The organism is Solilutibacter silvestris (genome assembly GCF_050574925.1).
GTDB lineage: Bacteria > Pseudomonadota > Gammaproteobacteria > Xanthomonadales > Xanthomonadaceae > Solilutibacter > Solilutibacter silvestris_A.
Genome location: NZ_JBCMOO010000002.1, coordinates 629,994 through 860,679, shown reverse-complemented (window position 1 = coordinate 860,679; position 230,686 = coordinate 629,994). Strand labels below are relative to the sequence as shown.

201 protein-coding genes, 1 tRNA gene, 1 other RNA gene, 2 pseudogenes and 1 riboswitch (2 of these 206 only partly in view) are annotated in these 230,686 nt (G+C 64.7%); of the genes and pseudogenes, 117 read left to right on the top strand and 88 right to left on the bottom strand.

All coding sequences use genetic code 11. From position 1 onward, the window contains the following. On the bottom strand, nt 1-333 hold the 5' end (the start) of the coding sequence (locus ABE093_RS04505; RefSeq protein WP_430759641.1) for an electron transfer flavoprotein subunit beta/FixA family protein. The gene continues 414 nt to the left of window position 1, outside the view; the window shows 333 of its 747 coding nt (coding positions 1-333); its start codon is at nt 331-333; its stop codon lies beyond the left edge, outside the window. A 120-nt stretch (nt 334-453) separates the two neighbouring features. Here ABE093_RS04505 and rfbB point away from each other — a divergent pair, with 120 nt between their 5' ends. From rfbB to ABE093_RS04460, 9 genes are all read left to right on the top strand, one after another. After that, nucleotides 454-1,506, top strand: coding sequence for a dTDP-glucose 4,6-dehydratase (gene rfbB, locus ABE093_RS04500; protein WP_430759640.1), 1,053 nt, complete (start codon nt 454-456; stop codon nt 1,504-1,506). Nucleotides 1,507-1,515: 9 nt separating this feature from the next. Further along, nucleotides 1,516-2,400, top strand: coding sequence for a glucose-1-phosphate thymidylyltransferase RfbA (gene rfbA, locus ABE093_RS04495; RefSeq protein WP_430759639.1), 885 nt, complete (start codon nt 1,516-1,518; stop codon nt 2,398-2,400). Then, nucleotides 2,397-2,954, top strand: a complete 558-nt coding sequence (gene rfbC / locus ABE093_RS04490) for a dTDP-4-dehydrorhamnose 3,5-epimerase (protein ID WP_430759638.1) — start codon at nt 2,397-2,399, stop codon at nt 2,952-2,954. The genes rfbA and rfbC overlap by 4 nt, the downstream gene beginning before the upstream one ends. 3 nt (nt 2,955-2,957) lie before the next feature. Continuing rightward, nucleotides 2,958-3,845 (top strand): dTDP-4-dehydrorhamnose reductase, encoded by an 888-nt coding sequence (gene rfbD, locus ABE093_RS04485; protein ID WP_430759637.1) that lies wholly within the window; start codon nt 2,958-2,960, stop codon nt 3,843-3,845. 61 nt (nt 3,846-3,906) lie between these two features. Next, nucleotides 3,907-5,328 (top strand): mannose-1-phosphate guanylyltransferase/mannose-6-phosphate isomerase, encoded by a 1,422-nt coding sequence (locus ABE093_RS04480; protein ID WP_430759636.1) that lies wholly within the window; start codon nt 3,907-3,909, stop codon nt 5,326-5,328. Continuing rightward, nucleotides 5,325-6,227, top strand: a complete 903-nt coding sequence (gene cysD / locus ABE093_RS04475; RefSeq protein ID WP_430759635.1) for a sulfate adenylyltransferase subunit CysD — start codon at nt 5,325-5,327, stop codon at nt 6,225-6,227. The genes ABE093_RS04480 and cysD (ABE093_RS04475) overlap by 4 nt, the downstream gene beginning before the upstream one ends. Beyond that, nucleotides 6,227-8,032, top strand: a complete 1,806-nt coding sequence (gene cysC / locus ABE093_RS04470) for an adenylyl-sulfate kinase (protein WP_430759634.1) — start codon at nt 6,227-6,229, stop codon at nt 8,030-8,032. Before cysD (ABE093_RS04475) ends, cysC begins: the two co-directional genes overlap by 1 nt. Before the next feature lie 75 nt (nt 8,033-8,107). Beyond that, complete coding sequence (locus ABE093_RS04465) at nt 8,108-8,821, top strand: CoA transferase subunit A (protein ID WP_430759633.1); 714 nt, start codon at nt 8,108-8,110, stop codon at nt 8,819-8,821. Beyond that, nucleotides 8,821-9,447, top strand: a complete 627-nt coding sequence (locus tag ABE093_RS04460; protein ID WP_430759632.1) for a CoA transferase subunit B — start codon at nt 8,821-8,823, stop codon at nt 9,445-9,447. Before ABE093_RS04465 ends, ABE093_RS04460 begins: the two co-directional genes overlap by 1 nt. Nucleotides 9,448-9,506: 59 nt before the next feature. Here ABE093_RS04460 and ABE093_RS04455 read toward each other — a convergent pair whose 3' ends face one another. Beyond that, entirely contained in the window at nt 9,507-11,135 is a 1,629-nt protein-coding gene (locus ABE093_RS04455) for a 4Fe-4S dicluster domain-containing protein (protein WP_430759631.1), read from the bottom strand. A 66-nt stretch (nt 11,136-11,201) separates the two neighbouring features. Here ABE093_RS04455 and ABE093_RS04450 point away from each other — a divergent pair, with 66 nt between their 5' ends. Beyond that, a complete protein-coding gene (locus ABE093_RS04450) occupies nt 11,202-11,777 on the top strand; it encodes an alpha-ketoglutarate-dependent dioxygenase AlkB family protein (protein WP_430759630.1) in 576 nt (191 codons plus the stop codon). Here the strand turns inward: ABE093_RS04450 and ABE093_RS04445 are convergent, their stop codons facing one another. Genes ABE093_RS04445 through ABE093_RS04430 form a run of 4 tightly spaced genes read right to left on the bottom strand, consistent with a single transcriptional unit; the run spans nt 11,778 to nt 15,273 of the window. Further along, nucleotides 11,778-12,401, bottom strand: a complete 624-nt coding sequence (locus ABE093_RS04445) for an ABC-type transport auxiliary lipoprotein family protein (RefSeq protein WP_430759629.1) — start codon at nt 12,399-12,401, stop codon at nt 11,778-11,780. Continuing rightward, entirely contained in the window at nt 12,398-13,324 is a 927-nt protein-coding gene (locus ABE093_RS04440; RefSeq protein ID WP_430759628.1) for an MlaD family protein, read from the bottom strand. The genes ABE093_RS04445 and ABE093_RS04440 overlap by 4 nt, the downstream gene beginning before the upstream one ends. A 3-nt stretch (nt 13,325-13,327) precedes the next feature. Continuing rightward, a complete protein-coding gene (locus ABE093_RS04435; RefSeq protein WP_430759627.1) occupies nt 13,328-14,161 on the bottom strand; it encodes an ABC transporter ATP-binding protein in 834 nt (277 codons plus the stop codon). Next, nucleotides 14,161-15,273, bottom strand: coding sequence for an MlaE family ABC transporter permease (locus ABE093_RS04430; RefSeq protein WP_430759626.1), 1,113 nt, complete (start codon nt 15,271-15,273; stop codon nt 14,161-14,163). The genes ABE093_RS04435 and ABE093_RS04430 overlap by 1 nt, the downstream gene beginning before the upstream one ends. Before the next feature lie 71 nt (nt 15,274-15,344). Here ABE093_RS04430 and ABE093_RS04425 point away from each other — a divergent pair, with 71 nt between their 5' ends. Then, a complete protein-coding gene (locus ABE093_RS04425) occupies nt 15,345-16,595 on the top strand; it encodes a threonine/serine ThrE exporter family protein (RefSeq protein ID WP_430759625.1) in 1,251 nt (416 codons plus the stop codon). Between the two features lie 13 nt (nt 16,596-16,608). On the opposite strand, the gene ABE093_RS04420 is transcribed toward ABE093_RS04425, so the two are convergent. Together ABE093_RS04420 and ABE093_RS04415 are read right to left on the bottom strand one after the other, a co-directional pair. After that, nucleotides 16,609-16,956, bottom strand: a complete 348-nt coding sequence (locus ABE093_RS04420; RefSeq protein WP_430759624.1) for a hypothetical protein — start codon at nt 16,954-16,956, stop codon at nt 16,609-16,611. A 44-nt stretch (nt 16,957-17,000) separates the two neighbouring features. Next, nucleotides 17,001-18,710, bottom strand: coding sequence for a proline--tRNA ligase (locus ABE093_RS04415; RefSeq protein ID WP_430759623.1), 1,710 nt, complete (start codon nt 18,708-18,710; stop codon nt 17,001-17,003). A 92-nt stretch (nt 18,711-18,802) separates the two neighbouring features. On the opposite strand from ABE093_RS04415, the gene pssA reads away from it, so the two are divergent. The 3 genes from pssA to rimI are packed head-to-tail and all read left to right on the top strand — an operon-like array spanning nt 18,803 to nt 20,333. Beyond that, nucleotides 18,803-19,564: a CDP-diacylglycerol--serine O-phosphatidyltransferase gene (gene pssA / locus ABE093_RS04410; RefSeq protein WP_430759622.1), complete on the top strand. Its 762-nt coding sequence runs from the start codon at nt 18,803-18,805 to the stop codon at nt 19,562-19,564. After that, on the top strand, nt 19,561-19,848 hold the full coding sequence (locus ABE093_RS04405; protein ID WP_430759621.1) for a hypothetical protein: 288 nt from the start codon (nt 19,561-19,563) through the stop codon (nt 19,846-19,848). The genes pssA and ABE093_RS04405 overlap by 4 nt, the downstream gene beginning before the upstream one ends. Continuing rightward, on the top strand, nt 19,845-20,333 hold the full coding sequence (gene rimI, locus ABE093_RS04400; protein ID WP_430759620.1) for a ribosomal protein S18-alanine N-acetyltransferase: 489 nt from the start codon (nt 19,845-19,847) through the stop codon (nt 20,331-20,333). The genes ABE093_RS04405 and rimI overlap by 4 nt, the downstream gene beginning before the upstream one ends. A gap of 342 nt (nt 20,334-20,675) precedes the next feature. On the opposite strand, the gene ABE093_RS04395 is transcribed toward rimI, so the two are convergent. From ABE093_RS04395 to ABE093_RS04380, 4 genes are read right to left on the bottom strand one after another with little or no spacing between them, the layout of a single operon-like run. Then, on the bottom strand, nt 20,676-23,480 hold the full coding sequence (locus ABE093_RS04395) for a valine--tRNA ligase (RefSeq protein WP_430759619.1): 2,805 nt from the start codon (nt 23,478-23,480) through the stop codon (nt 20,676-20,678). A gap of 35 nt (nt 23,481-23,515) precedes the next feature. Further along, the gene (locus tag ABE093_RS04390) at nt 23,516-23,704 is read right to left on the bottom strand and encodes a YqaE/Pmp3 family membrane protein (RefSeq protein WP_430759618.1); all 189 of its coding nucleotides are present in this window, start codon (nt 23,702-23,704) and stop codon (nt 23,516-23,518) included. A gap of 18 nt (nt 23,705-23,722) precedes the next feature. Continuing rightward, nucleotides 23,723-24,148 carry a DNA polymerase III subunit chi gene (locus ABE093_RS04385; protein ID WP_430759617.1) on the bottom strand — a complete coding sequence of 142 codons (426 nt, stop codon included), beginning with the start codon at nt 24,146-24,148 and terminating at the stop codon, nt 23,723-23,725. A gap of 5 nt (nt 24,149-24,153) precedes the next feature. Further along, the gene (locus ABE093_RS04380; protein ID WP_430759616.1) at nt 24,154-25,635 is read right to left on the bottom strand and encodes a leucyl aminopeptidase; all 1,482 of its coding nucleotides are present in this window, start codon (nt 25,633-25,635) and stop codon (nt 24,154-24,156) included. Between the two features lie 114 nt (nt 25,636-25,749). Between ABE093_RS04380 and lptF the strand changes: the two genes are divergently transcribed. Then, nucleotides 25,750-26,829: an LPS export ABC transporter permease LptF gene (gene lptF, locus ABE093_RS04375; protein WP_430759615.1), complete on the top strand. Its 1,080-nt coding sequence runs from the start codon at nt 25,750-25,752 to the stop codon at nt 26,827-26,829. Further along, the gene (gene lptG, locus ABE093_RS04370) at nt 26,826-27,929 is read left to right on the top strand and encodes an LPS export ABC transporter permease LptG (protein ID WP_430759614.1); all 1,104 of its coding nucleotides are present in this window, start codon (nt 26,826-26,828) and stop codon (nt 27,927-27,929) included. The genes lptF and lptG overlap by 4 nt, the downstream gene beginning before the upstream one ends. Here lptG and ABE093_RS04365 read toward each other — a convergent pair. Further along, nucleotides 27,926-28,387, bottom strand: a complete 462-nt coding sequence (locus ABE093_RS04365; protein ID WP_430759613.1) for an RDD family protein — start codon at nt 28,385-28,387, stop codon at nt 27,926-27,928. The two genes, lptG and ABE093_RS04365, sit on opposite strands and share 4 nt — an antisense overlap. Before the next feature lie 30 nt (nt 28,388-28,417). Here ABE093_RS04365 and xerD point away from each other — a divergent pair, with 30 nt between their 5' ends. The 6 genes from xerD to ABE093_RS04335 all read left to right on the top strand — a co-directional run bounded on the left by xerD (nt 28,418) and on the right by ABE093_RS04335 (nt 36,715). Then, nucleotides 28,418-29,371 (top strand): site-specific tyrosine recombinase XerD, encoded by a 954-nt coding sequence (gene xerD, locus ABE093_RS04360; RefSeq protein WP_430759612.1) that lies wholly within the window; start codon nt 28,418-28,420, stop codon nt 29,369-29,371. Between the two features lie 75 nt (nt 29,372-29,446). Then, on the top strand, nt 29,447-30,247 hold the full coding sequence (locus ABE093_RS04355; RefSeq protein WP_430760085.1) for a DsbC family protein: 801 nt from the start codon (nt 29,447-29,449) through the stop codon (nt 30,245-30,247). Between the two features lie 78 nt (nt 30,248-30,325). Next, entirely contained in the window at nt 30,326-34,231 is a 3,906-nt protein-coding gene (gene purL / locus ABE093_RS04350; protein ID WP_430759611.1) for a phosphoribosylformylglycinamidine synthase, read from the top strand. Next, nucleotides 34,231-35,064 carry a glycosyltransferase family 2 protein gene (locus ABE093_RS04345; protein ID WP_430759610.1) on the top strand — a complete coding sequence of 278 codons (834 nt, stop codon included), beginning with the start codon at nt 34,231-34,233 and terminating at the stop codon, nt 35,062-35,064. The genes purL and ABE093_RS04345 overlap by 1 nt, the downstream gene beginning before the upstream one ends. Continuing rightward, nucleotides 35,061-35,897 carry a glycosyltransferase family 2 protein gene (locus ABE093_RS04340; RefSeq protein ID WP_430759609.1) on the top strand — a complete coding sequence of 279 codons (837 nt, stop codon included), beginning with the start codon at nt 35,061-35,063 and terminating at the stop codon, nt 35,895-35,897. The genes ABE093_RS04345 and ABE093_RS04340 overlap by 4 nt, the downstream gene beginning before the upstream one ends. 62 nt (nt 35,898-35,959) lie before the next feature. Next, nucleotides 35,960-36,715, top strand: a complete 756-nt coding sequence (locus ABE093_RS04335; protein WP_430759608.1) for a DUF3667 domain-containing protein — start codon at nt 35,960-35,962, stop codon at nt 36,713-36,715. Between the two features lie 4 nt (nt 36,716-36,719). On the opposite strand, the gene ABE093_RS04330 is transcribed toward ABE093_RS04335, so the two are convergent. Further along, nucleotides 36,720-37,664, bottom strand: a complete 945-nt coding sequence (locus tag ABE093_RS04330; RefSeq protein WP_430759607.1) for an MBL fold metallo-hydrolase — start codon at nt 37,662-37,664, stop codon at nt 36,720-36,722. Nucleotides 37,665-37,692: 28 nt separating this feature from the next. Beyond that, the gene (gene pyrF, locus ABE093_RS04325) at nt 37,693-38,523 is read right to left on the bottom strand and encodes an orotidine-5'-phosphate decarboxylase (RefSeq protein WP_430759606.1); all 831 of its coding nucleotides are present in this window, start codon (nt 38,521-38,523) and stop codon (nt 37,693-37,695) included. Between the two features lie 70 nt (nt 38,524-38,593). Here pyrF and ABE093_RS04320 point away from each other — a divergent pair, with 70 nt between their 5' ends. Then, nucleotides 38,594-39,280 (top strand): NAD-dependent epimerase/dehydratase family protein, encoded by a 687-nt coding sequence (locus ABE093_RS04320; protein ID WP_430759605.1) that lies wholly within the window; start codon nt 38,594-38,596, stop codon nt 39,278-39,280. Here ABE093_RS04320 and ettA read toward each other — a convergent pair. Beyond that, nucleotides 39,264-40,925: an energy-dependent translational throttle protein EttA gene (ettA, locus tag ABE093_RS04315; protein ID WP_430759604.1), complete on the bottom strand. Its 1,662-nt coding sequence runs from the start codon at nt 40,923-40,925 to the stop codon at nt 39,264-39,266. The genes ABE093_RS04320 and ettA overlap by 17 nt on opposite strands. 184 nt (nt 40,926-41,109) lie before the next feature. Here ettA and ABE093_RS04310 point away from each other — a divergent pair, with 184 nt between their 5' ends. The 3 genes from ABE093_RS04310 to glyA all read left to right on the top strand — a co-directional run bounded on the left by ABE093_RS04310 (nt 41,110) and on the right by glyA (nt 43,778). Next, nucleotides 41,110-41,811, top strand: a complete 702-nt coding sequence (locus ABE093_RS04310) for an RcnB family protein (RefSeq protein ID WP_430759603.1) — start codon at nt 41,110-41,112, stop codon at nt 41,809-41,811. A 128-nt stretch (nt 41,812-41,939) separates the two neighbouring features. Next, the gene (locus tag ABE093_RS04305; RefSeq protein ID WP_430759602.1) at nt 41,940-42,404 is read left to right on the top strand and encodes an RcnB family protein; all 465 of its coding nucleotides are present in this window, start codon (nt 41,940-41,942) and stop codon (nt 42,402-42,404) included. 111 nt (nt 42,405-42,515) lie between these two features. Beyond that, the gene (gene glyA / locus ABE093_RS04300) at nt 42,516-43,778 is read left to right on the top strand and encodes a serine hydroxymethyltransferase (RefSeq protein WP_430759601.1); all 1,263 of its coding nucleotides are present in this window, start codon (nt 42,516-42,518) and stop codon (nt 43,776-43,778) included. A gap of 6 nt (nt 43,779-43,784) precedes the next feature. On the opposite strand, the gene ABE093_RS04295 is transcribed toward glyA, so the two are convergent. Next, nucleotides 43,785-44,888, bottom strand: a complete 1,104-nt coding sequence (locus tag ABE093_RS04295) for an alpha/beta hydrolase family protein (RefSeq protein ID WP_430759600.1) — start codon at nt 44,886-44,888, stop codon at nt 43,785-43,787. Nucleotides 44,889-44,951: 63 nt separating this feature from the next. On the opposite strand from ABE093_RS04295, the gene nrdR reads away from it, so the two are divergent. Genes nrdR through thiL form a run of 8 tightly spaced genes read left to right on the top strand, consistent with a single transcriptional unit; the run spans nt 44,952 to nt 50,921 of the window. After that, complete coding sequence (gene nrdR / locus ABE093_RS04290; protein ID WP_430759599.1) at nt 44,952-45,473, top strand: transcriptional regulator NrdR; 522 nt, start codon at nt 44,952-44,954, stop codon at nt 45,471-45,473. Nucleotides 45,474-45,477: 4 nt separating this feature from the next. Next, nucleotides 45,478-46,572: a bifunctional diaminohydroxyphosphoribosylaminopyrimidine deaminase/5-amino-6-(5-phosphoribosylamino)uracil reductase RibD gene (ribD, locus tag ABE093_RS04285; protein ID WP_430759598.1), complete on the top strand. Its 1,095-nt coding sequence runs from the start codon at nt 45,478-45,480 to the stop codon at nt 46,570-46,572. Then, nucleotides 46,569-47,312: a class I SAM-dependent methyltransferase gene (locus tag ABE093_RS04280; protein ID WP_430759597.1), complete on the top strand. Its 744-nt coding sequence runs from the start codon at nt 46,569-46,571 to the stop codon at nt 47,310-47,312. The genes ribD and ABE093_RS04280 overlap by 4 nt, the downstream gene beginning before the upstream one ends. Continuing rightward, nucleotides 47,312-47,908, top strand: coding sequence for a riboflavin synthase (locus ABE093_RS04275; RefSeq protein ID WP_430759596.1), 597 nt, complete (start codon nt 47,312-47,314; stop codon nt 47,906-47,908). The genes ABE093_RS04280 and ABE093_RS04275 overlap by 1 nt, the downstream gene beginning before the upstream one ends. Next, nucleotides 47,905-49,005, top strand: coding sequence for a 3,4-dihydroxy-2-butanone-4-phosphate synthase (gene ribB, locus ABE093_RS04270; protein ID WP_430759595.1), 1,101 nt, complete (start codon nt 47,905-47,907; stop codon nt 49,003-49,005). Before ABE093_RS04275 ends, ribB begins: the two co-directional genes overlap by 4 nt. Nucleotides 49,006-49,036: 31 nt before the next feature. Continuing rightward, nucleotides 49,037-49,504: a 6,7-dimethyl-8-ribityllumazine synthase gene (gene ribH / locus ABE093_RS04265; RefSeq protein ID WP_430759594.1), complete on the top strand. Its 468-nt coding sequence runs from the start codon at nt 49,037-49,039 to the stop codon at nt 49,502-49,504. Beyond that, nucleotides 49,501-49,977, top strand: a complete 477-nt coding sequence (gene nusB / locus ABE093_RS04260) for a transcription antitermination factor NusB (protein WP_430759593.1) — start codon at nt 49,501-49,503, stop codon at nt 49,975-49,977. The genes ribH and nusB overlap by 4 nt, the downstream gene beginning before the upstream one ends. Continuing rightward, nucleotides 49,974-50,921: a thiamine-phosphate kinase gene (gene thiL / locus ABE093_RS04255; protein WP_430759592.1), complete on the top strand. Its 948-nt coding sequence runs from the start codon at nt 49,974-49,976 to the stop codon at nt 50,919-50,921. Before nusB ends, thiL begins: the two co-directional genes overlap by 4 nt. 304 nt (nt 50,922-51,225) lie before the next feature. Here thiL and ABE093_RS04250 read toward each other — a convergent pair whose 3' ends face one another. From ABE093_RS04250 to ABE093_RS04240, 3 genes are read right to left on the bottom strand one after another with little or no spacing between them, the layout of a single operon-like run. Then, nucleotides 51,226-51,750 carry a metal-dependent hydrolase gene (locus tag ABE093_RS04250; protein ID WP_430759590.1) on the bottom strand — a complete coding sequence of 175 codons (525 nt, stop codon included), beginning with the start codon at nt 51,748-51,750 and terminating at the stop codon, nt 51,226-51,228. A gap of 3 nt (nt 51,751-51,753) precedes the next feature. Further along, a complete protein-coding gene (locus tag ABE093_RS04245; protein WP_430759589.1) occupies nt 51,754-52,140 on the bottom strand; it encodes a YraN family protein in 387 nt (128 codons plus the stop codon). Further along, the gene (locus tag ABE093_RS04240) at nt 52,127-53,275 is read right to left on the bottom strand and encodes a penicillin-binding protein activator (protein WP_430759588.1); all 1,149 of its coding nucleotides are present in this window, start codon (nt 53,273-53,275) and stop codon (nt 52,127-52,129) included. Before ABE093_RS04240 ends, ABE093_RS04245 begins: the two co-directional genes overlap by 14 nt. 81 nt (nt 53,276-53,356) lie before the next feature. Between ABE093_RS04240 and rsmI the strand changes: the two genes are divergently transcribed. Next, entirely contained in the window at nt 53,357-54,193 is an 837-nt protein-coding gene (gene rsmI, locus ABE093_RS04235) for a 16S rRNA (cytidine(1402)-2'-O)-methyltransferase (RefSeq protein WP_430759587.1), read from the top strand. A gap of 16 nt (nt 54,194-54,209) precedes the next feature. On the opposite strand, the gene ABE093_RS04230 is transcribed toward rsmI, so the two are convergent. Next, entirely contained in the window at nt 54,210-54,800 is a 591-nt protein-coding gene (locus ABE093_RS04230; RefSeq protein ID WP_430759586.1) for a hypothetical protein, read from the bottom strand. 137 nt (nt 54,801-54,937) lie between these two features. Here ABE093_RS04230 and rnpB point away from each other — a divergent pair. From rnpB to lpxC, 16 genes and pseudogenes are all read left to right on the top strand, one after another. Next, nucleotides 54,938-55,289, top strand: an RNA gene (gene rnpB, locus ABE093_RS04225) — RNase P RNA component class A. Between the two features lie 350 nt (nt 55,290-55,639). Further along, nucleotides 55,640-56,083: a division/cell wall cluster transcriptional repressor MraZ gene (gene mraZ, locus ABE093_RS04220; RefSeq protein ID WP_430759585.1), complete on the top strand. Its 444-nt coding sequence runs from the start codon at nt 55,640-55,642 to the stop codon at nt 56,081-56,083. Next, complete coding sequence (rsmH, locus tag ABE093_RS04215) at nt 56,080-57,033, top strand: 16S rRNA (cytosine(1402)-N(4))-methyltransferase RsmH (protein ID WP_430759584.1); 954 nt, start codon at nt 56,080-56,082, stop codon at nt 57,031-57,033. The genes mraZ and rsmH overlap by 4 nt, the downstream gene beginning before the upstream one ends. Beyond that, on the top strand, nt 57,030-57,296 hold the full coding sequence (gene ftsL, locus ABE093_RS04210; protein ID WP_430759583.1) for a cell division protein FtsL: 267 nt from the start codon (nt 57,030-57,032) through the stop codon (nt 57,294-57,296). The genes rsmH and ftsL overlap by 4 nt, the downstream gene beginning before the upstream one ends. Next, nucleotides 57,293-59,110 carry a peptidoglycan D,D-transpeptidase FtsI family protein gene (locus ABE093_RS04205; protein ID WP_430759582.1) on the top strand — a complete coding sequence of 606 codons (1,818 nt, stop codon included), beginning with the start codon at nt 57,293-57,295 and terminating at the stop codon, nt 59,108-59,110. The genes ftsL and ABE093_RS04205 overlap by 4 nt, the downstream gene beginning before the upstream one ends. After that, nucleotides 59,107-60,585, top strand: coding sequence for a UDP-N-acetylmuramoyl-L-alanyl-D-glutamate--2,6-diaminopimelate ligase (locus ABE093_RS04200; RefSeq protein WP_430759581.1), 1,479 nt, complete (start codon nt 59,107-59,109; stop codon nt 60,583-60,585). The genes ABE093_RS04205 and ABE093_RS04200 overlap by 4 nt, the downstream gene beginning before the upstream one ends. Next, a complete protein-coding gene (locus ABE093_RS04195) occupies nt 60,582-61,961 on the top strand; it encodes a UDP-N-acetylmuramoyl-tripeptide--D-alanyl-D-alanine ligase (protein ID WP_430759580.1) in 1,380 nt (459 codons plus the stop codon). Before ABE093_RS04200 ends, ABE093_RS04195 begins: the two co-directional genes overlap by 4 nt. Next, the gene (gene mraY / locus ABE093_RS04190; protein ID WP_430759579.1) at nt 61,951-63,039 is read left to right on the top strand and encodes a phospho-N-acetylmuramoyl-pentapeptide-transferase; all 1,089 of its coding nucleotides are present in this window, start codon (nt 61,951-61,953) and stop codon (nt 63,037-63,039) included. Before ABE093_RS04195 ends, mraY begins: the two co-directional genes overlap by 11 nt. Next, the gene (gene ftsW / locus ABE093_RS04185; protein WP_430759578.1) at nt 63,039-64,424 is read left to right on the top strand and encodes a putative lipid II flippase FtsW; all 1,386 of its coding nucleotides are present in this window, start codon (nt 63,039-63,041) and stop codon (nt 64,422-64,424) included. Before mraY ends, ftsW begins: the two co-directional genes overlap by 1 nt. Next, nucleotides 64,421-65,482: pseudogene (murG, locus tag ABE093_RS04180) on the top strand (undecaprenyldiphospho-muramoylpentapeptide beta-N-acetylglucosaminyltransferase); the annotation flags it as partial. The gene ftsW and the pseudogene murG, both read left to right, overlap by 4 nt. 2 nt (nt 65,483-65,484) lie before the next feature. Continuing rightward, on the top strand, nt 65,485-66,939 hold the full coding sequence (gene murC / locus ABE093_RS04175; RefSeq protein WP_430759577.1) for a UDP-N-acetylmuramate--L-alanine ligase: 1,455 nt from the start codon (nt 65,485-65,487) through the stop codon (nt 66,937-66,939). Beyond that, on the top strand, nt 66,936-67,904 hold the full coding sequence (locus ABE093_RS04170) for a D-alanine--D-alanine ligase (RefSeq protein ID WP_430759576.1): 969 nt from the start codon (nt 66,936-66,938) through the stop codon (nt 67,902-67,904). The genes murC and ABE093_RS04170 overlap by 4 nt, the downstream gene beginning before the upstream one ends. Continuing rightward, on the top strand, nt 67,901-68,773 hold the full coding sequence (locus ABE093_RS04165) for a cell division protein FtsQ/DivIB (protein ID WP_430759575.1): 873 nt from the start codon (nt 67,901-67,903) through the stop codon (nt 68,771-68,773). Before ABE093_RS04170 ends, ABE093_RS04165 begins: the two co-directional genes overlap by 4 nt. Continuing rightward, nucleotides 68,770-70,014, top strand: coding sequence for a cell division protein FtsA (gene ftsA / locus ABE093_RS04160; RefSeq protein WP_430759574.1), 1,245 nt, complete (start codon nt 68,770-68,772; stop codon nt 70,012-70,014). The genes ABE093_RS04165 and ftsA overlap by 4 nt, the downstream gene beginning before the upstream one ends. Nucleotides 70,015-70,143: 129 nt before the next feature. After that, a complete protein-coding gene (gene ftsZ, locus ABE093_RS04155; RefSeq protein WP_430759573.1) occupies nt 70,144-71,406 on the top strand; it encodes a cell division protein FtsZ in 1,263 nt (420 codons plus the stop codon). A 233-nt stretch (nt 71,407-71,639) separates the two neighbouring features. Further along, nucleotides 71,640-72,563 (top strand): UDP-3-O-acyl-N-acetylglucosamine deacetylase, encoded by a 924-nt coding sequence (gene lpxC, locus ABE093_RS04150; protein ID WP_430759572.1) that lies wholly within the window; start codon nt 71,640-71,642, stop codon nt 72,561-72,563. A 46-nt stretch (nt 72,564-72,609) separates the two neighbouring features. Here the strand turns inward: lpxC and ABE093_RS04145 are convergent, their stop codons facing one another. Continuing rightward, entirely contained in the window at nt 72,610-73,131 is a 522-nt protein-coding gene (locus ABE093_RS04145; protein ID WP_430759571.1) for a DciA family protein, read from the bottom strand. A 140-nt stretch (nt 73,132-73,271) separates the two neighbouring features. Here ABE093_RS04145 and ABE093_RS04140 point away from each other — a divergent pair, with 140 nt between their 5' ends. The 3 genes from ABE093_RS04140 to ABE093_RS04130 all read left to right on the top strand — a co-directional run bounded on the left by ABE093_RS04140 (nt 73,272) and on the right by ABE093_RS04130 (nt 77,945). Further along, complete coding sequence (locus ABE093_RS04140; protein WP_430760084.1) at nt 73,272-74,171, top strand: peptidoglycan DD-metalloendopeptidase family protein; 900 nt, start codon at nt 73,272-73,274, stop codon at nt 74,169-74,171. 106 nt (nt 74,172-74,277) lie between these two features. Next, a complete protein-coding gene (gene secA / locus ABE093_RS04135) occupies nt 74,278-77,007 on the top strand; it encodes a preprotein translocase subunit SecA (protein ID WP_430759570.1) in 2,730 nt (909 codons plus the stop codon). Beyond that, nucleotides 77,004-77,945 (top strand): Nudix family hydrolase, encoded by a 942-nt coding sequence (locus tag ABE093_RS04130; RefSeq protein WP_430760083.1) that lies wholly within the window; start codon nt 77,004-77,006, stop codon nt 77,943-77,945. The genes secA and ABE093_RS04130 overlap by 4 nt, the downstream gene beginning before the upstream one ends. On the opposite strand, the gene coaE is transcribed toward ABE093_RS04130, so the two are convergent. The 4 genes from coaE to pilB form a co-directional block, all read right to left on the bottom strand. Beyond that, nucleotides 77,942-78,547 (bottom strand): dephospho-CoA kinase, encoded by a 606-nt coding sequence (gene coaE, locus ABE093_RS04125; protein ID WP_430759569.1) that lies wholly within the window; start codon nt 78,545-78,547, stop codon nt 77,942-77,944. The two genes, ABE093_RS04130 and coaE, sit on opposite strands and share 4 nt — an antisense overlap. Before the next feature lie 3 nt (nt 78,548-78,550). Further along, complete coding sequence (locus ABE093_RS04120; protein WP_430759568.1) at nt 78,551-79,417, bottom strand: prepilin peptidase; 867 nt, start codon at nt 79,415-79,417, stop codon at nt 78,551-78,553. A 3-nt stretch (nt 79,418-79,420) separates the two neighbouring features. Beyond that, nucleotides 79,421-80,623 (bottom strand): type II secretion system F family protein, encoded by a 1,203-nt coding sequence (locus tag ABE093_RS04115; protein ID WP_430760082.1) that lies wholly within the window; start codon nt 80,621-80,623, stop codon nt 79,421-79,423. Nucleotides 80,624-80,697: 74 nt separating this feature from the next. Further along, nucleotides 80,698-82,428, bottom strand: a complete 1,731-nt coding sequence (gene pilB / locus ABE093_RS04110; protein WP_430759567.1) for a type IV-A pilus assembly ATPase PilB — start codon at nt 82,426-82,428, stop codon at nt 80,698-80,700. A 118-nt stretch (nt 82,429-82,546) separates the two neighbouring features. Between pilB and ABE093_RS04105 the strand changes: the two genes are divergently transcribed. The 4 genes from ABE093_RS04105 to ABE093_RS04090 are packed head-to-tail and all read left to right on the top strand — an operon-like array spanning nt 82,547 to nt 86,856. After that, entirely contained in the window at nt 82,547-83,398 is an 852-nt protein-coding gene (locus tag ABE093_RS04105) for a glycosyltransferase family 2 protein (protein WP_430759566.1), read from the top strand. A gap of 49 nt (nt 83,399-83,447) precedes the next feature. Continuing rightward, nucleotides 83,448-84,893 carry an oligosaccharide flippase family protein gene (locus ABE093_RS04100; RefSeq protein WP_430759565.1) on the top strand — a complete coding sequence of 482 codons (1,446 nt, stop codon included), beginning with the start codon at nt 83,448-83,450 and terminating at the stop codon, nt 84,891-84,893. Next, on the top strand, nt 84,890-85,927 hold the full coding sequence (locus ABE093_RS04095) for a class I SAM-dependent methyltransferase (RefSeq protein WP_430759564.1): 1,038 nt from the start codon (nt 84,890-84,892) through the stop codon (nt 85,925-85,927). The genes ABE093_RS04100 and ABE093_RS04095 overlap by 4 nt, the downstream gene beginning before the upstream one ends. After that, nucleotides 85,924-86,856 (top strand): glycosyltransferase family 2 protein, encoded by a 933-nt coding sequence (locus ABE093_RS04090; protein ID WP_430759563.1) that lies wholly within the window; start codon nt 85,924-85,926, stop codon nt 86,854-86,856. Before ABE093_RS04095 ends, ABE093_RS04090 begins: the two co-directional genes overlap by 4 nt. An 11-nt stretch (nt 86,857-86,867) precedes the next feature. Here ABE093_RS04090 and ABE093_RS04085 read toward each other — a convergent pair whose 3' ends face one another. The 8 genes and pseudogenes from ABE093_RS04085 to ABE093_RS04050 form a co-directional block, all read right to left on the bottom strand. Further along, nucleotides 86,868-87,890, bottom strand: coding sequence for a glycosyltransferase family 2 protein (locus ABE093_RS04085; protein WP_430759562.1), 1,023 nt, complete (start codon nt 87,888-87,890; stop codon nt 86,868-86,870). Next, nucleotides 87,887-89,035 (bottom strand): glycosyltransferase, encoded by a 1,149-nt coding sequence (locus tag ABE093_RS04080; RefSeq protein ID WP_430759561.1) that lies wholly within the window; start codon nt 89,033-89,035, stop codon nt 87,887-87,889. The genes ABE093_RS04085 and ABE093_RS04080 overlap by 4 nt, the downstream gene beginning before the upstream one ends. A 57-nt stretch (nt 89,036-89,092) precedes the next feature. Then, a complete protein-coding gene (locus tag ABE093_RS04075) occupies nt 89,093-90,955 on the bottom strand; it encodes a hypothetical protein (protein ID WP_430759560.1) in 1,863 nt (620 codons plus the stop codon). Between the two features lie 76 nt (nt 90,956-91,031). Further along, a complete protein-coding gene (locus ABE093_RS04070; protein WP_430759559.1) occupies nt 91,032-91,364 on the bottom strand; it encodes a prepilin-type N-terminal cleavage/methylation domain-containing protein in 333 nt (110 codons plus the stop codon). A 379-nt stretch (nt 91,365-91,743) separates the two neighbouring features. Then, nucleotides 91,744-91,843: pseudogene (locus ABE093_RS04065) on the bottom strand (prepilin-type N-terminal cleavage/methylation domain-containing protein); the annotation flags it as partial. 229 nt (nt 91,844-92,072) lie between these two features. Then, entirely contained in the window at nt 92,073-92,423 is a 351-nt protein-coding gene (locus ABE093_RS04060; protein WP_430759558.1) for a prepilin-type N-terminal cleavage/methylation domain-containing protein, read from the bottom strand. Between the two features lie 242 nt (nt 92,424-92,665). Further along, nucleotides 92,666-94,078, bottom strand: coding sequence for a sigma-54-dependent transcriptional regulator (locus tag ABE093_RS04055; RefSeq protein WP_430759557.1), 1,413 nt, complete (start codon nt 94,076-94,078; stop codon nt 92,666-92,668). 36 nt (nt 94,079-94,114) lie between these two features. After that, nucleotides 94,115-95,731, bottom strand: a complete 1,617-nt coding sequence (locus ABE093_RS04050; RefSeq protein ID WP_430759556.1) for a sensor histidine kinase — start codon at nt 95,729-95,731, stop codon at nt 94,115-94,117. Between the two features lie 136 nt (nt 95,732-95,867). On the opposite strand from ABE093_RS04050, the gene sucC reads away from it, so the two are divergent. Both sucC and sucD read left to right on the top strand, forming a co-directional pair. After that, a complete protein-coding gene (gene sucC / locus ABE093_RS04045) occupies nt 95,868-97,037 on the top strand; it encodes an ADP-forming succinate--CoA ligase subunit beta (RefSeq protein ID WP_430759555.1) in 1,170 nt (389 codons plus the stop codon). A gap of 24 nt (nt 97,038-97,061) precedes the next feature. Next, complete coding sequence (gene sucD / locus ABE093_RS04040; RefSeq protein WP_430759554.1) at nt 97,062-97,937, top strand: succinate--CoA ligase subunit alpha; 876 nt, start codon at nt 97,062-97,064, stop codon at nt 97,935-97,937. Nucleotides 97,938-98,253: 316 nt separating this feature from the next. Here the strand turns inward: sucD and ABE093_RS04035 are convergent, their stop codons facing one another. Further along, the gene (locus ABE093_RS04035) at nt 98,254-98,463 is read right to left on the bottom strand and encodes a hypothetical protein (RefSeq protein WP_430760106.1); all 210 of its coding nucleotides are present in this window, start codon (nt 98,461-98,463) and stop codon (nt 98,254-98,256) included. Between ABE093_RS04035 and ABE093_RS04030 the strand changes: the two genes are divergently transcribed. Both ABE093_RS04030 and ABE093_RS04025 read left to right on the top strand, forming a co-directional pair. Continuing rightward, the gene (locus ABE093_RS04030; protein WP_430760081.1) at nt 98,414-103,444 is read left to right on the top strand and encodes a putative Ig domain-containing protein; all 5,031 of its coding nucleotides are present in this window, start codon (nt 98,414-98,416) and stop codon (nt 103,442-103,444) included. The genes ABE093_RS04035 and ABE093_RS04030 overlap by 50 nt on opposite strands. A 103-nt stretch (nt 103,445-103,547) precedes the next feature. Next, the gene (locus ABE093_RS04025) at nt 103,548-105,179 is read left to right on the top strand and encodes an NAD+ synthase (protein WP_430759553.1); all 1,632 of its coding nucleotides are present in this window, start codon (nt 103,548-103,550) and stop codon (nt 105,177-105,179) included. A gap of 57 nt (nt 105,180-105,236) precedes the next feature. On the opposite strand, the gene ABE093_RS04020 is transcribed toward ABE093_RS04025, so the two are convergent. Next, a complete protein-coding gene (locus ABE093_RS04020; RefSeq protein WP_430759552.1) occupies nt 105,237-106,097 on the bottom strand; it encodes an outer membrane protein assembly factor BamD in 861 nt (286 codons plus the stop codon). A gap of 163 nt (nt 106,098-106,260) precedes the next feature. On the opposite strand from ABE093_RS04020, the gene rluD reads away from it, so the two are divergent. The 3 genes from rluD to ABE093_RS04005 are packed head-to-tail and all read left to right on the top strand — an operon-like array spanning nt 106,261 to nt 108,562. Then, nucleotides 106,261-107,202, top strand: a complete 942-nt coding sequence (gene rluD, locus ABE093_RS04015) for a 23S rRNA pseudouridine(1911/1915/1917) synthase RluD (protein WP_430760080.1) — start codon at nt 106,261-106,263, stop codon at nt 107,200-107,202. Beyond that, nucleotides 107,199-107,984: a peptidoglycan editing factor PgeF gene (pgeF, locus tag ABE093_RS04010; protein ID WP_430759551.1), complete on the top strand. Its 786-nt coding sequence runs from the start codon at nt 107,199-107,201 to the stop codon at nt 107,982-107,984. Before rluD ends, pgeF begins: the two co-directional genes overlap by 4 nt. Further along, a complete protein-coding gene (locus ABE093_RS04005) occupies nt 107,969-108,562 on the top strand; it encodes a DUF4166 domain-containing protein (protein ID WP_430759550.1) in 594 nt (197 codons plus the stop codon). The genes pgeF and ABE093_RS04005 overlap by 16 nt, the downstream gene beginning before the upstream one ends. Here ABE093_RS04005 and ABE093_RS04000 read toward each other — a convergent pair. Further along, nucleotides 108,534-109,292 (bottom strand): YidB family protein, encoded by a 759-nt coding sequence (locus ABE093_RS04000; protein ID WP_430759549.1) that lies wholly within the window; start codon nt 109,290-109,292, stop codon nt 108,534-108,536. The two genes, ABE093_RS04005 and ABE093_RS04000, sit on opposite strands and share 29 nt — an antisense overlap. A 138-nt stretch (nt 109,293-109,430) precedes the next feature. Beyond that, nucleotides 109,431-110,747: a M20/M25/M40 family metallo-hydrolase gene (locus ABE093_RS03995; RefSeq protein ID WP_430759548.1), complete on the bottom strand. Its 1,317-nt coding sequence runs from the start codon at nt 110,745-110,747 to the stop codon at nt 109,431-109,433. Between the two features lie 141 nt (nt 110,748-110,888). On the opposite strand from ABE093_RS03995, the gene clpB reads away from it, so the two are divergent. Then, nucleotides 110,889-113,477, top strand: a complete 2,589-nt coding sequence (gene clpB / locus ABE093_RS03990; protein ID WP_430759547.1) for an ATP-dependent chaperone ClpB — start codon at nt 110,889-110,891, stop codon at nt 113,475-113,477. A gap of 61 nt (nt 113,478-113,538) precedes the next feature. Here the strand turns inward: clpB and ABE093_RS03985 are convergent, their stop codons facing one another. The 4 genes from ABE093_RS03985 to ABE093_RS03970 form a co-directional block, all read right to left on the bottom strand. Next, nucleotides 113,539-115,944: a TonB-dependent receptor plug domain-containing protein gene (locus ABE093_RS03985; protein WP_430759546.1), complete on the bottom strand. Its 2,406-nt coding sequence runs from the start codon at nt 115,942-115,944 to the stop codon at nt 113,539-113,541. A gap of 129 nt (nt 115,945-116,073) precedes the next feature. Then, nucleotides 116,074-117,678 (bottom strand): SulP family inorganic anion transporter, encoded by a 1,605-nt coding sequence (locus ABE093_RS03980; protein WP_430759545.1) that lies wholly within the window; start codon nt 117,676-117,678, stop codon nt 116,074-116,076. Then, a complete protein-coding gene (locus ABE093_RS03975; RefSeq protein WP_430759544.1) occupies nt 117,675-118,301 on the bottom strand; it encodes a ParB-like protein in 627 nt (208 codons plus the stop codon). The genes ABE093_RS03980 and ABE093_RS03975 overlap by 4 nt, the downstream gene beginning before the upstream one ends. A 10-nt stretch (nt 118,302-118,311) precedes the next feature. Next, complete coding sequence (locus tag ABE093_RS03970) at nt 118,312-119,208, bottom strand: 2OG-Fe(II) oxygenase (protein WP_430759543.1); 897 nt, start codon at nt 119,206-119,208, stop codon at nt 118,312-118,314. Between the two features lie 52 nt (nt 119,209-119,260). Then, nucleotides 119,261-119,459, top strand: a riboswitch (cobalamin riboswitch). A 111-nt stretch (nt 119,460-119,570) separates the two neighbouring features. Here ABE093_RS03970 and btuB point away from each other — a divergent pair. Further along, a complete protein-coding gene (gene btuB, locus ABE093_RS03965; protein ID WP_430759542.1) occupies nt 119,571-121,445 on the top strand; it encodes a TonB-dependent vitamin B12 receptor in 1,875 nt (624 codons plus the stop codon). 46 nt (nt 121,446-121,491) lie between these two features. On the opposite strand, the gene ABE093_RS03960 is transcribed toward btuB, so the two are convergent. After that, the gene (locus ABE093_RS03960) at nt 121,492-122,679 is read right to left on the bottom strand and encodes a serine hydrolase domain-containing protein (protein ID WP_430759541.1); all 1,188 of its coding nucleotides are present in this window, start codon (nt 122,677-122,679) and stop codon (nt 121,492-121,494) included. 134 nt (nt 122,680-122,813) lie between these two features. Here ABE093_RS03960 and ABE093_RS03955 point away from each other — a divergent pair, with 134 nt between their 5' ends. The 3 genes from ABE093_RS03955 to ABE093_RS03945 all read left to right on the top strand — a co-directional run bounded on the left by ABE093_RS03955 (nt 122,814) and on the right by ABE093_RS03945 (nt 128,103). Beyond that, on the top strand, nt 122,814-124,439 hold the full coding sequence (locus ABE093_RS03955; protein ID WP_430759540.1) for an alpha/beta hydrolase-fold protein: 1,626 nt from the start codon (nt 122,814-122,816) through the stop codon (nt 124,437-124,439). Nucleotides 124,440-124,465: 26 nt separating this feature from the next. Beyond that, complete coding sequence (locus ABE093_RS03950; RefSeq protein ID WP_430759539.1) at nt 124,466-126,082, top strand: M20/M25/M40 family metallo-hydrolase; 1,617 nt, start codon at nt 124,466-124,468, stop codon at nt 126,080-126,082. A gap of 158 nt (nt 126,083-126,240) precedes the next feature. After that, the gene (locus ABE093_RS03945) at nt 126,241-128,103 is read left to right on the top strand and encodes an ABC-F family ATP-binding cassette domain-containing protein (RefSeq protein ID WP_430759538.1); all 1,863 of its coding nucleotides are present in this window, start codon (nt 126,241-126,243) and stop codon (nt 128,101-128,103) included. A 15-nt stretch (nt 128,104-128,118) separates the two neighbouring features. Here the strand turns inward: ABE093_RS03945 and ABE093_RS03940 are convergent, their stop codons facing one another. The 4 genes from ABE093_RS03940 to ABE093_RS03925 form a co-directional block, all read right to left on the bottom strand. Further along, entirely contained in the window at nt 128,119-128,724 is a 606-nt protein-coding gene (locus ABE093_RS03940; protein ID WP_430759537.1) for a Pr6Pr family membrane protein, read from the bottom strand. Nucleotides 128,725-128,728: 4 nt separating this feature from the next. Then, the gene (locus ABE093_RS03935) at nt 128,729-129,445 is read right to left on the bottom strand and encodes an SIMPL domain-containing protein (RefSeq protein ID WP_430759536.1); all 717 of its coding nucleotides are present in this window, start codon (nt 129,443-129,445) and stop codon (nt 128,729-128,731) included. A 10-nt stretch (nt 129,446-129,455) separates the two neighbouring features. Continuing rightward, the gene (locus ABE093_RS03930) at nt 129,456-130,160 is read right to left on the bottom strand and encodes a DUF3011 domain-containing protein (protein ID WP_430759535.1); all 705 of its coding nucleotides are present in this window, start codon (nt 130,158-130,160) and stop codon (nt 129,456-129,458) included. A 171-nt stretch (nt 130,161-130,331) separates the two neighbouring features. Beyond that, on the bottom strand, nt 130,332-132,650 hold the full coding sequence (locus ABE093_RS03925; RefSeq protein WP_430759534.1) for a glycogen debranching protein: 2,319 nt from the start codon (nt 132,648-132,650) through the stop codon (nt 130,332-130,334). Nucleotides 132,651-132,884: 234 nt separating this feature from the next. Between ABE093_RS03925 and ABE093_RS03920 the strand changes: the two genes are divergently transcribed. The 28 genes from ABE093_RS03920 to ABE093_RS03785 all read left to right on the top strand — a co-directional run bounded on the left by ABE093_RS03920 (nt 132,885) and on the right by ABE093_RS03785 (nt 171,743). Next, nucleotides 132,885-133,154: an FmdB family zinc ribbon protein gene (locus ABE093_RS03920; protein ID WP_430759533.1), complete on the top strand. Its 270-nt coding sequence runs from the start codon at nt 132,885-132,887 to the stop codon at nt 133,152-133,154. 76 nt (nt 133,155-133,230) lie between these two features. After that, complete coding sequence (gene aspS, locus ABE093_RS03915; RefSeq protein ID WP_430759532.1) at nt 133,231-134,994, top strand: aspartate--tRNA ligase; 1,764 nt, start codon at nt 133,231-133,233, stop codon at nt 134,992-134,994. Next, a complete protein-coding gene (locus ABE093_RS03910) occupies nt 134,991-135,503 on the top strand; it encodes a GNAT family N-acetyltransferase (RefSeq protein ID WP_430759531.1) in 513 nt (170 codons plus the stop codon). The genes aspS and ABE093_RS03910 overlap by 4 nt, the downstream gene beginning before the upstream one ends. A 38-nt stretch (nt 135,504-135,541) precedes the next feature. Next, nucleotides 135,542-136,066 carry a DUF3016 domain-containing protein gene (locus ABE093_RS03905; RefSeq protein ID WP_430759530.1) on the top strand — a complete coding sequence of 175 codons (525 nt, stop codon included), beginning with the start codon at nt 135,542-135,544 and terminating at the stop codon, nt 136,064-136,066. Continuing rightward, nucleotides 136,066-136,701 carry an esterase/lipase family protein gene (locus ABE093_RS03900; protein WP_430759529.1) on the top strand — a complete coding sequence of 212 codons (636 nt, stop codon included), beginning with the start codon at nt 136,066-136,068 and terminating at the stop codon, nt 136,699-136,701. The genes ABE093_RS03905 and ABE093_RS03900 overlap by 1 nt, the downstream gene beginning before the upstream one ends. Before the next feature lie 45 nt (nt 136,702-136,746). Then, nucleotides 136,747-137,463, top strand: a complete 717-nt coding sequence (locus ABE093_RS03895; protein WP_430759528.1) for a YebC/PmpR family DNA-binding transcriptional regulator — start codon at nt 136,747-136,749, stop codon at nt 137,461-137,463. 22 nt (nt 137,464-137,485) lie between these two features. Further along, nucleotides 137,486-138,016, top strand: a complete 531-nt coding sequence (ruvC, locus tag ABE093_RS03890) for a crossover junction endodeoxyribonuclease RuvC (RefSeq protein WP_430759527.1) — start codon at nt 137,486-137,488, stop codon at nt 138,014-138,016. Nucleotides 138,017-138,140: 124 nt separating this feature from the next. Then, nucleotides 138,141-138,728, top strand: a complete 588-nt coding sequence (ruvA, locus tag ABE093_RS03885) for a Holliday junction branch migration protein RuvA (protein ID WP_430759526.1) — start codon at nt 138,141-138,143, stop codon at nt 138,726-138,728. A 52-nt stretch (nt 138,729-138,780) separates the two neighbouring features. Then, a complete protein-coding gene (locus ABE093_RS03880; protein ID WP_430759525.1) occupies nt 138,781-140,700 on the top strand; it encodes a potassium transporter Kup in 1,920 nt (639 codons plus the stop codon). A 14-nt stretch (nt 140,701-140,714) separates the two neighbouring features. Beyond that, complete coding sequence (locus tag ABE093_RS03875; RefSeq protein ID WP_430759524.1) at nt 140,715-142,628, top strand: potassium transporter Kup; 1,914 nt, start codon at nt 140,715-140,717, stop codon at nt 142,626-142,628. Nucleotides 142,629-142,659: 31 nt separating this feature from the next. Continuing rightward, on the top strand, nt 142,660-143,694 hold the full coding sequence (ruvB, locus tag ABE093_RS03870) for a Holliday junction branch migration DNA helicase RuvB (RefSeq protein WP_430759523.1): 1,035 nt from the start codon (nt 142,660-142,662) through the stop codon (nt 143,692-143,694). Continuing rightward, nucleotides 143,691-144,137, top strand: coding sequence for a tol-pal system-associated acyl-CoA thioesterase (gene ybgC / locus ABE093_RS03865; RefSeq protein WP_430759522.1), 447 nt, complete (start codon nt 143,691-143,693; stop codon nt 144,135-144,137). Before ruvB ends, ybgC begins: the two co-directional genes overlap by 4 nt. Nucleotides 144,138-144,148: 11 nt before the next feature. Beyond that, on the top strand, nt 144,149-144,856 hold the full coding sequence (tolQ, locus tag ABE093_RS03860; protein ID WP_430759521.1) for a protein TolQ: 708 nt from the start codon (nt 144,149-144,151) through the stop codon (nt 144,854-144,856). Between the two features lies 1 nt (nt 144,857). Then, nucleotides 144,858-145,301, top strand: a complete 444-nt coding sequence (locus tag ABE093_RS03855; RefSeq protein ID WP_430759520.1) for an ExbD/TolR family protein — start codon at nt 144,858-144,860, stop codon at nt 145,299-145,301. Further along, nucleotides 145,298-146,203 carry a cell envelope integrity protein TolA gene (gene tolA / locus ABE093_RS03850; RefSeq protein WP_430759519.1) on the top strand — a complete coding sequence of 302 codons (906 nt, stop codon included), beginning with the start codon at nt 145,298-145,300 and terminating at the stop codon, nt 146,201-146,203. The genes ABE093_RS03855 and tolA overlap by 4 nt, the downstream gene beginning before the upstream one ends. A 90-nt stretch (nt 146,204-146,293) precedes the next feature. After that, entirely contained in the window at nt 146,294-147,571 is a 1,278-nt protein-coding gene (tolB, locus tag ABE093_RS03845) for a Tol-Pal system beta propeller repeat protein TolB (RefSeq protein ID WP_430759518.1), read from the top strand. 38 nt (nt 147,572-147,609) lie between these two features. After that, nucleotides 147,610-148,146 (top strand): peptidoglycan-associated lipoprotein Pal, encoded by a 537-nt coding sequence (gene pal / locus ABE093_RS03840; RefSeq protein ID WP_430759517.1) that lies wholly within the window; start codon nt 147,610-147,612, stop codon nt 148,144-148,146. Nucleotides 148,147-148,154: 8 nt separating this feature from the next. Next, the gene (gene ybgF, locus ABE093_RS03835; protein ID WP_430759516.1) at nt 148,155-148,850 is read left to right on the top strand and encodes a tol-pal system protein YbgF; all 696 of its coding nucleotides are present in this window, start codon (nt 148,155-148,157) and stop codon (nt 148,848-148,850) included. Between the two features lie 9 nt (nt 148,851-148,859). Further along, a complete protein-coding gene (gene queE / locus ABE093_RS03830; RefSeq protein ID WP_430759515.1) occupies nt 148,860-149,549 on the top strand; it encodes a 7-carboxy-7-deazaguanine synthase QueE in 690 nt (229 codons plus the stop codon). Further along, nucleotides 149,546-150,232 (top strand): 7-cyano-7-deazaguanine synthase QueC, encoded by a 687-nt coding sequence (gene queC / locus ABE093_RS03825; protein WP_430759514.1) that lies wholly within the window; start codon nt 149,546-149,548, stop codon nt 150,230-150,232. The genes queE and queC overlap by 4 nt, the downstream gene beginning before the upstream one ends. 44 nt (nt 150,233-150,276) lie before the next feature. Next, nucleotides 150,277-150,352 (top strand) — tRNA-Lys (locus tag ABE093_RS03820). Between the two features lie 558 nt (nt 150,353-150,910). Beyond that, nucleotides 150,911-156,016, top strand: coding sequence for an OmpA family protein (locus ABE093_RS03815; protein WP_430759513.1), 5,106 nt, complete (start codon nt 150,911-150,913; stop codon nt 156,014-156,016). Nucleotides 156,017-156,033: 17 nt separating this feature from the next. Next, nucleotides 156,034-159,804 (top strand): hypothetical protein, encoded by a 3,771-nt coding sequence (locus ABE093_RS03810; RefSeq protein ID WP_430759512.1) that lies wholly within the window; start codon nt 156,034-156,036, stop codon nt 159,802-159,804. 107 nt (nt 159,805-159,911) lie between these two features. Further along, nucleotides 159,912-161,768: a hypothetical protein gene (locus tag ABE093_RS03805; protein WP_430759511.1), complete on the top strand. Its 1,857-nt coding sequence runs from the start codon at nt 159,912-159,914 to the stop codon at nt 161,766-161,768. A 132-nt stretch (nt 161,769-161,900) separates the two neighbouring features. After that, entirely contained in the window at nt 161,901-163,895 is a 1,995-nt protein-coding gene (locus tag ABE093_RS03800; protein WP_430759510.1) for a prealbumin-like fold domain-containing protein, read from the top strand. A 134-nt stretch (nt 163,896-164,029) separates the two neighbouring features. Further along, nucleotides 164,030-166,063: a prealbumin-like fold domain-containing protein gene (locus ABE093_RS03795; protein WP_430759509.1), complete on the top strand. Its 2,034-nt coding sequence runs from the start codon at nt 164,030-164,032 to the stop codon at nt 166,061-166,063. A gap of 406 nt (nt 166,064-166,469) precedes the next feature. Next, nucleotides 166,470-169,835, top strand: a complete 3,366-nt coding sequence (locus ABE093_RS03790) for a prealbumin-like fold domain-containing protein (RefSeq protein WP_430759508.1) — start codon at nt 166,470-166,472, stop codon at nt 169,833-169,835. 264 nt (nt 169,836-170,099) lie between these two features. Beyond that, nucleotides 170,100-171,743 (top strand): prealbumin-like fold domain-containing protein, encoded by a 1,644-nt coding sequence (locus ABE093_RS03785; protein WP_430759507.1) that lies wholly within the window; start codon nt 170,100-170,102, stop codon nt 171,741-171,743. Nucleotides 171,744-171,748: 5 nt separating this feature from the next. Here the strand turns inward: ABE093_RS03785 and mgtE are convergent, their stop codons facing one another. The 7 genes from mgtE to ABE093_RS03750 form a co-directional block, all read right to left on the bottom strand. Next, the gene (gene mgtE, locus ABE093_RS03780; RefSeq protein ID WP_430759506.1) at nt 171,749-173,113 is read right to left on the bottom strand and encodes a magnesium transporter; all 1,365 of its coding nucleotides are present in this window, start codon (nt 173,111-173,113) and stop codon (nt 171,749-171,751) included. Between the two features lie 85 nt (nt 173,114-173,198). Then, a complete protein-coding gene (gene ptsP, locus ABE093_RS03775) occupies nt 173,199-174,923 on the bottom strand; it encodes a phosphoenolpyruvate--protein phosphotransferase (RefSeq protein ID WP_430759505.1) in 1,725 nt (574 codons plus the stop codon). Between the two features lie 3 nt (nt 174,924-174,926). Then, nucleotides 174,927-175,196, bottom strand: a complete 270-nt coding sequence (locus ABE093_RS03770; RefSeq protein WP_430759504.1) for an HPr family phosphocarrier protein — start codon at nt 175,194-175,196, stop codon at nt 174,927-174,929. Nucleotides 175,197-175,199: 3 nt separating this feature from the next. After that, nucleotides 175,200-175,592: a PTS sugar transporter subunit IIA gene (locus tag ABE093_RS03765; RefSeq protein ID WP_430759503.1), complete on the bottom strand. Its 393-nt coding sequence runs from the start codon at nt 175,590-175,592 to the stop codon at nt 175,200-175,202. Between the two features lie 29 nt (nt 175,593-175,621). Continuing rightward, nucleotides 175,622-176,488, bottom strand: a complete 867-nt coding sequence (gene rapZ / locus ABE093_RS03760) for an RNase adapter RapZ (protein ID WP_430759502.1) — start codon at nt 176,486-176,488, stop codon at nt 175,622-175,624. After that, nucleotides 176,485-177,432 (bottom strand): HPr(Ser) kinase/phosphatase, encoded by a 948-nt coding sequence (hprK, locus tag ABE093_RS03755; RefSeq protein WP_430759501.1) that lies wholly within the window; start codon nt 177,430-177,432, stop codon nt 176,485-176,487. Before hprK ends, rapZ begins: the two co-directional genes overlap by 4 nt. Further along, nucleotides 177,429-177,857 (bottom strand): PTS sugar transporter subunit IIA, encoded by a 429-nt coding sequence (locus ABE093_RS03750; RefSeq protein ID WP_430759500.1) that lies wholly within the window; start codon nt 177,855-177,857, stop codon nt 177,429-177,431. Before ABE093_RS03750 ends, hprK begins: the two co-directional genes overlap by 4 nt. A 340-nt stretch (nt 177,858-178,197) precedes the next feature. Between ABE093_RS03750 and ABE093_RS03745 the strand changes: the two genes are divergently transcribed. From ABE093_RS03745 to ABE093_RS03735, 3 genes are all read left to right on the top strand, one after another. Beyond that, nucleotides 178,198-178,554 (top strand): hypothetical protein, encoded by a 357-nt coding sequence (locus ABE093_RS03745; protein WP_430759499.1) that lies wholly within the window; start codon nt 178,198-178,200, stop codon nt 178,552-178,554. Further along, on the top strand, nt 178,551-180,170 hold the full coding sequence (locus tag ABE093_RS03740; RefSeq protein WP_430759498.1) for a PA domain-containing protein: 1,620 nt from the start codon (nt 178,551-178,553) through the stop codon (nt 180,168-180,170). The genes ABE093_RS03745 and ABE093_RS03740 overlap by 4 nt, the downstream gene beginning before the upstream one ends. 91 nt (nt 180,171-180,261) lie before the next feature. Further along, nucleotides 180,262-180,765 (top strand): hypothetical protein, encoded by a 504-nt coding sequence (locus ABE093_RS03735; protein ID WP_430759497.1) that lies wholly within the window; start codon nt 180,262-180,264, stop codon nt 180,763-180,765. A gap of 29 nt (nt 180,766-180,794) precedes the next feature. On the opposite strand, the gene hpf is transcribed toward ABE093_RS03735, so the two are convergent. The 7 genes from hpf to ABE093_RS03700 form a co-directional block, all read right to left on the bottom strand. Then, nucleotides 180,795-181,112 (bottom strand): ribosome hibernation-promoting factor, HPF/YfiA family, encoded by a 318-nt coding sequence (gene hpf, locus ABE093_RS03730; protein ID WP_430759496.1) that lies wholly within the window; start codon nt 181,110-181,112, stop codon nt 180,795-180,797. 72 nt (nt 181,113-181,184) lie between these two features. After that, nucleotides 181,185-182,618, bottom strand: a complete 1,434-nt coding sequence (locus ABE093_RS03725; protein WP_430759495.1) for an RNA polymerase factor sigma-54 — start codon at nt 182,616-182,618, stop codon at nt 181,185-181,187. A gap of 49 nt (nt 182,619-182,667) precedes the next feature. Beyond that, entirely contained in the window at nt 182,668-183,387 is a 720-nt protein-coding gene (gene lptB / locus ABE093_RS03720; RefSeq protein ID WP_430759494.1) for an LPS export ABC transporter ATP-binding protein, read from the bottom strand. A gap of 1 nt (nt 183,388) precedes the next feature. Continuing rightward, entirely contained in the window at nt 183,389-183,886 is a 498-nt protein-coding gene (gene lptA, locus ABE093_RS03715) for a lipopolysaccharide transport periplasmic protein LptA (protein WP_430759493.1), read from the bottom strand. Next, on the bottom strand, nt 183,876-184,433 hold the full coding sequence (gene lptC / locus ABE093_RS03710) for an LPS export ABC transporter periplasmic protein LptC (RefSeq protein ID WP_430759492.1): 558 nt from the start codon (nt 184,431-184,433) through the stop codon (nt 183,876-183,878). The genes lptA and lptC overlap by 11 nt, the downstream gene beginning before the upstream one ends. Next, a complete protein-coding gene (locus ABE093_RS03705; RefSeq protein WP_430759491.1) occupies nt 184,430-184,972 on the bottom strand; it encodes a KdsC family phosphatase in 543 nt (180 codons plus the stop codon). The genes lptC and ABE093_RS03705 overlap by 4 nt, the downstream gene beginning before the upstream one ends. Before the next feature lie 10 nt (nt 184,973-184,982). Then, on the bottom strand, nt 184,983-185,972 hold the full coding sequence (locus tag ABE093_RS03700) for a KpsF/GutQ family sugar-phosphate isomerase (RefSeq protein ID WP_430759490.1): 990 nt from the start codon (nt 185,970-185,972) through the stop codon (nt 184,983-184,985). A gap of 58 nt (nt 185,973-186,030) precedes the next feature. Between ABE093_RS03700 and ABE093_RS03695 the strand changes: the two genes are divergently transcribed. Both ABE093_RS03695 and murA read left to right on the top strand, forming a co-directional pair. After that, nucleotides 186,031-186,273 carry a BolA family protein gene (locus ABE093_RS03695; RefSeq protein ID WP_430759489.1) on the top strand — a complete coding sequence of 81 codons (243 nt, stop codon included), beginning with the start codon at nt 186,031-186,033 and terminating at the stop codon, nt 186,271-186,273. A gap of 13 nt (nt 186,274-186,286) precedes the next feature. Further along, nucleotides 186,287-187,567: a UDP-N-acetylglucosamine 1-carboxyvinyltransferase gene (gene murA, locus ABE093_RS03690; RefSeq protein WP_430759488.1), complete on the top strand. Its 1,281-nt coding sequence runs from the start codon at nt 186,287-186,289 to the stop codon at nt 187,565-187,567. A gap of 428 nt (nt 187,568-187,995) precedes the next feature. Here the strand turns inward: murA and ABE093_RS03685 are convergent, their stop codons facing one another. The 4 genes from ABE093_RS03685 to purM are packed head-to-tail and all read right to left on the bottom strand — an operon-like array spanning nt 187,996 to nt 191,216. Continuing rightward, entirely contained in the window at nt 187,996-188,652 is a 657-nt protein-coding gene (locus tag ABE093_RS03685; protein WP_430759487.1) for a DUF3108 domain-containing protein, read from the bottom strand. Next, nucleotides 188,649-189,446 (bottom strand): DUF3108 domain-containing protein, encoded by a 798-nt coding sequence (locus ABE093_RS03680; RefSeq protein WP_430759486.1) that lies wholly within the window; start codon nt 189,444-189,446, stop codon nt 188,649-188,651. The genes ABE093_RS03685 and ABE093_RS03680 overlap by 4 nt, the downstream gene beginning before the upstream one ends. Before the next feature lie 20 nt (nt 189,447-189,466). Next, nucleotides 189,467-190,123 carry a phosphoribosylglycinamide formyltransferase gene (purN, locus tag ABE093_RS03675; protein ID WP_430759485.1) on the bottom strand — a complete coding sequence of 219 codons (657 nt, stop codon included), beginning with the start codon at nt 190,121-190,123 and terminating at the stop codon, nt 189,467-189,469. A gap of 4 nt (nt 190,124-190,127) precedes the next feature. After that, complete coding sequence (purM, locus tag ABE093_RS03670) at nt 190,128-191,216, bottom strand: phosphoribosylformylglycinamidine cyclo-ligase (RefSeq protein WP_430760079.1); 1,089 nt, start codon at nt 191,214-191,216, stop codon at nt 190,128-190,130. A gap of 62 nt (nt 191,217-191,278) precedes the next feature. Here purM and ABE093_RS03665 point away from each other — a divergent pair, with 62 nt between their 5' ends. From ABE093_RS03665 to hda, 3 genes are read left to right on the top strand one after another with little or no spacing between them, the layout of a single operon-like run. Beyond that, entirely contained in the window at nt 191,279-192,430 is a 1,152-nt protein-coding gene (locus tag ABE093_RS03665; RefSeq protein WP_430759484.1) for a DUF2066 domain-containing protein, read from the top strand. Then, on the top strand, nt 192,427-193,596 hold the full coding sequence (locus tag ABE093_RS03660; protein WP_430759483.1) for an AI-2E family transporter: 1,170 nt from the start codon (nt 192,427-192,429) through the stop codon (nt 193,594-193,596). The genes ABE093_RS03665 and ABE093_RS03660 overlap by 4 nt, the downstream gene beginning before the upstream one ends. A gap of 1 nt (nt 193,597) precedes the next feature. Next, nucleotides 193,598-194,281 carry a DnaA regulatory inactivator Hda gene (hda, locus tag ABE093_RS03655; RefSeq protein ID WP_430759482.1) on the top strand — a complete coding sequence of 228 codons (684 nt, stop codon included), beginning with the start codon at nt 193,598-193,600 and terminating at the stop codon, nt 194,279-194,281. On the opposite strand, the gene murU is transcribed toward hda, so the two are convergent. The 5 genes from murU to cysG form a co-directional block, all read right to left on the bottom strand. Next, complete coding sequence (murU, locus tag ABE093_RS03650; RefSeq protein WP_430759481.1) at nt 194,278-194,985, bottom strand: N-acetylmuramate alpha-1-phosphate uridylyltransferase MurU; 708 nt, start codon at nt 194,983-194,985, stop codon at nt 194,278-194,280. The genes hda and murU overlap by 4 nt on opposite strands. Continuing rightward, nucleotides 194,982-195,995, bottom strand: coding sequence for an aminoglycoside phosphotransferase family protein (locus ABE093_RS03645; RefSeq protein ID WP_430759480.1), 1,014 nt, complete (start codon nt 195,993-195,995; stop codon nt 194,982-194,984). The genes murU and ABE093_RS03645 overlap by 4 nt, the downstream gene beginning before the upstream one ends. 12 nt (nt 195,996-196,007) lie before the next feature. Continuing rightward, complete coding sequence (locus ABE093_RS03640) at nt 196,008-197,054, bottom strand: hypothetical protein (protein WP_430759479.1); 1,047 nt, start codon at nt 197,052-197,054, stop codon at nt 196,008-196,010. Between the two features lie 165 nt (nt 197,055-197,219). Beyond that, nucleotides 197,220-197,471 (bottom strand): GlsB/YeaQ/YmgE family stress response membrane protein, encoded by a 252-nt coding sequence (locus tag ABE093_RS03635; protein WP_430759478.1) that lies wholly within the window; start codon nt 197,469-197,471, stop codon nt 197,220-197,222. A gap of 105 nt (nt 197,472-197,576) precedes the next feature. Then, complete coding sequence (gene cysG, locus ABE093_RS03630; protein ID WP_430759477.1) at nt 197,577-199,001, bottom strand: siroheme synthase CysG; 1,425 nt, start codon at nt 198,999-199,001, stop codon at nt 197,577-197,579. A 206-nt stretch (nt 199,002-199,207) separates the two neighbouring features. Here cysG and ABE093_RS03625 point away from each other — a divergent pair, with 206 nt between their 5' ends. Next, nucleotides 199,208-200,200, top strand: coding sequence for a LysR family transcriptional regulator (locus tag ABE093_RS03625; RefSeq protein WP_430759476.1), 993 nt, complete (start codon nt 199,208-199,210; stop codon nt 200,198-200,200). Nucleotides 200,201-200,212: 12 nt separating this feature from the next. On the opposite strand, the gene ABE093_RS03620 is transcribed toward ABE093_RS03625, so the two are convergent. Genes ABE093_RS03620 through ABE093_RS03610 form a run of 3 tightly spaced genes read right to left on the bottom strand, consistent with a single transcriptional unit; the run spans nt 200,213 to nt 204,494 of the window. Continuing rightward, nucleotides 200,213-200,959, bottom strand: a complete 747-nt coding sequence (locus ABE093_RS03620; RefSeq protein WP_430759475.1) for a phosphoadenylyl-sulfate reductase — start codon at nt 200,957-200,959, stop codon at nt 200,213-200,215. Then, nucleotides 200,956-202,662 carry an assimilatory sulfite reductase (NADPH) hemoprotein subunit gene (gene cysI, locus ABE093_RS03615; RefSeq protein ID WP_430759474.1) on the bottom strand — a complete coding sequence of 569 codons (1,707 nt, stop codon included), beginning with the start codon at nt 202,660-202,662 and terminating at the stop codon, nt 200,956-200,958. The genes ABE093_RS03620 and cysI overlap by 4 nt, the downstream gene beginning before the upstream one ends. Next, nucleotides 202,662-204,494, bottom strand: a complete 1,833-nt coding sequence (locus ABE093_RS03610) for an assimilatory sulfite reductase (NADPH) flavoprotein subunit (protein WP_430759473.1) — start codon at nt 204,492-204,494, stop codon at nt 202,662-202,664. Before ABE093_RS03610 ends, cysI begins: the two co-directional genes overlap by 1 nt. Nucleotides 204,495-204,769: 275 nt before the next feature. Here ABE093_RS03610 and cysD (ABE093_RS03605) point away from each other — a divergent pair, with 275 nt between their 5' ends. From cysD (ABE093_RS03605) to ABE093_RS03580, 6 genes are all read left to right on the top strand, one after another. Further along, the gene (gene cysD, locus ABE093_RS03605; protein WP_430760078.1) at nt 204,770-205,669 is read left to right on the top strand and encodes a sulfate adenylyltransferase subunit CysD; all 900 of its coding nucleotides are present in this window, start codon (nt 204,770-204,772) and stop codon (nt 205,667-205,669) included. Beyond that, entirely contained in the window at nt 205,669-207,558 is a 1,890-nt protein-coding gene (gene cysN, locus ABE093_RS03600; RefSeq protein ID WP_430759472.1) for a sulfate adenylyltransferase subunit CysN, read from the top strand. The genes cysD (ABE093_RS03605) and cysN overlap by 1 nt, the downstream gene beginning before the upstream one ends. A gap of 92 nt (nt 207,559-207,650) precedes the next feature. Then, complete coding sequence (locus ABE093_RS03595) at nt 207,651-208,661, top strand: sulfate ABC transporter substrate-binding protein (protein WP_430759471.1); 1,011 nt, start codon at nt 207,651-207,653, stop codon at nt 208,659-208,661. Nucleotides 208,662-208,673: 12 nt separating this feature from the next. Next, on the top strand, nt 208,674-209,543 hold the full coding sequence (gene cysT / locus ABE093_RS03590; RefSeq protein ID WP_430759470.1) for a sulfate ABC transporter permease subunit CysT: 870 nt from the start codon (nt 208,674-208,676) through the stop codon (nt 209,541-209,543). Continuing rightward, nucleotides 209,491-210,387 (top strand): sulfate ABC transporter permease subunit CysW, encoded by an 897-nt coding sequence (gene cysW / locus ABE093_RS03585; RefSeq protein ID WP_430759469.1) that lies wholly within the window; start codon nt 209,491-209,493, stop codon nt 210,385-210,387. Before cysT ends, cysW begins: the two co-directional genes overlap by 53 nt. Nucleotides 210,388-210,491: 104 nt before the next feature. Beyond that, the gene (locus tag ABE093_RS03580; RefSeq protein ID WP_430759468.1) at nt 210,492-211,541 is read left to right on the top strand and encodes a sulfate/molybdate ABC transporter ATP-binding protein; all 1,050 of its coding nucleotides are present in this window, start codon (nt 210,492-210,494) and stop codon (nt 211,539-211,541) included. A gap of 366 nt (nt 211,542-211,907) precedes the next feature. Here ABE093_RS03580 and ABE093_RS03575 read toward each other — a convergent pair whose 3' ends face one another. After that, on the bottom strand, nt 211,908-213,401 hold the full coding sequence (locus tag ABE093_RS03575) for a M20 family metallopeptidase (protein WP_430759467.1): 1,494 nt from the start codon (nt 213,399-213,401) through the stop codon (nt 211,908-211,910). 285 nt (nt 213,402-213,686) lie between these two features. Between ABE093_RS03575 and ABE093_RS03570 the strand changes: the two genes are divergently transcribed. Beyond that, nucleotides 213,687-214,286: a HutD/Ves family protein gene (locus ABE093_RS03570; RefSeq protein WP_430759466.1), complete on the top strand. Its 600-nt coding sequence runs from the start codon at nt 213,687-213,689 to the stop codon at nt 214,284-214,286. On the opposite strand, the gene ABE093_RS03565 is transcribed toward ABE093_RS03570, so the two are convergent. The 10 genes from ABE093_RS03565 to ABE093_RS03520 form a co-directional block, all read right to left on the bottom strand. Continuing rightward, nucleotides 214,260-214,886, bottom strand: a complete 627-nt coding sequence (locus ABE093_RS03565) for a PepSY-associated TM helix domain-containing protein (RefSeq protein ID WP_430759465.1) — start codon at nt 214,884-214,886, stop codon at nt 214,260-214,262. The genes ABE093_RS03570 and ABE093_RS03565 overlap by 27 nt on opposite strands. Nucleotides 214,887-214,919: 33 nt before the next feature. Beyond that, the gene (locus ABE093_RS03560; RefSeq protein WP_430759464.1) at nt 214,920-215,591 is read right to left on the bottom strand and encodes a Fe2+-dependent dioxygenase; all 672 of its coding nucleotides are present in this window, start codon (nt 215,589-215,591) and stop codon (nt 214,920-214,922) included. A gap of 25 nt (nt 215,592-215,616) precedes the next feature. Continuing rightward, nucleotides 215,617-217,932 (bottom strand): catecholate siderophore receptor Fiu, encoded by a 2,316-nt coding sequence (locus ABE093_RS03555; protein ID WP_430759463.1) that lies wholly within the window; start codon nt 217,930-217,932, stop codon nt 215,617-215,619. Nucleotides 217,933-218,001: 69 nt separating this feature from the next. Then, entirely contained in the window at nt 218,002-218,337 is a 336-nt protein-coding gene (locus tag ABE093_RS03550) for a non-heme iron oxygenase ferredoxin subunit (RefSeq protein WP_430759462.1), read from the bottom strand. Nucleotides 218,338-218,348: 11 nt separating this feature from the next. Beyond that, nucleotides 218,349-218,879: a GNAT family N-acetyltransferase gene (locus ABE093_RS03545; RefSeq protein WP_430759461.1), complete on the bottom strand. Its 531-nt coding sequence runs from the start codon at nt 218,877-218,879 to the stop codon at nt 218,349-218,351. Continuing rightward, nucleotides 218,876-220,102, bottom strand: coding sequence for a cysteine desulfurase (locus ABE093_RS03540; RefSeq protein WP_430759460.1), 1,227 nt, complete (start codon nt 220,100-220,102; stop codon nt 218,876-218,878). Before ABE093_RS03540 ends, ABE093_RS03545 begins: the two co-directional genes overlap by 4 nt. Continuing rightward, nucleotides 220,099-221,277: a Fe-S cluster assembly protein SufD gene (gene sufD, locus ABE093_RS03535; protein WP_430759459.1), complete on the bottom strand. Its 1,179-nt coding sequence runs from the start codon at nt 221,275-221,277 to the stop codon at nt 220,099-220,101. Before sufD ends, ABE093_RS03540 begins: the two co-directional genes overlap by 4 nt. 1 nt (nt 221,278) lies before the next feature. Then, complete coding sequence (sufC, locus tag ABE093_RS03530) at nt 221,279-222,043, bottom strand: Fe-S cluster assembly ATPase SufC (protein WP_430759458.1); 765 nt, start codon at nt 222,041-222,043, stop codon at nt 221,279-221,281. Between the two features lie 45 nt (nt 222,044-222,088). Further along, nucleotides 222,089-223,528 carry a Fe-S cluster assembly protein SufB gene (gene sufB / locus ABE093_RS03525; RefSeq protein ID WP_430759457.1) on the bottom strand — a complete coding sequence of 480 codons (1,440 nt, stop codon included), beginning with the start codon at nt 223,526-223,528 and terminating at the stop codon, nt 222,089-222,091. Between the two features lie 10 nt (nt 223,529-223,538). Beyond that, nucleotides 223,539-223,985, bottom strand: a complete 447-nt coding sequence (locus ABE093_RS03520) for an SUF system Fe-S cluster assembly regulator (protein WP_430759456.1) — start codon at nt 223,983-223,985, stop codon at nt 223,539-223,541. A gap of 141 nt (nt 223,986-224,126) precedes the next feature. On the opposite strand from ABE093_RS03520, the gene ABE093_RS03515 reads away from it, so the two are divergent. Together ABE093_RS03515 and ABE093_RS03510 are read left to right on the top strand one after the other, a co-directional pair. After that, on the top strand, nt 224,127-224,606 hold the full coding sequence (locus ABE093_RS03515; protein WP_430759455.1) for an SET domain-containing protein: 480 nt from the start codon (nt 224,127-224,129) through the stop codon (nt 224,604-224,606). A 186-nt stretch (nt 224,607-224,792) separates the two neighbouring features. Then, nucleotides 224,793-226,979 (top strand): DUF5916 domain-containing protein, encoded by a 2,187-nt coding sequence (locus ABE093_RS03510; protein WP_430759454.1) that lies wholly within the window; start codon nt 224,793-224,795, stop codon nt 226,977-226,979. A 62-nt stretch (nt 226,980-227,041) separates the two neighbouring features. Here the strand turns inward: ABE093_RS03510 and ABE093_RS03505 are convergent, their stop codons facing one another. From ABE093_RS03505 to ABE093_RS03490, 4 genes are all read right to left on the bottom strand, one after another. Next, complete coding sequence (locus ABE093_RS03505) at nt 227,042-227,755, bottom strand: hypothetical protein (protein ID WP_430759453.1); 714 nt, start codon at nt 227,753-227,755, stop codon at nt 227,042-227,044. 8 nt (nt 227,756-227,763) lie between these two features. After that, a complete protein-coding gene (locus ABE093_RS03500) occupies nt 227,764-228,330 on the bottom strand; it encodes a hypothetical protein (protein ID WP_430759452.1) in 567 nt (188 codons plus the stop codon). Between the two features lie 122 nt (nt 228,331-228,452). Beyond that, nucleotides 228,453-228,839 carry an HU family DNA-binding protein gene (locus ABE093_RS03495; protein WP_430759451.1) on the bottom strand — a complete coding sequence of 129 codons (387 nt, stop codon included), beginning with the start codon at nt 228,837-228,839 and terminating at the stop codon, nt 228,453-228,455. A gap of 252 nt (nt 228,840-229,091) precedes the next feature. After that, a complete protein-coding gene (locus ABE093_RS03490; protein WP_430760077.1) occupies nt 229,092-229,970 on the bottom strand; it encodes a PhzF family phenazine biosynthesis protein in 879 nt (292 codons plus the stop codon). Between the two features lie 93 nt (nt 229,971-230,063). Here ABE093_RS03490 and ABE093_RS03485 point away from each other — a divergent pair, with 93 nt between their 5' ends. Further along, nucleotides 230,064-230,686, top strand: partial view of a bifunctional aspartate kinase/diaminopimelate decarboxylase gene (locus tag ABE093_RS03485; RefSeq protein ID WP_430759450.1) — the 5' portion only. Its footprint extends 1,975 nt past the window's final position; the window shows 623 of its 2,598 coding nt (coding positions 1-623); it begins with the start codon at nt 230,064-230,066; its stop codon lies off the right edge, out of view.

Genomic DNA, 230,686 nt, shown 5'->3' with positions numbered 1-230,686 from the left:
GTCGGGCTGTTCCTTCTCGATCAGCTTGAGGAAGGCGCGGGCGGCGGCCAGCGGCGGCACGGCTTCGTCGGCGACCACGTGGATGGCACGGTTGGCGCCCATGGCCAGACCGTTGCGCAGGTGCGGCTGGGCATCGGCGGGGGCGATCGTGGCGACCACGACCTCAGTGGCCTTGCCTGCGTCACGCAGGCGCAGGGCCTCTTCCAGCGCGATGTCGTCGAAGGGATTGGCGGAGAGCTTGACGCCGTCGGTGACGACGCCGCTGCCATCGGGTTTGACCTGCACGCGGACGTTGGCGTCCACCACGCGCTTGTAACCGACCAGAATCTTCATGGATTGAACCGAACCTTGAACGAAACCCCTCCATTCTAGCCGAAGCCCATACCAATCCGGCTGGAGAGCGTGACGGCTGGCCCACTACAATGGCCATTCTTTGGACGAGGGAATTCCTGGATGCCTATTTGGCTCGTGACCGGCGGTGCCGGCTTCATCGGCGGCAATTTCGTGCTCGAGGCGGTGCGGAATGGCGTGAAGATCGTCAATCTCGATGCGCTGACCTATGCCGGCAACCGTGACACCCTGGCTTCGCTGGAGGGCAATCCGAACCACGTCTTCGTCCACGGCGACATCGGCGATCGCGAGCTTGTGTCGAGGCTGCTGGCTGAACATCGCCCCGATGCGGTGGTGAATTTTGCCGCTGAAAGCCATGTCGACCGTTCGATCGATGGGCCCGCCGCCTTCATCCACACCAACGTTGTCGGCACGCTCGGTTTGCTGGAGTCGGTGCGCGACTATTGGAAATCGCTGGAAGACGCCGCGCGCGCCGGCTTCCGTTTCCACCATGTCTCTACCGACGAAGTCTACGGAACGCTCGGCGAGACCGGTCTGTTCACCGAGGAAACGGCATACGCGCCCAACTCGCCCTATTCGGCATCGAAGGCGGCATCCGATCATCTGGTGCGCGCGTTCCACCACACCTACGAACTGCCAGTGCTGACGACGAATTGTTCGAACAACTATGGCCCATACCACTTTCCGGAAAAACTCATCCCGCTGGTGATCGCGAAGGCCTTGGCTGGCGAGCCGTTGCCGATCTACGGCGATGGCAAGCAGGTGCGCGACTGGCTGTATGTCGGCGACCACTGCGCCGCGATCCGCACCGTGATTGCCAAGGGCAAGGTCGGCGAAACCTACAACGTCGGCGGCAATGCCGAGAAGCAGAACATCGAGGTGGTGGAGACGATTTGCGCATTGCTGGACCAGCGCAAGCCGAAGGCCGATGGCTCGAAGTACGAAACGCAGATCACCTACGTGCAGGATCGTCCGGGCCACGATCGCCGCTATGCCATCGACGCATCGAAGCTCAAGCGCGAACTCGGCTGGGAACCTGCGCACACCTTCGAACAAGGTATTGCCGACACGGTCGACTGGTATCTCGCCAACCAGCCGTGGGTGAATCGCGTGCTGGATGGGAGCTATCGATTGGAACGCATCGGTCAGGGCTGAGGAGACGACATGCAACGCAAGGGCATCATTCTCGCCGGCGGTTCCGGCACGCGGTTGTATCCGATCACTCAGGCGATCAGCAAGCAGTTGTTACCGGTCTACGACAAGCCGATGATCTATTACCCGTTGAGCGTCCTGATGCTGGCGGGTATTCGCGAGGTGCTGATCATCAATACGCCGCATGAGCAGGCGTTGTTCAAGGCACTCCTTGGCGATGGCTCGCAATGGGGCATGAAACTGGAATATGCCGTGCAGCCCAGTCCGGACGGACTGGCGCAGGCCTTCACCATTGGCCGTGACTTCCTTGCAGGGGCGCCGAGCTGCCTGGTGCTGGGCGACAACATCTTTCACGGGCCTGGCCTCACCGCGATGCTCAAGCGCGCCGATGCCCGTGATCATGGGGCAACGGTGTTTGGTTACTGGGTGCAGGATCCGGAACGCTATGGCGTCGCCGAATTCGATGGCGATGGCAAGGTGGTCGGGCTCGAAGAAAAGCCGCCGAAGCCGCGCTCGAACTATGCGGTGACCGGATTGTATTTCTATGACGGTCGCGCCCCGGAATTCGCAGCTGCGCTGAAACCATCCCCTCGCGGGGAATACGAGATCACCGACCTCAACAAGTGCTATCTCGATGAAGAGTCCTTGCACCTCGAGCGGCTTGGACGTGGTTATGCCTGGCTCGATACCGGTACGCACCAGTCGTTGCTGGAAGCGGGCAACTACATCGAGACGATCGAGGCGCGCCAGGGTCTGCGCGTTGCCTGCCCGGAGGAGATTGCCTACAACAATCATTGGATCGATCGTGATCAGTTGTATGCACTCGCGAAGCCACTGGCTAAGAATGGGTATGGTCAGTACCTGATGGCGCTGCCGGAGCGAGGTTACGTACCATGAAAGTGATCGAAACTGGTCTTCCGGGTTGCATCGTGTTCGAGCCACGCGTATTTGGCGACGACCGCGGCTATTTCTACGAATCGTTCAATGCCGACAAGCTGGTACCGCTGGGCCTCGATCTGCAGTGGAAACAGGGCAACGTGTCGTCGTCGTCGAAAGGCGTATTGCGTGGTCTGCACTACCAGTGGCCGAAACCGCAAGGCAAGTTCGTATCTGTGTTGGAGGGCGAAGTCTGGGACGTGGCGGTGGATATTCGTTGCGGCTCGCCGACCTTCGGCAAGTGGACCGCGGTGGTATTGAGTGCCGAGAACAAGCGCCATTTCTGGATTCCACCAGGATTCGCCCATGGCTTCGCCGTGTTGAGCGAGCGCGCGGTATTCACCTATCTCTGCACCGAAACCTACGATGCGGCTGCCGATGCCAATGTCCGCTGGGATGACCCCGAACTGGCGATCGATTGGCCGATCGGCGATCCGTCGCTGTCGCCCAAAGATGCTATAGCTCCTTTGCTGAAAGACATTCAGCAAGATCGCCTGCCGACGTACCAGGGCTGAACCATGCGCATTCTGCTGGTAGGGGGCAATGGTCAAGTCGGGCACGAATTGCGTCGCAGTCTCGCGCCGTTGGGCGAGGTCATTGTCACCACGCGCAGTGGTGAACTGGATGATGGACCGGCTCTGGCCTGCGATCTGATGGAGCTTGGCGCGCCGGCTGCGATTGTGCAGGAGATACAGCCGGATATCATCGTCAATGCGACAGCATATACCGCGGTCGACAAAGCCGAGAACGATCGTGATGTGGCATTCCGCGTTAATGCAGGTGCCGTGGAGGAACTGGCAAAGGAATGCGCGGTGTTCGACATTCCGCTGATTCATTACTCCACCGATTACGTCTTCGACGGGCAGGGCGAGCGCCCATATCTGCCGAATGATGCGACATCACCACTTGGTGTCTATGGCGAAAGCAAACTTGCCGGTGAGGAAGCAATTCGGGCTTCAGGCGCGAAACACATGGTCCTGCGCACGGCGTGGGTCTATGGCATGCACGGCCATAACTTCCTCAAGACCATGTTGCGCGTCGGCGCCGAACGCGACGAGCTGCGCGTGGTTTCCGACCAGGTCGGTTCGCCAACGCCGGCGTGGCTGATCGCCAATGTCACCGCACAGATCCTGCAACAGGGCATTGGAGCGAATGGAACGCACCACGTTGTAAGTGCGGGACAGGCAAGCTGGCATGGTTTTGCCGAAGCGATCTTCGATGAAGCCGTCGCCACAGGAGCGTTGCAACGCAAGCCGGTCGTCCATGCCATCCCGACCAGTGAATATCCAACGCCTGCCCGTCGTCCGGCATGGTCGGTACTGGACACCGGTAGTCTCCGCGAGGCGTACGGGATCGTGTTGCCAGGCTGGCGCGAGGCGCTGTCCCAAACCATGATGCGGGGTTGACGACACGTCAGCCCGTTCCGCTGCGATAATCGGAAGGTCTCCACGGTTTCAAGGGCGACCCATGCTTTACCCGGTAATCCTCAGCGGCGGCTCCGGAACGCGGTTGTGGCCGCGTTCGCGCAGCAATACGCCCAAGCAGTTCCTGCCACTGGCGGGCGACCAGACCCTGTTCCAGCAGACGGCATTGCGCGCTGCACGCCTGCCCGACAGTGCGCCAGTGCTGACCATTGCTTCCGACGAACACCGCTTCGTTGTCGGCGAACAACTACAGCAAGTCGGTGTTGGCAGCGCCGCCATCCTTCTGGAGCCGGTTGGGCGCAATACCGCGCCGGCAATCGCGCTGGCTGCCCTGCATCTGCAGGCGCAGTATCCAGGTGCTTTGATGCTGGTCCTGCCGGCCGATCATCTGATCCGTGACGTCGATGCCTTCGCTGCTGCCGTTGCGCAGGGACGCGAAGCGGCGGAGCAGGGTTGGCTGGTGACTTTCGGCATTCGCCCCGACCGCGCGGAAACCGGTTATGGCTATATCCGCGTCGGTGAACCGGCGGTTGGTGACGCCAGGCGTGTCGATGCCTTCGTCGAGAAACCCAATCTCGAACGTGCACAACAATATCTGCATGATGGTGCCCATTTGTGGAACTCGGGCATGTTTCTGTTCCGTGCTGATCGCTACATCGAGGAGTTGGGCAAACACGCGCCGGCGATCCTCGCAGCCTGCGAACGCGCGTTGGCCGCGACTACGCCCGACCTCGATTTCATCCGCGTCGATGCCGAGGCCTTCAAGCAGAGCCCGAGCGATTCGATCGACTATGCGGTGATGGAGAAGACAGATCGCGCAGCGGTGGTTCCGGTCGATTGCGGCTGGAGCGATGTCGGCTCGTGGTCGTCGTTGTGGGAAATCGCCGCGCGTGACTCTGACGGCAATGCGCTGCGTGGCGACGTGATTGCCTTCGATGCCAGGGATTGCTTGGTAGATGCCGCATCTGAACGACTAGTCGCAGTACTCGGCGTGCAGGATCTGGTGGTGGTTGATACCCCAGACACTACGCTGGTCATGCACAAGGATCGTGCGCAGGACGTCAAGGCCGTGGTTGATCAACTCAAGAACGAAGGACGCACCGAGCATCTCCACCACCGCAAGGTCTATCGCCCTTGGGGTAGCTACGATTCGCTGGCGATGGGGCCGCGTTTTCAGGTCAAGCGCATCACCGTCAAGCCCGGTGGCACATTGAGTTTGCAGCGCCACCAGAAACGCGCCGAACATTGGGTTGTCGTTTCCGGAACGGCGGAGGTGACCTGCGGCGACAAAACCTTCCCGTTGCGCGAGAACGAAAGTACCTTCATTCCATTGGGCAGCGTGCATCGCCTGCGCAATACCACAGACGAGCCGGTGGAACTGATCGAGGTGCAGTCTGGCCACTATCTCGGTGAGGACGACATCGAGCGGCTGGAAGACATCTATGGGCGCCAAGGCACGACGTGACAGAAAAGGCGATCCTGGACCGGCTTGAAGCCGACAGCATCCGCATCCTCCGCGAGGTTGCGGTCTGTTTCCGCAATCCGGCTCTCCTGTACTCGATCGGCAAGGACAGTTCCGTCCTGATGCACCTGATGCGCAAGGCATTCTGGCCAGCGCGCGCGCCGATTCCGTTGTTGCACGTCGATACCGGCTGGAAATTCGCCGAGATGATCGCCTTCCGTGATCGTCGCGTGGTCGAGGAGGGCATGACCCTGCATGTGCACATGAATCCCGATGGCATTGCCCAAGGCGTTGGCCCGATCAGTCACGGTGCGACGGTCCACACCGACGTGATGAAGACGCAAGGACTCCGTCAAGCGCTCGAAAAATTCGGCTTCGATGCCGCGATCGGCGGTGCTCGCCGCGACGAGGAAAAATCGCGCGCCAAGGAGCGCGTATTCTCGTTCCGCAATGCGCAGCATCGCTGGGATCCACGCCAGCAGAGGCCCGAGTTGTGGCATTTGTGGAACACACGACTCGGCCCCGGCGAGAGCGTGCGGGTGTTTCCGCTCTCGGACTGGACCGAACTCGATGTCTGGGAATACATTGCGCGCGAGGGAATCGAAGTGCCATCGTTGTATTTCGCGAAGGAGCGTCCGGTAGTCGAACGCGAAGGCGCGTTGATCATGGTCGATGATGCGCGCCTTCCGCTCGCTTCCGGGGAAGCACCGATCATGCGCAAGGTCCGTTTCCGCACGCTCGGGTGCTATCCGCTCACCGGTGCGATCGAATCCGATGCCGAAACGCTGGATGAAGTGATCACCGAGTTGCGCGCATCGCGGCTGTCGGAACGTCAGGGCCGGATGATCGACCACGACCCCTCGGCGTCGATGGAGCGCAAAAAGCGCGAGGGTTATTTTTGATGACGACGAACGCGCGCCCATTGTTGCGCTTCATCACCTGCGGCAGCGTCGACGACGGCAAGAGCACGCTGATTGGTCGCCTGCTGCACGATACCGATTCCCTCACCGATGACCAGCGCGTCGGTGCCGGAGCTTCGCCCGACTTTGCCGCACTGCTCGATGGCCTTGAGGACGAACGTACGCAGGGCATCACCATCGACGTTGCGTATCGCCAGTTCGCGACGATGGCCCGGCGCTTCATCGTTGCCGATTGCCCTGGCCACGAGCAGTACACCCGCAACATGGCGACCGGCGCATCCACCGCCGACCTTGCAGTGGTGCTGGTGGACGCGCGCAAGGGGTTGTTGCCGCAGACATTGCGCCATACCGCCATCGTCGCGATGTTCGGCGTTCGCCGCGTCGTGCTCGCGGTCAACAAGATGGATGCGGTCGAATGGTCGCGCGATGTATTCGAAGGCATCGTGTCCGGTTATCGCGATCATTTGCAGCGGCTTCATGCCGAGTTGTCGTTCGAGGCGATCCCGCTGTCGGGGTTGGCGGGCGACAACGTGGTCGAAGCATCGTCACGAATGGCGTGGTATTCGGGGTCGACCTTGCTGCACGTGCTGGAGGACGCCGAAGCCGTGCCGCCGAGCGCAAGTACGGCATTCCGCATGCCGGTGCAATGGATGAATCGTTTGCCCGATGGCCGCGGCTACGCGGGAACCGTCGTGGCTGGAGTGATCAAGGCTGGCGATCATGTCCGCGTCGAACCTGCAGGGACCGATGCGAAGATCGCCCATGTTTACGGGCTGGATCGAGAGGTTGAATCTGCAGTCCAAGGCGATGCGATCACGGTGGTGCTTGATCGTGAACTCGATGTCGCGCGCGGTGACGTGCTCTGCGATGCCAATGTTCCGGCACCCGCAGGGGATCAGTTCTCGACCCGTGTGCTGTGGATGGACGGCGAGCCGTTGCTGCCGGGGCGTTCCTACGCGATGCAGGTCGGAACGCGCAGTGTCCGCGCGACGCTGACGACGCTCAAGCATCGCCTGGACGTGGAGAGTGGAGCACATCTCTCAGCGACGCAGCTGCGCATGAACGAAATCGGGACCTGCGAATGGCATCTCGACCAACCCGTTGCATTCGAGGCGTTTGCCGGCAACCGCGAGCTTGGCGGCTTCATCCTGGTGGATCGCCACAGCAATGCCACCGCGGGCGCTGGCGTCATCGATTTCGCGCTGCGGCGTTCCGGCAACCTGCATTGGCAGGCATTGCAGGTCGATCGTGGTGCACGCGCACGCATCAAGGGCCACCAGGGGCGTTGCATCTGGTTGACGGGTTTGTCCGGCGCGGGCAAGTCGACCATCGCCGATGCGGTCGAGGCGCAACTCAATCTGCGCGGTGTCCACACGTATCTGCTCGATGGTGACAACGTGCGCCACGGCCTCAATCGCGATCTCGGTTTCACTGCCGCCGATCGCGTGGAGAACATCCGTCGCGTCGCCGAAGTGGCGCGACTGATGGTCGATGCCGGCCTGGTGGTACTAGTCAGCTTCATCTCGCCATTCCGTGCCGAGCGTGAAATGGCGCGCGAGTTGTTCGCACCGGGCGAGTTCCTGGAAGTCTTCGTCGACACGCCGTTGGCAGTCGCGGAATCGCGCGACCCCAAGGGCCTCTACGCCAAGGCAAGAGCCGGAAAACTTCCGAACTTCACTGGCATCGATTCGCCTTATGAACCCCCGGAGCATCCGGAATTGCGCCTTGATACCGGCCGCCAGTCCGTGGCAGAAAGCGCCCGCGCCATCCTCGACCTGCTCGGCTGACCCCTGTCCGGAAGTGCAAGGGCCGGCGTCATCTCCGCCCGTTACACTAAGGGGGTACTGCAACGGACCCACGACATGACCGTTTCCAAGATTCATCCGGACGCCGACACCGCGCTGTCCGGCATCGTCGCCGACGGCCAGACCCTCGCGGTTGGCGGCTTTGGCCTCTGTGGCATCCCCGAAGCGCTGATCGCTGCCTTGCGCGACTCCGGCGTCAAGGGCCTGACCGTGATCTCCAACAACGCCGGCGTCGACGGTTTCGGCCTCGGCCAGCTGCTGACGACGCGCCAGATCAAGAAGATGATCTCGTCCTATGTCGGCGAGAACAAGGAATTCGAGCGCCAGTTCCTCGGCGGCGAACTCGAACTCGAATTCAATCCGCAGGGCACGCTGGCCGAACGCCTGCGCGCGGGTGGCGCGGGCATTCCCGCGTTCTTCACCGCGACCGGCTATGGCACCGTGGTGGCGGATGGCAAGGAAACCCGCGAATTCGACGGTCGCTACTACGTGATGGAAACAGCCCTCAAGGCCGATGTGTCGCTGGTCAAGGCGTGGAAGGCCGATCGCGCCGGCAACCTGGTGTTCCGCGAGACCGCGCGCAACTTCAATCCTGCCTGCGCGATGGCCGGCAAGATCTGCGTGGTCGAAGTCGAAGAACTGGTGGAGACGGGTTCGATCGATCCCGACCACGTCCACCTGCCGGGCATCTATGTCGATCGCATTGTCGTCAACGCGCATCCCGAGAAGCGCATCGAACAACGCACCGTGCGTGTCGTGGGAGACAAATAATGGCCTGGAATCGCGATGAAATGGCGCAACGCGCTGCCAAGGAACTCACGGACGGCGCTTACGTGAACCTCGGCATCGGCCTGCCGACGCTGGTGGCGAATTACATCCCCGAGGGCATGAACGTCTGGCTGCAGAGCGAGAACGGCCTGCTCGGTATCGGCCCGTTCCCGACTGAGGACGAGATCGATGCCGACCTGATCAATGCCGGGAAGCAGACCGTCACCGCGGTATCGGGCGCGAGCTTCTTCGGCAGCCACGACTCCTTCGCGATGATCCGCGGTGGCCACATCGACCTTGCCATCCTCGGCGCGATGGAAGTGACCGACAAGGGCGATCTCGCCAACTGGATGGTGCCGGGCAAGATGGTCAAGGGCATGGGCGGCGCGATGGATCTTGTCGCCGGCGTGCGCAAGGTCGTGGTGCTGATGGAACACACCACCAAGACCGGTTCGCCGAAGATCATCCCGCAATGCACGCTGCCGCTGACCGGCCTCGGCGTGGTCAATCGCATCATCACAGAGCTCGGCGTGTTCGATGTGACGCCACAAGGCCTGAAGCTGGTGGAGCTTGCGACAGGCGTCAGCGAGGATGAGGTGAAGGAGAAGACAGGCGTGCCGTTGCACTGAGCAAAGGTGCGCTGATTCAAGAAAAACGCCACCTTAAGGTGGCGTTTCGTTTTTGACGATCAAAGATTCTGGTAATTCGGCCCGCTGCCGCCTTCGGGCGTGGTCCAGTTGATGATCTCGTAGGGGTCCTTGATGTCGCAGGTCTTGCAATGCACGCAGTTGGCTGCATTGATCTGCAGGCGCTTGCCATGCGGCTGGCTGGCGTCTTCCACCATTTCATACACGGCGGCCGGGCAGAAGCGCGTGCAGGGGTTGCCGAACTCCTCGACGCACTTGGTCGCGCAAATATTCGTGTCGGTAACCTTGAGGTGGATCGGTTGGTCTTCGTCGTGCGAGGTCGAGGCGAAGAACACGCCCTGCAGACGATCGCGCGGCGCCAGCGTGCGCTGCACGTAGTCGTGCGCTGGCTCGGCGGTACCGAGGCGGTCGAGCGATGAATAATCCGCGCTCTGCTTCAGCGTCCATGGCGACAGTCCGCCGGTAGCGGTTTCCCAAGCGGCGTTCGCCAGGCCGAACCACAAGCCCTTCTTGAAGCCGGGCTTGATATTGCGGACTTTCTTCAACTCGGCCATCGCATCGGAGGCGCGCAGCTTGGCATCGAAACCATCGGCGACGAGTTGCGTCGCGGCGAGATGTTCGGCGGCGAGCATGCCGGAACGGATCGCCTGGTGCGTGCCTTTCACCTTGGGCACATTGAGCAGGCCGGCACTGTCGCCGATCAAGAGTGCACCGGGCATCTCCACCTTCGGCAACGATTGCCAGCCACCTGTGACGATCGCACGCGCGCCGGCGGAGACGATGTTGCCGCCTTCCAGCAGCGGTGCGATCAGCGGATGCGCCTTCCATTGCTGGAAGGCTTCCCACGGCTTGTAGTCGGGATCGTGGTAGTCGAGCCCGCTGACGTAGCCGATGGCGACGCGATCCTTGTCCAGGTGATAAAGGAAGCTGCCGCCGTAGGTGCGGTTGTCGGCGGGCCAGCCGAAGGTATGGACGATCTTGCCGGGCGTGACGCGACCGGCGGGCAGCTGCCACAGTTCCTTGATGCCGATCGAATAGGTCTGCGGATCGGAATTCGCATCCAGCGCGAAACGCTTGACCAGCTTCTTGGTGAGCGAGCCGCGTGCGCCTTCGCCGAGCACGGTGACCTTGGCATGGATGTCGATGCCGGCGGTGAAGCCCGGCTTGTGCGAGCCATCCTTGGCGATGCCCATGTCGCCGATGCGCACGCCAATCACCTTGCCGCTATCGTCGTGCAGGGTTTCCGCGGCGGCGAAGCCCGGGAAGATCTCGACGCCGAGCGCCTCCGCCTGCGGTGCCAGCCAAGCGCACAGCGCGCTCAGCGAAACGATGAAGTTGCCATGGTTGTGCATGCCGGGCGGCAGCGGCAGCTTGCGATGCCCGGTCTTGGACAGCATCCAGAATTCGTCTTCGGTCGCCGGCACGCAGATCGGCGGCGGGGCATCGCGCCAGCCGGGGAGCAGGGCATCGAGCGGGCCGGGCTCGATCACCGCGCCGGACAGAATGTGGGCGCCGACGGTCGCGCCTTTCTCGATCACGCAGACCGAGGTTTCGGGGCTCAGTTGCTTGAGGCGGATCGCGAAGGACAGGCCAGCCGGGCCGGCGCCCACCACGACCACGTCGTATTCCATGATGTCCCGCTCGATCGGGCTCTGTTCAAGCTGGCTCATGTCGCGTTCCTCGTCGATATGAACGCGATTGTCCGGGTTTCACGCCGGTGCGGCAAACTCCGGGGCATGACCGTTCCCGATCCCGATGTCCTGCTGGAACGCGGCTGGCTTCCACCGGAAGCCGCCGATCGCCTGTTCGCGGCGTTGTTGCAGGAGTTGCCGTGGTCGGTGCACCGGATTCGCATGTTCGGGCGCTGGGTCGATTCGCCGCGCCTGAGCTGCTGGCTGGGGGACCCCGGCACCGATTACGCGTATTCCGGCGGCCGTTTCGAGCCATTGCCATGGTCCCCGGCGCTGGCGGAATTGCGCGAACGCCTGGTGCTTAAGCTCGAGGCGCCGTTCAACAGCGCGCTGGCCAACCTCTACCGCAACGGCAATGATTACGTCGGCTGGCATCGCGACAACGAGCGCGAGCTCGGGCCGCACCCGTTGATCGCGTCGGTCAGCCTCGGCGCGACGCGGCGCTTCGTGCTGCGCGCGAACGACGATCCGAAGCGCCAGCAGGAGTGGTCACTGGAACACGGCGACCTGCTGGTGATGGCGGGCAGCACGCAGCAATACTGGAAGCACGCCTTGCCGAAGAGCGCGAAGGTGAAGCAGCCGCGCATCAACCTGACGTTCCGCGTCGTGCATCCGGATTAGTTAACGTCCGTTCGCCATCGTGCCCAGCGCCCAGCCCGCGATGTCCTGGCTGTCTTTCGCCAGCGATTGCTGGAACGCCTGCGCGACTGCGGGTACCGCAGTGGATGTCGCCGGAGTCTCCGCATGAAACACCCGGAACGCGACCACGCGACCATCGTTCGAAACCAGCCGTGCGGCGATCTCCACCACTGCATTCGGCGCGTTGCCGCCGGCGTAATCGGAATCGAAGCGCCGGATGTCCGTCGCCAGTTCGTAATCGCTGCTGAGGCCACCGCCGCGCGTCGCCACGCCCTTGAGGCGGCCGCTGTCTTCCAGCAGTTGCAACAGCGAGCGCTGGACCATTTCCGGCGGCGGTTCCGCCCAGGTGGCGCCACGATAAACCTGCAGTTCGCCGGGCGACGGCCGCACGACGATGCGCGGATCGGCCAGCATGCGTTCCGCAGTCGGTCGCGCAATCGCCAGTTGCGCGCGCACTTGCGGCCATGACGGACTGGGCGCGGACTGCGCCACCGCGGTGTAGATCGTGATGTCCTCGTGCTTGGGCAGGATGCTGCAACCGGCAAGCAGGGCCAGCATCGCGATGGCCGCCAGGGCGCGCGTGATTTTCATCGGCGTGGACTTCATTTCGGCGTGAACTCCTTCGGCTGCTGGCGACCCAGGATGTAGCCGGCGGGGCTGCGGTTGAGGCCATTGGCGACCCCACGCAGGTCACGCGTCAGCGCGCGCAATTCCTCCAGCGTCGGGGCCAGCTGCTGCAAGCCGTCGCGGGTGAAGCTGCGCAACGGGGCGCGGTTTTCGTCGATCAGCAAATTGGCGTTCTGGCCGGCGGCCTGCAGCGATGCGATGGTCTTGTCGAGCTTGTCCATCGTCGCCGGCAGCTTGTCGATCACGCCACGGTTGACGTTGTCGATCGCGCCATTGGCGCTCTTCAGCGTGGTGCGCAGGTCGTCGCTGGCCTGGCGCGCGTTCACCAGCAACTGGCGGATGTCCTCGCGCTGCGAGGCGATGCTGTCGGTGGTGGCCTTGAGGTTTTCCAGCGTCGCGGAGATACGCTTGATGTTGTCTTCGCTCAGCATCTCGTCGAGGCGCGTGACCAGCTTGCTCGCCGTGTCGGAGATGTTCTGCAGCGTCGAGGGTTCGGTCTGGATGATCGGAATCTCGTTGCTTTCGCTCGGCAGCAATGGCGCGGATTGCGGCGCCCCGCCCGAGAGCAGGATGAACGGGCTGCCGGTGATGCCTTGCTGCGACAGCTTGGCGCGGGTATCGACCTTGATCGGTGCCTCGACATTGAGCTTGAGCAGCGCGCGCACCCGGCGTGGATCCTTGGGATCGAGCTTGAGGCGTTCCACGGTGCCGATGCTGATGCCGTTGTACTGCACCGAAGAGCCTTCGGTGAGCCCCGTCACCGCCTCGTTGAAGATCACCTCGTAACGGTTCCAGTTGCGGTCGGAGGCGAACTTCGCCGCCCACAGCCCGAACAGCAGCAATCCCACCGAGACGATCAGCGTGAAGGCACCAATGAGAACGTAATTGGCTTTGGTTTCCATCGTTTAACCAACAGTATGGTCGATGAGGTTGCGGCGTTGGGCGTCTTGCGCTGCACGTGCCCGCGGACCGTGGAAGTATTCCTGCACCCACGGCTGATCGTAGCGTTCCACTTCCGACAACGGTGCATTGACCAGCACTTTGCGGTCGGCAAGCACCGCGACACGGTCGCAGATCGCATACAGGGTATCGAGATCGTGGGTGATGAGGAATACCGTCAGCCCTAGGGCGTGCTTGAGGGTGAGGATGAGTTCATCGAACTGCGAGGCACCGATGGGATCGAGGCCTGCGGTCGGTTCGTCGAGGAACAGGATCGGCGGATCCAGCGCCAGCGCGCGCGCCAGTCCGGCGCGCTTGCGCATGCCGCCCGACAACTGCGATGGCAGCTTGGTGACGGCATCGGCGGGCAGGCCGGCGAGCTTGACCTTGAGCAGCGCCAGTTCCTTGCGGATGCGTGGTTCGAGATCGGGATGGTGTTCCTTCAGCGGAACTTCGACGTTCTCGCCGACGGTCAGCGACGAGAAGAGCGCGCCGTCCTGGAACAGCACGCCGGTGTTGCGTTCGATCGCATGGCGATCGGCGCCGCTGCCGAACGGGTTGTGGTCGAGCACGCGCACGTTGCCGCCATCGGGTTCGTTCAAGCCGAGGATGGTGCGCATCAACACCGACTTGCCGGTGCCCGATCCGCCGACGATGCCCTGGATTTCGCCCTTGCGGACATTGAGGTCGAGGTCATCGTGCACCACTTGGGTGCCGAAGCGATTGACCAGTCCGCGCACGTGGATCGCGAGATCCGCGTCATCGCCGTGGTGTTCTGCAGTGGCGTGGTGATGGTCCATCAGAATCCCATGTACATGAACCACATCGCGGCCAGCGCATCCAACACGATCACCAGCGAGATCGATTGCACCACGCTGGACGTGGTGCGTTCGCCCACCGATTGCGCGGTGCCTTCCACTTGCAGGCCCTGCAGGCAGCCGATGAGTGCGATCACCATCGCGAAGAAGGGCGCCTTGGTGATGCCGACCACGAAATGACGGACTTCGATCGTGCTTTCCATGCGCGACATCCATGCCTGCATCGGAATGTCGAGGCTCATGGCGCCGACCGTCATGCCGCCCAGCAGGCCGGCCAGCATCGCCAGGAAGGTGAGCAGCGGCAGCATCACCAGCAAGGCGATGACGCGCGGGATCACCAGCACGTCGACCGGATCGAGTCCGAGCGTGCGCATCGCATCGACTTCCTCGCGACTCACCATCGCACCGATCTGCGCGGCGAAGGCGCTGGCGGTGCGGCCCGCGAGCAGGATCGCCGTCAGCAACACGGCGAATTCACGCAGGAAGGAGATATCGACCAGTTCCACCACGAAGATGGTCGCGCCGAAATCCTTGAGGACGTTGGCGCCGAGGAAGGCGATCACCGCGCCGACCAGGAAGTTGAGCAGGAGGATCAGCGGCACCGCGTCGAGGCCGACCTGTTCCATCTGGAACACCACGGACGTCAGCCGGATCCGCTGCGGCTGGCCGACAAGCCGTACCATCTTCGCCAGCGTTTCGCCCAGGAAACCGACCAGGGTGACGATCTGTTGCCAGTTGCGCACCACGCTGCGGCCCATGCGATCGAGCACGGCGCGAAAGCCGAAATCGCGTGGCGGCGCGGGGCGATCGTCCGAGACCTCGCGGATCGCCTCGATCAACGCGGCCTGGTTGTCGTTGAAGGTGATCGCGTCTTCGCCGATGTTGACGGTACGCGCCAGGTGCAACAGCGCCAGCGCGCCCAGCGAATCCAGCATCCGGATGCCGCTGGCGTCGATCGCGCGCGGGCCCGGCGCCAGCCCCTTCATCGATGCGGTGATGGCGTCGACATTCCGCAGCGTCCAGTCGCCGGACAACAGCAAGGTGTTGCCGTCGCGACGCAGGGTGGGGCGGATGGTGGAATCGGAATCGACCATGGGGACGGGGGATGGCAATCCTGCAAGCCTACCGCGTCGGTGCTGATCGTTGTGTTGCGGCGTGCGATCCTATGTCGATGCCGCCCGTCATGCCCGCCCTCGCGCCGTTCCAGTCCCGCGTCGACTTCCTGGTCGCGCTGGCGACCCATCTGCACACCTGCGGGACCACCGCGCAGCGCCTCGAAGGCGCGGTGCTGGGCGTTGCACGGCGGTTGAAAGTGGAATGCGAGCCGTGGTCGAACCCGACCGGGATGATCCTGTCGTTCCGTGATCCGGCGCAGGCCAGTCCACTCACCGAAACGCGGGTGATTCGCCTGAATCCCGGCGATACCGATCTCTATCGCCTGAGCGAAACCGATCGCATCGCCGAGGAGGTCATCAGCGGCAACATCGGTCTGGAGGAAGGCCGGGCGGCTTTGCGCGCGCTCGACGCACGTCGCAAGCCGCCGCGGTTCTGGACCGAAGCCCTGAGTTTCGGCCTGATCTCGCTGGCGGTTGCCGCATTGCTGCGGCTGCCATGGCTCGACATCGCCACTGCGGGCATTGCCGGAATGGTGATTGGTGGCTGGATGAACTACGTCGGTCGCCGCAGTGCGCTCAAGGAAAGTTCCGAGGCGATGGCGGGCATTCTCGCTGCGACGGTCGCGGTCCTGGTGGCGGCCTTCGTGGCACCGCTCAATCTCAACACCGTGATCATCGCGTCGCTGGTGGTGTTGCTGCCCGGCATGTCGTTCACCAACGCCATCAACGAGCTCACCAGTCAACACCTGGTCTCGGGCACCGCGCGTTTCGCCGGTGCGCTGACGTTGATCCTCAAGCTCACCATCGGGGTGATGATCGCGCTGGCCTGCGCCGAGGCGCTCAACATCGATCCACAAATCCGTTATGCGCGCCCGCAGCCGGACTGGGTGGAAGGCGCCGGCCTGCTGCTCGCGGCAGCCTCATTCGCGGTGGTGTTTCGCGCCGATCGCCGCGATTACCCGGTAGTGATGCTGTCGGCGATCGCCGGGTACCTGATTTCACGCTTCGCCGGGCAGGCCGGCGATGGCGTTGCCGGGACCTTCCTCGCCGCGTTCGCGATGACCGCGATCGGCAACGCATTCGCGCGGCACTTCAACCGTCCCGGCGCGATCGTGCGCCTGCCGGGCATCATCCTGCTGGTGCCGGGAAGCGCGAGCCTGCGCGGCCTGATGACGATGGTGCAGGAACAGAGCGCCACGGCCGGGCAGGCGGCATTGCTGGCGGTGCTCAACATCCTTGGCGCACTGATCGCCGGCCTGCTGTTCGGCAACCTGGTGATCTCGGCGCGCCGCAATCTCTGACGCACCGCCGGGCTCAGCCGGTCTGGAAGTCCTTGGTCGACCCGGTTGGCGGCGGAGGTGGCGACGCCTCTGCCATCGCCAGCATGGGTGGGGGCGGCGGCAGCTTCATGCCCGCCGGCTTCTTCGTCGGGATCTTCCTGGTTGCGACTTTCTTCGTGGTTGCCTTCTTTGCAGAAGTCTTCTTCGCGACCTTCCTGACGATCTTCTTGGCTGCGGTTTTCTTCGTCGCGGTCTTCTTGACAGTCTTCTTCGCAGCCTTTTTCACAGCCTTCTTGGTTGCGGCTTTCTTTGCCGCAACTTTCTTGGCGGTCTTTTTCGCGACTTTCTTCGTCGCCTTTTTCGCGGTCTTCTTCGTGGTCATGTCACGTCCTTGGTCATGAGATTGCGGTGAAGAATTCTCGCTCGTCAGGCGCCCAACCTGGCGAGCAGTGCGTCACGGTCCAGCGATTCCGCCTCGGCCGCGCGACGGTGACGATACTCGAACTGGCCGGCGGCGAGGCCGCGTTCCGACACCACGACCCGGTGCGGGATGCCGATCAGCTCCATGTCGGCGAACATCGCGCCGGGGCGCAGGCCCCGGTCGTCCAGCACCACGTCGATTCCACGCTGCTGCAATTCGTCGTGCAGGGCCTCGGCGGCAGCAGCCACCTGGGGATCGTTCTTGGGGTTGATCACGCACACCGCGACCGTCCACGGCGCCATCGCCTCGGGCCAGATGATGCCGGCCTCGTCGTTGTTCTGTTCGATGGCGGCAGCGACGATGCGCGACACGCCGACGCCGTAACAGCCCATCGCCGGATTGACCGGCTTGCCGTTGGCGTCGAGCACGGTGCACTTCATGGCTTCGGAATACTTGCGGCCGAGCGCGAACACGTGACCGACCTCGATGCCGCGCGCGATCTGCAACACGCCCTTGCCATCGGGCGAGGGGTCGCCGGCGACGACATTGCGGATGTCGGCGACTTCCGGCTCCGGCAGGTCGCGGCCCCAGTTCACGCCGGCGATGTGGAAACCGGGTTTGTTGGCGCCGACCACGAAGTCGGACATCGCCGCGACGCTGCGATCGGCGATGACGCGGATCGGCTTCTTCGCGTTCAACGGGCCGAGGAAGCCGGGTTCGCTGCCAAGGTGGTCGAGGATTTCCGCTTCGGTCGCCAGGCGGTATTCGCCGAGGCCGACCAGCTTGGCCAGCTTGATCTCGTTGATCATGTGGTCGCCGCGCACCAGTGCCAGCACGAACGGGTCGTTGCCATCGGCATCGCTGCCGACGATCGCCACCGACTTGGCGGTGCGTTGCAGCGGGATGCCCATCAACGCGGCGACGTCCTCGCAGGTCTTCTGCGTGGGCGTGTCGATGTCGCGCAAGGCTTCCGTCGCGGCGCCACGCGGACCGGGCGAGACCGCTTCCGCCAGCTCGACGTTTGCTGCGTAATCGGAACCGTCGGAGAACACGGTGGCGTCTTCGCCGGAGTCGGCCAGCACCTGGAATTCGTGCGAGGCACTCCCGCCGATCGCGCCGGTATCCGCCGCCACTGCGCGGAACTTCAGCCCGAGGCGGGTGAAGATGCGGGTGTAGGTGTCGTACATGTTGCGGTATTCGGCGTGCAGCGAGTCATCGTCGAGATGGAAGGAATAGGCATCCTTCATCAGGAACTCGCGCGCGCGCATCACGCCGAAGCGCGGACGGATCTCGTCGCGGAACTTGGCGCTGATCTGGTAGAGATTGATCGGCAGTTGCTTGTAGCTGGTCAGTTCGTTGCGCGCGAACTCGGTCACCGCTTCTTCGGCGGTGGGGCTGAAGCAGTATTCCTGCTCCTTGCGATCCTGGATCTTCAGCAGCTGGTTGCCGAACTTCTCCCAGCGTCCGGTTTCTTCCCACAATTCCTTGGGCTGGATCAGCGGCAGCGCCATCTCGATCGCGCCGGCGCGGTTCATCTCCTCGCGGACGATGCCCTCGACCTTGCGCAGCACACGCAGGCCCAGCGGCGACCAGGCGTAGAGCCCGGCGGCGAGCTTGCGGATCATCCCGGTCCGGAGCATCAGCTTGTGGCTGGTCAGCTCGGCCTCGGCGGGGGTTTCTTTCTCGGTCCTGAGATGGAATTGCGAGAGGCGCATTACAGCAGTATCCAAAGTGCGACGACCCCCGATTGTGCCATGCAGCAGGCATTTCCGGCCGAAAACGACGCGTCCCGGGTACACTGCCGCCAATGAGTGTCCCGACCCCGTCGCCCGCGCGCCGCAGCGTCTACCTGCTGCCCAACCTGTTCACCACCGGTGCCCTGTTCTCCGGCTTCTACTCGATCATCGCCTCGTCGCAGGGGCTGGTCGAACACGCCTGCATCGCGATCTTCATCGCCGCGATCCTCGATGGGCTGGATGGCCGCGTCGCCCGCCTGACCAATACCCAGAGCGAATTCGGCGTGCAGTACGACTCGCTGTCCGACCTGATCAGCTTCGGCATGGCGCCGGCGCTGCTGGTCTATCACTGGGCGCTGGAATCGCTGCGCGACCAGGGCGCCACTGCCGGCAAGCTCGGCTGGCTGGCGGCCTTCCTCTATGCCGCCTGCGCGGCGCTGCGGTTGGCGCGTTTCAACAGCCAGGTCGGCACCGTCGACAAGCGCTGGTTCATCGGCCTCGCCAGCCCGGCGGCGGCGGCCGTGGTGTCGAGCTTCGTCTGGACCTTCCACGGACTGGGCTGGAAAGGCAACGAACTGAGCATGCCGGCCCTGGCGCTGACGGCGATCGTTGCGCTGCTGATGGTCAGTCGCGTGCGCTACACCAGCTTCAAGGGCGGTGGCAGCGGCCCGCGTTCGGAACGCGTGCCCTTCATGATGCTGGTGGGCGTGGTGATCGCGTTGATCGCGTTGGCGCTGGAGCCCGCGCGCACCTTGCTCTGCGTGTTCGGACTGTATGCACTGTCCGGTCCGGTGACGATGCTGGTACGCCGTCGCCCGGGGACGCCTGCGTGAGTTGGGATCCTTTCCAGCGCGAGGCCCTGGCCGAGCTGGGGATCGAGCTTTATGCCCTCGGCGGCGGGAATGTCGTCGCTACGGCCGAGGCGAGCGCACCCGATGCGCCGCGTGCACGTGCGGAAACCGGTGATGTGTTGTTGCGCAATCTGCTGAAGGCGGCGGGTGGCGAAACGCGTGAACAGGCCGTGCTGGCCTTGGCGGAGCCGCTGTCCGGATTGCGCGGCAACGCCGCCGCCAAGCGCGCGCTGTGGCCGTTGCTGAGGCGGTTGCGGCGATCGTGAGCGCAATCCCGTCGCCACCACCGATGCCGGCCGGTCGCCTGCGCCCGATCCGCGAAACCGATCTCGACGCGGTGATGGCGGTCGAGGAACGCGGGTATCCGCACCCGTGGTCGCGCAAGGTTTTTCGCGACTGCCTGCGCGCCGGCTATTCGGCATGGATGCTCGAAGACGGGATTGGCGACGTGCTCGGCTATGGCGTGCTGAGCCACGCCGCCGATGAATGTCATCTGCTCAATCTGTGCATTGATCCGCGCGTGCAGTCGCGCGGATTGGGACGATCCTTGCTGACGTCGTTGCTGCAATTGGCGCGCACGCGTGGTGCGCGGCAGATGTTCCTCGAAGTCCGGCCGTCGAACACGCATGCGATCGCGCTGTACCACGGTATCGGTTTCAACGAGATCGGGCGGCGTCCGCGCTATTACCCGGCGGCGAACGGCCAGCGCGAAGACGCGATCGTGATGGCGATGGAGTTGTTGGGCGACTAACGCACGTGCTGCTTGGCGGGCTCGTTCGCCAAAAGCATCGCCCGGCTGAGCGCCTGCTGCGGTTATCCGTATCGCCGACACGCCGTGAATCCATCCATGGAGGCTCGACTCGGCATCCATGCCTCGTATGGTCGGCGAGACGGACGAACCGCACAGGCGCCGCCGGTGGCGAGCTTTTCGCTTCTTTCTCAGAAGGCAGCAACACGCGCGCGGCGGTGGGTGCGCCAGTCCGGGGCGTGGGCGTTGCGCCGCATGGATGCGGCGCACGAGCCTACATGGACGTATTCACGGCGTCCCACGCACTGGAGCTGGCCACCCACCAGGCCAGCGCGTGCAATGCTGTTACCCCAACCGTGCGCGCTGTCCCGCCAAGGCATCGCGCTGTGCGGTCCACTCGCCGAGACGCTGGCGTTCCTGCTCGATCACGTGCGCGGGCGCCTTGCCTTCGAATGCCGCGAGCTTGTTCTGCGACTTGGTCAGCTCGCCTTCGACGCGCTTCAGTTCCTTGTCGAGGCGGACGCGTTCGGCGTCGAGATCGACCAGGCCTTCCAGCGGCACGAACAGGTCGAGATCGCCGACGCGCGCAGCCGCAGCGGCCGGCGGTTCGCCATCAAGGCGTTCGATGTGCTCGATGCGGGCGAGGAAGCGCAGCGCCGCATTGAAGGTCGACACCCGTGCGGTATCGCCCGCGTTGTCGCCGCGCACCAGCAGCGTGACCTGCTTCTTCGGCGGAATGCCGAGTTCGCTGCGCACGCGTCGCAACGCCGTCACCATCGCCTTCAGCCACTCGATGTCGTCGCTGGCCTGGCCGTAGGCGCTGGCATCGAAATCCGACGCCTGCGGATAGGCCTGGGTCATGATGCTGCCGGACTTGCCGAGCTTGGGCGCCACGACCTGCCACAGCTCTTCGCTGACGAACGGCACCAGCGGATGCAGCAGGCACAGCAGGCGTTCCAGCACGAACAACAATGTGTGGCGGGTGGAGTTGGCGATGGCCTTCTCTTCGCCGTTCAGCGCCGGCTTTGCGAGTTCGACGAACCAGTCGCAGAACTGGTTCCAGGCGAATTCGTACAAGGTCTGCGCCAGCAGGTCGAAGCGATAGTTGGCGAAATGTTCACCCGCTTCTTCGCTCGTCTTGGCCAGCTGCGCGAGGATCCACTTCTCGGCATCGGTCTTCGGTTGCGGCACGCCGTTGAAGCTCACGCTGTCGTCGAGCTTGTCCAGCGCGAAGCGTGTCGCGTTCCACAACTTGTTGCAGAAATTCTTGTAGCCCTCGGCACGGGCGAGGTCGAACTTGATGTCGCGGCCGGGGCCGGCCAGCGCGCACATGGTGAAGCGCAGCGCGTCGGCGCCGTGGGCGGCGATGCCCTCCGGGAACTCCTTGCGCGTCGCCTTTTCGATCTTGGGCGCGTCCTGTGGCTTCATCAGGCCGGTGGTGCGCTTGCCGACCAGCGCGTCGGCGCTGATGCCGTCGATGATGTCGATCGGGTCGAGGATGTTGCCCTTCGACTTCGACATCTTCTGGCCGTCCTTGTCGCGGACGAGCCCGGTGATGTAGACGTCGCGGAACGGCACTTCGCCGGTCAGCGCGTCGGTCATCATGATCATGCGCGCGACCCAGAAGAAGATGATGTCGAAGCCGGTGACCAGCACGCTGGTCGGCAGGTAGCGATCGAAGCCGCGTTCCGCCATCGCCTGCGCGTTCGGCCAGCCCATGGTGCTGATCGGCCAGATCGCCGAGGAGAACCAGGTTTCCAGCACGTCGTGGTCCTGGCGCAGCGCCGGTGCGGTGCCGCCGTGCTTCGCCGCGGCCTGCGCGCGCGCTTCTTCCTCGTCGTGCGCGACGTAGACATTGCCGGCGTTGTCGAACCATGCCGGGATGCGGTGGCCCCACCACAGCTGGCGGCTGATGGTCCAGTCCTGGATGTTCTCCATCCAGTGGCGATAGGTATTGATCCAGTTCGGCGGCACGAACTTCACCGAGCCCGGCTTTCCATCAACACCTTCGACCAGTTCGAGGCCGCGCTTGGCGAGATCGTCCATCTTCACGAACCATTGGTCGGTGAGGTAGGGCTCGATCACCTGGCCGCTGCGATCGCCGCGCGGCACCTGCAGGCGATGCGGCTTGGTCTCGACCAGATGGCCCTGCGCTTCGAGATCGGCGAGCACGGCCTTGCGGGCGGCAACGCGATCGAGGCCACGATACTGTTCCGGCGCGTTGTCGTTGATGCAGGCGACGTCGGTGAAGATGTTGATCAGCGGCAGGTTGTGGCGCTGGCCGACGGCGTAGTCGTTGAAGTCGTGCGCGGGCGTGACCTTGACCACGCCGGTGCCGAATTCGCGATCGACGTAGTCGTCGGCGATCACCGGGATTTCGCGACCCACCAGCGGCAGGCGCACGCGCTTGCCGACGAGGGCGGCGTAGCGTTCGTCTTCCGGATGCACCATCACCGCGGTATCGCCGATCATCGTTTCCGGACGCGTCGTCGCGACCACGACATGGTCGGGCTGGCCGGGTTCGGCATCGATCACGTCGTAGCGGATCGACCACAGGTGGCCGTTCTCTTCCTCGCTCACCACTTCGAGATCGGACACCGCGGTCTGCAGCACCGGATCCCAGTTCACCAGGCGCTGGCCGCGATAGATCAGGCCGCGCTCGAACAGGCGCACGAAGGTTTCGATCACTGCGGCGGACGGCGCTTCGTCCATCGTGAAGGTCTTGCGCGACCAGTCGCCCGACGCGCCGATGCGGCGCATCTGGCGTTCGATGTTGTCGCCGGACTGGCCCTTCCACTCCCAGACTTTCTCGATGAACTTCTCGCGGCCGAGCGAATCGCGGGTTTCGCCGGTCCCCGCGATCGCGAGATTGCGCGACACCACCATCTCGGTGGCGATGCCGGCATGGTCGCTGCCGACCTGCCACAGCGTGCGGAAGCCGCGCATGCGGTGATAACGCACCAATGCGTCCATCAGCGACAGCTGGAAGGCATGGCCCATGTGCAGCGTGCCGGTGACGTTCGGCGGCGGCAGCAGGATGGTGTAGGCGGGGCCATCGCCCTGCGGCGCGAAGACGCCCGACGCTTCCCATTGCGCGTACAGGCGGCTTTCGATGTCGGCGGGTTGGTAGCTCTGGGCGAGGTTGGTCATGTCGATAATGAAGCGTGTGCTTGGAATGGAGGGGATCAGCCGCGCAGCGCGCGGCGGATCTTCTGGTCGGTGTGGTACTGGCTGACGGCGTAGGCGGCCCAGATCGCGGCCGGCACCCAGCCGATCACCGTCAGGTGCAGGATCAGGCAGACGATGCCCGAGATCGGGCGACCGATGGTGAAGAAGGCGAACCAGGGCAGGAGCAGGGCGATCAGCAGGCGCATCGGTGTTCTCTCATCGGCTTACATGTCGTGTTTCTTGACGTCGAATCCGTTCGATTGATAGTGCTTCCAGCGTTCGCGCAACGGCGCGCGCGCGGCGGGATCGGCGGGCACGACTTCCAGCACGCGATCGAACGTGCCTTCAACCACGCCATCGCGCAGGTTGATGACCAGCGGGCGCAAGGCGACATCATTGTCGGGCGCGGCGATCAGCACCGCGGCTTCGTCCTCGTCCTCGTCGCTGCCGGCGATCTGGTGCGGGATGTAGGCGTCGGGATCGAACGACCACAGGAGGTCGTCGAGCGCTTCCGCCTGCGTCGCGTCGCGCGTCAGCACCAGCGTGTAGAGCCCGGCTTCGAAGGCCTTGCGTGCGAGTTCGCACACCAGCAGCAGCGGTTCCTCGCGAAACCGCGGCTTGTCGATCAGGTAGAAGTCGGCGCGTGGCACTCAGTTCACGCGGCGCGGTCGAGCAGCCACTGGCTGAGCAGGCCGACCGGACGACCGGTGGCCATGCCCATCTTGCCCTCGCCATTGGCGACGCCGGCGATGTCCATGTGCGCCCAGCGCTGACCCTCGGTGAAGCGCGACAGGAAGCAGCCGGCGGTGATCGCGCCGCCCCAGCGTCCGCCGATGTTGTAGACGTCGGCGAAGGCGGAATCGAGCATGGTCTGGTATTCGTCCCACAGCGGCATCTGCCAGGCGCGGTCGAACACGGTTTCGCCGGCATCGATCAGTTCGCGGGCGAGGTCGTCGTTCGACTTGGTCATCACGCCGGTGGCGAACTTGCCGAGCGCGACCATCATCGCGCCGGTCAGGGTGGCGACGTCGATCAGCGCCTGCGGCTCAAAGCGCTGCGCATAGGTCAGCGCGTCGCACAGGATCAGGCGGCCTTCGGCGTCGGTATTGCCCACTTCAATCGTCTTGCCGGACATGCTGGTGATGACGTCGGACGGGCGATAGGCGTCGCCGTCGATGGCGTTCTCGACCGCAGCGGCAATGGCGACGAGGTTGATCGGAAGATCCATGCCGACCGCCGACACGAAGGCGCCGAGTACGCTGGCGGCGCCGCACATGTCGTACTTCATCTCCTCGATGCCGCCTTGCGTCTTCAGGTTGACGCCGCCGGTATCGAAGGTGATGCCCTTGCCGACCAGGACGTAGGGCTTGGCATCGCCGGCGTTGGAAAATTTCAGCACGACCAGGCGCGGGCGCTGCGCACTGCCGCGCGCCACGGCCAGCAGCGAGCCCATGCCCAGGGCTTCCATCGCGGCATCGTCCAGCACTTCGCAGCTGACCTTGTCGAAATTCTTCGCGAAGGACTGCGCCTGTTCGGCGACGTAGGCGGGATTGCACACGTTCGGCGGCAGGTTGCCGAGTTCGCGGGCGAAGGCGACACCACCGGCGATGGCGATGCCGTGGGCGAGGGCGAGGTCGTCGCTGCCCTGGATGGCGAGATGCTCGAGACCGGTTTCCTCGCGCTTCTTGTTGTCCTTGCCCAGCGTGGCGACGTAGCGGTAGCAGGCGTGGTCGGCGGCGATCGCGGCCTGGCGGATCGCCCAGGCGGCATCTCGGTCCTTGACCGCCACTTCGCTCAAGGTGAACAGGGCGCGCTTGATCGGGCCGGTGCGCAGGGCGCGAGCGGCATCGCCCACGGCCTTGAGGTATTGCGGGGTGGCGAATTTGTCGGCATCCCCCAGCCCGATCACCAGCACGCGCGGCGCGCTGACACCGGCGACGTCATGGAGCAGGGCGCTGGCGCCGGTCTTGCCGGAGAGGTCGCCGCGTTCGGCCAGTTTGGACAGATGGCCGCCGCTGGCGCGATCCACGGCCTGGCCGGTCGCGGTGAAGGTCTTGTCGGCGAACAGGCCGATCACCAGGCAATCGGTGTCGAAGTGAACGGGATCGGCGTGGTTCAGTGCAAATTCGAGGGCCATCAACGAGATTCCTGCAGACTTACGTACAATCCCCCATCCCCCCGCGCGGGGACGGTCCCAGGACTGCGTCGCGTGAACCCACTAGTTTAGCGGTAACAGGCCCAACTGCCCCGAATGAAGACGCTCGACAAGTACCTGATGCGTGAATTCCTGCAGTCGGTGTTCGCCGCGCTCGTGGTGTTGCTGATGGTGATGGTCGGAGCGGCTTTCATGGACGTGCTGCGCGACATCGCCACCGGGCGCATGCCGGCCGGGATGATGTTCGCCCAGCTCGGACTGGTGATGATCGGCTGGATGCCGCTGATCCTGCCGCTGGCGCTGATGCTGGGCCTGCTGCTGGCGATGAGCCGCCTCTATCGCGATGCCGAGATGCCGGTGCTGGCGTCGGTCGGTGTTGGCCCGCGCCGCCTGCTGGGTCCGCTGCTGCCAGTGATCCTGCCGATGGTGGTGGTGATCGCGCTGTGCTCGCTGTGGCTGGCGCCGTGGTCGGACCGCTACAGCCGAGCGATGGTGAAAGAGGCCAATCGCAACATGCTGATCGCCGGCCTGGAGCCGGGCAAGTTCACCCAGCTGCCGGGCGCCAATGGCGTCGTCTACGTCGGCGACATGACCGCGGACGGCAGCCGTTTCCGCCGCGTCTTCATCTATCGCGAGAAGAAGGGCCGGATGGACGTGACCACTTCGTCCGACGGCACGGTGTGGCTGGATGGCAGCCGTGCGCGCTATCTGCGCCTGACTGACGGCTTCGAGGTGGAAGGGCCGCTGGGCGCCGGCACGCTCGACTACCGCCTGCTGCAATACAAGACCAATGACGTGAAGATGCCGGATCGCGACAACGGCGACGTCGACGATCGCATCCAGAGCCAGCCGACGTCGGCATTGCTGGCCGCCCCGGCCCGCGAAGCCAAGGCCGAACTGCATTGGCGCATCGCGCCGCCGCTGGTGGCGCTGGCGCTGGCCTTGTTGGCGATTCCGCTGTCGCGCAGTCCGCCGCGACAGGCGCGCTACGGCCGCATCGTCACCGGCGTGGTCGGCTACCTGCTGGCGGCGCAGTTGATGTTGCTGGGCAAGCAATGGCTGGGCAACGGCAAGATTCCGATCGCGCTCGGCCTGTGGTGGCTGGTGGTGCCGTTGCTGGCACTCGCTTTCTGGTCCTACTTCCGCGACGGCAGTCCGGGGAAATTGCGCCGATGATGCCGTTCCCGAAAATCCACGATCTCTACATCGGCCGCGTGGTGCTGGTCTACGTGCTGGCGGCGTGGTTCGTCGTCGTCGGCATGGACTTCATGATCGGCGGCGTGCTCACCGAGATGGGCAATGTCGGCAAGGGCGCGTTCACGGCGATGGATGCGGTGATCGTCAGCCTCTACACCTTGCCGTACCGGCTGTATTTCCACTTCCCGACTGCGGCGGTGATCGGTTCGCTGCTGGCGCTCGGCCAGCTGGCGGCGACCTCCGAACTGACGGTGATGCGCGCGCTCGGCCTGTCGCGTCGTCGCATCAGCCTTGCGGTGGCGATGGTGGTCGGCCTGATGACGCTGGTGATGATGATCAACGTCGAAACGGTGTCGCCGTGGGCGCAGGACCGCGCCGCCGCCTACCGCACCGCGCGCAAGACCAACGACACGATCATGCTGCAGTTCAAGGGCGTGTGGGCGCGCGAAGGCGATACCTTCATCAGCGCGACCGAAGGCCAGAACCACGACAGCGGCAAGGATCGCTGGCTGGAACTGCGCGGCATGCGCCTGTACGAATTCGAATCGAACGGGCGGCTGAAGTCGATCGCCTACGTCCAGAGCGGCGAACACCGGCCCGGTGGCTGGGTGTTGAAGGGCGTCGACCGCATGACGTTCTCAGACGACGCCGTGCAGAAGACCCATGCCGACCAGGAACAGTGGCAGTCGACGCTGGATGACACCGCGCTGGCCAGCACGGTGAGCCGGCCGCGCTACATGAGCACCAGCGATCTCAAGCAGGCGCTGGAGTATCGCGAGCGCAACCAGCTCGACCCGGGCGAAGTCGAGGAGCACTACTGGTCGCACTGGTTCTATCCGTTGAACGTGCTGGCGCTGTGCCTGGCGGCGATTCCGTTCGCGTTCGGCACGCTGCGCAGCGGCGGCCTCGGCAAGCGGCTGTTCCTCGGCATCGTGTTCGCGATCGGCTTCATGATGCTGCAGACGCAGATGGCGCGACTGGCCGGCGCGTTCAAGCTCGATTTCCGCATCGCCTACCTGATCCCGGTGGTGGTGATGCTGGGAATCTCGTGGCTGCTGTTCCGGCGGCGCTCGAGCTAAGCGCTCGCGCTATCCCGCTGCAGGTCGCGCACGAAGCGCGTGCCGCTCGCGCGGTCGTGCCAGGTGAGGCGATCGCGATCGAACAGCGCCCACCAGAAACCGAGCCCGCCGAGTCCCAGCGACACGCAGCCGACGAGGTAACGGATCCACAGCGCGCGCAACGATGCCTGTCCGCCGGATGCGGCATCGACATAGACCCGCCAAGGCTTCATCCCGATCGTCTGCCCGCCGCGGCGCCAGCTGACCGTCGCGTAGACGCCGGTGACAGCAAACATCAGCAGCGTTTCCAGCCAGCCCGCCCAGGTGCCGCTCTGCACCGCTTCGCCGCGATTGATGGCCAGCATCACGATGATCGTGACGAACCACAACGCCAACATCGGGAAGAAGTCGTAGGTCAGGCACAGCAGGCGCCAGCCGAGCAGGGCGCGTGGACGCGGAGCGGAATCGGGAGCGTTCATCCTCACAAGGATAAGCGTTAGGCTGCGCGCATGAGTGCACGGACTCCCGCCGAACGCCGCATGGCCGCGCTGCAGCTGCCGGATGCGGTCGACGCCGACATCGCCGCGATCGAATCCTGCCTGGAATCCGCCTGGGCCGAACATGGCCTGGCGCGCGCCACCCTGGACAGCTATCGACGCGATCTCGAAGGTTCCGCGCGCTGGTGCGCGACCAAGCGCGTGCAACTGGTCGACGCCAATCGCAGCGATCTCTACGGATTGCTGGCGTGGCGCAGCGAACAGCGTTATTCGCCGCGCAGTACGGCACGCCTGTTGTCGGCACTGCGGATGTTCTACGCCGATCGCATTCGCCGCGGCGCGCGCAGCGATGATCCCGTGGCATTGCTCGACAGCCCGAAGATGCCGCGCAGCCTGCCCAAGGCGATGGCGGAGGGCCAGATCGAAGCGATGCTGGGGGCGCCGGATATCGAGACCACCGAAGGCCTGCGCGATCGCGGAATGCTGGAATTGATGTACGCCTGCGGCCTGCGCGTGAGTGAACTGGTCGATCTTCCGGCGACTGCGCTCAACCTGCGCCAAGGTGTGCTGCGCGTGCGCGGCAAGGGCAACAAGGAGCGCCTAGTGCCGCTGGGCGAGGAAGCCCAGCATTGGCTGGAGCGCTATCTGCGCGAGTCGCGCCCGCAGCTGGCCGGACGACGCACGCTGGAAGCGTTGTTCCTGACGACGAAAGCCGAGCCACTGACCCGCCAGGCGTTCTGGAGCCTGGTCAAACGCTACGCGGTGGTCGCGGGAATCGATCCGGCCCGGGTCAGTCCGCACGCGCTGCGCCACAGTTTCGCGACGCATCTCCTCAACCATGGCGCAGACCTGCGCGCGCTGCAGATGCTGCTCGGGCATAGCGCGCTCTCGACCACCCAGATCTACACCCTGGTGGCGCGCGAGCAATTGAAGTCCTTGCATGCCCGCCACCACCCTCGCGGCTAGGTGTTCAGGTTGTGAGGCGGTGTTTCCGGTGATCCATGCGAAAATGCCGCCGTGACCAGAATTCTCCGGACCCTGATGAACCCGCGCCTTCTTCTTGCTACCGCGACCGCGGCCGCCAGCCTGGCCGCCTGCGCCAAGCCCATGGCTGCCGAAAACGCCAAGGCCGGCGATGCCAAACCGGTGCCGGTTGCCGGCGCCATCGCCAAGCCCACCGCCGGTTCGCCCGAGGCGCGCGCCATCGATGCCCTGCACAAGGTCAATCCGGGGCTGAAGGTCGATCGCGCGACTGCCGCGCCGATAGCCGGTTTCCGCGAGCTCATCGTGGGTGGCCAGACCCTGTACGTCTCCGATGACGGTCGCTACGTGCTGCAGGGCAATCTCTACGACGTCAACGCCAAGAAGGACTTGAGCCAGGACACGATGGCGGCGCTGCGCCGCGAGGAACTGGCCAAGGTACCGGCGTCCCAGCGCATCGTGTTCGCGCCGGCCAATCCGAAGTACACGGTCAGCGTGTTCACCGACATCCAGTGCGGGTTCTGCCAGAAGCTGCACAGCCAGATCGCCCAGTACAACGCCCAGGGCATCGCCGTCGAATACCTGGCCTTCCCGCGCATGGGACCGGCCAGCGACGATTTCAGCCAGATGGAAGCGGTGTGGTGTTCGGCCGATCGCGGCAAGGCGCTGACCGATGCCAAGAACGGCAAGCGCATCAATGCCGCCCGCTGCACCAACCCGGTGGCGATGGAGTACGACCTCGGCCGCCGCCTGGGCCTGACCGGTACCCCGATGATCGTCGCGCCGAATGGCAATGCGGCGCCGGGCTATCTCGACCCGACGCGGATGAAGCAGTGGCTCGATTCGGGAGCCACGCAGTAAAGCCAGGTCGTCCGCCACCCGGCGGCAAGAGGCGAGGGCCGTTACAATAGACGACCATTCGCCACGGTTTTCCTGGACATGATCGTGCTCGAGGGCCAGCCGGCCCTGTCGCCGTTCCGCCGCGAACGGCTGGAAGCTCGCCTCCGCGCCATCGCCCCCGAACTCGGCATCACCGCAAGCTGGTTCACCTACTGGGTGCAACCGCAGGACGGCGTCTCGCCGGGCTCTGACAAGATTGATCTCGTCAAGCTCGGTCGCATCCTCCAGGCCAGCCCGGACGCGCAGCCGCGCGCCGCGGGATCGATTTCCCGTTACGTCAGTCCGCGCCTCGGCACCATTTCGCCGTGGGCGAGCAAGGCTGGCGAACTGCTGCAGGGCGCCGGGTTGCCGGTGCAACGCGTCGAACGCGGCATCCGCCTCGACGTTTCCGGCTGGCCGACCGATGCCGCCACCCAGGCCGCGTTGTCGAAGGTGCTGCACGATCCGATGACGCAGTCGCTGCTCGACGATGTCGCCGACGCCGCGCATCTGTTCGAAGCCCATCCGCGCGCCGCGCTGGAACGCGTGCCGCTGGACACGCTCGCCGCCGCCAATCGCCGCCTCGGCCTCGCCCTGGCCGACGACGAAGTCGAATACCTGCAGCAGCGTTATGGCGAATTGCAGCGCGATCCCGCCGATGTCGAACTGATGATGTTCGCGCAGGCCAACTCGGAACACTGCCGCCACAAGATCTTCAATGCCAGCTGGACGCTGGATGGCGATGCGCAGGAGCGTTCGCTGTTCCGCATGATCAAGAACACCCACCAGCGCACGCCGCAGCACACATTGTCGGCATACAGCGACAACGCCGCGGTGGTGGAAGGCTACGAGACGCGCCGCTTGCAGTCCGATCCGGTCACCCACGAATGGGTGCTGAAGCCGGCGCAGGAGTCGGCGTTCGCGATCAAGGTGGAAACGCACAACCATCCGACCGCGATCTCGCCGTATGCGGGTGCGTCCACCGGTTCCGGCGGCGAAATCCGCGACGAAGGTGCGACCGGCCGCGGCGGCAAGCCCAAGGCCGGCCTCTGCGGTTTCAGCGTGTCCGAACTGCGCATCCCGACGCTGCCGCAGCCGTGGGAACAGCCGCGCGTGCTCAATCCGCGAATGGCGCCGGCGCTGCAGATCATGCTGGAAGGCCCGATCGGCGCGGCCGCGTTCAACAACGAATTCGGCCGTCCCAATCTCGCCGGGTATTTCCGCACGTTCGAAGCGGTGCAGCCCGATGGCCTGGTGCGCGCCTACGACAAGCCGATCATGCTCGCCGGCGGTCTGGGCGCGATCGATCGCGCGCTGGTCGAGAAGCGTCGCCTGCAACCGGGCGATGCGGTGATCGTGCTCGGCGGTCCGGCGATGCTGATCGGGCTCGGCGGTGGCGCCGCGAGTTCGCTGGCCTCGGGCCAGAGTTCGGAAGAACTCGATTTCGCCTCGGTGCAGCGCGACAACCCGGAAATGGAGCGTCGTGCCCAGGAAGTGATCGACGCCTGCGTCGCCCTGGCCGAACGCAACCCGATCCGCAGCATCCACGACGTCGGCGCCGGCGGTTTGTCGAACGCGATTCCCGAACTGCTGCACGATTCCGGCGTCGGTGGCGTGATCGATCTCGATCGCGTGCCCAGCGACGATCCCACGCTGTCGCCGATGCAGCTGTGGTGCAACGAATCGCAGGAACGCTACGTGCTCGGCATTGCTGCCGATCGTGTCGACGAATTCGCCGCGCTGTGCGCGCGCGAGCGTTGCCCGTTCGCGGTGGTCGGCCACGCGACCGCGGAAGAACGCCTGGTGGTGGGGTATGGCGCGACGGTCGAATCGATCGCGCTGCCCAAGGCCGAAGCCAACGCCATCGACCTGCCGATGGACGTGCTGTTCGGCAAGGCGCCGAAGATGCATCGCGACGCGGAGTCGCCCAAGGCGCCGCGCTGGAACGAACTCGCGACCACGGGCCTGTCGCTGCGCGACGCCGGTTTGCGCGTGCTGGCGCATCCGACCGTCGCGTCGAAATCCTTCCTCGTCACCATCGGCGACCGCAGCGTCGGCGGCCTCACCGCGCGCGACCAGATGGTCGGGCCGTGGCAGCTGCCGGTGGCCGACGTCGCGATCACGCTGGCCGGCTACGACGGCCACGCTGGCGAAGCGATGGCGATCGGCGAACGCACGCCGCTGGCGCTGATCGATGCCGCCGCCAGTGCGCGCATGGCGGTCGGCGAAGCGATCACCAACCTGTGCGCGGCACCGGTGGATGCGCTCGAACGCATCAAGCTCTCCGCCAACTGGATGGCTGCCGCCGGCACGCCGGGCGAAGACGCCCGCCTGTACGAGGCGGTGCAGGCGGTCGGCATGGAGCTGTGCCCGGCGCTGGGCCTGAGCATTCCGGTCGGCAAGGATTCGCTGTCGATGCAGGCGCAGTGGCAGGTCGACGGCGAGACGCACAAGTCGGTGTCGCCGGTGTCGCTGATCGTCACCGCGTTCGCGCCGGTGCACGACGTCCGCAAGCAACTCACGCCGCTGCTGTCGCGCGAAGACGATACCGAACTGTGGCTGATCGGCCTGGGTGCCGGCCAGCGTCGCCTGGGTGGCTCGATCCTCGCGCAATGCTTCAACGCCTTCGGCGGCGACGCGCCCGACCTCGACGATCCGGAATTGCTGCGTGGCTTCTTCGAGCTGATGCGCGATGCGCGCGAAGCCGGACTGCTGCTGGCCTACCACGACCGTTCCGATGGCGGCGCGTTCGCAGCCCTGTGCGAAATGGCGTTCGCCTCGCATCGCGGGCTCGACATCTCGCTCGACGGCTGGGCCACCGCCCACGACGACGATCCCTTCGAGGTGTTGTTCAACGAGGAACTCGGCGCGGTGGTGCAGATCCGCAGCGAGGATCGCGCCGAATTCGCCGATCTCGTCGCGCGCCACGGCCTGGTCGAATGCGCCCAGCGCATCGCCAAGCCGACCACCGCCGACGACATCCGCGTGCTCGCGGGCGGCAAGACCGTCGCCGAATGGCATTGGCACGAATTGTTCGACGCCTGGTGGGCGGTGACGCACGCGATGCAGCGCATGCGCGACAACCCGGAATCGGCCGACCAGGAACGCGAACTCGCGCGCCGCTTCGATGCGGCAGGTTTGGTGCCGAAACTGGCCTTCGATCCCGAAGACGATATCGCCGCGGCCTTGATCGCCGGTGGCAAGCGTCCGCGCGTCGCCATCCTGCGCGAGCAGGGCGTGAACGGCCAGGTCGAGATGGCGTCCGCGTTCATGCGCGCCGGCTTCGACGCGCAGGACGTGCACATGAGCGACCTGATCGAAGGCCGCACCACGCTCGACGATTTCGTCGGCCTCGCCGCCTGCGGCGGTTTCAGCTACGGCGACGTGCTCGGTGCCGGTCGCGGCTGGGCGACCTCGATCCTCGAACGTCCGGCCCTGCGCGCGATGTTCGAACGCTTCTTCGCGCGTTCCGACACCTTCACGCTCGGCGTGTGCAACGGCTGCCAGATGCTGGCGCAGTTGCGCGACATCATCCCTGGCGCCGCGCATTTCCCCGACCTGCAACGCAACGCCAGCGAGCAGTACGAGGCGCGCCTGTCGCAGGTGGAAGTGCCGGAATCGCCGTCGATCCTGCTGCGCGGCATGGCTGGTTCGCGCATCCCGGTGGTGGTGGCGCACGGCGAGGGCCGCATGCAGTTCGCCAGCGCAGAGGGTCAGGCGAAGGTCGCGGTCGTGGCGCGTTATGTCGATGGCGAAGGTCGCGTCGCGACCAGCTATCCAACCAATCCCAACGGTTCGCCCGATGGCATGGCCGGCGTCTGCAGCGATGATGGCCGCGTTACCATCCTGATGCCGCATCCGGAACGCACGCGGGTCACCGCCAACTTCAGCTGGCATCCCGAGAGCTGGGGCGACACCTCGCCGTGGGCGCGGATGTTCCGCAACGCGCGGGCCTGGGTTGGTTGATGCCGGAACTGCCCATCATCCTGTTGCCGGTTGGCCCGGATGATGTGGCGCTGGATGCCTGTCTCGCCGCGCTCGATGCCTCGACGCCGGCGGGTGCGCGCGTCTGGTTGATCGATGACGCCCAGGCCGGTCCGCGCAGCGCGCGCGTGATCGAGCACTGGATCGCGCAGACGAAACTCGAACCCGATTACACACGGCGCGGTCGTTCGATCGGCGAGAGCGCGCATCTCGCCGAAGCGCTCGATATCTGCGGCGATGCCGACGTCGCCGTCCTCGCCGGCGATGCCGTACCGGTGCCAGGCTGGCTCAACCAGTTGCAGGCCTGCTTTGCCCGCGATGGTGCGATCGGCACGGCGACGCCGTGGAGCAATCTCGGCGAACTCGCGTCGTGGCCACGGCTTGGCGATCTCAATCCCTTGCCCGATGAGCCGTTGCGCTTGGCGAATGCCTTGCGCGGGATGGCGCCGGTGCATCCGGAATTGCCGGCCGCGGTAAGCCATGCGGTATTGCTGCGCGGTCGCGCGCTGCGGAAGGCTGGCGGCATCGATCATGCGAGTTACGGGTCGTGGTCGGCGGCGCTGGCCGACCTCTCGCTGCGCCTTGCCGGGTTCGGCTGGCGCAACGTGTTGTGCGAAACCGCATTCGTCGGGCGCATGGCCGAAGGCGAATTGCAGGATGGCGACCAGGATGCGCTCTCGGTGCGCTGGCCGGACTGGTATTCGCGGATGGCGGCAATGCTGATGCACGATCCGCTGCACGAGCTGCGCGAACAGCTGGCGCAACGTGTTGCGACCGCCGAGCCGTTGCCGCCGCAGGCGGAGTTGTTCGAATGAACGCCGATGACATCGCCGCGATCGTGGTGAGTTATCGCAGCGCGGCGACCATCGACGCCTGCCTGCGCCATCTGCGCGCGGCGCGTGACGTGGTGCAGATCCGCGTCGTCGACAACGGTTCCGACGACGGCACGATGGAATGCGTGCAGCGCCATGCAGCCGCCGATCCACGCATCCGCTTCGTCGCGAACCCGGACAATCCCGGATTCGCGGTGGGCTGCAACCAGGGCGCGAACGACAGCGACGCGCCGTGGCTGGCCTTCGTCAATCCCGACCTGATGGTGGCGACGGACGACCTGGCGCGACTGCGCGACGATGCACGCTTGCTCGGCGAAGCCCTGGTGGGCGCCGACCTGGTCGACGAATCCGGCGACCACGATCCCGCCGCGCGCCGTCGCGATCCCGACTTCGCGGCGATGCTGCGCAATCCCGCGATGCGCGTCCTGTCCGTTGCGTCGAATGGCGAACCCTTGCAGCGCGTCGCCGCGGTGTCCGGGGCCTTGATGCTGATGTCGCGCGCGTTGTTCGAACGCATCGATGGCTTCGACCAGGAATATCGCCTGCACGCCGAGGATCTCGACCTGTGCCGGCGCGTGCGCGCGGCGGGTGCGATCGTTGCGATCGACAATTCGGTCGTCGTGACTCATCTGCGCGGGGTGTCGTCGCGCTCGCGTCCGATCTTCGTGGAATGGCACAAGCATCGTGGCCTGTGGCGCTATTTCCGCAAGTTCGATGCAGTCGATCACGGGATTGCGACGCGAGTGCTGGTGTTCGCGATGGTCTGGGCGAGGTTTCCGTTGGCGGCGATGCGGGCGATGGCGCGAGCGGGCTGATCGCGGAGCGTCTGCCTGCCGTTTGCCGGGTAAGATGCCGGATTCGGAGAGGGGATCCCGACGTGCACGACACCAATGCCTGCGCCAATTGCCTGCGCGCAATCGACGCAACCGACCAGCGTTTCTGTCCGGGCTGCGGCCAGCCGACGCCGGCGCACCGCATCGACTGGCATTTCATCAGCCATGAGCTCGAACACAGCGTGCTGCACATGGACCGCGGCATTCTTTTCACGCTCAGGCAACTCGTGCTCCGGCCCGGCGACCTGATCCGCGATTACATCGAAGGGCGCAGGGCCAACCTGGTCAAGCCGCTGTTGTTGCTGATGATCCTGTCGGCCGCGATCGTGTTCCTTTCGAGCATGCAGGGCGTCGGGACGATGGCGGTGCAGTTCGATGGGGCATCGGTTTCACAGGACAAAATCTTTCGCCTCGTGGATGACTGGATGACGGCGCATTTCGCCCTGGTCACCATCCTGCTGCTACCGCTGGAGGCGCTGGCATTCAAGCTGGTGTTCCGCGGGGCGCAGGGCCTGAACTATCCGGAGTGGCTGGTGATCATCGCTTTCCTGACGGCGCAGACCATGATGCTGTGGATCCTGGCTTTGTTGTTGCAGCGCTGGATGCCGCACCTGCCGCAATGGGCGGTGTTGTTGTCGATGGTTTACGGGGTTTTCTCCCTCGTGCAGTTTTTTCGCGACGAACCACGCTGGAAAACCGTGCTGCGCAGTCTCGGCAGCTATCTTGTCTTCATCGTGATGAATCAGGTGCTGGTGTGGGCCGCTTTTTTTGTCGTCTTCGCCCTGACCAGGCACCACTGAACGATCAAAGTTCCATCAGGTCGCGGCCGACGACGATCCGCCCCTTGTAGTGTTTGGCGACGGCATTGCGCCAGATGTCGTCGGTCAGCGACGGGTCGCCACCGGGAACAAAGTGGTTCAACACCAGCGTCTTGACCCCGGCTTCGGTGGCGATGCGTCCGACCTGCTCGGTGGTGGTGTGGCTGGCGAGCAGGTGTTCGCGCAAGCGCGCGGCCTGCGATTCGGCGGCAAGGATCTTGTCCAGCGCGGGCAGGTACATCACTTCGTGCACCAGTACGTCGGCGCCGCGCGCGAGTTCGACCAACGATGCCGATGGCCGGGTGTCGCCGGAGAACACGATCGAGCGATCGGGGCAATCGAAGCGATAGGCGAACGCCGGCGCGACCGGTGGATGCTGGATGAGCGCAGCCGTCACCTTGACGCGCGCGTCGTGCATCACCGGGCCCGCATGCGTCAGCTCATGCGGACGAATCAGCGGTGCAAGGGGTGGGCGACCCTCGTCGGCGATGCGGGTGCGGATATCGGCATCGTTCATTTCGAGGAAGAGCCGCGTCATCCGCGACAGTGGCGGCGGACCCCAGGTATCGACCGGATGCGCCAGGCTTCCGGCCCAGGCCAGCCATAGCAGGTTGCCGTAGTCGGCGGTGTGGTCGGAATGCTGGTGGGTGATGAAGACGTTCGCGATCTTGTCGAGCGCGATCCCGGCCAGCGCGAGTTGCCGCGCGACGCCATTGCCGCAATCGATCACGTAGACGAGGCCATCGACGATCAACGCGCCTGAAGGTGCGGCGCGCAGCGCCTTCGGCGTCGGGCCGCCGGCGGTGCCGAGCAGGACCAGGCGCGAACGCGGTGGTTCCGCGAGCGACAGCTTCGGCAGTGCAAGCGCACCAAGTCCGGCAAGGCCTGCGGACAGCAGCAGGCGGCGGTGGCGATCGGGCGTGTCTTCCATGCCCGCAGCCTACGCCATGCGCAACAGGTCAGCGATGGCGGTTGATGGTGTCGCGCAGTTCGCGGGCGGCGCGCGCGGCCGCATCGGCGTAGTCGTTGCCCATCGAGGCGTAGAGGATGCCGCGCGAGGAATTGATCATCAGTCCGCTGCCGTCGGCGCTGCGACCGTTCTTCACCACGGCTTCGACATCGCCGCCCTGCGCGCCGACGCCGGGGATCAGCAGCGGCATGTCGCCGACGATGCCGCGGATCACCTTCAGTTCTTCCGGGAAGGTTGCGCCGACCACCAGCGAGCAGTTGTTCGCGCCATTCCATTCCGTGGCGATGGTGCGGGCGATGCGCTGGTAGAGCGGTTCGCCGCCGCCGCTCTTGTCAGGCACGGTGAGTTCCTGGAAATCGCGGGCGCCGGGATTGGAGGTGTGGCAGAGGAAGACGCAGCCGCGATCGCCGCGTTGCAGGAAGGGCTGCGCGGAATCGCGGCCCATGTAGGGGTTGAGCGTCACCGCGTCGGCGCCGAAACGGTCGAAGGCTTCGACCGCGTATTGCTCGGCAGTGCTGCCGATGTCGCCGCGCTTGGCGTCGAGGATCACCGGGACCTCGGGATGTTCGGCATTGATGTGCGCGATCAGTCGCTGCAACGCCACCTCACCACCGTTGTGGGCGGCGAAATAGGCGATCTGTGGCTTGAAGGCGCAGGCGTACTCGGCAGTGGCGTCGGCGATGTCGCGGCAGAACGAGAACAGTGCGTCCTCGTCGTCGGCGAAGGCATCGGGGAATTTCGCGGGATCGGGATCCAGGCCGACGCAGACCAGGGTGCCGGCGGTGTTCCAGCGTGCGCGCAGTTTGGCGGCGAAGCTCATGTCGACCCGTGCGTCATTCGATGCCCGCTATTGTGCCAGCCTGGGGTCGCCGTTTCCGGGAGAGGCAATCATGAAGGTCATCGTCTATGGCGCCAGCGGCATGGTCGGGCAGGGCGTCCTGCGCGAATGCCTGGCGGCGACGGATGTCGAGGAAGTGCTGAGCATCGGCCGCAGCCCATTGGGGCAGGCGCATCCCAAGCTGCGCGAACTGGTGCAGCCGGATCTGTACGACTACAGCGAGACCGCCGCGCGCCTGGCCGGCTACGATGCCTGCTTCTTCTGCCTCGGCGTTTCCGCGGCCGGCCTCGACGAGGCGGCCTATACCCGCATCACCCACGATCTCACCCTGGCCGCGGCCGAGGCGCTGGCGCCGCGCAATCCGCAGATGGTCTTCACCTATGTCAGCGGCACCGGCACGGATTCCAGCGAGCGGGGCGGGGTGATGTGGGCGCGGGTCAAGGGGCGCACCGAGAACGATCTGCTGAAACTGCCGTTCAAGGCCGCCTACATGTTCCGTCCGGGCGCGATCCGCGCGCTGGACGGCATCCGGTCGAAGACGCCGGCTTATCGCTGGGCCTACCTATTCGTGGGCCCTCTGCTGGCGCCGCTGCAGAGGCTGTTCCCCACGCGGATCGTCACCACCCGCGAGATGGGGCTGGCGATGCTGGAAGTGGCGCGGCATGGGGCGGATCGAAGGATCATCGAGCCGCCCGATATCCACGCGCTGGCGCGGACCGGCGTTACTTCAGCGCCTTGAAGCGGAGGCGGTGCGGGCCGGCGTTGTCGCCCATGCGGCGCTTCTTGTCTTCCTCGTATTCGCGGTAGTTGCCCTGGAAGAACTCGACGTGCGAATCGCCTTCGAAGGCGAGGATGTGCGTGGCGATGCGATCGAGGAACCAGCGGTCGTGCGAGATCACGAAGGTATTGCCGGGGAATTCCAGCAAGGCGTCTTCCAGCGCGCGCAGCGTTTCGACGTCGAGGTCGTTCGACGGTTCGTCGAGCAGCAACACGTTGCCGCCCTGCAGCAGCGTCTTGGCGAGATGCAGGCGTCCGCGTTCACCGCCCGACAGCGAGCCGACCATCTTCTGCTGGTCCTGGCCCTTGAAGTTGAAGCGACCGATGTAGGCGCGCGACTGGATCTCGATGCCGTTGATGTTGAGGATGTCGAGGCCGCCCGACACTTCCTGGAACACGTTGTGGTTGCCTTCCAGCTTGTCGCGGCTCTGGTCGACGTAGGCGAGGTTGACCGTCGGGCCGAAATCGATCTCGCCGGAATCCGGCTTCTCGAGGCCCATGATCATCTTGAACAGCGTCGACTTGCCGGCGCCGTTGGGGCCGATGATGCCGACGATCGCGCCCGGCGGCACCATGAAGCTGAGGTCGTCGATCAGCAGGCGATCGCCGAACTTCTTGGTGACGTGCTTGAACTCGATCACCTTCTGGCCGAGGCGCTCGCCCGGCGGGATGAAGATTTCATTGGTCTCGGCACGGCGCTGGTAATCGACCGACTGCAACTCGTCCAGTCGCGCCAGTCGCGCCTTGCCCTTGCTGCGGCCGCCCTTGGCATTCTGGCGAGCCCACTCGAGCTCCTTCTGGATCGCCTTCTGGCGCGCCTTCTCCTGGCCTTCTTCCTGCTTCAGGCGCTCGTCCTTCTGCACCAGCCATTCGGTGTAGTTGCCCTTCCACGGAATGCCGCGGCCACGGTCGAGTTCGAGGATCCACTCGGCGGCGTTGTCGAGGAAGTAGCGATCGTGGGTCACCGCCACCACGGTGCCGGTGTAGCGGGCGAGGAACTGTTCCAGCCATTCGACGGATTCGGCGTCGAGGTGGTTGGTTGGTTCGTCGAGCAGCAGCATGTCCGGCTTCTGCAGCAACAGGCGGCACAGCGCGACGCGGCGCTTTTCACCACCCGACAGTGCACCGATCTTGGCGTCCCACGGCGGCAGGCGCAGCGCATCGGCCGCGACTTCCAGCTGGTTCTCCAGCGTATGCGCGTCGCCAGCGGCGAGGATCGCCTCGAGGCGTTCCTGTTCCTTGGCCAGGGCATCGAAATCGGCGCCTTCTTCCGCATAGGCGTCGTAGATCTTGTCGAGCGCGGCCTGTGCGTTCAGCACTTCGCCCACGCCTTCCTCGACCGCTTCGCGCACGGTCTTGTTCGGGTCGAGTTCCGGTTCCTGGGGCAGGTAGCCGACCTTGATGCCCGGCTGCGGGCGCGCTTCGCCGACGAAATCGGTGTCGACGCCGGCCATGATCTTCAGCACCGTCGACTTGCCGGCGCCGTTGAGGCCGAGCAGGCCGATCTTGGCGCCCGGGAAGAACGACAGCGAGATGTCCTTGATGATCTGGCGCTTGGGCGGAACGGTCTTGGAAACGCCGTTCATGGTGTAGATGTATTGCGACATGCTCGCTCCGGCGCCCGCTGGGGCACCCAGGTTCTGTGGATGATGTCGCCAATTATACCGGCGCCCATCCACAGGCTGAATGCGGCGCTTTCCGGCAGCTAAATGCCCCGTGGCAAAGCACTATCCCTTCAGCCGCAAACGCGCATATTGGCGCCGTCACCACACGCACGGCCGGGAGGTCGTCATGAAGACCACGATGAAAGGTGCGGCACTGTTCCTGGCCCTGTCGGCAGTTCCGTTCGCCGCATCCGCCCAGGATTGGCGGGATCACGGCCGTGATCGCGGCCAGCAACAGCAGCCGTCCGATGGCAACAACGGGAACAACGGCGGCCAGCAGCACGATCGCGGCAACAATGGTCGTGGCTGGGGCAGTCGCGACAACGGCAACAACGGCAATGGCAATCGCGACAACAACCGTGGCTGGGCGAATCGCGACAACGGCAACAACAACGGCAACAACAATGGCCGCGGTTGGGGCGATCGCGGTGGCTGGCAGCAGCGCGACGGCAATGGCTATGGCCAGCGCCCGCAGATGCCGCCGCCGCAGGTGAACAACTACTACGGACGTGGCAGTTACGGCTATCGCGGCCACGACCGCGATCGCGATCGCGACTACCGTTACGCTCCGCCGCCGCGCGCGTACTACCCGAGCCGTGGTCGCGGCTACTACAGCGTTGGCTACGGCTATCGTCCGGAACCGGTGTGGACCGTCGGCAACGTCTATTACGGCGACGACTACGCCCCGACCTACAGCGTCGACGACTATGGCGATTACGGCCTGTACGACCCGCCGCGCGGCTATGGCTGGCGTCGTGACGACTTCGGCCACTACCTGCTGGTCGCGATCACCAGCGGCATCATCGCCGACCTGCTGTTCGGCCACTGATGAATGAGAAAGCTTTGCCGCTCCAACCTGAATGGATGGAGCGGCCGATTTGAAGATCCAATCTGCGTTCAGGCGACTTCGGTAGATTCGACAGCGTGCACAGTGCACATCCCGCAGGGAGACACGATATGAAAACCACATACAAGCTCGCTTCGATGGCGCTGGCCGTGCTGGGCGCCGTTTCGCTGCCGGCGATGGCAAAGGATCACGGCGACGGCCGTCCGTATTACGTTGCCTATGGCGATGACGGGCATGGCCGCGGACACGGCCATGATCGCGACGACGACCAGGGTCGCGGCCGCGATCGCGATGACCGCCGCTACTACGGCGACCGCTATGACGACCGTGATCGCCGCTGGCACAAGAACGGTCACTGGGATAACGGCCGTCGTGGCCCGCCGCCTTGGGCGCGCGGTCGCGACTACCGCACCTATGGATACCGCAATGTGTATGTCGTCCCGTACGCGCAGTACCGCCCGTACGGCCTGTACGCCCCGCGCCCGGGCTATCGCTGGGTGCGTGACGATGGCGGCAACTTCCTGATGGTCGCGATCGCCAGCGGCATCATCGCTGACGTCCTGCTGCATCATTGATCTAGCTACCCAATAGCTGGTAGATGGAGGAAAGGCGCGCTTCGGCGCGCCTTTTCCGTTGGAGCCGGGCAGCGCCGCTACAATGGGGGTTTCCGCCTTCCGGAGTGCCCGATGTTCCCCCGCGACAGCCGTATCGAAGGATTCGACCCCGAACTCGCCGCCGCCATCGCCGGCGAAGATCGCCGCCAGGAAGATCACGTCGAGTTGATCGCCTCCGAGAACTACGCCAGCCCGCGGGTGATGGAAGCGCAGGGCAGCAAGCTCACCAACAAGTACGCGGAAGGCTATCCGGGCAAGCGTTATTACGGTGGCTGCGAATTCGTCGACATCGCCGAGCAGCTGGCGATCGACCGCCTGAAGCAGTTGTTCGGAGCCGATTACGCCAACGTCCAGCCGCACTCGGGCTCGCAGGCCAACCAGGCCGTCTACCTCGCGCTGCTCAATCCCGGCGACACCATCCTCGGCATGTCGCTGGCCCACGGCGGCCACCTCACCCACGGTGCCAAGGTCAACGTCAGCGGCAAGCTGTTCAATGCCGTGCAGTACGGCGTCAATGACGAAGGGCTGATCGACTACGACGAAGTCGAACGCCTCGCCGTCGAACACAAGCCGAAGATGCTGGTCGGCGGTTTCTCGGCTTATTCGCGCGTGGTCGACTGGGCGCGCATGCGCGCGATCGCCGACAAGGTCGGCGCGATCTTCTTCGTCGACATGGCCCACGTTGCTGGCCTGATCGCCGCTGGCGTCTATCCGAGCCCGCTGCCGCACGCACACGTGGTGACCTCGACCACCCACAAGACGCTGCGCGGTCCGCGCGGCGGCATCATCGTCGCCAAGGGCGAGGGCGAAGCCTTCGACGAGATGGCCAAGAAGCTGCAGTCGATCGTGTTCCCGGGCATCCAGGGTGGTCCGCTGATGCACGTGATCGCCGCCAAGGCAGTCGCCTTCAAGGAAGCGCTGGATCCGTCGTTCAAGGAATACCAGCAGCAGGTCGTCAAGAACGCGCAGGCGATGGCGAAGACGATCGTCGCGCGCGGCTACAAGATCGTGTCCGGCGGCACCGACAACCACCTGATGCTGATCGACATGATCGGCAAGGGCGTCACCGGCAAGGCCGCCGAGGAAGCGCTGGGTCGCGCCCACATCACCGTCAACAAGAATGCGGTGCCCAACGATCCGCAGAAGCCGTTCGTGACCTCGGGCCTGCGCATCGGCACCCCGGCGGTGACCACGCGCGGCTACAAGGAACCGGAATGCGTGGCACTGGCGGAGTGGATCTGCGACGTGCTGGACAACCCGAAGTCGGAAGACGTGATCGCCGGCGTCCGCGCCAACGTCGAACTGCAGTGCAAGCAGTTCCCGGTTTACGGTTGAACTGATTCAGCGGGCGGCAGTGCCGCCCAGCGTCTTGCGGAAGAATGCCAGCGCATCGGCATTGATCCGCACATGTTCCGCGGCCCGGTCCACGCCCGGCGGGTCGCGGCAGATGTCCGGCACGTCGGCGGCCAGTTCGCGCGTGCACGGCGGAATGAACACCCAATGGTCGGCCTTCGGGATCGAGCGCACGCCGACCAGCGTCTTGAGCAGCGGCCGGATGCGCGCGGCGTTCTCCGACGGGCGGAGCACGCTATCCGCCTCGCCGTAATACAGGAACACCGGCCGATCGATGCCGGACAGGCTGTCGGCGTCGAACATCACGCTCATCGGCGCCATCGCGAAGGCGGACTTCACCCGAGGGTCGGAAGTGCGGCCCCAGTCGCCGAGATGATCCTGGATGCCCTGCAGGAATTGCTCCAGCGTCTGCCCGTGGCGCGCCGCCTCGGCGCGGTAGGCCTCCGCGCCGGCGCACATCGCGTCGCGTGCGTAGCGGGCGCAGTATTCGGCGAAGCGGGGCACCCGTGCCTTCGCCCCGACCAGCGTCAACGCGGTATAGCCGCCGTTGGAGAACCCGGCCACGCCGATGCGGCCCGGATCGATCAGCGGACTCCAGCGCGGATCGCGCAGCAGTGCGTCGATGGCGGCCGAAATCTGCACCGGGCGGCCTCCCCAGACTTCGGCATGGCCGTCGAGGCTGGCGTCGCGGAAGTTGTCGCCGGGATGGGTGACCGTCGCCACCACGAAGCCGTGGCCCGCCAGGTACGTGGCGAGATCGGCATGTCCCAGCCCGGACCCGCCGTGGCCGTGCGAGATCAGGACGAGCGGCTTCGCACCGGGCAGCGGACGCGCATCGGCCACCGCATCGATGTCGTAGACCCCGACCCGCATCGGTTTGCCCGGCTTGATCGCCGCCGGATAGAACAGGTATCCCGTCATCGGGCCGCCGCGCACGGGATCCCGGGTCTCGAAGGTGGTGTAGCCGACGCCGCCGGCCGGACCGGGCGGCTGCCCGGCGATCGCGGTGGTGCAGGCCAGCCATGCGAGGGCGATCAGGAACAGGCGAACGGCGATGTGCATGCGTGTCTTCTCCACGGGGTGGGTCATCATGCCTTGCGCCGGATGGCATGCGTTAAAGTGTAGGGAATCCACTCGTCGACGTGCGAATTCCGCGTGCATTGCCCGTATTGCCAGCACTCCGATACCCGCGTGATCGATTCGCGCGTGTCCGACGACGGCGCGACGATCCGTCGTCGTCGCGAGTGCGAGGCCTGCGGGGAACGGTTTTCGACGCTGGAAACCATCGAATTGAAGCTGCCGGCGATCGTCAAGTCCGACGGTCGCCGCGAGAACTTCGACGCCCGCAAGTTGCGCCTGAGCTTCGACCGCGCGCTGCACAAGCGCCCGGTGTCGGAAGAGCAGATCGAGGTCGGCGTGCGCGCGGTGGTGCACCAGCTGCGCAGGACCACCGAACGCGAACTGCCGTCGCGACGCGTCGGCGAATTCGTGATGGCGGAACTGCGCAAGCTCGACCAGGTCGCCTTCGTGCGTTTCGCCTCGGTCTATCGCAAGTTCGAGGACGCGGCCGATTTCCGCGAGGAGCTCGATCGCCTCGAGCACGATCTCGCCGGCGAAGGGCAATTGCCGTTGCTCGGTGGCGAAGTGGTGCCGATCGACAGGAACAAGAAGCGCTGAGGCAATGAGCGTGTTCACTGCTTTCGACCACGCGATGATGGCGCGGGCACTGCGCCTCGCGGAGCGGGGTGCGTACACCACCAAGCCGAACCCGATGGTCGGCTGCGTCATCACCCAGGATGAAGGCGTGGTTGGCGAAGGCTGGCACGAACGCGCCGGCGAGCCCCATGCCGAAGTGATGGCGCTGCGCGATGCCGGCGGCCGTGCCTACGGCGCGACCGCCTACGTGACGCTGGAACCGTGCGCGCACACCGGGCGCACGCCGCCATGCACGGAAGCGTTGATCGGCGCCGGTGTCAGCCGCGTGGTCGCGGCGATGCGCGATCCCTTCCCGAAAGTCGATGGCGCGGGTTTCGCGCGTTTGCAGGCGGCCGGCATTGACGTCGCGTCGGGCCTGATGGAGGCGCAGGCGCGCCAGCTCAATCGTGCCTTCCTCGCGCGCGTCGAACGCGGGCGGCCGTGGGTGCGGATCAAGCAGGGCATCAGCCTGGATGGCCGCACCGCGCTGGCCAGCGGCGAATCGAAATGGATCACCAGCCCGCAGTCGCGCGAGGACGTACATCGCTGGCGCGCGCGCTGCGGCGCTTTGTTGACCGGTGCGGGGACGGTGCTCGCCGACGATCCGCACCTGACCGTGCGCCTGCCGAATGGCGTGCCGTATGTGCCGCCGTTGCGCGTGGTGCTCGATCCCGGCCTGGCGACGATCGCGCGCGGCCATGTCCGCGAAGGCGAAGTGCCGACGCTCTACATGCACGCGCCGGACGCCAAGCCGCCGCGTGAATTCAATGCGCAGCGCATTGCCGTTCCGATGCAGGGCCGGAACCTCGACTTGCAGGCGGTGCTGGCCGAACTCGCCCGCCGCGAGATCAACGAAGTGCAGATCGAAGCCGGCGCCACGCTTTCGGGCGCGTTCCTGAGCGCGGGACTGGTGGACGAGCTTCTGCTCTACGTCGCGCCATTGCTGCTCGGCGATCGCGCGCGTCCGATGTTCGACGGGTTGTCGATCGAAACGATGGCCGATCGCCACGAACTGGAAATCACCGACATGCGCCAGGTCGGGCCGGACCAGCGCCTGTTGTTGCGGCGGAAGGGATCATGAGCTTCTCCGACCATTTCTCCGCGGTCGCAGCCGATTACGCCGCCGCGCGCCCGGAATATCCGCCGGCATTGTTCGACTGGATTGCCTCGATCGCGCCGGCACGCGGCCTGTGCTGGGAAGCCGGCTGCGGCAGTGGCCAGGCCACGCGCGATCTCGCCCGCCGTTTCGATCGCGTGCATGCCAGCGATCCGAGCACGGCGCAGATCGCGCAGGCGCCGAAGCTGGCCAACGTCGACTTCGTGGTCGAGCCCGGCGAACGCTGTGCCTTGCCCGATGCCAGCGCCGACGCGGCATGCGTGGCGCAGGCATTGCACTGGTTCGATCGTCCGGCCTATTTCGCCGAAGTCGCGCGTGTGCTCAAGCCGGGGGGCGTGCTGGTGGCCTGGGGCTACCAGGACATCGTCGTGCCGCCGATGCTGGAAGCGGTGAATGATGCTTTCCAGTCGATGATCCTCCCGTACTGGCCGCCGGAGCGCGAAGACATCAATGCGGCGTATGCCGGTTATGCCTGGCCATTCCCGGCGATCGAAGTTCCGGAGTTCCACTTGAGTGTGGAGTGGCCACTGGCGCGCATGCTCGGCTATTTCTCCAGCTATTCGGCGAGCAAGCGCTATCGCGAAGCCACCGGCGTCGATGCGGTCGCAACGGTTCGCCAACAATTCGAATCCGCATGGGGCGATGCGCCGATGCAGCAGTTGCATTGGCCATTGTTCGTGCACGCTTTCAGGAAACAGTATTGATGTTCACGGGGTTGATCCAGGGTGTCGGCGGTTTGCGTGGCAGCGAGCCGCGCGATGGCGGGCTGCGCATGCAGATCGATGTCGGCAGCCTGCCGTTCGCCGATGTCGAATTGGGCGAGAGCATCGCCGTCAACGGCGTCTGCCTGACGGTGGTGCAGTTCGATGCGGAGTCGTTCGCAGTCGATGTCTCCAGCGAGACCTTGCGCCTGACCACGCTCGGGAATTTGAAGGCGAACGCGGTGTTGAACCTCGAACGCGCGATGCGCCCGAGCGATCGTTTCGGCGGCCATGTCGTCAGTGGCCACGTCGATGGCATGGGCAAGGTGCTGCAGGCGGGCACTGCCGATGGCGAACAGGTCTGGCGTTTCGCCGCCCCGCGCGAGCTGCATCGCTACATCGCGAAGAAGGGTTCGATCTGCGTCGATGGCGTCAGCCTGACCGTCAACGAAGTGGACGACGAAGGATTCGCGGTGATGCTGATCCCGCACACCATCAGCCATACGGCGTTTTCCGCGACCCGTGCCGGCGACGCGGTGAACCTTGAGGTCGACCTGATCGCGCGCTACGTCGAACGCATGCTGGGAGCACAACGATGAGCTTCGCCACCATTCCCGAAATCCTCGACGAATTGCGCGCTGGGCGCATGGTCGTGATCGTCGATGACGAGGATCGCGAGAACGAAGGCGACCTGATCATGGCGGCGGAGCTGGTCAAGCCCTCCGACATCAACTTCATGGTGACGCATGCGCGCGGACTGGTCTGCCTGTCGCTGCTGCGCGAACGCTGCCAGCAGCTCGGCCTGCCGCCGATGGTGCGCGACAACACCTCGCCGCACCACACCAACTTCACCGTCAGCATCGAGGCGGCGGAAGGCGTCACGACCGGCATCAGCGCCTACGATCGCGCCCACACCGTGCGCACCGCGGTGCGTCCCGACGCGCAGCCCAGCGACCTCTCGCAGCCGGGCCACATCTTCCCGCTGATGGCGCAGCCGGGCGGCGTGTTGAGCCGCGCCGGCCATACTGAAGCGGCCAGCGATCTCGCCTTGCTGGCCGGACTCGAGCCGGCCGGCGTGCTGGTGGAGATCCTCAACGCCGACGGCAGCATGGCGCGTCGTCCCGAGCTGGAAGTGTTCGCGCGCGAACACGGCCTGAAGATGGGGTCGATCGAAGCGCTGATCCGCCATCGCCTCGCCACAGAGCACACCATCGATGCGGTCGACGAGCGCACGATCGCGACGCCGCACGGCGAATTCGTCCTCCACACCTTCCGTGACCGTCTCAGTCACCAGCTGCACTTCGCCCTGCAGCTCGGCAAGGCCGATCCGCAGGTGGCGACACTGGCGCGCGTGCAGGTCGCCAATCCGCTGGTCGATGCGCTCCACTGGCAGCGCGACGATCTCGGCCTGCCCACCGGCGAGGTGCTGGCGATGATCGCCGCGGCCGGGTCCGGCGTGCTGGTCCTGCTGTCTGAACCGCAGTCGCCCGACGCCTTGCTGGAACGCATCCGCGAACCCGCGACCGGCACCGCCAAGGCGCCGGCGGTGCAGCAATGGCGGCAAACCGGCGCCGGTTCGCAGATCCTCGCCAGCCTCGGTTACGGCCGCCTGCGGGTGATCGGCACCCCGCGCAAGCAGGTCGGTCTATCCGGCTTCGGCCTGGAAGTGGTCGAGCACGTGGCCGGCCCGCGCTAAACTGGGCGTCTTTCCCGCATTCCGGACCTCCATGCCCAGTTTTGAAGGCGATCTCCGCGCCGCCGAAGGCGCCCGCTTCGCCATCGTCGCCAGCCGCTGGAACTCGCGCATCACCGAAGCGCTGATCGAAGGCGCGCGCTCCGGCTTCAAGGCCAATGGCGTCGACGATGCGCAGATCGACCTCGTGCGCGTCCCCGGGGCCTGGGAATTGCCGGTGACCTGCGCGGCGCTGGCCAAGGGCGGTCGCCATGCCGGCATCGTCGCCCTCGGTTGCGTGGTGCGCGGCGATACCCGCCATTACGAACACGTCGCCGACGGTTGCTCGCAAGGCCTGATGCAGGTCGCGCTGGAGCACGGCGTGCCGGTCGCCAACGGCGTCCTCGCGGTGGAGCAATATGAAGATGCCGAAGCGCGCGCCGGTGGCGCGCACGGCAACAAGGGCGAGGAGACCGCATTCGTGGTGCTGGAAATGTCCAACCTGCTGGAGCGCCTGAAGTGACCGGTACGAGCGGTCATGGCCACCGTCGCCACGACGGCATCGATCCGGTCCTGCGCACGCGCGCACGCCGCCGCGCCATGCAGGCGATCTACGCCTGGCAGATGTCGGGTGGCGAAGCGCGCCAGGTGATCGCGCAGTTCGCCCACGAACAGGCGCGCGAGCAGGCCGACCTCGTCTACTTCGAGGACATCGTGAAGGGCGTGCTGGCGCATCGCCACGACAACGACGAAGCCCTGCGCAGCCTGCTCGATCGCGATGTCGACGAAGTCGATCCGGTCGAACGTGCGGTGCTGCGCATCGCCACCTACGAACTGCGCCAGCGCATCGACGTGCCGTATCGCGTGGTGATCAACGAGGCGATCGAAACCGCCAAGCGTTTCGGCGCCGAGCACGGCCACACCTACGTCAACGGCGTGCTCGACCGCGCTGCCGAAGCCTGGCGTGCGGTCGAGGTGAACGCCGCGCGCAAGTGAGCGGCGAGTTCGACCTGATTTCCCGGATCGCGGCCCGCGTATCGCCGCGATCCGACGTGATCCTGGGCATTGGCGACGACGGCGCGATCCTGCATCCGCCGGCCGGCAGCGAGCTGGTGATCGTCACCGACACGCTCAACAGCGGCGTGCATTTCCCGGAATCGACCGCTGCCCATGACGTTGGCTGGAAGGCGCTGGCGGTCAATCTCTCCGATCTCGCGGCGATGGGCGCGACACCGGCCTGGTGCACGCTGGCGTTGTCGCTGCCGTCGCCCGATGATGCCTGGCTGGATGCCTGCATCGATGGCTTCCTCGCACTTGCCGAACAACACGGCATCGCCCTGGTCGGCGGCGATACCACGCGCGGACCGCTGTCGCTGACCGTCACGGCCTGCGGCTTTGTTGCGGCAGGAACCGCCTTGCGTCGCGATGCCGCGAAAGTTGGCGACGATATCTGGGTGAGCGGCACGCTGGGCGATGCTGCGGCTGCCTTGCGCGAAGTGTTGCAGGGCAAGTCGTGTGTGGATGTATTGCGATCGCGCCTCGACCGACCGACGCCGCGTTGCGCGCTGGGGCAGTCGCTGGTCGGGATCGCGCATGCCTGCATCGATGTGTCCGATGGGGTGTTGCAGGACCTCGGGCACGTCTGTGCCGCGAGCGGAGTCGGCGCGGAAATCCGGCTGGATGCGTTGCCGACGTCGGATGCGCTCGTTGCGCTAACGGTGGGCGCGGAACGCTGGCGGCTGCAATCCGCTGGCGACGATTACGAGCTTTGCTTCACTGCCGATCCTTCGCAGCGTGATGCGTTGGTGACGATGTCGAATACGCTTGGTGTTCGCTTGACATGCGTTGGTCGTGTCGTTGCCGGCGACGGCGTGCATGCATTCGATGCGAATGGTCGCGAGGTACGGCTACAGACGTCTGGCTACGAACATTTCGCTTGAAAAGCATCGCCCGGCTAAACGCCTGCTGCGGTTATCCGTATCGCCGACACGCCGTGAATCCATCCATGGAGGCTCGACTCGGCATCCATGCCTCGTATGGTCGGCGATACGGACGAACCGCACAGGCGCTGCCGGTGGCGAGCTTTTCACTCTTTCTTGAAAGCAACAACACGCGCGCGGCGGCGGGTGCGTCAGTCCGGGGCGTGGGCATTGCGCCGCATGGATGCGGCGCATGAGCCTACATGGATGTATTCACGGCGTCCCACGCACCGGAGCTGGCCCCCCGCCAAGCCAGCGCGTGCGGTTACCGCCCCGACCGATTGATCAGTTTCCACAGCGCGACGCCGCCGAATAGCGGCAACCACACCCAGTGCAGTTCCGACACCAGCGTCGCCATTCCGCGCGCGCTGAAGAATCCCGCGCCGATTGGCGAAACCAGGATCGGCCGCCACGGCGCGAACCAGCGGACGTCGCTCCACGGCCATGCGATCGCCACGCCGAGCCCGCCTGATGTCATCGCGTCCAGCAGGGGATGCGAGATCGCGCAGACGAAGAGCCACGCAGCGGCCTGCCAGCGATTGCTGCTTAGTCGGCCTGAAAACAATGCGCCGATCACCGCGACCAGAACCGCGAACAACAACGAGTGCGTCGCGCCGCGATGGCCGAACGCGCTCTCGTAGGGAATGTGCAGCGCGAACGACAGCACATCGATATCCGGCAGCATCGACGCGACCACCCCTGCGACCAGCAGGCGCGGCGGGATCCGGCCATGCTCGGCGGCTGCATACAGCGCGAGCGGGACGGCGGCGTGGGTGATGATCGAAGGCATGTTTCAAATCTCGTCGGCGCGGAATGCGGAGGCGATCCAGCGCAGGGTGGGGGAGGCGGGATCGCCGTGGGCGTCAATCACGTCGAAGCGGCAACTGCGGTCGCGATGTTCGGGATGGCGTTGCAGCCACGCTTCGGCGGCGCGCACCAGCCGCCGGCGTTTCTTCCAGTCGACCGAATCCGCGCCAGTGCCGAACGCGCCGGGCGTGCGGTAACGCACCTCGACGAACACCAGCATCTCGCCGTCGCGCATCACCCGATCGATCTCGCCGACGCGGAAGTTGGCGTTGCGTTCGATCAGCATCAGTCCGTGCGAACACAGCAGCGCTTCGGCCGCCGTTTCGACCTGATTGCCGATCTCCCGGCGATTGCCGCGATCAGCGTTCGGCAAGCGGAACCGGCTGACCCTGGCGGAACACCGACCAGCCCGGCATGCGCACGACATTGCCATCGTGGTCGATGCGCAGGTCGCCGGTCGCGCCACGCACGCCGCCTTCGCGGCCGCCGTTGAGGTGTTCCGGATAGGCGGTGATCAGCCACGCGTCGTAGCCGAACGCGAACAGCTTGGAGGCCGCGCCGCGCGCGGTCGGCGACAATGCCGCAAGGCTGCTCGCCGACGGCGCCAACGCAGTCTTGCGCACGTTCCAGGCTTCGGTCGGGAACACGATGTTGTCGAGCGCGCTGTCGTCGCCCTTGCCGATGCCGAGCTGGATCTGCGAACTGGCGAAACGACGCGCATTCGCCACCGGCGATGCCGCGAGCTTCGGCGCCAACGCTTCGATCTGGTCGCCCTTGAGCGCGAGGAACACGCCATCGGCGCCGCCCAGCGACTGCGCCGCCTTCTGCAACTCTTCGCCGACAGCATCGCCGTTCGTGACTGCCGGCGCAGCCTTGCCGCCGTGTCCGTTGAAGTAGGTGATGAACGCAGTCGCGGCGCGCTTCTGGATCGCATCGCCGCCGCTGATCACCACCGCCTTGTGGATGCCCGACGACAACTGCGCCTGCGCGATCGCTTCCGCTTCGTCTTCCGGCGACAAGGCGAAACTCAGGCTGCCGGCCGGCGTCTTCGCATCGGACTGGTTCAGCGCCAGCACCGGCACCTTAAGTCCGTCCTTGGTGAACAGTTCGGTGACGCCTTCGCGTCCGAGCGGCCCGACTACGTAGTCGGCGCCATCGGCGACGGCCTTGGCATACGCCGCATTGGCGCCGATCGACGAATCGTAGAAATGGACTTCCGGTCGACGACGACGTTCGTTGTAGTAACCCGCCATGAAGCCATCACGCACCGGCGTGGCGGCGACCGCCAAGCCGCCGCTCAGCGGCAGCAATACGCCGACCTTCAGCGGGGGGCGATAGCCATCGGCATCGCCCGGCGGGCGGCGGCTGACATCGACGTGGCCATATGCGACCGGAACCGCCGAGGCGGCTGGCGCGATCGGTGCCTTGCTGGTGCTGGTGGTCGCGCAGGCCGCGAGCGCGGCGACCAGCGGCAGGATCACTCCAAACTTGGCGAAGGCAGTGCGCATGGAGATGACTTCCGGTGCAATGGGCTGGCTTCGATTCTACCTGCCGCGCGCGTGAGAGGTTGCGATGCGGATAATGGCCGGATGAACACGCCCGCACCCGGAACACTGCACGTCGTCGCCACGCCGATCGGCAACCTGGGGGATTTCACCCCGCGCGCGGTGGAGGTGCTGAAGCAGGTCGCGGCGATCTGCGCCGAGGACACCCGGCGCACGCGCCCATTGCTGCAGCAGTTCGGCATCAGTACGCCGCTGATCGCGCTGCACGACCACAACGAAGCCGAGGCCAGCGCGAGCCTGGTGCGACGGATGCTCGCCGGCGATTCGCTGGCGCTGGTGTCGGATGCGGGCACGCCGCTGGTCAGCGACCCCGGTTATCGGCTGGTGCATGCCGCGCGCACGGCGGGCATCCGCGTCAGCCCGGTGCCGGGTGCCGCGGCATTGATCGCCGCGCTGAGCGTGGCCGGATTGCCCAGCGATCGTTTCGTCTTCGAAGGCTTCCTGTCGGCCAAGGCGTCGACGCGACGCGAACGCCTGCAGGCGCTTGCAGCAGAGTCGCGCACGCTGATCTTCTACGAATCCTCGCATCGCATCCTCGAATTCCTCGGCGATGCCCGTGATGCTTTCGGTGCGCAGCGACGCGCGGTGGTGGCGCGCGAACTCACGAAACTGTTCGAGACCGTGCTCGATGGCGACCTCGACGCGCTGGTGCAGCGCGTGCAGGCCGATCCCGACCAGCAGAAGGGCGAATTCGTGGTGCTGGTGGAAGGCGCAGGCGACGACGGCGATGCGCGGCTGGTCAGCGGACGCCGCATCTACGCGAAATTGAGCGAACACCTCCCTCCTTCGGCCGCGGCCAAGCTTGCGGCCGAACTCAGTGGCGCACCGCGCAAGTCGCTGTACGGCGGCGAGGCGGGTTAGTCGCGGCTCCGGCGGGTTATTTCACCGGTGCCATCAGGTGTTGATACGGCGTTCCCGCCCACATGACGTAGGGCTGTGTCGTATCAGGATCCGCGGACTTCGGGTACGAATCGTAGAAGCTGGCGTCGGCGCCAACGATCATGATGTGCGGACCGGTCTTGACCCAATGATTGCTGGCCGTCGGTTTGGCGGCGTACGGATCGGTGTTGCTCGCATCCGTGCCCCCCGAGAGCATGTACATGAGTCCGACCTTGCCCGCGGGCGGATCCTTGTGCTCCATCCAGGCATTGACCCAAAGCATGGCGTTTGCGTCGAAGCACATCGGGTCGGGCCCGGGGGTTTCCGGGTTGTCCGGCATGCAGGTGAAGCTGTTGGTGCCCTTGCGCAAGGTGCGCATCTTGCCGTTGGCGTCCATTGCGATGATCGTGGCGCCACTGGTGACCTTGGCTGGTCCCGCACGCATCGCGCTGGCGATCAGGGCGGCGTCGCCGGGCATTTTCGATTTGTTCTTCCTGGCGGCTTCGGAGGCATCGGCAGTGAACGCCGAGGCGAGGGCAGCGGAGAGGGTGCAGATCGCCAGGAGTTGGCTCGTACGTAGTGCCGTCATGGCAGCTTTCTCCTTGTTGTGATGACGCGGGGGATGCGTCGGCGCCGATGCTTCTCCTGTCCCCAAAGCCTGTCAACTCATGCACTGTGTGCAACTTTTGGGGGTCATTCGACCGCGTCGCGGTAGAATGACCATGCGGAGTCGGCCAGGCAGTCGCGGCACTGGAAACAGTGCCGAGGAAAGTCCGGGCTCCACAGGGCACGATGCCAGGTAACGCCTGGGCGGCGCGAGTCGACGGAAAGTGCAACAGAAAGATACCGCCGGCGCGTTCTCCGGAATGCGTCGGTAAGGGTGAAATGGTGCGGTAAGAGCGCACCGCGAGCCGGGCAACCGGCCGGCACGGCAAACCCCATCGGGAGCAAGACCAAATAGGGAACCATTGGCGCGGCCCGCGTTGGTTCCGGGTAGGTTGCTTGAGCCGTCCAGCGATGGGCGGTCTAGAGGAATGACTGTCCACGACAGAACCCGGCTTAAAGGCCGGCTCCGCACTTTTCTTTCGCCCCTTCCATTTTCGCTGGAGACGGGGTATCGCCCGGAAATTGCTGCAAAGCAACATGAATGGGTTAGCGCTGTTTCCACCCCGATCGACCGGATTGGGCTGGGCGGCCCAGACTGAACAATCTCAAAATTTGAGACGAAACAGTCGCTTGTGGATAAATCTTGAACAATTCTCTGAAAAGCTTCGCAAGTCATTGACCTGCTTGACGAAATTCCCCCAAAACGATTGTTGACATCCCTGAAATCGACTCCTAAGGTGGGCTCTTGTGGGATCACCGGGAAATTGGTGGTTCTTTGTGGAACCAATGCGACCCGACGTGGGGCGCAGCCCGAGGGCAGAGATGTTTCAAGGCGAGACCGCCATCACCGTGGACGACAAGGGCCGGGTAGCCATTCCCGCAGCCCATCGTGACGCCGTGTCGGCCTGCGGCAACCGCCTGGTCATCACCTACAACCCCTTCGAGTCCGGCTGCCTCTTCCTCTATCCGCAGGACGTGTGGGAGAAGGTGCGCGACCAGGTCAACGCCTTGCCGGGATCGCTCAGCGCGCATCGCCGCCTGCAGCGCAACCTGGTGGGTTCGGCCATGCCGGTCGAGCTCGACGCCAACGGCCGCATCTCCATTCCGTCCAGCCATCGCAGTGCCGTCGGCATCGAGAAGAAGGCGGTGCTGCTGGGCATGGGCGACAAGTTCGAGTTGTGGAGCGAGCAGGCGCATCACGCGCAGATCCGTCAATCGATCAGCGATGGCGATCTGAGCACGCAGATGCTCGAGTTGAAGTTGTGACGGGCGGCGCGGCGGCTGCGTCCGCCACGCAGTCCCACATTCCCGTTTTGTATTCGCAAGTGATGGAAGCACTGCAGGTGACAGGGGACGGAACCTATTTCGATGGCACGTTCGGTCGTGGCGGCCACGCCCGTGGCGTGCTCGACATGCTGGGCGCTGGAGGACGGCTGCTGGTGATGGACAAGGATCCCGAAGCGATCGCGGAGGCCACTCGACTGGCTGCCGCCGACGCGCGGGTATCGCTCCGCCAGGGCTCCTTCGCCGAATTGGCGCATTGGGATGCAACCGCCGCCGGCCTCGATGGCGTGCTGCTCGATCTCGGCGTGTCGTCGCCGCAGCTGGACGTCGCCGAACGCGGTTTCAGCTTCGGCAAGGACGGTCCGCTCGACATGCGCATGGACACCGGCAGCGGCGAGAGCGCCGCGCAGTGGCTGGCGCGCGCCGACGAGCGCGAGATCGCCGACGTGTTGTGGACCTTCGGCGAAGAACGCATGTCGCGCCGGATCGCCCGCGCCATCGTCGAGCGCCGCGCGACTGCACCGCTCACCCGCACCGCCGAACTGGCGGAGCTGGTTGCGCGCGTGGTGCCGCGCGGCAAGGACACCAGCCATCCGGCGACACGTACCTTCCAGGCGATCCGCATCCACATCAACAGCGAACTGGCCGATGTCGAGGCCGGGCTCGCCGCCGCCCACGACCGCCTCAAGCCCGGTGGTCGCCTGGCGGTGATCAGCTTCCATTCGCTGGAAGACCGCATCGTCAAGCAATTCATCGCCCGCCACGCCAAGGCGCCACCGGCCAATCGCCGCCTGCCGCAGGTCGAAACGTTCACGCCGACCCTGCGCGCGCTGGGATCGGCCATCCGTGCCGACGCACAGGAGCTCGCCGTCAATCCGCGCTCGCGCAGCGCGGTGCTGCGCGTGGCCGAGAAGCTGGAGGTGGCGGCATGAGCGGCTGGGCGTTGTTCGCGCTGCTGCTGGCCGCGAATGTCGTGAGCGGCATTGCCGTTGCCTACGACCGTTTTGAGCATCGCCAGCTGTTTTCCAAACTCAACAAGCTGGAACGCGCGCGCGACGAACTCGACCTGCAGTTCAGCCAGTTGCAGCTGGAACAGGCGACCTGGGCCGAGCCGACGCTGATCGACAAGGCCGCGCGCGAACACCTGCGCATGGACAATCCGCGTCCGGAAGACACCGTGGTGGTGCGCGAATGAACCTGCGCGATGCCATCCGCGGCCTGATCGATCGCGAGCGCAGCACGCGCATCGGGCGTTCGCGCTACGACATCCGCGGCCGCGTGCTGATGGTCTGCGGCGGCCTCGGCCTGTGCAGCGTGGCGCTGATCGCGTTCGCGGTCGATCGCCAGCTGGTGCACACCGACTTCTACCAGAAGCAGGGCAACGTCCGCTTCCAGCGCGATGTCGAGATCCCGACCACGCGCGGCATGATCACCGATCGCAACGGCGAGCCGCTGGCGGTGTCGACGCCGGTGATGTCGCTGTGGGCGAATCCGCAGGAACTGGCCGGCGACGAAGAAGAGATCGGCAAGCTGGCGCAGGCGCTGGGCATGCCGTCCGACGAGCTGGCGCGCAACTTGTCGCAGAAGGCCGACAAGGAATTCCTGTGGCTGCGCCGACGGATGAACCCGGCGGTGGTGCAGCGCGTGCTCGACCTCAAGATTCCCGGCGTGTATGGCGTGCGCGAGTTCAAGCGCTTCTACCCGCAGGGTGATGCCGTCGCCCACGTGCTCGGTTTCACCAACGTCGACGACCACGGCCAGGAAGGCATCGAGCTCGCCTTCGACGAATGGTTGCGCGGCAAACCCGGCGAGAAGCGCATCCTGCGCAACCGCCAGGGCGAAACCGTCGAGAATGTCGACCTGCTCAAGCCGGCGCAGCCGGGCAAGGATCTCGCGCTCAGCATCGATCGCCGCATCCAGTACCTCGCTTATCGCGACCTGCAGCAGGCGGTGACGAACGCCGGCGCCAGCAGTGGTTCGGCGGTGGTGATGGACATCCATACCGGTGAAGTGCTGGCGATGGCCAACGTGCCGTCGTACAACCCCAACAACATCAACGGTACCAATCGCGACACCCATCGCAACCGCGCCGTCACCGACCTGCTCGAACCCGGTTCGACGATGAAGCCGCTGACCGTGGCCGCCGCGCTCGAGGCGCACGTCATCACCACGAACACGATCTTCAACACCAACCCGGGCCGCATTCCCAACGGCAATTACTGGACCACCGACACGCACAACCATGGCGTGCTCGATACCACCGGCGTGATCACCAAGAGCTCGAACGTCGGTGCGGCGCTGATCGCGCGTCGCCTGAGCAACGAACAGTTCTACGATTTCATCCGCCGCTTCGGCTACGGCCAGAGCACGCACAGCGGTTTCCCCGGCGAATCGGTCGGCCTGTTCCCGGCGCCGCCGCGCTGGTACGGCACCACCAAGCAGTCGATGTCCTACGGCTACAACCTGTCGGTGACGCCGCTGCAGATCGCCCATGCGTATTCGACCCTGGCCAATGGCGGCGTCGCCACCGTGCCGTCGTTCGTGAAGGGCGGCAGCGGCGAGACCAAGCAGGTGATCACGGCCGAACTCGCGCACACCATCATGAAGATGATGCAGACGGTGACCGAACCCGGTGGCACCGCGACGCAGGCCGCGATCCTCGGTTATCACGTCGCCGGCAAGACCGGTACCGCGCGCATCGCCAGCAATGGCGGCTATGCCGCGCAGAAGTACCTGGCGTTCTTCGCCGGCGTGGTGCCGGTGGACAATCCGCGTTTTGCAATGGTGGTCGTGGTCAACAACCCCGACATCTCCAAGGGCTATTACGGCGGCGTGGTGTCCGGCCCGATCTTCCGCAACGTGATGGAAGGCGCGCTGCGCCTGCAGGACGTGCCGCCGGACGACATCAACACCTGGATCGCCGCGCAGGCGCCGGGTCACAAGAAGAAGCCGGTCGTGACGGACGATGACGCCGCGACGCCGGAACAGATGCGGGAGTCGCTGCAATGAAGCGTCGCCTCGCCGAACTGTTGCCGGACATCGCCGGCATTCCCGCCGACCTCGAGGTGACCGGTTTCGCCTCGGACAGCCGTGCCGTGCAGGCGGGGCAGGCGTTCATCGCCATCCTGCCGACCAGCAACGACGTCAGCCGCCATGGCCTGCGCCATGTCGATGAAGCACTGGCGCGCGGCGCGGTGGCCGTGCTCTATGACCCGCCGGCGCCGAGCGACGTCGTCGTTCCCGCGAACGCGATCGCGGTTCCGAAGTTGCGCGCGCGCATGGGCGATTTCGCCAACGCCATCCACGGCGATGTCACCGCGACGATGGATGTCGTCGGCGTCACCGGCACCAGCGGCAAGACTTCGACCACGCAGTTGATCGCGCAGGCTTGGACCAGGCTGGGCGTGACCTGCGGCACCATCGGCACGCTCGGGGCGGGCCTCTACGGCCAGGAACAGGCGACCGGTTTCACCACGCCGCTGGTGCTGGAAACGCACGAACTGTTCGTCGAGCTGCGCGCCGCTGGTGCGACCGCGGTGGTGATGGAGGTCAGCTCGCACGCGCTGGAGCAGGGCCGCGTCGACGGCGTGCGCTTCGACATCGGCGTGTTCACCAATCTCACCCGCGATCACCTCGACTACCACGGCGACATGGCCAGCTACGGTGCGGCCAAGGCGCGACTGTTCCAGCGTCCGGAACTGAAGGTCGGCGTGATCAACATCGACGACGCCTTCGGCCGCGAGCTGGCGGCGAAGCTGCCGGCGCACGTGCGCGCGATCACCACCTCGGCCCACGGCGACGCTGCCGCCGACATCGCTGCAGAAGCGCTGGCGCTCGATGCACGCGGCATCGCCTTCGACCTGCGCATCGGCGATCGCCGCCAGCGCATCCAGTCGCCTTTGCTTGGCCGCTTCAATGCCGACAACCTGCTGGCGGTCGCCGGCGTGTTGCATGCCCAAGGTCGCGATTTCGACGCGATCGCCGGGTTGCTGCCGCAGCTGCGTCCGGTCGCGGGCCGCATGAATCGCCTTGGCGGTGATGGCCGCCTGCCGCTGGTGGTGGTCGATTATTCGCACAAGCCCGATCCGCTGGAACAGGCGCTGGATTCGCTGCATGCGCACCTCAAGGGCCGCATGGTCTGCGTGTTCGGCTGCGGCGGCGAACGCGATCGCGGCAAGCGTCCGCAAATGGCGCGCATCGCCGAGGACAAGGCCGGGCTGGTCGTCGTCACGGATGACAATCCGCGCAACGAGGACGGCGACACCATCGTCCACGACATCGTCGTCGGTTTCCTGCATCCGGAGAAGGTGGTCGTCGAACGCGACCGTCGCCGCGCCATCGATCTCGCCATCGGCGAATCCGGCCCCGACGACATCGTGCTGATCGCCGGCAAGGGCCACGAAACCTATCAGGAAGTGAAGGGCATCAAGCATCCCTTCGACGACCTCGCTGTTGCGCGCGCCGCGCTGGAGGTCCACCCGTGAAGGCGCAGGCGTTGAACGACATCGCACGCATGACCGGAGGCCGGGTGATCGGCAATGGCGACGTGCGCGTCGATGCCGTCTCCAGCGACAGCCGCGCGCTGCCCAATGCGCAAGGTCGTGCCGTTTTGTTCGTCGCGTTGAAGGGGCCGGCCTTCGATGGCCACGATCATGTCGCCGGTGCCGCCGCCAAGGGCGCGGTCGCGGCGCTGGTCTCGCATGAGGTCGGTGGCGTCGCGATCCCGCAGATCGTCGTTGCCGATACCCAGCTCGCGCTGGCGGCATGGGCCGGCGCGGTGCAGCGCACGCGGGCGACCAGGGTCGCCGCGATCACCGGCAGCAACGGCAAGACCAGCGTCAAGGCGCTGCTGACCGCGATCCTGAAAGCGCATGGCCCGGCGTATTCCACGCCCGGCAATCGCAACAACGAGATCGGCCTGCCGCTGGCGGTGCTCGACGCGCCCGACGACGTGCCGTTCGCGGTCTACGAGATGGGTGCCGGCCAGCCCGGCGACATCGAATACCTCACCCGCATCGTCCAGCCGAACACCTCGGTGGTGAACAACATCGCGCCGGCGCATCTCGAGCGCATGGGCAGCCTGCTCGGCGTTGCCGACACCAAGGCCGCGATCTACGACGCGCTGCCGTCCGATGGCGTCGCCGTGATCAATGCCGACGATGCCTTCGCGCCGTACTTCGCCCGACGCGCGCATGGTCGTCGCCTGTTGCGTTACGGCATCGATGCCAGCGCCGACGTCACCGCGCGCGACATCCGCGCGAACGCGGACGGATCGCGCTTCCATCTGGTCACGCCGCAGGGCGAAGCCGACATCCAGCTCGCATTGCCCGGTCGCCACAATGTCGCCAACGCGCTGGCGGCGACGTCGCTGGCGCTGGGCCTGGGTATTCCGTTCGACACCATCGTGCGCGGACTTGCGGCGGCGACATCGGTCGATGGCCGTCTCGCCACCCATGTGCTGGCCAATGGCGCGGTGCTGGTCGACGACAGCTACAACGCCAATCCCGGTTCCACCGCCGCGGCGATCCAGACCTTGGCGACATCGCCGGAGCAGGAACGCTGGCTGGTGCTCGGCGACATGCGCGAACTCGGCCACGATGCCGCCGCATTGCATGCCGAAGCCGGTCGCCAGGCCAAGGCCGCAGGATTGCAACGCCTGTACGTGCTCGGCGCCTTGAGCGCCGAAGCCGCCCACACATTCGGTGACGGTGCCCGCGTGTTCGACAGCCATGACGCATTGATCGCCGCACTGGCCGGTGAATTGCACGCCGGCGTGCGCGTGCTGGTGAAGGGTTCGCGTGGCAGCGCGATGGATCGGGTGGTGCGTGCTTTGACGACGGGGGAGCGCCATGCTGCTTGAATTGTTCCGCTGGCTCGGGCAGTTCCAGATCCATTTCGGACTGTTCAACTACCTCACCTTCCGCGCGATCATGGCGGCGCTGACCTCACTCGGCCTGTCGCTGTGGTGGGGCCCGCGCGTGATCCGCTATCTCGCCTCGCTCAAGAGCGGCGGCCAGCCGATCCGCACCGACGGTCCGCAATCACATTTCTCCAAGGCCGGCACGCCGACGATGGGTGGCCTGCTGATCCTGCTGGTGGTGATCGCGGCCGTGCTGTTGCTGGCCGACCTCCGCAACAAGTACGTGTGGATCGTGCTGTTCTCGATGGTGGCCTACGGCGCCATCGGCTGGTGGGACGACTGGATCAAGATCGTCAAGCGCGATCCCAACGGCATGAAGTCGCGCTGGAAGTACCTGCTGCAGTCGATCTTCGGACTCGGTATCGGCATCTACCTGTGGGCTTTCGCCGACGTGCCGGCCGCAACCACGTTCTACGTGCCGTTGTTCAAGTCGATCGCGCTGCCGCTGGCCGGCATCGGTTTCATCACGATCGCCTACCTGTGGGTGGTCGGTTTCTCTAATGCGGTGAACCTGACCGATGGCCTCGATGGCCTCGCGATCATGCCCTCGGTGATGGTCGCCTGCGGCCTCGGCGTGTTCGCATACGCATCGGGCAACGCCGAATTCTCCAAGTACCTGGCGATTCCCGCGGTGCCGGGCGCAGGCGAATTGTTGATCATCTGCTCGGCGATCGCCGGCGCCGGTCTCGGCTTCCTGTGGTTCAACACCTATCCGGCGATGGTCTTCATGGGTGACGTCGGCGCGCTCGCGCTCGGCGCGGTGCTCGGCACGATCGCGGTGATCGTCCGCCAGGAACTGGTGCTGGTGATCATGGGCGGCATCTTCGTCATCGAAACGCTGTCGGTGATGATCCAGGTGGCATCGTTCAAGCTCACCGGCAAGCGCGTGTTCCGGATGGCGCCGATCCACCACCACTTCGAACTGAAGGGCTGGCCGGAACCGCGCGTGATCGTCCGCTTCTGGATCATCACCGTGGTGTTGGTGCTGGTCGGCCTCGCGACGTTGAAGGTGCGCTGATGGCGACGATCGCATCCCGCATCCAGCAAGCGACCCGCGCCGATGCCATCACCGGGCGCTACGACGCGTGGCTGCTGATCGGCGGCCTCGCGATGCTGGCGTTCGGCACCGTGATGGTCGCTTCGGCCTCGTTCCCGGAAGCAGTGAGCAACGGCAAGTCGCCGTTCTATTTCCTCGAACACCACGTCGTGTTCCTCATCGGCGGCATGTTGCTGGCGTGGGGACTGATGCGCACCGAACTCAAGGACATCGAGTCCTGGAGCAAGCTGCTGCCGCTGGTGTGCATCGCGTTGCTGCTGGTGGTCGCGGTGCCCGGACTCGGCGTGACGGTGAAGGGCGCGCGGCGCTGGATCAACCTGGGCATCACCCGCTTCCAGCCGGTGGAAGTGGTGAAATTGCTGATGATCGTCTGGCTCGCGAGCTATCTCGTGCGCTTCCGCGACGAAGTGAACGGCACCTGGAAGGCGATGCTCAAGGCGATCCTGGTCGCCTGCGTGATGGGCGCGATCCTGTTGGTGGTGCAGAAGGACTTCGGTTCGACCGCGCTGCTGCTGGCGATCACCGCGGTGATGCTGGTGCTCGGCGGCGTGCACATGCCGCGCATGCTGATCCCGGCGATCCTGGCACTGCCGGCACTGGCCTTGATGATCCTGATGGAGCCCTATCGCATGAAGCGACTGGTCTCCTACCTCAATCCGTGGGAAGACCCGCTGGGCAGCGGTTACCAGCTGACCAACGCGCTGATGGCGATCGGTCGCGGCGAATTCTGGGGCGTCGGCCTCGGCGGTTCGGTGCAGAAGCTGTCCTACCTGCCGGAAGCGCATACCGACTTCATCATGGCGGTGATTTCCGAGGAACTCGGCTTCGTCGGCGTGTGCGCGGTGATCGCGATGTACATGCTGGTGGTCGGCCGTGCCTTCGTGATCGGCTTGAAGTGCGTGGAGATGCGTCGCCACTTCGCCGGCTTCTGCGCGTTCGGCATCGGCACCTGGATCGCGCTGCAGGCCTTCATTTCGATCGGCGTCAACCTCGGCCTGCTGCCGACCAAGGGCCTGACGCTGCCGTTCATTTCCTACGGCGGATCGAGCTTGCTGATCACCTGCGCCGCGCTCGGGCTGCTGCTGCGCGTGTCGTACGAACTGACGCGTGCCGAACGCCAGGTCGCGATCCGTCGCGGCGAAGTCGCGTCCACGCCGCAGGCACCGGAAGTGACCGTGCCGTCGATGAGTTCGGTGCGCACCGCGGCCGACGATGCACGTGCGGCGGTCGCCCATAATCTCGGCAAGCTGCTCCGTCGCGGTCGTCCGTCCGGTGATCAGCAACGTCGCCGCATTGAGCCAAAGCTTGGAAAAGAGCTCGAACTCGACAAGGCGGAGCGCGAATGAGCGGCCAAGGACCCGTGATGATCCTGGCTGGCGGTACCGGCGGCCACATCTTCCCCGGCCTCGCCGTGGCCAAGGTGCTGCGCGACGCAGGCATCGACGTGCGCTGGCTCGGCGCCGACGGTGCGATGGAAACGCGCCTGGTGCCGCAGTACGACATCCCGATGGACACCATCGCGGTGAAGGGCGTGCGCGGCAAGGGTGCGAAGGCGTTGCTCGGTTTGCCGTTGCGCCTGCTGCGCGCGGTATCGGCCGCCCGTGCCGTATTGCGCAAGCACTCGCCGCGCGCGGTGATCAGCTTCGGCGGCTATGCCGCCGGTCCGGGTGGACTCGCCGCGCGCCAGCTCGGCATTCCGTTGATCGTGCACGAACAGAACCGCGCCCCCGGCATGACCAATCGCGTGTTGTCGAAGATGGCGCGCGAAGTGCTGACCGGGTTCCCGGATACGTTCGCGGGCGAGGTCGTGGTCGGCAATCCGGTGCGCGACGTGATCGCGCGCGTGCCGACGCCGGAACAGCGCATCGAAGGGCGCGGCGATCGCGTGCGCCTGCTGGTGCTCGGCGGCAGCCAGGGCGCGCGCGCGTTGAACGAAGCGGTTCCGCGGGCGCTGGCGCAGGCCGGCCAGAAATTCGAAGTGCGCCACCAGTGCGGCGAGAAGCAGGTCGCCGACGCCGAAGCCGCGTATGCACGCGCCGGTGTCGAGGCGACGGTCGAAGCCTTCATCTCCGACATGGCGGCCGCCTATGCCTGGGCCGATGTCGTGGTCTGCCGCGCCGGCGCGTTGACGCTGGCGGAAGTGTGCGCCGTCGGCGTCGCCAGCGTGCTGGTGCCATTCCCTGAAGCCGTCGACGATCACCAGACGCGCAATGCGCAGTACCTGGTCGATCACGATGCCGCGATCCTGCTGCACCAGGACGCGCAGCTGGCCGACAACCTCACAGGTGTGTTGCGCGACCTCGCCGCGAATCCGTCGCGCCGCCTCGCCATGGCGCGTGCCGCACGCACGCTCGCCCGTCCCGATGCCGCGCAGCGTGTCGCCGAAGCCGTCCTGAAGGTGGCCGCATGATCTCCACCATCCACGAGCGCCGGTTGCAGAACGCGGGCGATCTTGCCCAGCAGTTCCGTCGCGTGCATTTCGTCGGTATCGGCGGCGTCGGCATGAGCGGCATTGCCGAAGTGCTGTGCACGCTCGGCTACCAGGTGTCCGGCTCGGACAATGCCGACAACGCATCGACGCGTCGCCTCGTGCAGCTTGGCGCGACGATTCACCGTGGCCACACCGCGTCCAACGTGCTCGGCGCCGACTGCGTGGTGGTGTCTTCCGCGATCAAGGCCGACAACCCCGAATTGATGGAAGCCCGTGCGCAACGGATCCCGGTGGTACCGCGCGCGGAAATGCTGGCCGAATTGATGCGCTTCCGCCGCGGCATCGCGATTGCAGGCACGCACGGCAAGACGACCACGACCTCGCTCGCCGCCAGCGTGCTCGCCGAGGGCGGACTCGATCCCACGTTCGTGATTGGCGGCCAGCTGCTCGCGGCCGGCGCCAATGCCAAGCTCGGCGGTGGCCCGTGGCTCGTCGCGGAAGCCGACGAAAGCGACGGCAGCTTCCTCCGCCTCAATCCGCTGATCGCCGTCATCACCAATATCGACGCCGACCATCTCGAGAACTACGGCGGCGATTTCGCCAACGTGCGTCGCGCCTTCTCGGAATTCCTGCACCGCCTGCCGTTCTACGGACTCGCGGTGCTGTGCATCGACGATGCCGATGTCGCCGCGCTCGCCGCCGACACGCCGCGCCACGTGTTGACCTACGGCTTCCACGAAGACGCCGACGTGCGCGCCTGCAATGTCAGCCAGCAGGGCGCGCGCATGCATTTCGAACTGTGCCTGCCCGACGGCACCTGCACGCCGATCACGCTGGCCTTGCCGGGCCGCCACAACGTGCAGAACTCGCTGGCCGCGGCTTCGATCGGCTGGCAGCTGGGCGTCGATGCCAGGGCGATCGCGCGCGCGCTGGAAGGTTTCGCCGGCATCGGCCGTCGCTTCAACCAGCTGGCGAAACTGACCCTGCCGCAGGGCGGCGAGGTCACCGTGGTCGACGACTACGGCCATCATCCGCGCGAACTCGCCGCGGTGTTTGAAGCCGCGCGTGGCGGCTGGCCGGATCATCGCCTCGTTGTCGCGTTCCAGCCACACCGCTACAGCCGCACCCGCGATCTCTTCGACGATTTCGCCAACGTGCTGGCGAGCACCGATGCATTGCTGCTCACCGAGGTCTATCCGGCCGGTGAAGCGCCGATCGCCGGCGCCGACGGCAAGTCGCTGGCGCGTGCGATCCGCACCCGCGGTCGTGTCGATCCGGTCGTCGTGAACAGCGCCGCCGAATTGTCGGACGTGCTCGCCAACGTGCTGCAGGATGGCGACCTGTTGCTGATGATGGGGGCGGGCGATATCGGCGCCGCCGCGCAGAAGCTGGCGCGCGAAGGCTTCACCTCGCAGGAGGGCGCGCAATGAGCACGATCGTCGTGCCCGCGCTGCGCACCACCGATGCCGCCACGTTCGGTCGCGTCGCCGTGCTGTTCGGCGGCGTCAGCGCCGAGCGCGAAGTCTCGCTCAATTCCGGCGCCAACGTGCTGGAAGCATTGCGCTCGCGCGGCGTCGATGCCCACGGCATCGATGGCATTCCGGCGCTGGTCGAACAGCTTGCAGCGAAGAAGTTCGATCGCGTGTTCAACATCCTGCATGGCGGCGATGGCGAGAACGGCGTGCTGCAGGGCCTGCTGCAATCGTTCGCCGTACCGTACACAGGCCCCGGCGTGCTTGGCAGCGCGCTGACGATGGACAAGATTCGCACCAAGCAGGTGTGGTTGTCGGAGGGCCTGCCGACCGCGCGTTTCGTGCGCCTGCCTGCCGGCGCCGATGTCGCCGCCGCGGTGCGGACGCTGGGCTTCCCGGTCTTCATCAAGCCGTCGGCGGAAGGATCGAGCGTCGGCGTGTTCCGCGTGATGGGCGAAGACGATCTCGCGCCCGCGATCGAATTCGCGAAGACCTACGAACACGAATTGCTGGCCGAACAACTGGTGTCCGGCGGCGAATACACCGTCGGCATCCTCGGCGATCTCGCCCTGCCGTCGGTCAAGATCGTGCCGCCGGGCGAGTGGTACGACTACCACGCCAAATACATTTCCGACGATACCCAGTACATCTGCCCGGGCTTGAGCGGCGATGACGAAGCGGAGATCCGCCGTCTCGCGATGGCCGGCTTCCGCAGCGCCGGTTGCAGCGGCTGGGGCCGCGTCGACGTGATGCGCCACGCCGATGGCCGCTTCGCGCTGATGGAAGTGAACACCGCGCCGGGCATGACCAGCCATTCGCTGGTGCCGAAGGCGGCATCGCAGGTCGGCATCGATTTCGCCGAGCTGTGCTGGCGCATCCTCGAGCAGACATTGGAGGGGCATCCCTTTGGAGGGGCAGCATGAGGAACCTGCTGCGCGTCCTCGCGGGACTGGTGGCGATCGGCGTGATCGTGCTGCCGGTGGTCGCCGTGCTCAACGGTTGGATCGGCACCGAGCGTTTCCCGTTCCGCAAGCTGCACGTCGAAGGCGATCTCAGCGCCGCCGACGCCACGGAACTGCGGCAGACGCTGGCGCCGCTGACCAAGCGCGGCTTCTTCGCCACCGACCTGCACAAGGCGCAGGCTGCGTTGTCGGCGCTGCCGTGGGTCGCGCATGCGGAAGTGCGCAAGCGTTGGCCCGACGAGATCGACGTCAAGATCGAGTCGCAGCGCCCGTTCGCCTATTGGGGCAAGTCGCAGCTGGTGTCCGACAAGGGCCTGCTGTTCCCGCGCCAGGACGGCATGGCGCTGCCCAAGGGCATGCCGCAACTCGATGGCGATCCGCGCAATGTCGCCGACGTGCTGGCGCTCTATGCCAAGTCGCGCGAACTGTTCGCGGCTGCCGGCATCGGCGTGAAGGAACTGACGCAGGATCGCCGCGGGAGCTGGAGCATGGCGCTGTCGGACGGCACGCAGGTGATCGTCGGCCGCAACGATGCCGAGGCGCGCATCGAACGCTTCGCCGGACTGATGTCGCGCCTGGTCGCGCAGCAAGGGCGTCCGCTGCAGCGCGCGGACCTCCGCTACACCAACGGCTTTGCGCTGGTGTGGAGCGGGGCGCCCGCGAATGGCGCCGGCAACGGCAAACCGGATGCCGCCAAGCCCGCGACGCCGACCTCGACCCCATCGACGACACCGGCACCGGCATTGCCCGCGCCGCTGCCAGTACCGATTGCAGCAACCACATTCCGCATTCCGTTCCACGCTCCAATCACGGCGTACCGCATCTCATGAATCGCAAAGGCGACAAGTCGCTCATCGTCGGACTCGACATCGGCACCTCCAAGGTGACGGCGTTGGTTGGCGAATACTCCCCGGGCAATCCGATCGAAGTGATCGGTCTCGGCACCCACGAATCGCGCGGACTCAAGCGCGGCGTGGTGGTCGACATCGAATCGACCGTGCAGTCGATCCAGCGCGCGGTCGAGGAAGCCGAGCTGATGGCCGGCTGCGAGATCCGCTCGGTCTACGCCTCGATCACCGGCAACCACATCCAGTGCCGCAATTCGCCGGGTATCGTCCCGCTGCGCGATAGCGAAGTCACCTACGACGACCTCGATCGCGTACTCGATGCCGCCAAGGCAGTCGCAATCCCCGCCGACCAGCGCATCCTCCACGCCATCCCGCGCGAATACGTGCTCGACGACTCGCAGGAAGGCATCCGCAATCCGGTCGGCATGAGCGGCGTCCGCCTCGAAGTGCATGCCCACCTCGTGGTGTGCGCGCAGTCTGCCGCGACCAACATCGTCAAGTGCGTGCAGCGCTGCGGCCTGCAGGTCGACGAGCTCGAACTGGCATCGCTTGCGTCGGCGACCGCAGTGTTGACCGAAGACGAACGCCAGCTCGGCGTCGCCCTGGTCGACCTCGGCGCCGGCACCACCGACATCGCGGTGTTCGTGCAGGGCGCGATCTCGCACACGGCGTCGCTGCCGATCGCCGGCGACCACGTCACCAGCGACATCGCCCACATGCTGCGCACGCCGACGCCGGAAGCAGAACAGATCAAGGTGCGCTACGCCTGCGCGCTGGCGCAGATGACCACCGCCGAGGAAACCATCCAGGTGCCGAGCGTGGGCGATCGCCCGCCACGCCGCTTGCCGCGACAGACGCTCGCGCACGCGGTGCAGGGTCGCTACGAGGAAATCTTCGAGATGGTGCAGGCGGAACTGCGTCGCTCGGGCTTCGAGGAACTGGTGCGCGCCGGCATGGTGCTGACCGGCGGCGCCGCGAAGATGGAAGGCGTGGTCGAGCTGGCCGAGGAAATGCTGCAGATGCCGGTGCGCATCGGCATTCCCCAGCACGTCACCGGTCTCGGCGAAGTGGTCGGCAATCCGGTGCATGCCACTGGGGTCGGCCTGCTGCTGATGGGTGCGCAACACGAACAGCCGCGACGCTCGCGTCCGCTGCTGTCGGGTGGCGGTCGCGCCGGCGGCTTCCTCAACAAATTGAAGGATTGGTATCGCGGCGAGTTCTGAGGCCGCGACAAGGCAAGTGCGACATCGCAACACGCAACAAGGCAACAGCAACGCAGCAATGCATCACATCGCCAGAGGGTCCACGGGAGGCGCATCCCGCCAATGGCATCAACCAGCGAGGGTATACACATGGCACAGTTTGAATTGGTAGAGCGGATGACCCCGAATGCGGTCATCAAGGTGGTCGGCGTGGGCGGCGGCGGCGGAAATGCCGTGGCGCACATGGTCAACAGCAGCGTCGATGGCGTGGAATTCATCACCGCCAACACCGATGCGCAGGCGATCAAGAACTGCGGCGCGAAGATGCAGCTGCAGCTCGGCGGCAACGTCACCAAGGGTCTTGGTGCGGGCGCGAATCCGGAAGTGGGCCGCCAGGCCGCGCTGGAAGATCGCGAGCGCATCATCGAAGCGCTGCACGGCGCCGACATGGTCTTCATCACCGCCGGCATGGGCGGCGGCACCGGCACCGGTGCGGCGCCCGTCGTCGCGCAGCTGGCGAAGGAGATGGGCATCCTGACCGTCGCCGTCGTCACCAAGCCGTTCCCGTTCGAAGGCCGCCGCCGCATGCAGGTCGCGCTCAAGGGCATCGAGGAGCTGTCGCAGCACGTCGATTCGCTGATCACGATCCCGAACGAGAAGCTGATCACCGTGCTCGGCCGCAACGCGACGATGGTGCAGGCCTTCCGCGCCGCCAACGACGTGCTGCAGGGCGCGGTGCAGGGCATCGCCGACCTGATCGTCCGTCCGGGCCTGATCAACGTCGACTTCGCCGACGTCCGCACCGTGATGAGCGAAATGGGCCTGGCGATGATGGGCACCGGTCACGCGCGTGGCGACGATCGTGCCCAGGCCGCTGCCGAAGCCGCGATCCAGAACCCGCTGCTCGACGACGTCAACCTGTCCGGCGCCAATGGCATCCTGGTCAACATCACCGCCGGCCCCGACTTCACCATGGCCGAGTTCGACGAAGTCGGTCGCACGGTGGAGAACTTCGCTTCGGAAGACGCGACCGTCGTCATCGGCACCGTGCTCGATCCCGACATGCAGGACGAAGTGCGCGTCACCGTGGTTGCCACCGGCCTCAACCCGGTCAACGCCGGTCGCATCGCCCCGCGCAGCGACAGCTACGAGCGCGCCAGCGCCCCGCAGCGTCGTCCGCAGGTGGAACTGGTGCGCGAGCGCCCGAAGCTGGACGGCACCACCGGCCTGCCGGTCGATGCGGTCAGCGATCCCTACAACCCGACCCAGTCGATCTCGTCGGTGTTGCGCGGACGCAGCCAGGGCGCGGGTGCGGCGGCGAGCCAGTCTGAGCCGAGTGCGGCCCCGGCGATCGCCGACCTGCCCAGCGACTACCTCAACATCCCGGCCTTCCTCCGCCGCCAGGCAGACTGATCGTCCGGTTGGTTCTGGCCGGCCGGTCCTGACGCCGCCCACACCCTCCCTCGCGGGCGCGAGGGGCCGGCCGGTCGGCTTGATACATCCCCCGCTAGCTGCGCCGCTGGCGGGGGCTTCCTTCCCCTTCTTAAATGTGGATTCAGCACCCTCCGTGGTAACCTGAACCGCTGCGTCAACCGCCAGGCGGTCGGCGCGTCTTCTTTCATCAAGGCCGTCGATCCAACCAGCGCATGATTCGTCAACGCACATTGCGAAACGTCATCCGCGCGACCGGCGTCGGCCTGCATGGTGGCGAAAAGGTTTTCCTGACCCTGCGCCCCGCTCCGGTGGATACCGGCATCGTGTTCCGGCGGGTCGATCTCGACCCGGTTGTGGAGCTTCCGGCGCGCGGCGACCTGGTCAGCGAAACCATGCTGTGCACCGGCCTCGCCACCGATGGCGTGCGCGTCAATACCGTCGAACACCTGATGTCGGCTCTTGCCGGGCTCGGCATCGACAATGCCTGGATCGACCTGTCGGCGCCGGAAGTGCCGATCATGGACGGATCGTCCAGCCCGTTCGTGTTCCTGCTGCAGTCGGCAGGCATCGTCGAGCAGGACAAGCCGAAGAAGTTCATCCGCATCAAGAAGACGATCGAAGTGCGCGATGGCGACAAGCGCGCCGCCTTCGATCCGCACGATGGCTTCCGCCTCGACTTCACCGTCGACTTCAACCATCCGGCGATCCCGGCCTCGCTGTCGCGGGCGACCGTCGACTTCTCGACCGCCAGCTACATCCGCGAAGTCAGCCGCGCCCGTACCTTCGGCTTCATGCGCGACCTCGAGTTCATGCGTGAACGCAATCTCGGCCTCGGCGGTTCGATGGACAACGCCATCGTCCTCGACGAGTTCCGCGTGCTGAACGAGGACGGCCTGCGCTACGCCGACGAATTCGTCCGCCACAAGATCCTCGACGCCGTCGGCGATCTCTACCTGCTCGGCCACCCGGTGCTGGGCGCCTATACCGGCTACAAGTCCGGCCACGCCCTCAACAACGCCCTGGTCCGCCAGGTGCTGGCCACCACCGATGCCTGGGAGCTGGCCACCTTCGAGGACGAGCCGACGGCCGATACGGCCCAGCGGCCGGCCATTTATGGGACTTACGTCCCGGTTTGAGGCTGAACAGCCAGCGATCCCTTAACACCCCGGGTCGCCAACACCCCTAGGATGCACCCTCCGGTCGGGAAGGGCGCCGTGCGCGCAACCGTTCCGCCCGGGTGGGCTTGGGTGCGTTTTCATCACTCGGGTCCCCGGCAGGCCCTTGCGCGATCAGTTCGCGCACGGTGCGCAGAGCAGTCCGCTCGGTGCCGGAAGCAGATCCTCGGGGCGTGGGCTGCGTGACACCCATCCCCGGCTGCGCAGGCATCCGCACCACGCGGATCGCCAACGCATCCACGGCCAGTCCGAGGGAACGGGCGGCTTCGAGGATGGCATCACCGGACAGGCGCAGGCGACTGCTCCAGGCCGGGCCATCCACTGAATACACCAGGCGGTTTCCATCGACGTTGGCCAGCCGGGCATGTGCGGCCAACTGCAACGGCAAAGCGATGCGCAGCTGGTGATCCAGCGACGCCAGCCACTCGGCCCGCTTCAACGGGTCGGCGGCACTGCCGGCCAGGGCAGCCTGCCAGGCGCTCGGGGCCGAGCGGGGCGGGTTTTGTCGGGGAATGCGCGGTTTGGACATCGGAGACGACGTTGAAGAAGACAGGTTCAGGCTACAAGGCCGTACGACACTTTAAACGCCCGCGCGTGAGCCGCAGCTGGGTCCGCAAGGAGCCGGGCTATCGCTTCGTGTTCCACCCGCGCTTCCATGTCGAGGCGCCGGTGTCGAGCCTGGGCTCGCGCCTGCGTGCGACGGCCCAGCGCCTGCTGGCCCGCGGTGGCCAGCGCCTGGCCCGCAATCCGTATCGCGCGCTTGCTGCCACTTTGGTGGTGGGCTTGATGGGTGGCCTCGCCGCGATGGCGGCGTTCGACCACGCCGAAGTGGCCGCGCAGACCGCCGGCACCGAGCAGATCCGTCGCGACACCCAGCGCGAACTCAACGCGATGTCGGCCCGCCTGGCCGAATTGCAGGCGCAGGCCACGCGCTTGAATGCGGTCGGCCAGCGTCTGGTCGATGCCAGCGGCCTGCAGGGCGGCGAATTCAACTTCTCGGCGCCGATCGGCCAGGGCGGTGGCGGTCCCACCAGCGACATCACACCGGCGCAGATGCGCAGCGGCCTGGATGCCGTGCAGGCACAGTTCGACAACGCCGGCGGCCAGCTCACCGTGCTCGACACGCTGCTCGCTAGCCGCACCGCCAAGGGCAGCCTGGAACGCGCGATCGCGCCGACCGCGCACAGTTATGTGACCTCGACCTTCGGCGCGCGCGCCGATCCCTTCGGTGCCGGCGAGCAGTTCCACAAGGGCATCGATTTCGCCGCCCAGGTCGGCGATCCGGTCTACGCCGTCGCCGATGGCGTGGTCAGCTTCGTCGGCGTCCGTACCGGCTACGGCAACGTGATCGAGGTCGACCACGGCAATGGCTACGTCACCCGCTATGCGCACAACTCGCAGCTGCTCAAGCAGGTCGGCGACCTGGTGCGGGCCGGAACCGAGATCGCCAAGGCCGGTTCGACCGGGCGCTCCACCGGCGCGCACGTGCATCTGGAAGTGTGGAAGGACGGCGCCTACGTGAATCCGGCGCCCTTCCTGGCCGGACGCAGTTCGGTGAAACGCGCGTGAGGACTTGAGGGCGGGCGATCCCGTCCCCAGCTACAATGTACGGTTCCAAAGGGCGCTTTGGCGCCCTTTCCTATTTCCCGAGCGACGTCTCGAGCCAAGCGACTCCATGTTCAACCGACTCCTTACCAGCGTTTTCGGCAGCCGCAACGAGCGCCTGCTCAAGCAACTCGACGGCATCGTCCGCAAGATCAACGCACTCGAGCCGCAGATGCAGGCCTTGTCCGATGACGCGCTGAAGGCCAAGACCCAGGAATTCAAGGACCGCATCGCCAAGGGCGAATCGCTGGACAAGCTGCTGCCGGAAGCGTTCGCGGTCTGCCGCGAAGCCTCGGTGCGCGTGCTCGGCATGCGTCCCTACGACGTCCAGCTGATCGGCGGCATGGTGCTGCACATGGGCAAGATCGCCGAAATGCGCACGGGCGAAGGCAAGACCCTGGTCGGCACGCTGCCGGTCTATCTCAATGCGCTGGAAGGCAAGGGCGTCCACGTCGTCACCGTGAACGACTACCTCGCGCGCCGCGACGCCGCGCAGATGGGCAAGCTCTACAACTGGCTCGGGCTGAGCGTCGGCGTGGTGTTCCCGGGCATGCCGCATTCGGACAAGCACGAAGCCTACGCCGCCGACATCACCTACGGCACCAACAACGAATTCGGTTTCGACTACCTGCGCGACAACATGGCGCTGGCCAAGGAAGACCGTTTCCAGCGCGGCCTCCATTACGCGATCGTCGACGAAGTCGACTCGATCCTGATCGACGAGGCGCGCACGCCGCTGATCATCTCCGGTCCCGCCGACGATTCGCCGGAACTGTACATGCGCGTCGATGCCATCGTGCCGCGCCTGACCCGCCAGGAGAAGGAAGAGGGCGTCGGCGATTACTGGGTCGATGAGAAGCAGAAGCAGGTGCATCTGTCGGAATCCGGCCAGGAACTGGCGGAAGAACTGTTGCGCGCCGGCGGCATCCTCGGCGAGGACGACAGCCTCTACAACCCGCAGAACATCCACGTCGTCCACCATCTGAACGCGGCGCTGCGCGCCAACGCGATCTACCAGAAGGACGTCGACTACATCGTGCGCGACGGCGAAGTCATCATCGTCGACGAATTCACCGGCCGCACGCTGCCGGGTCGCCGTTGGTCCGATGGCCTGCACCAGGCGGTGGAAGCGAAGGAGCGCGTCGAGATCCAGCGCGAGAACCAGACGCTGGCGAGCATCACCTTCCAGAACCTGTTCCGCATGTACAAGAAGCTGGCCGGCATGACCGGTACGGCCGACACGGAAGCCTACGAATTCCAGAGCATCTACGGCCTGGAAGTGGTGGTGATCCCGACCCATCGCGAGATGATCCGCAAGGACCATCCGGATCTCGTGTTCCTCAATCGCGCCGGCAAGTTCCGCGCGGTCGCGAACGAGATCCAGGACGCGCACAAGAAGGGCCAGCCGGTCCTGGTCGGCACCACGTCGATCGAAGTGTCGGAACTGCTGAGCGATTACCTCAACAAGTTCAATGTGCCGCACGAAGTGTTGAACGCCAAGCAGCACGAACGCGAGGCGCACATCGTCGCCCAGGCCGGTCGTCCGGGCGCGGTGACCATCGCCACCAACATGGCCGGTCGCGGTACCGACATCGTGCTTGGCGGTTCGCTGGAAGCGGAGCTCGCCCAGCTGGAAGCGGCGGGCACCCCGGCGGACGACGCCACCAAGGCGCGCATGAAGGCCGAGTGGCAGGAACGCCACGAGAAGGTCAAGGAGCTCGGTGGCCTGCACATCCTCGGCACCGAACGCCACGAAAGCCGTCGCATCGACAACCAGCTGCGCGGTCGTTCCGGTCGCCAGGGCGACCCGGGTTCGTCGCGCTTCTACCTGTCGCTCGACGACAACCTGATGCGCATCTTCGCCGCCGACTGGGTGCAGAAGATGATGGAGCGCATGGGCCTGAAGGAAGACGACATCATCGAGTCGCCGCTGGTCACGCGCCAGATCGCCAACGCCCAGCGCAAGGTCGAGGCGCACAACTTCGACATCCGCAAGAACCTGCTCGATTTCGACGACGTCAACAACGACCAGCGCAAGGTGATCTACCAGCAGCGCGACGAGTTGCTGGAAGCGGAATCGATCAAGGACAACATCGACGGCATCCGCACCGACGTGGTGGCCGACACCGTGCGCCGCTACGTGCCCGAGGAATCGATGCACGACCAGTGGGACCTCGAAGGCCTGCAGTCGGAACTGGCCAACGACCTCGGCGTGCAACTGCCGCTGGTCGATGAGATCGGCAAGCGCGAGGACGTGGAATCGTCCGACGTCGAGGAAGAAGTGCAGAAGGCGGTCGACCAGCACTTCGTCGACAAGGAAGCCGAAGTCGGTCCCGACACCATGCGCATGATCGAGAAGCACCTGATGCTCTCGGTGCTGGACCAGAACTGGAAGGAGCATCTCGCGCGCATGGACTACCTGCGCCAGGGCATCCACCTGCGCGGTTTCGCCCAGAAGCAGCCGAAGGACGAATACAAGAAGGAAGCGTTCCAGCTGTTCTCCGAGATGCTGGAAACCGTCAAGCGCGAAGTCACCACCACGCTGGGACGCGTGCGCATCCGCAGCGAGGAAGAGATCGCGGCGATGGAAGCAGCCGAGCGCCAGCAGGCCCAGGCCGCCGCGCAGCAGATGCAGTTCCAGCACCCCGACATGGGTGGATACGGCGCCGACGAGGAAGCGCGCGCCGTGCAGCAGGCACAGCTCGCCGATGCCAATGCCGCGCCGATGGTTGGTCGCAATGATCCGTGCCCGTGCGGCAGCGGCAAGAAGTTCAAGCACTGCCACGGGCAGCTCGCCTGAAACCCATCCACGTCGTCGCCGGAGTGATCCGCGACGTGCGCGGACGGATCCTGCTGGCGCGACGCACGCAGGGTCGCGATCTTGCCGGCCGCTGGGAATTCCCGGGCGGCAAGGTCGAGCAGGGCGAAACGCCGGAACAGGCATTGCAGCGCGAGTTGCAGGAAGAACTCGGGATCGATGCCACGGTGGGTGACGCGATCATCGCGGTTCCGCAACATGCGCCGAAGGCACTGACGCTCGACGTCTACGAGATCAAGCCCTACCGCGGTGCGCCGCGTGGCCTCGACGGCCAGGCATTGGCCTGGGTGCCGCCGGACAAGCTCGCGCAATATCCGATGCCGCCCGCCGATGGGCCGGTCGTGGCTGCGCTGCGGCAACCCGATCGGCTGCTGATCACCCCGGAACCCGGCGATGTCGATGACTGGTTGCAGTCATTGCATTCGGTAGTGACGCGACACGGCATCCGCCGCGTGCAGCTGCGGGCACCGGCATTCGCGAGCGCACATCCCGAGGCATGGCGCGCGCTGGCCGGGCAGGCGAGTACGTGGCTGCGCGAACAGGATATCGATTGCTGGATCAATGGCGATGTAGCGTTCGCGCGTGAATTCGGCATCGGCCTGCACCTGCGTTCATCGCAGCTGACTTCGGCACATGACGACTTCAACGGCCTGCGGCTTGCGGCCTCCTGCCATTCTGTCGCGGAGCTGGAAGCTGCGGCAGGGCTAAGCTGCGCGTTCACGTTATTGGGTCCGGTGCGCGAAACCCGCAGCCATCTCGGTGTCGCCGGCATCGGCTGGGACGCGTTCCGCGAGCTGCGTGCGTATGTGCCGGCGCTGCCGGTCTATGCATTGGGCGGGATGGAATCGGAGGATGTCGCAATTGCGCGTCGCAATGGTGCGCAGGGCGTCGCGGCGATCAGCGCGTTCTGGAGTGCTTAGGACTTCGCCAATCCCCGATACAGGCGGTCGAGCGCATCTGCCGCCTTGTCCAGGTCTTCAAGGGAACCGCTGTTCGCGACCACGTCGTCGGCGATCGCCAAGCGTTGTGCGCGGGTTGCTTGTGCGGCGATCATTCCGTCCGCCAGCGCAGCATCGATGCCGTCGCGTGCAAGCAGGCGCGCGCGCTGCAATTCCATTGGCACGTCGACGATCACGATGCGGTCGAGCCAGGGGTAGACAGTGCGTCCGCCGCCTTCGGTCAACAACGGAATCGCGGCCACCGCGTAGGGGGCATCGGCGGCCATGCAGGCATCGTGCAGGGCGGCACGGATGCGCGGATGGGTGATCGCTTCGAGTGCCTTGCGCTCGGCAGGGTTGTCGAAGATGCGTTGGCGCATCGCGGCGCGATCGAGGCCGCCATCGGCCTGCAGCACGTCCTTGCCGAAATGCGCGGCGATCTCCACCAGCGCGGGTTGCCCGGGGGCAACGATTTCCCGGGCGATGACGTCTGCATCGGCGAGGAAGGCGCCGCGCGCGCGCAAGCGATCCGCCAGTGCCGATTTGCCTGAAGCAATTCCGCCGGTGAGCCCGACGCAAAACACGCGCTAGGGCCTGAGCCCGGTGATGCGCATGTAGGCGTCGATGATCTGTCCGCCCCACATGAAGACGATCCAGCCCGCCAGCGCCAGGTACTGCCCGAACGGCAGTGGCGTCGCCTTGTCGCGGCCTTGCACGGCCAGCAGGATCGCGCCGATCACCGCGCCCAGCACCGAAGAAATCAGCAAGGTCGGCAGCAGGGCCTTGGATCCGCACCATGCGCCGATGGCCGCCAGCAACTTGAAGTCGCCGTGGCCCATGCCGTTCTTGCCGGTGAGCTGCTTGAACACCCACCACACGATCCACAGCGAGACATAGCCCCAGGCCGCGCCGAGGATCGCCGATTTGGCCGGGACGTAGAGGTGGTCGCTGGCCGCGATCAGTCCCAGCCACAGCAGGGGCAGGGTGAGCTTGTCGGGCAGCAGCTGGGTGCGAACGTCGATGCCCGAGAGCGCGATCAGGAACCAGCTGAAGATCAGCGCCCCCCAGCCCTGCCAGCCGAAGCCGAAGCGCCAGACGCAGGCCAGCGACAGCAGCATCGTCAGCAGTTCAACCAGCGGATATTGCAGGGAAATCGGCGCGCCGCAGTGGCGGCATTTGCCGCGCAAAGCGATCCAGCTCAACAGCGGGATATTCTCGTACCAGCGCAACGGCGTCTTGCAGTGCGGGCAGTGCGAGGGCTCCACCGCGATCCCTGGCGGTGCCGGCTCATAGACCTCTGGCAATTCCAGGGCTTCACGGGCGTCGCGTCGCCACTCCCATTCCATGCGCTTGGGCAGGCGCAGGATCACCACGTTGAGGAAGCTGCCGGTCGCCAGGCCCAGACCGGCGATCAGGCCGTAGCCGAGCGCCGGCTGGGTGTCGAGGTAGGCCATCCGTCAGCCGACCACCGATGCCAGCTTGAAGATGGGCAGATACATGCCGATCACCATGCTGCCGACCAGGATGCCGATCACCACCATCACCAGCGGCTCGATCAGGCTCGACAGCGCGTCCACCGAGTTGTTGACCTCTTCCTCGTAGAAGTCGGCGACCTTGTACATCATGGTGTCGAGCGCGCCGGCCTCTTCACCGATGGCGGTCATCTGCACCACCATGTGCGGGAACAGGTTGGTCTGTTTCATCGCGGTGTTGACCTGGTAGCCGACCGCGACGTCATCGCGGATGCGCTTCACCGCATCGGTATAGACCATGTTGCCGGTCGCGCCGGCCACGGAATCCAGTGCCTCCACCAGCGGCACGCCGGCGGCGAAGGTCACGGCCAGCGTGCGCGCGAAGCGGGCGACGGCCGAGTTGTTGAGGATGGTGCCGATGATCGGAATCTTCAGCGAGATGCGATCAAGAAAGTGTTGGAACTTGATCGAGCGCTTGTAGAACCAGATGAAACCGAAGATGCCACCGACGATGGCGATCAGGATGATCCACCACGTCTTCACTACGATTCGACTCGCAGCCACAATCATCTTGGTGAAAGCCGGCAGATCGGTGCCGAAGCTCTTGAAGATGTCCTCGAACTGCGGGACCACGTAGACCAGCAGCACGCCGCTGACCAGGATCGCCACCGCGATCACCATCGCCGGGTAGAACAGGGCCTTCTTGATCTTGCCCTTGATGGTCTCGATGTTTTCCTTGTAGCTGGCGATGGTTTCCAGCACGGTCTCGAGCACGCCCGCGCTTTCGCCGGCACGCACCAGGTTGCGGTACAACTCGTCGAACTGGACCGGGTGCTTGCTCAGGGTCTCGTAGAGGGACGAACCGCCGGAGATGTCATCGCGCAGGGCCATGACCATGTTCGTCATCTTCGGGTTTTTCTGGCCGCTGCCGATGATTTCCAGCGATTGCACGATCGGCACGCCGGACTTCATCATCGTCGCCCACATGCGGCTGAAGTTGGCGATGTCGCGGGCAGTGATCTTCTTGCCGGCGCCGCCGAACAGCGGCTTGGCCTTGGGCTTGACCACATCGGGGACGATGCCCTGCTTGCGCAGCTCGGCCTTGACCAGGGCCTCGTTCTTGGCGTCGGTTTCGCCTTTCATCACCACGCCACGCTTGTCCTTACCCTTCCAGGTAAAGGTCTTCATGGCATTGGGGTCGGGTTTCGCCTTCGGGGCGAACAGCCCGGTGCGGGCGGCAGTCCTGGGGGAGGAAGACATGCTCAGTCCTTGGTGACTCGGTTGATTTCGGCCAGGCTGGTGATTCCGTTCTTCGCCTTCAGGAGCGCCGACTGGCGCAGGTCACGGATGCCGCTGCGTTGCGCGGCTTCCCCGATCTGCAGCATGTTGCCGCCCTTCAGCACGATGGCTTGGATCTCCTCGTTCATCGGCATCACCTGGTAGATGCCGGTACGCCCCTTGTAGCCCTCGGTACAGTCAGGGCAGCCGACAGCCTCATACAATGTGATGCCGGCGTCAACTTCTTCCTGCGAGAAGCCTTCCGCCAGCAGGGCCTCGGCGGGCAGCTGGACCGGGCGCTTGCAGTCGTGCAGGCGGCGGGCCAGGCGCTGGGCGATCACCAGCGTGACCGAACTGGTGATGTTGTAGGGCGCGATGCCCATGTTCATCAGGCGCGAGATGGTCTGCGGGGCATCGTTGGTGTGCAGGGTGGACAACACCATATGGCCGGTCTGGGCGGCCTTGACCGCGATTTCGGCGGTCTCGAGATCGCGGATTTCGCCGACCATGATCACGTCCGGGTCCTGGCGCAGGAAGCTGCGCAGGGCGGCGGCGAAGGTCATGCCGCGCTTCTGGTTCTGCTGCACCTGGTTGATGCCGCCGACGCGGATTTCCACCGGATCCTCGACGGTGGAGATATTGCGCGACTCATCATTGAGGATATTCAAGGCGGTATACAGCGATACGGTCTTGCCCGAACCCGTGGGTCCGGTCACCAGCACCATGCCATAGGGCTTCTGGATGGCGTCCTCGAACAACTTGCGCTGGTCGTCTTCGTAGCCGAGCTTGTCGACGCCGAGCTTGGCGGCACTGCCATCGAGCAGGCGCAGCACGATTTTCTCCCCGAACAATGTCGGCAGCGTGCTGACGCGGAAGTCCATCTGCTTGGTGCGGCTGACGTTGAGCTTGATGCGGCCGTCCTGGGGCACGCGCTTCTCGGCGATGTCGAGCTGGGCCATCACCTTGATGCGGGCGGCGACGCGATCCTTCATCTTGATCGGCACGCGGGTCATGATCCGCAGCAGGCCGTCGACGCGCATGCGGATGCGGTATTCGGACTCGAAAGGCTCGAAATGGATGTCTGACGCGCCACGGCGCACCGAATCCAGCAATACCTTGTTGACGAACTTGACGATTGGCGCGTCGTCGCTGCCGTCGCCCACCACCGCGTCACCGCCACCGGCTTCATCGTCGCTGGCATCCACTTCCAGCCCTTCCAGGCCTTCGGCGTCATCCATCATGGCGCTGAAACTTTCGCCGGCGGCCTGCCAGGCTTCCAGCGTGCGTTTGAGCGTAGCTTCGTCGACCAGGATGGTTTCGATGCCGGTGCTGCCGGACTGGAAGCGGATTTCTTCCAGGCCCTGGGTGTGGGTGGGGTCGGAGATGCCGATGTAGAGGCGGCTGCCGCGGCGGAACAACGGCAGTACGCCATGCTTGGCGATCATCTCGGGCGAGACAAGCTTCATCGCATCGAGCTGGGGATCCATCGCCGCCGGATCGAACACCGGCAAGCCGAACTCCATCGATTGCGCTGCGGCAAGGGCGGGGGCGCTTGCCAGGCCATGCTCCAGCAGGTAGTTGGCGATCGGCTTGCGTTCCGCGGTGGCGGCGTCCTGGGCGTGGCGCGCGGCATCGGCGTCAAGCGCGCCGTCCAGCACCAGGCGCCGGGCGATGCCGGTAATGCCGAGCAGGTTCTGCGAGGGGGCTGCGTTCATTGCGCGGGCAAGACTCCAGTCGTTACCGGAAATTTAACGCACCTGCCCGCAGGAAGCGAATTTGGAGCAGGCGGTACCGTAAACTCGTGTGAAGACTGGGTCATTGGGGAAATACTGCATGCAGTTGTCGATCATCCTGCCGGCCAAGAACGAGGAAGCCGGGCTGGCCAAGGCATTGCCCGCGTTGCGGGCGCGCTGGCCGGAGGCCGAGGTGATCGTGGTCGACGACGGTTCGACAGACCGGACCGCGGAGGTGGCCAGACAGCATGGGGCGACAGTGCTGTCCTCGCCCTATTCCATGGGGAATGGGGCTGCGATCAAGCGCGGTGCGCGCGCGGCCTCGGGCGACATCCTCGTTTTCATGGACGCCGACGGCCAGCACGATCCTGCACATATCCAGTCGTTGCTGGATCAATTGGCCGCGGGTTACGACATGGTGGTGGGCGCGCGCGATGGCAGCGGCCAAGCCAATGCCGGTCGCGGATTGGCGAATGCCCTTTACAACCGCTTGGCCAGTTGGATGACCGGCCATCGCATCCTCGACCTGACTTCCGGGTTCCGCGCAGCGCGAGCCAGCAAGTTCATGGAATTCCTCCACCTGCTCCCCAATGGATTCAGCTACCCGACGACCAGCACCATGGCGTTCTTCCGCAGTGCCTACCCGGTGGCCTATGTGCCGATACCGGTGGCCAAGCGCGTTGGGACGAGTAGTCATATTCGTCCGATCAAGGATGGCATCCGTTTCCTGCTGATCATTTTCAAGATCGCAACGCTGTATTCACCATTGAAGTTGTTTGCGCCAATAGCTAGCTGTTTCGGAATGGCAGGCCTGGGCTGGTATGCGTGGACATTTCATGAGAGCGGGCGTTTCACCAACATGAGTATGTTGCTGTTGAGCGCGTTCGTCATTGTGTTCTTGATCGGTTTGATATCGGAGCAGATCACCAGCCTGACTTATCGGCGCGAATGAGTATGGTGGAGCGAAGTATTTCGACTCGTTTCAGGAACATATTTTTCCCATGAGTCGTCGAGTCGCCAGCAATGCAGTGTGGAATGTCGGGGGTGCGCTTGCATCATCGTTCGTTGGCCTTGTGGCATTGGCAGTGCTGGTAAAACAGCTGGGGGCCGCACGAATGGGAGTATTCACCCTTGCTCTCGGATTAATCGGGTTTTCGGGAATCTTGGATTTCGGCTTAGGCCGTGCACTCACACAGAAGCTGGCAAGCGACATCGGTGTGGGTAAGGCGAGGATCGAGCTCGGAGCTTTGGTGTGGAAAACGCTCGGGCTGTTGGTAGCTATTGGCGGAATGGCCGGCGTTGTTTTATGGATGATCATTCCTTGGGCCGTTCATAACATTTTCCACCTTGAAGGCCCTCTAGTCGAGGAATCTATCTTCGGTTTGCGCATTGTGGCGTTGTCCATGCCGTTTGCACTGGTGTCCACTGCGGCGGCGGGTGCACTTGAAGGGCTGCAGGAATTTCGTCGTGTGAGTACACAACGGGCTTTGCTCAGCATCATGCAGTTTGGCCTACCGACACTGGTTTCCTTTTGGAGGGAAGATGCTGGCTTGGCGATCTGTGGTCTTGCCGCAAGTCGGGTAATAGCGACGATTGCATGGCTGCAACTGCTTCGGAAGCTGCTTCCGTACGAGCGTGGACAAATAGCAAAGGGTGAGGACTATCTACAGTTGCTCAGGTTTGGTGGGTGGTTGTCGATCAGCAACGCAGTAGGGCCGTTGATGGTGTATGCAGACAGGTTTTATCTTGCGAGCATATTTCCACCTGCCTCGGTCGCCTACTATGCGGTACCTGTCGACAGTCTGTTCCGTATAACCACATTACCGGTAACGGCAATGGGCGCCGTTTTTCCTGCGCTTGCCGGGTATCGCTCGAATTCAGTCAAATCGGTTGCCATGTTGCAGGTATCGTTGATTGCTTTGATCATGATGCTCCTGCCCGCGCTGTTGTTGGCCTCCATGCTGTCGACGCAACTGCTGATGGTATGGCTTGGTCAGGATTTTGCGATTCATGCGAGCGACATTTTCCGATGGGTTGTACTGGGTGTGTTTGTCAACAGCGTTGCGCATATACCCTATGTCTTGTTGCAGGGTCATGGGCGCGCGGACATCACAGCGAAATTGCATGTGCTTGAGTTGCCGCTATTCGTTGCAATACTGGTATTTGGGATTTCTCGGTGGGGAGTGGTGGGGGCAGCAATCGCGTGGGCTGCGCGTGCGATGCTCGACGCTGGTCTGTTGTACCTCACGGCGATCCATGTCCATCCGACATATGCGTCGATGCTTACGCGTGGCGCTGGATTGGTAATGCTGTGTTGTTGCATGCTTGTCGTTCCGCTGGTGACATCCGATCCGCGTTGGTTCGCGGTAAATGCCGCTGTGGTGATAATGGCATTTACCATTTTCAGTCGTCGCATCTGGCGTCAATATCCGAGGGAAGCCGCATGATCGACCAAGCATGGCCGGACACCGATCTGGAGCGCGTGCCTTCGTGCCCGGTATGCGGAGCAGTTGAGCGGGAACTACTGCATTCAGGCCTGACCGACCGCGTGTTCGGTGTGGCGCCCGGGCAATGGGATCTGTGGCGTTGTGAGGCCTGCTCTAGCGGGTATCTCGATCCTCGGCCAACGCCGTCCAGCGTGGGCAGAGCGTACGAAGCCTATTTCACGCATGTTGCCAAAGACCATCGAGTAGTGCGTCGCGTGGGAAAGCTACGGACGCTTCTGCACGACCTGATAAACGGGTACCAAAACCATCGCTACGGCCTTGCGCTCGAGCATGCCGGCATTGCGGGTCGTTGGCTGCTTCCGCTGTTGCCTTCGCTGCGGGCGGCGGCCGATGCCGAATGCCGTCACCTCCCGCCGTTGCCAGCTTCGGGAGGCCGCTTGTTAGACGTGGGTTGCGGCGATGGTGGTTTCCTTGCGTTAGCCCGACAGGGAGGTTGGTCGGTGGAGGGGATCGATTTTGACGAAGGCGGCGTCGCTGCGGCGCGTTCGCGTGGTTTGTCGGTGCGGTTGGGAGGTATAGATCTGTTCGATAACAGCGATGAGCGTTTCGACGTGATTACCATCAGCCATGTGATCGAACACGTGCATGATCCGCTGGAAACATTGCGATGCATCTACCGATTGCTTAAACCAGGCGGCATGCTTTGGCTTGAAACCCCGAATATCAACAGCCTTGGTGCCAAGCGTTTTGGCGTCGATTGGTTTGGGCTCGACCCGCCGCGTCACCTGGTGTTGTTCAATAGAGATTCCCTGTCGCAGGCACTGCGCGAGGTTGGGTTCCGGTCGATCAGGCAGGCGTGGAGGGGAATGTCCGTGTTCGATGTGTATGCCGCCAGTGAGTCCGTTGCATCCGGCCATTCGGGTATGGCCGGAAGCTACGGCGGGCGGCCGCCAGAGCATGCGATTCGCGCTGAATTTATGGAAATGTTCCGTGCGTCGAGTAGGGAATTTCTGACGTTTTTAGCGTTGAAATGAAAGATGTACGCGTACATGCGGTGGTAGTTACGTACTTCCCGGAAGTATCTGTGCTGCGCGAGTTGATCATGGCTATTGTTGGTCAGGTCGATCGAATCCACATCGTGGACAACACGCATCTCGATGACACACGGCTTGAACAGTTCATGCAGTCCGGCATCCCGGCAGGGGTCAGCTTGCAGAGGCTTGGCGGAAACCTTGGAATTGCAAAGGCACTAAACGTTGGGATTGAAGCTGCACTTGCCGAGGGTTCCACGCATTTATTATTCAGTGATCAGGACAGTCTGCCGTCCGAAGAGATGGTGACAGGACTAGTGGCTGTGCTCGCGGATCTTGATTCGCGTGGCCGAAAGGTTGCCGCGATTGGGCCGGTTTTCATGGATGAAAACACCGGAGCAGTACGACCTTTCCAGGTGGAGAAGCCCGGAAGGTTTTTTTATGGTCATACACTTCCTGATGCAATGATGCCCACAGTGGAGGCGATCACTCTGATCACTTCTGGAATGTTGGTTCCCGCTTCCGCGCTGCGAGATGTTGGTTTAATGCGCGAGGATTTCTTTATAGATAGCGTTGACAATGAATGGTGTCATCGCGCGCGCTCGCATGGTTGGCGACTGTATGGCACGACCAAAGGCGCCATGCGGCACAGAATGGGTGAGCAAGATAGCTTGCGTGTCTGGTATTTTGGATGGCGCGTTGAAAGCGCATATCCACCAATCCGTATGTACTACTGCGTGCGAAATTTTATTGCGCTAAGTAGGTTGGATTACATCCAGGTACGATGGAAGATTCGTAATGCATGGTACATGGCAGGCTTTGTGTATAGCCAGACCGTGTTTGGTAGGCGCAAGCTTGAATCATTGCGAATGGCGTTTCGCGGCCTCGTTGATGGGTTGAGTAAGCGGATGGGAGCCTACAAGGATGTATAAACCGAACAGTGTCAGTCCAGATTTGGGATGCCATGACGCAATAGCATCCGCAACTTGTGCGGAAGCCAATCCGTGAAAGCGAACAGACCATTGCTGTCTACCTGTTTTTGGCGCATCAATCTTTCCCTCAAGGCGCAAGCATTGCCCCTACATCGCCACATCGCGCCCGGGATGCTGGCATAGATTCGCCATACGGCGGATGGCTTAGTCCCTACGAGCAAGAGGAATGTGGCCTCGAGGAGAAGCGATACCGCATGTAGGGGCATCAATGCTGTGATGACTGGCCACGGATAACAACACAGCATGACGAAAATCTTGTTCCGCTCGCTCAGGGTGCGTCGTCGAACTGTGGATTGAAGGGTGCTACCCACAAGTTTCCCGCCGCCAAGATTCTTTCCTATCCAGTGATCGAAGCAGGGCGTCGCGAGAACCACAACTCGATACCCCAGAAGCCTTGCAGCCATGCACAGGAAGATATCTTCGGCGATCGATTCGAACCATTCCGGGAATCCCCCCACGTCCCCCCAAATTTTTTTCGGAATCCACAGGCACGCGCCGGTGGCCACCCCGACTTCATGGGTGTCCTGGGTCAGGATGGGGATAGGATTCAGGAATGGATCAATTCTATAGCCGTGATCAACGATTAGATTGTCGGCGAGGGAGCGCTGCGGTAATCCGAGGATGCAGTCCTGCAGCCCGCCTTCTGCGGAAGAGAAGAAGGCCTGCAGGCTGCCATCGTGCAGAATCGCATCGTTGTTCAGAAGGAGCACGTATCTGCCACGTGCGGCCGATGCCATACGGTTGTTGCTGACGCAGAATCCGGAATTCTTGGTGCTTCGGAGTAGCAATGCTTCTGGGAATAGCCGTTCAATCGAATTGGCTGAATCATCGGTTGATGCGTCGTCGTGAACGATAATTTCAATCGTGAAATCGCCCTCCTGCCTTCGGACGGACTCAAGGCATTCCAGAACGAACTCTCCCCCGTTGTAGTTGGCAATGCATACACTGATATCGGGGTCGAATTCAAGGTTCATGATGCAGCGACCTTCGCGAAATCGTTTTGCAGTTTGGACAGCGCCTCACCAAGGCGAGTACCGATTGCGGTCGATGAATACCGTTGGTTGTGCAAATCCTTCGCCCGCATGCCCAGGGCTGGCAATTCGTGCCGGTTGATGTATGCCCATCGGATCGCTTCGGCGAGATCTTCCGGATTGCCTTGCTCGACAAGAAGGCAGTTCTGTTTATCGATGAATCCACAATCTTCCGTGATCTTCCCGACCACAGTTGCCTTGCCTAACGCGATTGCTTGATGCGTTTTGCCGGTAACAACTCTGCGCGCTTGCGGAGTGCCGCCGAATGGCCCGCCAAGGCATAAATCGCAACCAGGGATTTCCTCGTCGAGGATCCGGTCAAAATTCACCCATCGCCTATGGGTGAAATTTCTAACGCCGTTCTTCCGCAAATTCTTATCGAGTTGAAGAGCATCGCGTCTATTTCCCCCGATGAAGTCAAATCGAACGGGCAGGTCGGTGACTTTCGCCGCCGCGGAAACGATGGTGTCAATGCCGTGCAGAGGCAGGAATGAACCGTAGAACAGTACACGGAAAGGGGAGTCACAGTGCGGCGGTGTGTAGTTGACGGCGGGTTTTTCGATCGCGCCGACGGGGATGACGATAATCTTGCTTGCAGGTATCCCGAATTCCGATTGGTAGTATGCAGAATGCGATTGGGTATCGGTCAGGATGGCATCAGCATTCCTCAAGGCGGAATGCTCGATCGGTCGCCACAGCTTTGCGAGAAGGGTCCCGCGCCACCCGAATTTGCGTTCTTCTGTAAGAGCGGAATAGGGGGACATCATTGCATCGAACACGAACATCTGTTTCTTTGCTAGATGACGGATCAGCCAGGCAATTTCATGGCCTCTGAACGCAAGGATGTAGGCGTCGGGGCTCGATTTTTTTTTAATCGCTAGGAGCTTGTGAATTGCCTGCCAATAACGGGCCACGCCGCCAGACGTATTGAAGGCCTGGGTGAGCTCGACGGTACGTATCGTGCGTGCCGCAGCCATCAAGGTCAGGCCGCGGATGTAATTCGGTGCGGCGTATGCCTGTACCAGGCACACACCGATTGTTCCATATACGTTTGACTCGGCGGTTTCGCCAAGACACAGCGTTTTCATGTTTCTGGCGAATTCCGGTCGATATTGCGAAATTGCTTGGAGGCGTGGGGACGCAAGCTAAATCCCGTTGCCGGTTATGTGGGCAGTCCGATTTTGGTCGATGGTTTCCAATTTGCGTGCCCAATCCGTTCGACCCTGGCGATCGAGATCAGTAATTAGCTCGATCGTATGGGGATCGCCGGGGGGCAGCATTTCCACGGCTCGTGCGAAATATGGATAGGCTCTGTCCGGCTGGCGAGTCCGGCCCAGGGTGAAGTAACCAATTGCGGCGTATTCGCCGGGATCCAGTTGTTTACGAGTCAAGACGATATCGATGGCCTTGAACACGTTATTTTCGTCAAACGGGATGCCGGCCCGAAAGTTATTGATGATTGTCCAAATGGACTGGTTGTTTTCAGGCCCGAGATTCACGTGTTGCAGTCTTTCAAGGTATTGCGCCCACTCCAGTCGCGTGTCGAGACCACGCCATGCCTTGAAGGTAAGCAAACTGGTAATGTTGGTGAGTGAGTAGGGGGCTGCCGCCGCGCCTTTGCGGCACGTATCGATTGCCTTGTCGATATAGGGGTTGCCCGGAACCTTGCCTCCGCCAAGGTCATAGTAATAAATACAGAGGGAATACCAAGCACGCGCGGATTGGGGGGCGAGTTGAGGTGTCCTATATACGAATTCCTTCTCGCTGCCCCACATGCTCGCACGTGAGATTGTTGCTCCGCTCAGTCCTATCAAAAGTAAGGTGCAGGTTGTTGCGAGCATAGCGGGGCGGAAGCGAAGGTATTGCGCGGCAAGAACGAGAAGATCGCCAATTGCGAGAACGGCCCCGATTAGCGGGAAGTGGTTGCGGTGCTCAAATGCCATCTCGAGTCCGAGCACATTGCTGGCCATGAAATGGCCTGCAAAGAACAGGAAGACACCGAGGGCAAACAGCCGATGCTGCTTGCGAACAACCCATGCCGCGATAAGCAGTGAAACCAGTAATACGATGGAGGGCAGCGTAGTCCACGGATGGAAAAGATCTTTCGACGGCTGCACCCAGTCGTAATAGAACGGCATATGGCTAGGCAATGGCACAAGGATTTCCCACAAGTACATGCACAGCACGCGGGCCTGGGTCAGGAGACGTTCGCTGCTTGAAAAGTCGCGGCCCGGATATAAAGACGAAGACCAAAAATGAGGGGCCACCACAAACAGATATAGCGCCATCCCAACGAACGTGGCGATCATGTAGCCTTTACGCAGTCTGCCTGCAAGTTGCGGATTTGCTGCTGCAAAGCCGAACACGGTGAGTTCCAACGCTAACGCATAGATGGGCAGCAGGGCGGCATCCTCTTTGCATCCAGCTGCCACGACCCAGAACAGCAAGGCCAGCAACCAGCCAACGCGCCCGGGCCGACCTGCGAGTTGTTCACGTCTGCCAATCACGTAAGAGAGTAGGGAGAGCACGATGAAGAACGTGCACATCGTTTCCATGCGTTGTACGACATACAAGACGGATGACACCTGCAAGGGGTGCACTGCCCAGGCAAGTGCAAGCGCCAGAGCCGCGAATTGCGCTTTCCGTTTTGGTGCTTGCACGGACAACAGGATTTCACGGAACAACCATGTCAATGCCAGTGTCGTCAGCGTGTGGATGAAGATGTTGGTAATCTTGAACTGGACGGGGTCGAGTCCTCCACTGCGCCAGAAGTCGAAAGCGAAGCTCAAGGTAGGTAAGACACGCGAAATTCCACCGGGTTGCTTTCCAAACGCAACGTCGCTAATTGAGCTGGCGTTCAAAGTGGAAATCTGGACAGCCTGGTTGCTGACAATGTTTGCAACATCGTCGAAAACAAAGCTCCCATGTAGGCCGGGAAGAAAGGGTAGGCCTGCGATCGCAGCGCAAATCAAGCCGGAAATGAGAAACCAGCGGTTCGGCGAAGTCATAAGCGGAGAGATGGCCAATCGATCGTTGATTATCGATGATTGGTGAAGCCTTTGGGGGCGCCTGTCGAACCTGCGCTCAGGGCGCGAGCGTGCAGTTACCACTCTGCATGCTACACGTGGTCAGCTTGTTCCCGGGCTGTTGCGGCGTGCCGGTGATCGGGGTGCTGGTGTTGGTGGCCTTATCTGCAGCAGCGCAGGCCTTCAGAGGTGCGCTGCTCGGTGCGCTTCCGTTGTACATAGTGGCGAGGGAAAAGTTGGCGTAATTCTTCATTTCCAACAGGCAGGCGTTATTGGCCGACTTGATACGGTAGTTGTTGTAAGCCGGCAGAGCGATGGCGGCCAGGATGGCGATGATCGCAACGACGATCATTAATTCGATCAGCGTGAAGCCGTGTTCTGTATTGCTCATGGCCTGTATTCCCCCAAAGACTTACTGCAACTAATACCTAAGCAGGAGTCATGCCAAGCAGGCGGATAAAAGCAAAAAAAACCCCTCGCAAGAGGGGTTTTTTGCTTTTATTTGATGATGTGGGTGAATTACGGAGCAACGCCCGGCTGAGCGCAGGTAGCGGAATCCGATTTGCACTGGGTCGTCTTCACGCCCGGGCCCTGCGGATTCCAGGTCTTGACTTGGGCATTCTTCACGTCGGCGCTGGTCAGCACGATCGTTTCCTTGCAAGCCTTGCCCGGTGAAGTTGCGACGGTCATGTTCGACATGACGGCGGCGACGGCCGAGTTCATGTAAGCCTTGGCTTCGCCCTGGCAAGCGCCTTCGGCCGACTTGATGCGGTAGTTGTTGTATGCCGGCAGCGCGATGGCGGCCAGGATGGCGATGATTGCGACCACGATCATCAGTTCGATCAGAGTAAAGCCTTGCTGCTTCTTCATTTGGATAACCCCATGGAGTGGAAAATTCACGATCCACGTGCTGAAGCCGCAAAGGAGGGCGGATCCGGGAAAGGCCGCAGGCGCGTGAAGCTCGAATGAAGCAAGTTCTAAATCCTACGTCAACGGCTTTTGTGTGGACGGTGCACTATTCCGGACAAACGGTTGTTTCGGCAAAAGAAAAGCCCCTCTTGCGAGGGGCTTTTGCACTCATCAGATTTACTCTGGTGAGTTACGGAGCCACACCCGGCTGGGCGCAGGTGGCGGAATCCGACTTGCACTGGGTCGTCTTCACGCCCGGGCCCTGCGGATTCCAAGTCTTGACTTGGGCGTTCTTCACGTCGCCGCTGGTCAGCACGATCTTTTCCTTGCAAGCCTTGCCCGGCGAAGTTGCCACGGTCATGTTCGACATGACGGCAGCCACGGCCGAGTTCATGTAAGCCTTGGCTTCGCCCTGGCAGGCGCCTTCGGCCGACTTGATGCGGTAGTTGTTGTAGGCCGGCAGCGCGATGGCGGCCAGGATGGCGATGATCGCGACCACGATCATCAGTTCGATCAGGGTAAAGCCTTGCTGCTTCTTCATTTGGATAATCCCCATGGAGTGGTTGTTTCTCGTATCACGTGCGCCGGGCCGGGGGATCCAATCCTTCGGAGCCTGACGACAGGACACGTGCCGGGAGAGTGAAGCAGGCGTCATGCCAGTCGTCAATCCCGAGCTAACTCATTGATAAATGGTGCGAGAGGGGAGGCGAGAGGGCATAAATTCACATTCCTGAAGCAAAATGTGACGAAACGGGGCATAAATGGGCTGGTTACGGCCCTTGCTTACTCCATCCCAAGCTTTTTCAGCTTGTAGCGCAGGGCCCGGAAGGTAATGCCCAAGGCCGCTGCGGTCTTGGTCTTGTTGTAGCGGTTTTCCAGCAGGGCCTTCTCGATGGCCGCGCGTTCCAGCTGTTCCATGGCGCCGGTGAGGTCGCCATTGGTGCTGGGCGTGGCGGGAACGGTTGACGCGGTGACAGGCGCTGCCGGTGCCGGGGCGATGACCGTCACGGGGGCGGCAGGTTCGGACATTGGCACCGGAGCGGCCTGCGGCAGGCGCAGGTCGCTGACATGGATCGACTCGCCGTCGGCCAGGGTCATCGCGCGCTCGAGGGTGTTCTCGAGCTCCCGGATGTTGCCAGGGAAGGAATAGGCGCGGAGGGCGGCAAGGGCGTCGTCGGACAGCGACGGCGGTGTCGGCAGTCCATGGCGTTCCGCCAGCTTGGCAAGGATGGCTGCACTCAGTACCGGCAGGTCGTCGCCACGTTCGCGCAGCGGCGGCACGTTCAATTCGATGACATTGATGCGGTAGTAGAGGTCGTGGCGGAAGCTGCCCAGTTCCACCAGCTTCGCCAGGTCCTTGTGCGTCGCCGAGAGGATGCGCACGTCCACCTGTTCTTCGGCTTGGCCGCCGACCGGACGCACCGATTTTTCCTGGATCGCGCGCAGCAGTTTCACCTGCATGCCCAGTGGCAGTTCGGCGACTTCGTCGAGGAACAAAGTGCCGCCGTTGGCCGCCTGGAACAGGCCTTGCTTGTCGGCGTGGGCGCCGGTGAAGCTGCCTTTGCGGTGACCGAAGAATTCGCTTTCCATCAGTTCGGCGGGAATCGCGCCGCAGTTCACCGGCACGAAGGGACCGGAGGTGCGCGGCCCGCTGTGGTGGATGGTACGGGCGACCAGTTCCTTGCCCGATCCCGATTCGCCGTGGATGTAGACCGGCGCCTGGCTGCGCGCGACCTTGTCGATGGTCTGGCGCAAGGCCTGCATCGCCGAAGACTGGCCGAGCATGCGTCCGGCGGGCGATTGGGCCTGCGCGGTTTCGTGTTCGGAGCGCAGGCGCAGCGCGTTGCGCACCAGTTCGCGCAGGATGTTGAGGTCGACCGGCTTGCTGACGAAATCGAAGGCGCCGCGCTTGAGTGCTTCGACCGCGGCTTCGACGTTGCCGAAGGCAGTGATCATCGCGACCGGCATGCCTGGACGCACAGCCGCGATATGGGTGATCAGGTCCATGCCCGAACCGTCGGGCAGGCGCATGTCGGTGAGGCAGAAATCGAAGTCCTGGTTGGCCAGTTGGGCCTTGGCGGCAGCGATGGTGGCCGCGGTTTCCACCCGCAGGCCCATGCGCGTCAGGGTGACCACCAGCAGTTCGCGGATGTCGCGCTCGTCATCGACCACAAGGGCGCTTTGCGTATCCGCCATGCCGTGAATTCTGATTGTCTCGGGGGAGCCGCCAGTTTAGCGCGACGATTGCGTCGTGGTCGGCAGCAATGCCGTGGCGCCCTGCAGGCTGAGCCGGAAACAGCTGCCGAAGGGCAGGCGCAGGTAGCTGAGTTCGCCCTGATTGGCGTGGGCCAGCTCGCGCGCGATGTGCAGGCCGAGACCGGTACCGTGTTCCGAGGTGGTGAAGAACGGCCGGAACAGGTTACGTTCGTCGGCTTCGGCGATGCCGGGACCGGTGTCGAGCATGTCCACCAGCGCATGCTGGCGTTCGCGGCGCACGCGCAGGGTGATGCGTGCCGGCTCGCCGGGCATGCGGCCGTAGTAGCGGGCATTGCTGACCAGCACCAGCAGGATCTGGTGGACATGCTTGGGATCGGCCAGTGCCGGCTGGGGTTCCTGCGGCAACACCAGTTCCAGGGTGTCGGCATCGAGCGGGTAGCTGCGCCGGTATTCCTCGGCGAATTCTTCCACCACGATGCGCAGGTCGATCGACTGCGGGTTGGCGCGTTCGCGCCGCGCCATGCTCAGCACGCTTTCGACGATGCCGTTCATGCGCGTGGTCTGCTTGCGCACGATCTCCAGCATCTTGCGGTCCATCATCGTGAGGTCGTCGGATTCCTCGAGCAGCTGGGTGGAATAGCTGATGGCCGAGAGCGGATTGCGGATCTCGTGGGCGAGGCTGGCGGAGAACCGGCCGAGGGCGGCTAGGGTGATGCCTTCGGCGCGGCGCGATGCCTGCGAAGTGTCGTCCAGGAAGACCAGTACGTCGTCGCCACCTGCGTGCAGGCGCAGGAATTGCGGGAGGATTTCCGCCTGGTCGGGTCCCATGCGCAGCGGCTGCGTATTGGGCGTGCCGTCGGCCTGCCAGTCGCGCAGGCGTTGCGCCAGTTCTGGTGATGCCAGCCCCAGCGGGCGATGGCCGTCGCCGGCTTCGCCGAGCAATGCGATCGCGGCTTCGTTGGCGAGGCGGATCAGTCCATCGCGTTCGACGATCACCACGCCAGTCGGCATGCGCCGGATGATCAGTTCATTCAATGCCGCGAGGTCGGCGACTTCCTCGCCACGTCGCGTGACTTCCGATTCGGTGCGCACCATGCGCTGGGCCATCACGTGCGCAAGCCAGGCGATGGCGAAATAACTGGCGCCGAAGATCAGCGGTTCGATCCACGGATGATTCCATTCCGTGCCGAACAGATCGCGCCAGATCAATGGCGCGGCGAAGGTGAGGGTGGCGAGTGCCGCGGTGATCATGCCGAATGTCAGCGACAGCAACAGCGACGCCGCGGCGACATTGAGGATGAGCATGATGGCGATCACCGGCGATGCTTCCGGGATCGCGTTGATCGCCGCGTTGGCGAAGAACACGTCGATCAGGGTGCCGATGGCGATCTGCGGACCCACGCGCATGCCGGTGCGCGCGAACAACATCAGGATGACGGCGAGGACGAGATAGCCGCAGCTGATCCAGGTCGCCAGCATCGGGTCGTCGAATTCGCCCAGCCAACGGCCGCCGATGCCGGTGGTGACCGCCGCGATCATGGCGGCCGCGAAGGCGCGATAGATGGCATAGGCGCGCAGTTCGCGGCGGATGCTGTCGTCGTCGAAACGCTGGATGGAACGGGTTCGGGCCACGGGATCTCCTTGATCCGGGCGAGTGTATCGGGCGCCCGCCGGCCCGGGTTTTGCCGCAGTGCGTCATCTGCGCGACAATAGGGGGCTGGCCCGGCTCCTCCGCGGCCTGTCTCCCCTTCCCGACTTCCGGTGCGCCATGAATTTCCACGAGTACCAGGCCAAACAATTGTTCGGCGACTACGGCATTGCCGTCCCCAAGGGCCAGGTGGCCCATTCCCCCGATGAGGCGGTTGCAGCCGCCAAGGCCATCGGCGGCGATTTCTGGGTGGTGAAAGCCCAGATCCACGCGGGCGGCCGCGGCAAGGCCGGCGGCGTCAAGCTCGCCAAGACCCTGGATGAGGTCAAGCAGTACGCCAAGGCGATGCTCGGCACCAAGATGGCGACCTACCAGACCGCCGGCGTCGAGTTGCCGGTCGACAGCGTGCTGATCACCCAGGCCACCAATATCGACAAGGAGCTGTACCTGTCGGTGCTGGTCGATCGCGCCACCCAGACCGTCACCTTCATCGCTTCGGCGGAAGGTGGCATGGACATCGAGCAGGTCGCCCACGAGAAGCCCGAGGCGATCAAGACCCTGCACGTGAACTACGTCGAAGGGCTGCAGCCCTACCAGTGCCGCGACCTTGCCTTCGCGCTCGGCTTGAACGCCAAGCAGGCCGGCCAGCTGACCAAGATCATGCTGGGCCTGTACAAGCTGTTCAACGACAAGGACCTGGCGCTGGTCGAACTCAACCCGCTGGCCATCCTCGACGACGGCAACCTCGCGGTGCTCGACGGCAAGATCAACTCCGACGACAACGCCAACTTCCGCCACCCGGAACTCGTCGCGATGCGCGACGTGCGCCAGGAAGACGAGACCGAAGTGCTGGCCTCGAAGTACGACCTCAACTACGTGACCATGGACGGCAACATCGGCTGCATGGTCAACGGCGCCGGCCTCGCGATGGCGACGATGGACGTGATCTCGCTCAACGGCGGTTCGCCGGCCAACTTCCTCGACGTCGGCGGCGGCGCCAACAAGGAGAAGGTGACCGAGGCGTTCAAGCTGATCCTGCGCTCGCCGACCGTCAAGGCGATCTTCGTCAACATCTTCGGCGGCATCGTCCGCTGCGACATGATCGCGGAAGGCATCATCGCCGCGGTGAAGGAAGTGGGCGTCAAGGTGCCGGTGATCGTGCGTCTTGAAGGCACGAACGTGGATGCGGGCAAGGAGCTGCTGAAGAACTCCGGCCTGGCGATCATCCCGGCCGACGACATCAACGATGGCGCGAAGAAGGCGGTGGAAGCCGTCAAGAACGCCGCCTGATCACACCTTCAAGGAATCAATGAAATGTCTGTCTTGATCAACAAGAACACGAAGGTGCTGGTGCAGGGCTTCACCGGCTCGCAGGGCACCTTCCACGCGCAACAGATGCTCGATTACGGCACCAAGGTCGTTGGTGGCGTGACCCCGGGCAAGGGCGGCACCGAACACCTCGGCCTGCCGGTGTTCGACACCATGCAGGAAGCCGTGAAGGCGACCGGCGCCGATGCCTCCGTCATCTACGTCCCGCCGCCGTTCGCGGCCGACGCGATCATGGAAGCCGCGGCCGCCGGCATCAAGGTGATCGTCTGCATCACCGAAGGCATCCCGGTGCTCGACATGATGCGCGTCAAGAACGTGCTGAAGGCCTATCCGGATGCACGCCTGATCGGACCGAACTGCCCGGGCGTGATCACGCCGGGCGAGTGCAAGATCGGCATCATGCCGGGCCACATCCACATGCCGGGCAAGGTCGGCATCGTGTCGCGTTCGGGCACGCTGACCTATGAAGCCGTGAAGCAGACCACCGACGCCGGCCTCGGCCAGTCGACCTGCATCGGCATCGGCGGCGACCCGATCAACGGCACCAACTTCATCGACGCGCTCAAGCTGTTCCAGGACGATCCGCAGACCGAAGGCATCATCATGGTCGGCGAGATCGGCGGCAGCGCCGAAGAGGAAGCAGCCGAGTACATCGCCAAGCACGTGACCAAGCCGGTGGTCGGCTTCATCGCCGGTGCCTCGGCGCCGAAGGGCAAGCGCATGGGCCACGCCGGTGCGATCGCCTCGGGCGGCTCGGGCACGGCCGAAGGCAAGTTCGCCGCGATGGAAGCGGCTGGCGTGACCACGGTGAAGTCGCCGGGCGACCTCGGCGCCGCGATCGCGAAGCGTTTGGCGAAGTGAGTGTCGGGCCCATCCGGTCCTGACCGGGGCGGCGCGCACAAATCCGGAACACGAAAAGGCCGCCTTGTGCGGCCTTTCTCGTTTTCGCCATTCGCCATGCCGAATACCTGATTTCGGGGGGTGTGGTCGCAATGGAACTGGACTAGAGTCATATAGATGAATGTGGCCATGTCGGCTGCATTGCACCGGGGCAGGGGATTTCTGTGATGAACACATCGGACTTGGGCCGGCGTTTCCGGCATGCCTGTGCGGCATGGGGATTCGCCCGGCGGTTATGGGCGATTTCCTTGCTGATGTTGGCGACGATGTTGCCGATTCAGGCGCTCGCACAGAACGCGACAACGGTGACCATCAGTGGTTCCAGCCCGGCGACATATTTCACCGCCGCAGGACAGACGTTGACCTTCCAGGTCACGCTCTGGACCGGCAATACCGATATCGACAGTCTGGTATTTACCAGTGGTAGCCCTGCTGGCATGTCGGCCTTGAACTGTCCGGGAATGCCTGCCTCGATCTTGTCGTCCACCGTGTGCACGTTCACCTACACGACGACGGCAACGGACATTGCATTGGGCCGCGTATCGGCGTTGGGGCGTTGGCGGGCAACGCGGCCGACTGGAGGATCTCGCTCCGGAACGACCAACACGCTGAATGTCCCTTACGTGGCACCTGCCCCGCCGACAGTCACTTCCTTGTCGCCGACCAATGGTGCCGTGGCAGGCGGCAACACCGTGGTGATCAACGGTAATGGACTGGCCTGGGCCACCGCCGTGAATTTCGGTGGGGTGCCCGCAACATTCACGGTGAGCAGCGATTCGCAGATATTGGCCACGGCGCCGCCCGGAGCCGCCGGTCCGGTCGATGTAACCGTGACCACGCCTGGTGGCACCAGCGCGACCAGTGCCGCCGACCAATACACCTATGTGCCCGCACCCACGGTGACATCGATTTCGCCGATATCCGGGCCGACTGGCGGTGGCACCACGGTCGTGATCACGGGGACCGGTTTCAGTTACGCATCGCCATCGGGCGCGGTGAAGTTCGGTGCGACCAACGCGACCTACACGATCAACAGCAATACGCAGATCACCGCGACCGCGCCGGCAGGGGCGGCCGGTACGGTCGATGTCAGCGTGACGACAGTCGGCGGAACCAGCGCGACCAGTGCAGCGGATCAATACACCTATGTGCCTGCACCGACAGTCACATCGATCTCGCCGACCTCCGGTCCGACAGGCGGCGGAACCACGGTCGTCATCGTCGGCAGCGGTTTCGCGTCGGCAGCTCCCACAGGAGCGGTGAAGTTCGGTGCGACAACCGCCTCCTACACCGTCAACAGCAATACCCAGATCACCGCGACCTCGCCGGCAGGGGCAGCGGGCACGGTCGACGTGGCGGTGACTACGCCTGGCGGCACCAGCGCGACCAGTGCGGCCGACCAGTACACCTACATCGCTCCGCCTGTCGCCAACGACGTCAGCGCCGCGGTGGCCTATGGCAGCAGCAACAATCCGATCACGCTGAACATCACCGGCGGTGCGCCTACCAGTGTTGCTGTCGGCACCCAGGCAACGCATGGCACCGCAACGGCGTCGGGTATGTCGATCACCTATTCGCCTGCCGCAGGTTACGGTGGTTCGGACAGCTTCACCTATACCGCGACCAATGCATCGGGCACCTCGGCGCCTGCCACGGTTTCGATCACGGTGACGCCTCCGACGATCTCGCTGTCGCCGGCATCGTTGTCGAACGGGACGGTGGCGACGGCATACAGCCAGACCATCACGGCATCCGGTGGCACGGCGAGCTACAGCTATGCCGTCACCGCAGGTGCATTGCCGGCTGGCCTCACGTTGAGCACGGGTGGCGCGCTTTCGGGCACGCCGACTGCGGGCGGCACCTTCAACTTCACGGTGACCGCAACCGATTCATCCACCGGCACCGGTGCACCGTACACGGCCAGTCGGGCCTATACGCTGACGGTTGCCGCGCCGACAATTTCGGTGTCTCCGACGACGTTGCCCAACGCTACCGCCGGCACGGCGTATAGCCAGGCAATCACGGCCAGCGGGGGCACTTCACCTTACAGCTACGCGGTCACTGCGGGCACGTTGCCTGCCGGCATGGCGCTGAACGGCGGGACTGGCACGTTGTCGGGCACGCCGACCGCAAGTGGCACGTTCAACTTCACGGTGACTGCAACCGATGCATCCACTGGCGCCGGCGCGCCATACACGGGTAGCCGCGCTTATACGCTGGTAGTGAATGCTCCGACAGTCTCCGTGTCTCCGGCATCGCTGCCGAATCCGGCGATCGCGACGGCCTACAGCCAGACGATCACGGCAAGCGGCGGCACTGCGCCGTATTCCTATTCGTTGTTGGCGGGCGCATTGCCACCGGGGATCGCGCTCAGCAGCACGGGCGTGTTGTCGGGAACACCGACTGCCGCCGGCAGTTTCAATTTCACCGTGAAGGCGACCGATGCCAATGGCTTCACGGCTAGCCAGGGATATACATTGGTCCTCGGTGCGCCGACCATTTCGGTGTCGCCGGCATCTCTGGCGAGCGCGACGGCCGAGGCCACGTACAGCCAGACCTTCACCGCCAGTGGCGGCACGGCGACTTACACGTATTCACTGCAGGCGGGAAGTTTGCCTGTCGGAATGTCTTTGAGCAGCAGCGGCGTGTTGTCGGGTACGCCGACGGTCGCAGGAACATTCAATTTCACCATTCGCGCGACCGACAGCACCACCGGCACCGGGGCACCGTTCTACGGCAGCCAGGCCTATACGCTGGTGATCAGCGCGCCGACGATCAGTCTGTCTCCGGCGACATTGCCGAATGCCACGGGTGGCGTTGCCTACAGCCAGACGATCACGGCCAGTGGTGGTAATGGCAGCTACACGTACTCGCTGTCGGCAGGCGCATTGCCGCCGGGTGTCGGACTGAGCAGTGCCGGAGTGTTGTCTGGAACGCCAACGGCCGCGGGCAGCTACAACTTCACCGTCACCGCAACGGATGGCAACAGCTTCACCGGTAGTCAGGCCTACACGCTGGCGATCAATGCGCCGACGATCACGCTGACGCCGGCAACGGTGCCGGGTGCGACGGTGGGCGTGGCTTACAGCCAGACGATCACTGCCAGCGGTGGCAATGGCGGCTATACCTATTCGTTGATATCAGGTGCGTTGCCGCCGGGTGTTGCATTGAGCAGTGCCGGCGTGTTGTCGGGAACGTCGACGACGCCGGGCAACTACAGCTTCACCGTCAAGGCGACGGATGGGTTCGGCTTCAGCGGCAGCCAGGCCTATACGGTCGCGGTGATCGCACCGACGATCGCGCTGTCCCCGGCGACGCTGCCGGGTGCGACAGTGGGTACGGCATACAGCCAGACGATCACCGCGAATGGCGGCACCGCGCCCTACACGTATTCACTGGTGACGGGATCGCTGCCGACGGGTGTTGCGCTGAGCAGCGCCGGCACGTTGTCGGGAACCCCGACGACTGCGGGAACGTTCAACTTCACCGTCAAGGCGACGGACGCCTATGGTTCGAGCGGTTCGGCCGCTGTGTCGATCACGGTGGGGGCCGCCGCCCAGGCGATCACCAACTTCAAGGCCAATCCGACAACGCCGACGTATGCGCCGAACGGCACGTTCGCGATCAGCGCGACGGGTGGGGCATCGACCAGTCCGGTGGTGTTTGCGTCGGCCACGACCAGCGTCTGCACCGTGAGCGGTTCGACAGTGACGATGCTGGCGGCGGGCACCTGCGCGCTGACTGCCAACCAGGCGGCGGATGCGAATTACCTGGCGGCTCCGCAGGTGAACTTGAACGTGACGATCGTGGCGGCGGCGCAGGCGATCACCAACTTCAAGGCCAATCCGACGTCACCGACCTATGCGCCGAACGGCACGTTCGCGATCAGCGCGACGGGTGGGGCATCGACCAGCCCGGTGGTGTTTGCATCGACCACGACCAGCGTCTGCACCGTGAGCGGTTCGACGGTGACGATGCTGGCGGCGGGCACCTGCGCGCTGACCGCCAACCAGGCGGCGGATGCCAATTACCTGGCGGCTCCGCAGGTTGCATTGAACGTGACCATCGCGGCGGCGGCCCCGGTGATCGGTTGGGTTGGCGCAATCCACAAGACCCAGGGCGAGGCCGCATTCGACCTGCCGTTGCCGACCAGCAACAGCACGGGTGCTTTCACCTTCACCAGCAGCAATACCTCGGTGGCGACGGTGAGCGGGCGCACGGTGACGATCGTCGGCAGCGGGACCGCCACGCTCACTGCGACGCAGGCGGCAACCGCGAACTACACCGCGGGTTCGGCTACTGCGAACCTGACCGTCGATGCGCGTCCGGACCCGACCAAGGATCCTTCGGTGAGTGCGGGCCTGCAGGCGCAGGTCGATGCCAGCCTGCGCTTCGCATCGGCGCAGGAAGACAACGTGCGCGATCGCCTGCGCCAGTTGCGCACGACCAAGGGCACGCCTGCCCACAACGGCCTGACCTTGAGCGTTGGCGGCGGTCGCGGTGGCATGGGCATGTCGTTGCCGGTCGGAGTGGGTGCAGCAGGTGGTGCGGGTGCCAATGGCATCAACGGCGGCTGGTTGGGCGGCAGCATCGTCTACGGCCAGCGCAGTGGCATGCCGGGCCGCGAAGGATATGACCTGCGCAGCGATGGCATCAGCTTCGGCATCGACCATGCCTTCGGCGATTACGTCTTCGGCGCGGCCCTCGGTAGCGGCTGGGGCAACACCGACTTCGACGATGGCCGTTCCAAGCAGGATGCCAAGCATCGTGCGTTCACCCTGTACGGCCTGTGGCGCGGCAGCGAGCACTGGTACGCCGAAGGCCTGATGGGTTGGGGCCAGCTCGACTTCGACCTGCAGCGCTGGAGCAATGTCGCCAATGCCATGGCATCGGCACGTCGCAAGGGCGACCAGCAGTACGGTTCCTTCAGCATTGGCTACACACAGCGCAACGACAGTTACGAGCTGACCGGCTATGGTCGCGTCGAAGGCAATCGCACCACGCTGGATGCGTATCGTGAAAACGGGTTGGGGATCTATGACCTGACGTATCGGCGCCAGCGCATCGAAACCAGTCTCGCGGCCGTCGGCATCGAGGGCAGCTACCACGGCAAGCTTGGTCGCCATGCGATCCGTCCGTTCTGGTCGCTGGAATATCGCGATGCCCTGGGCAACAGCGGCAATGCGGCGATCAACTACGCGGTGCAGCCTTCGGCCAATGACTACCTGCTGGCCCTGCATGGCTATGCCGACAGGATGTGGGCGCTGGGTGGCGGCTTCGATCTCGAACTCGCGCGTGGCTGGCAGATGTCCTTCCAGTACCGTCGCGAGGAATACAACGGTCTCCGCAACAATGTGTTCGGCTTGCGCGTGGTATTCGGGCAGGGCGGGGCATCACCGGCCTTCACGCTGACGCCGGCGCAGTACAAGAGCGTGGCGATCTACCCGCAGCCACGGCAACAGCCCTGAGCCAAGGGCGAGGAGTGAAGAAGCCGCCTTCGGGCGGCTTCTTCATTTCATGGCGTCGCCCCGCGGCCCGCTACAATTCCGCCGTACCCGCAGGAATCTGGGCATGGCGCTCCGCATCGCACTCGCGCAATTCGATTTTCCGGTCGGCGATGTCGCCGGCAACGCGCAACGCATCACCAGGATGATCGCCGAGGCGCGCGACCTCCATCGCGCCGACGTCGTGATGTTCCCGGAACTGGCGATCTCCGGTTATCCGCCGGAAGACCTGCTGTACCGGCCTTCGTTCCTGCGCGACTGCGAACTGGCTCTTGAGTCGGTGGCGCAGTCGGTCGAGGGCATCGTCGCCGTCGTGGGGTGGCCGCAATCGGCCGGCGCGGTGGTCTATAACGCGGCCAGCGTGTTGCGGGATGGTCGCGTCGAACGCACCTATCGCAAGCGCGAATTGCCCAACTACGCGGTGTTCGACGAGCGCCGCTATTTCGACGTCGATCCCGATCGCGACGATTGCGTGTTCGAGGTCGAGGGCGTGCCTGTGGGATTGGTGATCTGCGAGGACCTGTGGTTCCCGGAACCGATCGCTTCGACGGTCAAGGCGGGTGCGCAGCTGGTGCTGGTGCCCAATGCGTCGCCGTTCGAACGCGACAAGGCGGCGCAGCGCGATGCCCTGATGGCCGAGCGCAGTCGCGACAACGGCGTCGGCATCGCCTACCTCAACGTGGTGGGTGGCCAGGATGCGCTGGTGTTCGATGGCGCTTCGGTGCTGGCAGATGGCGATGGCACCGTGCATCCGGCGGCGCAGGCCTTCGCGGAGCATTGGCTGGTAACGGATTACGACGCCGCGACGCGCAAGTTCAGCCAGGTGCAATGGCCGGCCGAAACCGACGAGAGTCGCGAGAGCCTGGCGTGGCGGGCGATCGTCCGCGGTATCCGCGATTACTGTGGCAAGAACGGCTTCAAGACCGCATGGCTGGGGTTGTCGGGCGGCATCGATTCGTCGCTGGTGCTGGCGCTTGCGGTCGATGCGCTGGGCGCGGACAACGTCACCGCGGTGCGGATGCCGTCGCGCTACACCGCCGGGCTTTCCAACGATCTCGCGCAGCAGCAGTGCGACGTGCTCGGCGTGCGCCTGTTGGCGTTGCCGATCGAGCAGCCGTTCAAGGCCTATCTCGATACCTTGCACGAAGCGTTCACCGGCAAGGCGGTCGACGTCACCGAGGAGAACCTGCAATCGCGCATCCGTGGCGCGCTGATGATGGCGATGAGCAACAAGTTCGGCGGACTGCTGCTGACCACGGGCAACAAGAGCGAGTACGCGGTCGGTTACGCCACCATCTACGGCGACATGTGCGGCGGCTACGCGCCGATCAAGGATCTCTACAAGACCGAGATCTTCGCGCTGTCGCATTGGCGCAATGCCGCGACCGCGCGCGAGGAAATCCCGGTGGCGGTGATCGAGCGCCCGCCCAGCGCGGAATTGCGCGAGAACCAGAAGGATCAGGACTCGTTGCCGCCCTACGACGTGCTCGATGCGATCCTGCTGCGTTTCGTCGACCAGGAACAATCGCGCGACGAGATCGTCGCCGCCGGCTTCGATGCCGCGCTGGTCGACAAGGTGGTGCGGCTGGTGCGCATCAGCGAGTGGAAGCGCCACCAGGCCGCGCCGGGGCCGAAGGTGTCGCGGCGCGCGTTCGGCAAGGAACGCCGTTACCCGATCAGCAACGGGTACCGCGGATAGCACCAACAAAAACGGGACCCGCGGGTCCCGTTTTTTCATGCATCCATTCCTGTTCGATCAGTGGCGACCGATGGCCTCGTCGCCGCCGCGCGCAAACGGGTTCAGGCGGTGGAAGATCGACGGATTCTTCGGCCAGCCACCCTTGAGCCAGGGATGGTTGGGATCGTTCTGGGCCAGCACGCGCTTGGCGTCATCCGCCAGCGTCTGGTTGCCAAGGCGCGTGTAGGCTTCCGCCAGCACGGCGACGGCATCGTTCTGGTATTCGCTCTGCGGGTAGGTTTCCAGCAGGTACTTGGCGCGGTCGGCGGCACCGACCCAGGCGTCGCGACGCAGGTAATAGACCGCGGTGCCGAGTTCGAAGCGGGCGAACTGTTCGCGCAGGTAGATCATGCGCTGGCGCGAGTCGCCGGCGTAGCGGCTGTTGGGGAAGCGTTCGACGATCAGGCCGAAGTCGTTGTACGCCTGCATCGGCGCGGCGAGGTCGCGCTGGCTCATGTCGAGGTCGAACACGTGCTGCAGGAACACCGCGTTGCGCGACTGGTTGGCCAGGCCGCGCAGGTAATACATGTACGGCACGTTGCGGTTGGTCGGGTAGGTGCGCAGGAAGCGGTCGATCGAGGAGATCGCGTCGTCGTTGTTGTTCGACTTGTATTGCGCGTAGGCCATTTCCATCAGCGCCTGTTCGGCGTACGGGCCGTATGGGTACTGCGCGATGAGGCGCTTGAAGTCCTCTTCGGCATTGCCGTAGCTGCCGCTCATGATCTGGTCATGCGCCTTCTCGTAGATCGTCGCGACGGGCTGGCCCTCGACATCCTTGCCCTTCTTGGATTTGCCGAACGATTTGCAGCCGGTCATGGCCACGGTGATGGCCAGCAGGAGCACGATGGCCGGGGAGATGGAGCGCAGGCGTGGGGTCATGGATCGCGGGCAGGACGCCGGGAAAGCGGAACCGCGATAATACCCCAGCCGATCCGGCGGCCCTGCTGTCCGGATGAACGCCACCCGACTCATCTGGCCTGCCGTGACCGATTCCGCACCGAACCCCGATTCCGAAACCCTCGTCGCCAGCGTCCCCAACGCGATGGCCGGCAAACGCCTGGACGCCACCCTGGCCGAGCTGTTCCCCCAGTATTCGCGGGCGCGGCTGACCGCCTGGCTCAAGTCCGGCGAGGTCAGCGTGGACGGCGTGCGCGACCTGCGTCCGCGCGACATCCTGCGCGGTGGCGAGGTGGTCGCGCTGGCCGTGGTGCAGGAGACCCAGACCCACGCCGAGCCTCAGGACATCCCGCTGGCCATCCTCCATGAGGACGCCGACTTGTTCGTGATCGACAAGCCGGCCGGCCTGGTGGTGCATCCGGGCGCCGGCAATCCCGACGGCACCCTGGTCAACGCGCTGCTGTACCGCGATCCGTCATTGGCGGCGCTGCCGCGCGCGGGCGTGGTCCATCGCCTCGACAAGGACACCTCGGGGGTGATGGTGGTGGCGCGGACCTTGCCGGCGCAGACCAAGCTGGTGGAGATGCTGGCGGCGCGCGACGTCCACCGCCAATACCTCGCCGTGGTGGTCGGGGCATTGGTCTCGGGCGGAACCGCGAACGCGGCGATCGATCGCCACCCGCGCGATCGCCTGCGCATGGCCGTGCGCGAGGATGGCCGCGACGCGGTGACGCACTTCCGCCTGCGCGAACGTTTCCGCGCGCATACCGCGCTGGAGTGCCGGCTCGAGACCGGACGGACGCACCAGATCCGCGTCCACATGCAGCACCTCAAGCACCCCATCCTCGGCGATCCGCTGTACGGCGGATCGTTGCGCCTGCCCAAGGGCGCGAGCGAGGAACTGGCCACGACGCTGCGCGGCTTCAAGCGCCAGGCCCTGCACGCGGAAGTGCTGGAATTCGCGCATCCGACGACCGGCGAGATGGTGCGCTGTCAGGCCGACGTGCCGGCCGACATGCGCGGCCTGATGCAGGCGCTGCGCGACGATGCGCGCGCCCACGAAGAAGCGAACAGCGGCCGCCGATGAGCGCTTGGCTCGATGCCGATTGGCCGGCGCCGCCGCGCGTCCGCGCGCTGACGACGACGCGCCACGGACTCGGCGTCTCACAGCCGCCGTTCGATCATCTCAATCTCGGCTTGCGCAATGGCGACGCCATCGAATCGGCGTTGGAGAATCGGCGCCTGCTGGAACGTGCGCTGGAGCTGCCGTCATCGCCTCGCTGGTTGCGCCAGGTGCACGGACTTGATGTGGTGCGCTTCGATGACGCAGCTGTCGATGCAGCCGTTGCCGATTCGGAGCGGCAGGCTGATGCTTCGGTGACGTCGACACCCGGCGTCGTGCTCGCCATCCTCACCGCCGATTGCCTGCCGATGGTGGTGGCTGCGCGCGATGGCAGCGAAGTCGCGGCGGCGCATGCCGGCTGGAAAGGACTTGCCGGCGGCGTGCTGGAAGCGACCGTTGCATCGATGCAGGCGGCCCCCGGCGATTGCGTCGCCTGGTTGGGGCCGGCGGCGGGACCGCAGGTCTACGAGATCGGCGAGGAAGTGCGTGACGCGTTCCTCGCCCATGATCGCCGCGCCGACCGTCGTGTCGAATCGGCCTTCGTGGCGACGCGCCCCGGGCACTGGCTGGTCGATCTCTACGCGCTCGCGCGCCAGCGCCTGGCCGATGCCGGGGTGAACGAGGTGCATGGCGGCAGCCACTGCACCATCAGTGAATCGCAGACATTTTTCTCGCATCGCCGCAGCACATCTGATGGGAGCCGCAACAGCGGACGCATGGCGACGCTCGCATGGATCGAACCTTGAGCATCACCTTGTTCCAGCGCCTGCTTGGCGCCGAGTTCTTCCACCTCGCGCCGGCCATCAAGACATTGCATGGCCGGCGCGGCGAATTCCGCTATGCCGGGATCGCCAGCGTCCGTCGCGGTCGCGGCCTGCCCAAGGCATTGCTGGCACGCATCGCGCGCTTGCCGCCAGCAATGGAGGACGCGCCGATCGCAATCCGCTTCAATGCGAGCCCGGAAAGCGAATCGTGGCAGCGCCGTTTCGGCAGCGCATCGATGCAGACACGATTGCAGGCCCGCGATGGCCTGCTGAAGGAACGCCTGGGGCCCTGCACGTTCGCGTATCGCCTGGTGCGCGTCGACAAGGAGCTGGCGTGGACGGTGGAGCGCGCGCGGGTGCTTGGCATCGTCCCGTTGCCGGCAAAACTGTTCGATGGCGTGCGTTGCCGCGAATCGCAGGATGATGCAGGTCGCTACTGCTTCTTCGTCGAGGCGAGGCTGCCGGTGCTCGGCCTGCTGATCCGCTACGAGGGCTGGCTGGAGCCGGACGATGGCGCAGGGACAGCCGCGGTCAGCGCGGCATCAGGCCGAATTGCTTGAGCCAGGGATCGAGTTGGCCGCTCCACCAGGCGTAGTAACCGGCGCCGGCGATCACGGCGATGATGATGAGCCACACCAGCCAGCCCATGCCGCGTTGCTTGTTTGCCGACGGCCGGTGATACGGCTGACGGTCGGCACGGGGATCGGCGGCGAATCCCGCGGATGAGTTGATTGCCGGCGAGGCGAACGCGGCGGCCATCTCTTCGGCGCGGCTCGGCGGCGTTTTCGGGACCGAATTCGGCGAACGCAGCGACGACGATTGCGGTGCGATCGTCGGGATGATCGGTGTCGGCATTTCCATCACCGAGGATTCGACCGTTTCGACGACAGGTTCGTCGGCGGCGGTGGATTCGTATGCGCGCGTCGGCGCGACGTTCCCGGGCAATCGTCCATTCGGGGTGAGTTCGCCGACGATGCGCGGCAGCACGCCGGCAATGGCGGCGGACAACGTGGCGCGGCTGGTGCCGAGACGGGTGCTCCAGTCGTTGAGCAGGCCCTGGCCGAACACGGTGCCGACGTCACCGGCGTTCAATGCACGGCCATTGCGCGGGTTGCCGAGCCATGACGTGACCATGTCGCCGTGGCCCTGTTCGCGGAATCCTTCGACGAAGCCGCCGAAGCCGCCGCGTCGATCATTGAAAATGTAGCCGACCAGCAGGCCGAACAACTCTGGACTGCGATCGCCCAATCCATAACGATCGGACAAATCATTGACGACGGCATCGAACATCGGGGCTCTCCGGTTGAGCGGCGCCCCCTGCACCACATGGTTTGAATATGAATGTTATGCGTTGATGCTAACGGTCGTCGTGGATGTGTTCCTAAACGGCGTCGGAACAGAAAGTGAATACGCAGGGATACCAAGGGCTCAACGCGGCGTCTGCGCAAGTCGATGCATCAGGATCGCAGCGCGTTTGGCCTGTCGCTTGATGGAATCGAGATCGGCGGTTTCTCCAGGCGCATGGCTGCCCGATCCCGACACGCCCATGCCGATCAATCCATCGGTGTCCGCAGCGACGAACGAGATGTCGCCGGCGCCGCGCTTGAGCGGATCGAGTTCGGCCATTGCCGGCAGGCCGAGATCGCGGTTCACGTCGTTGAGTTTCGCCAGCAGCGCGCGATTGCCCGCGGTCGGCGCCATCGGCGGGTAGTGCTCCTCGATCTCGATCGTGGCGTCGGTCTTCGGCAGGTGGCGGGCGACGATCGCCTGCATCTTTTCCCGAACCCGCTTGGTCTGCTCGACGCTGAGCGTGCGGAAATCGCCACGCGCGACCGCGACCGGCGGGATGATGTTGTCCTTGCCGCTGGCGCTGACGCGCGACTTGCTGGCATCGAACGCCGCTTCCTGGCCACCGCCGATCAGGCCGACGTTGAAGGTGAGATTGGGTTCCGGAAGTTCGCTGCGGAATGCAGCGATGATCCGCGCGAGCTCGAAGATCGCGCCGTCGCCCTGCGATTCCGAAAAGATCCCCGAACTGTGGCCGGACTTGCCGCTGACGGTGAGCGTCCAGATGTTCGACGAGCGCCGCGCGATCGAACCGATGTCGCGTCCGTCCTGCTGCGAGAGATTCTCGAAGTCGAGCGCGACGTCGGCGCGCTTGCCGGCGGCGATCAGGTCGGCACGCGCGATGTCCAACGGACTGCCGACGTCTTCCTCGTCGCCGGTCAGGACCACTTCGATATCGGCATCGCGCAAGGTGCCGGCGGCCTGCATCGCGCGCAGCGCGGCGAGGATCACCATGTCGCCGCCCTTGTCGTCGCCCACGCCCGGTCCGATGGCGCGTTCGCCCTCGCGCTTGAAGCCCTTGAACGGACTGTCGGCCTCGAACACGGTATCGAGATGGCCGATCAGCAGGATCCGCTTGCCCTTGCCGGAGCCGGCGTGGGTGGCGACCAGGTGGCCGGCACGCTTCGTCTGCGTCATCGGCTTCCATTGCACGCGGAACCCCAATGCCTCGAATTCGGGTTTGAGCATTCGCGCGATCGCTTCCACGCCGGCCAGGTTGTAGGTACCGCTGTTCTGTTCGACCAGCCGTGCGAGCATGGCGATGTCGTTCTCGTAGCCGGCGTCGACCGCTGCCGAGATTTTCCGTTCCTGCGGGGAGAGTCCATCCGCTGCCCACGCGGGACCGGCCAACAACAGGCAGGAAATCGCGGCGCAGGCGAGGCGGGTGATCGATGGCATGTCGGCGTGCTCCGGCGGAGATGAGTCGACGATAACTCAGGCGCCGCACAGGCACGCAGTCGTGCCTTGAGAACGCGGGCAAAAGCCACATTTCAGGCGTATTGTTGGCCGTCACGCAGGCGGCCCTTCCAAGGATCTTCCATGCGCATGGACAAACTCACCTCGCGGTTCCAGCAGGCGCTCAGCGATGCGCAATCGCTGGCGATCGGCCGCGACAATTCCATCATCGAACCCGCCCACCTGCTGCTGGCATTGCTCGAGCAGCAGGGCGGCGGCACCCGCCCGTTGCTGGCGCAGGCTGGCGTCAACGTGCCGGTGCTGCGCGAGCGGCTGGTCGAATCGCTCGACAAGCTGCCCAAGGTCAGCGGCCAGGCCGGCAACATCAGCGTCGGCAACGATCTGGCGCGCCTGCTCAATGTCACCGACAAACTGGCGCAGCAACGCGGCGACGCCTTCATCGCCAGCGAATTGTTCCTGCTGGCGCTGATCGACGACAACAGTGACGCCGGTCGCGCGCTCAAGGCGGCGGGCGGCAATCGTGCGGCGCTCGAGGCCGCGATCGACAAGATGCGGGGAGGAGAAAAAGTGCAGGACGAGAACGCCGAAGAACAGCGCCAGGCGCTGGAGAAATACACCATCGACCTCACTGCGCGCGCCGAGAAGGGCAAGATGGACCCGGTGGTCGGCCGCGACGAGGAAATCCGCCGCTGCATCCAGGTGTTGCAGCGTCGCACCAAGAACAACCCGGTGCTGATCGGCGAACCCGGCGTCGGCAAGACCGCGATCGTCGAAGGGCTGGCGCAACGCATCATCAACAACGAAGTGCCGGAAGGGCTGCGCGGCAAGCGCCTGCTCTCGCTCGACATGGGCGCGTTGATCGCCGGCGCCAAGTTCCGCGGCGAATTCGAGGAGCGCCTCAAGGCGGTGTTGAACGATCTCGCCAAGAACGAAGGCCAGATCATTCTCTTCATCGACGAAATCCACACCATGGTCGGCGCCGGCAAGGCCGATGGCGCGATGGATGCCGGCAACATGCTGAAGCCGGCGCTGGCGCGTGGCGAACTGCATTGCATCGGCGCGACCACGCTCGACGAATACCGCAAGTACATCGAGAAGGATGCGGCGCTGGAACGCCGTTTCCAGAAGGTGTACGTGGGTGAACCCAGCGTCGAGGACACCATCGCCATCCTGCGCGGGTTGAAGGAGAAGTACGCGGTCCACCACGGCGTCGAGATCACCGATCCGGCGATCGTCGCCGCCGCCACGCTGTCGAACCGTTACATCGCCGATCGCCAGCTGCCCGACAAGGCCATCGACCTGATGGACGAGGCGGCATCGCGCATCCGCATGGAGATCGACTCCAAACCGGAAGAACTCGATCGCAAGGAACGCCGCCTGATCCAGCTCAAGATCCAGCGCGAGGCCTTGAAGAAGGAGAAGGACGACGCCTCGAAGAAGCGCCTCGCCGATCTCGAGGACGAGATCTCGAAGCTCGAGCGCGAGTACAACGACCTCGAGGAAATCTGGAAGTCCGAGAAGGCCACGTTGCAGGGCGCGACCAAGATCAAGGAAAAGATCGAGGAAGCCAAGCTGCACCTGGAGACCGCGCAGCGCGCGCAGGATTTCGCGCGCATGAGCGAGATCCAGTACGGCGAATTGCCGCAGCTGGAAAAGGAGCTGCACGCGGCGCAGGAACGCGAGGCCGACAAGAGCGGCTTCAAGTTGTTGCAGGACAAGGTCACTGCCGAGGAAATCGCCGAAGTGGTGTCGCGCTGGACCGGCATTCCGGTCAGCAAGATGCTGGAAGGCGAGCGCGACAAGCTGCTGAAGATGGAACAGCACCTCGGTACGCGCGTCGTGGGCCAGGAAGAGGCGATCAAGGTGGTGTCGGATGCAGTGCGGCGTTCGCGCGCGGGATTGTCCGATCCCAATCGCCCGAGTGGTTCCTTCCTGTTCCTCGGCCCGACCGGTGTCGGCAAGACCGAACTGACCAAGGCGCTCGCGGATTTCCTGTTCGATTCGGGCGATGCCATGGTGCGCATCGACATGAGCGAATTCATGGAGAAGCACAGCGTCTCACGCTTGATCGGCGCGCCTCCCGGCTATGTCGGTTACGAGGAAGGCGGCTACCTGACCGAGGCCGTGCGTCGTCGCCCCTATAGCGTGGTGCTGCTCGACGAAGTCGAGAAGGCGCATCCGGACGTGTTCAACATCCTGCTGCAGGTGCTGGACGATGGCCGCCTCACCGATGGCCAGGGTCGCACGGTCGATTTCCGCAACACCGTGATCGTGATGACCTCGAACCTCGGTTCGCACCAGATCCAGGAGATTGCCGGTGATGATTCACCGGAGGCCTACCTGCAGATGAAGGCCGCCGTCATGGGCGTGGTGCAGGCGCACTTCCGTCCCGAGTTCATCAACCGCCTCGACGACATCGTGGTGTTCCACCCGTTGACCAAGGCCCAGATCAAGCAGATCGCCGCGATCCAGCTCAAGGGCCTGGAGAAGCGCCTGGCCGAGCGCGGCATCGGCATCGAGCTCAGCGACAAGGCATTCGAACTGCTGGGCAACGTCGGCTTCGATCCGGTCTACGGCGCGCGCCCCCTCAAGCGCGCGATCCAGCAGCAGATCGAGAACCCGCTCGCCAGCGAGATCCTGCAAGGGCACTTCGGCAACGGCGACGTGGTGAAGGTCGATGCGCAGGGCGGCAAGCTGGTGTTCGTGAAGTGATCGCACAAAAAACAACGGGCCCTCGCGGCCCGTTGTCGTTGTTGCGGAAGTCAGCCGGCAATCACCAGCTAAAGCCGACCTTGCCGTACACGTAGCGACCGCTGAAGCCGAAGGGCGACAGGCTGCTGTACGGGAACTGGCCGCTGGTCGAGTTGACGAAAGCGTTCTCGTCCGGATAGGTGTTGAACAGGTTGTCGGCACCGACCGTGAACTTCCAGCCGCCCAGCTTGTAGCTGACCGCCGCATCGGCGATCCACTTCGCGCTGTAGGTCTGGTCGATCGTGGTCGTCGGCGGCACCACGCGCGAGGTCACGCTGCCATAGCGGGTGCCCGACAGCGAGGCCTCCCAGTTGCGCGCTTTCCACAAACCGGACAGCGTGATCTTGTTGCGCGGGAAGCCTTCCTCGATGCGGCCGATTTCCGTGCGATCGATGCGCTGCAGGTTCAGGCCGGCCGACTGCAGCACTGCCGGATTCGGCGCGATATGCGTGATCTTGGTGCTGCTGTAGTTGTAACCGGCGGTCAGGTCGAGCGTGCTGCCGCCGTCCAGGCGCCAGCGATAGCTGCTCACCAGGTCGACGCCGCGGCTGCGGGTATCGACCGCATTGGTGAAGTAGCGGCCGCCGGTCACGCCGAAGATGCCCTGCGATTGAAGCAACGCGATCACGCCATTGCCGGTGAGGTTGGAGGACAGCACGATGCGATCCTTCACGTTCACCTGGTAGGCGTCCACGGTCACGAACAGGCCATGCAACGGTTGCGCCACCACGCCGAGGCTGGCCGACTTCGATGTTTCAGGTTTCAGCGGTTCGGCGCCGAAAGCCTTGGCGGTCGCGCTGCTGGCCGGGAAGGTGCGGATTTCGAACGGATTCGGATTGCCTGCCAGGAAGTTGGTGCTGACGGTCTGGAAATACTGCTGTGCCAGCGACGGTGCGCGGAATCCGGTCGAGACGGTGCCGCGCAAGGCGAAGTTCGGAGTGAAGGCGTAGCGCGCCGAGAGCTTGCCCGAGGTCTTGCTGCCGAAGTCGCTGAAGTGCTCGTAACGCACCGCCGCGTCCGCGCTGAACTTGCTGGTGATGTCGGTTTCGGCATCGGCGTACACGGCGTAGCTGCGGCGGTGGTAATGGCCGGACACCGACGGCGCGAAACCGCCGAAGCCCTGCGCACCTGGCCTGTTCGGGTTGATCGCGGCGTAGGAGAGGTATTCGCCCGGCGACTGGTTCCACTTGTCGTAGCGCGATTCGGCGCCGAAGGCGACGCTCAGCGGCGATGCGGCGCCGATGTTGAACTGCTTGCGCAGGTCGAGGTTCACGACGTTCTGGGTGGTTTCCAGCGCGCCGTCGTAGAACTGGGTGGGCGAAGCCGTGCCAAGGCCGACGTTGAGGGTATGGCGGGTATAGAAATCGAGGTGGTTGTAACCGTAGTTGTAGCTCAGGTCCCAATCCCAGTCGTTGCCGAGGGTGCCGCGTGCGCCCAGCACAGCCGAGTTGTCCTTGGAGATGTTGTTGATCTCCGGCACGTAGCCGAGCGGATAGACCGCGGGAACGTTGTTGGCGCTGCCCGGTGCGCGGAAGAACGCGTAGGACGTGATGTTGCGGTTGCTCGCCGTGCCCCAGCCGTACAGCTCGATCTTGTCGTTGATCTTGAAGCTGCTGTTCACGGAGATTGCGTGGGCGCGAACCGAAGGCTCGCCGAAGATGAAGGCCGTCTGGCCGACCGCCGCCTGCGCGGGCGACGGCGCGCCCTGGTACGGGCCTGCGCGATTGGTGTGTTCCTGCCGGTTCACTTGTGCGGACAGATGGACGGAGCCGCGTTCTCCCGCGAACTTGAAGCCGGCGTCACCGGCGACTTCGACACGTTCGCCATCGCCTTCGGCGGTCTTGCCCTGCGAATAGGACAGGCTGCCGCCGTGATCGGCGCCCTTCAGGATCACGTTGACGACGCCGGCGATGGCGTCGGAACCGTATTGCGCCGACGCACCGTCACGCAGCACTTCGACATGGTCGATGGCCGACATCGGAATGGTGTTGAGATCGACCGGCGCCGAGCCGCGACCCACCGAACCGTTGATGTTCAGCAGCGAGGAGGTGTGACGGCGCTTGCCGTTGACCAGCACCAGCACCTGGTCGGGCGCGAGGCCGCGCAGCTGCGCCGGGCGGATCGCGCTGGTGCCATCGGTCAGGGCCGGGCGGGGGAAATTGAGCGACGGCAGCACGCGCGACAATGCGGTCGCGAGCTCCGAGGTGCCGGTGGCCTTCAGCGTTTCCGCCGAGACGATGTCGATCGGCGACTGCGAGGTCACGACGGTGCGGGTGCTGGTACGGGTGCCGGTGACCACGACCTTGTCGAGATCACTCTTGTCGGCCTGGGCTGCCGGCGCGGCCGGGGCAGCGGTCTGGGCGAAGGCGGCCAGCGGACTGGCAAGGCTGGCGGCAATGGCCACGGAAAGCAGGGAAAGACGGGTCATGGGTGACCTCCTTGTTTGAGTTAACGCAGAATTAACATTGATGTTGCAGTGCGTCAATTGCATCTGCAGGCATGACGTTATTCCTTTTTAACGCATTTTCAACGAATCGCGTAAACGGTTTCACACGAATCAATCGTGGACTGCGTCATCCACGCTCCAGTAGCGCAGGTCCGCGGGCGGCAGGTCCGGCAGGCGGGCACGGTCCAGCAGGTCGACGATGCGCTGGCGCGGGCGGGCGATCCGCAGCCCGATGCCGCGGTTGGACAACCAGGTGGCGAAATTGCCGAGCACTTCCACCGAGGTGCCGTCGAGGTCGGAGGAGGCTTCCAGGCTCACCACCACGGTGTGGATGCCGTGAGCCTCGAGGACGCGGGTGTGGGCGACATCGAACATCGCCGCGGCATTGCCGAAGAACAGCGGTTCCTCGGGACGCAGCACCAACCAGCCGGGAACGGCGCGGGCATCGGGATGCTGGTCGATGCGGACGAAATCGTGGCTGCCGGGCAGGCGCCCGAGCACGCTCAGGCGCGGCGTCGAGACCTGGTGCAGCCACAGCACGATGCTGAGCACGACGGCGATCAGCAGGCCGTTGAGGATGCCGAACACCAGCACCGCGATCGCCGCGGCGATCAGCAACAGGCGATCGCGCCGCCACAGGAAATAGGGCCGGAACGCCGAAGGCGCCCAGGCGCCGGAGACGGCATGGATGACGATCGCCGCCAACACCGGCAGCGGGATGCGCGCGATCAGCGGCGCACAGACGATGACGAGGATCGCGCTGGCGAGGGCCGCGAAGAGTCCGGCACGGCGTGACTGCGCACCGGCATCGTCATTGGCGCTGGTGGCGGTGAAGCCGGCGCCGACCGGCAGTCCGCGCAACGCGCCCGACGCAACGTTGGCGACGGCGAGTGCGAACAGGTCGCGATTGCGCTGCACCGGATCGCCGTGGCGCATCGCCGCTGCGGTGATCGCGCTGTAGGACTCGGCGTAGAGCACCAGCACCAATGCGGCGCCGAGTTGCAGCGTGCCCAGCCATTCGCCTGCAGGCGGCAACGCAGGCGCGGCGAATGTCGGCAGCAGCGTCGACGGGCCGACCGATGCGACGCCATGCGCGGACAACCATGGCGACAACGCGATGCCGACCGCGGCGACGACGAATGCGCCCGGCAGTTTGCGCAGGCGTGCGAATGCGAACAGCAATGCGAGTGCCGCGATGCCGGTGGCGAGGCTCGGCCACGCCCAGCGCGAATATCCCTGCAGCAGTTCCGCGAACATCATCAACGGTTGCGCTTGCGTCGACGGAACCTGCACGAGATGCGCGCATTGCTTGATGGCGATGACACAGGCGAGTCCGGCGGCATAGCCGCGCAGGACCGGTCGCGCGATCAGGTTCGACAATCCGCCCAGCCTGAGCAGTGCCGCGATTGCGAAGCAGATGCCGGTGGCGATCACCAGCGTGGCTGCGAACGCGGTGCGATCGACGGCCGAATGCGCCGCGGCGATATCGGCCGCGAGCAACGCCGCCGCCGATGACGTTCCGGAAACGATGGCGAAGCGGCTCTGGCCGAGCACGCCGTACACCAGCAGGCCGACCAGCAATGCGATGACGCCCGCGCTGGGCGGCAGGCCGGCGATTCCGGAGTAGGCCAGCGCTTCCGGCACCAGCAATGCGGCGACCGACAATCCGGCAATGACGTCGCCGCGCAAGCCGGAAGCAGCGGGCGTCGTGTTCACGCGTGGTGCGGTCCGCTCCAGCCGGGCAGGTAGGACGCATCGGATTGTTGCGCCAGCTCCACCGCGCGCTTGATGTCGGCCTTGGCCGGGCGCGATTTCTTCAGCTTGAACTGCGGCCGGAAGAAATCGGCCCAGAGGAATTCCGAATAGGGCAAGGCATCCTTGGCATAACCGCCATGCGTGCGCACGTAAGCGGACAGCGCGCGATAGGGATCGTCCTGCATCTCGTGCAGGGATTCCGGGATTTCCGAGAAGGCGACGCGATGGCCGTCGCGATCGTAGGGATGGGCCCAGCGGAAATATTCCATCGTCCGCCAGAACACCGATCCTTCCAGCATCGAGAAGTCGCGCTGGATCATCGCCGTTGCAGTGGTGATGCCGTCGAGCAGCATCGCCAAACCAAGATGGTGGTGGTCGACGATGTAGATCTGTCGATCCGGGCCGAGCACGCCGGGGAAGACGTGCGAACCGATCATCTCCTGGCGCTTGTTGCGTCCGAGTTTCTGCCACTCGCGGCGCTTGTCGTCCACTTCGGCCATGCCGACGGAAATCTGGGTGGGACGCGCCGCGCGCAGGTCGAGCGTGGCGATGGTGGGGTGGAACGGTTTCGATTTCTTCGGCATCGCGAAGTCCTCAGGAATGGTACGGGCGCTCGCGCATCCACTTGGTGGCGATCCACTTCTCGCCCGCGGTCACCGGCGCGCCGCCGTGGAAGGACATGGTGTCGCTGCGGCCTTCGCGATCGGTATAGGCGAAATAGACCGCGTTGCCGGTTTGCGGCACCACTTCGATGTCGCCATTGGGGAAGGTGGTCTGGCCGCCGCCCTCGACATCGTTGAGATACATCACCAGCGTCGCGACGCGCTGGCCGAACTTGAGGTGCATGGCTTCGCCGGGCGAGGCGAAATCGAAATAGTCGTAATGCGCCTGGTATTCGGCGCCGACCGTGTAGCGCATCACCTGCAGGCCTTCGCCGTGCGGCACCGGGATGCCGGTCAGCGCCTCGATGCGCTTGTCGATGCGATCGATCAGCGGCGTTTCGGCCAGACGCAGCATCACCAGTTCGCTCGTGCGACGCTCGTCCACCAGGTCACCGCCATCGACGCTGTTGACCACGGTGGCGCGGCTGATGCGGCCGCGCGCGTATTCGATCAGTTCGTGGCATTCGTCTGCGGTGAGGAAGTTCGCCAGCGCCAGCACGTAGGGACGGCCGGAGCGCGCAACGATCTGGATGTCGCCATGATCGGCGGGGACGCGATTGCGCGCTTCCGCCATCGGGATCGGATGCGCGGGCGTGAATTCCTCGGCCCAGGTGGCGGCGGGCTTGGCGTTTTCGGCGGCCTTGGCCTGCTTGGCGATGATTTCGTCGAGCTTTGCCGGCGTGTCGAAGGCGAGCGCGCAGGCTTGTTCGGTGGTCTTGGCGTCGTAGCCGGTGCCGAGCATCGAGGCCATCACCATCTCGCGCGAGGTGCCGTCGTCGAGGCGATCGCGCAGCCAGCGGGCGAGGTCGATATGCAGTTGCAGGCTCATGGGTCCGGAGTGTGCAGCGTTGCCAGCGCCCAGTGTAGCCGGCGGCGATCGGGTAGACTGTGCGGGCCTCGGTGACCGCGCGAGCGGTTGAAACGGGAATCCGGTGAAATTCCGGAGCTGCCCCCGCAACGGTAGGCGAGCAGAACCCTCAAGGGTTCAGGACAGGCGAATGCCACTGTGCTTCGAGCATGGGAAGGCGCCGTTCCGCAACGCTCGCGAGCCCGGAGACCGGCCGAAGCATTCCCGGACATGCGGTGGGCATGGTGGCGGTGATCGCGGCCAGTCCGCGTGTCCGTTACGCGCTCCTGCATGTCGTTTCCATCGACTTTCTCCGCGCGGGCAGGCGCGGAGCAGGAGCCAACATGCCATCCAACCAAACCCTTTCCCCGCGCGTGCTCGCCATCGCGCTGGCCATTGCCGCGTCGCCGGCATTCGCGCAACAGCAGGCCGACCAGAGCGATCTCGGCACCGTCAGCGTCACCGGCACCCGCAGCGAACGCGGCCCGGCCTCGCTCGCCGCCAGCACCACCATCACCCGCGCCGACATCGAACGCCTGCAGCCGTCGTCGCTGCCGGAACTACTGCGCGGCCAGCCCGGTCTCGCCATCTACAACCAGGGCGGCGAAGGCAAGGTCTCGGCGGTCTTCATGCGCGGCACGGGCAACGGCCAGACGCTGGTGATGATCGATGGCGTGAAGGTCGGCTCGGTCTCGGCCGGTTTCGCCGCGCTCACCGACATCCCGGTGTCGCAGATCGAGCGCATCGAAATCGTGCGCGGCCCGATGTCGTCGCTGTACGGATCGGAAGCGATGGGCGGCGTGATCCAGATCTTCACCCGTCGTCCCAATGCCGATGGCGTGGCGCCGCATGTTGGCGTGTCCTTCGGCACCTACGACACCTGGAAGGGCGACGCCGGCATCGACGGTCGCCACGGTGGCCTGTGGTATTCCGCCAACGTCGGCTACGACCGCACCCGCGGCTTCAACGCCTGCAATGGCGATCCGATCACTTTCGCCGGCTGTGGCACGTATGAGCCCGATCGCGATGGCTATCGCAACCGTTCCGCCAACGTCGCGCTCGGCTACCGCTTCAACGATGCCTGGAAGGCCGATGCCCGCGTGATGCGCATCGAGGGCGACAACGAGTACGACGGCTCCTGGGCCAATCGCAGCAAGATCGTGCAGCAGGTCGCTGGCGCGCACGTGCAGTACGCGCCGCTGGCGTGGCTGGCGTTCGACCTCAATGCCGGCCGCAACGACGACCAGTCGAAGAACTATGGCAGCTACGGTTTCGCGGGCTACATCAACACGCGCCGCGACACCGCCAGCCTCAAGGCCGACATCGGCACGCGCACCAATCTCGCCACCGTCGGCGTCGATTGGCAGCGCGATTCGCTGGCCAGCGACACCGTCTTCGATGCCACGCGTCGCAATACGCACGCCGTGTTCGCCGATTGGCGCGGCGACTTCGGTTCGCAGCATCTGCAGCTGGGCGCGCGCCACGAGGACAACAGCCAGTTCGGCAAGCACGATACCGGCCACGTCGCCTGGGGCTGGGACATCACCAAGGCGCTGCGCGTGAGCGCGAGCTACGGCACCGCCTTCCGCGCGCCGACCTTCAACGATCTCTACTATCCCGGTTTCAGCAATCCGAACCTGCGTCCGGAAACCTCGCGCAGCATCGAACTCGGCGTCGACGGTTCGCAGGGCTGGGGTCGCTGGAGCGTGCATGCCTATCGCAACGAGCTGCACGACCTGATCGCGTTCAATCCGTTCCTGACTTCGCCGCGCAGCCCGTGGGGCATGCCCGACAACATCCAGCGTGCGCGCGTCGATGGCGTCGAAGCTTCGCTGGGCACCACGCTGGCGCAGTGGGACATCAACGCGACCGCCAGTGTGATCGATCCACGCAACCGCACGGTGGGCGCCGACTACGACAACCTGCTCAACCGTCGTCCGCAGCGCATGGGACGCATCGACGCCGATCGCAAGTTCGGCAAGTGGAGCGTCGGTGCATCGATCAATGCCGCCAGCCACCGTTTCGACGATCCGTCCAACAAGGTGCGCATGGGCGGTTACGCCACCAGCGACCTGCGCCTGGCCTATCGCCCGGACACGGCCTGGACGCTGCAACTGACGGCGCAGAACATCTTCGACAAGGCCTATGAAACCGCGCGCTGGTACAACCAGGCCGGTCGCACGCTGATGTTCAGCGTGCGCTGGTCGCCGAAGCAGTAAGGAACGCCTGAATCAAGCCACGCCGCGAAGCGGCGTCGGCTTGCATTCAATTCGACTTGCCGGCCTGGTCGCCGTATTCCCATTCGTAAGGCACGCCGGTGTCGCCAAGGATGAAGCGCACCAGGTCGGCGAAGCCGGCTTCGGCGCGCACGTCGTTGGCAAGGACCAGCACGCAGCGCTCTTGCGCTTCGACGCAGACGAGCGTGTTGCCGGTCTGCTCGTCATGGCCGCCCTTGAAGAATCCGTGTCCTTGCGGACCATCGAATGCGACCACGCCGAGCCCGGCATACAGGTCCTTGCGCTGCTGGTCGAGGGGCAGGTCGTTTTGCATGGTCGGGAACTGCGTCCGCGTTCCGATATGCAACTGCGGTTTGACCATCTCCGCTCGCGAGGCGTGCGACAGACCCGTACCGCTCACGAGCGCGGCGGCGAACTTGGAAAGATCGTCGATGGTGGTGTCCATGGAACCGGCAGCGCGAACCTTCGAGCGCTCGTCGTGTGGTCGCGGCTTGCCCTTGTCGTTCCAGCCATCGGCGAGATTGCCCGCGAAGTCCGCACGCCACATCAGCGAGCTGCGTTTCATGCCGAGCGGCGCGAACACGTTCTCCCGCGCCAGATCCCCGACATCCATGCCCAAGCCCTGTGACTTGCGGCCGTTCTCGATCGCGAACTGCAGCAGGATCATCCCTTCGCCCGAATAGCTGAAGCGCGAACCCGGCTCGAAATGGATGCGCAGTTTCTCGTCGGGCTCGAGCCAGTAGAAGTTGAGGAAGCCCGTTGAATGGGTCAGCACCATGCGCGGGGTGATCTTCTTCCAGCGATCATCGCCCGCGAGGTCCTTGTACGGACCGTACTTGTGGGGATGGATCGCCTCGGTGTCGTAATCGGGTAACGGCCTGTCGAGGTCGGCGGCGATCGGTGTATCGAGATCGATGCGCCCTTGATCGACTAGCCGCATCACCGTATAGGCGAACACCGCCTTGGTGATTGACGCGGCGTACATGATCGTGTCGGTGCGCAGCGGTTCGCCTTTCGCATTCCTCGCGCCGTAGGCCTTGACGTAGGTCACCTTGCCGCGATCAATGACGGCAATGGCCAAGCCCTTGGCGCCGGTGCGCGCCATCAGCTTTTCGACGTGCGCGTCAATGGCAGGGTTCGCGGGGAGCTTTCCCGGTTCGCGCGCGATGAGAGGAGCGGCGAACAACAGCAGTGCAAGCAAGCAAATGCGCTTCATGGTCGCTCCCAAAGCATGAATTCCTCCGTGGAGCCTAGCCTGCTTTATCGGCACAAGGGGAGGTGACCTGTGGCATATGCCGCAGGCCATCTCCCGGCGCACACTCGGGGAATTCATCCCCGGGGAGTCGTGCCATGTCGAAATCGATGCCGCGCCATGCACTGGCGCTTGCGCTGATCGTTGCCAGCCAATCCGCCCTTGCCGGGACGCCACTGCGCGTCGAGTTGCCCGCAGGGAGTGCTGCGGCATCGGGTCGCCTGCTGGTCAGCCTGCAACCGGCCGCGGAAGCCGAGAAGGCCGCGAAGGACGGCAAGGTCACCCAGGTCGAGGTCAGCCCCTTTGGACGCAGCAACGGTGCGCTGATTGGCATGGACGTGCCGGGGCTCGATGCCGGCAAGGCTTTCGTGGTCGATACCGAAACGGTGGCGTATCCGACCGGACTCGCGGCATTGCCGGCGGGCGACTACTACATCCAGGCAGTACTCGATACCGCGCGCGACAACAATTACGGCGGCAGTAGCGATGACATCTCCAGCACGCCGCAGAAGATCACCCTCGGCAAGGGTGGCGATCTTCCATTGCTGATGCTCGACCAGCGCGAAGCGGCGCCAGGGGACTACTGGGATCTGCCGAAGGGCATGCCGGAGGTGATGCGCACGCAGGTGCTGGCCGCCAAGCCGCACGTGAAGCTGCTCGACATCGTCAGCCCGAAACTCAGTGCGTTCTGGGGTCGCCCGATCCACATGCGCGGTTGGGTGGTGCTCCCGCCCGGTTACGACACGGGCAAGACGCGTTATCCGATCGCCTATTCCACCCACGGTTTCGGCGGCAACCTGCGCAATTCGCTATATCCCGCCGCATCGGCATCGGCCAGCATGGAGAAGGGCGAGACACCGCCGATGATCTGGGTCTTCCTCGACGAATCGAGCGCGACCGGCACGCATGAATTCGCCGACTCGGTGAACAACGGGCCCTGGGGCGCTGCGCTCACCGAAGAGCTGATTCCGCAAGTCGATCGCGACTATCGCACCGATGGCAAGCCGGCGAGCCGTTTCGTCACCGGGCATTCTTCGGGCGGTTGGGCATCGCTGTGGCTGCAGGTGCGCTACCCCAAGGTCTTCGGTGGCGGTTGGCCGACCTCGCCCGATCCCAGCGACTTCCACGATTTCACCGGTGCCGATCTCTACGCGCCCAATGCGAATGTCTATCGCCGTGCGGACGGATCGCAAATTCCGCTGGTGCGCGACCACGCCAAGGTGATCGCCAGCTTCGAGCAGTTCGCCAAGCTCGAGGAAGTGACCGGCCCGGTCGGCGGGCAGATGGCTTCGTTCGAATGGGTGTTTTCGCCGCGCGGCACGGATGGCCGGCCGATGCAGATGTTCGATCGCCGTACCGGTGCGGTCGATCCGCAAGTCGTCGCCTATTGGCGCGATCACTACGACGTCGCCCATCGCATCACCACGCAATGGAACACGCTCAAGCCCGATCTCGACGGCAAGGTCCACCTGATCGTCGGCACCGCCGACACGTTCTATCTCGATGGCGCCGCGCGCAAGCTCGAGGCCGCGATGAAGTCGGTGGGCGCCAAGACCGATTTCCGCTTCGTGCCCGATCGCACCCACGGCGATCTCTACGTCATCGGCAGCGATCGTCGCGCGCTGTCGCGGGTGATTGCATGGGAGATGTATCGCGTCGCGCGCCCGGATGCGAAGTTGCCCGCCGATTTGCCCAAGGTGCCGGTCGAAGCGCCGGCGAAATGACACGATCCCCCGAAGGAAACGCACACATGCAACGCAAACTCCTTGCCGTCGCCACCACGTTGTTTCTCCTTGCACGCCCTTTGCAGGCAGCGCCCGGTGACGCCACCGATGCGCAGATCGCGAAGATCATCAATGAAGGCCTGAGCCACAGCCAGGCCATGGCCAATGCTTCGGAATTGATGGACGGCATCGGGCCGCGCCTGACCAATTCCGAGAATTTCGACAAGGCCGCCGACTGGGCGCTGGGCAAGTTCCGCACGTATGGATTGAGCAACGTCCACAAGGAGTCGTATCCGTTCGGCGTCAACTGGAACCTCGACTCCTGGGACGCCAGGGTGGTGCAGCCGCGCGCGATCACGATGCGCGCGATCCCGGTGGCGTGGACGCCGCCGACCAATGGCACCATCACCGCGCCGGTGATCCTGGCGCCGATGAGCAAGAAGGAACACTTCGAGAAGTGGCGCGGCAAGCTTGCCGGCAAGATCGTGCTGGTCAGCCTGCCGGGCGAGGCCAGCCAGTCGGAGAAGGGGCAATTCCATCGCCTCGACAGCAAGGATCTCGCCGATCTCGACAAGTACGACCTGCCGAGCGACGAGCTCGAGCCCTACAAGGGCTTCACCAAGCAGGTGTCGTTCGCGCGCGAACTCTCGCAATTCCTGAAGGCCGAAGGCGCGGTCGCGATGGTGCGCAAGAGCTATCGCGAAAACAGCCTGGTCAGCGGCGAGGGGTACAACATCGATCCGGCCAAGCGGCTCGAATTGCCGTTCATGGAATTGTCGTCGGAAGACTATCGCCGCCTGGCGCGACTGGAGACCACGGGCAAGCCACCGGTGATCAGCCTCGCCATCGCCGCGCATACCAATGATGCGGACACCACCGCCGATTACCTGATCGCCGACATCGCCGGCAGCGATCCCAAGTCCGGCTACGTGATGGCCGGCGGCCACTTCGACAGCTGGATCGCAGGCGACGGCGCGACCGACGACGGCGTGCCGAGCGTGATCGTGATCGAGGCCGCGCGTATCATCAAGAGCCTCGGCGTGCAGCCGAAGCGGACGATCCGCTTCGCGCTGTGGTCGGGCGAGGAGCAGGGCCTGCTCGGCTCGATCGCCTACATCGAGAAGCATCTCGCCACCCGCCCGGTCGACCGCAACGCCTACGGCGTCGACAAGTTCGTCAAATGGACGACGCAGTTCCCGATCACCAAGGGCGCCGACTACGACCAGCTCAAGGCCTATTTCAACCTCGACAACGGCGCCGGCAAGATTCGCGGCATCTACGCCGAGAACAACGTGGCGGCCGAGCCGCTGCTGAAGAAATGGCTGGGTCCGTTCGCCGACATGGGGGCGGGCACCGTGGTCACCAGCCGCACCGGCGGCACCGACCACGAGTACATGCAGGCGGTCGGGCTGCCGGGCTTCGAGTTCATCCAGGATCCGCTTGATTACGGCAGCCGCGTCCACCACTCGAACATCGACACCCTCGACCATGCCCCGCCGGACGACGTGCGCCAGGCCGCGACGGTGCTGGCGGCGATGCTGTGGCAGGCCGCGAACAGCGATGCCGTGCTGCCGCGTCCGCCGCTGCCGACCGCGCCGAGCAAGAGCAATCCATTCAAGGTTGACGATCCCGACAAGGACTAAGAAGCAGTCGGACCGTCACGTTCCGTCGCGAGCGAAGGCCTGCGGTTCGTGGTGGAGCGCAGCAAGCGCAGCGTACGAGTAGTACATGAGCATTGCGAGCACCGCACGCGGACCGCGGGGCGAGCGCAGCAGGAACGTGGGCGGGGTAAAATGGCTGCATGATTTCCTTTCGTAACTTCGCCCTGCGCCGGGGCGAACGCCTGCTGCTGTCCGACGTCGACCTGGCCCTCCACGCCGGGTATCGCGTCGGCGTGGTCGGCCGCAATGGCGCCGGCAAATCGTCCCTGTTCGCGGCATTGCTCGGTGACGTCGAGCCCGACAAGGGCGACCTCGATCTCCCCGGCAAGGCGCGCATCGCCAGCGTCGCCCAGGAAACGCCGCACCTGCCGGATCCCGCGCTCGACTTCGTGCTGTCGGGCGATGTCTCGCTGCACGACGCCGTGCGCATGGAGCGCGAGGCGATGATCAACGAGGACTGGGAGGCGGTCGCCGAGGCGCACCATCGCCTGGCCGAGCTCAACGGTTACGACGCCGACGCCCGCGCCGGTCGCCTGCTGCATGGTCTCGGGTTCCCGGCGACGACGCACGATCGCCCGGTCTCCGACTTCTCGGGCGGCTGGCGCGTGCGCCTGAACGTGGCGCGCGCGCTGATGACGCCGAGCGACCTGTTGCTGCTCGACGAACCGACCAACCACCTGGATCTCGATGCCGTGGTGTGGCTGGAAGACTGGCTGCGCCGTTACGACGGCACGCTGCTGGTGATTTCGCACGACCGCGAATTCCTCGACAACGTCACCACCCACATCCTCCATCTGCACGACGGCAAGGCCAAGCTCTACGTCGGCAACTACACCGCGTTCGAGCGCCAGCGTGCCGAGCATCTGCGCCAGCAGCAGATCGCCTTCGAGAAGGAGCAGGTCGAGCGCGCGCACCTGCAGAAGTTCATCGATCGCTTCAAGGCCAAGGCCAGCAAGGCGCGCCAGGCGCAAAGCCGCATGAAGCGACTGGAGAAGCTCACCGGAACCGAGGCGGTGCGCGCCGAGCGCGGCATCCACATCGATTTCCCGGAACCGGCGCGGATGCCGAACTCGCTGCTGTCGCTGCGCCACGTCGATGCCGGTTACGGCGCCGGGGCGAAGATCCTGTCCGACGTTGGCTTCGCGCTGGAAGCGGGTGATCGCATCGGTCTGCTCGGTCCGAACGGCGCGGGTAAATCGACATTGGTGAAGACGCTGGTCGGCGATCTGGCGCCGATGTCCGGCGAACGCATCGCCCATCCCGATCTCGTCATCGGTTACTTCGCCCAGCACACGGTGGAATCGCTGGTCGCCGGGACCTCGCCGATCGATCACTTCAAGGAACTGTCGCCGAACACCGCGACCCAGGACTTCCGTAATTTCCTCGGTCGCTGGCAGTTCGTCGGCGATCGCGCGTTCGAAGTGATCGACAACTTCTCCGGCGGCGAGAAGGCGCGACTGGCGCTGGCGCTGATCGCGTGGCGCAAGCCTAACCTGCTGTTGCTCGACGAACCGACCAACCACCTCGATCTCGAGATGCGCGAAGCGCTGGCCGAAGCGCTCAGCGATTTCGACGGCGCGATCGTGATGGTCAGCCATGACCGCCACCTGATCGGCCTGGTCTGCGACCAGTTCTGGCGCGTCCACGATGGCGAGGTCGAACCGTTCAATGGCGATCTCGACGATTACGCGGCGTGGTTGCGTTCGCGCCCCGCAGCGGGCGAAGCGAAGCCCGAAGCCAAGAAGGAAGCCGCGCCGGCACCGGCGCCCGTACCTGCGCCTGTCGCCAAGAAGCCGGTCAGCAAGATCAACCCCCACAAGCTGGCACAGGCCGAGGCGCGAGTCGCACGGCTGGAAGAGAAGCTCGCCGAATGCGATGCCCAGCTCGCTGATCCGGCGGTGTATTCCGATGGTGCGCGTGTCGCCGACATCGGTCGCACCCAGATGCAATTGCGCGGCGAACTCGAGGACGCCGAAGGCGAGTTGCTGGCCTTGTACGAGTGAGGCTCGGCCTGTGCGTCAGGCGCGCAGGCGGGCCAGTGCGCGCAGCAGGTAGGCCAGCGCGAGGAACGCCACGCCCAGTCCGGCGCAATGGATCAGGGTGCGGGTGATTCCGAGCGCCGGCACATCGATGAAGGGGTAGGGATAGAACCCGGTGATCGCACCGCGAATCAAGGCATATACCGCATAAAGCAAGGGCCATTGCAGCCATTGCAACGGTGCGTTCGCGGTGATGTGCCGGCGTGGCGGCAGCAGCAGCCACCATGCCAGTGCGGCCAGCGGAACGGCATAGTGCAGCAGCGCGTTGGACAGCCAATCCAGTCCGGTCGGCGTCGAGATGTTTCGCAGCAGTAGGTGGTAGCCGAGCCCGACCAGCACGATCGATGCGACCGCGCAGCCGCGCCATTGCAGGTCGCGTCCCCCGTCGCTGCGGCGTGCGGCAACGGTGGCGGTGATCGCCACCAGGAGATTCGTGAGCACGGTGAAGTAGGCGAGATACATCCACAGGCCGTGGGCGACGCCGTTGCCGTTGTCGATCGACAGGCGCAACGACAGGAACAGCTGCAACAGCAGTGCAGCCCATGCCAGCGCGGCGACGATCGCCGCGGCGATGCGTGCGTTCATCGCCTTAGTCTTTCAGGAAATATTCGACGGTGCTTACGACCCGCACCTTCTTCACCTGCGGGCTGCCGGCATCGCGGTTGCTGATGTCGACCACGCCCTGGTTGGCGGTGCGGATGCCGCCGATGCGCGCGCCGCTGTCCTTGGCGAACTGTTCCGCGGACTTGCGTGCATTGGCGGTCGCTTCCGCGATCAATGCCGGCTTGATGTCGTTGAGCTTGGTGTAATCGAATTCCGGTCCGCTCGAGGACTCGCCTTCGCCGCCGTTGCCACCCAGCATCACGCCCTTGGCGAGCAGGTCGCCGGTGCGGCGCAATGCCTGCATCGCCTTCGCGACCTTGGTGGTGCGCAGGGTCACGGTGGTGGAATAGCGATAGCGCTCCGGTGGCTTGTTCTCGCCGTAGGAATAGGCCCAGCGGTCCTCGAGCCTGGCCGGCGCGACGACGATTTCGTCGTCGCCGAAACCGGCCGTCTTGAAGAAATCGCGGATCGCGGTGGTGTTGGTTTCCAGTCCGCGCTGCACTTCGCCGAGGTCGTTGCCGCTCACGGTATGCGCCAGCGGCCAGACGACGAGGTCGGCATCCACCACTTTTTCGGCGGACCCTTTCACCGAGACGTAGCGATCACCGGTGCGGAGACCGGCCAGTCCCTTCGACATGAACCAGCCGCCGGCAGCCAGGCCGAGCGCGACGATGACCGCCGCGACAATCTTGTCGGTCTTCATGCGCCCGTCCTCAACGCGCGCCGAACCGGGCGCGGCAACCGCCGCTCACCCACAGGCCCTGGCGGGCGTTGTAGCCCCAGGTGCGTCCTTCGGTGCAGGCCGAGTTGGACAGGCGCTGCAGCACATAGGGGTGTCCCTGGTTGCGATCCCAGGCGCAGGTGGTCGGACGCGACCCGTGGCTGGAGCAGGTCACCGAGTAGTTGCTGGCGACACGCGCGAACTCGCCGCGGCAGCCGTGGTTCACCCAGACTTCGCCGTTGCGCGAATCCCAGCCGCGCCCGCGCTCGCAGCCGCTGTTCGAGAGTTGCCGGACCAGCCGCGATTGACCCTGCCATGGCGTCCGGCAGGTGTTCAGGCGGTTGCCGGTGCTTTCGCAGCGGATGGTCTGGTTGATCGGGCCGGGGCCGGGACCCGGGCCGGGAATCCCGCCGCCGTTGCCGGCGAGGGACTTGGCGATATCCGATTTGATCTGGCTGAAGGTCCAGTTCGAACGATTGACCTGGTCGAGGTAGAAGCGCAGCTGGTCGTCGGGGATGCTGCGGCCGCGCGCCTGTTCGGAATATTCCAGGCTGATCACGCGGATCTGGTCGTTGCGCGAGAGCGTGCGCAGGTTCTCCGGCGCATAGGCCCGGGTCTGGACCTGCGCGGATGCGGCGACCGGAACCAGCAGGGCGAGTGAAGATGCGAAGACGAGCGATTTGAACAGTGAAACCATGGCGACCCCTCCCGAAGATGGCGTATGGATATCCTGTAGCGGTGGTCGCGCCGAGAGGACCTTCGTCGGAATCGGCGCGACGGCCCACAATACCTGTTTATATCCCTTAACACACGCCACGCCTGCGACCCCGGCGCACCGAAGTGGACGCGGGCGCCGCCTCATCCGTATTTACTTGGCGATCAATACCAGCACCGAACGTGCCTCCAGGCCGTAGGTGGCATATTCGCCACCGATCAGCGCTTCCGATCCCGGTACCGCCACGGTGTTCGCGCCTTCGTTCCAGGTCGCGGTATCGGTCACGCGATACCACTGCTTGCCATTGCCCGCCCACGGCAGCACGAAGTTCACCTGCGCCGACCAGCCGTTGTAGGCGATGTAGATCGCGCTGGCGGAATCGCCGAATTCGCTGCCGTCGATGCGCCAGGCGATGGCGTGGTTGTTGCCGTCGTTGAAATAAGCGGAATCCGCCTGCGCGCCGTCGGGCTTGAACCAGCGCAACTGTTCCATCACGTTGCCGTTGTTGTCGACGCCGGAATAGAACGTGGCCGGGCGCAGGGCCGGATGCGTCTTGCGGAAGGCGATCATGCGCTGGGTGAAGGTCTGGAAATCGCTTTCGAAACTGTCACGACTCCACAGCAACCAGTTCGCCACCGAATCGAGGTTGTACGGATTGTTGTTGCCGAAAGTGGTGCGCAATGCCTCGTCACCACCGGTCATCATCGGCACGCCGGCACTGAGCAGCATCAGGGCCATGCCGGTGCGCGTGGCGCGTCGCTGGTTCAATGCGCTGCCGCCCTGGTCCCAGCTGTTGTTGTTGTCTTCGCCACCATCGGACGGACCGTAGGGCCACGCCTGGCTGTTCTGCTTGGTGTTGTAGGCATACAGGTCGCTGAGGGTGAATCCGTCATGCGCCACCAGGAAATTCACCGAGTTCCACGGCTGGCGCCCGTCGTCGCCGTAGAGGTCGGACGAGCCGGCGAAGCGCGTGGCGAGCGTGCCGGTGGTCACCGTGGCCACGCCGAGCTTGTTCTGCGCCTGACGCACGGCATCGCGGTACATGCCGTTCCATTCCGACCAGCCCGAGGGGAATCCGCCGACCTGGTAGGAATTGCCGCCGATGGCCCACGGCTCGGCGATCAGTTCGATGCCGGCGCCGCCGCTGGCGGGCCGGGGCGGCAGTTCGGCGACGATGCGATTGAGCGCGTTGCCCGAATCCATCTTGTCGAAGTTGTAGCAGCCGTGTTCGCAGGTGTTGCCCAGCACCGACGCCAGGTCGAAGCGGAAGCCGTCCACGCCCAGCGCATCGCGCCAGTAGGCGAGGGAATCGACGATCAGGTTCTGCGCGATTGGGTTGTGCGTGTTGTAGTTGCCGCCCACCCCGGTGTTGTCCCATGGATGCTGGTAGTCGCTGGTGAGCGAGTAATAGGTCGGGTTGTCGAGGCCGCGCCACGACAGGAGGTTGTACACCGTCAAACCGTCGGTTCCGCCCCACGGGCCACCTTCGCCGGTGTGGTTGTAAACCGTATCGACATAGACCTTGATGCCGGCGTCATGGAAGGCCTTGACCATCGCCTTCCATTCGCGCGTGGGGCCGCCGGCGCTCTTGTCGAAAGCGTAGCGGCGATCCGGCGCAAACCAGTTGAGGGTCATGTAACCCCAGTAGTTGTCGCCGGTGTCGGAATTGGGATCGATGTCGTTCTGGTCGTTCTGGGTTTCCTGCACGGGCAGGAACTCCACCGCGGTCACCCCGAGCGAAGCCAGGTACGAGGCTTTCTGTGCCGCCCCGGCGTAGGTGCCACGCTGGTAGATCGGGAGGCTGGTGTCGTTCATGGTCAGTCCGCGCACGTGCACTTCGTACACCACGTCGTCCTTGAACGCGCCGGTGGGTTTGGTGCCGATCGAACTGGTGTCGGTCGCCAGCACGATGCCCTTGGGCGCGCAGGCGCCGCTGTCGATGGCGCGATAGCTGGCGCCACTGGCGTAGATCGTGCCGTCGTTGCAGCTGGACGTATTCGGGTCCTGGCTGATCTCGCGCGTGTAGGGGTCCAGCAGCAACTTGTTCGGATTGAAGCGATTGCCGGCGGCATCGATGTCCTTGACGAAACCGATGCTGCTGCCCTTGGTCCAGCTGCTGCTGTAGGTCCAGTTCGGACCCCAGGCGCGGTAGCCGTAATAGACGGGTCCCGTGATGCCGTAGGTGTTCTGGAGCGTGGAAACCGATGCCGTCTTCGACCAGATGTTGGTGGTCGAATCCTTGGTCATGACGTAGTGCGCGACTTCCTGCGCACCGGATGGCGTCTTGTACAGCCAGACCTCGATGCGCGTGGCGCGCGAGGAATAGACCTTGAAGGTGATGTTGCTCTGGGTGCCGTCGTAGCGCGCGCCGAGGCTGTAGGCGTCGATCGCCGCCTTTGCCTTTCCGCTTGGCCACAGGGCCAGCAACGTCGCGATCAACAAGCCGTATCCGATCCGAATCCCGTGCGCCATCGCGTGTTCTCCGATCCCGTTTGCGCCTTGATTGCAGGCTGTTCGCACTATCACCGGATGTGCGAATGCACATGGCCGTGCCGGTCGCACGTGCAAACGTATTCAGTGCGTGGATGGCGAAGTCGCGGTGTGCGTCCCGGTTTTTTGGCGGCGGAGCAGGGGGATGTACCGTTCAGGCTTGAAACTTCGGGGCGCGGCCCCAAAATGGTCACAGTCCGAGTTGTTTCCTCAGCCATGCCCATCTACGCCTTCGTCTGTGACACCTGCGGCGACGAATTCGACCGCCTGCAGAAGATGTCCGACCCCGATCCCGACACCTGCCCGAAATGCGGGGCGCATACGGTCAAGCGCAAGCTGACCGCGCCCAGCTTCCGCCTTGCCGGCGGTGGCTGGTACGAGACCGACTTCAAGAAGGACGGTGACAAGAAGCGCAACCTGGCGGGAGATGGCAGTTCGCCAGCCCCGGCTCCGGCCCCCGCGGCGCCGAAACCGTCGGATTCCTGATCCGGGCGTCCCACGGGCTAAAATGACCGGTTCCCGGCACCGTGGCCGGGCTTGCAGCCGATTTCCCGGAGTTTCCATGCGTGACCATTTCTGTGGCCTGATCGACGAGACGTTGATCGGCCAGACCGTGACCCTGTGCGGCTGGGCCGACGTCGCCCGCAACATGGGCGGCCTGGTCTTCATCGACCTGCGCGACCACGAGGGCATCGTCCAGATCGTCGCCGAGCCGTCGTCCGCCGAGGGCAATGCCGATGTCCTGGCCGTCGCCGCGCAGATCGGCTACGAGGACGCGCTGCAGGTCACTGGCGTGGTTCGCAAGCGCGAGTCGGTGAACAACAAGATCCGCACCGGCCAGGTCGAAGTGGTCGCGACGAAGATCGAGGTGTTGAACAAGGCCGAGCCGCTGCCGTTCCACCACCACGAGAATCCGGGCGAGGACATCCGCCTGAAGTATCGCTATCTCGACCTGCGCGCGCCGGAGATGCAGCGCAAGATGCGCACACGCACCAGACTGGTCGCGAACCTGCGCCGCTACCTCGACGAGCGCGGTTTCCAGGACATCGAAACGCCGATCCTGACCAAGGCGACGCCGGAAGGCGCGCGCGACTTCCTGGTCCCGGCGCGCATGCATCCGGGCGAGTTCTACGCGCTGCCGCAGTCGCCGCAGCTGTTCAAGCAGATCCTGATGATGGCGGGCTTCGACCGCTACTACCAGATCGCGCGCTGCTTCCGCGACGAGGCGCTGCGCGCCGACCGCCAGCTCGAATTCACCCAGCTCGACATGGAATTCGCCTGGGTGGACGAGAAGATCGTGCAGGACACCGTGGAAGACATGATCCGCGAAGTGTTCAAGGAAACGATCGGCGTCGAACTGGCGAGCACCTTCCCGCGCATGACCTATGCCGAGGCGATGCGTCGCTACGGTTCCGACAAGCCCGACCTGCGCATTGCGCTCGAGTTCGTCGATGTCGCCGAGTTGGTGAAGGGCAGCGAGTTCAAGGTGTTCACCGATGCCGCCAACGATGCCGACGGCCGCGTCGTCGCGTTGCGCATTCCCGGTGGCGCTGCGCTGTCGCGCAAGCAGATCGACGAATACGCCGCCCATGCCGCCAAGTTCGGCGCCAAGGGCCTGGCCTACGTCAAGCTGGACGAAGCCGGAGCGGTCAATTCCCCGATCGCCAAGTTCTTCGCCGACGATGCCTTCAAGGCGTTGCTGGAAGCGATCGGCTTGAAGAATGGCGACATCGCCTTCTTCGGCGCCGGCAGCTACAAGACCGTCAGCGATTTCATGGGCGCGCTGCGCCTGAAGGCCGGTAAGGATTTCAACCTGGTCGCCGAAGGCTGGGCGCCGCTGTGGGTCACCGATTTCCCGATGTTCGAATGGGATGACGAGGAGCAGCGCTACGTCGCGCTCCACCATCCCTTCACCGCACCCGCGGTCGATTCGATCGACGACCTGCGTGCCAACGCCAAGACTGCTGTGAGCCGCGGTTACGACATGGTGTTGAACGGCAACGAGATCGGCGGTGGTTCGATCCGCATCCACAGCTCGAAGATGCAGTCGGCGGTGTTCGAGCTGCTCGGCATCGGTGCGGAAGAAGCGGAGGCGAAGTTCGGCTTCCTGCTCGACGCGCTCAAGTACGGCGCGCCGCCGCACGGCGGCATCGCCTTCGGCATCGATCGCATCGCCGCGCTGATGGCCGGCAGCGAATCGATCCGCGACGTCATCGCCTTCCCCAAGACCACCAGCGCGCAGTGCCTGATGACCGGCGCGCCGTCGGAAGTGCCGGACAAGCAACTGGCGGAAGTGCACATCCAGGTGCGCGAAGAGAAGAAGTGATCATCCGTCGCGCCAGCGCCGCCGACGCCGAAACGCTGTCGGCGTTGTCGCGCGACACCTTCGACGACACCTTCGGTCACTGCTACACGGCGGATGACCTGCAGCACTATCTCGATACCACGTACGATCCGGCACGTTATGCGGCGCAGCTGGACGAACTGGGCTGCGCGGCCTGGCTGCTGGAAGACGAAGGGCGTGCCGTCGGCTACGTGATGGCCGGTCCCTGCAAGCTGCCGCATGCCGATGTGCAGCCGGGGGACATGGAGCTGATGCGCCTGTACGTGCGCCGCGGGCTCCAGAATGGAGGTCACGGCGCGCGCCTGTTCGCGCAGGCGATGGACTGGATCGCCGCCAACGGCCCGAAGTCGTGCTGGCTCGGCGTGTGGAGCGAAAATCCCGGCGCCCAGCGCTTCTACCAGCGCCACGGTTTCGACAAGGTCGGCGAGTATCTGTACGAAGTCGGAACGGCACGGGACCTCGAATTCATCTTTCGTCGGGACATGGGCTGAAAGCGCATACTGGCGACATCCCCCGAGTGGAGACTGCCATGCGCATCCTGACCGTCGCACTTCCCGCCTTGTTGCTCGCCGCCTGTGCTTCCACGGCCGGGACGCGCGGCCCGCAACAGTTGCAACTGCCTGCCAACGACCGCGTCAACGTGTCGTGGGCGGATCCCGCGAGTTTCAGCGAACACAGCTGCGACTTCGCGCCGGGTGGCCGCGATACCGAGTGGGTTCGCGATCTCGCGAAGTACACCCGTGACCGCGCCGAGAAGAGCCTGCCTGCCGGTGCCAAGCTCGACGTGCATTTCATCGACATCGATCGTGCCGGCGAATGCATTCCGCGCATGGGCGGCGAGCAGATTCGCGTCATTCGCGATGTGTATCCGCCGCGCATCAATCTCCATTACCGGCTGTCCGGCAATGGCGTGACCGCGGCCGATGCGGACGCCAAGCTGCTGGACCTGGCGTTCACGATGAACCCGCCCGGCCTGCCGGGAAACAGCGATCCGCTGCGCTATGAAAAGCGCATGGTCGACGACTGGTTGCGCAAGCTGCTCGGCAAGCGTTGATGCCGCGTCCCCGCGTCGTCCTGCTGCATGGTCTGTGGATGCACGCGCCGGCCATGCAGTGGTTCGCGTCGCGCCTGCGTCGTGATGGTTTCGATGTCGCGCCGATGGGCTATTTCAGCGTGCTGGAAAGCACGGAGAACGCCGTCGCACGGATCGTGCGGGCGCTGGATCGCCAGCCGGGCACGCATCTGGTCGGGCATAGCCTTGGCGGATTGATGGCGCTGCAAGCCGCGGCTCGGGCGCGAGCGGGACGGGTGGTGTGCCTGGGATCGCCGCTGGCGGGAAGCCAGGCTGCCGATGGCGTGGCATCGCGGGTACCCGGCGGGCGCGGCCTGATCGGACAGCACCGCGAATTGCTGCTGCGGGGCGCCGGTACCCTGCCACCGGGCATCGAGGTCGGGATGGTCGCGGGCAACCTGCCGCGCGGGTTGGGCGGCGCGGTCGCGCGATTGCAGGGCCCGCATGACGGTACCGTCGCGCTCGCGGAAACCCGGATTCCGGGACTCGCCGCCCATGTCGTGGTCGAAGCCAGCCACACCGGCCTGATCTTCTCCCGGGAAGCGGCCAGCCTCGCTGCCTGCTTCCTCCGCGATGGGCGTTTCGCGGAGACGGCGGCGCTGGCGGCGATCGCCTGAAGCGAATCAAGTAAAATCGCGGCTTTCCCCGATACGGTTGCATCCATGGGTCGTGGTCCCTCGATCGAACAGCGCAAGAACGCTGTCGATGCCCAGCGCGGCAAGATCTTCACCAAGGTGATTCGCGAGATTTCGGTCGCGGCGCGCGCCGGTGGCGGCGATCCCGCCAGCAACCCGCGCCTGCGCAGCGCCATCGACAAGGGCCTTGGCGCCAACATGAGCAAGGACGTGATCGAGCGCGCGATCAAGAAGGCGACCGGCGAACTCGAAGGCGTCGAGTACGAGGAAATCCGTTATGAAGGCTATGCCCCCGGTGGCGTCGCGGTGATCGTCGACTGCCTGACCGACAACCGCGTGCGTACCGTCGCCGACGTCCGCCACGCCTTCACCAAGTTCGGCGGCAACATGGGCACCGAAGGCTCGGTCGCCTTCATGTTCCGCAAGCTGGGTGCATTGAGCTATGCCGCCGGCGCCGACGAGGACCGCGTTACCGAGGCCGCGATCGAGGCTGGTGCCGACGACGTGGTGGTGTACGACGACGGCGCGATCGACGTCATCACCTCGCCCGAAGCCTTCAACGACGTCAAGGACGCGATGGTCGCGGCGGGACTCGCCCCCGATCTCGCCGAAGTCACCCTGCGCGCCGACAACGACATCGCCGTGAGCGGCGATACCGCCGACCAGGTACGCAAGCTGCTGGCGCGCATGGAAGAAATGGACGACGTGCAGAACGTCTATTCCAACGCGGAGTTGCCGGAGTGACGATCCGCACCGGATTGCCTGCGTGAGTGGCGCAGTCCGCATCCTCGGCATCGATCCCGGATCGCAGCGCACCGGCGTCGGCATCATCGATGTCGGGGTGGACGGCAAGCTCGCGCATGTCCATCACGCGGCGATCAACCTGCTGGGCGCCGAGGATTTCCCGCAGCGCCTGGGCGAGCTCGTTGCCCGCCTCGGCGAATTGATCGTGGAATGGCAGCCGGACGAAGTGGCGATCGAACAAGTATTCCTCGCACGCAATGCGATGTCGGCGTTGAAGCTGGGGCATGCGCGCGGGGCGGCGATCGCCGCCTGCGTCAGTCGCGGCCTCAAGGTCAGCGAATACGCCGCCAAGGAAGTGAAGCTGGCGCTGGTCGGGCGCGGTGGCGCCGACAAGGAACAGGTGCAGCACATGGTTGGCGCGATGCTGAATCTGAAAGGCAAGTTGCAGGCCGACGCCGCCGATGCGCTGGCCGTCGCGGTGACGCATGCGCATGTGCGCGCGAGCGCGGCGCGACTGGGTGTCGGCGTGCGCCAGGCATGGGCGAGGAGGTGAAGCGGCGCGTTTGCGAACCATTGGTTCGCGCGCCGCTGAACGACCGGCCATGGATGGCCGGGCCGTGGGTTGTTTCGTCAATGGTGTTCCGCCACGGATGGCAACGAGTGAAGGGGATCTTGCAGTGATTGGTCGACTGAAAGGCGTCATCATCCACAAACAACCGCCATGGCTGGTGGTCGACGTCCATGGCGTCGGCTACGAGCTGGAAGCGCCGATGAGCACGTTCTACGACCTGCCGGACGTCGGCAAGGACGTGGTGCTGTTCACCCATTACGCGCAGAAGGAAGACAGCGTTTCGCTCTACGGCTTCCTCACCGAGAGCGAGCGCCGCCTGTTCCGCGACGTGCAGCGCGTCAGCGGCATCGGCGCCAAGATCGCGCTCGCCGTGCTGTCGGGCGTTAGTGTCGATGAATTCGTGCGCCAGCTGCAGGCCTCCGATGTCACCGCGCTCACGCGCATTCCCGGGATCGGCAAGAAGACCGCCGAACGCATGGTGGTGGAGTTGCGCGATCGCGCCGCCGATCTCGTCGGGGTCGGGGCATCGCCGATGCTGCAGGGGCCGGCCGATCCGCAGTCGGAATCGTTGGTCGCGCTGCAGCAGCTCGGTTACAAGCCGGCCGAAGCCGAGCGCATGGTCAAGGCGGTGGCCGTCCAGGGCGATTCCGTCGAGGCCATCATCCGCAAGGCCCTGCAGCAGGCGCTGCGCTGACGCCATCACGGCATCGGCGTACCATGCGCCCCTGGACGGTTTCCCTCCCGAAATGAACGGCCACACCAAGCCCGCAGGACACCCGCAGAACAGTCATGGCCATCAGGCGCCCGGTGGGCTGCCGGGCCTCGTGCTGGGCGCGATCGGCGTGGTGTTCGGCGACATCGGCACCAGCCCGCTGTACACGCTCAAGGAAGCGTTCATTCCGCACTACGGACTGACGCCCGACCACGACACCGTGCTCGGCGTGCTGTCGCTGGCGTTCTGGGCGCTGATGATCGTGGTGACGTTGAAATACGTGACCATCATCATGCGTGCCGACAACGAAGGCGAGGGCGGCATCATGGCGTTGATGGCCCTGGCCCAGCGCACGCTCGGCAAGACCTCGCGCTCGTTCTACGTGGTCGGCATCCTCGGCATCTTCGGCGCCTCGTTGTTCTTCGGCGATGGCGTGATCACGCCCGCCATCACCACGCTGTCGGCGGTCGAAGGCCTCGAGGTCGCGGCGCCGGCGCTGCACAGTTTCATCCTGCCGTTGACCATCGTCATCCTGATCGGCCTGTTCGTCAGCCAACGCTTCGGTTCGGCCAAGGTCGGGCGCGTGTTCGGGCCGGTGATGGTGGTGTGGTTTCTGGCGCTGGCGGCGATCGGCGTGCACAACATCGTCGACGCGCCGGAAGTGATCCATGCGCTGAATCCGTGGTGGGGCGCGCGCTTCTTCGTCGAGCACGGCTGGCACGGCATCTTCATCCTCGGCGCGGTGGTGCTGGCCGTCACCGGCGGCGAGGCGCTGTATGCCGACATGGGCCACTTCGGCGCAAAACCAATTCGCGCCGCCTGGTATTTCTTCGTGTTGCCCTGCCTGGTGATGAACTATCTCGGCCAGGGCGCGCTGCTGCTGGAAAACCCGGACGCCAAGAGCAATCCGTTCTTCCAGGCGGTGCCCGACTGGGCGCAGGTGCCGATGGTGGTGCTGGCGACGATGGCGGCGATCATCGCCTCGCAGGCGGTCATCACCGGCGCGTTCTCGGTCGCGCGTTCGGCGATGCAGCTCGGCTACATTCCGCGCATGTTCGTGCGCCACACCTCGCGTGACACCATCGGCCAGATCTATGTGCCCGGCATCAACTGGTTCCTGATGGTCGCGGTGATCGCGCTGGTGATGACGTTCCGCACGTCCACCGCATTGGCCACCGCCTACGGCGTCTCGGTGTCCGGCACGATGCTGATCGATACCTTGCTGCTGGCGCTGGTCGCCAACCGCCTGTGGCCGAAGCAACGCAAGTGGGTGTTGCCGCTGTGCGTGGTGTTCTTCGTGGTCGACCTCTCCTTCCTGGTCGCCAACGCGGTGAAGTTCTTCGATGGCGCGTGGTTCCCGCTGCTGCTGGCGGCGATCATCTTCACCCTGATGCGCACCTGGCGCCGCGGTCGCGAACTGCTGCGCGCGGAAGTGCAGAAGGAGGGCATCAAGCTCGACAGCTTCCTGCCGGGATTGATGCTGGCTCCGCCGGTGCGGGTGCCGGGCACGGCGATCTTCCTGTCGGCCGAGCCGACGATGGTGCCGCACGCGCTGTTGCACAACCTCAAGCACAACAAGGTGCTGCACGAACGCAACATCTTCCTGACCGTGAAGACGCTGACGGTGCCGCATGCCCATCGCGACCAGCGCCTGAAGGTCAGTTCGATCGGCGACGAGTTCTACCGCATCGAGGTTTCGTTCGGCTTCATCGAAACGCCGGACGTGCCCCGCGCGCTGATGCAACTGGCCGATTGCAGCCAGATGTGCCTCGATCCGATGGACACCACCTATTTCGCCAGCCACGAAACCATCGTCGCCAGCGCCCGTCGCGGCATGCCGATCTGGCGCGACAAGCTGTTCGCGCTGATGCATCGCAACGCGGTGTCGGCGACATCGTTCTTCCATATTCCCGGCAATCGCCTGGTCGAACTCGGCGCTCCGGTCCAGATCTGATCTGACACGATCCCATGAACACATCCGCAGACGAGCATTCCGGTTCGCAATCCGCGCATGGCCATCACGGCCCGCTTGCCGCATTGGCGGTGAGCGCGCTTGGCGTGGTCTTCGGCGACATCGGCACCAGCCCGCTGTACACCATCCAGGAAGCCTTCACCCCGCATTACCAGCTGGCGGTGAACCACGACACCGTGCTCGGCCTGCTGTCGCTGATCATCTGGACGATTGTCTTCGTGGTGACGGTGAAGTACGTCGCCATCATCATGCGCGCCGACAACGAAGGCGAGGGCGGCATCATGGCGCTGATGGCGTTGGCGCAGGGCGCGCTGGGCAAGAAGGCGCCGAAACTGATGTATCGCATCGGCATCCTCGGCATCTTCGGCGCATCGCTGTTCTTCGGCGACGGCGTGATTACCCCGGCGATGACCACGCTTGCGGCGGTCGAAGGCCTCAACGTGGCGACGCCGGCATTCAGCCATTACGTGCTGCCGATCTCGCTGGTGATCCTCGTCATCCTGTTCGTCGGGCAGCGTTTCGGAACGGCGCGCGTCGGTCGCGTGTTCGGCCCGGTGATGATGGTGTGGTTCATCGCTGTCGCGCTTCTCGGGATCTGGAACATCCGCCTGGCGCCGGAAGTGCTGAAGTCGCTCAACCCGTGGTGGGGCATGAAGTTCTTCCTGGACCATGGCGTTGCCGGGCTCACCATCCTCGGCGCGGTGGTGCTGGCCGTGACCGGTGGCGAAGCGCTCTATGCCGACATGGGCCATTTCGGCGCCAAGCCCATTCGCATCGCCTGGTATTTCGTGGTGCAGCCCTGCCTGATCCTCAATTACATGGGGCAGGGCGCGCATGTTCTTGCGCATCCGCAGTCCATCGGCAATCCCTTCTACGAATCGGTGCCGAAAGCCTTGCTGATCCCGATGCTGGTGCTGGCGACGATGGCGGCGATCATCGCTTCGCAGGCGGTGATCACTGGTGCGTTCTCGATGGCGCGCTCGGCGATGCAGCTCGGCTACATCCCGCGCATGCAGATCCGCCACACCTCGAGGGACACCATCGGCCAGATCTACGTGCCGGCGATCAACTGGACCCTGCTGCTGCTGGTGATCGCGGTGGTGATCGGCTTCGGCAGCGCGACGCGACTGGCGACGGCCTACGGCGTGTCGGTGACCGGCACCATGCTGATGACCAGCATCCTGATGATCGTCTATCTCAGCAATACGCGGAAAATGCCGCTGTTGTTCTGGCCGGCGGCAGCGATCTTCGTGCTGGTGGACGTGGCCTTCCTCGGTTCCAACCTCGCCAAGTTCATGGATGGTGCGTGGTTCCCGTTGCTGCTCGGTCTCGTCATCTTCACGATGATGCGCACCTGGCGTCGTGGCCGCGACCTGCTGCGCGAGGAAATGCACAAGGACGGCATCCAGCTCGACACCTTCCTGCCCGGATTGATGCTGGCGCCGCCGGTGCGGGTGGCGGGCACGGCGATCTTCCTGACCGCCGACAAGACGATGGTGCCGCATGCCTTCCTGCACAACCTCAAGCACAACCGCGTGTTGCACGCGCGCAACGTCTTCCTGACGGTGGCGACGCTGACGGTGCCGATGGCGCCCCGCGGGCAACGACTGTCGGTGCAGGCGATCGGCGACGACTTCTATCGGGTGATCGTCCGTTTCGGTTTCATGGAAACGCCGGACGTGCCGCGGGCATTGATGGAGCTGTCGGATTGCAGCCAGATGTGCCTGGACCCGATGGAAACCACCTATTTCGCCAGCCGCGAACGCATCATCGCCAGCCGCCACCACGGCATGCCGATCTGGCGCGACAAGTTGTTCGCCTTCATGATGCGGAACGCCGCGCCGGCCAGCGATTTCTTCAACATCCCCAGCAATCGCCTGGTTGAATTGGGTACGCAGGTTCAAATCTGAGCCACGCTGCGCTTTCCTTCATAATCGGGGCATGACCGAAGACCGCATCATCGCTTCTGGCGCCACCCGCGAGGACGAGGCCAGCGAAGCCAGCATCCGTCCCCGCCGCCTGGCCGATTACCTCGGCCAGCAGCAGGTGCGCGAGCAGATGCAGATCTACATCGATGCTGCCCGCGGTCGCGGCGAGGCGCTCGACCATGTCCTGATCTTCGGGCCGCCCGGACTGGGCAAGACCACGCTGTCCCACGTCATCGCCAACGAGCTCGGCGTCAGCCTGCGCGTCACCAGTGGCCCGGTGATCGAACGCGCCGGTGACCTTGCTGCGCTGCTGACCAACCTGCAGCCGCATGACGTGCTGTTCATCGACGAGATCCATCGCCTGTCTCCCGTGGTGGAGGAAGTGCTGTATCCGGCGATGGAGGATTTCCAGATCGACATCATGATCGGCGAGGGTCCGGCCGCGCGCTCGATCAAGCTCGATCTGCCACCGTTCACCCTGGTCGGCGCGACCACGCGCGCGGGCCTGCTGACCGCGCCGCTGCGTGATCGTTTCGGCATCGTCCAGCGCCTCGAGTTCTACAGCACCGCAGAACTCACGCAGATCGTCGTGCGTTCGGCGCAGATCCTCGGCATCCATTGCGAAGGCGAGGGCGCCGCCGAAATCGCCCGCCGTTCGCGCGGCACGCCGCGCATCGCCAATCGCCTGCTGCGGCGCGTGCGCGATTACGCGCAGGTGCGCGCCGATGGCCGCATCGATCACGAGACTGCGCGCGCGGCGATGCAGATGCTCAAGGTCGATCCCGAAGGCTTCGATGAGCTCGATCGCCGCCTGCTCAACCTCATCATCGAGAATTTCGACGGCGGCCCGGTCGGCGTCGAATCGCTGGCCGCGGCGCTCAGCGAGGAGCGTGGCACGCTCGAAGACGTGATCGAGCCCTATCTGATCCAGCAGGGTTTCCTGGTGCGTACGGCGCGCGGGCGCATGGCCACCCACAAGGCTTATCGCCACCTCGGGCTGAAGCCGCGCGGCGGCGCCGAGGTTGGGGAATCGGGGAACCTGATTTGAACGCAGGCCCAACCGCCGGTGCCGCAGGGCTTGTCTTCGAGTGGCCGGTGCGGGTGTACTGGGAAGATACCGATGCCGGTGGCGTCGTGTACCACGCGCAGTACCTGGCCTTCATGGAACGCGCGCGCAGCGAATGGATGCGCGCCATCGGCCACGGCCAGGAACTGTTGCGCGAACGCGACGGTCTGGTCTTCGTGGTGCGGGCGATGCAGGTCGATTTCCGCGCACCCGCGCGCCTCGACGATGCACTGTCGGTGAGCGTGGAGTTGCGCGAATGCCGGCGGGCGTCGCTGGTGCTGAAGCAGGAGATCCGCCGCGATGGAGCGCTGCTGGTCGATGGCGAAGTCCGTATCGCCGCGCTGCTGGCGCAAACCTTCCGGCCATGCCCGTTGCCGCCGGCCTTGTACGAACAATTGAAGTTGCACGAACGCACAGGTGATTGATGCTTTCCACGATGCTTGACGCACCCGCCGCGCTGCCGGCTGGCGATATCAATCCTTTGCAACTGGTCCTGCACGCATCGCTGCCGGTGCAGCTGGTGATGGCGATCCTGCTGGTGGTGTCGGTGATGTCATGGGCGATCATCTTTCGCAAGCGTGCGCAGCTGGCCGCGGCAGAGCGCGAGGCCGCCGATTTCGAGGAACGCTTCTGGTCGGGCGCGCAGCTCGGCGACCTGCATGCGCGCGCCGGCAAGAACGACGGCATCGATGGCATGGAGGCGATCTTCGACGCCGGCATGCGCGAATACCATCGCGTCACCCAGATGCGCGGCGCCGACAGCCGTCTGCAGCTGGAAGGCGCGCAACGCGCGATGCGCGCCGCCACCGCGCGTGAACTCGACAATCTCGAACACAACCTCGAATTCCTCGCCAACACCGGTTCGATCAGCCCGTACATCGGCCTGTTCGGCACGGTGTGGGGCATCATGATTTCGTTCCAGGGCCTCGCCAGTCTCAAGCAGGCCACGATCGCCACCGTCGCGCCGGGCATCTCCGAGGCGTTGATCGCGACCGCGATGGGCCTGTTCGCCGCGATCCCGGCGGTGTGGGCCTACAACCGCCTCGCCACCCGCGTCGACCGCCTGGCCTCGCGCTACGACGCGTTCTCGGAAGAGTTCTCGTCGATCCTGCAACGTTGGTCGCCGCTGCCCGACGCGCGCTGACATGGCCGGACGTTCCACATCGCGGCGACGCAAGCACCGGCTGAAGTCGGAAATCAACGTCGTGCCGTACATCGACGTCATGCTGGTGCTGTTGATCATCTTCATGGCGACCGCGCCGCTGCTCAATCTCGGCGTCGATGTCGACCTGCCGCAAAGCAGCGCGCAATCGATCCAGGTGGATGTCGAGCCGGCGATCGTCAGCATCGATGCCGAAGGCGCGCTGTCGCTCACCATCGATGGCACCCGCAGCGCCACCACCCGCGACGAAGTGGTGCAGCGCGTGCAGGCTTTCGTCGCCGCACACCCGAAAGCACCGGTCTACGTTGCCGGCGATGGCAAGGCCTCGTACCAGACCGTCTATGACGTACTCAGCCTGCTGCAGACGCAGGCGCACGTGCCGCGTGCCGGATTGATGAGCATGCCGAGCGGAGCGCCGGCAAAATGAAGGAGCAGCGCGCCGCTGCTGCGCGCGGGACCGGCTACGCGATCCTGCTGCATGTGGTCCTGATCGGGCTGCTGTTGTTCGGTCTCCATCGCGTCACCCAGCAAGGGGGCGATGCCGGCGGCGATGGCGCTTTGCAGGCGGATGTCGCTTCGGTGAACGATCTCTCCGCGAAAACGCGCCGCGCCTTGCTCGGCGAGCCCAAGGAAGCGGTGCAGCCGTTGCCGCAGCCGGTCGAAACCCCGCAGGAATTGCCGAAACCGGTCGAAACACCGGTTGAAAAACCCGTCGAACCGACACCGCAGCCGGTCGCGAAGCAGGCGCCGGCGGAAAAGCCCGCGCCCGAACGTCCGCAACCGCCGATCAAGATGCCGCCGCCGAAGCCCCAGCCGGCATCGGTCGACATGAGCAAGAAAGTGCCGACGCCCGAACCGGCGCCGTCGAAGAAATCTGCGGATTCCGATCTCGCGGCGCGGGCCGCGGCGGAAGCCGCGCGCCTGGCGAAGGCGACGAATCTCGCCAAGCAGCGCGCCGAGCAGATGGCGGACGCGAGGTCGCCGACCGGCGGCAACGATCAATCTTCGTCATCGGCGCGGCCGGGCAGTGGCGCGGGCAAGAGCCGCAACAGCGGCCAGCAGAAATGGCTGGATGCGGTCGGCCGGGCGATCGAGGCGAAATGGCTGCGCCCGGACGATATTCCGCCTGGGCAGGCCTGCCCGATCCATATCCGCATCATTCCCGGCGGCGAAGTGATTGCGGCTACCGTTCAGCCGGGTTGCCCCTATTCCGACGAAGCGAAACGCAGTGTCGAGAAGGCCGTGCGCGACGCCAGCCCGTTGCCGTTCAAGGGCTACGAGGACGTCTACTCCCGTGATTTCACTGCGAATTTCAAACCATCGCGATGATCGGCAGTGCCCCACGGTGAACCGGCATTCAGCTAAATGACGCCCCCGCGTTTACCCTAGTCGGACGCATCCCAACGTAGAACTCCCCTGATGCGATTCTTCTTCGCAATCTGTGTCTTCAGCTTGTCGAGCGCGGTGTTTGCGCAGTCCAACCCGCAGGTCGACGTGATCGGCGGGCGCGATGCCGCCCAACCGATCGCGGTGGTGCCGTTCGCGGGCAGTGCGCCCGGCGAGAGCGATATCGCTGCCGTGATCCGCGCCGACCTCCAGCGTTCCGGCCAGTTCAAGGCGATGCCGGAATCGGCCATGCCCGAGAAACCGAGCACCGCCGCCGAGCTGCATCTGCCGGTATGGCAGGCCGCGGGGCAGGGCCTGGTACTGATCGGCCGCGTCAGCAACGGCGCATCGATGCGCGTCGAATACGAGTTGTACGACGTGGTGCACAAGCAGCGCCTGCTCGGTTTCGCCAAGAGCGGCCCGGCCAGCGCGGCACGCGACATCGCCCACCAGATCGCCGACGACATCTACCAGAAAGTCCTGAACGTGCGCGGCGCGTTCTGGACGCGCATGGCCTACGTGCGCGTTTCCGGCCTCGGCAAGCGTGCGACCTACAGCCTCGTCGTCGCCGACGCCGATGGCCACAACGCCCGCGTGCTGGAAACCGCCAACGCGCCGATCATGTCGCCGACGTGGAGTCCGGATGGCAGGCGGATCGCCTACGTGAGTTTCGCCAACGGCAATTCCACGGTGAAGGTGCGCAACCTTTCCGGCGGCGACGTCACCGTCACCTCGTTCGCCGGACTCAACGCCAGTCCGTCGTTCTCGCCGGATGGCGCGCGCCTCGCGGTGACGCTGTCGCGCGATGGCAATCCCGAGATCTACACGTTGCCGGCCAGCGGCGGTGCGCCGACGCGCGTGACCCACCAGCTCGGCATCGATACCAGCGCGGCGTGGACGCCATCGGGCATCTACTTCACCTCGGATCGCGGCGGTCGTCCGCAGATCTACAAGACCTCCGCTTCCGGCGGCGGCGCCAGTCGCGTGACCTTCCAGGGCGATTACAACGCCGATGCCGCGTTCTCGCTCGACGGCAAGGTGATGGCAGTGACGCAGGGCAACGGCGGCAACTATCGCATCGCGGTGTTCGACACCCGCAGCGGTCCGGGCCAGTGGACCACGGTGTCGCCGGGATCGCTGGACGAATCGCCGAGCGTGGCGCCGAACGGCAGCATGGTGATGTACGACGCGCACGAGGGCAGCCGCAGCGTGATCCATGTCGTGTCGGCCGATGGCCGCGTGCGCGAACGCATCGATACCGGCGGAAACGCCCAGGATCCGGCGTGGTCGCCGTATCGCAGCAACCCCTGATTCCAGCTTTGAAACCGCAGTCTCCGAAGGAGTCGACAATGAACAACTTGCGTGCCGCCGTGATCGCCCTTGCCTGCATTGGCATGGTCGCCTGTTCCACCAAGACCAAGGACACGCCGCCTCCGCCGGTGGTGGATTCCGGCGCCCAGAACAACGCCGGCAACAAGAACGACACTGGTGTTTCCACGGCGCCGATCGCTGGCGCCTACGGTCCCGGCGATCTCGACAAGGACGCCTGCCTGAAGAATCGCTCGGTGTACTTCGACTACGACTCCGACACCACCAAGCCGGAATTCCAGGCATCGATCGGCTGCCATGCCAAGTACCTGCGCGATCGTCCGTCGGCGCGCATCACGCTTGAAGGCAATACCGACGAGCGCGGCAGCCGCGAATACAACCTCGCGCTGGGCGAACGTCGTGCCCGCAGCGTGTCCTCGGCGATGCAGGCGATGGGCGCCAGCGGCAGCCAGCTCAACGTGGTGAGCTATGGCGAGGAACGCCCGGAATGCCGTGAGTCCGACGAGGCGTGCTGGCAGAAGAATCGCCGCGTGGACATCAACTACACCACGCCTTGAGTTGGACCATGCGCATTCTTCCTGCACTGATGATTGCGTTGATGCTGCCCGCCCTGCCTGCGATGGCGCAGCGGGCCAGCCTTGCCGAGCGCGTCGATGCGCTGGAAGCGCATGCCGCCGACAACAGCGACAAGCTGGAAACGCTGAACCAGATCAATGCGCTCAAGGAAGAAGTGCGCAACTTGCGCGGCCAGGTGGAAGAGCTGCAGCAGCAGCTCAACCAGCAGAAGGAATCGGCGCGCAGCCAGTATCTCGATGTCGACGGTCGCCTGAATCGCCTCGAGGGTGGCGGCAAGCCTGCCGATGGCAATGGCCAGGGCGCGACGCCTGCTGCAGGACAACCGGTGCAGCCTGAAGCGAATGCGCCAGCGGAAGCGCCGGCGGCGGCATCGAGCGGCAATGACCGCGCCGATTACGATGCCGCGTTCAAGGCCTTGAAAGCTGGCGATTACGTCAAGTCGTCGCGCGGCTTCAAGGCCTTCATCGATCGCTGGCCCAAGAGCGCGCTGATCCCCAATGCGCGCTACTGGCTGGGCGAGAGCTATTACGCCACCGGCAACTACGAGATGGCGGCGGCACAGTTCAAGCAGGTGGTCGATACCTATCCGACCCATCCCAAGGCCTCCGATGCCGCGTTGAAGCTGCGCATGTCGGAGCAGGCGCTGAAGCAGCCCAAACCGCAGAAGAAGCCTGCCGCAAGGTAAAATGGCGGCATGAATGCCGTCGCAACCCCAGCGGTCGAGACCGCGCCGGAGCCAGCATCCGAGCGCCTCCGGATCACTGAAATCTTCCTGTCCCTGCAAGGCGAAGCCCGCGATGCCGGCTGGCCGACGGTGTTCGTGCGCCTGACCGGCTGCCCGCTGCGCTGCCTCTATTGCGACACCGCCTATGCCTTCCACGGTGGCGAATGGATGGGCATCGACGACATCGTCGCGACGGTGACCCGCCATGGCGTGCGCCACGTCTGCGTGACCGGGGGCGAACCGCTGGCGCAGAAGCGCTGCGTGCAGTTGCTGAAGAAGCTGTGCGATCTTGGGTTGATCGTGTCGCTGGAAACATCCGGCGCGATCGATATCGGCGAGGTTGATACGCGGGTATCGCGCGTGGTCGACATCAAGACGCCGGGTTCCGGCGAAGTCGAGCGCAATCGCTTGGAGAACATCGCCTTGCTGACGCCGCACGACCAGGTCAAGTTCGTGATCTGTTCGCGCGAGGATTTCGACTGGGCGCGCGCTGTCGTTTCCAAACATGCATTGAACGAACGCTGCGACGTGCTGTTCTCGCCCAGCCACGGACAAGTGGCGCCGCGCGAACTCGCCGACTGGATCGTGGCCGAACGTCTGCCGGTGCGCTTCCAGACGCAACTCCACAAGCAGTTGTGGGGCGAGGAGCCGGGCCGATGACCACGCCTGCGGTCGTACTCGTTTCCGGTGGCATGGATTCCGCGGTCGTGCTCGCGATCGCGCGCGAGCAGGGATTCGCCGCGCATGCGATGAGCGTGCGCTACGGGCAGCGCCATCTCTCCGAGTTGGAAGCCGCGCAACGCGTCGCGACGATGCTCGGTGCGGTCGAACACAAGACGGTCGAGATCGACCTGCGCACCATCGGCGGTTCGGCGCTGACCAGCGATATCGACGTGCCGACGGATGCCGACGGCCATGAGATCGGCAATGGCGACATCCCGGTAACCTACGTGCCGGCGCGCAACACCCTGATGCTGTCGGCCGCGCTGGGTTGGGCGGAAGTGCTGGGTGCGCGCGACATCTTCTGCGGCGTCAATGCCGTCGACTATTCCGGTTACCCCGATTGCCGGCCGGAATTCATCGCCGCGTTTGAAACGCTTGCCAACCTTGCCACCCGGGCCGGGGTCGAGGGCACGCGTTTCCGCGTCCATGCCCCGCTGATGCGGATGAGCAAGGCCGATATCGCCCGCGAGGGCGAGCGGTTGGGGGTGGATTTCGCCCAGACGGTCAGCTGCTACCAGGCCGACGAGGCCGGACGTGCCTGCGGCCATTGCGATGCCTGCCTGCTGCGTGCCCGCGGCTTTGCCGACGCCGGGCTGGCCGACCCCACCCGATATCGCTGATTCGTTACAATACGCGGCCCGGTGCAACGCCGGGCCGTGTGACCGGGTCGTTAGCTCAGTCGGTAGAGCATCGGACTTTTAATCCGCTGGTCGATGGTTCGAATCCATCACGACCCACCATTTCGTCGCTTTCACTGATCGGATGAACGTGGAATCAGCATGACTGATTCATGTTCATGTTGCGCTCCATGTGAAGAACACGATGGAAGCCGCGAGGATGTCCGTCACAGATTCGAAAGACGAAATTTTGTTGAAAAACGGCGCGAATGCATTGGTCATCACATAGTCATGACGCCATGCGCTGATTTTTGTGAATTGGTGCCATTTTTTCGCCTCCATTTCTTACCGGCTTGCTAAGTAATGTGAAATTTCATTGATTTCCTGCCGATAGAATGGCGCCCGTTTAGCTGGCTGGACGGCCAGTTTGTGCGCATTAGCAGGGGGGTATGGAGTGTCATTTGTTCATCGGATGAGCGCGATTTTCGCGCGTGCGCGGCATGCGAATGCTGTTGCCCCTCTGCTTGCCTTCATGCTGGCTGCTGCGCTGGGTTCCCCTGTCGCGATGGCCCAGACCGTTTCGAATAGCGCGAGTATCGCGCCGCCGAGCGGTATCACCAATTCCGGCACGGCTTGCCAGGCCACCACTCCTCCCGGCGTATATAACTCGGGGACCGGCACGTGTACGGCACGGACACCGACACGGTGACGCCGGTGGCGGACCTGGTGGTGACGAAGACGAACAACGTCAATGGTGTGACCGCGGGTCAGCCGACGACGTACACGATCACGGTGACCAACAATGGTCCGTCGGCCTCGACGGCGACGGTGACCGATCCGGTGGCGACCGGTCTGACCAAGACGGCGACGGCGTGCAGTGCGACGCCGGGCGTGTGCACGACGGCGCCGACGATCGCGGGTCTGGAAGGCGCGGGCGTGGTGACGCCGAGCATCCCCAGTGGCGGCACGTATCAGTTCACGGTGACGGCGAACGTGACCGCGACCAGCGGTAGCGTGACGAACAGTGCGACGGCGCAGCCGCCGGCTGGAACCACGGATCCGACCCCGGGCAACAACACCGGCACGGACACCGACACGGTGACGCCGGTGGCGGACGTGCAGATCACCAAGACGGCGACGACGGCGGCAGTGCCTGGCCAGCCGATGACGTGGTCGATCACGGTGAAGAACAACGGTCCGTCGGATGCGGCGGGCGTGACGACCAGCGACAACGTGCCTGCTGAGGTGACGGGTCTGACGCTGGGCGGCGCGGATGCGGGCGCGTGCACGGTGAGCGGCCAGACGGTGTCGTGCAACTTCGGCACGGTGACCAACGGTGCGACGAAGACCTACACGGTCACGGGCCTGCTGGCGTCGAGCGCGACGGGCAACGTGGTGAACACGGCGACTGTGGCGACGACGACGACCGACCCGACGCCGGGGAACAACACCTCGACGACGACGACGCCGACGGCGGCGAGCGCGGACCTTGCCTTGGTGAAAACGCTCGTGTCGCCTTCGCCGGCAACCACCGGCTCAACGGTGACTTATAAGATTGTGGTCACCAATGCGGGTCCTTCGGATGTCACGGGCGCTGTCATCAGCGATACGGTGCCTGCCGAACTGACTGGAGTCACGTGGACGTGTGCTGCGAACGGCAGCGCCACTTGCGGGGCAGCTAGCGGTAGCGGTAATGCCATCAGTCTGACTGGGTCGATTGTTGCCGGTTCTGGCAACAACCTGACGATCATGGTGACGGGTACGGCGCCGTCGACTACGCCGAGCACGATCGCCGCGAATATTGCGTCGGTAAGCCCGCCTGCAGGAACAACCGACCCGACGCCGGGGAACAACACCTCGACGGTACCTCCGGTTCCGGTGAGCGCTTTCCCGATCGTGGCGAATGCCGATACCTATACCGGTATCAATGGTGCGACTGGCGCGACGACCGCAAGCACGATCGTCAACGACACGCTGAACGGCGTGGTGCTGACGACGGCCGACATCGGCACCAAGGTGACGTTGACGCCCGGTGCGGCGCCGACGACGACTTCCGGTGGGTTGGTGATGAATGCCGATGGCACCATCACGGTGAAGCCGGGTACGCCTGCCGGAACGTATGTGTATCCGTACACGATCTGCGAGAAGCTCAATCCGACCAACTGCTCGACGGCAAATGCGACGGTGACGGTGAGCGCGGCTCCGATCGCGGCCACGAACGACACCGGAACGGCGAATGGTGCGACCGGCGGACAGGCGATTGCGACGGTGTTGACGAACGACACCTTGAACGGTGCGCCTGCGACGACGTCGACCGTGACGATCACGGTGGCGGCGGGCTCGACGGTGCCGGCGGTACTGACGTTCGATACGACCACGGGTGCGGTGGACGTCAAGCCGAGCACGCCGGCGGGGACGTACACGTTCAACTACACGATCTGCGAGAAGTTGAACCCGAGCAACTGCTCGACGGCGACGGCGACGGTGACGGTGAGTGCGGCGCCGATCGTGGCGAATCCCGACAGCTACACCGGCATCAACGGCGCCACTGGCACTCCGAACGCGGGCAACGCCTATGCCAACGACACGTTGAATGGCCAGCCGGTGAACGTGAGCCAGATCACCGGTTCGGTGGTCACGCCTGCGACCTCGATCAATGGCGGTCCGGTGCCGAGCCTGGATCCGGCAACCGGTACGGTGAGCGTGCCGGCCGGTACGCCGGCGGGCGACTATCAGATCAGCTACAAGATCTGCGAGAAGCTCAACCCGACCAACTGCTCGACCACGACGATCGACGTCAAGGTGACGGCAGCCCCGATCGATGCGGTAGATGACAACTACAGCAGCACGCCGATCAACGGCATCAACGGTGGTTCGACGCCGACGGTGCTGGCGAACGACACGCTGAACGGCCAGCCGGTGAAGGCGGCGGACGTGACGCTGACGCCGGGAACCGCGCCGACGACGGCTTCGGGTGGAATCGTGATGAATGCCGACGGCACCATCACGGTGAAGCCGAACACGCCTGCCGGGACCTACACCTACTCGTACAAGATCTGCGAGAAGTTGAACCCGACGAATTGCGACACCGCGAATGCGACTGTCGTGGTGAGTGCGGCGCCGATCGTGGCGACTCCGGACAGCTATCCCGGCATCAACGGTGCCACCGGCAATCCGAACGCGGGCAATGCTTACGGCAATGACACCCTGAACGGTCAGCCGGTGGACCCGGCGAAGATCGTCGGAACGGTGGTCACGCCTGCGACCTCGATCAATGGCGGCCCTGTGCCGAGCCTGGATCCGGCAACCGGTACGGTGAGCGTGCCGGCCGGTACCCCGGCGGGCGACTACCAGATCAGTTACAAGATCTGCGAGAAGCTCAACCCGACCAACTGCTCGACCACGACGATCGACGTCAAGGTGGTGGCTGCGCCGATCGTCGCCAAGGACGACAGCTCAGACCCGATCAATGGCGGCAATGGCGGATCGACCCCGTCGGTGCTGGCCAATGACACCTTGAATGGCCAGCCGGCAACGACGACCACGGTGACGCTGAAGCCGGGTACTGCGCCGGCGACCACCTCGGGCGGCATCGTGATGAATGCCGATGGCACCATCACGGTCAAGCCGGGCACGCCGGCGGGCGATTACAGCTATCCGTACACGATCTGCGAGAAGCTCAATCCGACCAACTGCGCCACTGCAACGGCGACGGTGAAGGTGACGGCTCCGGTGATCGTGGCGAATCCGGATGCGGCGCCGGCCATGCCGGCCGTCGACAGCACGACCGGCGGCAACACGCCGAGCGTGATCGTCAATGACACGCTGAACGGCGTGGCGCTGACGACGGGTGACATCGGCACCAAGGTGACGCTGACGCCCGGGACCAGTCCGAATCCGTCGCTGTCGATGAACCCGGATGGCACCATCACGGTCAAGCCGGGCGCGCCCGCAGGCACGTACGTCTATCCGTACACGATCTGCGACCGCATCAACCCGACCAATTGCGCCAACACCACGGCAACGGTGGTGGTGACTGCGCCGGCATCGATGCGCGTGACCAAGACGGCCCAGCCGAGCAATGTCCATGTCGGTGACCTGGTGCGCTACACGCTGACGATCGAGAACACGGGCAGCGTGCCGGTCAATGGCGCAACGCTCGTGGATACGCCGCCGGCAGGTTTCAGCTACGTCGAGAAGTCGATGACGGTGGTCGATCGCGACAACAAGGCCAACATGATCGCAATTCGCTCGCTCACGGTGTCGGGCATCGACATCGACGTCGGTCAGCGTGCGGTGGTGACCTACATGCTGCGCGTGGGTGCGGGCGTCCATCCGGGCACCTACACCAACCAAGCCTTGATGCAGGACCGCGGCCGTGATGCGTCCAATGTCGCCACCGCCAATGTCCAGGTGGTGGGCGATCCGATGACGGACGACAGCCTGATCCTCGGCACCGTGTTCGATGACCGCGATGGCGACGGCTGGCAGGATTCCGCCGATGCCTCGGGCCTGAAGGTGCAGGGTGGATTCTCGCCGGATGCCTACATCGCCAACTCGACCACGGTCGACCATGGCGATGGTCCGAAGCCGGAAGCCGACCATAGCTCGCCGATGCTGCACGGCATCCCCTTGGGCGAACTCAAGGGCCGCCAGTCGGATGCCGACCCGGTGTCGAGCCATCAGGTCGTGATCCGCCAACGTCTGCGCGAACTGGCCTTCAACGACGACTTCGTGCTGACCTCGAAGGAAGGCGTGACCGTGCGGATGGATGCCGCCGGCAAGACGCGCGTCGAGACCAGCGGCGATGCCGCCAAGGGCTTGAATGCGGTGGACCTGAAGGTGGAGCGCAAGGTTGCCCAGGATGCGCAGGGATATGTGGTCGACTACGTCATCAGCAATGCGGGCGTGGACGAACGCGGCATCCCGGGCGTGCGCATCGCGAGCGTGGAAGGCTTGCTGGTCGAAACCGATCAGTTCGGCCGCTACCACATCGCTGCCATCGATGGCGGTGGCGATCGCGGGCGCAACTTCATCCTCAAGGTCGATCCGTCGACGCTGCCGCCGGGCACCACCTTCACCACCGACAACCCATTGGTGCGCAGGCTGACCCCGGGGCTGCCGGTCCGCTTCGACTTCGGAGTGAAGCTGCCGCAGGCCGTGATCGAAGGCGAGACTTCCCTGACGGAAATGCAGCTGGGCGAGGTGTTCTTCGCCCCGGGCAGTGCGGAAATCCGTGCGCAGTACAAGTCCGCCATTGAACAGGTGGCTGCCGGCGTGCGCGAGCACAAGGGTGCGGAAGTGGTGATCAATGCCAATGGCGAGAACGGCGCTCTGGCCTATGCACGTGCGCTGGCGATGAAGGAAGCACTCCTGGCCGCGCTGGATCCCGAATCGGCGAAGGCGCTGGTGGTGAACACGCGTACGGACATGGAAGATCCCGCGACGCTGGTCGCTGGCGTCGACGCGAAGGGAACGCTGCTGGGGACTGTGCTGTTCGATACCGACAAGTCGGACATCCGACCGGAGTTCGGGCCCCTGCTCGACGCGGTTGCCGCCGGTCTCGAGAAGCGCGGCGGTGGCGTCATCGCCCTCGTCGGCCATACCGACGTCCGCGCCTCGCATGCCTACAACACTGCACTCGGCATGCGTCGCGCGAAGGCGGTATACGAAGCGCTGGCCAAGCGATTGAGCACGAAGGCGCGCGCCAACGTCCGCGTCGAAACCAAAGACGATCCGACGGCCCCCGTCGATGTGAAACGTGGTAACCAGGGGGGCGGGCCATGAAGAAGATGAGAACGAAAATGAAGCTGCTTGACTACGCGCTGCTGTGCGCACTGTCAGGCATGAGCGCCTCGGTGCATGCGCAGAGCGCATTGCCGTTGACCGGCAATGCGTCCCCTGCGGATGCGCAGCAAGCGACTGCGCCACAACCGACGCAGGACAAGCCTGCGGACAAGGCGGCGTTGCAATGCAACGACGACAGCTGCAGCAGCAAGGATGGCCTGGTCTTCCGTTTGCGTACCCGCAGCTATGACCAGCCGGTCACGCAGGGAACCGACAAGAAGTCGACGTCCAAGGCATTGCAGCCCGACCGGCGCGTCACGATCCAGGTCGACGAGCCGGCCAAGCCGGTGGCGCTTCCCGGCAAGGCGACGGCCGTGGGCAAATGGTCGGTGCAGCTTCCCAACGGCGGCGTGATCTGGGCGACCGAAGATCCCAGTCTCGGCCAGCCGCAAATGGCGGTGTCGGGCAACAACCTGGTCGCCTACGACGGCAGCAAGGTCACCAAGCCGGTGAAGTTCTACGGCAGCACCAACTATTCGGCGTTCATGAAGCGCGCCGAAGTCGTGGTGTTCCGCGGCAGCGACAACGATCTTGTCACGCCGCTGGCCACGATTCCGCTGAAGCTCGGCGCGATCATGGAAGGCGAGTGGGATGGCAGCATCAATGCCTCCACCGGTGCGCCGCTGCGTGTTGGCGACGAACTGATCTACGTCGTACGTGCATGGTCGGACGACAAGACCTACGACGAAACCTATCCCAGCCGCATGCAGCTGGTGCGCCCGGATGAACTCGAGGTGCAACAGCAGCGCACCACCGCGCAGGCCGTGCAGAACGGGCAGCGTCCGCTCACCGACGCTGCCGCCAGCGAAATGCTGCAGATCCAGCAGGTGTTCGGCCAGAACACGCTGCGCCTGCAGAACATTCCGGTGTACGGATCGCGCGTGCGCATCCAGGGCCGCAACGTTCCCGATCAGCAGGTGGTGACGATCAACGGGCAATCGATGCCGGTCGATCTCGAGCGCAAGTTCGTCTCCGAATACCTGCTGCCGATCGGCCACTACGCATTCGACGTACAGGTCGGCAAGGGTGGCGATGCCAGTGGCGCCCGCAAGAAGCTCGACATCGATGTGACCGGGCGTTATTTCTTCGGTGTCGGCATCGCCGATTTCACCCTCTCGGGCAACAGCGTCTCGGGATCGGTGGAACCGCTAGCCAACCAGCCGCAATACACCAAGGACAGCCTGCTGGAAGGACGCCTGGCGTTCTATCTCAAGGGCAAGGCCAAGGGCAAATACCTGTGGACGGCGCAGGCCGACACGCGGGAAAAGCAGGTCTCGCAACTGTTCACCGGATTCTGGAAAGCGGATGCGACCGATGTGTTCCGCCAGCTCGATCCGGATGCGTACTACCCGGTCTATGGCGACGACTCCACCACGTATCGCGACGTCGATACCATGGGTCGACTGTACCTGCGCGTCGATTGGGACAAGAACCAGGCGTTGTGGGGCAACTACAACACCGGCCTGACCGGTACCGAGTACGCCCAGTACAACCGCGATCTTTACGGCGCTGCGCTGGCGTGGCGTTCGCAGAACACGACGAAGTACGCGGAGCCGAGCAGCGTGTTGCGTGCCTTCGGTTCGCAGGCGCAGAGCGCGCCCGGCCACAGCGAATTCCTCGGCACCGGCGGCAGCCTGTACTACCTCAAGCACACCGGCATCCTGCCGGGTTCCGAACAGGTCGTGCTGGAGATTCGCGATCCCACCACGGGATCGGTGATCAACCGCGTCACCATGGTCAGCGGCGTCGATTACGAAATCGATGCCTACCAGGGCCGCATCCTGCTGACGCGTCCGTTGTCGCAGGTCGCTAGCGAGAACGTGCACACGTTGACGCGCGATACGCCGCTGACCGGCTATACGCAATTGCTGATGGTCGATTACGAATACGTGCCGACCGGCTTCAAGGCCGACGACGTTGCCGCCGGCCTGCGCGTCAAGCACTGGTTCGGCGATCACGTCGGCGTTGGCGCCACCTATGTCGACGAGAATCGCGCGGGCGACGACTACCGCATGGCGGGTGCCGACATCACCTTGCAGGCGGGGCGGGGCACTTACCTCAAGATCGAGCAGACGCATACCCAGGCGACCAGCGCGCCGATCTTCTATTCGACCAACGGCGGCTTGAGCTTTACCCAGACCAATGCAGCGCAGCCGGCGAACGGCAGCGGCACGGCGCGGGCGGTCGAGGCACGCATCAACACCAAGGAACTCGGCTGGACCCAGCGCGAATGGACCGCGGGCGCGTGGTGGCGTGATGTCGACGCGGGATATTCGATCTCGCGCTACAGCATCGGCCAACCCGTGCATGAAGTCGGCGCCGAAGTGCTGGGCGATGTCAGCGACGTGCTGCGGATGTACGCACGCGTCAGCCGCGCCGAACGCGGCAACGACCTGCTCGAACAGGAGCAATTGACGGCAGACTGGCGCTTGAACGAGCGTTCCCTGTTGAGCGCCGAACTGCGTCGCGTCGACCAGCGGACCAATGGCGTCGAAAGCGTCGGCACCTTGTTGGCCGCCCGCTATTCCAAGCACATCGGGACCTCGCTCGACATCTACGGCATCGGCCAGGTCACGCTCGACGACGATGGTGGCAAGTACGCCAAGAACAATGCGTTCACGGCGGGCGCCAAGTACATCTTCGGCAACCTCTCGAACATCGGGGGTGAAGCGACAGTCGGCGATCGCGGCAACGCGGTCAGCGTGAACGGTGAATACCGCGTCAGCCAGAACCACACGCTGTACGCGAACTACACCTATTCGACCGACACCACCCAGTACGACCCGCTGTTCAATCCCAGTGTCACGCCGGGCTGGACCGTGGGCCAGCGCTGGCAGCTCAACAGCAAGGTCAACGTCTTCAACGAAAGCCAGTTCCTGAAGGCGCCCAATCAATCCGGTCTTGCCCATACCTTCGGCATGAACTTCTACCCGTCGCAGGGCTGGAACACCGGGTTCACCCTGCAGCAGGGATCATTGGAACAGGCCGACGGCAAGACCGATCGCCAGGCGATCAGCATCACCGGCGGCTATACCAGTCCGATCGCGCAGTGGCAGAGCAAGCTGGAATGGCGCAAGGACACCGGCGCCGAACGCCGTCGCCAATGGGTGACGACCAACTGGTTCAACTACAAGTGGAACGAGAGCCTGCGCTTCGCCGGGCGCCTCAATATTTCCGATACGCAGGACCAGACGCAGTCGATCGCCGGTGCGCGTTTCGTCGAAGGCAATGTCGGCTTCGCCTGGCGTCCGTGGAACAGCACCAAGTACGCGCTGCTCGGCAAGTACACCTATCTGTATGACGTCTCGGCGTTGCCGCAGGTCGGCAACGACACCGCGTACTACGACCAACAGAGCCGCGTGTTCTCGATCGAGGGCATCTACCACCCGCTGCCGCGTTGGGAGTTCTCCGGCAAGCTGGCGCGTCGCGATGGCGAAGTCCGTTTCGGCCGCTTCACTGGTGCCTGGGAAAGCTCCTCGGCGACATTCGGCGCGGTGCAGGTGCGCTACGGCTTGATCCATACCGACTGGAATGCGCTCGCGGAATACCGCTGGCTGGGTGTCGACAAGGGCGGTATCCGCAAGGGCGTGCTGCTCGGCATCGACCGCAACATCACCAAGGGCCTGCGTGTCGGTGTCGGCTACAACTTCACCGATTTCAGCGACAACCTCACCGATTTCAGTTACCGCCATCGCGGCTGGTTCCTGAATGTGGTCGGCAGTTATTGAGGACCGAAGATGTCGCTTGTCGGCAACATCGATTAGACGCAGGGCAAGACCGGGTTGATGACCAGTGCATCGATGCCCGCATTGTCGTGAGGAGAAGAGGGGTGCGGGTGATCAAACGATTGGAATGGAAGGGCATTGCATATGCCCTGCTGGGACTTGCATTGATGCTGTGTGGCATCGATGTACAGGCGGCACTGCTGAGTTGCGGCCCGGTCTATTCCTCGCAAATCATCAATGGCGGCACATTCTCGAGAAACCTGTATACCCTCAGCGGGACCACCGCAACGTTCGTATCGTCGGCCGGGCAGAGTCTCAATGGCATCGGCCAGGCGACTACCGGCATCATCTATTTCGATAATGGCGGCAACAATACCGTCCGCAGCTATGACGGTATGTCGACGGTCTCTTATGCCCCCAACAATTGGTTGAGCTATGGCAGTGGGTCGGGCCCGGGCGGGGCCCCTGACGGATTTATCTATTACGTCGGCAATGGCACCACCAAGCATCTGTTCCGCGTGAACACGCTGGGCGTGGTCACCGATTTGGGCGTGATCACTCCGAGCGCCGGTGATTCCATTTGGCAGAACATGACCGCCGGCGACCTGGCTGCCGATGCGAATGGTCGCCTGTATTGGCTCGGCAGCAGCGGTGCATCGACCTATTTGTATCTGATCAATCCGACCACGCTGACTGCACGCAGCCTGGGGACTTACGGACCTTCCGGCGCAACGGGGCTGGCATTCGATACCGCGGGCAAGCTCGTGAGCACCGTGGTTACCGGCAATACCACGACGGTCTACTCCATCGACCTGTCCACGCCGAATACCGTCGGCACGAATCTGGGTACGGTGACCGGCTATTCGAACAATGGCGCCGCGCTGGATCTTGCTTCGTGCAATGCGCCGAACGTCAATCCGGCATTGAGCACCACGAAAACGGTTTCGAATATCACCCAAGGCCAGACGCCGGCCACGCTGGCCAGCCCGGGCGATATTCTCGAATACACCATCACGGTGACCAATAACGGCACGTTGCCTTCGGATTCGGCGACGCTGAGCGATGCCATTCCTTCGAACACGACATACGTCGCGAACTCGACCACGCTCAATGGCGGCGCGGTGGCCGATGCGCCCGCGGGCACCATGCCGTATTCGCCAGCCAGTACCGGCACGCGCGAGATCCACGGCAGTGGACGCACCGCTGGCGTGATCCTGGTCGGTGCAGGCAGTGCCGCAGTGATCAAGTTCAGGGTCACGGTGGGCGCTGCGCCGTTGCCGGTCACCATCGACAACCAGGCGACAGCCTCCTATCCGATCACGTCAGGCGGCACGACCAGCACGCAAACTGCGCCATCCACCGTGGTGAAGGTGCCTACGCCCAAGCCCAAGCTCACTCTGACCAAGACCGTGACCAACGACAACGGAGGAACGCAGCTGGCCACGGCGTGGACCTTGAGCGCGTCCGGTCCGACTCCGATCAGCGGAGCCACGGGATCGGCTGCGGTCACCAATGCGGTGGTCGATCCGGGCACATATACGTTATCGGAAAGCGGGCCGCCCAATTACGTCGCCAGTGCCTGGAGCTGCACGGCAGGGACATTGTCCGGCAGCAGCCTGACGCTGGGGTACGGGCACGTCGCCAATTGCACGATCAACAACAATGACAGCAACGTCGCGGACCTTTCCATCATCAAGAAAACCACGACCAGCCCGGTGGTTTCCGGGCAGTCGATTTCCTACGCGATCACGGTGAGCAACAATGGCCCCGCAACCGGGATAGGCGCGATCGTGAAGGACAGTCCCGTCAACGGCATCACTTGTCCGACGACCAACACGGTGACTTGCACCGGCACCGGTTGTCCGGGGGGATCAATCACCGTCAACAATCTGCTGTCCGGCATCACGATGGGGACGATGGCGGCAGGTTCGTCGGCAACGCTGACGTTCAGTTGCACCGTCAACTAAATGGATGTTGCCATGAACGTTCGAAGATATGCCCGCCCGTTCTTGCTGGCTGCAATCGCATTTGTCGTGCCATCCGCGTGGGGGCAGTCGACTTGCACAGCGATTCCTCAGCGCGTGCTGACGAATCCGCAATTGACCGTCACAGGACAGACGACGACGGCCAACCAGAACATTGCCGGCTGGACAGCGTCTACCGTGGCGAACGCCCCTACTGGCGAGCAAGGCTTCATGTCGGCGGGCGCCGGCCTCGGTGTTCAACATTGGAGCGATCAGTGGTCCGGAGCAGGTCAAGTCACGCCGAGCGGGTTCGATAGCCTGTCCCAGGCGCTGACCAGCGTATCGGGTGGCGCAGTGGTGTCGTTCGACATCGCATGGAACAACGGCAACGGCCAGAACTCGTCGAATCAGCAGGATTGGGACGGTAACCAGACGCAATTGGTGGTGCGCTACGTCAATAGCGCCGGCACTGTCACCGATTACCTCACCTTCGTGACATCTCCCTTCGTGAGCAGTACGGCCAATGCTGCACCAGGGCCGTCGACTGGTGCGGCCGTTACCTTATCGAATGGTGCAACATCGATTTCGACACCGACGCCCGGAATCACGACCTATCCCAATCTGGTGTGGACGACTCTTTCATTTGCCTTGCCGGACAACGTAGCGCAGTCGGGCAATCTCACCTTTGCGATACGTCGCACGGAAGACAAGGCGACCGGGGGCAATTCCGGGCATGCGACGGACGATATTTATTTGCGTAACGTCAGCGTCAACGATCGCGCGCTCTGCCTGGTCAAGAGCACCCCGATCGGTTCCGGGACATTCGCGTTCACCAGTACCAATCTCGACACGAACCTGGTGACTGCGGGCAATCAAACCGCACTATCGATCACCACGGCCGGAGCGACGGCGGTCGCCTACGATGCCGATAGCGGCACCGGCGGTGCGCAACCTTCGCTCGTCAATGCCAATCCGGTGACGGTGACGGAAACGGTGCCGACCGGATTCAACCTCACCTCAGCGACTTGCGACAACGGCGTCACCGGCACGATATCGGGCGGGAATCTCATCACTTTCTCGACAGTGCCCCCCGGCACGCAGGCGACTTGCACGCTGACCAACTCCCGGCCACGGATTCAATTGCAGAAAGCATTGCCGGGCGGGCGCGTGCTGGGATCGGACCAGTTCACGCTGACGGTGTCCGGGCCACGCAATGGAAGCAATACGACGACCACGGTCACGACAACAGGGAGCGGTACGACCGCGACAGGAACCGCGGACTTCAATCCCGGTGATGCCGGCGGCACCTATACCCTGTCCGAGGCAGCGGGCAACATCACCACGCTGATGGGGCTTTACAACTCGAGCATCAGTTGCAGCAATGCGACTGCCGGGTCTTCTACCGTGCTGCCGAGCGGGAGCGGAACCAGCTTCTCGCTAGGCCCCGTGGCGGCATCCGACAACATCACCTGCACCTTCTCCAATAGCCGCAAGCCGGCGCCGACGATAACGATCCAGAAGATCAGCCTGGGCAGCACCGGTACCTTCAACTTCAGCGGAACGAATGGAATCGCCAACCAGGCGATCACGACAGTCACGGTCGGAACAGCGCAGGCCGGCGCCGCACAGACGCTGACGGCAGGCTTGACCGCGACCACCGTGACCGAAGCGGCACCACCTGCCGGATTCATCCTGCAAACGATCACCTGTTCCGGATTGGGGGCAGGGGGTACGGCGACGCCGACCATCAATGGCGCAAGCGGCGGCAGCGTGCTGCTGGATGCTGCGGCGACTGCACCGGGAAGCAATATCGTCTGCACGTTCACCAACACCAACCAGGCGGATCTGTCGATCACCAAGACCAATGGCATTACCAACGCGGTGTCCGGCGCGATGACGACCTACACCCTGGTGGTGAAGAACAATGGGCCGGTCCCAGCGACGGGTGCAGTGGTCAAGGACGCGCCGGTCTCGGGCCTGACGTGTCCTGCCGGGAATGCCGTGACCTGCAGCGGCACCGGCTGTCCCGCGGGGCCGCTCACGATGTCCAGCCTGACGTCCGGCGTCACGATGGGGACGATGGCAGCGAACACCAGCGCGACATTCACGGTCACTTGCAATGTCAATTGAGTCCAGGGACTGCGGAATTCCCTGCTACGCAACCTTGCAGTGGTTGCCTGTAAGGTATGCGCAGCCCATGCCGAAGCTGGTTTTTCGACATGGCAGGGAAATACAGAGTGCGGTTTATGCAACGAGTCGAGACCATGCCTAAGGCAGTAGCCAAATCCGAAGTCTTCCGTGGCCTGATGACACGCGTGTTGTGGTTGGTCATGGCGCTTGCCTGCGCGCAATCGGTGTCTGCCCAGACCTGCACGGCGATACCGCAGCGGACGACGAACCCCACCATGGCCAGCCTCACGAATTGGACGGCCGGTGGTGGATGGACATCCATTTCAATTCTGGGCAGCCCGGCAGGCGCACAGATATGGACCAATAACGCCAATGGTTCGACGTTGTCGCAGAACCTGACTCGCGTTTCCGGAGGCGCGGTCCTGCAATTCGATGTGGCATGGAACAATGCCGAAGCGCCGAGCGGGCCGCCCAATTGGGTCGATGGCAACCAGACTCGTCTGGATGTGGTGTATGCGGGCGTCGTCTATGCAAGCATCTTCACCTCGACATGGCAGGGCGGAGTAAACATGACGCGCCCCGGCCCGACGACCGGGTCGACGATTACCATGCAAAACGGAGCCACGCTGCTATCGGGGAACAACCCACCGTTGCCGACGAACCTGAGCACGGCGTTCACCTGGAACACCCTGCAAATGCAATTGCCGGACAACGTGGTTCAGTCCGGGCTTCTGGAGTTCAAGATGTACCGCATGCAGAATGCGGCCGGATCGGGGGGCGCGGACGACGATTTCTATCTCAGGAATGCGACCGTGGCGGATCGCACGCTCTGCGTGGTCAAGAGCACGCCGATCGGTTCCGGCACATTCGCGTTCACCAGCACCAACCTTGATACGGACCTGGCGACTGCGGGGAACCAGACCGCATTGTCGATCACCACGGCAGGTGCGACGGCAGTCGCCTACGACGCCGATACGGGCACGGCTGGCGCGCAGCCTTCTTTCGTCAATGCCAATCCGGTGACGGTGACCGAAACGGTACCGACCGGATTCAACCTCACTTCCGCCACCTGCGACAACGGCGTCACCGGCACGATATCGGGCGGCAACAAGGTCACCTTCTCGACGGTGCCCGGCGGCACGCAGGCAACTTGTACGCTGACGAATTCCCGCCCGCGCATCCGCTTGCAGAAAGCACTGCCTGGTGGGCGCTTGCTGGCGACCGACCAGTTCACGCTTACGGTGTCCGGCCCACGCAACGCCAGCAATACCACCGCTACGGTGACCACCACGGGTAGTGGCACCACCGCGACGGGCGTCGCCGACTTCAATCCGGGCGATGCCGGTGGGAGCTACACCCTCAGCGAAGCCGCAGCTGGCACGACCGTCATGGCGGTCTACAACCCGAGCATCAGTTGCAGCAATGCGACTGCCGGATCTTCCACCGTGCTTCCGAGCGGAAGCGGCACCAGCTTCACGCTGACCGCGGCGGCGGCGGATGACATCACCTGCACATTCAGCAATCCCCAACGCCCATTGCCGACGGTGACGGTCCGCAAGACCAGCCTGGGCAGCACGGGCACGTTCAATTTCAGCGGAACGAACGGGATCGCCAACCAGGCGATCACGACCGCCACGGTGGGAACCCCACAAGCAGGCGCCGCGCAAACACTGACGGCAGGGTTGACCGCCACCACTGTCACCGAGGTCGCACCGCCAGCCGGGTTCATCCTGCAATCGATCACCTGCACGGGACTGGGCGCAGGCGGTACGGCGACGCCGACCATCAATGGCGCAAGCGGCGGCAGCGTGTTGCTGGATGCCGCGGCGACGGCATACGGAAGCAACATCGTCTGTACGTTCACCAATACCAATCAGGCGGACCTCTCGATCACCAAGACCAACAGTGTGACGACGGTGACTTCTGGGACCAGCACGACGTATACGCTGGTGGTGAACAACAACGGTCCTGCGCCAGTCACGGGTGCAGTGGTCAAGGACGCGCCGGTCTCGGGCCTGACGTGTCCTGCCGGGAATGCCGTGACCTGCAGCGGCACCGGCTGTCCCGCCGGTCCGCTCACGATGTCCAGCCTGACGTCCGGCGTCACGATGGGCACGATGGCGGCGAACACCAGCGCGACATTCACGGTCACCTGCAACGTCAACTGATAGCCGTATCTGTTCGCACGAAGCGAACACTGCGTTCGCAACTGCAAGAGAAAAATTCACGTGCTGCGCATGTGGATTTTGAGAGGCTAATCCAAGGGCAACGGTAGTTCCCCACGAAGACGCTGGCATCGCATTCCTCGGGGTTGAGGATGCGATGAATCGCGCAACAAGAACCGCAAAGTCGGAGCCTGCAGCTCCGGCGCCAATCGACTGATATCCCCCCGATCCGGCCCCCGGAAAGTCGGGTGCAGATCCGGTCGGAATGGCTTGCGCGGAAGAGTGGAGAAAACGCCGCATTCCCGATGTGGCGGAGTTGGCAAATCACAGATCGAGATGAATCAGGATGGAAAATCCGGTGAATAATGCTGGACGCGTGTGGGCTCTTTCGTTGCGAGGGCAGCCAGACATGAATGAAGGAACATTCCAACCGAAACTCTCCGGGCGGCTGGCGCTGGCATTCATCCGATTGTGTTTCGCGGTGACCGTGATGGTTGGCGCACCGATGGTCGCGCATGCGCAGACCGTGGTGTTCAAGGAAGATTTCGAGAACAATCCGGACAACACGACAACCGGTGAAAAAGGGCTGGCGCCTCCCATCGCGGCCGGGGAAATCCAATACGTCGCTGCAAGCGGCATGACGTATTCGGCGTCGACACAGTGGGCGAATGCCAATTTCTGCAACGGCATTGTCCTGAGCGCGGCCAACGGGGACTACCAAACGGCAGGCTCCACGACTTCAAGCGCAGCCACCGCAAGTGGTTCCGAACTGCCATGGACATCGCTCGATAACGGCAAGTGCCGGCCTGCGGCTGGTTCGCAGTCCTATAACGCGATTCGCAGCCTGGCGCGCGGCATCGGGCAATTCCTCATCAATGCGGGGATACCGAACGCCGACAGCAACATCGATCACAATCACATCGTCAGCAGTTACACCGAATGTCCGGCTGGCACCTGCGGCACACTCGGCACTGGCAATACCAACGGTCGCATGTTCGACATGCCGACCACTATCGCCGTCACCGGCAACCATTACTACACGATGTCGATCGTCGTCGGTGCGGCGAATTGCACGAATCCTCCGCAATTGCAGTTCCAGTTGTTCGATGCCGCAACCCCGAACAGTCCGGTGAACATCGGTACGCCGCAGGATCCCTGTGTCGGAGCGACCACGATCTCGGTGACAAATCTCCAGATATCGCCGTTCTCATCCCCGTCAAATATTTCCGTCCGACAAGTACCGGCCAATGCCGCCGTCAAATTCACCGGTACGCAGCTTGGGTTCCGCGTCATCAACAACCAAGGCGCGGAATTCGGCAACGACACCGGGTTCGACAACATCGTCGTGACCGACGTGACGCCGCGTCTGAGCAAGGCATTTTCCCCGGCGATGGTGACGCCTGGAAGCACGGCGCAAATCACCTTCACCGTGACCAACACCAGCGACAACCTTGCCAAGGCAGGATGGTCCTTCACTGACAACCTGACCTCAGGCTTGACCCTGGCCAATACGACGATTGGCGGCACCTGTCTGAACAGCGCAGGCACCGCCGGAACAACCGCGAGCCTGACCAGTGGAGCCGCAGGCAGCACTTCGTTCACGATCGGCGGCAGCCTGCCGGCGGTCGCTTCGTGCACGATCACCGTCAATGTTCAAGTGGCCGGTACGGTGACGGCGAATCAGTTGCAGAACTGCCCAGCCAACATCGCCAACCTGAGTTTCATCAATCCGCCGACGATCTGCGCGACGCTTGCCATCGCACGCAATGTGTCGTTGACCAAGCAGTGGGTGAATGCCATCTCCGGCAACGCAGTGAGCCTGGCCGTGCAAAACGCGACGCCGGCGACGGTCGCCAGTGGCACATCGACGGCACCGGCGAGCGGCGCGACGCCCAACGGCGCGATCCAGATCGGCACGACGGCAACGATCTCCGAGGCCTTCACTTCGGGGAGTGCGAGCTCCTACGTGCAAACGTTCGTCTGTCGAAAGACCAGCGACAACAGCGTGGTCACGACGACGGCGAGTGGCTTGAGCGCCAGCTTCACCGTTCCCGGCGACAGCGACGTGACCTGTACCGTCACCAATACCGGGACGGCCAAGTTGACCATCCGCAAATCGGTTCCGAGCGGGCAGGGCACGTCGTTCGATTTCAGTCAGAGCGGTATCCCCTCGCCGGCAGTCACGACGTTCTCACTCAACCCCAGTACCGCGGGTTCGGGCGGAACGTTGTTCGCCGACCAGGTGTTCACTGGTGTTCCTTCGGGAACTGCCATCAGCGTCAACGAGCTTGCCTCGGCATCCACGTCCGCGTATTCGGTGACGGATCTCACCTGTACCAACCAGGGATCGGGTTCGACGGGCAGCACGTTCGCCTACACCATCAGCAACGGTGCGTTGAATGGATCGCCCAAGGCGACCGCGAACGTGACCCTGACTGCTGGCGCGGACGTGTTGTGCACCTACACGAACACGAAGAACGCCAGCATCGTCATCACCAAGAACACGGTGGGAGGCGACGGCACGTTTACCTTCAACGAAACGGCTGCTTCATTGGGCGTGTTGCCGGTCGGCGTCACTCCCACGCCGCCCCATACCTTGACCACCAGCGGCGGCACTGCGGCGATCAATACCCAGATCACTGGAATCACCCTGCTGGGCGCCAATGTCACCATCAGCGAAAATGCGCCACCGGCGGGATTCTTCCTGCAAAGCATCGCCTGCACCAACCTGGCCACGGGTACTGCATTGACGACAGCAACCACGCCATCCGCCACGGTCACCTTGGCCAGCAGGCAGGTGGTATTGGGTGGTGTGGTGACGGGCAATCAAATCAACTGCACGTTCACCAATGGTGCCTTTCCCAAGGTGACGATCAAGAAACTGTCCAATGGCGGGACCGGAAGTTTCAGTTTCAGCGGCGGAACCAACGGTTTGCCGGCAGCGTTGACGCTGGATACCACCACGACCAATCCGCAAACTTCGACCACCTACACACTGGCGGCCGTGAATACCGCAAGCAGCCTGACCGAAACCATTCCCGCAGGGTGGATGTTGAGTTCGATCGTTTGTACCGATGTCGCCAACAACGCGATTTCGGTGACCGCCAATACCGCGACCGGACAATTGACGATTCCCGCGGCATCCGTGGTGGCCGGCGCCAATTACACCTGCACATTCACCAACGCCAAACAGCCGACCCTTACCCTGGTCAAGACAGTGACCAACGACAACGGCGGCACGCAGCTGGCGACTGCATGGACGCTGACGGCGACGGGGCCAGTCACCATCACAGGTGCGACGGGTTCGGGCACGGTGACGAATGCGGTGGTTCCGACGGGAACCTACGCGTTGAGCGAAAGTGGCCCGGCCAATTACGTGGCCGGACCGTGGAGTTGCACGGCGGGGACATTGTCGGGAAGCAGCGTGACGCTGGCTTCCGGCCAGAATGCAACCTGCACCATCAACAACAACGACAGCAATCAGGCTGACCTGTCGATCATCAAGACCAACGGAGCGAACAGCTTGGTGTCGGGGGCGACCACCACCTACACCATCACGGTGTCGAATGCCGGCCCGGCTACGGCAACGGGTGCGATCGTCAAGGACACACCCACTTCGGGCCTGACTTGTCCGCCTGGAAATGCCGTGACATGCAGCGGCACGGGTTGTCCCGCCGGTCCGCTCACGGTGACGAGCCTGACGTCCGGTGTCACGATGGGGACAATGCCGGCGAACTCCACCGCGACATTCACGGTCACCTGCAACGTCAACTGACGAGTCGATAGGAGCGCTCTATCGATTTTTTGGCGATATGTAACGAGAACGACGTCTCCCTATCTGAAGAATTCAACCCATTTCCCCGCAAGATAGGCTTCGGGATGGCAAAATGAACAAGTTATTTTGTTCATTTATGTGAGTTCAGATTTCATGGCCGGAATGGGGACGGTTCGGTCCGCGGGTACAAGGGTTGCCGCGGCTCTCGGGGGGGGTTTCAGCAACTGGAACAAGCGGAAGTCATGGGCGACCGGTGCCGGCCATATGGCCCGTGCACATGCATGGCGGTGCGTTGTCATTGCTGGCCTGGGGCTGTTCGGGCCATTGCAAGTACAGGCTGCAACGACCGGAACCTGGACAACCAGTGCGACTGGCGGAACGGCGACAGCCAATGGCGTGACCGTGACATGGACGGATGCCAGTTCCGCTGCGACGTATTCGACGGATTTCTTGAACGCAACGAATTTCTGGTCGAACCCATACGGTGCGGCAGTGAATGGCAATGCCTCGCTGTCTCCGACGTTCAACAACATCGGCGTGGCAGGGTATTCGAAGACGATCACGGTGACCTTTAGCAAGGCTGTCGATAATCCGGTCCTGCACGTGGATCGACTGGGTGGCGGTACCGATCTGTTGAATACGGGCGTATATACGCCGACTTCCACGGTCTGGACGCTGAGTGGCGCAAGCGCATCAGGTGGCCCCGTCACCATCACGCAACTCGCGGGAAACGGCGCGTTTCAGCTGAGCGGGAACAGTTTTCAGCGCAGCATCGTCGGAACGACGGATGGCATCGGCGAATGCACGAGTTCGGCGACAGGCAGCAGTGGTACTGCTTGCGGGTCGGTGAGATTCAATGGGACTGGCATTACATCACTGACGTTTACCGTGACGTCAGTGGGAGGCACCAATGCGCTGACCGGTACTTCCGGCGACGGTTTGGAGTTCGCCTGGTCGATCAAGGGCGCGACCCTGCAAGTCAGGAAACAATCGCTGGGGGGCACGCAAAATTTCTCCTTTACCAGCACCAATGGTTTTTCCGGAACCCTGAATCTCAATACCGGCACGTCCAATCCGATCACGGGGCCGGTCCCGGCCGCTGCGATCCCGAACAATAGCCAAGCGATCACGGTTGTCGAAGGGAATCCGGGCGGTGCCTGGACCCTGCAATCGGCGTCCTGCCAGGACCAGAATGGCAACACCGTTGCGTCGTCGCAGTCCGGCGGAGGCAACAGGACCCTGACCATCGCTGCGGCGGCCTACCAGGCCAATCAGGACATCCTTTGTACTTTCGTCAATGCCAATCCCCCGACGCTCACCCTGGTCAAGGTGGTAAGTGGGGGCTCGAACCTGGCTACCGACTGGACGTTGACCGCGACCAGGAGCGGAGGCGGGACGATCATTTCCGGCGTAACGGGTTCGGCCGCGGTAACAGGCGCATCAGTGACGACGGGCACTTACACATTGAGCGAAAGCGCGACACCGACCGGATATGCCGCCAGCCTGTACTCCTGCAGCAAGAATGGTGGCGCAGCCGTCAGCAGCAATAGCGTCACGATTGCCGGTGGCGATATCGTCACCTGCACCATCACCAACAGGAGGCTCACGGCGGATCTGTCGATCACCAAGAGCAATGGGGTTACATCCGTCGTTTCCGGCAGTACCACGACGTACACCATCCGCGTCACCAATAGCGGACCGGACGCCGCCACGGGCGCGATCCTCAAGGATCCGGCTGCAGCAGGCCTGACCAAGACGGCGGTCGCCTGTTCGGGAAGCCCGGGGCAGTGCACGGCTGGAACCACGCCGACGATTGCGCAGCTGCAAGACACGGTGAACGGATACGCATTGCCGACCTTGACGGCTGGACAGTTCTACGAGATCACCGTGACTTGCAGCGTCAACTGATTCGGTCAGTTGTGCAGCAGGAAGATCGTTGCCAGCCCGAGGAAGCTGAGGAAACCCATCACGTCGGTGATGGTGGTGAGGATGACGCCGCCGGCGAGGGCAGGATCGAAGCCCATGCGCTTCACCATCACCGGCACGAACACGCCGCCCAAGGCGGCGGCGGTGAAGTTGATGGTCAGCGCCATCGCGATCACCAGCGCGAGCATCGGATCGCGGAACCACAGCAGCACGACCAGTGCGAGCAGTATCCCGATTCCGATGCCGTTGATGATGGCGATGCGGACTTCCTTCCACACCAGCGTCATCACGTTGCTGGAGCCGATCTGGCCGAGCGCAAGACCTCGCACCATCAGCGCGAGTACCTGCGTCCCCGCGTTGCCGCCCATGCCGGCGACGATCGGCATCAATACCGCCAATGACACCAGATGGGCGATGGTGCCCTGGAACTGGCCGACCACCGATGACGCCAGGAACGCGGTGGCGAGATTGATCGTCAACCACAGCATGCGGCGGCGGAAGGCGCGACGCACCGGCGAGAACAGATCCTCTTCCTCGTCGAGGCCGGCGGCCGACAACACCTGGTGTTCGGCCTGGTTGCGGATGATGTCGACGACGTCATCGATGGTGATGCGGCCGAGCAGGATGTTGTTGTCGTCCACGACCGGGGCCGAGATCCAGTCGTGGTTGGAGAACTGGCGCGCGACTTCGTCGGAAGTCTCGTGGACGTCGATGGCCGGCTGTTCGCCGTCCATCAATTCGTTCACCGACGTGTTGGAATCGTGGGTGAGCAAGGCTTGCAGCGCGATGCGACCGAGATACTGGTGGCGCTTGCTGACGACGTAGAGGTGGTCGGTGTGTTCCGGCAATTCGCCGCGCAGGCGCAGGTAGCGCAGCACGACGTCGACGGTGGTGTCGGTGCGTACCGTGACCACGTCGGGATTCATGAGGCGGCCGGCGGTGTCTTCCTCGTAGGACAGCACCTGTTCGAGGCGCTCGCGGTTCTCGCGGTCCATCGACTTCAGCACTTCGTCGACGACCGTGTCCGGCAGATCCTCGGCGAGGTCGGCGAGGTCGTCGATGTCGAGGTCCTCGACCGCGGCGAGTAGTTCGTCGGGATCCATGTCGGCGATCAGGCCTTCGCGGACTTCCTCGCCGACGTGGACCAGCACTTCGCCGTCGTCCTCGGGATCGACCAGTCCCCAGACCACGCTGCGCTTGGCAGGTGGCAGGGATTCAAGCAGGTTGCCGATTTCCGCCGGCGACAGCGTATTGACCAGTCGCCGCACGGGGCCGAGGCGACCACTGTCCAGCGCGTCGCTGAGCAGGCGCAGCTGTCGTGCAGTCTTGTCGTGGCGGAGGATTTCGGCCAAGGCGCGGATTCCGTTGGGCGGCCGCGCCAAGGCGCGACGGATCAGGCGTTCATGGGCCGATTATCGCCCGCGAAGGTTGCCGCCGTCACCCCGCGGCGGGATTGTCCTGCATCCATTGCTCGATGGCGGCGCGATCCTGCAGGCGCAGCAGGTGCGGCAGCATTGCGCGGCGCGCTTCATAGCTCGTGGCGCGGACGGCCTTGCGCACTTCCAGCAGGCTCGACGGATGCATGCTGAATTGCTCGAGTCCGAGCGTGAGCAACAGCGGTGCGTAGAGCGGGTCGGCGGCGAATTCGCCGCACATCGCCACCGGGCGTCCGCGCAAGCGGGCGGTGCGGATGATGTCGGCGAGCACCCGCAAGACCGCCGGATGCAGCGGTGTGTAGAGGTCGTCCAGCGCGTCGTTGCCGCGATCGGCGGCAAGCAGGTACTGCACCAGGTCGTTGGTGCCGATCGAGACGAAATCGACCAGGCCGATCCAGCGCGACAGCGACAGTGCCGCCGAAGGCACTTCGATCATCGCGCCGAGTGGCACCAGTTCGCGGATCGCCGTATGCGTCTTCGACAGTTCAGCATGCAGGCGCTTCAGGCGCAGGCGCACCGATTTGATCTCCTCGCGTCCCGACACCATCGGCAGCAGGATGCGCACCGGTCCGTAGGCGGAGGCGCGCAGGATGGCGCGCAACTGATCGTCGAACAGGTCGGGGCGGCGCAGCGACAGGCGGATGCCGCGTACGCCGAGCGCGGGGTTGGGTTCGCCGGTCAACGCGAGTCCGGTGCGGTCCGCCTTATCGGCACCGATGTCGAGCGTTCGGATGGTGACGGGACGTCCGGCCATGCCGAGCACGGCGTCGCGATAGGCGAGGAACTGTTCCTCTTCGCTCGGCACTTCGTCGCGTTGCAGGAACAGGAATTCGGTGCGATACAGGCCGACGCCGTTGGCGCCGAGCATGTGGCCGGTGGCGATGTCCTCGCGGGTTTCCGCGTTGATCCACAACTCGATGTCCTGGCCATCGCGGGTGCGGGTGCGTTCGCGCCGCAGCTTTTGCAGCGCCTTGCGTTCGCGTTGCTCCTCGCGCGCCTTGACCCGGTGCTGGCGCAGGTCGCTGGCGGATGGCTCGACGATGATCGTGCCGGTGTCGCCATCGACGATCAGCACGTCGCCGTCGTTGATGTCGGCAAGCGCCTCGACCGATCCGCTGACCATCGGCAGGTGCAGGCTGCGCGCGAGGATGGCGCTGTGCGAATAGGCGCTGCCAGCGATCGTGACGATGCCGAGCACGCCCTGCGATGGCAGGCGGGCGAGATCGGCCGGCGCCACGCTGGGCGTGACGAGGATGTCGCCGGCGGCACCGGCGACTTCGGCGTCGCGCTGGTGCAGTGCGCTGTGGATGCGCAGGATCACCTGGTCGATGTCTTCCATGCGTCCGCGCAGGTAGGCATCATCCATCGCCGCGAAGGCCTCGGCGACGCGGTCGCGTTGCAGGCGCAGGGCGTAATCGGAACTGCACAGCTCGTCCTGCACCAGCGACTTCAGGCCGCGCAGCAATTCGGGGTCGTCCAGCACCAGCGTGTGGACGTCGATCAGATCGCGGACTTCCTTGGTCAGGGTGTCCTGCAGCTTCTCGCGCAGCGCCGCCATCTCGCCGCGCACCACGCCGATCGCCGAGCGCAGGCGCGCAAGTTCGGCCGGGACATCGCTGGCACGGATGCGTTCCTCGCGGATCTGCAACGGATGGGTGTGCACCACGCGGGCGCGACCAAGCGCACTGCCGCGCGCGGCCGGTTGCGCCTGGTACACGCGCCGCATCGCTTACTCGCCCTCGTCGAAGCGGCGTGCGAACAGGTCGACGACCGCGGCGACCGCGGCATCGGCGTCTTCGCCTTCGGCGCGCACCACGACCGTGCTGCCGACGCCGGCCGCCAGCATCATCACGCCCATGATGCTCTTGGCGTCCACTTCGCGGCCGCGTGCGGCAAGCATGATCTTCGCCTTGAACGGCGCCGTGGTTTGCACCAGTTTCGCGCTGGCCCGCGCGTGCAGGCCGAGTTTGTTGATGACGGGGATCTCTTGCTCTGCCATCGCTCAGCCCTCGTCCAGGACAACACCGTTGCGACCACCCACCGAGGCGATCGACTGCAGCCCGGCGAGATCGTGGTCGGCGTAATTCATCACCCGCAGCACCATCGGCAGGCTCACCCCCGACACGCGTCTCGCAGGCGTGCCCAGGCGCACCAGTTGCGCGGCGAGATTGCTCGGGCTGGCGCCGTAGACATCGGTCAACACCAGCACGCCTTCGCCGTCATCGACCTTGCGCAACTCCGCGCTCGCCAGCGGCAAGGCGGTTTGCGGATCGAGATCGAACGGCAATTCGTAGACGCCGGTTTTCAGCGGCAGGTTGCGCAGCAGACGCTCTGCCGCGGCCAGCATCGGCCTGCCGATGCCTTCATGGGTGACGAGGAGGAGTCCGACGCTCATGCCATCAAATTAGCATGAGACCGTGGCGATCACTCGAGTTCGCGATGGAAGGTCGCGACTTCTTCCCAGCCACGATCACGGGCGTGTTCGGCGATCACTTCGGCGAGGTAGACCGAACGATGGCGACCGCCGGTGCAACCGAAGGCGACGGTGACGTAGCTGCGGGTTTCGCCTTGCAATTTGGGCAGCCAGGTGTCGAGGAAGTCGGTTACCTGCTTCACGTAGGTGGTGACTTCCGGCTCGCCTTCGAAGTATTCGCGCACCGCCTTGTCACGTCCCGAGAGCGGACGCAGCGCCGGTTCCCAGTGCGGGTTGGGCAGCATGCGCGCGTCGAGCACGAAATCGGCATCGGCGGGAATGCCGCGCTTGTAGGCGAAGGATTCGAACAGCAGCGACAGCTGGTGGTCGGGCGTGGCGTCGAGTTCCTTGGTCAGCGTGCGCCGCAGCTGGTGCACGTTGAGCGCGCTGGTATCGATCAGCACGTCGGAGAGTGCGCGCAGCGGCTTCAGCGCCTGGCGTTCGAGGCGCAGGGAGTCGGCCAGTGCCAGGCCGAGATGGCTGAGCGGGTGCTTGCTGCGCGATTCCGAATAGCGCTTCACCAGCACTTCGTCGGAGCTTTCGAGGAAAACCAGCTGTGGGTCGAGTCCGATCGCGCCGACTTCGCCCAGCCACTCCGGCATCTGCGCGAGGTCGCTGCGGCTGCGGATGTCGATGCTCGCGGCCATGCGTTCGATCGGGAAGCCGTCGTCGGCGATCATCCGTCGCGCCCATTCCGGCAACATTTCCGCGGGCAAGTTGTCGACGCAGTGGAAACCGAGGTTTTCCAGCGTGCGCAACGCGACCGATTTGCCGGAACCCGACATGCCGGTGACCAGGATGAGGCGGGGCGTGGTCATGGCGAGGGTTCCAGGAAGTGCGAATGACGGGCCATGAAGGCGGCGGCGGGATCGACGCCCTTGGCGCGCAGGATGTGCTGGCGCGTCGCGGCTTCGGTGAGCACGGCGAGGTTGCGGCCGGGCATCACCGGCAGGGTGATGCGCGGGACGTCGAGGTCGAGGATGCGCTGGGTGTCGAGATCGCCGGTGAGGCGATCCATGCCGCCCGGTTTCGGCTCCAGGTGCGGGCGGGTGAGGTGCACGATCAGGCGCAGGTACTTGTTGCGCTTCACCGCGGTGTCGCCGAAGGTCTGGCGCACGTTGAGCACGCCGATGCCGCGGACTTCCAGCATGTCCTGCAGGATTTCCGGACAGGTGCCGTCGAGCACGTCGGGCGCGATCTGGGTGAACTCGGGCGCATCGTCGGCGACGATGCGATGGCCGCGCGTGATCAGTTCCAGCGCCAGTTCGCTCTTGCCCGAACCGGATTCGCCTGTGATCAGCACGCCGATTGAATAGATCTCCATGAACACGCCATGCAGCGTGATGCGCGGCGCGAGCCGGCGCGCGAGGAAATACTGGATGTGGTTGAACAGCTCATGGCCGCGGCGCGGCGACACCCAAAGCGGCGTGTCGTTTTCCTCGGCCGCGCGCAACAGGTCGGAGGGGCAGTCCTGGTTCTTGCTGATCACCAGCGCCAGCGGGCGCGCGTCGATCATGCGGCCGATCACGTCCCAGCGTGGGCGGGCGTCCAGCGAATCCAGCCACGCCAGTTCCTCGGCGCCGAGGATCTGTACCTTGTTGGGATAGATGATGTTGAGGTAGCCCGCCAGCGACGGACGGCGTGCGTTGGTCTCAACCGCTTCCAGGACTTGCGAATCGCCGTTGAGGCCCGCCAGCCAGCGCAGGTCCAGTCGCGATTCCAGTCCGTCGAAGGTTTCGCGTGCGGTGACCGACAGCGTCATGACGATGCTCCCTCGGCGAGCAGGTGGAACAGCACATCGTCGTTGACCGCACTGCGCAGGCGTTCGCGCACGTCGTCGTCGGAAAACAATGCCGCGATATCGGCCAGCGCGTGCAGATGCAATTGCGGATTGTCCGTCGGCATCAGCAACGCGAATACCAGATCGACGTCCTGATCGCCGAATCGCGTTGGTGTCGGGAGACGCAGGAAAGCGCCAACAGGCGCCTTCAAACCGGCGATGCGGCCATGCGGAACCGCGACACCGTGGCCGATCGCGGTGCTGCCCATCTGTTCGCGCTGGAGCAATGCTTCAAGCGCGCCGGGTTGGCCGAGCAGGTCGGCGACGGCAGCCAGGGCGTCTTGGCGATCGAGCGCGCGTTTGCTGGTGCTGACGCGCTCGCGATTGAGCAATGAGGCAATCGGCATGGACCAGGCCGGGGAAGTGCTGGCGGGAAGGATATAGCAGAACGGGTGAGGGGCCCTGCCGGGTTCATCTTCCTGTCCCCGCAGATCCATATTGCAGGGCAAAAAAACGGCACGGATCGGAGCGAGCCCCAAACCATGGACGCTGACGCTGAACGCGCGAAAACCCGCTTGAAAGGCCAATGAAAGGAATTGCCGGGGTTGCCACGGCCTGGTCGCGGCTTGCGGCAACTGTGCCCCTGTGCAATATAAAACCGGACATGGGCCACAGTTTGTGGCCCTGTGTATGTATCACCCCGTTCCGCGTTGTTCCCAACAGACATCAACAAAGGAATCGAGAATCATGAGAAGGACGTATCACCTCCGACATCTTTTGCCGGCTGCTGCAATCGGCGTCATCTTCCTGGCCGGAACCACGGTACAGGCCGCACAACCGGCGGACAAAGCCGCCGCCAAGGCAGCGAAGCGGGAGGCCTTCCTGCGTGGCGATGCCTCGTCGAAAGGCAAGCGCCTGGTGATGCCGCGGACTGAAACCGAAGCCGTGGCCGCAAAGCGCGTACTGCCCGCCGGCATCGTCGAGATTCCCGTTCCGGAAGACCGGCTGATGAATGTCTACGCGGTGAAGCGTGCCGACGGCACCTACACGACTTCCCATGACGAGAAGCCGGTTGCCCCGGTCCGCAAGGAGGCGATCAAGTGAACAAGGGCCTTCTTCTCCTTCTCTCGATCGGCTTGACGCTCGCCGGCGCCGCGCAAGCGGCCGAGATCGTGCCGATCAATGTCGATCCGGCCGGCAAGGGTTTGAACGACACCACTGCACGTGCGCCCGAGGGCGGCAATCCCGGCACCACGATCGGCGAACAGCGTCGCATCGTTTACCAATATGCCGCCGATCTCTGGGGCTCGGTGTTGCAAAGCGATGTGCAGATCCGGGTCCAGGCGAGCTTCGAGCCGTTGACCTGTGATGCCACCGGCGCGACGCTGGGGTCCGCGGGGCCGGCAACGGCTTATCTGCTCACTGCGGATGGACAGCCGACACGGATCTATCCCGCCGCGTTGTCCGATGCCTTGATCGGCACCGATCTGCAGAATGGCGCGGGTGTCGACATCGTCAGCCGTTTCAATTCGTCATGGGGCGGCAGCAATCCCGATGGCACGCCGTGCTCACCCGGGTCGGGCTGGTACTACGGCCTGGATGGCAAAACGCCAGCCGGGCAGATCAACTTCCTCAACGTGGTCATGCATGAAATCGGCCACGGTCTCGGCTTCCTCGGGTTCGGCAATGTCAACACCGGTGCGCCGCTGGCCGGCTACCAGGACATCTTCTCGAGCTTCGTTTACGACGATGCCACGCAGAAGGGTTGGTACGAGCTGACCAACGCCGGTCGCGTGACCGCGGAGAAGGCCGGCAAGCTGGTTTTCCGCGGGCCGAACGTGACCGCACAGGTTCCGTTGGTGCTGGGTGAGGCGCTCGGCTTGCGCGCCAGCGGCAATACCGTCGGCAACTACGAGTACGGCACCGCGGTATTCGGTCCGGCAGTCACGACCTCCAACTTCAATGGCCAGGTGGTCGTGGTCAATGACGGCAGCGCCGCACCGACGCAGGGCTGCTCGGCATCCCCCGCCGGTGCCTACGCCGGCAAGATCGCGCTGGTCGATCGCGGAACCTGCGGTTTCGAGCTCAAGACCAAGAACGCGCAGGATGCCGGTGCGATCGCCGTCATCGTCGCCAACAACACCGCGGGCATTTTGAACATGGCCGATGATCCGACGATCACCGCGACCATTCCGGCGCTGATGATCAGCCAGGCCGATGGTGCGGCGATCAAGGCCGGTACTCCCGGTGTGAGCGTCGCGGTGGCCGCGGTGCCGGGTTGGCACGCTGGCGCGGATGCGGCAGGTTACGCCCGACTGTATGCGCCCGCGACATTGCAGCCGGGATCGACGTTCTCGCACTACGACGTGTCGGCAACGCCGAATGCGCTGATGGAACCGGCGATCACGGATACGTTGAATGCGAATCTTGATCTCGACCTGACGCCTGCGGCGTTCCAGGACATCGGCTGGACCCTGAATCCGAACAATGCGCTGATCGATGGTTGCGATACCGGTGTTCCGGTCATTTCCACGGGCGGCATCATCATCGGCGCCAGTGTCCAGGCGCGCGATGATCTGTGCATGGCTGCGGCGTCGAACAAGGGCGGGTATCAGAGTTGCATGAGCAACTACAAGAACCAGCTGGCGGCCAGCGGCCTGCTGCAGGGCAACCAGGGCGGACGCATCGCCAGTTGCAGTGCGCATCGCTCCAAGAAGTAAACATCCTGTCGAAACATGCAGCCCGGCGCTTCACGGCGCCGGGCTGTTCTTTTTGAGAACATGGATGCACGGCATTCAATGGAGTTTCGCCATGAAGCGCGCCTACCTGATCATTCCACTGGCATTGTTGGCGAGCTGCCAGCGCGAACAGGACAAACCCGTTCCCTCGCCAACGGCTGAAACATCACCGGCTGCGGCGCAACCAGTCGTCGCGGAAACGCCGGCACCGGTGCCTGCACCCATCGAACAACCGAAAATCGCGAAGGGTGAAACACAGAAGGTGCAGGCCGGCATTCCACGCAAGATCAAGCTGCCGCCGCCGGAAACGCCGACGCCGATGCTGGCCCCGCAAGCCGAAGTGGCCTACGTCTGCGAAAACGGCACGCAATTGCGCGTTTCGTACCAGGGCGTGACGGCCAATGTCGCGTGGAGTGGTGGTCGCAAGCTCAAGCTCGCGCGCGGTGGCCGCGATGGCGCAGGCGAAACCTACGCCGGCGATGGCTACACATTGCAGCGTCGCGGCAATGTCGTGCAGTTCGACGCACAGGCCGGCGGCACGTCGTGGAAATGCGAGGAGTCGGCATCCAGCGCGTGAGTTAGACGCGCTGGATGCATGCGTGCTGATTACGCCTGCTGTCGCACCGAATCGCCGCGACCGTGATCGACCATGCGGTCTTTCACTTTCATCAACGAACGATCCAGCTTGTCCACCAGCATGTCGATCGCCGCGTACATCGTCGGTGCGCTGGCTTCGGCATGCAGGGTACGGCCGTTGGCGACCACCGTGCCTTCCGCGCAGTGGTTCGGCTTGTCGATGGAGAGCTGGATCTTGGAGTCGAACGGATGCTCGAAGTGACGGCCGAGTCGCTGGAACTTTTCGTTCGCATAGCTGCGCAGGGCGTCGGTGACTTCAAGCTGATGGCCGTGGACTTCGAGATTCATGGCGGCTCCTGTGTCGCCCGGATGGGCGCATCCAGCATTGCGCAATCCGCGGCGAGTGGCGTGAAGATTTCGTCAATTCATTCGCACGCGTTCGTTCGACGGAGGAATGCGCAGGAGGTCACGATATTTGGCGATGGTGCGGCGGGCGACCGGTATTCCGGACAGCTTCAGCTTGTCGGCCAAGGCGGCGTCCGATAGCGGCTTGCGCGGGTCTTCGGCGGCGATCAACTGGCGCAACATGGACTGGATCGCGGCGCTCGATGCTTCGCCGCCGGCGCCGGTATCGATGCCCGAGGCGAAGAAGGCACGCAGCGGCAGGGTGCCGCGCGGGGTGCGCACGTGCTTGCGGGCGATGGCGCGGGAAATCGTCGATTCGTGCAGGCCGAGTTTCACCGACAGCTCGCGCAGGGTGAGCGGGCGCAGCGCCTGTTCGCCGAATTCGAGGAAGCCCGATTGCTCGCGCGCCAGGCAGCGCACGACGTTGAGCAGGGTTTCGCCACGGGCGCGGATCCCCTTGAGCAGCCAGCGCGCTTCCTGCAGCTGGCCGCGCAGGTAGCTGGCGTCGTCACGGTTGGCGCGGCGGATCATCCGCACATACCCCTCGTGGATGCCGATGCGCGGCACCGAGTTGCCAGTCAGGGCGACGTTCCAGACACCGCGGTCGCGCCAGATCACCGCATCGGGGATCACGTAGGTGTCCTGTTCCAGCGATGCCATCGCGGAGCCGGGCTTGGGATCGAGGCTGCGCAGCAGGGTGATCGCCGCGGTGGCGTCCTCGTTGTTGCAGCCAAGCAGGCGGGCAGCGCCTTCGATGCCGAGTTTCGGCAGGCGTTCCAGTTGCGGGCCACACAGGGTCAGGGCGAGATCGCGTTCGCGCGAAGGCGGCAGCATCCGCAGTTGCAGTGACAGGCATTCGCCGAGATCGCGGGCGCCGACGCCGGGGGGATCGAAGCGCTGCACCTGCTCCAGTACCGTGGCGATTTCGTCGTGGCTGGCGTCGATGTCGGGACGCAAGGCTTCGGCGATCGCGTCGAGAGCGTCGCGCAGGTAGCCATCGTCGTCGATGGCATCGACCAGCGCCACGCCGATCGCTTGGGCGCGGGCATCGAGCGGGCTCAGGTGCAGCTGCCAGCGCAGGTGTTCCTGCAGCGATTCCTGTGCCGCGCGATTGAGTCGCGGATCCTCGTCGTCTTCGTCGCTCGGCGTCCATTGGCCGACGACGTCGCCTTCGTCGAGTTTCCATTCGATGTCGCCGAGATCGGCGGCTTCGCCGTCTTCCCGCGTCGGCTCGGCCTCGCGCACGTCGGCATCCTCACCGGACTCTCGCGCTTCGCTGGTGCCGAGCTCGCCGCCTTCCAGCCAGTCGAGCAGGGGGTTGTTCTCGATCGCCTGGGCGACTTCCGCTTCCAGCTCCAGCGCCGAGAGTTGCAGCAGATGCAGCGACTGGCGCAGCTGTGGCGTGAGCGACAGCTGCTGCGACTGCGAGAGATTGACCTGCTGCTTCAAACCGCCTCCGGGGGGATCGGATCAGGCGGTTTCCATCAAGACAGGGTTGTCAGAGACGGAAGGATTCGCCCAGGTACACGCGGCGCACATCGGCATTGTCCAGCAACGCCGCGGGAGCGCCCTGGGCCAGTACCGCGCCTTCATTCAGAATATACGCGCGATCGCAGATGCCAAGCGTCTCGCGGACGTTGTGATCGGTGATCAGCACACCGATGCCGCGATCCTTGAGGTGGCGGACGATGCGCTGGATTTCGTTGACCGAGATCGGGTCGACGCCCGCGAACGGTTCGTCCAGCAGCATCAGGCGCGGACGCGCGGCCAGCGCGCGGGCGATTTCCACGCGACGACGCTCGCCACCGGACAGGCTGGCGCCCATCTGGTCGGCGACGTGGGCGACCTGCAGTTCGTCCATCAACGATTCGAGTTCGCGCCGGCGGCCGTTGGCGTCGAGGTCGGTGCGCAGTTCCAGCACCAGGCGGATGTTGTCGGCGACCGACAGCTTGCGGAACACCGAGGGTTCCTGCGGCAGGTAGCCGACGCCGCGCTTGGCGCGGGTGTACATCGGCAGCGGGGTGATGTCCTGGCCGTCCAGCGTGATGTTGCCGGAATCGGCCGGCACCAGTCCGACGATCATGTAGAAGCAGGTGGTCTTGCCGGCGCCGTTGGGGCCGAGCAGACCAACCACTTCGCCGGCATCGAGCGTGAGCCCGAAATCGCGCACGACCTCACGCGACTTGTAGCGCTTGCGCAGACCTTCAGCGACCAGCACGTCAGGTGCCCGACTTCGGTTGCAGCACCATCTTCACGCGGGTGCCGTCGCCGCCGCTGTTCACGGTGCCAGTCTTCATGTTGTAGGTGACCTTCTGGCCGTTCATCGTGCCCTTGGGCTGGGTCAGCACGACATTGCCGGTGAACACCGCGGTTTCGGTATCGAGGTTGTAGTCGACTTGGGCGGCGGTCGCCTTCATCGGCGAGCCGTCATCGAGGGTTTCGGTCAGCACCACCGGCGATCCCGTCATCAGGATGCGGTTGGTCTTGCCATTGGTCGCCCACACCGTCGCATGCGCGCCTTTCGCCGTCATCGTGCCCTGGATCACCACGACGTTGCCGTCGAGGACATTGGGAGCGGTGGACTTGGTGGAATATTCCACGCGGTCGGCTTCGATGTTGGTCGGCTGCTTGCGATCGGAGGTCTTCGCCTGGACCACGGCGGACGCAGCGAGGGCGAGCAGCAGGGCGATCAGACTGGCGCGCGACTTAGGGGGCATATTGAATCCTGACTTCGTTATGGAGCACGACGCGATCCTGGTTGAAATCGGCGTCCAGGCCCCGACCGCGAATTATAGTGCCCGGCTTGGTAATGACGACCGCATCCGGCGTGGTGGCGCGTTCCTTGCCTTTTTCGGTGAAGACATCGAGGGTCGGGCTGGAAATCCTGCCCTGGTCGGCATCGCCGGTCGGTGAGTCGATCACGGCGTCGCCGCGCAGCTTCACCTGCTCGCCTTTGGCGCTGACCCAGGCCGTCTTCGAGGTCGCCCGCCAGCGCCGGTTGTTGCGGTCGGGGAACAGGAAGGTCGGGGTGTCGAGGTCCATCGCCTGGGTATCGGGATTGCGGCGTAGCTGGGGCGCCGATACCGTCAGCGCTTCCTTGCCCTTTTCATCGAGCGAGACCATGGTGAAATCGGTCAGCACGTAATCAGGGCGGTACTCGGCCTCGCCGCGGGTCTTGAGGTGGTTGTTCTCATTCCAGATCGCTAGGCCGGCCAGCAGCGCGGCCACGCCCAGTGCGACGGTCAGCCATGCGCGCCAGCTCACGGGTGCTCTCCCAGTGCGAGGATGGCGTCGAGCTTGCCATGGGCGGCTAGCAGCAGGTCGCAGGCGTCGCGGGCGGCGCCGCGTCCGCCCTTGCGCGGGGTGATCCAGTTCGCTTCGGCGAGGACCCAGGGATGGGCGTCGGCCGGCGCGATCGAGAGGCCGACCGCACGCAAGGTGGCGAGGTCGGGCAGGTCATCGCCCATGAAGGCGACCTCGTCCATGCCCATGCCCATTTCGGCAGCGATGGCCTGCATGCGTGCCAGCTTGCGGCGCTCATGGGTGTGGATGTGGCGGACGCCCAGCGATTTGCCACGCAGTTCCACCAGGTTGCTGACGCGCGCGGTGACGATCGCGGTCTCGATCCCGGATTCGCGCAGCAGCACCATGCCCATGCCGTCCTGCGAATGGAAGGTCTTGGATTCGTGGCCGTGGTCGTCGAATTGCAGGCGGCCATCGGTCAGCGTGCCGTCGACATCGAAGCCGATCAGGCGGATGCGGGCGGCGCGGGCGAGCAGGTCGGGGGAATAGTTGGAATGCATGAATGGCCGATCACACCACGCGGGCGCGCAACAGGTCATGAATGTTGAGGGCGCCGACCACCCGGCGTTCGCCGTCGATCACGATCAGCGCGTTGATCTTGTGGGCTTCCATCAGGCGGGCGGCCTCGACGGCGAGGGCGTCGGCACTGACGGTGCGCGGCGTCTTCGTCATCAGGCTGGCGATCGGGGTGGCGCGGACATCGATGCCGGCATCGTCCAGGGTGCGGCGGAGGTCGCCGTCGGTGAACAGGCCGAGCAGGTGCTGGCCCTCGTCGACCACGGCGGTCATGCCCAGGCGCTTGCGGCTCATCTCCACCAGTGCTTCGCCCAGGGTGGCGCCGGCGGGTACGGTCGGCACCGCGTCGCCGCTGTGCATGACGTCGCGGATGTGCAGCAGCAGGCGGCGACCGAGGCTGCCGGCCGGATGCGAGCGCGCGAAGTCCTCGGCGGTGAAGCCGCGCGCTTCCAGCAGGGCGACGGCCAGCGCATCGCCCATCGCCAGTGCGGCGGTGGTGCTGCTGGTCGGTGCGAGATCGAGCGGGCAGGCTTCGGCGGGCACGCTGACGTCGAGATGGACGGCGGCTTCGCGGGCGAGGGTGGAGTCGGGGCGTCCGGTCATCGCCACCAGCACGTTGCCCTGGCGCGCCAGCACCGGCAGCAACATCAGCAATTCGTCGGTCTCGCCGGAATTCGACAGCGCCAGCACGGTGTCGGCGTCGGTGATCATGCCGAGGTCGCCGTGGCCGGCTTCGCCCGGATGCACGAAGAACGCCGGGGTGCCGGTCGAGGCCAGGGTCGCGGCGATCTTGCGGGCGACATGGCCGGACTTGCCCATGCCGACGCAGACCACGCGACCACGGGTGGCCAGCAGCAATTCGCAGGCGCGGCTGAAGTCGCCGTCGATGCGTGCGCCGACCGCGCGCAGGGCGTCGATTTCGACGTCGAAGACGCGTTTTCCGCTGGCGGCGAACGTCGGTGCAGTGGGTCCGGTTCCGGACATTTCCCCGGGATTCCTTTAATCTTGTGGCCGTTATTGTAGCCGTGGACCCGTAGCGCCGATGCGTGCAGAAACCATCCAGGAATTGATCGAAACCGGCCTGCCCGGTGCCCGTGCCCAGGTGCAGGGCGACGATGGCGTCCATTTCGAGGGACTGGTGGTGAGCGCCGACTTCGAGGGCAAGCTGCCGCTGGCCCGCCACCGTATGGTCTACGCGACCTTGGGCGAGCGCATGGGAGGCGAAATCCACGCCCTGTCGCTGCGTACCCTGACCCCCGCCGAGGCGACCGCCGCCGGCCTGTGATCCGAGAAAACTGATGCAGAAAATCGTTGTGCAAGGTGGCGTCCCGTTGCGGGGCGAGGTGCGTATTTCCGGCGCCAAGAACGCGGTGTTGCCGATCCTGTGCGCCACCTTGCTGGCCGACGAGCCGGTTGCGATTTCCAACGTGCCGCACCTGCACGACGTGGTGACCACCACCCGCCTGCTGGCCGGGCTGGGCGCGGGTATCACCATCGACCAGGGCACGCTGGGCACCGGCAAGGCGAGCGCGGTGGAAGTCGACCCGCGCAGCGTCAACAGCCATGTCGCGCCGTATGAGTTGGTCAAGACCATGCGCGCCTCCGTGCTGGTGCTGGGTCCGTTGCTGGCGAAATACGGGCAGGCCGAAGTGTCGTTGCCGGGCGGATGTGCCATCGGTTCGCGTCCGGTAGACCTGCACCTGAAGGGGATGGAAGCGCTGGGCGCGACCGTTACCGTGGAGCACGGCTATATCCGCGCCGAAGTCGAAGGTGGGCTGCGCGGCGGCCGCGTGGTGTTCGACATGGTCAGCGTGGGTGCGACCGAGAACGTGATGATGGCGGCGACGCTCGCGCGCGGCACCACGGTGATGGAAAACTGCGCGATGGAACCGGAGATCGTCGATCTCGCCGATTGCCTGATCGCGATGGGCGCGAAGATCGAAGGCGCCGGCACCCCGCGCATCACCATCGAGGGCGTCGAGCGCCTGCATGGCGCGCATCACGCGGTGCTTGCCGATCGCATCGAAACCGGTACTTTCCTGGTCGCCGCGGCGATGACCGGCGGTCGCGTCACCGTGGTCAACGCGCATCCCGGTTCGTTGGATGCCGTATTGCAGAAGCTCGAACAGGCTGGCGCGGAGATCACCATCGACGGCGATCGCATCACCCTCGACATGCATGGCCGTCGACCGAAGGCGGTCGACATCACCACCGCGCCGCATCCCGCTTTCCCCACCGACATGCAGGCGCAATTCATGGCGATGAACTGCATCGCCGACGGCGCATCGATGACCAACGAGACGATCTTCGAAAACCGCTTCATGCACGTGCAGGAATTGCAGCGCCTCGGCGCCGACATCCACGTGCAGGGCCATAGCGCGATGGTGCGCGGCGTGCCGCAGCTGTCGGGCGCGCAGGTGATGGCGACCGATCTGCGTGCGTCGGCGTCGCTGATCCTCGCCGGCCTGGTGGCCGATGGCGAGACGGTGATCGACCGTATCTACCATCTCGATCGCGGCTACGAGCACATCGAGGAGAAGTTGTCTGGACTCGGCGCGCGAATTCGGCGCATCGACTGACTGACATCTCAGAAAAGCATCGCTCGGCTGAGCGCCTATCGCGGTTATCCATATGGCCGACACGCCGTGAATACATCCATGTAGGCTCATCCGCCGCATCCATGCGGCGGAAAATGGTCGGCCATACGGACGAACCGCATAGGCGCTGCCGGTGGTGGCTTTCAAGCGTCTGAGAAGGCAGCGATTCGCGCGGTGGGCTCGCCAGTCCGGAGTAAGCAGGTAGAGACTTGAAAGCAACAGCTCGCGGGCTGTTGCTCTTACTCACGCCCCGAGAAAGCCGCAACACGCGCGCTCAGTGGGTAGCCGGTCCGGTAAGCGGGCGTTGCGCGTCATGGATGACGCGCACGAGCCTACATGGACGTATTCACGGCGTCCCGCGCACCGGACCGGCAACCCGCTGAGATAGCGCGTGCCGTGAGCTTTCGCCCTCAATCAATGCTTTGCAGCTTCAGATCGATGTTGTCTTGGTTCTTGTGGATGCGGACGGGCACCGGATAGCCGCTCGCCACCCACAGCACCAGGTCATCGCCGTTCACTTTCGTTGCCTGCACCTGCTTGCCGGCGATCGTGAGCGTTTCCTTGCCGGCGACGGTGAAGCTCACCATCTTGGCCTTGCCGTTGTCGACCAGGCGATAGCGCAGCGGCTTGCCGGCCTCGACGTCGCGGACGATCGCGAGGTTCATCAGCATCGCGTCGACGTCGCCGGACTGCAGTGCGATCGGGCCACGGCGATCAGGCTTGACCTTGCCCGACCAGGTCGCTTCGCGCTTGCCCCAGTCGTAATTGGCGTTGCGCAGGTCGGATCGGAACAGCACGTTGGTGCTGTCCTGTCCGTTGAGCGGACGCCAGGTGCCACCGACGTCCTCGAACGTCGTGCTCTGCTTCGCCGAACCGACCTTGGCGGCGATCGACATGCTGTATTTCCACTGGCTGCCGCCCTGCGATACCAGCGTCATCTTGCCGACCGCATCCATGCCCATGTAGGTGGCCTGGTAGGTCGCGTTGAACGGCTTGAGCGCGGCGTGCGCCGACAGGCTGGCGGAGAGCAGGCCGATGGCCAGCAAGGAGTTGAAGATCGTTTTCATTTCGCGGGCCCCTTGTAATCGGTCAGCAGCAATTCGAGTGTGCCGGTATCGCTGTCGTTCTGCAGGATGCGCACCGGTGTCGGCACATTGTCCGATACCCAGGCATCCATGCCGTCGCTGCCGGCATTGGTGCGGCTGACGCGCCAGGCATCGTAGGAGAGGTCGCCGACGGTGACGACTTCCTTCGCGGCGGACGTGGTGAAGGTTTGCAGGCGCGCGCGTCCGTTGTCGACCACGCGGTATTGCAGCGGCTTGCCGGCGTCGGCGTCGCGGACGACCGCGAGATTCACCAGCAGCGCGTTCATGTCGCCGGCCTGGAGGACGACCGGCGCGCGGCGCTTGGAACTGACATCGCCCGTCCACTGCGCGGAATTGCGCGACCAGTCGTAGGTGCCGGTGATGCGCTTGTTGCTCATCATCAGGTGCTTGATGGTCGCCTGGCTGATCGGACGGAAGGCATCGCCCACGCGCTCGAACACGGTGCTTTGCTGGAGATTCAATCCGGCGAGACCCGCCAGCCCTTGCGTGCCGCGGATGCCGAGGTCGAGTCGCCAGCGACCGCCGCCGAGATCGACCACCTGCATCGAGGCGACACCGGCCGGGCTGCCATTGCGCGCCACCGAATAAGTCGCACGGAAGGGCACCAGCACCTTGCGCATCAGCGGGGGCAACGCGGCATCCGGCGCGACGATCACCTGCTGCGGACTGGTTGCCGCAGGCGCGGTCTGGGCGATCGCCAACGGCGACAACAGGCAGGCGATGCCGGCCAGGGTGCTGGCGACAAGAGGCTTCACGGCGGATGGACCCGTATTCATCATTCGGCGAACTCTAGCCGCCGCGGTGTAAACAGCGTATGACCGTCGAGCACCGCGGTGCCGTCACGTTCATGCAACCGTCCCGCCACCGCCCAGCGCAGGACCTCCGGGTACAGGTGGTGTTCCTGCGCCTGCACGCGTTCCGCCAGGGATTGCGGCGTATCGCCCGACTGCACCGGAACCACGACCTGGGCGATCACCGCGCCGGCATCCAGCTCCGGAATGACGAAATGGACGCTGGCGCCGTGCTCGCGGTCGCCGGCTTCCAGCGCGCGCTGGTGGGTGTCGAGCCCGCGATGGCGCGGCAGCAACGAGGGATGGATGTTCAGCAGCCTTCCGCGGAAGCGTTCGACGAAGGCGCTGTCGAGGATGCGCATGTAGCCGGCGCAGACGATCCAGTCCGGACGCGCGGCGGCGATGGCATCGCCCAGTGCCTGGTCGAAGTCGCCGCGACTGGCGAAATCGCCCGGTTTCGCGCTCCAGCGCAATGCCTCCGGAACAAGCCGCAAGGCAGCGCATTTCGGCTTGTCGGAAAACACGCCGACGATCTCCGCATCCAGCGTTCCCGCGGCGATGGCGGCAAGGATCGCGCCGAGGTTGCTGCCGCGTCCCGAGCACAGCACCGCGAGGCGCGGCAACGGAGCGGTATCGCTCACGATATCAACGGATGTGCAGGCGTTCGTCGCCGCTGGCAGCCGTGACTTCGCCGATGCGCCAGTGGGCGAGGCCCTGGCCGTCGAGGCTGGCTTCGATCGCGGCGACATCGCCGGGCGCCGCCATCAGCACGAAGCCGATGCCGCAGTTGAAGGTGCGCCACATTTCCTCGCGCGGCACGTTGCCTTCGCGCTGCAGCCAGTCGAACACCGGCGGCAGCGGCCACGACGAGGTATCGATCTCGAGGCCGAATTCCTTCGGCACCACGCGGATGATCTTCTCGACCAGCGCGCCGCCGGTGACGTGGGCCATGGCGTGGATGTCGTGCTTCGCCAGCAATTCCAGCACCGGCTTGACGTAGATGCGGGTCGGTTCCATCAGCGCGTCGGCGAGCTTGACGCCACCGACATCGAGGTCGAGTGGGTTGCCGGCGCGCTGCAGGATCTTGCGCACCAGCGAATAACCGTTGGAATGCGGACCGCTGGAGGCGATGCCGATCAGCACGTCGCCGGCGCGGACCTTGCCGGAGTCGATCAGCTTCGATTTCTCGACCGCACCGACGGTGAAGCCGGCGAGGTCGTATTCGCCCGGCGGGTACATGTCGGGCATCTCGGCGGTTTCGCCGCCGATCAGGGCGCAGCCGGCGATTTCGCAGCCCTTGGCGATGCCGGCGACCACGTTCACGGTGGTGTCGACGTCGAGCTTGCCGGTGGCGAAATAGTCGAGGAAGAACAGTGGTTCGGCGCCCTGGACCAGGACGTCGTTCACGCACATCGCCACCAGGTCCTGGCCGATGGTGTCGTGGCGGTTCAGCTGCTTGGCGAGGATCAGTTTGGTGCCGACGCCATCGGTGCCGGAGACCAGCACCGGTTCCTTGTAGCGACCGGCCAGGTCGAACAGTCCACCGAACAGGCCGACGCCACCCAGCACTTCCGGGCGCATCGTGCGGCGGACCAGTGGCTTGATCCGCTCGACCACTTCGTTGCCCGCGTCGATATCGACCCCGGCGTCGCGATAGGTCAGGGGCGTCGGGGTCTGGGACACGGCGGAAATTCCGGGAAAACGGGCCCGCAAGTTTAGCCGGGATGGACGCATCACGCCCCGTGCGGCACCATTCGAGGGTGTGCGTGCCTTGTGACGGCGCGCAAGGAGTCCTGATGCGAGCGTTCAAACTGTTCTGCTGCGCGTGCCTGCTGGCATTGGCGATGCCGGTGCTGGCCCAGCGCGTGGAAGGCGACCGCGCCGTGGCGGAAGGCCAGTACGCGACCGAAGTGCCGGTGCGCAACCAGTCCGAGACGGAACGCAACAACGGTTTCTCGCGCGCGCTGCTCAAGGTGCTGACCAATCTCTCCGGCGAGCGCAACCCGATCGCCCGTCCCGGCGTGGCGGATGAAGTCCGCAACGCCAAGGCCTATGTCACCAGTTTCGACTTCCGCCAGGACGAAGGCGTTTCGACCACGGGCGCGCCGTCCTTCAAGACCATGCTGGTCGTGCGCTTCAATCCGGCCAAGGTGAACGAACTGGTCGGCAAGACCGGCATGGCGAGTTGGCCGGAACCGCGCCCGAAGCCGGTCCTGTGGCTGGCCATCGATGACGGCAGCGGTCCGCGCCTGGTCGGCCTGGCCCAGGCCAATGCCGCGCGCCCGGTGCTCGATCGTGCCAAGGCGCGCGGGTATCGCCTCGGCCTGCCCACCGGCAATGCTTCCGAACAGGTGATGGCCGGCTCGATCTGGCGCAGCGATGTCGCCGCGGTGGCGCGTGCGTCGGCTGCCTACGATCCGCCGATGCAGTTGGTCGGCAAGCTCTATCGCACCGGCCCGACCTGGCGTGGCGACTGGATCTTCGTCGACAAGGGCAGGGTGCTGGCACGTTCGTCCACCAGCAGTGCCGATGCCCGCACCGCGATGTCCGGTGGCGCCGACATCGCCGCCGATGCGTTGATCCGCAAATACGCACGCCCCGGCAAGCCGGTACCGAAGCCGCCGAGCAACGAGGTGTCCGACTTCACCATCCAGCTGGTCGGAATCAATTCCAGCGAGGACTACCTGCGCGCCATGGCGTGGCTGGAAAGCCAGCCGCAGATCAAGCGCGTGGTTCCGGTGGATGCGACCGCCGATGGCCTGCACCTGCGCATCTCGGTGGCGGGTGGCGGCGCCGGCCTGGCAACCATCGCTGCCAACGGTGGCGTGGTGGTGCCTGAGGCCGCGCCTGCGCCGGCCGTCGATGCCAATGCGGGTGGCGACAAGAAGCCCTCCACCGATGCCGACAAGACGCCGGCGCCGGTGCCCACCATTTATCGGGTGCGATGAACACCGGTTCGCCGCGGGCGTCGCTCGCCGGCATCGCTGCGTTTTTCCAGCGCGTGCAGTTCGCTGCCATCGCGCTTGCGGTGCTGTGGTTGCTGGCGCATCTCGCTTCGGTGCTGGTGCCGTTCGCGGTCGCGCTGCTGCTGGCGTGGCTGGGCGATCCCTTCGTGCGCCGGCTGCAGGGATACAAGCTCTCGCGCAATCTCGCGGTCGTGGTGGTGTACCTGGTCATGCTGCTGATCGTCGTGATCGCGGCCCTGGTGCTGGTGCCGTTGATCGAACACCAGATCGCCACGCTGATCGCGGCCTTCCCGCGTTACCGCGACTGGTTCCTGGCCACCGCGATTCCATGGGTCGAAAGCCATTTCGACGTGCGCATCACCGAGTGGCTCGACACCGGACGGATCACTGCCTGGGTCGAAGAACACTGGAAGCAGGCGGGCGGTTATGCCACCACCGTGCTGAGCGTGGTGTCGCGTTCGGGATTCCGCGTGCTCGGCTGGGCGGTGAACCTCGTCCTGATTCCGATCCTGACCTTCTTCTTCCTGCGCGATTGGGACGAGGTCGTGCGTCGCGTCGCCAGCCTGGTGCCGCGCGACCACACCGACCTGGTACATCGCCTGGCCAAGGAATCGAGCGAAGTGCTGCGGTCGTTCCTGCGCGGCCAGTTGCTGGTGATGCTGATCCTCGCCGTGCTCTACGCGGTGGGATTGCGCGTGGCCGGCCTCGAGCTCGGCATCCTGATCGGCCTGCTCGCCGGCGTGTGCTCGTTCGTGCCCTACCTCGGCCCGATCGTCCTGCTCACCCTCGGCTGCGGCGCGGCGCTGGCGCAGTACGGCGACTGGCATTACCTGCTCGGCGTGTTCATCGTGTACGGCGTCGGCCAGTTGCTGGAAAGCTACGTGCTCACGCCGAAACTGGTCGGCAAGAGCATCGGGTTGGGCGAAGTCTCGGTGATCTTCGCGGTGATGGCCGGCGAGGCGCTGTTCGGCTTCCTCGGCATGCTGCTGGCGTTGCCGGTCGCGGCCGTCGCCAACGTGCTGATGCGCCATGTCCACCAGACCTATCTGTCCAGCAAGCTGTATCGCGGCGACGAGCCCGCGCAGTCGCACATCATCGTGCCCGACAGCATCGGCGAAGCACTGAACGACATCGACATCCCCGAGTGAAGTGAGCCGGCATCGCATCCAATTGCCATTGGCGCTGGCGACCCGCGCTGATCGCCGTTTCGACAATTTCGTCGGCGCGGCCGCGCAGGTGCTGGCGGATGGCATCGATGAAGGACGACGCGCCTGGTTGCTGACGGGACCTGCCGGCGTCGGCAAGACCCATCTGTTGATGGCGGCGCATGCCGCGAGTGGCGGCGAATCGGCCTATCTTGCCCTGCCGCAGGTCGCGGGCAGTCTTGCCGATGTCGCGCCGATGTTCGAACGCCATCGCCTGCTCGCGCTCGATGGCCTCGAAGCGATCGTCGGACATCGCGACGACGAAGTCGCGTTGTTCGATCTCCACAATCGCGTGCTCGATGGTGGCGGCCGCTTGCTGTATGCCGCGCGGTCGACGCCGGAGCAGCTGGAATTCGCCTTGCCCGATCTGCGCTCGCGCCTGGGGCAAGCGACGCGCCTGCCGTTGCCGGCACTGGACGAGGCGCAGCGCCTCGGCTTGTTGCGCGCGCGTGCGCAGCAGCGTGGATTGGTGCTGGATGATGCATCCGCCGAGTGGCTGATGCGCCGCTGCGATCGCGATCTCGGCAGCCTCATGGATGTGCTCGATGAGCTCGATCGCGCGTCGCTGGCGGCGCAACGGCGCCTCACCGTGCCGTTCTTGCGCGAGGTGCTGGGCAGCCGCGATTAACTATTCGCGCGCAGTTCCGCATCCAGCGCCGCCAATCGCTGCGGCGTGCCGACATCGGTCCAGCGGCCGCGGTGATGAATCGCGGTCATCGCATCGCGCGCGATCGCCGCCTTCATCAGCGGCAGCAGGCGGAAACGCGGCGGTGTTTCGTCCGCACCCGGTGCGTCACCGACGCACTCGCGCCAGCCATCGAGGAACTGCGGACGATAGACGCCGATACCGGAGTAGGTGAGTTTGTCGTCGCCATCCATGCGGACATGGCCGTCGACCGCCAATGCGAAATCGCCCTGTGGATGCTGCGAAGGATTGTCGACCAGTACCAGGTGGGCATCGCCGACGGGTTCGCGCGGCAGCAGCGCGAAATCGAAATCGGTCCAGATGTCGCCATTGACCACCAGGAACGGCGCATCGCCAAGCAGCGTGCGCGCATTCCACATGCCGCCGCCGGTTTCCAGTGGTTGCGGACCTTCATGGATGAAATGCAGGCGCAGCCCCCAGCGCGAGCCATCGCCGAGTTGTTCGGGAAACTGTTCCGCCAGCCACGAAGTGTTGATCACCACGTCCTGGATGCCGAACGCGGCGAGTTTCTCCAGGTGCCATTCGATCAGCGATTTTCCGCCGGCATGCAGCAGCGGCTTCGGCGTGCGCTCGGTGAGCGGGCGCATGCGCTCGCCGAAGCCGGCGGCAAAGATCAACGCCTTCATCGTGCAGCATCCGCGCGTTCGGCCATCGCGGGTTTCACCCGGCGCTGGATGAAATCGTGCAGTGCCGCGAGCCTGGGGTGCCGCGGCAGCACGGTGTCGAGATAGGCGATGAAGCGCGGCGCGTCTTCGAGATATTTCGGCTTGCCGTCGCGATAGTTCAGGCGCGCGAAGATGCCGAGCACCTTGAGGTGTCGATGCACGCCCATCAGGTCGACGTCGTGCAGGAAACGCTCGATCGGCGGCAGCGGCAAGCCGGCGGCGATGGCGCGGCGATGGTATTCGTGCAGCCATGCCTGCACGCGATCTTCCGGCCAGCTGATGAAGGCGTCCTTGAACAACGAGGCGGGGTCGTAGGCGATGGGGCCGGCGACGGCGCCCTGGAAGTCGATCACCGCAGGCGATTCGCCGGTCGAGGTGCGCATCAGGTTGCGTGGCATGAAGTCGCGATGCACCAGCACCTGCGCTTGCGCCAACGCGGTGTCGACGAGGTGCAGATAGGCCGCATCGAGCATCTCCATCTCGCCGCAATCCAGCGTCATTCCGAGATGGCGGATGCAGAACCATTCGTCGAACAGGCGCGGTTCCATCGACAGTCGTTCGTGGTCGTAGCGCGGAAACCCGGCCGGCGGCGCGATCGCCTGCAGTTTCGCCAGTTGCGCGAATGCGCCATCGAACAACGCATCGGCATTGTCGGCGTCGAGATCGTGCAGGTAGGTGTTGACGCCGAGGTCTTCGAGCAGCAGGAATCCGTGTTCGATATCGGCGGCCAGCACCTCAGGCACGCGCACGCCACCGTTTCCGAGCAGGTCGCGGATCTCCAGCCACGGCGCCACGTCTTCCAGCCCCGGCGGCGAATCCATCACGATTCGCGTGGGCGAGGTGTCGGTGCGCCAGTAGCTGCGGAAGCCGGCGTCGAACGAGGCGCGATGCTGGGTGGTGCCGGCGCCGAGGATTTGCGTGGTCCACGCGATGCGTTCGAGGTCGCGGGGAGACGGTGTTTCGTGGGTCATCCGCCCAGCTTATCAATCCCGGGCGGTGATCCGGTAGCCGTCGATGGTGTGCATCGACGTCATGAACTTGTACTGATAACGCCCATCCGGGACCACCATGGTTTTTTTCGTGAGATCCAGGATCCCGAGCTGGTGGTAGGTCACCCCCCAATCGCCGACGATGTACTGCTTGTCGCTCGCGGCTTCGTTGGTTTTTCCATTCATCACGGTGGTGGTCTGGCAACTCAACTGCCAGGCGTCCCCCGGCAGCTGCGGGCTCAATGTCGACGCCGCCACCTTGGCGATGATCCGGCATTTCGTCGCCACGCTACTGTTGTAGTCGTGGTTCTGCACGTATTCGTAGTCGTAGCGCAAGGATATTTCCGCGCCGACGTGCAGGGGATACAGGCTGCCCTGGATTTCGTGGATCTTGCTCAGTCGCCCGATGGCCCCGCCTTCGGCATTGACTGCGCCCAGGTCGAGGATGCCGCCCAGGAAATAATTACGGCTCGACGTCGTCTGCGGAGCGCCGCGTCCCCCGTTGCTGTTGGTCCAGGAAATTTCCTGTCGCTGTTCCACTTCCTGGTAGCCCTGCGCATCGGGCAACGGCACGATCCGCTTGTTGACGACCTGGTTGGTCTGCACATGCAGCTTCGCGAAGTCGGAGTCGGTGACGTCGGTGTAGGCGATCTCGATGGTCTTGCGCGGATAGGTGGCGCGCACGAGATCGGATTTCTCGATCGCGTTCCAGACGTCGTCGCTCAGTTCGAACGGCAGGTGGGGACGCGTGACTGCGGTCGCTTTCGGGACCACGGATTTGGCCGGTGCGGTGGTTGCAGCGTTTGATGTGGCCGGTTGCGCGCCGCTCGCATCTCCGAGGATTGCGAGCTTCACGCGCGCGGCGGCAGCGTGGCGGCCCTTGGGGAATTCCTTCAGATAGGCCTTGAATCCGGCCGTTGCGCCGGCATCGCGCGCCGCGATCCAGGCTTCTTCGTCGGCATCCCTTTTTTCGGCCGCGGTGATCGGCAGGCTGGTTGCCGCTGCCAGCAGGCAGGCTGTCCAAAGCAGGCTGGGGCGCATGTGTCGAAGCCGGTTGTCCAATGTGCGCCCGACACTAGCACGCCGGAAAAAGCGGCCAAGCGTCTTCGCGGGCATGGGTCGATGCCAGTGCGCGGAACTGTGACCCATACGACAACGCCCCGGCGAGCCGGGGCGTTGGTGCGTCGCATCGTTGCCGATGGAACGTCAGGAGTTGCTGCTGCTGGCCATCTTGCCGCGGATGAACTCGTAGAGGAAAAGCAGCACGATTGCGCAGATGATGGAAATCGCGAAACCGACGAAACCGCCGCCGTGGTACAGCAGGCTGCCGACATACGCACCGGCGATACCGAGGATGATCGTCAGGATCCAACCCATCGGATCCGCACCGGGCTTGAAGAAGCGCGCAAGGATACCGATGACCGCGCCGATGATGATGGTGTACAGGATGCCGCCCATATCTCTGAATCCCTCTAGGTGGTGGGAAGTGTTGCGGGCCGATCCTAGCAAGGTCCGTGTGCGTGGTGTGTTGCTATGCGGCAAGGCTTCAGACCCAGGCGGGGATCAGGCGGCGCGTGCCAGCGCCGGGAGCCCCTGCAGAGGGGAGGTGCCAAACCAGTGCAGGCGTGTCGCCAGTGCCGCCACTTCGCCGACGAACAGGATGGCGGGCGCGGCGACCCGATGCACGTGCGCGAGTTCCGGCAGTTCGGCCAGGGTGCCGACGACCACCCGTTGCCCGGCGCGGGTGCCGTTTTCGACCAGCGCGACCGGCGTGTTCGCACTGCGCCCATGGACAACGAGGCGATCGCGGATGCGTTCCAGCCCGGACACGCCCATGTAGAAGGCGAGGGTCTGGCGATCCTGCGCGAGGGCGCGCCAGTCGATGCCGTCGTCGGCATCCTTGGTATGGGCGGTGATGAAGCGCACCGACTGCGCGTGGTCGCGATGGGTGAGCGGGATGCCGGCGTAGGCGCCGCAGGCGACCGCGGCGGTGATGCCGGGCACCACTTCGAAATCGATGCCGTGCAGCTGCAGCGCTTCCAGTTCTTCGCCACCGCGCCCGAAGACGAAGGGATCGCCGCCCTTGAGGCGGACCACGCGCTTGCCCGATCTGGCATGTTCGACGAGCAGGCGATGGATGGCCGATTGGGTGGCATGGTGATCGCCGCCAACGTGCTTGCCGACTTCGATCAATTCGGCATCGCGGCGTGCCAGCGCCAATACCTCGTCGCTGACGAGGCGATCGTGGAGGATGACATCGGCTTCGTTGAGCAGGCGCAATGCGCGCAACGTCAGCAATCCGGGATCGCCGGGGCCGGCGCCGACCAGCGCGACCCGGCCGCGCACGGGCGCCGCGGAATCGATGTTCGCCTGCAAGGCGCGTTCCGCGCTGATCGCGTCGCCACGCCGCAGCAGCGCCGGGATCGGGCCCTTGAGGATGCGATCGAAGAAGCGCCGGCGCGCGGGAAGATCGGGCAGCTTCGCGCGGATGTGCGCGCGCGACCGCTGCAGCAGTTCGGCCAGCGCGCCCAGCGATTCGTCGAACTGCGTTTCCAGTTGCTCGCGTAGGTGGCGCGCCAGCATGGGCGCGCCGCCGCCGCTGGAAATGGCGATCTGCAACGGACCGCGCTCGACGCGCGCGGGCAGGTGGATATTCGACAGTTCGGCATCGTCGACGACATTGGCCCAGATGCGTCGTGCCTTGGCAGCCGCGGCGATCGCGCGATTGGCACCGGCATCGTCGGTGGCGGCAATCACCAGCCAGGCGTCGTCGAGCCAGGAATCGACGAAGCTGCCCGCGATCGTCTCGATCCGCTCCTGGTCTGCCAACACGGCAAGCTCCGGATCCAGCGCCGGCGCCCCGACCACGATGCGGGCGCCGGTATCCAGCAATGCCGCGATCTTGCGCCGGGCCACGCCGCCGCCACCGACCACGAGGACGGTGCGGTTGCGGAGATCGGCGAACAGGGGAAACAGCCGGGCGGTCATTGGTCGGGCAGGCGGAATGGGCTCATCCCACCTTGAAACGACAGGGGGCCGGACGGAAATAACGACCGCGATTTGGCTTATTCTGTAAAGGCATAAGCCGCGATGGACAAGGGTGTCGTCGGGGTAGTAGATTTATCTCTCTATTCGAATAAAGAGATAACCATTCGGCAGGATTGCCGGTGGCCTGATCTCTGCCGGCTTACGTCATGACCCTCACCCAGCTCCGCTACCTTGTCGCCATCGCCGATTCCGGCCTCAACATCACCGTCGCCGCCGAGCGCGTGCACGCGACGCAGCCGGGCATGTCGAAACAGCTGAAGCAGCTCGAGGACGAACTCGGTTTCCTGTTGTTCTCGCGCAAGGGCCGCAGCCTCGACGGCATCACCAGCGGCGGCATGCAGGTGTTGGTGCATGCGCGCCGCCTGCTCGCCGAGGCCGCCAACATCCGTGCCTATGCCGCCAACCAGCGCAGTGACGCGAACGGCCGCCTGGTGCTGGCGACCACGCACACGCAGGCGCGTTTCGTGCTGCCGCAGGCGGTGGCGAAATTGAAGCGCGCCTATCCGCAGGTGAGCGTGCACCTGATGCCGACTTCGGACAGCGAAGTGCTGAACATGCTCGCCAGCGGCGAGGCCGATTTCGCCCTGATCAGCACCGCGGGCCACGTGCCGGATGGCGGCATCGCGGTGCCGCTGTTCCGCTGGCAGCGCAAGGTGCTGGTGCCGCGCGACCACGCCTTGGCATCGATCGGCGCACCGACGCTGGCGCAACTCGCAGCCTATCCGCTGGTGAGCTACGAATCGTCGATCCGTCCCGATTCCTCGCTGCGGCGTGCGTTCGCGGCGGATGGGCTGGAGCCACAGTTGGCGATGACCGCGCGCGATGCCGATCTCATCAAGACCTATGTGCGGGCCGGGCTTGGTGTCGGTTTGCTGGCCGAGATGGCGTTGACCCCGGAGGACGCCGTCGATCTGGTGGCATTGACGGCCCCGGCATCGATTCCCGAATGCATCGCCTGGGCGGTATTGCCGCGCGAACGCGTGCTGCGCGACTACGCCACCGAGCTGCTGCATGCGGTGGCGCCGCAACTCGATCGCCGCGACGTGCGCCGCGTGCTGGAAGGCAATGTCGAAGCGGATTGGCCGACGCCGCCGAGCTGGACGGAACTCAGCGAGAAGATCGCGACTTACGTGATCTAGCGCGAGGCGCGATCAAGCCGCGGCCTGGCCGGGATCGTTCCAGGCTTCGTGCAGGCCGCATTCGCGCTTGAGCCCGAAGAAGCGCGTGTCTTCCTCGCTCATGCCGTCCTCGAGGCGGCGCGTGGTGTGGACGTCGCCGATCGAGACGTAACCGTCGTGCCACAGCGGGTGATAGGGCAGGTCGTGGCGCTGGAGATAATTCCAGACGTCGCGATCGCTCCAGTCGGCCAGCGGATGCAGTTTCCAGCGGCCATCGCGACGCTGCAGGATGTCGGTGTTGGCGCGACTGCGCGACTGGCTGCGGCGGATGCCGGAGATCCAGGTTTCCGCGTCGAGCTCGTTGAGCGCGCGCTGCATCGGTTCGACCTTGCGCAGGCGGTTGTAGCGTTCGATGCCGTCGACGCCCTGTTCCCACAATTTGCCGAAACGCGCTTCCATCCACGCGATGCCGATCTGCGGGCGATAGACCTTGAGGTTGAGCGACAGCCGCTCGCTGAGTTCGTCAATGAAGCGATAGGTTTCCGGGAACAGGTAACCGGTATCGATCAGCACCACCGGCATGTCGGGTTGTTCGCGGGTGACCATGTGCAGCGACACCGCGGCTTGCGCACCGAAGCTCGATGACAACGCGTGGATGCCGGGAAGTTCGGCCAGCGCCCAGGCGACGCGCTCTTCGGCGCTGCGTTGTTCGAGCCAGTGGTTGAGGGAAGCCAGCGCCTGTGGCGATTGCGCGGCTTCGGCGGGATCGGGCGGAGTCATGCGGCGAGTTCCAGGTTCAGGGCGCGGGCGACGACAACGCCGGAACGCACGAGGAAGTCGCCGAAATATTCGTCGTCCCTGCGTTCCGCGGCGTAACGCGCCAGCAGTTGATCGAGTTCGGCGAGGATCGCGGCCTCGTCGATGTTTTCGCGATGGAGCACGTTGAGGCGCTGGCCGCGATGGTCGCCGCCGAGCATCAGGTTGTAGCGACCCGGCGCCTTGCCGACCAGCGCGACTTCGCCGAGATACGGCCGCGAGCAGCCGTTGGGGCAGCCGCTGATGCGGAAATGGATCGACTGGCTGGAGAGGCCATGTTTGGCGAGCAGCGCTTCGAAGCGCGTCAGGATGTCCGGCAGGTAGCGTTCGGCTTCGGCCATCGCCAGCCCGCAGGTCGGCAGCGCCACGCAGGCGATCGCGTTCTGCCGTAGCGGCGATGCGACCTCGTGGATGGCGAGCCCGTGCGCGGCGACGAGGGCATCGACATGCGCGCGTTCGCGGCCCGGGATGTTGGCGATCACCAGGTTCTGGTTCGGCGTCATCCGGAATTCGGGTGCGGATGTTGCATCCGGTTCGACCGCGAGCAGGTGCGTCGCGATCTCGCGCAGACCGGTGAGATGTGACTGTTCGCGATCCCAGATGCGGCCGGCGACGATCCGCAGTGTCAGGTGCCACAGGCCGTTTTCGCCCTGGACCCAGCCGAAGCGATCGCCATTGTGGATGAAGCGGTAATCGCGCGGTTCCGCGAAGGCGATGCCGGAGCGCGATTCGACTTCGCGCCTGAAGGCATCGAGCCCGTGGTCGTCGATGGTGTATTTCAGGCGCGCACGCTTGCGCACCGCACGATTGCCCCAGTCGCGCTGGGTGGTGACGACCGCTTCGGCGATCGCGGTGACCTGGTCGGGCGCGATCGCACCGAGCAGGCTGCCAAGGCGGGGATAGGTTTCAGGATCGCCGTGGGTCGCGCCCATGCCGCCGCCGACGGTGACGTTGTAGCCGACCACGGCGCCGTTTTCGATGATGGCGATGAAGCCGAGGTCCTGCGCGAACACGTCGACATCGTTGTACGGCGGAATCGCGAAACCGATCTTGAACTTGCGCGGCAGGTAGGTGTCGCCGTAGATCGGTTCGTCTTCGTCGCCGCTGCCGGCGATGCGTTCCTCGTCCAGCCAGATTTCGTAGTAGGCGCGGGTGTTCGGACGCAGGCGTGCGGAGAGCGCGGCCGCCTGCGCGTGGACGAAGGCGTGCGCCCGCGATTCGTGCGGATTGGCCGCGGCCATGATGTTGCGATTGACGTCGCCGCAGGCCGCGACGGTATCGATCATCGCGGCGTTGATCGCCTGCATCGTCGCCTTGAGTTCGCGCTTGATCACGCCATGGAACTGGAAAGCCTGGCGCGTGGTGATGCGCAGGCCGCGTTCGGCGTAGGTGGTCGCGATGCGATCGAGCTTCAGCCACTGCTCCGGCGACACCACGCCGCCCGGCGTGCGGGTGCGGATCATGAAACTGTAGGCGGGTTCGAGCTTCTGACGACGGCGCTCCTCGCGAATGTCGCGATCGTCCTGCTGGTAGCTGCCGTGATACTTGATCAGCGTCTGGTCGTCCTCGGCGATCGCGCCGGTGACCTGGTTGGCCAGCGACTCGACCAGCGTGCCGCGCAGGCGATGGCTGCCGCGCTTGATGTCTTCGACGGAGTGGGCGCTCATCAGTAGACGTCTCGTGCGTAACGACCCTGCGCCTGCAGTTCGTTGAGGTAATCGCCGGCTTCGTCGGCCGACTTGCCGCCATGGCTGGCGATGATCTCGAGCAAGGCCGCGTGCACGTCCTTGGCCATGCGGGTGGCGTCGCCGCAGACGTACAGGTGCGCGCCCGATTGCAGCCAGGCGAAGACGTCGGCGCCGCGCTCGCGCAGGCGATCCTGCACGTAGATCTTGTGCGCCTGGTCGCGCGAGAAGGCGAGGTCGAGGCGATGCAGCGCGCCGGACTTCAGGGCGTCCTGCCATTCGAGCTGGTAGAGGAAGTCGCTGTGCGCGTGCGGATTGCCGAAGAACAGCCAGTTGCGGCCGCTGGCTTCGTTGTCGGCGCGTTCCTGCACGAAGGCGCGGAACGGGGCGACGCCGGTGCCGGGACCGATCAGGATGACGTCGCGATTGCCATCGGCGGGTAAACGGAAACGTTCGTTACGTTCGATGAAGACTGGAACCGTCGCGCCTTCGTCGCTGCGCGCGAGGAAGTTGGACGCTGTGCCCCAGCGTGGATCGGGATCGCCTTCCACCGCGTATTCGACATGGGCGATGGTGAGGTGCGCTTCCTCGCCAACGACGCGCGGGCTCGACGCGATCGAATACAGGCGCGGCACCAGCGGACGCAGCGCGGCAACCAGTTCGTCGGCGCTCCAGGTCGCCGGATGGTCGCGCAACACGTCGATCAACTGGCGATTGGCGAGGAGGTCGGCCAGCGCCGCCGCGCCATCCGCCGAGAGGGCGGCGTCGAGCGCGGCGGCACCGGCACGATGGGCGTGCTGGCTGAGGAACGGGCGCGTCAGGCGGGTGATCTCGCGCTTGGTCGACAGCCATTCGCGCAGCGACAGCGTCTGTTCGCCATGGCTGACGGATGCATCGCCGTCGAGCTGAAGCGTCGCCAGCAGCGCATCCACCAGGCGCGGCGGATTCACCGGCCAGACGCCGAGCGCATCGCCCGGTTCGTACTTGAGGCCGGAGCCTTCCAGCGACAACTCGACATGGCGAATGTCCTTGTCCGATGTCGCCCTGTGCCCGCCGCGGCCGGTGATGCGCTGGTTCACCAGCACTTCGGCGGGGAACGGGCGGTCGCGCGTGTAAAGGCTGGCAGCCGCTTGCGCATGGGGACGCAGCGGCGTGACGGTGGCCAGCGGCACCTGGGGCTTCAGCGCATCCTTCGCTGCGGCCAATGCGTTCGCCATCCACGGCGTGGCGACGGTTTCGATGTCGAGATCGGCATCGCCGCGTTCGAACCAGCGCTTGGCGCCAAGCTCGGCGAGGCGTTCGTCGAGCTGGCGGCCGATCGCGCAGAACTGCGGATAGCTGGAATCGCCGAGCGCGAGCACCGAATAGTGGAGATCGGGCAATTTCGGCGCGCGCTTGCCGGCGATGAATTCGACGAAGGCGCGGGCGTCGTCCGGCGGATCGCCGTCGCCCTGGGTGCTGATGACGATGACGAGGTACCGTTCGTTCTTCAGCTCGCGCAAGGGATAGGCATCGGCGCGCAGCAGGCGCACGCCGAAGCCGGCGGCCTCGACCTGCACGGAAAGCGTTTCGGCCTGGCGCTTGGCGTTGCCGGTCTGGCTGCCGTACACGATGGTGAGCTGCGGCGCGGCGATCGTTTCATTGGCGACCGCAGCCAATGCGGTCGTCGGCGCCGTGCGTCCGCGGGCAAGGCCGGCGGCATAACCGGACAGCCACCACAGCCCGCTGTGATCCAGCGCATCGGTCAGGCGATCGAGCAGGGCGGCCTGTTCGTCGGTGATCGGCTGAAATTGCGATGGCAGGACGGCGGACATGGCTGGGCAGGGGCGGTATTGCGTTAACGCAAAGACTAGGCAAGCCGGCCGCCCGCCGATAAGGATGGATGGTTATGCGGATATACCCGTCGGCGCATAAGCACCTGCGGTTATGCCGTTATGCCGTGCCTGCATTTCCGGCCCGAGGGTGCGCTGCCGATACTCGACGTCGTCCGCAGTCGTGCGGTCATTTCCATGCCCGCACCAGGACTTTCGCCGTGTCGTCGCAACTCGCCCCCGCCATCCAGCCCGTCGCCGACGCTCCATCGCCCGTCGTGGCGCTCGGGCATCTCGATCGCCTCGAGGCCGAGAGCATCCACATCCTGCGCGAGGTCGCCGCCGAGTTCCGCAACCCGGTGCTGCTGTATTCGATCGGCAAGGACAGCTCGGTCCTGCTGCACCTGTTGTTGAAGGCATTCGCGCCGGGACGGCCGCCCATTCCCCTGCTGCATGTCGACACCGGCTGGAAGTTCCGCGAGATGATCGCGTTCCGCGATCGCCGTGCCGCCGAGACCGGGATCGAGCTCCGCGTGCACAGCAATCCCGACGGCATCGCGCGCGGCATCGGTCCGATCACCCATGGCGCCGCCGTCCACACCGACGTAATGAAGACGCAGGCGCTGAAGCAGGCGCTGGATGCCCATGGTTTCGATGCCGCGATCGGCGGCGCCCGCCGCGACGAGGAGAAGTCGCGCGCCAAGGAACGCATCTTCTCCTTCCGCAATGCCCAGCATCGCTGGGACCCCAAGCAACAGCGCCCGGAACTGTGGTCGCTGTACAACACGCGGATCGCCGCCGGTGAATCGGTGCGGGTGTTCCCGCTGTCGAACTGGACCGAACTCGACATCTGGCTCTACATCTATCGCGAGGGGATCGAAGTGCCTTCGCTCTATCTCGCCGCCGAACGCCCGGTGGTGGAACGCGACGGCGCCTTGATCATGGTCGATGACGCGCGCCTGCCGCTGCACGCGGGCGAAACGCCATCGATCCGCCGCGTGCGCTTCCGCACCCTTGGCTGCTATCCGCTGACCGGCGCCGTCGAATCCGATGCCGACACGCTGGAAAAAGTCATTGGCGAAATGCTGGTCGCGACCACCTCGGAACGCCAGGGCCGGATGATCGACCACGATCCTTCCGCCTCGATGGAGAAGAAGAAACAGGAGGGCTATTTCTGATGGGCGTCGCCGACTATCTCCGCCATCACGAGGCCAACACCCTGCTGCGCTTCATCACCTGCGGCAGTGTTGATGATGGCAAGAGCACCCTGATCGGGCGTCTGCTCCACGACAGCAAGGGCCTGTTCGCCGATCAGCTCGATGCGCTTGCGCAGGACAGCCGTCGCCATGGCACCCAGGGCGACGACATCGACTATGCCTTGCTGCTCGACGGGCTCGCCGCCGAACGCGAACAGGGCATCACCATCGATGTCGCCTACCGCTTCTTCGGCAGCGAAAAGCGCAAGTTCATCGTCGCCGATTGCCCCGGCCACGAGCAGTACACCCGCAACATGGCGACCGGCGCATCCACCGCCGACGCCGCGGTGGTGCTGGTCGATGCCCGCAAGGGACTGCTCCCGCAGACGCGTCGCCACAGCTACATCCTTGCCTTGTTCGGCATCCGTCACGTGGTGCTGGCGGTCAACAAGCTCGACCTCGTCCGCTATGACCGCGACGTGTTCGAACGAATCGAACGCGACTACCGCGAACTGGCGACGCAGCTCGGCATCGCCAACGTGCAGGCGGTGCCGCTGTCGGCGCTGAAGGGCGACAACCTGCTGCTGCGCTCGGAGGCGACGCCGTGGTATCACGGCCCGACCTTGCTGGAGTGGCTTGAGCGTGTTGATGTGGAGCAGGTCCAGGCCGAAGACGCCCGCGACGATGCCGGCTTGCGTTTCCCGGTGCAGTGGGTAAACCGTCCCAACCAGGATTTCCGCGGGTTCTCCGGCACCATCACGTCCGGGCGCGTGCGTCCCGGCGACGAGGTGGTGGTGCTGCCCTCGGGCCAACGCTCGCAGATCGCGCGCATCGTCACCGCCGATGGCGATCTCGCCGTGGCGACGGTGGGGCAGGCGGTCACGCTGACGTTGGCGGATGAAGTGGATGTCAGTCGTGGCGACGTGCTCGCCGCCGCCAGCCAGCCACCGCAGGTCGCCGACCAGTTCGCGGCGCATGTGCTGTGGATGAGCGAGTCGCCGTTGCTGCCCGGGCGCGCCTATCTGCTGAAGTCGGGCACGCGCACCGTCAACGCCACGGTGACCGAGATCAAGCACCGCATCGACGTCAACACCCAGGCGCAACTCGCGGCGCGCCAGCTCGATCTCAACGAAGTCGGTGTCTGCAACCTCTCGCTCGACCAGCCGATCGCATTCGAGAGTTATGGAGACGATCGCGCACTCGGCAGCTTCATCCTGATCGATCGCCTCGACAACGCCACCGTCGCCGCCGGCACCTTCGATTTCGCCCTGCGCCGCGCCGGCAACATCCACTGGCAGCATCTCGACGTCGACAAATCGGCACGCGCGCGCAGCAAGGGCCAGGCCCCGCGTTGCGTGTGGTTCACCGGGCTGTCGGGTGCGGGCAAGTCGGCGATCGCCAATCTCGTCGACAAGCGCCTGCACGCGCTCGGCCTCCATGCCTTCGTGCTCGATGGCGACAACGTCCGCCACGGGCTCAATCGCGATCTCGGCTTCACCGATGTCGACCGTGTCGAGAACCTGCGTCGCGTCGCCGAGGTGGCGAAGCTGATGACCGATGCCGGGTTGATCGTGCTGGTCAGCTTCATCTCGCCGTTCCGCGCCGAACGCAAGATGGCGCGCGACCTGTTCGACCGCGGCGACTTCATCGAAGTCTTCGTCGACACGCCGCTGCAGGTCGCCGAAGGCCGCGACGTGAAAGGCTTGTACGCCAAGGCGCGTCGCGGCGAGCTTCCCAATTTCACCGGCATCGACTCGCCCTACGAAGCGCCGGAATCCGCGGACATCGTGCTCGATACCACCACCGCGTCGGCCGAAACCCTTGCGGAACGGGTGGTGGCACGTCTCCTCGAAGGAAATTACGAAATATGAACAGTCGCCGTGCCAGATTCTTCCGAAGCCGACGTGACGCCGGCGACGCGACCGCTGCAGATTTCCCTTCCGATTCTGTCAAGGATTCCGCGATGAACAAGATCTTCCTGAGCGTAGTGGCGGGGCTGGTGCTGGCCACGGCCGTGGTCAATGCCAAGGCTGCCACGCTGCTCAACGTCTCCTACGATCCGACGCGCGAGTTCTACGCCGACGTCAACCAGGCGTTCGCCGCGCAATGGAAGCAGCAGACCGGCGAAGCTATCGATATCCGCGCTTCGCATGGCGGTTCCGGCAAGCAGGCGCGCGCGGTGATCGATGGCCTCGAAGCCGATGTCGTCACGCTGGCACTTGCAGCCGATATCGACGCGATCGCCGACAAGGGCAAGCTGCTGCCGGAAAACTGGCAGTCGCGACTGCCGCACAACAGCTCGCCGTATACCTCGACGATTGTGTTCCTGGTGCGCAAGGGCAACCCGAAAGCCATCCGCGACTGGAGCGACCTGACCAAGCCCGGCGTCGCCGTGATCACGCCGAACCCGAAGACCTCCGGTGGCGCGCGCTGGAACTATCTCGCGGCATGGGCGTGGGCGTCGCAGCAGTATCGCGACGGCGGCAAGGTGCTCGACTATCTCACGCGCCTCTACGGCAACGTGCCGGTGCTGGATACCGGCGCCCGCGGTTCCACCACCACCTTCGTCGAGCGCGGCATCGGCGACGTGCTGATCGCGTGGGAAAACGAAGCGTTGCTGACGGTGAATGAAGCGGATACCCGCGGCAAGTTCGAGATCGTGGTGCCGTCGCTGAGCATCCGCGCCGAGCCGCCGGTGGCCTGGGTCGACAAGAACGTCGAGAAGCACGGCACCCGCAAGCAGGCCGAAGCCTATCTGCGTTTCCTGTATTCGCCGCAGGGACAGCTGATCGCCGCCAGGCATTTCTATCGCCCGGCCGAACCGGACAAGGTGCCCGCCGCCGAACTCGCGCGCTTCCCCAAGGTGAAGCAGGTGACGATCGACAACGCATTCGGTGGCTGGAAGAAGGCACAGGCGCAGCACTTCGCCGATGGCGGTTTCTTCGACCAGATCAACCGCAAGCGCGCGCATTGACGGCTTGATCGAGTGAACGCGCCGGCCCTGTCCATTCCATTGATCGCGCCGCGTCGGCGGCGCCCGCTGCCGGGATTCGGATTGAGCCTTGGCCTCGGCATGGCATGGCTCGGCATCGTGGTGCTGCTGCCGTTGCTGGCGTTGACCTGGCATGCGCTGGGACTGGGGACGGCAGGCTGGTCGCGCGCGATCCACGATCCGCGCGTGCAGGCGGCGCTGAAGCTGAGTTTCGGCGCGTCGCTGGCGGCATCGCTGCTGGCGCTGGTCGCCGGTGCATTGGTGGCGTGGGTGCTGGTGCGTTATCGCTTTCCCGGTCGGCGCCTGCTCGATGCCTTGGTCGATCTGCCCTTCGCCTTGCCGACGGCGGTGGCCGGCATCGCGTTGACTGCGATCTATTCCAGCCATGGCTGGATCGGTCGTTTCGTCGAGCCGATGGGCCTGAAGGTCGTCTATACCTGGGTCGGCATCGTCATCGCCCTGGTCTTCATCGGCCTGCCATTCGCGGTGCGCACCGTGCAGCCGGTGCTGGAAACCCTTGGCCGCGAACAGGAAGAGGCCGCGGTATCGCTGGGCGCATCGCGCTTCACCACGCTGCGACGGGTGATCCTGCCGGAACTGCTGCCGGCGCTGCTCACCGGGTTCTCGCTGGCGTTCGCCCGCGCGCTGGGCGAGTACGGTTCGGTGATCTTCATCGCCGGCAACAAGCCGTATTCGACAGAAATCGCGCCGTTGCTGATCACCATCCGCCTCGAGGAATACGACTACGACGGCGCGATCGCGATCGCGGCCCTGTTGCTCGCGGCATCGTTTGCCTGCCTGCTCGCGATCAATGCGTTGCCGTCGCTGTCCGCCTATGCACGCACGAGGCGCGGCCATGGATAACGCGCTGCGCGAACCGTGGTGGTTGCGCGTCGTCCTGATCGCGCTCGCGGTGTTGATCCTGCTCGGACTGGTGGTGCTGCCGCTGCTGATGGTGCTCGCCGCCGCATTCGGCGACGGCTTCCACGCCTGGTGGGCGGCGCTCAGCGATCCCGATGCCGTCGCCGCGCTCAAGCTGACGCTATTCACCGCAGCGGTGGTGATCCCGGTCAATGCCGTATTTGGCACCTTGATGGCCTGGGCGGTGGTGCGCTTCGAATTCACCGGCAAGCGCGTGCTGCTGACGCTGGTCGACCTGCCGTTCGCGGTATCGCCGGTGGTGGCGGGCCTGTGCCTCGTCCTGTTGTTCAGCACCACCCACGGCTGGTTCGCGCCATTGCTCGAACGCTTCGACATCAAGATCCTGTTTGCCCGTCCCGGCATCGTGCTGGCGAGCTTGTTCATCACCTTTCCATTCGTGGTGCGCGAACTCATCCCGCTGATGCAGCAGCAGGGCAGCGACGAGGAACTCGCCGCGCGTTCGCTCGGTGCGGGTGCATGGACGATGTTCCGACGCGTGACCCTGCCCAACATCAAATGGGGACTGCTTTACGGCGTGCTGCTGTGCAGTGCGCGCGCGATGGGCGAATTCGGCGCGGTATCGGTGGTGTCCGGCCACATTCGCGGGCTCACCAACACGCTGCCACTCCATATCGAAATCCTCTACAACGAATTCAACGCCACCGCGGCCTTCGCCGCGGCATCGCTGCTCAGCGGGCTCGCGCTGGTCACGCTGCTGGCGAAATTCTGGCTGGAATCGAGTCACGGCGATTCGCTCGCCCAAACGCATCGGAAGCATCACGCATGAACGCCGCCATCCACCGCGCCCCGGCCGTGACACGCGATGTCACGCCCGAATGGCATCATCCCCCGACGGCCATCCACTCCGGGGTGGCCGCTGCGAGGCAGGGCATGGATCTCCACATCCGCCAACTCGGCAAGCGTTACGGCAAGACCGCCGCGCTCGATGCGGTCGACCTCGATATCGCGTCGGGCGAGCTGGTCGCGTTGCTGGGACCGTCGGGTTCGGGCAAGACCACGCTGTTGCGCGTGATCGCCGGCCTGCTCGATGCCGATTCCGGCCAGGTGCTGTTCGGCGATGTCGATGCCACGCGCCTCAGCCTTCGCCAACGCAATGTCGGCTTCGTGTTCCAGCATTACGCGTTGTTCCGCCACATGACCGTCGCGGAAAACATCGCCTTCGGCCTGCGCAGCCGCCCGCGCTCGCGCCGGCCGGACAAGGCGACGATCCGCCAGCGCGTGCAGGAGTTGCTGCGGCTGATCCAGCTCGACGAATTCGGTGGCCGCTATCCCGAACAGTTGTCGGGTGGACAGCGCCAGCGCGTGGCCCTGGCGCGTGCACTGGCGATCGATCCCAGCCTGCTGCTGCTCGACGAACCGTTCGGTGCGCTCGATGCCAAAGTGCGCGTCGACCTCCGACGCTGGTTGCGCACACTGCACGAACAGACCGGGCAGACCACGCTGTTCGTCACGCATGACCAGGAAGAAGCGTTGGAGCTTGCCGATCGCGTGGTGGTGTTGCGCGAAGGCAGGATTGAACAGGTCGGTACGCCACGCGAAATCTACGAGGCACCGGCGTCGGAATATGTCTTCGACTTCATCGGGCGCGCCAACGCGCTGGATGGCCGGGTGATCGACGGTCGTTTCGGCATCGATGGCCACGGCTTCACGGTGCCCAGCGACGTCGCCGCGGGGCACGCGCGCCTGTACGTGCGTCCGCACGATCTCGAGATCGTCGATGCCGCATCCGGGATTCCGGCGACAGTGCTGGCGACGCATCTGCGTTCCGGCCGCATCACGGTCGAAGCGCAGGTGGATGCGCAGTCGCGATTGCTGGAGCTCGATCTCGCCGTCGGATCGGACACCGATGTTCCGGCCGTCGGCGCGACGATCAACGTGTTGCCGCGCGCGTGGCGGATTTATCCATCGGAGCGTGGGTAAGCGTCTTCGCGAAAGCTACCGCACGGCTGTGCGCCTTTAGCGGTTATCCGCAGTGACCGACACGCCGTGAATCCGTCCATGGAGGCTCGACTCGGCATCCATGCCTCGTATGGTCGGCCACTGCGGACGAACCGCACGGCGCCGCCGGTGGATGCTTTCAAGCCTCTGAGGAAGCGCACCACGCGCGCGGCGGCGGGTGCGCCAGTCCGGAGTGCGGGCGTTGCGCGTCATGGATGACGCGCACGAGCCTACATGGATGTATTCACGGCGTCCCGCGCACCGGAGCTGGCCTCCCGCCAAGCCAGCGCGTGCCTTGAACGCTGCAGGTACACAGCCGGGCGATGCTTTTTCAGGCGCAACGCATGCTTAGCAGCAGCCGTGGTCTCCGTGGCGTTGCCCGCTGTCCGGCGCAACCGCACTGCCGGTCGTCTCGCCACGCAAGCTCGCCGCATGATGCGCCGCGACCACCTGCGCCACGCAGGCGGTGACGCCCTTGCCCATGGGAATATGCAGGAACTCGTTCGGGCCGTGCGCATTCGAATGCGGGCCGAGCACGCCGGTGATCATGAACTGCGCGCCCGGGAATTTTTCGCCGAGCATGCCCATGAACGGAATCGAGCCGCCTTCGCCCATATACATCGCCGGCTTGCCGAAACTGGCCTCGCTGGCGTCGTCGATCGCCTGTTCCAGCCACGATGCCAGCGCCGGTGCGTTCCAGCCTGCCGACGACTTTTCCAGTTCGAAGCTCACCTTCGCACCGTTCGGCGGATCCTTCAGCAGGGTATCGCGCAGCAGGTTGCCGGCAGTCGCACCATCGAGCGTCGGCGGCAGGCGCAGCGACAGCTTCACCGCGGTGAACGGACGCAGGACGTTGCCGGCCGACGACAGTGGCGGCATGCCATCGACGCCGGTGATCGACAACGCCGGACGCCAGGTGCGGTTGAGCACGCGCTCGGTGTTGTCGTCCGCCATCGGCACCATCCCTTCCATGAAGGGGAACTTGTTCCACACCTCGTCACCGAGGACATTGGCGACCTTCGCCGCCTGCGCCTTGCGCTCGGCGGGAATGTCGACGAACAGGCCGTCGAGGCGGATCTTGCCGGTCTTCTCGTCATCCACGCGATCGAGCAGTTCGCGCAGGATGCGGAAGCTCGACGGCACGATGCCCGACGCATCGCCGGAGTGCACGCCTTCGTGCAGCACGTCGACGCGCAGGTTGCCGCCGGCGAGGCCGCGCAGCGACGTCGTGCACCACAGCTGTTCGTAATTGCCGCAACCGGAATCGAGGCAGACCACCAGCGACGGCTTGCCGATGCGCGGGGCAAGGTGATCGACATAGGCGGGCAGGTCGTAGCTGCCGGATTCCTCGCAGGCTTCGATCATCACCACGCAGCGCGCATGCGGCAGGTTCTGGTCGCGCAGCGCAAGGATGGCGGTGAGCGAGCCGAAGATCGCGTAGCCGTCGTCGGCGCCGCCGCGGCCATAGAGGCGATCGCCCTTCAGCACCGGCTTCCACGGGCCGAGGTCGTCGTCCCAGCCGGTCATTTCCGGTTGCTTGTCGAGGTGGCCATAGAGCAGCACGCAATCGTCGCCGCTGCCTTCTCCACTCGCCGGGATGTCGAGGAAGATCAGCGGCGTGCGGCCTTCCAGGCGTACCACCTCGACCTGCATGCCCGGCAGATCCTGCGCCTTGGCCCAGGTTTCCATCAGCGAAACCGCCTGGTCCATGTACCCGTGCGCCTGCCAGTCGGCGTCGAACATCGGCGACTTGTTGGGGATGGCGATGTAGCGCACCAGCTGCGGGACGATGTCCGCGTCCCATTTGTTGCCGACAAAGGCCTTCAGTTTGGCGATGTCCACGCGCGACTCCGGTGCGAAAACGCCATTTTAGCGCCGACGGCGCGTGTCGGATTTCCCTGACCCCACGATGCGTCTCGCACCGACAGACGGCTGCGGCACGGCGGTGGAGACTTGCAGCCATGGGGGAGCAGCAACGCGTCGATGCCGGGAGTGGGCAAGGCGCGCTGCGGTGGGCATGGATGCCCGGGTAATCGCAATGGGGGGAGTGACAAGGAAGTCGGTCGTCCGGTCGCATTGGGAGGTGCGGCCGGACGGCCAGTTTTCGTGGCGCACTACACTGGCGCGATGAGCATCCGCATCCTCAGGTTCGATGACAGCCGACGCCAGCCCTGGGCCAATAGCGCCGGCAGCACTCGCGAATTGATGCAGTGGCCGGGCGACGGCCAACCCTGGCAGTGGCGGCTGTCGATCGCCGACGTCGATCGCGACGCACCCTTCTCGAGCTTTCCCGGCGTCGATCGCATCCTCGTGTTGCTGAGTGGCGACGGCCTGGTATTGCGTTTTGCCGCTGTCGATGGGGAATGCGGTCGCGAGGAACGCCTGGAGTCTCCGTTCGCGATGGCACGTTTCCCTGGCGAAGCGGAATTGTCCGGCGGTCCGATCGACGGTCCCACCACCGACTTCAACCTGATGTGGCGGCGCGACAGTTTCGATGCCGAGCTGTGGGCGCGCCCGATGGTGGGGTCGATCCAGTTGTTCGCGTCACCCGGCGAAACCTGGGCGTTGCATGTCGCCGCCGGCCATGTCGATGGCGAAGACGGCTTGCATCTCGATGCTGGCGACACCCTTGTCAGCCGTAACGACGGCACCGCGCGACACCTGCGCCTCGACGGCGCAGGCACGGCCTTGCTGGTGCGCTTACAGGAACGCCAACACGAAGGCTGAGCCGGTCGCCAGCGCTGCCAGCGCGAACACGCTCATCACCATTTCCTTGACACCGCGCCCGCGTGCCCACATCCACAGGCCGGTCAGGGCGAGCAGGATCATCGCGATCGCATAGCTGTCGCTGAGCACGCGCCACCAGGTGCCACCGATGCCCTTGTGCAGCTTGTTGAACACCGCGAGCGGACTGCTGGTGCTCCACTTCACGTCGACGTTTTCGCCGCCGACCACGTATTCCGCGCTCCAGCTGTTGCGCGCGCTGCCGCCGGAGAAATTCCACTTCTGCGGGCCATCGGGACGGCCGCCTTCGCCGCCGCCGGGACGTGGCTTGCGGATCATGTCCGCGTCAAGGCCACGCGTCTGTCGCAGCCAGGTCGACATCGCTTCCGGCGACGTGCGCACTTCGGCCGGCGCGACGATCTGTTCCTTGCGCACCGGTTCGGTCTTGCCCTGCGGCCAGGCGTTGTCGCCGATGCGGTGGTTGAGCACCAGTCCGGTGATGCCGAACAGCAGCGCGGCGATCGCGCCCCAAGCGCCGATCCACAGATGGAGCTGGCGCATCCAGCGGAAGGTGCGGTGGTGACTGAAAATCTTGAAGGCCATGTGGCAAATATTCCGTTGTCGATGGCGTGGAAATCAGCTGTCGGCCCAGCGCCGCAGCAGGTTGTGGTAGATACCGGTCAGCCGCAGGGTCGTGGCGTCGTGCGCGCCGCCGCCCAGTTGCCGGATCGAAAGGTCGAGGTCGAACAAGGTCTGCCGCTGGGCATCGTCGCGCACCATGCTCTGGATCCAGAAGAACGATGCCAGCCGTGCGCCACGGGTGACAGGCGCGACGCGATGCAGGCTGCTCGACGGGTAGAGGATGAGATCGCCCGCGGGCAGCTTGACCTCATGCTCGCCGTAGGTGTCGTGGATCACCAGTTCGCCGCCGTCGTATTCCGCGGGATCGCACAGGAACAACGTGCACGAGAGATCGGAACGGACATAACCGTCGCCCGATCGCATCATCGCGCCATCGACATGGAAGCCGTACTCGCCGCCATCGGTATAGCGGTTGAAGCGCGGCGGCAACGTCTTCAGCGGCAGCGCCGCACCGAAATAGTCGGGGTTGCGCGTGAGTGCGGACAGCACCATCTGCCCGAGCTGCGATCGCAGCGGCGAAGCTTCCGGCAGCTGCTCGTTGCGCTTGGCGCGCGCGCCCTGGGGACCGACGGTTTCGCGGCCATCGGTCCAGTCCGCCGTGTCCAGCGCACCACGCAGGTGCGCCAGTTCGTCGGGGGCCAGGACGCCGGGAAGATGCAGCAACATGATGTGACGTTGTATCAGCCGCGGCTCAGAAGCGGAAGTCCGCGCTCAGCAGGAAGGTCCGCGCCGCGCCCGGCATGTAGCGGTAACCGCTCTTGTTGATCGCCGCGACGTAGTGCTTGTTGCCGAGGTTGTAGCCGTTGAGGCGCAGGGTCAGGTTGCGGTTGATCACCTGCGAGATCACGGCGTCGTAGACCGTCCAGGCCTGGGTGTAGAGCGGGGTGCCCACCGCACTGTCGGTACCACGATGCAGTTCGCCGGAATGACGCGCGCCACCACCGATGCTCAGGCCGGAATCGAAACGATAGGTCGTCCACGCGGTGAAGGCGTTGTCCGGGGTGTAGGTGAGGTTGGGCGAGCCGTCCTGCGTGGTCTTGGCACCTTCCACCACACGGGTCTTCAGGCGGGTATAGCCCGCAGAGACCTGCCAGTGTTCGTTGATGTTGCCGACTGCCGACAGTTCGATGCCTTCGATGCGCTTCTTGCCGGTCTGGGTCGGATTTCCGGCGTCATCCAGCAGCTGCGTGTTGATCTCGTTGCTGACGGTGGTGCGGAACAGCGCCGCGTTCAACGACAGGCGCTGCTGCAGGGGACTCCACTTGGCGCCGATCTCCTGCGTGCGCGCCTTCTGCGGGCGCATCGCCGGATTGTCGGCGCTGTTGTTGAGGCCGCTCAACGAGAAATTGGTGCCGCCCGGCGGCTGTTGCGACAACGCCGAGTTGGCGTACAGGCTCAGCGTTTCGTCGAACTTCCAGACCGCGCCGAGCTTCCAGTTGAGCAGTGTGCCCGACGATGAAGCATCGACGCTCGGCAGCACGGTGCCGGCCGGCTTGGTTCCGCAGAACGGTGCGCGCGTCGTCGAGCACACCGCGGATGCGACGTATTGGGTGCGGTAGCGATCGGCGCGCACGCCGCCGGTGAGCAGGAAGTGCTCGCCGAACTTCAACGTGTCGAACAGGTAGGCCGACGTCGTCGTGGTCTTGCCGCGTCCGTCCGCACCGTTGTGCGCCCAGGTCAGGCCCGTGGCGTTCCAGTCGGGATCGTAGAGATTCGCAGGCGTCCACGCGCTGCCATTGGTTGCAGCCTGTCCGAGCGCGACCTGCGTTTCACGGGTGAATTCCAGGCCCGCGGTCAGGTAGTGCTTCACCTGGCCGGTGGCGAAATCGGCACGCAGGTTCAGCTGGTCGGTGAAGATGCGGTTGTCCTGGTCCTTGAAGTTCGGCGTGCTGCGCGCCAGCGTGTAGGTGGAGAGATCGGCGGGGTTGGTCCACTTCACGTTGCCGGCCATCGGGTTGGCCGCGGTGCCGCCGGTGACCATGAACGAGGTGAGCAACAGGTCCTGCGAGGTGCGACCCCAGCGCGCGGTGTTGGTCAGCATCACCTTGTCGGAGAAATCGTGTTCGATGCGCAGCGTCGCCATCGCCGTGGTCGCATCGTCGTGGTCGGCGCGGGTGCCGTAGAAATTCTTCGGATCGACCGGATGCCCGGCCAGCTGTCCCAGTCCGGTTTGCGGCGTCCAGCTCGGCAGGCCGATGGTCGGCACGAATCCGTCCGGAGTGTTGTACTGCTTCACGTAGAGCAGGTTGATCCAGACGCGGGTATCGCCCTTCAAACCGAAGCCCAGCGACGGCGCGATGCCCCAGCGGCTGTTGTTGACGTGGTCGCGGCCGGGGACGTCGCTGTCCTGCCACATCAGGTTGAGGCGCAACGCGCTGTCGGCGCCGAGCTTCTGCTTCCAGTCGGTGGTGACGCGCTTCTGGCCGTCGCTTCCCGCCGTCACGCTGCCGGACACCGCGTCCTGCATCTGCGCCTGCTTGCTGACCATGTTGATCGAGCCGGTCGGTGCGGCACGACCGGTATCGGTGCCGGCCGGACCCTTGATCACTTCGACCTGTTCGATGTTGAAGACATCGCGCGAGACGCTACCCAGATCGCGCACGCCATCGACGAAGATGCTGTTCGAGGTATCGAAACCACGCATGCTGATGGTGTCGCCGGTGCTGGTGTTGCCGTTTTCGCCGGCATAGAAGGTGCCGACGCCGGCACTGTTGCGCAGTGCTTCGGTCAGGTTGGTCGCGCCCTGCTGGTTGAACAGGTCGCTGCTGATGATCTGCACGGTCTGCGGGGTGTCCTGCAGCGGCTGGGTGAACTTGGTCGACTGCAACTGGTCGCGCTTGATGCCGCGTTGGCCCGTGACTTCGACGCGGCCGAGCTGGCTGGCGTCGTCGCTGGATGCGGCGGGGGCGTCATTGCCGGTGGTTGCCGAGGCGGGCAGGGCGAGGGTCAGGCCGGTGGTGAGGACGGCGACGGGCAAGGCGTGCTTGCGCGACTTGATGTAGGCCATTGCGGCGATTCCGGGGTCTCTGGGACAGTCCGGAAATCATAAATGATAATTATTATCATTTGCAACAACTCAGCGGTTGTCGCGCGTCCACACCGCTCCGTTGACCACCTGCACCGGAAAGCTCGCCACCGGGGTATAGGCGGGCGGACACATGACGGCGCCGTTGCGCAAGTCGAACTTGGCGCCATGCAGCACGCATTCGATGCTGCTGTCTTCCTGGTTCACTTCGCCGGCGGAGAGGTCGAAGTCCTCGTGGGTGCAGCGATCCTCGACGGCGTAGTAATCGCCATCGAGATTGACGACGAGGATCGGGGTATCGCCGTCCCAGACCGTGCGCTTTTCGCCGGGCAGCAATTCGCCTTCGTTGCAGACGTATTCCCAGCCCTTCAGGGCGTCGTCGCTCACAGCCCCGCTGTTCACAGGGATTTCTCGAGGATCTCGAAGCGCAGGTCGTCGCGCTTCGGCAGGCCGTAGCGGGCATCGCCGTAGGGGAAGGGCTTGCGGATGCCGGTGCGGCGATAGCCGCGACGTTCGTAGAAGGCGATCAATTCGCTGCGGATGTCGATCACCGTCATCCGCATTGCCGGCAGCGACCAGTCCTCGTGGGCGACGCGTTCGGCTTCGGCCAGCATCAGCTTGCCGAGTCCGGCACCCTGCAGGTTCGGACGCACCGCGAACATGCCGAAATAGCCGGCGTCGTCTTCGTCCATCACGTGCGCGCAGGCGAGCATTTCGCCGTCGCGCTCGGCGATCAGGATGCGGCTGCGTTCGCGATCGAGGTCGGCCTGGATTCGCTCGCCATCGATGCGCATGCCGTCGAGCAGGTCGGCTTCGGTGGTCCAGCCGGCGCGGCTATCGTCACCGCGATAGGCGGACGTCACCAGGTCGACCAGTGCGGGAATGTCGCGGCGGTCGGCCGCGCGGAATTGGATGGGTTGGTTGTTCATGCCAGGAGTGTACGAACCTTGCGAAGTGCGGTGGCGAAGCGCTCGATCTCGTCTTCGGTGTTGTAGAAGGCGAACGAGGCGCGGCAGGTGGCGGAGACGCCGAAGAATTGCAGCAGCGGATGCGCGCAATGCTGGCCGGAACGCACCGCGAAGCCTTCGATGTCGAGCAGGGTGGCGAGGTCGTGGGCGTGGGCGCCCTCGATCGCGAACGAGATGATCGCGGCCTTGCCGGGCGCGGTGCCGAAGATGCGCATTCCCGGGATATCGGACAGTGCCGCAGTGGCGTGCGCCAGCAACTGCGCTTCACGGGCGTGGATCGAGTCCATGCCGATGCCTTGCAGGTAATCGACCGCAGCGCCCAGCCCGACGAAGCCGGCGATGTTGGGCGTGCCGGCTTCGAAACGGTGCGGCGGCGTGTTGAAGACGGTGCCCTCGAAGCTGACTTCCTTGATCATTTCGCCACCGCCGAGGAAGGGCGGCATCGCTTCGAGGTGTTCGCGACGTCCCCACAGCACGCCGGTGCCGGTCGGGCCACACAGCTTGTGGCCGGTGAAGGCGTAGAAATCGCATCCGATCGACGCGATGTCGACCGCCATGTGCGGAACCGCCTGCGAGCCGTCGACCACGGTGACGATGCCGCGCTTGCGCGCTTCCTTGCAGATCTCGCGTACCGGATTGACGGTGCCGAGCACGTTGCTCACATGCGCCACGCCGAGCAGCTTCACGTCGGGCGTCATCGCTGCATAAAGCGCATCGAGATCAAGCGAGCCGTCGGGACGCAGTTCCGCGACCTTGATGCGTGCGCCGGTGCGTTCGGCGATCAGTTGCCACGGCACGATGTTGGCGTGGTGCTCCATCCGCGTCAGCAGGATGGAATCGCCGGCCTTCAGTCGCGGTAGCGCCCAGCTGTAGGCGACCAGGTTGATCGCGAACGTGGTGCCGCTGCACAGCACCAGTTCGTCGGCGCGGACATTGAGGAAGGCTGCGAGCTTGCGGCGCGCGCCTTCGTAGGCTTCGGTCGCTTCGCTGCCGAGGGTATGCACGGCGCGGCTGACGTTGGCATTGTGCTGGCGATAGAAATCATCGACCGCCTCGATCACCGCCGCCGGTTTCTGCGAGGTGTTGGCGGAATCGAAATAGACCAGCGGCTTGCCGTTCACCTCGCGGGTGAGCAGCGGGAAATCGCCGCGGATCGTGGACCAGTCGGGAGTCGCCGTCGTCATGCGTTGTCGCCCGGATCGAGTTGCTTCAGTGCCGCGGACAGTCGCGCGTCGAGCAGGGTGCGAATGTCGGCGTCGTCGACCTGCGACAGCAGCGATTGCACGAAGGCGGCGGTGAGCATGCGTCGCGCCTGCGCTTCCGGCACCCCGCGCGAACGCAGGTAGAACAGCGCGTTGGCGTCGAGCTGGCCGACCGTGGCGCCGTGGGCGGCCTTCACTTCATCGGCATGGATCACCAGCACCGGCTGGGTGTCGATCTCGGCGTTGTCGGACAGCAACAGGTTGCGGTTGGAGAGTTGGGCGTCGCTGCCGTCGGCGCCGGCGTCGATGCGGATGCCACCATGCATCACCACGCGCGAGCGGCCGCTGGCGAGTCCGCGCCATTGCAGGTCGCTGCGGGTGTCGCGGGCGACGTGTTCCACCTGCAGCCGGGTTTCGATGTGGCGCTTGCCGGTGCCGAGCAGGGCGCCGTGCGCCGCGGTGGATGCTTCGTTGCCGTCAAGGCGGACGCGCAGTTCGTGGCGGCTCAGCGCCGCGCCGAGTTCGAGGTCGAAGCGGGCGTAATGGGCTTTCGTCGCGACACTGACATCGGTGTGGAGGAAGCGGGTCGCGCCATCGGGATCGGCGTTGACCCGCGCATGGCGCATGGTGGCGCCGGCGGCGAGGGAAACACGGACTGCGCCGTTGGCGAAATGCGAATGCGCACCACTGGCGATCTGGTGTTCGACCAGGGTGAGACTGGCATCGGTGCCGACATCGATGTGCAGGTGCCGATGCCAGAGTTCGGCGTCGCCAGTCGGCAGGCCCAGCTCGACGATGTGCAGCCGCGCGCTGGAAGCAGGTGCGAGCACGATCTTCGTTGCCGCCTGCGCCAGTGCGCTGCGGGTGAACGTGGACGCGCCTGCATCGGTTGCGCCATCGAGGACGACGTCATGTTCGATGGTGAAGCCATCGGCGAGGCCGGTGAGGTCGCTCAAGGCTTCGTTCAATGCGCCGTGGACGAAGACCAGGCGTGGCGTCGGAACATCCGCCACCAGTTCCGGGGATGCGGACGGGTGCGTCGCCGCGACGAATGCGCGGCGCTCCAGCACCCGCAACGGCATGCTGCGCCAGGCTTCCTCGCGCGGTGTCGGCAGCGCCGATTCGGCGACGGCGAAGGAATCGGAAAGCGCGCTCATCTCAGGCCGCCGCTTCCGGGGTGACGCGATCCTTCAGCCACGCATAGCCGTGTTCTTCCAGCTGCAGCGCCAGTTCGGGGCCGCCGGTTTCGACGATGCGGCCATCGGCCAGTACATGCACCACGTCGGGTTTGATGTAGTCGAGCAGGCGCTGGTAGTGGGTGATGACGATGAAGGCGCGATCCGGCGTGCGCAGCGCGTTGACGCCGTCGGCAACCGCCTTGAGCGCGTCGATGTCGAGGCCGGAGTCGGTTTCGTCGAGGATGGCCAGCTTCGGTTCGAGCACGGCGAGCTGGAAGATCTCGTTGCGCTTCTTTTCGCCACCGGAGAAGCCTTCGTTGACGCCGCGGTTGAGCAGGGTGTCGGGCAGGTGCAGCACCTTGATCTTCTCGCGCACCAGCTTGAGGAACTGCACGGAATCGAGCTCGGGTTCACCGCGCGCCTTGCGTTGGGCGTTCAAGGCGCTGCGCAGGAAGTAGGTGTTGTTGACGCCGGGAATCTCGACCGGGTACTGGAAGGCGAGGAAGACGCCGGCGGCGGCGCGTTCTTCCGGCTCCAGCGCCAGGAGGTCGCGGTCGTCGAAATCGACATGGCCCGCGGTGATGTCGTAGCCGTCGCGTCCGGCCAGTACGTTGCCCAGCGTGGACTTGCCGGCGCCGTTCGGGCCCATGATGGCGTGCACTTCGCCCGGCTTCACGTCGAGCGTGAGGCCCTTGAGGATTTCGCGCGCGCCAACGGAGGCGTGGAGGTTGTCGATCTTCAACATGTTCTCTGTCTCTTCGATTCTTCGTAATGCCTGGCTTCGTCTTGCTTAGCCGACGGCGCCTTCCAGCGACACTTCCAGCAATTTCTTCGCTTCCACCGCGAATTCCATCGGCAACTCGCGGAAGACCTGCTTGCAGAAACCATCGACGATCAGCGACACCGCATCCTCCTCGCCGATGCCGCGGCTGCGGCAATAGAACAGCTGGTCGTCGCTGATCTTGGACGTGGTGGCTTCGTGCTCGACGGTGGCGTCGCTGCGCTTCACTTCGATGTAGGGGAAGGTGTGGGCACCGCACTTCTTGCCGATCAGCAGCGAATCGCATTGGGTGTGGTTGCGCGCGGCTTCGGCGCCGCGTTCGACTCGCACCAGTCCGCGATAGCTGTTCTGGCCGTGGCCGGCGCTGATGCCCTTGGACACGATCTTCGATTTCGTGCGCTTGCCGACGTGGATCATCTTGGTGCCGGTATCGGCCTGCTGGCGATGATGGGTCAGCGCGACCGAGTGGAATTCGCCGACGCTGTCGTCGCCCAGCAGCACGCAACTCGGGTACTTCCAGGTGATCGCCGAACCGGTTTCCACCTGCGTCCACGTCACCTTGCTGCGCGCGCCACGGCATTCGGCGCGCTTGGTGACGAAGTTGTAGATGCCGCCAACGCCGTTCTCGTCGCCCGGATACCAGTTCTGCACCGTCGAATACTTGATCTCGGCATCTTCCAGCGCCACCAGTTCCACCACCGCGGCGTGCAGCTGGTTCTCGTCGCGCATCGGCGCGGTGCAGCCTTCGAGGTAGCTGACGTAGGCCTTGTCCTCGCACACGATCAGCGTGCGTTCGAACTGGCCGGTGTGGCCGGCGTTGATGCGGAAGTAGGTACTCAGCTCCATCGGGCAGCGCACGCCCCTGGGGATGAACACGAACGAGCCATCGGAGAACACCGCGGAGTTGAGCGCGGCGAAGTAGTTGTCGCCGACCGGCACCACGCTGCCGAGGTATTGTTGCACCAGTTCCGGGTATTCACGGATCGCTTCCGACATCGAGCAGAAGATCACGCCCTTTTCTGCCAGCTCCTTGCGGAAGGTGGTGCCGACGCTCACCGAATCGAACACGGCGTCGACGGCGACGCCGGCCAGCTTCGCGCGTTCGTGCAGCGGCACGCCGAGCTTGTCGTAGGTCTCGATCAGTTCCTTCGGCACTTCGTCCAGCGACGCGTACTTGGCCTTGGGCGCGCTGTAATAGCTCAACGCCTGGAAATCGATCGGCGCGACGTTCAATTTCGCCCAGTGCGGCATCGGCATGGTCAGCCAGTGGCGATAGGCGGACAGGCGCCACTCGGTCATCCACTCCGGCTCGTTCTTTTTCGCCGACAGCGCGCGGATGATGTCTTCCGACAAGCCCGGCGGCAGCGAATCGGATTCGATGTCGGTGACGAAGCCGGCGTCGTAACGGCGGCCCAGTTGTTCGATGATTTCAGCGTTCTGGGTATTCATGATCTGATCCTCAGGCGGTCAGGCGCACCGGGATGCCGCGCGCAGCTCGCGGCGGAGTGGATTGCGCCATGCTGGCCAGGCTCACGCCGCGCAGGGCGTCGGCGATGACGTCATTGACGCGCAGCCAGTTCACGCGCACGCCGCAGGACGTCTCGATGCCGCACTGGCCTTCGTGGATGCTGCATTCGGTCATCGCCAGCGGGCCTTCCATCGCCTCGACGATGTCGGCCAGGGTGATCGACTGCGGGTCGCGCACCAGGCGATAGCCGCCATTGGCGCCGCGCACGCTCTCGGCCAGGCCGGACTGTGCCAGCGGTTTCAGCACCTTGGCCACGGTCGACAGTTCCAGCCCGGCGCGCGCGGCCAATTCCGACGCACTCAGCACCGTGCCGGCCTCGCGGGCCAGCACCGTCATCAGGACGGTGGCGTAGTCGGTGAGCTTGGTAACGCGGAGCATGGCGGTGGCCCGGCGCAAATCAGGACCAATATTGTACTGATTCGCGCGCTGGCCTGCCAGAACGGGGTTTCCGGGCTCATCGGTGATGACGAGTGCAGCGTGGATGAGCGAGAATGCCGCTTCAACTCCTCAGGCCATCCCATGCCCAAGAAGCACCGCAAGATCGAACGCCGCAAGTCGGAGATCCACGGCAACGGCGTGTTCGCCACCGAGTTCATCGCCAAGGGCGAACGGGTCGTGCGTTACAAGGGCACGCTGCGCAGCCATGACGAAGTGGACAGCATGTACGGGGACAAGGACGAGGACGGCCATACCTTCCTGTTCACCCTCAACGACGACTACGTGATCGACGCCAACGAGGACGGCAACGTCGCGCGCTGGATCAACCACAGCTGCGCGCCCAATTGCGAGGCGGTGCAGGAAGAGAACGCCAAGGGCAAGACCCATAAGGACAAGGTCTTCATCGAGGCGATCCGCGACATCCAGGCCGGCGAAGAGCTGAGCTACAACTACGGCATCGTGCTCGACGAACCGCATACCGCGAAGCTCAAGAAATTGTGGGGCTGCCGCTGCGGCGCCAAGGGCTGCACCGGGACGATGTTGCAACCCAAGAAGAAGTAAGCCCACCCGGGCCATCGCTCGCGGCGGGTCCGCGAGCAACGCCATGACGGAAGTCATGTGACTTCAGGCAGGCGCGGATGTCATGCGCGTTCCATAAGCTGAACCCATTGCCCAGGGATCAGCTTCACGATGAAAATCCGCACGCTTTCTGCCGCGTTGTCGCTCGCCTGCATGGGAACGTCCGCCATGGCTGCGGACATCAAGATCGACGGCAAGATGGATCCCGGTGAATGGGACGGTGCGCAACATGTCACCGATTTCCGCACCGTGCAGCCCTTCACCCAGCAACCGGGCAGCGTGCCGACCGAAGTCTGGTACATGGCGACGCCGAAGGGGCTGGCGGTCGCGTTCCGCAACCACCAACCGGCTGGCGTGGAACGCCGCCGCCAGAAGACCCGTCGCGACGAGGACGCGCAAACCGATCGCGTCAACGTGATGCTCGATTTCAATGGCGACGGCAACCAGGGGTACGACTTCACGGTGATGCTGGGCGGGGGCATCGAAGACGGCACCATCACCAAGCTCGGCAATTTCAACAACGACTGGGACGGCAACTGGCTGCACGCCGTCAGTGAGGACGACGAAGGCTGGACCGCGGAAATCCTGATCCCCTGGAGCGTCGCCACCATGGGCAAGGCCCACGGCCAGACGCGCAAGCTCGGCGTGTACTTCGATCGCGTGATCGGCGTCAGCAGCGAGCGCATGGGTTGGCCGGCGATCACCTTCGAGCGCCCGCAGTTCCTCGCCAAGTTCCAGCAGATCGAGGTGCCGGCCTACAGCCAGGCGCTGCTCGCGCTCACGCCCTACGCCTCCAGCGCGTACGACATGGTCGGCCACAAGACCAAGAACAACGCCGGCATGGACGTGTTCTGGAAGCCCAACGGGCAATTCCAGCTGAGCGGCACCATCAATCCCGACTTCGGGCAGGTGGAAAGCGACGACCTGGTGGTGAACTTCAGCGCGCAGGAAAGCTTCTTCAGCGACAAGCGGCCGTTCTTCACCGAAAACCAGACGATCTTCGATTTCAACCTGCTGCTGGACAACAGCCAGCTCATCTACACGCGCCGCATCGGTGGCCCGTCGGACGATGGCAAGGGCACCGCAGACATCAATGCCGCGGTCAAGTTGAACGGCAGTTTCGGCAAGACCAACTACGGCCTGTTGTGGGCGGAAGAACGCGGTGATGCCGGTCGTTCGTTCCGAGCGGCACGCGTGACCCACGCCTTCGACGACAACACGCTGGGCGGAATGGTGACCCAGGTCGTGCACCCGTTCCTCGATCGCACCGCAACGGTGTACGCCGTGGACGACCAGTGGAAGCCGAGCGCGCATTTCACCCTGACTGCGAATGCCTCCCAGAGTGCCATCGCTGAAAACGGCAGGACCGATCGCCACAACGGCGCGACCTTCCTGGCCGAATACGAGATGAAGGACGGTTGGCGCCAGCAATGGATCGCCATGCATTTCGACAAGGGTTATGACATCAACGATTTCGGCTACCTCGGCCGCGACAACCTCAACTACGCACACTGGGAAGTCGGCAAGCGCTTCACCAATCTGCCCAAGGATTCGATCTACGCGTCGCACAACTGGCGTTGGCGCTATGACATGCTGACCACCGCGAACGGCGACGTCGTGCTGCAGCGCGAGTTCCGCATCCAGCGCAACAGCCAGCTGCGTGACGGCGGCAGCCAGATGTTCCTGGTCAATCTGCGCACGCCGGCCCACGACGATTCACTGACCTTCTACCACGACATCGTGCGGATCACCCCGGGTTATTACGCGACCTTCGACCACGAGCCCGGGCGCCGCGGCAACTGGCAGTGGTGGACGACGCTGGAATCCGCCTACGGCATGGGCGTCGATCCCAAGCGCCGGCCGATGTACAGCGTGACGCTGGGCTCGCGCTATTTCTTCAGCGACTCACTCAACGCTCAGGCCAGCCTGTTTGCATTGCGCGACGGCGAGTGGTTGCTGTGGCAGCACGACAACCTGCTCGGCATGTACGACCGTCGCCAGTTGCAGCTCTCCGCTGCGTTGAACTGGAACATCAGCCCCAAGCAGGAATTGCGCGTCAAGTTGCAGGCGATCGGCCTGACGGGAAGCGCGCGCAAGTCCTTCCGCGTGCAGCCGGACACCAGCGCCGTGGTCAGCGGCGAATATCTCGCGCCGTTCAACCTGCACACGCTGGGCTTCCAGATCCGCTATCGCTACGAACTGGCGCCGCTGTCGAACATCTACGTGGTCTACGGCCGTGGTGGCTATGACCAGGGCGAACTGTTCACCGATGCGCCGGGCGAATTCCGCCGTGCCTTCAACCTGCGCGACACCGAAATGCTGATGGTGAAGCTGGCCTACCGTTTCGAGCTCTGATTGCAGTCATGGCAGAGGGGCTATCGCCAGGGATGGCGAAGCTGCAATCAGGGCCGTTTTATTCAATCGTCTTTCTGCAGGCGCGCCGACTGGATGCGCCATTTGCGCTGTTCGGCGCTGGCGCCGTCGACCACGCTGCGGCGCAGGACGTAACTGCCGCTATAGGTGCTGCTGCCTTGGTCGCGGCGGGTGGCGATGACCCGCACCGGGATTTCGAGGTAACGGCTGCCGGCGGCGGCATCGACCGTGGAGGGGCGCTGGATGTCGACGGAGTCGCGCGCGGTATCGGCGAAGCCATCGCTGAACTGCTGCAGGGTCTTGCCGCTGGCCGCGCCGTGGTCGCTCCATAGCGCGTAGGCGCGATCGTAGGCGCCGCGATTGATGGCGTCGTAATAGTCGCGGACCACCCGCATGCCATCGTCGATGGTCGGCTCCGCGGTGTCGCCGATCACCATGCCTTGCGCACCGTTTTCCGCCGATGCAGCGGGCGTTGCCGGAGGTGGGGTGGCGTCGTCGTCGGTCGATGGCGGCAGTGTCGCCGGATCCGTGGTGGGTGCAGCTGCCGTGGCGACCGCATCCGGAGCGACAGCCGCGGGCTGCATGCGCGCATCCGGCATTCCGGTGATCGGGCGGCCATCGGCTTGCGGGCGCGGCAATGGTGGCCGCGGCGTGTCGGGGTCGTCGGATGTCGCCACGCCGGTGCCGGTCGGCTTGTTGCCGTTGCAAGCGACAAGCGGCAGGGCGACGAGCGCGATCAACGCCAGCCGAAGCGGCATCTCCACCCTCATTTGCCACTCCCGAGTTTGACCTGCAGGCCGGACGCGGTGACGTCGATGTTGGCGATGCTGCGTCCGCGCAATTTGTCCTGGTCGGATGCACTGAAGCGGTAGACCGGATCGTTGCGCGCTTCGTCCTGCAGCCATTGGTTCAACAACGATTCGATCGCGCCCTGGCCCATGCCGGCGAAGGCGGGGATGTCGGCGCGCTCCACCATCGGCGCGTCCAGCATCAGGGCCATTGCGGCGGGATCGAAACGCAAGCCGCTGCTGATGGTGAAGTGGCCGCGTGGCGTCGACGGATCGGAACCGAAGGCGGCGACGCCAGCGTCGAAGTCCAGCTGGAGACGGTGGCGTTCCGGTTGCAGACGCAGGCGCGGATGCATGACGCGCACGCTGACCATGCCGCCGAGCTTGCGGTAATCGCGCGGGAAGCGGCGGTCGAGTTGCGACTGCAGTTGCTCGGGCGACACCGTGACCCGGTTGGACAGCAGGTCGCCGACGGTGGAGCAGGCGACCAGCGCCAGCGAAAGCAGCGCCGCGATCGCCAGCCGGAATGTGAGACGACGGGGCATGCGGATCGGTTTCCGTTGTGCGTTGCGATGTGGGCGAGGATGCGCGCGGATGGATGAACGCGATCCCACGGACATGAAAAAAGCCGGCACTGGGCCGGCTTTTTTCTGCGTCGCGGCAAGAATCAGGCCGCGGCGTCCTTCAGCTTCTTGAGCGGACGAACCTTGACCTTCGTCGACTTCGGACGGGCCTTGAACGTGACCTCTTCCTTGGTGAACGGGTTGATGCCCTTGCGTGCCGGACGGGCCGGAACTTCCACGGCGGTGATCTTGAACAGACCCGGCATCGTGAAGGAGCCAGTGCCCTTCTTGTTTACCGAAGCGTGCACGGTGCTTTCCAGCGCAGCCAGGACGGCGCGCACGTCGCGCGACGCGACGCTGGTGAACTCGGCGATGTGCGCGACCAGACCCGACTTGGTCAGGGCTTCCTTGATCGGCTTCATCGTGGCTGCCTTGGGGGCAGCTTTGGCGGCCTTGGTGGCCTTGGCAGCTTTGGCTTTCTTCGTGGCCATGTGTTTTCGCTTTCCTCAGAAAAGTGTGGAATTTGGTTGCGCGGTTGCGACCGGCAACCAACTGTATTGCATGTAAACCGCGTCGCCAAGCCCCGTGGTGAACTTTTTTGCCTTGTTTTTGCGGGGCGGAATCGTCCGGGTGGAATCGCGGGCAGTGATTGCCGCGTGAATGCGTGACGGAGGAAACGGAAGCCACGCTTCCGCGACTTGAAGTATTGGATGAAGAATGCCGTCCGAAGACGCCGTCGCGACTCAGCGCCAGTCGAGTTCGCCGCGGATCACCGTGCACACGCGACCGCCCGACCACACGTCGCCGTCCGCATCGACGGTGAGTTCGATGATGGCGTCGTGGCCGACTTCGCGGCCCTGGCTGATGCGATAGAAACCGCCGGGACCGGGCAGCGCGTCGCGCTGCGCCAACCATGCAGCGAGCGTCGCGTTGGCCGCGCCGGAAGCGGCATCCTCGAATTGCGCGGGGGCGCCCACCCAGGCGCGCACCGCGAGGTAATAGACCGGATCGCTGCTGCGCGCGAACGCGCACAGGCCCATGCTGCCGGTGCTTTCGGCGAGTTTCGCGATCGCGTCCCAGTTCGGCGTCGCCGCGCGAAGTGTGGCTTCGTCCGCGATTTCGGCCAGCCACCAGCGGCGTCCGCCATCCATCAATGCCGGCGGCAATGCGCCCAGCGGCAGGTTGGCGAGGACATCGCGCAGGCGTGGATCCTCGGCGTTGGCGGTTTCCAGCAGGCGTGCGCGAGGCGTGCGCACGGCGATCGTGCGTTCGGCGCCATGGCCGGCAACGCGCAGCGGCAGGGCACCGGCGATGCCGTCCTGCACCAGCAGTCCGTCTTTCGGTTCGGCAAGCCCGGCTTCGAGCACGGCGTGGGCGGTGCCGACGCTCGGGTGGCCGGCGAAGGGAACTTCGCGGCGCGGGCTGAAGATGCGCAGGCGATAGCTGGTGCCGGGCTTGTCCGGCGCCAGCACGAAGGTGGTTTCCGGCAGGCGCGTCCAGCGCGCGATGTCCTGCATGGTGGCGTCATCGAGGCCGTCGGCATCGAGCACGACTGCGAGCGGGTTGCCGGCGCCGGGGCGATTGGCGAAGACGTCGACCTGGGTGAAGCGCCGACTTTGCAGAGAAGAAAAAGACATGAAGGATCCGGGGGAATAACGCGGGTAATTCGCTAGAATCGAGGGTTCACGCCCACAGTCGGGCACAGGATGAGTGTAATGCCGCAGATCGCCTCCCAGCCGCGTTGGATCGTACTGAAGTTCGGCGGAACTTCAGTGTCGAAACGCGAGCGCTGGGACACGATCGGGAAACTGGCGGGCGAACGCCGGGCCGAAGGCGCGCGCGTGCTGGTGGTGGTGTCGGCACTGTCGGGCGTCACCAACCTGCTGCAATCGGTGGCCGAAGGTGGCGGCAATGGCGCGGAGGTCTTCGCCCAGCTGGACGTCCGCCATCGCGATTTCTGCACGAACGACCTTGGCCTCGATGCCGATGCGGTCATCGGCGAGCGCCTGGCGCATCTGCGCGGGTTGCTGGTCGACGACAAGCGCGCGGCGACCCGCGAGCTCGAGTGGCAGGCGGAAGTGCTGGGGCAGGGCGAACTGATGTCGTCGACGCTCGGCGCCGCCTACCTGAGCAGCCGCGGCATGGGCATGCGCTGGGTGGATGCGCGCGAGTGGTTGAACGCGTTGTCGCTGCCCAACGAAAGCCCGTGGTCGGCGCGGCTTTCGGTCAACTGCGAAATCACCGCCGACGCCGGCATGCGCGAACGCTTCCACGCACAGGCGGGCGATCTCGCCATTACCCAGGGCTTCATCGCTCGCCACGCCGATGGCGGCACCGC

What these genes read in the sequence shown, in the direction of transcription:
- sufC (WP_430759458.1), bottom strand. Translation starts at nt 222,043, where the DNA reads ATGTTGAAGATCGACAACCTCCACGCCTCCGTTGGCGCGCGCGAAATC.
- ABE093_RS03950 (WP_430759539.1), top strand. Translation starts at nt 124,466, where the DNA reads ATGCAACGCAAACTCCTTGCCGTCGCCACCACGTTGTTTCTCCTTGCA.
- ABE093_RS03855 (WP_430759520.1), top strand. Translation starts at nt 144,858, where the DNA reads ATGGCCGGACGTTCCACATCGCGGCGACGCAAGCACCGGCTGAAGTCG.
- ABE093_RS04230 (WP_430759586.1), bottom strand. Translation starts at nt 54,800, where the DNA reads ATGACGGCACTACGTACGAGCCAACTCCTGGCGATCTGCACCCTCTCC.
- ABE093_RS03635 (WP_430759478.1), bottom strand. Translation starts at nt 197,471, where the DNA reads ATGGGCGGCATCCTGTACACCATCATCATCGGCGCGGTCATCGGTATC.
- pyrF (WP_430759606.1), bottom strand. Translation starts at nt 38,523, where the DNA reads ATGAGCTTCGCCGCCAAACTGCGCGCACGCTGGAACACCGCCGGCACC.
- ABE093_RS04430 (WP_430759626.1), bottom strand. Translation starts at nt 15,273, where the DNA reads ATGGTCGATTCCGATTCCACCATCCGCCCCACCCTGCGTCGCGACGGC.
- ABE093_RS03540 (WP_430759460.1), bottom strand. Translation starts at nt 220,102, where the DNA reads ATGACGACGGCGACTCCCGACTGGTCCACGATCCGCGGCGATTTCCCG.
- hpf (WP_430759496.1), bottom strand. Translation starts at nt 181,112, where the DNA reads ATGAATCTCGAAGTCCACGGCCATCAGCTTGAAGTCACCGACGCCCTG.
- ribH (WP_430759594.1), top strand. Translation starts at nt 49,037, where the DNA reads ATGCCCAGTTTTGAAGGCGATCTCCGCGCCGCCGAAGGCGCCCGCTTC.
- ABE093_RS03935 (WP_430759536.1), bottom strand. Translation starts at nt 129,445, where the DNA reads ATGAAGACCGACAAGATTGTCGCGGCGGTCATCGTCGCGCTCGGCCTG.
- ABE093_RS03705 (WP_430759491.1), bottom strand. Translation starts at nt 184,972, where the DNA reads ATGCATTCCAACTATTCCCCCGACCTGCTCGCCCGCGCCGCCCGCATC.
- ABE093_RS04395 (WP_430759619.1), bottom strand. Translation starts at nt 23,480, where the DNA reads ATGACCAACCTCGCCCAGAGCTACCAACCCGCCGACATCGAAAGCCGC.
- ABE093_RS03970 (WP_430759543.1), bottom strand. Translation starts at nt 119,208, where the DNA reads ATGAGCCTGCAACTGCATATCGACCTCGCCCGCTGGCTGCGCGATCGC.
- ybgF (WP_430759516.1), top strand. Translation starts at nt 148,155, where the DNA reads ATGCGCATTCTTCCTGCACTGATGATTGCGTTGATGCTGCCCGCCCTG.
- ABE093_RS03880 (WP_430759525.1), top strand. Translation starts at nt 138,781, where the DNA reads ATGAACGGCCACACCAAGCCCGCAGGACACCCGCAGAACAGTCATGGC.
- ettA (WP_430759604.1), bottom strand. Translation starts at nt 40,925, where the DNA reads ATGTCGCAATACATCTACACCATGAACGGCGTTTCCAAGACCGTTCCG.
- rapZ (WP_430759502.1), bottom strand. Translation starts at nt 176,488, where the DNA reads ATGACCACGCCCCGCCTCATCCTGGTCACCGGCATGTCGGGTTCCGGC.
- ftsA (WP_430759574.1), top strand. Translation starts at nt 68,770, where the DNA reads ATGAATCGCAAAGGCGACAAGTCGCTCATCGTCGGACTCGACATCGGC.
- ABE093_RS03510 (WP_430759454.1), top strand. Translation starts at nt 224,793, where the DNA reads ATGGCTGCGGACATCAAGATCGACGGCAAGATGGATCCCGGTGAATGG.
- ABE093_RS03900 (WP_430759529.1), top strand. Translation starts at nt 136,066, where the DNA reads ATGCCGCGTCCCCGCGTCGTCCTGCTGCATGGTCTGTGGATGCACGCG.
- ABE093_RS03545 (WP_430759461.1), bottom strand. Translation starts at nt 218,879, where the DNA reads ATGAACAACCAACCCATCCAATTCCGCGCGGCCGACCGCCGCGACATT.
- ABE093_RS03795 (WP_430759509.1), top strand. Translation starts at nt 164,030, where the DNA reads ATGCCTAAGGCAGTAGCCAAATCCGAAGTCTTCCGTGGCCTGATGACA.
- rfbD (WP_430759637.1), top strand. Translation starts at nt 2,958, where the DNA reads ATGCGCATTCTGCTGGTAGGGGGCAATGGTCAAGTCGGGCACGAATTG.
- pssA (WP_430759622.1), top strand. Translation starts at nt 18,803, where the DNA reads ATGAGTGTCCCGACCCCGTCGCCCGCGCGCCGCAGCGTCTACCTGCTG.
- tolQ (WP_430759521.1), top strand. Translation starts at nt 144,149, where the DNA reads ATGCTTGACGCACCCGCCGCGCTGCCGGCTGGCGATATCAATCCTTTG.
- ABE093_RS03620 (WP_430759475.1), bottom strand. Translation starts at nt 200,959, where the DNA reads ATGACTCCGCCCGATCCCGCCGAAGCCGCGCAATCGCCACAGGCGCTG.
- pilB (WP_430759567.1), bottom strand. Translation starts at nt 82,428, where the DNA reads ATGAACGCAGCCCCCTCGCAGAACCTGCTCGGCATTACCGGCATCGCC.
- ABE093_RS03660 (WP_430759483.1), top strand. Translation starts at nt 192,427, where the DNA reads ATGAACACCGGTTCGCCGCGGGCGTCGCTCGCCGGCATCGCTGCGTTT.
- ABE093_RS04460 (WP_430759632.1), top strand. Translation starts at nt 8,821, where the DNA reads ATGGCCTGGAATCGCGATGAAATGGCGCAACGCGCTGCCAAGGAACTC.
- ABE093_RS03750 (WP_430759500.1), bottom strand. Translation starts at nt 177,857, where the DNA reads ATGCCGATTGCCTCATTGCTCAATCGCGAGCGCGTCAGCACCAGCAAA.
- ABE093_RS04365 (WP_430759613.1), bottom strand. Translation starts at nt 28,387, where the DNA reads ATGAACGCTCCCGATTCCGCTCCGCGTCCACGCGCCCTGCTCGGCTGG.
- ftsZ (WP_430759573.1), top strand. Translation starts at nt 70,144, where the DNA reads ATGGCACAGTTTGAATTGGTAGAGCGGATGACCCCGAATGCGGTCATC.
- pal (WP_430759517.1), top strand. Translation starts at nt 147,610, where the DNA reads ATGAACAACTTGCGTGCCGCCGTGATCGCCCTTGCCTGCATTGGCATG.
- rsmI (WP_430759587.1), top strand. Translation starts at nt 53,357, where the DNA reads ATGAACACGCCCGCACCCGGAACACTGCACGTCGTCGCCACGCCGATC.
- cysI (WP_430759474.1), bottom strand. Translation starts at nt 202,662, where the DNA reads ATGAGCGCCCACTCCGTCGAAGACATCAAGCGCGGCAGCCATCGCCTG.
- ABE093_RS03875 (WP_430759524.1), top strand. Translation starts at nt 140,715, where the DNA reads ATGAACACATCCGCAGACGAGCATTCCGGTTCGCAATCCGCGCATGGC.
- ABE093_RS04425 (WP_430759625.1), top strand. Translation starts at nt 15,345, where the DNA reads ATGTCGATGCCGCCCGTCATGCCCGCCCTCGCGCCGTTCCAGTCCCGC.
- ABE093_RS04480 (WP_430759636.1), top strand. Translation starts at nt 3,907, where the DNA reads ATGCTTTACCCGGTAATCCTCAGCGGCGGCTCCGGAACGCGGTTGTGG.
- queC (WP_430759514.1), top strand. Translation starts at nt 149,546, where the DNA reads ATGACCACGCCTGCGGTCGTACTCGTTTCCGGTGGCATGGATTCCGCG.
- ABE093_RS03610 (WP_430759473.1), bottom strand. Translation starts at nt 204,494, where the DNA reads ATGTCCGCCGTCCTGCCATCGCAATTTCAGCCGATCACCGACGAACAG.
- ABE093_RS03505 (WP_430759453.1), bottom strand. Translation starts at nt 227,755, where the DNA reads ATGCCGCTTCGGCTGGCGTTGATCGCGCTCGTCGCCCTGCCGCTTGTC.
- ABE093_RS03930 (WP_430759535.1), bottom strand. Translation starts at nt 130,160, where the DNA reads ATGGTTTCACTGTTCAAATCGCTCGTCTTCGCATCTTCACTCGCCCTG.
- ABE093_RS03685 (WP_430759487.1), bottom strand. Translation starts at nt 188,652, where the DNA reads ATGAAAACGATCTTCAACTCCTTGCTGGCCATCGGCCTGCTCTCCGCC.
- ABE093_RS03695 (WP_430759489.1), top strand. Translation starts at nt 186,031, where the DNA reads ATGCGTGCAGAAACCATCCAGGAATTGATCGAAACCGGCCTGCCCGGT.
- ABE093_RS04205 (WP_430759582.1), top strand. Translation starts at nt 57,293, where the DNA reads ATGAACCTGCGCGATGCCATCCGCGGCCTGATCGATCGCGAGCGCAGC.
- ABE093_RS04275 (WP_430759596.1), top strand. Translation starts at nt 47,312, where the DNA reads ATGTTCACGGGGTTGATCCAGGGTGTCGGCGGTTTGCGTGGCAGCGAG.
- ptsP (WP_430759505.1), bottom strand. Translation starts at nt 174,923, where the DNA reads ATGCGGCGCGTGTACCAGGCGCAACCGGCCGCGCGCGGCAGTGCGCTT.
- secA (WP_430759570.1), top strand. Translation starts at nt 74,278, where the DNA reads ATGTTCAACCGACTCCTTACCAGCGTTTTCGGCAGCCGCAACGAGCGC.
- ABE093_RS03640 (WP_430759479.1), bottom strand. Translation starts at nt 197,054, where the DNA reads ATGCGCCCCAGCCTGCTTTGGACAGCCTGCCTGCTGGCAGCGGCAACC.
- ABE093_RS03765 (WP_430759503.1), bottom strand. Translation starts at nt 175,592, where the DNA reads ATGAGCGTCGGACTCCTCCTCGTCACCCATGAAGGCATCGGCAGGCCG.
- ABE093_RS03925 (WP_430759534.1), bottom strand. Translation starts at nt 132,650, where the DNA reads ATGGCGCACGGGATTCGGATCGGATACGGCTTGTTGATCGCGACGTTG.
- cysC (WP_430759634.1), top strand. Translation starts at nt 6,227, where the DNA reads ATGACGACGAACGCGCGCCCATTGTTGCGCTTCATCACCTGCGGCAGC.
- xerD (WP_430759612.1), top strand. Translation starts at nt 28,418, where the DNA reads ATGAGTGCACGGACTCCCGCCGAACGCCGCATGGCCGCGCTGCAGCTG.
- btuB (WP_430759542.1), top strand. Translation starts at nt 119,571, where the DNA reads ATGCCATCCAACCAAACCCTTTCCCCGCGCGTGCTCGCCATCGCGCTG.
- ABE093_RS03905 (WP_430759530.1), top strand. Translation starts at nt 135,542, where the DNA reads ATGCGCATCCTGACCGTCGCACTTCCCGCCTTGTTGCTCGCCGCCTGT.
- ABE093_RS04115 (WP_430760082.1), bottom strand. Translation starts at nt 80,623, where the DNA reads ATGAAGACCTTTACCTGGAAGGGTAAGGACAAGCGTGGCGTGGTGATG.
- ABE093_RS04075 (WP_430759560.1), bottom strand. Translation starts at nt 90,955, where the DNA reads ATGACTTCGCCGAACCGCTGGTTTCTCATTTCCGGCTTGATTTGCGCT.
- lpxC (WP_430759572.1), top strand. Translation starts at nt 71,640, where the DNA reads ATGATTCGTCAACGCACATTGCGAAACGTCATCCGCGCGACCGGCGTC.
- murA (WP_430759488.1), top strand. Translation starts at nt 186,287, where the DNA reads ATGCAGAAAATCGTTGTGCAAGGTGGCGTCCCGTTGCGGGGCGAGGTG.
- ABE093_RS04390 (WP_430759618.1), bottom strand. Translation starts at nt 23,704, where the DNA reads ATGCGCCTGCTGATCGCCCTGCTCCTGCCCTGGTTCGCCTTCTTCACC.
- ABE093_RS04025 (WP_430759553.1), top strand. Translation starts at nt 103,548, where the DNA reads ATGGCGCTCCGCATCGCACTCGCGCAATTCGATTTTCCGGTCGGCGAT.
- purM (WP_430760079.1), bottom strand. Translation starts at nt 191,216, where the DNA reads ATGCGTCCATCCCGGCTAAACTTGCGGGCCCGTTTTCCCGGAATTTCC.
- ABE093_RS04415 (WP_430759623.1), bottom strand. Translation starts at nt 18,710, where the DNA reads ATGCGCCTCTCGCAATTCCATCTCAGGACCGAGAAAGAAACCCCCGCC.
- ABE093_RS04440 (WP_430759628.1), bottom strand. Translation starts at nt 13,324, where the DNA reads ATGGAAACCAAAGCCAATTACGTTCTCATTGGTGCCTTCACGCTGATC.
- aspS (WP_430759532.1), top strand. Translation starts at nt 133,231, where the DNA reads ATGCGTGACCATTTCTGTGGCCTGATCGACGAGACGTTGATCGGCCAG.
- ABE093_RS03940 (WP_430759537.1), bottom strand. Translation starts at nt 128,724, where the DNA reads ATGAACGCACGCATCGCCGCGGCGATCGTCGCCGCGCTGGCATGGGCT.
- ABE093_RS04005 (WP_430759550.1), top strand. Translation starts at nt 107,969, where the DNA reads ATGGATCGAACCTTGAGCATCACCTTGTTCCAGCGCCTGCTTGGCGCC.
- ABE093_RS04340 (WP_430759609.1), top strand. Translation starts at nt 35,061, where the DNA reads ATGAACGCCGATGACATCGCCGCGATCGTGGTGAGTTATCGCAGCGCG.
- ABE093_RS03920 (WP_430759533.1), top strand. Translation starts at nt 132,885, where the DNA reads ATGCCCATCTACGCCTTCGTCTGTGACACCTGCGGCGACGAATTCGAC.
- ABE093_RS04080 (WP_430759561.1), bottom strand. Translation starts at nt 89,035, where the DNA reads ATGAAAACGCTGTGTCTTGGCGAAACCGCCGAGTCAAACGTATATGGA.
- cysG (WP_430759477.1), bottom strand. Translation starts at nt 199,001, where the DNA reads ATGACCGCCCGGCTGTTTCCCCTGTTCGCCGATCTCCGCAACCGCACC.
- ABE093_RS04345 (WP_430759610.1), top strand. Translation starts at nt 34,231, where the DNA reads ATGCCGGAACTGCCCATCATCCTGTTGCCGGTTGGCCCGGATGATGTG.
- ABE093_RS04090 (WP_430759563.1), top strand. Translation starts at nt 85,924, where the DNA reads ATGAAAGATGTACGCGTACATGCGGTGGTAGTTACGTACTTCCCGGAA.
- purL (WP_430759611.1), top strand. Translation starts at nt 30,326, where the DNA reads ATGATCGTGCTCGAGGGCCAGCCGGCCCTGTCGCCGTTCCGCCGCGAA.
- ABE093_RS03960 (WP_430759541.1), bottom strand. Translation starts at nt 122,679, where the DNA reads ATGAAGCGCATTTGCTTGCTTGCACTGCTGTTGTTCGCCGCTCCTCTC.
- lptF (WP_430759615.1), top strand. Translation starts at nt 25,750, where the DNA reads ATGAAGACGCTCGACAAGTACCTGATGCGTGAATTCCTGCAGTCGGTG.
- ruvB (WP_430759523.1), top strand. Translation starts at nt 142,660, where the DNA reads ATGACCGAAGACCGCATCATCGCTTCTGGCGCCACCCGCGAGGACGAG.
- cysW (WP_430759469.1), top strand. Translation starts at nt 209,491, where the DNA reads ATGCGTTGCCGTCGCTGTCCGCCTATGCACGCACGAGGCGCGGCCATG.
- ABE093_RS04455 (WP_430759631.1), bottom strand. Translation starts at nt 11,135, where the DNA reads ATGAGCCAGCTTGAACAGAGCCCGATCGAGCGGGACATCATGGAATAC.
- mraY (WP_430759579.1), top strand. Translation starts at nt 61,951, where the DNA reads ATGCTGCTTGAATTGTTCCGCTGGCTCGGGCAGTTCCAGATCCATTTC.
- ABE093_RS04320 (WP_430759605.1), top strand. Translation starts at nt 38,594, where the DNA reads ATGAAGGTCATCGTCTATGGCGCCAGCGGCATGGTCGGGCAGGGCGTC.
- ABE093_RS03810 (WP_430759512.1), top strand. Translation starts at nt 156,034, where the DNA reads ATGAAGCTGCTTGACTACGCGCTGCTGTGCGCACTGTCAGGCATGAGC.
- ABE093_RS04000 (WP_430759549.1), bottom strand. Translation starts at nt 109,292, where the DNA reads ATGTTCGATGCCGTCGTCAATGATTTGTCCGATCGTTATGGATTGGGC.
- rluD (WP_430760080.1), top strand. Translation starts at nt 106,261, where the DNA reads ATGGCCGGCAAACGCCTGGACGCCACCCTGGCCGAGCTGTTCCCCCAG.
- ABE093_RS04070 (WP_430759559.1), bottom strand. Translation starts at nt 91,364, where the DNA reads ATGAGCAATACAGAACACGGCTTCACGCTGATCGAATTAATGATCGTC.
- tolB (WP_430759518.1), top strand. Translation starts at nt 146,294, where the DNA reads ATGCGATTCTTCTTCGCAATCTGTGTCTTCAGCTTGTCGAGCGCGGTG.
- ABE093_RS04145 (WP_430759571.1), bottom strand. Translation starts at nt 73,131, where the DNA reads ATGTCCAAACCGCGCATTCCCCGACAAAACCCGCCCCGCTCGGCCCCG.
- ABE093_RS03580 (WP_430759468.1), top strand. Translation starts at nt 210,492, where the DNA reads ATGGATCTCCACATCCGCCAACTCGGCAAGCGTTACGGCAAGACCGCC.
- queE (WP_430759515.1), top strand. Translation starts at nt 148,860, where the DNA reads ATGAATGCCGTCGCAACCCCAGCGGTCGAGACCGCGCCGGAGCCAGCA.
- ribD (WP_430759598.1), top strand. Translation starts at nt 45,478, where the DNA reads ATGAGCGTGTTCACTGCTTTCGACCACGCGATGATGGCGCGGGCACTG.
- mraZ (WP_430759585.1), top strand. Translation starts at nt 55,640, where the DNA reads ATGTTTCAAGGCGAGACCGCCATCACCGTGGACGACAAGGGCCGGGTA.
- ABE093_RS03520 (WP_430759456.1), bottom strand. Translation starts at nt 223,985, where the DNA reads ATGCTCCGCGTTACCAAGCTCACCGACTACGCCACCGTCCTGATGACG.
- ABE093_RS03975 (WP_430759544.1), bottom strand. Translation starts at nt 118,301, where the DNA reads ATGCCGAAGAAATCGAAACCGTTCCACCCCACCATCGCCACGCTCGAC.
- ABE093_RS04295 (WP_430759600.1), bottom strand. Translation starts at nt 44,888, where the DNA reads ATGATGACCCACCCCGTGGAGAAGACACGCATGCACATCGCCGTTCGC.
- ABE093_RS04310 (WP_430759603.1), top strand. Translation starts at nt 41,110, where the DNA reads ATGAAGACCACGATGAAAGGTGCGGCACTGTTCCTGGCCCTGTCGGCA.
- tolA (WP_430759519.1), top strand. Translation starts at nt 145,298, where the DNA reads ATGAAGGAGCAGCGCGCCGCTGCTGCGCGCGGGACCGGCTACGCGATC.
- ABE093_RS03495 (WP_430759451.1), bottom strand. Translation starts at nt 228,839, where the DNA reads ATGGCCACGAAGAAAGCCAAAGCTGCCAAGGCCACCAAGGCCGCCAAA.
- murU (WP_430759481.1), bottom strand. Translation starts at nt 194,985, where the DNA reads ATGAAGGCGTTGATCTTTGCCGCCGGCTTCGGCGAGCGCATGCGCCCG.
- ABE093_RS04170 (WP_430759576.1), top strand. Translation starts at nt 66,936, where the DNA reads ATGAGCACGATCGTCGTGCCCGCGCTGCGCACCACCGATGCCGCCACG.
- ABE093_RS04355 (WP_430760085.1), top strand. Translation starts at nt 29,447, where the DNA reads ATGAACCCGCGCCTTCTTCTTGCTACCGCGACCGCGGCCGCCAGCCTG.
- sucD (WP_430759554.1), top strand. Translation starts at nt 97,062, where the DNA reads ATGTCTGTCTTGATCAACAAGAACACGAAGGTGCTGGTGCAGGGCTTC.
- ABE093_RS04060 (WP_430759558.1), bottom strand. Translation starts at nt 92,423, where the DNA reads ATGAAGAAGCAGCAAGGCTTTACCCTGATCGAACTGATGATCGTGGTC.
- ABE093_RS04380 (WP_430759616.1), bottom strand. Translation starts at nt 25,635, where the DNA reads ATGGCCCTCGAATTTGCACTGAACCACGCCGATCCCGTTCACTTCGAC.
- ABE093_RS03570 (WP_430759466.1), top strand. Translation starts at nt 213,687, where the DNA reads ATGAGCATCCGCATCCTCAGGTTCGATGACAGCCGACGCCAGCCCTGG.
- lptA (WP_430759493.1), bottom strand. Translation starts at nt 183,886, where the DNA reads ATGCCCCCTAAGTCGCGCGCCAGTCTGATCGCCCTGCTGCTCGCCCTC.
- hprK (WP_430759501.1), bottom strand. Translation starts at nt 177,432, where the DNA reads ATGACGCTGTCGGTCACCGCACGCGAAACCTTCGACGGACTGGAATCG.
- ABE093_RS03995 (WP_430759548.1), bottom strand. Translation starts at nt 110,747, where the DNA reads ATGCCATCGATCACCCGCCTCGCCTGCGCCGCGATTTCCTGCCTGTTG.
- ABE093_RS04330 (WP_430759607.1), bottom strand. Translation starts at nt 37,664, where the DNA reads ATGGAAGACACGCCCGATCGCCACCGCCGCCTGCTGCTGTCCGCAGGC.
- ABE093_RS04435 (WP_430759627.1), bottom strand. Translation starts at nt 14,161, where the DNA reads ATGGACCATCACCACGCCACTGCAGAACACCACGGCGATGACGCGGAT.
- ABE093_RS03665 (WP_430759484.1), top strand. Translation starts at nt 191,279, where the DNA reads ATGCGAGCGTTCAAACTGTTCTGCTGCGCGTGCCTGCTGGCATTGGCG.
- ABE093_RS03770 (WP_430759504.1), bottom strand. Translation starts at nt 175,196, where the DNA reads ATGGCAGAGCAAGAGATCCCCGTCATCAACAAACTCGGCCTGCACGCG.
- ABE093_RS04200 (WP_430759581.1), top strand. Translation starts at nt 59,107, where the DNA reads ATGAAGCGTCGCCTCGCCGAACTGTTGCCGGACATCGCCGGCATTCCC.
- pgeF (WP_430759551.1), top strand. Translation starts at nt 107,199, where the DNA reads ATGAGCGCTTGGCTCGATGCCGATTGGCCGGCGCCGCCGCGCGTCCGC.
- ribB (WP_430759595.1), top strand. Translation starts at nt 47,905, where the DNA reads ATGAGCTTCGCCACCATTCCCGAAATCCTCGACGAATTGCGCGCTGGG.
- ABE093_RS04100 (WP_430759565.1), top strand. Translation starts at nt 83,448, where the DNA reads ATGAGTCGTCGAGTCGCCAGCAATGCAGTGTGGAATGTCGGGGGTGCG.
- ABE093_RS04055 (WP_430759557.1), bottom strand. Translation starts at nt 94,078, where the DNA reads ATGGCGGATACGCAAAGCGCCCTTGTGGTCGATGACGAGCGCGACATC.
- rfbC (WP_430759638.1), top strand. Translation starts at nt 2,397, where the DNA reads ATGAAAGTGATCGAAACTGGTCTTCCGGGTTGCATCGTGTTCGAGCCA.
- ABE093_RS04105 (WP_430759566.1), top strand. Translation starts at nt 82,547, where the DNA reads ATGCAGTTGTCGATCATCCTGCCGGCCAAGAACGAGGAAGCCGGGCTG.
- ABE093_RS03565 (WP_430759465.1), bottom strand. Translation starts at nt 214,886, where the DNA reads ATGGCCTTCAAGATTTTCAGTCACCACCGCACCTTCCGCTGGATGCGC.
- lptG (WP_430759614.1), top strand. Translation starts at nt 26,826, where the DNA reads ATGATGCCGTTCCCGAAAATCCACGATCTCTACATCGGCCGCGTGGTG.
- ABE093_RS03560 (WP_430759464.1), bottom strand. Translation starts at nt 215,591, where the DNA reads ATGTTGCTGCATCTTCCCGGCGTCCTGGCCCCCGACGAACTGGCGCAC.
- ABE093_RS03895 (WP_430759528.1), top strand. Translation starts at nt 136,747, where the DNA reads ATGGGTCGTGGTCCCTCGATCGAACAGCGCAAGAACGCTGTCGATGCC.
- ABE093_RS04250 (WP_430759590.1), bottom strand. Translation starts at nt 51,750, where the DNA reads ATGCCTTCGATCATCACCCACGCCGCCGTCCCGCTCGCGCTGTATGCA.
- ABE093_RS04465 (WP_430759633.1), top strand. Translation starts at nt 8,108, where the DNA reads ATGACCGTTTCCAAGATTCATCCGGACGCCGACACCGCGCTGTCCGGC.
- ABE093_RS04450 (WP_430759630.1), top strand. Translation starts at nt 11,202, where the DNA reads ATGACCGTTCCCGATCCCGATGTCCTGCTGGAACGCGGCTGGCTTCCA.
- ABE093_RS04420 (WP_430759624.1), bottom strand. Translation starts at nt 16,956, where the DNA reads ATGACCACGAAGAAGACCGCGAAAAAGGCGACGAAGAAAGTCGCGAAA.
- ABE093_RS04095 (WP_430759564.1), top strand. Translation starts at nt 84,890, where the DNA reads ATGATCGACCAAGCATGGCCGGACACCGATCTGGAGCGCGTGCCTTCG.
- ABE093_RS03985 (WP_430759546.1), bottom strand. Translation starts at nt 115,944, where the DNA reads ATGACCCGTCTTTCCCTGCTTTCCGTGGCCATTGCCGCCAGCCTTGCC.
- cysN (WP_430759472.1), top strand. Translation starts at nt 205,669, where the DNA reads ATGGGCGTCGCCGACTATCTCCGCCATCACGAGGCCAACACCCTGCTG.
- ABE093_RS04030 (WP_430760081.1), top strand. Translation starts at nt 98,414, where the DNA reads ATGTCGGCCTTGAACTGTCCGGGAATGCCTGCCTCGATCTTGTCGTCC.
- ABE093_RS03645 (WP_430759480.1), bottom strand. Translation starts at nt 195,995, where the DNA reads ATGACCCACGAAACACCGTCTCCCCGCGACCTCGAACGCATCGCGTGG.
- ABE093_RS03555 (WP_430759463.1), bottom strand. Translation starts at nt 217,932, where the DNA reads ATGGCCTACATCAAGTCGCGCAAGCACGCCTTGCCCGTCGCCGTCCTC.
- ABE093_RS04240 (WP_430759588.1), bottom strand. Translation starts at nt 53,275, where the DNA reads ATGCGCACTGCCTTCGCCAAGTTTGGAGTGATCCTGCCGCTGGTCGCC.
- murC (WP_430759577.1), top strand. Translation starts at nt 65,485, where the DNA reads ATGATCTCCACCATCCACGAGCGCCGGTTGCAGAACGCGGGCGATCTT.
- ABE093_RS03790 (WP_430759508.1), top strand. Translation starts at nt 166,470, where the DNA reads ATGAATGAAGGAACATTCCAACCGAAACTCTCCGGGCGGCTGGCGCTG.
- glyA (WP_430759601.1), top strand. Translation starts at nt 42,516, where the DNA reads ATGTTCCCCCGCGACAGCCGTATCGAAGGATTCGACCCCGAACTCGCC.
- rfbA (WP_430759639.1), top strand. Translation starts at nt 1,516, where the DNA reads ATGCAACGCAAGGGCATCATTCTCGCCGGCGGTTCCGGCACGCGGTTG.
- ABE093_RS03785 (WP_430759507.1), top strand. Translation starts at nt 170,100, where the DNA reads ATGGCCCGTGCACATGCATGGCGGTGCGTTGTCATTGCTGGCCTGGGG.
- ABE093_RS04085 (WP_430759562.1), bottom strand. Translation starts at nt 87,890, where the DNA reads ATGAACCTTGAATTCGACCCCGATATCAGTGTATGCATTGCCAACTAC.
- ftsW (WP_430759578.1), top strand. Translation starts at nt 63,039, where the DNA reads ATGGCGACGATCGCATCCCGCATCCAGCAAGCGACCCGCGCCGATGCC.
- ABE093_RS04020 (WP_430759552.1), bottom strand. Translation starts at nt 106,097, where the DNA reads ATGACCCCACGCCTGCGCTCCATCTCCCCGGCCATCGTGCTCCTGCTG.
- ABE093_RS03625 (WP_430759476.1), top strand. Translation starts at nt 199,208, where the DNA reads ATGACCCTCACCCAGCTCCGCTACCTTGTCGCCATCGCCGATTCCGGC.
- ABE093_RS03595 (WP_430759471.1), top strand. Translation starts at nt 207,651, where the DNA reads ATGAACAAGATCTTCCTGAGCGTAGTGGCGGGGCTGGTGCTGGCCACG.
- ABE093_RS03945 (WP_430759538.1), top strand. Translation starts at nt 126,241, where the DNA reads ATGATTTCCTTTCGTAACTTCGCCCTGCGCCGGGGCGAACGCCTGCTG.
- rfbB (WP_430759640.1), top strand. Translation starts at nt 454, where the DNA reads ATGCCTATTTGGCTCGTGACCGGCGGTGCCGGCTTCATCGGCGGCAAT.
- ABE093_RS04120 (WP_430759568.1), bottom strand. Translation starts at nt 79,417, where the DNA reads ATGGCCTACCTCGACACCCAGCCGGCGCTCGGCTACGGCCTGATCGCC.
- ABE093_RS03745 (WP_430759499.1), top strand. Translation starts at nt 178,198, where the DNA reads ATGAGAAGGACGTATCACCTCCGACATCTTTTGCCGGCTGCTGCAATC.
- ABE093_RS03735 (WP_430759497.1), top strand. Translation starts at nt 180,262, where the DNA reads ATGAAGCGCGCCTACCTGATCATTCCACTGGCATTGTTGGCGAGCTGC.
- sufD (WP_430759459.1), bottom strand. Translation starts at nt 221,277, where the DNA reads ATGAGCGCGCTTTCCGATTCCTTCGCCGTCGCCGAATCGGCGCTGCCG.
- ABE093_RS04280 (WP_430759597.1), top strand. Translation starts at nt 46,569, where the DNA reads ATGAGCTTCTCCGACCATTTCTCCGCGGTCGCAGCCGATTACGCCGCC.
- ABE093_RS04305 (WP_430759602.1), top strand. Translation starts at nt 41,940, where the DNA reads ATGAAAACCACATACAAGCTCGCTTCGATGGCGCTGGCCGTGCTGGGC.
- ABE093_RS03500 (WP_430759452.1), bottom strand. Translation starts at nt 228,330, where the DNA reads ATGCCCCGTCGTCTCACATTCCGGCTGGCGATCGCGGCGCTGCTTTCG.
- ABE093_RS04165 (WP_430759575.1), top strand. Translation starts at nt 67,901, where the DNA reads ATGAGGAACCTGCTGCGCGTCCTCGCGGGACTGGTGGCGATCGGCGTG.
- ABE093_RS03515 (WP_430759455.1), top strand. Translation starts at nt 224,127, where the DNA reads ATGCCCAAGAAGCACCGCAAGATCGAACGCCGCAAGTCGGAGATCCAC.
- ABE093_RS03955 (WP_430759540.1), top strand. Translation starts at nt 122,814, where the DNA reads ATGTCGAAATCGATGCCGCGCCATGCACTGGCGCTTGCGCTGATCGTT.
- ABE093_RS04445 (WP_430759629.1), bottom strand. Translation starts at nt 12,401, where the DNA reads ATGAAGTCCACGCCGATGAAAATCACGCGCGCCCTGGCGGCCATCGCG.
- clpB (WP_430759547.1), top strand. Translation starts at nt 110,889, where the DNA reads ATGCGCATGGACAAACTCACCTCGCGGTTCCAGCAGGCGCTCAGCGAT.
- ABE093_RS03700 (WP_430759490.1), bottom strand. Translation starts at nt 185,972, where the DNA reads ATGTCCGGAACCGGACCCACTGCACCGACGTTCGCCGCCAGCGGAAAA.
- ftsL (WP_430759583.1), top strand. Translation starts at nt 57,030, where the DNA reads ATGAGCGGCTGGGCGTTGTTCGCGCTGCTGCTGGCCGCGAATGTCGTG.
- sucC (WP_430759555.1), top strand. Translation starts at nt 95,868, where the DNA reads ATGAATTTCCACGAGTACCAGGCCAAACAATTGTTCGGCGACTACGGC.
- sufB (WP_430759457.1), bottom strand. Translation starts at nt 223,528, where the DNA reads ATGAATACCCAGAACGCTGAAATCATCGAACAACTGGGCCGCCGTTAC.